Origin of the sequence: Bacillus sp. NPDC094077, assembly GCF_050279465.1 — a bacterium.
In the GTDB taxonomy this organism is placed as follows: domain Bacteria; phylum Bacillota; class Bacilli; order Bacillales; family Bacillaceae_G; genus Bacillus_A.
Window position 1 is genome coordinate 173,014 of sequence record NZ_JBNNUF010000004.1, and the last position, 230,686, is coordinate 403,699.

Sequence of the window (230,686 nt, forward strand, 5' to 3'; positions counted from 1 at the left end):
GCTTTCGCATACGGACGTAAGCGAGTGCTTCTTCACCGTTTAAGCTTTGTTGTCCTTGCTTAAATTGGATTTTTTTGTAGTAATCCACGTCAGAACGCTCCCAGAAATCGAAGGGGACATCAACGGTAACACCGCCAACAGCATCAACGATACCTTTAAAGCCCTGGAAATCAATTTTAATATAATGGTCTACAGGAACTTTTAGAAAACCTTCGACAGTTTTGATTGCCATTTTTTCTCCACCGTAAGCATGCGCAGCGTTAATTTTGTCTTCTTTGTCCTTTCCAACAATTGGAACGCGGCTGTCACGAGGAATACTCATAAGTGAAATCTTTTGCGTTTTCGGATTGACTGTCGCAAACATTAATGAGTCTGTACGACCATTTTGCCCGTCTGTTGCATAATCCTCTATACCCATAATGAGGATTGTAAAAGGTTCCTTTGTAATTTCTATATCTTCGGCTCTTAAATCCGATTTTTCACGAGTAAAACCACTGTACATCCCCATGAGAGAAGTGTAGGAATTTAATATATAAAGTCCTACACTGCCAAATAAAAATGCGAAAATAAAGAAGTAGAAAAGTTTCCTTCTTCGTTTCTTTTTTATTCTGCGATTTTGGAGATGATAATAACGTTCTTCCATATATAATCTCCTTAGTTCATTGTAGAGAAGTAATTCACTACATTAATCTTTAAAGGTGATGATTTAGTTATTCTTAGATAACATCTTGTTCTAAGTACAACATATCTCCCTCTGTAATTGTACATTTCCCATTTGTTAGTTCAATCATCCAATCTGTGAATGCTTGCTTTCCATCTTCTTCTACATACGTATCAAATGTGACATTTTCTAAATAATGTATATCTTTAATGGCATATTTTGAATTTCGTAATTCGTTTTCGACTTTGCCGAGCAATGTGTAATCAATTTCGTTCTGCATAACTCGCATTAGTTTTCGTTCAACAACACCGACGTAATTAATACCTTCGCTTGTACATTTTCCATATGCACGAATTAATCCACCCGCACCAAGTTTTATGCCACCAAAATAGCGTGTCACGACAACGACAGTATCTTTTAGACCGCGTTTTTTTAGCACTTCTAACATGGGTAAGCCAGCTGTGCCGCTAGGTTCACCATCATCATTTGCCTTTTGAATGTGATCTTGTTCACCGATTAAATATGCGGAACAATTATGTGTTGCATTCCAATGTTTCTTTTTAATTTTTTGTATAAATTCTTGAGCTTCTTCTTCAGTTGTAGCTCTGCCTACATAACAAATAAATCTTGATTTTTGAATGACAATTTCGTGTTCGCCATAGTCTTTGATTGTTAAATATTGTAATAGCACTGATATACGCCCCTATCTATCAAAATGGCTAGTACTTTACATTTTAAAAGCGGACGTTTTTATATTCAAACATTTTTTATAAATATGTTGAAACTTTTGATGAGTATTTCATCTTTTTGTTGTAATTTGTCGAGATGGTGAGTATAATTTTTCACCGGCATTTTCATGTAGGATGCACCATTTCTAGTTTTCGTGTAAAATTAGGGAATAAAAACTTTTTTATAAGGCAGGTACGATAATGAAAACAGCTATTGTTACTGATAGTACAGCGTATATACCGAAGCATATTCGTGAAGAACTCAATATATATATGATTCCATTAAACGTTGTGTTTGGAACGGAATCTTACCAAGAAGAAGCTGAAATTTCAGCAGATGATTTTTATGTGAAAGTACGTGAGCAAGAAGAACTTCCGAAAACGTCTCAGCCAGCAATCGGAAAGTTTGTGGAGCTATATGAGGAATTATCTAAGGATTATGATGCAGTTATTAGTATTCATCTTTCTAGTGGAATCAGTGGTACATACCAAACAGCAACGACAGCTGGACAGATGGTAGAAGGTATTGAAGTATATACGTACGACTCTGAAATTAGTTGTGAAGTACAAGGATTTTATGTGCGTGAAGGTGCAAAACTAGCAAGTGAAGGCAAGGCGCCAAAAGAAATTATCGCTCGTTTTGATGAAATGAAGCAAACAGTTGATGCTTATTTTGTAGTGGATGATTTACACCATTTACAACGTGGTGGAAGATTAAATAGTGCGCAAGCTTTCATCGGTAGCTTGCTACAAGTGAAGCCGGTTTTATATTTTAGGGATAAAGTCATTATTCCATTTGAAAAGATTCGTACACGTAAAAAAGCGTTAAAACGTATTGTTGAAATTTTTGATGAACAAGCAAGTAAAGGTGCACCTATGGAAGCAGTTATTATTCATGCGCAACGTGAAGAGGAAGCAAATGAATGGAAGAAAGAATTAGAAGCAAAATATCCTCATGTCACAATTCGCACAGGTTATTTTGGTGCTGTAATTGGTACGCATTTAGGTGAAGGTGCACTAGGTCTTGGATGGTATACGAAGTAATAAGATATAAGAGCTCTCTTTTTGAAGAGGGTTTTTTTACGGATATTGTACGTTTAGTTGACAAGTTAATATTTGGAAATGATAAAATATACGTAAAATAAAATAATGAGGAAAGTTTTATAACTTACTTTTTACAAGAAACTATATTATAATAGAAGAGAGGTGAAACATATGGAGCATAATTCTTGTTTATGTCCAAAGTTTGAGTCAGCTTTTACTTTGCTTAGTAAAAAATGGACTGGCTTAATTATTAAATCTTTGTTGGAAGAGTCGAAACGTTTTAGAGAAATCGCAGATATTATACCGAATATGAGCGATCGTATGTTGTCAGAGCGTTTGAAGGAATTAGAAGGCGAAGGTATTGTAGTTCGTAATGTTTATCCAGAAGTACCAGTTCGAATCGAGTATGGCTTAACTGAAAAAGGGAAAGCGTTAGAAAGTGTTATGGATGAAGTCCAAAATTGGGCTGAGAAATGGATGAAATAGCGTTTTTATTTGTAATGGTATATGTAACAAAACGTAAGGGACACCTTACGTTTTTTCTTTGTTTATAAAAACGGTAGGGCTTTTAAATTTCTACACATACATACAAAATTATACGTATTTTGCACTAGAGGCGCATATAATATTACATTTGTTTTACAAAAGCGTAACATTAGCAAAAAAAATCCCGAATTATGGTATAAATTTTATAGGTTATATACGGAAAAAGAAAAAAGAAAGCGGTGTAAAAAAATAAAATGAAAAAGCTAAAAATGGCGTCTTGCGCATTAGTTGCAGGGTTAATGTTTTCAAGTCTAACACCAAATGCATTTGCAGAAGAAAATATTTCTGATGTAAAATCACAAATTAACGCACAAAATGACACTTTACATAAACAACAACAAGAACGTGATGAATTACAAAAACAAATGAATGACTTAAATAAAACAATTCAAGGTTTAGATAAGTCTGTTCAAGAGAATGCTACAAAACTTGATGAAACAACGAAAAAAGTTGCTGATACTGAGAAATTAATCGAAACGAAAAATAAAGACATTGCAGAACTACAAACAAAAATTGCAAAGCGTGAAGAGTTACTAAGAAAACGTTTAGTTGCACTTCAAGAACAACCGAACACGAACGTTGTAACAGAAGTTCTTGTAAACTCTAAAAATATTGCAGATTTAGTTGATCGTTTAACTTCTGTTTCTAAAATTCTTGAGTCTGATGAAGATATCATGAAAACACAACAAGAAGATCAAGCGAACGTGAAAAAAGATGTTGAGACAGTAAAAGAAAAACAAAAAGAATTAAAAGAAGCACAAGCTCAAATTGAAACTGCTAAGAAAGAACTTGACGCTGAAAAAGAGAAAAAAGCAACAGCGGTAAATGATTTAAGCGGTAAAATGGATACAGTTGTAACTACGATGACAAGTACGGAAAGTCAATTGAAAGACCTTGAGAAACAAGCGTTACAATTACAACGTATTGCTGAAGAAGAGGCACAAGCAAAAGCGAAAGCTGAGCAAGAAGCACAAGCAAAGGCTACACAAGAAGTAGCTAAACAAGAAACGCCAGCGGCAGCTCCGGTTCAAGTAACTGCACCAGCTCAACCAGCAAACAATGCTGGACAAGCTCAAAAAGAAGAGCCTAAAAAAGAGCAACCTAAGAAAGAAGAGCCTAAAAAAGAGCAACCAAAAAATGATTCTACACCAGCTCCTGGTGTAGTTGGTAAAGCGAAGCAATATTTAGGCGTACCTTATGTATGGGGTGGAGCATCTCCAAGTGGATTTGATTGCAGTGGATTCATTTCCTATGTATATGGTGTAGGTAGACAAACAGCTGAAGGTTTCTATAGTTCAGCACAAAAAGTGGATAACCCACAACCAGGAGATTTAGTATTCTTCAAAAATACCTATAAACAAGGGATTTCTCACATCGGTATCGTCGTTGGTGATGGTACAATGGTTCATGCTGGCGATAAAGGAATTGCGATTTCTAGCTTAAGTAGCCCTTATAACCAACAACATTTTGCAGGTTACGGTAGATTATAAGATTTTTTAATTTAATAAAAAACGTGTATAAAGTCGATAGCTTACTATTTTATAAGTAGGTTATCGGCTTTTTTGAGTTTTTACGAGATTATGAGTAAGGTTTATAGTAGTGCTGGAGGTGGTTGCTGATGTTAGCTGGGAAACAGTTATTATTAGAAGAACTTTCTTCAGATGCACAGGGGAAATTAAATGATCTGAAAAAGAAGGGAGAGATTGTTTGTGTACAAGGTGTCAAAAAGAAAGCTTCTAAATATGTGTGTCAGCGCTGTGGAAATATAGAGCAGCGACTATTTGCATCATTTTTATGTAAAAGGTGTAGCAAAGTATGCACATATTGCCGTAAGTGCATAACGATGGGGAGAGTCAGTGAATGTGCTGTACTCGTTCGCGGGATCGCTGAAAGGAAAGGAGAAAAGGATTTAAACCCGTTACAGTGGAAGGGGGGTTTGTCTACCGGTCAGGAGTTGGCTGCGCAAGGGGTTATGGAAGCTGTTAAGCAGAAAGAATCGTTTTTCATTTGGGCTGTGTGCGGGGCCGGAAAAACAGAAATGTTATTTTACGGTATTAAAGAGGCACTTCAAAAAGGAGAAAGAGTTTGTATTGCAACACCGAGGACGGATGTTGTACTGGAGTTAGCACCAAGATTGCAAGAAGTGTTTCCGTATACAAATATAGCTGCTTTATACGGAGGAAGTGTAGATAAGGAAAAAGATGCAGCGTTAGTCGTTGCAACTACCCATCAGCTATTGCGTTATTATAGGGCGTTTCATGTCATGATTGTAGATGAGATAGATGCTTTTCCATATTGTGCCGATCAAATGTTACAGTACGCGGTAAAACAAGCGATGAAAGAGAGAGCGGCACGTATTTATTTAACTGCAACTCCGGATGAAAAGTGGAAACATAATCTCAGAAAGGGTAAAGAAAAAGGTGTCATTGTTTCTGGACGATATCACCGGTATCCTCTGCCAGTTCCTCTGTTTTACTGGTGCGGAAATTGGAAAAAAAGTCTCATTCATAAAAGAATTCCTCGAGTTTTACTACAATGGTTAAAAATATACTTAAATAAAAAATATCCTATTTTTTTATTTGTTCCCCATGTGCGATATGTAGAAGAAATGATCCTGTTATTGAAATCGTTAGATGATAGAGTTGACGGTGTACATGCAGAAGATCCGATGAGAAAGGAGAAAGTGGCTGCTTTCAGGAAGGGAGAAATCCCTTTGCTAGTTACAACGACGATTTTGGAGCGAGGCGTAACGGTGAAAAATTTACAAGTCGCAGTTTTAGGAGCGGAAGAAGAAATATTTTCAGAAAGTGCGCTTGTACAAATTGCAGGTCGAGCTGGTCGGAGTTTGGAAGAACCGTATGGAGAGGTCATTTATTTTCATTATGGTAAGACAGCGGCGATGGTACGGGCGAAAAAACATATTCAAAGTATGAACAAAAATGCTAAAGAACAAGGATTGATAGATTAATGCATTGCTTACTTTGTGATGAGGAAATTTTGTGTGCGATTAGTTGGTACAATTTTTTTGTCAAGGTTCACAAAGAGTATATATGTGATAGATGTGAGAAAAATCTTTCCTATATTATAGGAGAGATTTGTAGAGAGTGTGGTCGGCCATTAGCCTCTTTGCCTGCCGAATATAAAGAAGATGACATTTGCATGGATTGTGTAAGGTGGATGAATGAGGCGAGCTATCGATCTTTTAAAAATCGCTCGTTATACATGTACGATGATGAGATGAAAGGAATACTAGCGCAGTTTAAGTTTCGTGGCGATGCTGAGTTAGTTCGTATGTTTCATCGCCCCTTGCGCAGTCTTTTTCAAAAATATTTTACGCATGTTTCAACCGTTGTTGCTGTTCCACTTAGTAGAGAACGAGAATACGAACGTGGTTTTAATCAAGCGGAGTTATTGGCAGCTTGTTTACCTGTTAGTGTGTCTAATACATCATTAAGCAGAATAGAAACGGAAAAGCAAAGTAAGAAGACGCGCAAAGAAAGAGTTTTAGGAAGTAATCCGTTTTATTTTCGGGGAGAAGAGATGTTTCATGGACAGCATATTTTACTCGTTGATGATGTATATACGACGGGAATTACAGTTAGGCAAATTGGAAGTCTTTTATACGATAGAGGAGCAAGAGAAGTTTCTAGTTTGACACTTTGTAGAGGGTGATATGTGAATGTCGAAAGGGATAATAAAAAGACGATAAGTCTTCTTTGACTTCATATGTTGTCATTCGTTATAGTCAGAATATGGGGCAGATGCCCTGATTTTTAGAGTGAAGGGAATGGAATGAACATGCAAGGAAGAGTGAAATGGTTCAATGCAGAAAAGGGATTTGGGTTTATTGAGCGCGAAGATGGTGATGATGTGTTTGTCCATTTTTCTGCCATTCAGCAAGATGGGTATAAGTCATTAGAAGAAGGGCAACAAGTAGAGTTTGACATTGTAGATGGAGCACGTGGACCACAAGCGGCTAATGTTGTAAAGTTGTAAGGATATTGTTTTTGGGAAGAGAGAGCTGCGTTTGTGGCAACGTTATATATATGTAGTAGAACCTCTTGTTTTTTACAAGGGGTTTTTGTTATATGTTGAGTTGTCAAAAAGTTGTTTCTTTTCTGTAACGAATTGTCCACAGTTATATTCGTTATCTACGATGTTAATAGGGTAAAATAAAGATAGAAACGATGCATCTTTTCATTTCAACAAAAAACGATAAAAAAATCGCAATTCCACTAATTTTTTTAAAAAAGTTAGAAGGAGTTTTTAAGCCAGTGTCGAAATTATAGTACATAGGCTTGAAAGGAGGAATTCATCTATGAAATTCAACATTCGTGGTGAAAATATTGAAGTAACTCCAGCATTAAAGGAATATGTAGAGAAAAAGCTAAGTAAGTTAGAGCGTTATTTTGATACATTCCCAGAGATAAAAGTTAATTTAAAAGTATACTCTGACAAGCAACGTGTCGAGGTAACAATTCCGTTTCCTGATTTATTACTTCGCGCAGAAGAAACTAATAGCGATATGTACGCTGCGATTGATTTAGTAGTTGATAAAATTGAGCGACAAATTCGTAAACATAAAACAAAAGTAAATCGTAAATTACGTGAGAAGGGTTCTGTGAAAACGAACTTTATCCTTCCAGAAGCAGTAGCTGTTATGGATGAGGTAGAAGAGGATGAATTAGAACTTGTACGTACAAAACGATTCGATTTAAAACCGATGGACGTGGAAGAAGCAATCTTGCAAATGGATATGCTAGGACATAATTTCTTCGTCTTCACAAATGCTGATACAAATGAAACTAATGTTGTATACGGCCGTAAAGATGGGAAATATGGTTTAATCGAAACAAAATAATAATTCGAAAGCGCAGCCGAAAGAGGCTGCGCTTTTTTTTGCTGAAAATAGATTTTTAAAAAATCTTTTCTTAATTTAGAACGAGACATTTGGACGATTGTTGTCATAGTTATAAGACAAGTGTTACAATTATCATTAGGTATATACATTTTAGTTTTTTTAATTAGGAGAAAAATTGGCATAACATACATTTGATTTTTATAACGACTGATTGTAATAGAGAAAAAAGATAAACAATCGGAAGTTTTATTTTAATAAAAAGAGGAGCGTATTTCCTATGATCGGTATTTTAAAAAAGGTGTTTGATGTAAATCAACGCCAAATTAAACGTATGCAGAAGACAGTTGAGCAAATTGATGCACTAGAACCATCTATTAAGCCGCTAACTGATGAACAATTAAAAGGAAAGACGCTTGAATTTAAAGAACGTCTAACAAAAGGTGAGACAGTAGATGATCTACTTCCTGAAGCTTTTGCGGTTGTTCGCGAAGCTGCAACTCGTGTTCTTGGAATGCGTCCGTATGGCGTACAGTTAATGGGTGGTATTGCCTTACATGAAGGGAATATCTCTGAGATGAAAACGGGTGAAGGTAAAACGTTAACATCGACATTACCTGTATATTTAAATGCATTAACAGGAAAAGGTGTTCACGTTGTTACAGTCAATGAATACTTAGCACAACGTGATGCGAGCGAAATGGGACAACTTCATGAGTTCCTTGGCTTAACGGTAGGAATTAACTTAAACAGTATGTCACGCGAAGAGAAACAAGAGGCTTATGCTGCTGATATTACGTATAGCACAAATAATGAACTTGGATTCGATTACTTACGTGATAACATGGTTTTATATAAAGAGCAGTGCGTTCAACGTCCACTTCATTTTGCTATTATCGATGAAGTCGATTCTATTTTAGTCGATGAAGCACGTACGCCGCTTATTATTTCTGGACAGGCTCAAAAATCAACAGAGCTATACATGTTTGCAAATGCATTTGTTCGTACGTTAGAAAATGAAAAAGATTATTCATTTGATGTGAAAACGAAAAATGTAATGTTAACAGAAGATGGTATTACGAAAGCAGAGAAAGCTTTCCATATTGAAAACTTATTCGATTTAAAACATGTAGCACTTCTTCACCATATTAATCAGGGGCTTCGTGCGCATGTTGTTATGCACCGCGATACAGATTATGTTGTACAAGAAGGCGAAATCGTAATTGTAGACCAATTCACTGGTCGTCTTATGAAGGGCCGTCGTTATAGCGAAGGTTTACACCAAGCGATTGAAGCAAAAGAAGGCGTAGAGATTCAAAATGAGAGTATGACGCTTGCGACAATTACATTCCAGAACTACTTCCGTATGTACGAAAAGTTATCTGGTATGACTGGTACAGCGAAAACGGAAGAAGAAGAATTCCGTAACATTTACAATATGAATGTTATCGTAATTCCGACAAACAAACCGATTATTCGTGATGACCGTGCTGATTTAATCTTTAAATCAATGGAAGGTAAATTCAATGCCGTTGTTGAGGATATTGTAAACCGTCACAAACAAGGGCAACCCGTTCTTGTAGGTACAGTTGCAATTGAAACGTCAGAGCTTATTTCAAAAATGTTAACACGTAAAGGTGTGCGCCATAACATCTTAAACGCGAAAAACCATGCGCGTGAAGCAGATATCATTGCGGAAGCTGGTATTAAGGGTGCTGTAACGATTGCGACGAACATGGCTGGTCGTGGTACAGATATTAAGCTTGGAGACGATATTAAAAACGTTGGTCTAGCAGTTATCGGTACAGAACGTCACGAAAGCCGTCGTATTGATAATCAGTTACGTGGTCGTGCTGGTCGTCAAGGGGACCCTGGTGTTACGCAGTTCTACTTATCAATGGAAGATGAATTAATGCGCCGATTTGGTTCTGACAATATGAAATCAATGATGGACCGTCTTGGTATGGATGATTCTCAGCCAATCGAAAGTAAAATGGTTTCTCGTGCAGTAGAATCTGCGCAAAAACGTGTAGAAGGAAATAACTATGATGCACGTAAGCAATTACTACAATACGATGATGTACTTCGTCAGCAACGTGAAGTTATTTACAAACAACGTCAAGAAGTAATGGAATCTGAAAACTTACGTGACATTATTGAAGGTATGATGAAATCTACAGTAGAACGCGCTGTTGCACTTCATACACAAGAGGAAATTGAAGAAGATTGGAACATTAAAGGTCTGGTTGACTACTTAAATACAAACCTTCTGCAAGAAGGAGATGTGAAAGAAGAAGAATTACGTCGCCTTGCTCCAGAGGAAATGAGCGAACCAATTATCGCGAAATTAATAGAGCGTTACAACGATAAAGAAAAGCTTATGCCTGAAGATCAAATGCGTGAGTTCGAAAAAGTTGTTGTATTCCGTGTTGTAGATACGAAATGGACAGAGCATATTGATGCGATGGATCATCTTCGTGAAGGTATTCATTTACGTGCTTACGGTCAAATCGATCCACTTCGTGAGTATCAAATGGAAGGATTCGCAATGTTCGAGTCAATGATTGCTTCTATTGAAGAGGAAATCTCTCGTTACATTATGAAAGCTGAAATTGAACAAAACTTAGAGCGTCAAGAAGTTGTTCAAGGTGAAGCTGTTCATCCATCTAGCGATGGCGAAGAAGCGAAGAAAAAACCGGTTGTAAAAGGTGACCAAATGGGCCGCAATGATTTATGTAAATGTGGTAGTGGTAAAAAATATAAAAACTGCTGTGGTATTGGAAAGTAATACAGGGCGGTAGTTTAGACTGCTTTGCAAACTTTTATATCATGAAAAGGATTAAACTCTCTCCGTAATAAGTGGAGAGAGTTTCCCTTGTTTTCATACGAAAGTAACAGCAATTATATAGAGGTGAAGGAAATGGAATTAGTAGAAATTAGACAGGAATTAGAGAAAATGGCTAAGAGATTAGCGGCTTTTAGGGGGTCTCTTTGACCTCCCTACTAAGGAGAAACAAATTGCAGAATTAGAAGAAAAAATGATGGGTGCAGGATTTTGGGATGACCAACAAGGTGCTCAAGCTGTAATTAACGAAGCAAATGCGTTAAAAGATATGGTTGGAAAGTTCCGTCAGTTAGACGAGACATTTGAAAACTTAGAAATAACGCATGAACTTTTAAAAGAAGAGTACGATGAAGATTTACATGAGGAATTAGAATCAGAAGTAAAAGGCTTAATTCAAGAAATGAATGAGTATGAACTTCAGTTATTATTAAGTGATCCTTATGATAAAAATAATGCGATTTTAGAATTACACCCAGGTGCAGGTGGAACAGAGTCACAAGACTGGGGTTCTATGTTATTACGTATGTACACACGCTGGGCTGAAAAACGTGGATTTAAAGTAGAAACGGTTGACTACTTACCAGGTGATGAAGCTGGTATTAAGAGCGTTACTTTATTAATTAAAGGTCATAACGCTTACGGTTACTTAAAAGCAGAGAAAGGTGTACATCGTCTTGTACGTATTTCACCATTCGATTCTTCAGGCCGTCGTCATACATCGTTCGTATCTTGTGAAGTTGTACCTGAGTTCAATGATGAAGTTGAAATTGAAGTACGTACAGAAGACTTGAAAATTGATACGTACCGCGCAAGTGGTGCAGGTGGACAGCACGTAAATACGACAGATTCAGCAGTTCGTATTACGCATACACCGACAAATACGGTTGTAACGTGTCAGTCAGAGCGTTCACAAATTAAAAACCGTGAGCACGCGATGAAAATGTTAAAAGCGAAATTATATCAAAAGAAATTAGAAGAGCAACAAGCGGAGTTAGATGAAATCCGCGGCGAACAAAAAGAAATCGGATGGGGTAGCCAAATCCGTTCTTACGTATTCCACCCGTATTCTCTTGTGAAAGACCACCGTACAAATACAGAGGTTGGTAACGTACAAGCAGTTATGGATGGAGAAATTGATCCATTTATTGATGCTTACTTACGTTCTCGCATCTAAAGAGAAAAGGCCAACAAAATTGTTGGCACATGCTGAGGACAATAGAGGATATAAAGAGTTTTATTTTATTTATATGGATGAAGTAAAGAGGAAGAGAAGTTGGAAACGACAACTTCTCTTTTTGATGGGATTATATGTAGCATACAATGCTGTATATTGTTTTGTAAAAAGTAGAGAATAGTAAAACAGAGCAGTAATAGAGTGGGGCTGTATGTAGAACTTTTCTAATTTTCCTTTTTAAAAAAGGTTCTTTATAGAAGTTTCTACGTTGTTCACAGAATTGAAACAACTTATGAAAGCTTTATTTTATTAGGGTTCTCACTGTATTTTTCAAGAATATGAAATATACCTTAGTTTTTCTATATAAAGATAATGCTTATAATGAAAATGAGTGTGTTAGGAATGAAAAGAATATCAACAATGGGGAGCGATAGAATTGAAAAAGAAATTGTTGGCTATTGCGCTGGGGACATCAGTCGTTTTTGCTTTAGGAGCATGTGGAAATAAAGAAGAGAGTAAGTCTTCGAATCAGTCTGCAAGCACAGATAGCGCAGAACAAATTTTCCAAAGAAGTTGTGCGGGATGTCACGCGACAGATTTATCAGGGGCAACTGGACCTGATTTAAGAAAAGTAGGCGGTAAGTACGAAGCTGCAGATATCGAAGAAATTATTAAAAAAGGCCGCGGTTCAATGTCACCAGGACTTATTCAAGGTGAGGACGCGAAAAAAGTAGCTGAATGGTTAGCTGAACATAAATAAAAAGGGGAAAATGGACGAGTTGATTATATAATCTTATCCAAAAATGACTTTGGGTAAGAACTATAACAACTCGTTTTCCTTTTTCTGGAATGTAACATAACTGTAACAAAAATGTATCCGAATTGGAAACCGTTTGATGTTACAATGAGGTTTGTAGAATTTTGCTGAAATATATTACATAGAGTAGCAGTGCGAATAAAAAGCATGTAAGTAAGCTGCCTTCAACAAGAATGGTCAGATGAAAATAAGGGATTCCTTTTTATTTTCACATGTACAAAAAAGTATTTCGAAAAAAATCATTAAGTATTGGGTGATAAATAATGATAAAAATGACGAATGTTTATAAGGAGTACCCGAATGGTATGAAAGCCATTGCTGGTCTCACAGTTAACATTAAACAAGGTGAATTCGTATACGTAGTTGGACCGAGTGGAGCCGGAAAATCTACATTTATTAAAATGATGTACCGTGAAGAAAAGCCATCTACAGGATCTATTAATGTAAATGGACTTACTATTGAAACATTGGCAGAAAGAGATGTTCCATATTTCCGTCGTCAATTAGGCGTGATTTTCCAAGATTTTAAATTGCTACCTAAATTAACGGTATATGAAAATGTTGCGTTTGCTTTAGAAGTAATTGAAGAAGAACCGGATGCGATCCGTGAGCGCGTTACTGAAGTGTTAGGACTAGTGGGTCTAGATGATCGTGCAGACGCACTTCCAAGCGAACTTTCAGGTGGAGAGCAACAACGTGTGGCTATTGCAAGAGCGATTGTTAATAGACCAAAGGTTGTAATTGCCGATGAACCAACAGGTAACTTAGATATTGAAACAGCTCTTGATATTATGAAGATTTTCACGCGTATTAATGAACGCGGTACAACGATTGTTATGGCGACGCATAACGCAGATATCGTAAATACGCTTCGTCATCGTGTAATCGCGATTGAAGGCGGAAAAATTGTTCGAGACGAGATTGAGGGAGGATACGGATATGAAGGCTAAGACCCTTAGTCGACATTTGCGAGAAGGTGTAAAAAATCTATCCCGTAACGGATGGATGACGTTTGCTTCTGTTAGTGCAGTAACAGTTACATTATTACTTGTAGGTGTCTTTTTGACAGCCATTATGAATATGAACCATTTTGCGACGAAGGTAGAGCAAGATGTAGAGATTCGTGTACACATTGATCCAGCAGCAAAAGAAGCTGATCAAAAGAAATTAGAAGAAGATATGAATAAGATTTCGAAAGTAGAGTCTATTAAATATTCTTCTAAAGAAGAAGAGTTGAAACGTTTAATTAAGAGCTTAGGCGATAGTGGAAAAACGTTCGAATTATTTGAGCAAGATAATCCACTGAAAAACGTATTTGTTGTAAAAGCGAAAGAGCCAACAGATACAGCAACAATTGCGAAAAAGATTGAAAAAATGCAGTTTGTAAGTAACGTTCAATACGGTAAAGGTCAAGTTGAAAAATTATTTGATACTGTAAAAACAGGACGTAATATCGGGATTGCGTTAATTGCAGGTCTTTTATTCACAGCGATGTTCTTAATCTCTAATACAATTAAAATTACAATTTATGCTCGTAGTACTGAGATTGAAATTATGAAACTTGTAGGTGCAACAAACTGGTTTATTCGTTGGCCGTTCTTGCTAGAAGGATTATTCCTAGGAGTATTAGGATCAATTATTCCAATTGGTCTAATTTTAGTGACGTATAATTCGCTGCAAGGTGTGTTTAATGAAAAACTTGGCGGAACAATTTTCGAGCTTCTACCATACAGCCCATTCGTATTCCAATTAGCTGGTTTATTAGTGTTAATCGGTGCGTTAATCGGTATGTGGGGAAGTGTAATGTCAATTCGTCGCTTCTTAAAAGTATAAAAAGTTGCAAACATAATTCGTACAAGCTTATCATATAGTAGAAATAGGTTAAAGGCATCACACACTGTGTGATGCCTTTTGCTACACCACCTGTGTGTTTTGGAAAGGGGAATTCCGCATTGAAACGTAGAGTTGCAATTATTGGAATGGTTGTTGCATTTTTAATTGGTGCTGGCGGAATGTTTGCAGGAATGTCTTTATTTGGGGTTAATCCAGCAGAAGTAACGCAAACAATTTCGAGTGGAAACGCTAGCACAACGCAAGGGAATTTGGCAAAAATTAATGAGGCATATGCACTAATTGATTCACGTTATGTGGAAGACGTGAAAGATGACAAGTTAGTCGAAGGTGCAATACAAGGCATGTTGTCTACGCTGAAGGACCCTTATTCCACGTATATGGATAAAGAAACAGCCAAACAGTTTAGTGAATCACTTGATCCTGAGCTAGAGGGGATTGGGGCTGAGGTGAATAAGACGGACGGTAAGCTCATTATCGTATCGCCAATTAAAGGTTCACCAGCAGAAAAGATAGGAATTAAACCGAATGACCAAATTTTATCTGTAGATGGAAACAGTGTGAAAGACTTATCACGTGAAGAAGCAGTATTAAAAATTCGTGGTAAAAAGGGAACGACTGTCGCAATTGAAATTAAACGTGCAGGAGTGACTGATCCGATTGTATTTAAAATTAAGCGTGAGAAAATTCCAATCTTCACGGTATTTAGTTCTGTGAAAAAAGAGAACGGAAAAGATATTGGTTATATGCAAATCACTTCCTTCGCCGAAAATACAGCGAAAGAATTTAAGGATCAGTTAAAAGAGTTAGAGAAGAAAAATATAAAAGGCTTAGTTATTGACGTGCGTGGTAATCCTGGTGGCTACTTAAATAGTGTAGAAGATATACTAGGAGAGATTATGACGAATAAAAAGCCAATGCTGCAAGTAGAGCAGCGAAATGGTGAGAAAAAGAAATTCTCTACAGAGTTGAAAGAGAGAAAACCATATCCAATCTCAGTATTGATTGATAAAGGAAGTGCCTCTGCTTCGGAAATTTTAGCTGGCGCGCTGAAAGAAGGAGAAGGTTACGATTTAATTGGTGAAACAACGTTTGGTAAAGGAACTGTTCAGCAAGCCGTTCCGTTTAAAGATGGCAGTAACATTAAATTAACGATGTTCAAATGGTTAACTCCAGATGGAAACTGGATTCATAAAAAAGGAATCAAGCCAACTGTAGAAGTGAAACAACCAGATTACTACCATGCGACGCCAATTCAAATTGAAAAAACACTTTCATACAATTCAAATGATGTGCAAGTGAAGCATGCACAAGAGATGCTGAAAAGCTTAGGTTATGTACCAGGTCGTGAAGATGGCTACTTTAGTAAAGAGACAGAATCAGCACTGAAAGCATTCCAAAATGCGAATGAGATGGAAGCGACAGGACAGCTTGATAAAAAGACAGCTGAGGCAATCCAGACTAAAATTATTGAAAAAATCCGTTCTGGAGAAAATGATTTACAATTACAATCAGCATTAAAATTAATGGCAAAATAAGAAGAAATACAGGCATTTTATTGCCTGTATTTTTTTGTGTTAAACAAACGTTTGTCCAGTTATGATAAGATAAAAAGAAAGAATGATATAAATGGTGGTGAATGAGCTCGTGGAGGCATGGCTTTTTGAAATAATGCGGGCAGTTGGACGTTTTTTCTTACACCCTGCTGTCTATGTATTTTTAATAAGTAGTATTTTCGTTGGATACTTACGTATGTTACGAGAAAGAAAAGATTTTTCTTTTAAAGTTTATGATATTTGGTTTGAACTGCGAACATCTCTATTTGCAGGAATTGGATACGGATTAGTCGTATCTATTATTACGATTGGGCTTGGACTTGTTGTTTCTAAAGCGAGCTTATGGGCCATTTTACTTTGGACGTTATTATTTGGATTAACTGCTATGTATCGATATTTATCAGCAGCTTATACGTTTAGTATTGCGATTGTATGTGTTCTATTGTCTTCTAAGATGCCAGTTTCCTTCTTACAGCTTGGAGAAGGTGAAGAGGGAACGATTGTATCTCTTGCTATTTTACTGGGCATCATGCTTGTTGTAGAGGGCTTATTGATTTCTAAAAACGCGGTGGGATATTCTACACCGAGGATTAGGAAGGGGAAACGTGGGTTAAAGATTGGTTTACATGAATCGAAGCGTTTATGGATCATTCCGATTTTTATTCTTGTACCGGGTGATGCGGTAACCCAGTTTATTTCATGGTGGCCTGTCGTTTCAATAGGTTCAAATACATATTCTCTATTCCTCGTTCCATTTTTAATTGGATTTATGAGAAAGATTAGAAGTTATGAGCCGACGGAAGCTTTATTATTTACAGGAAGACGTGTTTATGGATTAGCTGGACTTGTGCTTGTTTTAGGAATTGTAAGTTATTGGTGGCACGTACTTGCTATTATTGCGATGGGAGTCGCGATGCTTGGACGTTTCACGATCTCGATGCAAGAAAAAATCGCTGATGAGACAAGACCAGCATATTTTGCCGCACGTAATGACGGACTTGTTGTATTAGATACAATTCCAAATACAATTGGAGCAGAGCTGAAGTTGCTGCCTGGAGAAATCGTTACAAAAGTAAATGGTGTCGTTCCGAGGAGTGCTGAGGAATTTTATGATGCACTTCAAACGAAGACAACAGGAGCTTTTTGTAAATTAGAAGTAGTAGATACAAATGGTGAGCTCCGTCTTGCTCAAACAGCATTATATGCTGGAGGACATCATGAGTTAGGTATTGTATTCGTTCAGCAGGAGCATGAGTGGGATTCGGAAGCGATGTAATAAAAATGAGGGTGTCACCACTAGGTGACACCTTTTTAGTTTTTGGGGGGATAGGTAGTAAATGAAATTTATATCGGTGATTATTTGAATATATCGACTTTCTAGCAAAAACGACAACTACTGCAAACCTCATTTTTAGTTTCATAGACGAATAACTTGAATAATTATTTGATAATGGTTATCATTTAGAGAGTCTTTTTAATTTTAGAAAATGGAGGGAAGATATGCTTCGTAAATTTTTTTCTTACTATAAACCGTACAAAGGTTTATTTATACTCGACTTTTCTTGCGCAGTTATCGCAGGGTTACTAGAACTTGGCTTTCCACTTATCGTAAACCAATTTATCGATAAGCTATTGCCAGGACAAAACTGGACGCTTATTTTATGGGCTTGCTTTGGTTTACTTGCAGTTTATATGTTAAATGCAGGTTTACAATATGTCGTTACATATTGGGGACATATGCTTGGTGTTAACATTGAAACAGATATGAGGCAAAAATTATTTGATCATATTCAAAAGCTATCATTCAGATTTTTTGATAATAATAAAACAGGTCATTTAATTTCACGTCTTACAAACGATTTAATGGAAATTGGGGAAATTGCACACCATGGACCAGAAGATTTATTTATCGCTATTATGACTTTAGTTGGGGCATTCTCATTTATGATGATGATTAACTGGAAGTTAGCGCTACTAACATTCTTCGTAATTCCATTTTTATTATGGTTGGCACTTTACTTCAATAAAAAAATGACGGGTACGTTTAGACGATTATTCTCAGACGTTGCTGATTTCAATGCATGTATTGAAAATAACGTCGGTGGTATTCGCGTTGTACAAGCATTCGGAAATGAAAAGTTTGAGAAAGAGCAATTCGCTGTAAACAACGCTCGTTTCCGTACAACGAAATTAATGGCGTATAAAATTATGGCACTCAACTCATCTATTAGCTACATGCTCATGCGTCTCGTAACGCTCTTCGTATTAATATGTGGCACATGGTTTGTTCTGCAAGGTGAGTTAACGTATGGTGGGTTTATCGGATTCGTCTTATTAACGAATATTTTCTTCCGCCCAATTGAGAAGATTAATGCGGTGATTGAAAGTTATCCGAAAGGAATCGCAGGTTTTAAAAGGTATGTAGAACTTCTTGAAACAGAGCCTGATATTGTAGACTCGAAAAATGCAATGGAAGTAAAACATGTACATGGTGATATTCAATATAACAACATTACGTTTGGATATGAAAACAAAGAACCGATTTTAAATGATATTAGTTTGAAAATCCATGCTGGTGAAACAGTTGCTTTCGTTGGACCATCAGGAGCTGGAAAAACGACGTTATGTAGTTTATTACCACGCTTTTATGAGCAATCATCTGGATCGATTCAAATTGATGGAATTGATACGAAAGAGATGACGTTATCTTCACTTCGTAAACAAATTGGAATTGTGCAACAAGATGTGTTCTTATTCTCAGGAACAATTCGTGAAAATATCGCTTACGGGAATTTAAAAGCATCAGAGGCTGACATTTGGAAGGCGGTAAAGAGGGCACAGTTAGAAGATTTAATTTACTCGCAGCCAGATGGTTTAGATACCGTTATCGGTGAGCGCGGCGTAAAACTTTCAGGTGGACAGAAGCAGCGTCTGGCAATTGCTCGTATGTTCTTGAAAAACCCGCCAATTTTAATTTTAGATGAAGCCACTTCCGCATTAGATACAGAGACGGAACTTGCGATTCAAAAATCGCTTGCAGAACTATCTGTTGGTCGTACAACATTAGTAATTGCCCATAGACTTGCAACGATTAAAAATGCAGATCGCATCGTCGTTGTTAATAAAGAAGGTATTACAGAACAAGGTTCGCATGAGGAACTAATTGAGCGAGGCGGAGGATATAGTAGATTATACGAAGCACAGTTTAGTTCGTAAATATAATTTTTACTGAATTGGCACACCATATAAGTAGGTGGAAATCTCATATGGGAGGCTAAAGAGTATGATTGTAACAACAACGTCTACAATTCAAGGAAAAGAAATTATTGAGTATGTTGATATCGTGAATGGAGAAGCAATTATGGGTGCGAATATCGTTCGTGACCTTTTCGCTTCTGTCCGTGACGTTGTCGGTGGTCGTTCAGGTGCTTATGAAAGTAAATTAAAAGAAGCGCGCGACATCGCAATGGAAGAGATGAAAACTCTCGCAAGACAAAAAAACGCGAACGCTATTGTTGGTATCGACGTGGACTACGAAGTCGTTCGCGAAGGGATGCTAATGGTTGCGGTGAGTGGAACTGCTGTCCGTATATAAAGTGAAACTTTAATCAGTGGGGGTTTTGTTCATCCCCCACTGATTATCAGCCCTCACCAATCGGGCGTTTACGGGCAGCCCGACTCCCACCTAACTTCTTTGCCCAAGCTGAATTTTGAGGTGGGAGTCTTACTGCCCACAAATAGCGGGATAAAATGAAAAGCCGTGCTGGTGCACGGCTTTTTGTTATTATTGATGCTGTTATCGTGTCTAACATTATAAGTAGGCCGATATTCTATGTCGAAGCCTCAATATTTCTTGGGAAATGCGGAAAATCCCGTCGATATATAGGGAAGACATTAGAGCGCTTCTTTACATTTTTGAATTTGGACTAATAATTTTTCGTATTCTTGCTCGAGAAATGTGATGTCATCGTAATGATTTGGTATAGAAATCCGGCTGATGATTTCTGTTAATTTTGTTTGTAATCGTAATAATTCTTGTTCAGTAACGTTTACAGAAGCTTGGGTGGTTCTTTTTGTGTATCGCTCGTAATTGCCATGGAATATTCTCGGTTCGCTCGCGTCTACTTGTAGAATGTGGTCCGCAACAGAACGAATAAAGGCACGGTCATGGCTAATGAAAAGTATAGTACCAGGATACTCTTGTAACATGCTTTCTAATTCTTCCTGTGTTGTTAAATCTAAATAGTTTGTCGGTTCATCAAGCAGAAGTATATTATAGTTTCCTAAAAATACTTTTGCGAGTGCAACCTTCATTCGTTCACCGCCACTTAAAACGTGCACAGGTTTATGAACATCTTCACGGCGGAATAGAAGCCGTGCAAGTATTGTTCGAACGAACGACTCTGTATAGTTTGTTTCTTCTAGAACATTTTCTAAAATTGTTTTATCTGTTTTCAAAATGGATAGTGTTTGTTCAAAGTATCCAATTTTACAACTTTTCGAAAGCTGAATGCCGCGTCCGTTTGCGAGAAGCATGTTGAACAAAGTTGTTTTTCCGCTTCCGTTTGCGCCTAAAATAGCAAGTTTTGCACCAGGGGCAATAGTCCCACTCATATTTTTAAATAGTGTGCGGTCACCTATTTTCTTTGTTGCTTTATTAAACTGTACCACCACTTTACTATGAATGGGTGCATGGTATTGCACGTCAAACTGGGCTTGAGAAAGATCCTTTGGCTTTTCTTTCTTTTCTAATTTTTCGAGACGTGTCTCTAATGCTTTTGCTGCTTTGCTAACATTTTCTTGGCCATGTGCCCCACTTAATTTATAAAGTTTAGATTCAGATGAACTGAACCGCGTTGGGACTTTTGTCATACTAGAAGCGCGTTGCGTTCTTTGTAAAATCGACTGCTCTAAACGATTTTTTTCTTGTATATATTGTTCGTACTCTGCTTGCTTTTGTACTCGCTCACGTTCTTTTTGCTTTCGATAGTTTGAATAATTCCCTTTATACTCTTGAATAGTGCCGTCTTCGATTTCGATAATTTTTGTACATATAGTATCTAAAAAATCGCGATCATGTGATATTAAAACAATGGCCCCTTTATAAGATAAAAGTGTCTTTTCTAATTGCTCTGTACCGGACATATCTAAGTGGCTTGTTGGTTCATCAGCGAATAGAATGCCTGCATCTTGTTCGAGAGCATGGGCAATCTTTAGGCGCATTCGTTCGCCGCCGCTCATTGAATCTGCAACGTTTGAAATACTCCATTTTCCTTTTGCGAGAGAAGAAGCAGTTTCAGGTAGTTCCTCGCTAAGCTGAGGGATAATGGCGATAGAACTATGATGAGTTACTGTACCTTTGTCAGCTTCTATTTCTTTACTTAATATTTGTAGTAACGTAGATTTTCCAGCTCCGTTGACTCCGACAATTCCTATACGATCGTTTGCTTGAATTTCCAGTGATGGTAACGTAAATAGGGTGCGATTACCAAAGCTCTTTTCAATATTACGTGCGAATAAAATAGTCATAAAAAAACCTCCCTAGTTTCACTAGAGAGGATAAACGTCGCCCTTGCATGTAAAAATCGTACATAAATAAGCGATGCACATATTTTTACATGATCGTTTCGAAAGAAAGTATCGACAAATGGACAGACTAATCCTCTGCTAGTTTTCATCATTTTTGTTCACTATTTGTGATGGATGAAATAAATAAGAGAATTAGAACTTCATTAGTCAAAGTACCTTCCTTTCATAAGATTATTTTTATTGTATGCGCATACAAATGGATTTGTCAAACTTATTTCTGTTTGCTATTTTTGAATTTATTATTATACAATTGTGCTTTTGCGAGTGCTTCAGCATCATTTTGGATTTCGTTTAATCCGTTCGCATCACCAATAACATACCCTTCAAATGAAGAACCAACAAAATCAAAGATATATTGGAACTGGACGATAAGTGGCAATGCCTTCAGTTTCGGATTATCTCCACCAACGATGACAACGTACATTTTTTTACCTTTCATTTTTTCTTTGAAATGAAGAGATGTATCACGCAAGCTTTGTGACCAGCGATCAACGAAGTTTTTCATGTGGCCGCTCATTCCGTACCAGTATAGCGGTGTAGCCAAGATAATCGTGTCGTACTCTAGCATACACTCAATTAACTGTTGATAGTCATCATTTACAGGTTGAAATCCTTCTGCATCATGGCGCTGGTCTGTAATTGGGTGGATGATATGATCACGCAAGTAAATTTGTTCTGTTTCAATTCCGTCAACTATCATGTGCGTTAAAGCTTCTGTATTTCCGTTTTGTCTTGAACTTCCATGTATAACAAACATGTAATCATCCCTTTTCTTTTGCTTGTTTTAGGAGTGAAACGTGTTTTTGTAGATTCGTTTGAATGTTGGAAAGTAGCGCAATTTGTCTCGTTACCTCATTGAGTTTATCTTCGTAAAGTGCAAGGATACTGCTGCATGGATTTTCATACAGGTGCGGCTCGATTTCGAGGCAACGTAGCATTCTTGCAGTCTCTTCTAAATTTAAGCCAAGCTGTAAGTACATTTGGATAAGTTCTACTTTTTCAATGGCACTTTCGTCGAAATCACGATAGTCATTTGCGAGGCGCTTCGAAGGAAGTAATCCCTTTTCTTCGTAATGCCTTAGTGATCTTTCGCTAACGCCAGTTTCTTTTGATAACTCCCCGATTCGCAATGTGTTTCACTCCTTGTACATGTATTGTAAACCTTCACATTAATGTAAAGGTCAACTCTGTTTTTTTGCAAAAGAATTTACATGATTTAAAAACACTTGAATGGCTTTAGACGGGATGAAGTATTTGCCGCGCACGATGGAGAATGGGCGGATTAGTTTTTCATTTGGAACTTCGACGTGGAATAGTTCTTTTGCTAGTAATTCCTTTCTTACAGTCCAATCTGAAAGTATAGCGATGCCAAGCCCGGCACTAACTGCTTCCTTTACACTTTGAATACTACTGAATGTAAAGAATCGTCTCATTTTTAAATGGTGTTGATGAATAAAACGATCGCTATAGGCGCGTGTCCCAGAACCGCTTTCTCTTAGTACCCATACTTGGTCTTGGAGGGTACTTTTATTTATTTCCTTGGTACGGAGCAATGGATGGTTTGGCGGGACGACGAGCTTCATTTCGTCTTGCATAAACGTTTCAACGTCCACATCAGCATATACGACTTGCCCTTCCACTAAGCCAATATCAATTTGATTAGAGCGAAGGCTTTGCAAAACTTCTTCCGTATTAGAGATAAAGGTATGAACTTCGACGTGCGGATTTTCATTGGCATAGTTAGCGAGTATTTTCGGAAGCAAGTATTCGCCAATTGTAAAACTAGCGCCGATGCGAAGTGTTCCTGTTACAACGTTATGTAACTCGTTAATTTCCTGTTTTGCATCTTCGTAAAGAGAGAGCATTTGCTTTGCATGTATGTATAATATGTTTCCAGCTTCCGTAACTTGGACATGCTTTGGGGAGCGCTGAATAAGTGTAGTCCCAAATTCATTTTCCAGGTTGCGAATGTGCATGCTTACGCCTGGCTGCGAAAGGTTTAATAGTTCTGCTGCACGAGAGAAATGTTTTTGCTCAACGACAGTAACAAAGATTTTTAAAATATCTACGTTCATTTGTCGGTATCCTTTCGTTTTTCTTTCATCTTATCATAAGTATTTCTGATGATAGAGATTTAATATTGGTATTAAACTTATTATAGAAACTCTCTTATAATGTAAGTAGAAAGAACATGCATGTTCCAATATGATTATTGGGGTGGTACAAGGTGGAACAAACACTTGTTATACAAAAGAAGAAGCGCTTTGGATTTTCGCAAGGTATTGGGATTACGTTATTAATCGCCATTGTCGCGAAATACTTAGCAGAGCTTCCATTTTTAAATATTATGGGACAATTAGTGATTGCTATTCTAATTGGGATGGTTTGGCGTGCAGCGATTGGAGTTCCTTATGAAGCGATAGCAGGGACAAACTTTGCGAGTAAGAAGTTGCTCCGCTTTGGGATTATCTTACTTGGAATGCGATTAAATCTTGTTGATATTGCGAAGGCGGGGCCAAAAGTATTGGTCATCGCAGCGATTGTTATTACATTTACCATTTTCGTTGTATACGGATTAACGAAAGTATTTAAAGTAGAAAAAAAACTTGGGATTTTAACAGCGTGCGGAACGGCGATTTGTGGCGCGGCTGCGGTCGTTGCAATTGCACCGCAAGTAAAAGCGAAGGACGATGAAACGGCGGTTGGCGCCGCAATCATTGCTATTTTAGGTACGATATTTACGCTTATTTATACGCTATTATATCCAGTGCTTGGCTTATCTCCGTACGGTTACGGTGTATTCTCGGGAGCGACGCTGCATGAAATCGCTCATGTCATCGCAGCTGCGGCACCAGGCGGTAGCACGGCTGTAGATATTGCAGTTATCGTGAAATTAACACGTGTTGCGATGCTTGTGCCAGTAGCAATTTTAATTGGATTATGGTTTGGCAAGAGCGAGGGAAGCAAAGAAAAAGGTTCTTGGCGTGACCTCCCAATTCCATGGTTCATCTTCGGATTTTTAGCGATGAGTGCGGTGCATTCACTTGGAGTGATTCCAGAAGCTGTTGCCGGATATATTGTAATAATTGCGTACATGCTTATCGCAATGGCGATGGCAGGTCTCGGTTTAAATGTGGAGTTTAAAACGTTCCGCAAATTAGGAAGCAAAGCATTTGTGGCAGGTCTGATTGGCTCGGTTTGCTTATCGGTTCTTGGATACGTTCTTGTATGGACATTAGGATTTATGTAGTAGCAAAGAGGCATCTTATAAGATGTCTCTTTTTTTACCTTTTTTTGTAAAGATGTCTTTGCTTGTATTTGGAAAATATTTATAATTTAAGTAAAGATATCTTTACTTTTGAAGGTGGAGCCTATGGGTGTAAAAAATAAAATTAAGGAATTAAGAAAGCAAAATCATATAACACAAGTTGAACTGGCAAAGGCGATGCAGGTGACGCGTCAGACGATTGTGGCGATTGAAAACCACCATTACAATCCGAGTCTAGAGTTATCCCTAAAAATCGCCAAATATTTTGGGAGGAAGGTGGAGGAAATATTTACACTGGAGTAAGGGAAGAGAAAATAAATGATAAGTTTGAGAGATTTCAATTAGATTAAGCGTTTAAATATATAAGGGTTGGTTTTGGTTTATTAATTAGTATGGCATTAATGAGTGTATTAGTAACAAAGACCAGCAAATAGATATATAAAGGGGAAGCGGAATGGGATTACCTGTGTTATGTGTCGCTACAGCTATATTTGCACTTCTTTGGGGAATGCAAAATTTTTCTTTTAATCCAGTGCCAAGTATTTGTATTGTGATTGGTACTGTCGGTTTATCGTATTATTTATTACTATCAGCTCATTATCATAAAACGGCAACGGGTGTTGTTGTTGGAGCGCTTATTTTATTTTGCGGGCGCGCTATACAGAAAGGGCTATTTTCGTAAAAGCTGTTTATACAAAGAGTATAAACAGCTTTTTGTATTTTTTTAACAAAGGTATTGAAAGTGACGTTACGTCATCTTTTATAATGAAGTGGAAGAGGTGATGGTAGTGATTTCAATTCAAGAACTGACGAGAGAAACAGGGGTTACGGTACGTACACTGCGTTATTATGATCAAATAGATTTATTAAAGCCGAGCGGGAAAACAGAGGGTGGACATCGGTTATATAGTGAAGCTGACGTCATTCGTCTGCAACAAATTTTATTTTTAAAAGAAATGGGATTTTCATTAAAAGAAGCTGCGAATATGTTAGTAAAAGGTGAACTTAACTTAAAGGATTCGCTTGAAAAACAACTTCGATTCGTACAAGAAGAACAAAAGAAATTTAATCGAATGGAGCGTATCTTACAAGCAGTTGTTTATTCGGTCGATGTGGAGGGGGAACTGGATTGGAAAGTTATGTTTGAACTTATTCAGCTTTCGAAACAGTCGCCTCGTATACGTGAAATATTCCAAAATGAAGTGTTTTCAAAAGAAGAGCAAGATTTACTTCACAATTTGCCAAATATGAGTGAGGAAGATCCGAATGTATTAGAGTGGGTAGATTTATTAAAGCAAATACGTAATTTTATGAAAGACGGTAAGGAAGCAGCGAGTGATGAGGTACAAGGGGCAACGAAGAAATTAATGCAGAAGTGTTTAGAGATGGCTAATGGGGATGAAGCGTTTTTAGATAAGCTATGGGAAGTTAGAAAATCGAAGGAAGATTCACAGAAAATGAGCATGTATCCAATTGAAGCAGAGCTTTTAATATATATGGATGAAGCTTTTCGTATTTATGATGAAAGGGAGAAGGATAAATGAGTATACTCGCAGAATATCGGTGGTATTTTTTAATTGGGGCAGAAATTGTATTTTGGTTATCAGCTATCGGTTTCTTTTTACTACGTTACGGATTCCGTTTGAGAAAGGCGAGTTTTATCATGGGGATTGTGCTACTCGTAAATGAAGTGTTTATTTTAACTGTAGGAGTAGTGGACTATTATCAAACAGGAAAGTTCTCTAACTTTCAGATTATTACTGTAATTATTTTATTATATGCGGTCTTCTACGGGAAAAAGGATTTGAAGAAGCTTGATATATTTGTACAAAAATTAGTTGCGAAATGGCGGAATGAACCAGCGCCTATCATTGAAGAACAGGTAGAATTAACAGGTATGGCCTATGCGAAGCAGGAAATGAAAAATTGGGTATTACATCTTGTTTTATTCGTTGGTGTGCATACTTTCTTTTTCTTCGCGTATGGATTTATTCCATTTGAACAATGGGGCAATTGGTTAGAGTCAGGAATCGTCTTAAATAAAGCTGCAAGTCGCGTGAGCCAAGTGTGGGCGATTATATTTTTAGTTGATACAGCAATTTCATTTTCATATGTTATTTTTCCGAAGAAGGAGAAAGGGAAAGAAAAGCTACTTTCATAGAGGAAAGTAGCTTTTGTTCCCTTTTTGGGTATATAAATAGTTTTTATAGGAGAGGATGACAATAGGAAAAAGAAGCGGTTTTATATGTATATCTCTCTTTAGCTTAGTAGCATGCTCATAACCCAACATTACAATTGATAAGAAGAATGATGTTATTACAAAGAGAGCAGGAATTTCCAATCTAGATAAATTTGAAAAGTTTGTTTTGAGTGTTGAAAACAGGGAAGTTAATAAAATGAGAATTGTACATTATACACATGAAGGTGACCCGGTTTTTCAAACTTTAGAGTATAGTGGAAAAGATATACTTTATGTGTTAGATAATAGGCAAGATTAATTTGCTGGTGACTATAAAGGATTGCACGAAGATAGTTGTAAAAGGATTGTTAAAGAGCAACGCGAAACAGAAACTATTTATAGATTAATAGGTTGTACAAATGAAAATGGGCACAATGGATATGACTTATTATATATACCTAAAAAATAAAATAGAAAAAGGAAGGAAGTTCTTACTCCTTCCTTTTTCTATTTATATATTGTCGAAAACTTTACCGAATATCTGTTCGTTTTTTTAGGTTTTTTATGGGCATTCGTGGTAAAATAATAATACAGATTTTTATGAGGAGGTCGGATTTTACTTGGAACATCAATTTGAAATTATCTCAGCGTATTCCCCGCAAGGTGATCAGCCGGTAGCTATAGAGAAGCTTGTAGAGGGAATTAATAGTGGAAAGAAAAAGCAAGTGTTGCTTGGAGCGACAGGAACGGGTAAGACATTTACGATTTCAAATGTCATTAAAGAAGTGCAGAAGCCAACACTTGTGATGGCTCATAATAAAACGTTAGCAGGACAATTATATAGTGAGCTGAAAGATTTTTTCCCGAATAATGCAGTTGAGTATTTCGTTAGTTATTACGATTATTATCAGCCAGAAGCGTATGTGCCGCAAACAGATACGTTTATTGAAAAAGATGCGCAGATTAATGATGAAATTGATAAATTGCGTCACTCAGCAACGTCTGCATTATTTGAACGGGACGATGTAATTATCGTTGCGAGTGTTTCGTGTATATATGGTTTAGGTTCTCCGGAAGAATACCGCGAGTTAGTTGTTTCACTTCGAGTTGGTATGGAAAAGGACCGCAATCAATTGCTTCGTGAACTTGTTGATGTACAGTATGGACGTAATGATATTGATTTCAAGCGTGGTACATTCCGTGTGCGCGGAGATGTAGTTGAAATCTTCCCAGCATCACTTGACGAGCATTGTATTCGGATTGAATTTTTCGGTGATGAAATCGATCGTATTCGTGAAGTAAATGCGTTAACAGGTGAAGTATTAGCAGAACGTGATCATGTAGCAATCTTCCCGGCATCTCACTTCGTTACACGTGAAGAAAAAATGAAGGTCGCTATTGAAAATATCGAAAAAGAATTAGAAGAGCGCTTAAAGGAATTAAATGATAATGGTAAGTTGTTAGAAGCGCAGCGCATAGAGCAACGTACACGTTATGATTTGGAAATGATGCGCGAGATGGGCTTTTGTTCAGGTATTGAAAACTATTCCCGTCATTTAACACTTCGTCCAGCGGGTGCAACTCCGTATACGTTATTAGACTATTTTCCAGAGGATTTCTTAATTGTTATGGATGAGTCGCACGTATCAGTGCCGCAAGTAAGAGCGATGTATAACGGGGACCAAGCACGTAAGCAAGTGCTTGTGGATCATGGATTTCGTTTGCCATCAGCTTTAGATAATAGGCCACTCATGTTTGATGAGTTTGAAGAGAAAACGAATCAAGTTATTTACGTTTCAGCAACGCCAGGACCGTACGAGTTAGAGCAGTCACCGGAGGTAATAGAACAAATTATTCGTCCAACAGGGCTTTTAGATCCACCGATTGATATACGACCAATTGAAGGGCAAATTGATGATTTATTAGGAGAGATTCAAGATCGCATTGCAAAAAATGAGCGTGTATTGATTACGACTTTAACGAAAAAAATGTCAGAGGATTTAACGGATTACTTAAAAGATGTAGGAATTAAAGTGAACTATCTTCACTCTGAAATTAAAACATTAGAACGTATTGAAATTATCCGTGACCTTCGCCTTGGTAAGTTTGATGTACTTGTCGGTATTAACTTATTACGAGAAGGATTAGATATTCCAGAAGTATCACTTGTAGCTATTTTGGATGCTGATAAGGAAGGGTTCTTGCGTTCAGAGCGTTCATTAATTCAAACGATTGGTCGTGCAGCACGTAATGAAAACGGCCGCGTTATTATGTACGCAGATCGCATAACGAGATCGATGGGAATTGCAATTGAAGAAACGCAGCGTCGTCGTAGTATACAAGAAGCTTACAATGAAGAGCATGGTATTACGCCGAAAACGATTCAAAAGGGTGTGCGTGATGTAATCCGTGCAACGACAGCTGCTGAAGAGCCGGAAACATATGAAGCAACACCTGCTAAGAAAATGACGAAAAAAGAGCGCGAAAAGACAATTGCGAAGATGGAAGCAGAGATGAAAGAAGCGGCAAAAGCGTTAGACTTCGAGCGTGCAGCTGAATTAAGAGATTTACTATTAGAATTAAAAGCGGAAGGGTGAAAAGAGTGAGTAAGAGCAAGGATTTTATTGTTGTAAAAGGTGCTAGAGCACATAACTTGAAAAATATTGATGTAACCATTCCGAGAAATCAGCTTGTTGTTGTAACGGGATTGTCTGGTTCAGGGAAATCATCATTAGCGTTTGATACGATTTATGCAGAAGGGCAGCGCAGATACGTAGAATCGTTATCTGCGTATGCACGTCAGTTTTTAGGGCAAATGGATAAGCCTGATGTCGATACGATTGAAGGATTGTCACCAGCGATTTCGATTGATCAAAAAACGACGAGTCGTAATCCACGTTCAACTGTCGGAACGGTAACGGAGATTTATGATTATTTACGTTTATTATTTGCGCGAATTGGTACACCAATTTGTCCAAATCACGGGATTGAAATTACATCACAAACAGTAGAACAGATGGTAGACCGTGTTCTTGAATATCCTGAACGTACGAAATTACAAGTGTTAGCTCCTATCGTGTCAGGGCGTAAAGGTGCGCATGTGAAAGTGCTTGAGGATATTAAGAAGCAAGGTTATGTTCGTGTACGTGTTGATGGTGAAATGCTAGATGTATCAGAAGAGATTACGTTAGATAAAAATAAGAAGCATTCCATAGAAGTTGTAATTGACCGTATTGTTGTAAAAGAAGGAATTGCGAGCCGTCTTGCTGATTCACTTGAAAGTGCATTAAAGCTTGGCGGGGGACGAGTGTTAATCGATGTTATGGGAGAAGAGGAACTTCTATTTAGTGAACATCATGCTTGCCCGCATTGTGGCTTTTCAATTGGCGAACTAGAGCCGCGTATGTTCTCATTCAACAGTCCATTCGGGGCATGTCCTTCTTGTGATGGACTTGGCTCAAAGTTAGAGGTAGATTTAGAGCTTGTCATTCCAAACTGGGATTTAACATTAAATGAACATGCGATTGCTCCGTGGGAACCGACAAGTTCACAATATTACCCACAACTTTTACAATCTGTATGTAATCATTACGGCATTGATATGGATATGCCTGTGAAAGATATACCGAAAGATTTATTTGATAAAGTGTTGTACGGAAGCGGTGAAGAGAAAGTTTATTTCCGCTATGTAAATGAGTTTGGTCAAGTAAAGGAAAATGAGATTTTATTTGAAGGCGTTATTCCGAATATTGAACGTCGCTATCGTGAGACAAGTTCGGATTACATTCGTGAGCAAATGGAAAAGTATATGGCAGAGCAAGCTTGTCCGAAGTGTAAAGGTGGACGCTTAAAGCCTGAAAGTTTAGCTGTATTTGTTGGCGGAAAAACGATTGCGGATGTAACGAAGTATTCGGTTCAAGAAGTTCACGATTTCTTCTCAAATGTTGAACTAACGGAGAAACAACAAAAAATTGCTCACTTAATTTTAAGAGAGATTCAAGAGCGAGTAGGCTTCTTAGTAAACGTAGGTTTAGATTATTTAACGTTAAGTCGTGCGGCTGGTACTTTATCAGGTGGTGAGGCGCAGCGTATTCGCTTAGCGACGCAAATTGGTTCTCGTTTAACTGGTGTACTTTATATTCTTGATGAGCCTTCTATCGGTTTACATCAGCGCGATAACGATCGTCTTATTCGTACATTGCAAGAAATGCGCGATTTAGGCAATACGTTAATTGTCGTTGAACATGATGAAGATACGATGATGGCGGCGGACTATTTACTTGATATTGGACCTGGTGCAGGTATTCACGGTGGGCAAGTCGTATCAGCAGGGACACCAGCTGAAGTGATGCAAGATGAGAATTCATTAACAGGGAAGTATTTAAGTGGTAAAGAGTTTATTCCAGTTCCGCTTGAAAGACGTAAAGGTGACGGACGCAAAGTCGAGATTGTCGGCGCGAAAGAGAATAACTTAAAGAACGCGAAGATGTCATTCCCACTTGGTACGTTTGTAGCGGTAACAGGTGTATCCGGTTCTGGTAAAAGTACGATGATTAATGAAGTACTATATAAATCATTAGCTCAAAAGCTATATAAAGCGAAAGCGAAGCCTGGTGCTCATAAAGAAATTAAAGGTCTGGAGCATTTAGATAAAGTAATCGATATTGATCAATCACCAATTGGGCGTACACCACGTTCAAATCCAGCAACATATACAGGTGTATTCGATGATATTCGTGATGTGTTCGCGCAAACGAATGAAGCAAAAGTACGTGGGTATCAAAAAGGACGTTTCAGCTTTAACGTAAAAGGTGGGCGTTGTGAAGCGTGCCGTGGTGATGGAATTATTAAAATTGAAATGCACTTCTTACCAGACGTGTATGTTCCGTGTGAAGTTTGTCACGGTAAACGTTATAATCGTGAAACGTTAGAAGTGAAATATAAAGATAAGAATATCTCTGAAGTGTTAGAGATGACCATTGAAGACGGGGTAGAATTCTTCGCTAATATCCCAAAAATTAAGCGTAAACTTCAAACGCTCGTAGATGTCGGGCTTGGTTATATGAAATTAGGACAGCCAGCAACGACGTTATCTGGTGGTGAAGCACAGCGCGTGAAATTAGCTTCTGAATTACACCGTCGTTCTACAGGGCGTACCTTATACATTTTAGACGAACCAACGACTGGTTTACATGCACATGATATTGCACGTCTTCTAGAAGTGTTGCAACGTCTTGTGGAGAGCGGTGAGACGGTTCTTGTAATTGAACATAATTTAGATGTGATTAAAACAGCTGATTATATCGTTGACCTTGGGCCAGAAGGTGGAGACAAAGGTGGACAAATCGTTGCGTCAGGAACGCCGGAGCAAGTAGTAAAAGAAGAGCGTTCGTATACAGGTAAGTATTTAAAAGAGATTTTAAATCGTGATAAAGCAAGAATGAAAGAGAAAATAAAAGAAGTAGAGTTATCGCAATAAGTTTATTGATAAAAACCGAGTGAAAATCACACTCGGTTTTTATTTTACGAAGGAAAACTGGTAAGCTACGTTAGTAGGTATACAAGCATGAAGAATAGAATAAGTTGATATAAGTGTTTGTAGGATACTTGCGTTTATTATCTATTAGCGTATGATGAAATATATATGTTAAAAGGATGTGTAACGAAATGAGATGGATTGTATCGCTTCTTGTAAATAGCGTTGTGTTAATCGCTGTATCGGGACTTTTAAAAGGGATTGCACCAGACGCATTTTACGTAGCAAATATACAAACTGCAATTATTGCGAGTATTATATTGGCGGTTTTAAATGTGTTTGTAAAACCTTTTTTAATTTTAATTACGCTACCAATTACTGTTGTAACGTTCGGTTTCTTCTTAATTGTTATTAATGCGATTACTCTAAAAATAGCAGATTCATTATTAGGAGATGCATTTAATATATCCGGATTTGGTGTAGCAATCGTTGCGGCAATTTGCATTTCGATTTTTAATATGATCATTGAAAAGGCAATTGTTGAACCATTATATGAAAAAAAGAGAAAATGACAAAAAGAAAAACATTTCATCAATTGAATGAAATGTTTTTTTCTATTTATTAGAAACCTCATTTCTTGTTTCCAGAAAAAAATGGTACAATATCCGGTAGAATGGAATTTTACATCAAATGAGACTGAACCCGCAGCGGAGTGGAGGTTTATACATATGCCGAAAGTAAGGACAAAAGATTTAATCGAACAATTTCAATTGGAGTTAATAAGTGGTGAAGAAGGCATTCATCGTCCGATTGATACAAGTGATTTATCACGACCTGGAATTGAAATGGCAGGATTCTTTACATATTATCCAGCAGATCGTGTGCAGCTTCTTGGGAAAACGGAGCTTACGTTCTTTGACACGTTAACGACAGAACAAAAGCAAGAGAGAATGAAAGTGCTTTGTACTGAAGAGACACCGTGTATTATTGTAACTCGTAATCAAGATGTACCAGATGAGTTACTGCAAGCATCACGTGAATCAGGTGTGCCTTTATTGCGTTCTGCCCAAACGACAACGAGATTATCAAGTCGTTTAACAAACTATTTAGAAGGTAAGTTAGCGCCGACAACTGCTGTTCATGGTGTATTAGTAGATATTTACGGCGTTGGTGTTTTAATTACAGGTCAAAGTGGCGTTGGTAAGAGTGAGACAGCTCTTGAACTTGTAAAGCGTGGACACCGTCTAGTTGCGGATGATAGCGTAGAAATTCGCCAAGAAGATGAAGACACATTAGTAGGAAGCTCACCAGATTTAATTGAGCATTTATTAGAAATTCGTGGTCTAGGTATCATTAACGTTATGACGTTATTCGGTGCAGGGGCAGTGCGAAATTATAAGCGTATTACACTTGTTATTAATCTTGAAATTTGGGATCAAAAGAAAAATTATGATCGCTTAGGTCTTGATGAAGAGAAGATGAAGATTATTGATACAGAACTTACGAAGATTACACTTCCAGTTCGTCCTGGTCGAAATTTGGCTGTTATTATTGAAGTGGCAGCGATGAACTTCCGTTTAAAACGTATGGGAGTCAATGCGGCACAGCAGTTTTCTGAACGATTAATGAGTGCGATTGAGTTAGGAAATCAGGAGTAAACTTTGGAGAGGGAGGTCATACATATGCTGTTAGGTTCTGTACCACAGCTTGACCGTGTAGCCATCCAACTTGGGCCGTTTCCTGTTTATTGGTACGGGATTATTATCGGTACAGGTGTGCTATTAGGTCTTTGGCTAGCAACTCGCGAGGGAGAAAGGCTAGGTATTCCAAAAGATACATTTGTTGACCTTGTATTAATTGCAGTACCGATCGCTATTCTTTTTGCGAGAATGTACTATGTCATTTTTGAATGGGAATATTATGCACAAAATCCGAGTCAAATTATTAACATTCGTCAAGGTGGCTTGGCGATTCATGGTGGTCTAATCGGGGCTGTTATTACCGGAATTTTATTTGCGAAACGACGTGGGCTTTCATTCTGGAAGTTAGCGGATATTGCTGCGCCAAGTATTTTACTAGGACAAGCAATTGGCCGATGGGGAAACTTTATGAATCAAGAGGCGCATGGTGGTGAAGTGACGAGACAGTTTTTAGAAGGACTTCATTTACCACAGTTTATCATCAATCAAATGTATATTGATGGTGTGTATTATCATCCGACGTTTTTATATGAATCATTATGGAATTTTGCAGGTGTAATTTTATTACTATCATTACGAAAAGTGAATTTACGTCGCGGTGAATTATTCTTTACGTATTTAATTTGGTATTCAGTAGGGCGCTTCTTTGTAGAAGGCTTACGTACCGATAGTTTAATGTTAGGACCACTTCGTATCGCACAAGTAATGTCGATTGGACTTGTTGTTATTTCAATCATTTTCATTATTGTGAGACGAAAAATGGGGCAAGCTGATAAAAGATATTTAGAAAATTAGAGAAAAGTAGCATCTTATTATAAGATGCTGCTTCTTTCATATTCAGGAAAGCGAAAGGACTAAGACGATGCAAATAAATACAGTGTTATTTGATTTAGATGGAACGTTAATTAATACAAACGAACTTATTATTTCTTCTTTTTTACATGTGTTACATACATATTATCCAAATCAATATAAGCGTGAAGATGTATTGCCATTTATCGGTCCATCTTTGCATGATACTTTCAGCAAGATTGATGAAAGCAAGGTTGAAGAGATGATTACATGTTATCGCCAGTTTAACCATGAGCATCATGATGAATTAGTGGAAGAATATGAAACTGTATATGAAACAGTTCAAGAGTTGAAGAAACAAGGTTATAAAATCGGAATTGTTACAACGAAAGCGAGACAGACGGTTGAAATGGGATTACAGCTTTCAAAACTTAATCAGTTTTTTGATGTTGTTGTGACAATTGATGACGTGGAACATGTGAAACCACATCCAGAACCACTTCAAAAAGCGCTCGAATTGCTAGATGCGAAACCAGAAGAAACATTGATGGTTGGGGATAATCACCATGATATTGTCGGTGGGCAAAATGCGGGTACGAAAACAGCTGCGGTTTCATGGACGTTGAAAGGTAGAGCGTATTTAGAGGCTTACAAGCCAGACTTTATGTTAGATAAAATGAGTGATTTACTACCAATTTTGTCTGGTATTAACCGCTCATAAAGTTTTACTTTTTTTAGTGGAGGAGAGAATTGCGTGCGACGGACAACGCGCTATCCTGTTTCAGGAGAGAATTCATTATGGAATGTGTATAAAACAGTGTCTTTTTGGAAGGTAATGAAAAATTTTATTGTCATTCAAATTGCGCGTTACACGCCATTTCTATCTGTGAAAAATTGGTTATATCGTACGTTTTTACGGATGAAAGTAGGGGGAAAAACATCATTTGCACTTATGGTTATGCCGGATATTATGTTTCCGGAAAAGATTACTGTGGGGGAGAATTCAATTATTGGCTATAATACAACGCTTTTAGCACATGAATATTTAATTCGTGAATATCGACTTGGAGAAATTGTCATAGGAAATGAAGTGATGATTGGAGCGAACACGACAATCTTACCGGGTGTAGTAATTGGAGATGGTGCTATTGTTTCAGCTGGAACGCTTGTCCATAAGGATGTACCGAGTGGCGCTTTCGTAGGTGGAAATCCGATGCGTATTATTTATACGAAAGAGGAAATGGCTGCTAGGGAAGGTTCATGCTAAAAATGTAACATTTCTTTTCTTTTTTTATGAATAAAAAGGAAATAATTGATTATAATATACTGTTTTGTTTTTTACGGAATCGTTTATACTTATAGATAAAAGAATGTGTGAGCGAAGAAAACAAAAAACTGGAGGATATATGGGGAAAAATCAAAGGATATATAAGGAGAACGGACAAGTTATCTCTTTTAACCAATTAGCGGACTTCTTTTATAAAAAAGGGATGAGGGCTTACAAAGGGCAAAAATTGCAAGATGCAATTAAATATTTTCGAAGAGCGGCACAAAGTGAGAAGGAGCCGTTTATTTTATGTCAATTAGCAATAGCATTATCTGAGGCTGGTGAATATCAAGAGTCGAATCAAACCTTCTTAAAGTTAGTTAGATCTAATCCTGAACTTGAACAATGCTACTATTTTATTGCAAATAATTATGCATATATGGGACTATTTCAGCAAGCGAAGAAGTATGCGGAGCGCTATTTGGAAGTTGCAGAAGAGAAGGAATTTGTAGAAGATACATTAGAACTACTTGAGATTATGGAAGAAGAAGCGATGGGTTCGGAAGAGATTGAGGATGAAGATGATTTAATTGTTATGCAGGAAGAAGCGAATCGTTATATTCGCAACGGGCAATTGGAAGAAGCAATTGCTACGTTAGAAATTGTTACGAAAGATTATCCGGAATTTTGGTCGGGTCATAATAATTTAGCCATTGCACATTTTCAATCTGGTAATGTAGATAAGGCGCTTAAGTTAACAGAAATGATTTTAGAGAAAAATCCTGGTAATATGCATGCGCTTTGCAATACGCTTATTTTTCTATATTCAATTGGAGAGCATAAGCAAGTAGAGACATTAGCAGGGCAGTTAGTCTCGGTATATCCAATTTCATTTGAGCACCGTTTGAAACTTGGAACGACACTTGCAACAATTGGTCATTTTGAGCATGCATATAAATGGTTCAAGGTGTTAAAACGTCAAGGGTATGAGGGAGACGTTAGTTTTTATTATTGGTTTGCGTATTCTGCTTATATGGTGAAAGATCAACAAGTAGCCGAAAAAATGTGGCAACACGTTATAGAATTGCACCCTGATAAAAAAGGAAAAGAACCGTGGAATGCACTGGATTTAGCAGATGAAGGACAAAATATATTATTTGAAGAATTACGAAAGTCATTTCAGCAAAGCGCGACGCTGGAGGAACAAATGCTAGCTTTATATTTAATGAACGAATTATCTACACCTGAGAAGGTTGGATTCTTCTTTGATGCAATGCAAGCGAAAAATGGTGTTCCAATTGTATCGCAACTTGCAAAGTATTTCTTCTTACTTAATAGTCATAAGAGTATACCAGCTGATTTACAGCAATTTGAACAGTGCGTGCGAATCGCGGATGCGTTATACAATTATACGAAAAAAGATGATGAATTAATCGAAGAGTGTTTACACTTTTGGTTTTGTACGTTTATACGTTTATATACATCCGGGGCAGTTTTTACAAACGTGTACGGTTGGTCAGCGGCAATTGAATACATTGTGCGCGGTGAACAAAAAAATAAGATGACACAGTCGGAGCTTGGAGATGTATATAATGTATCTGTAGCGACTGTACGAAAGTATGTGCAGGCTGTAAAGCGTACGCACACATAGGATAGGCAAATCATTGGGAAAAAAATGATGCTAACAGTATAATGAGGGTAACTTAATTGTGTAGGAATGGATAGGAGTGAATAGTGTGTCAGAAGAAAAAATTTATGATGTCATTATTATTGGTGCAGGACCAGCTGGTATGACAGCTGCAGTATATACATCTCGTGCGAATTTAAGTACATTAATGCTTGAGCGTGGTATTCCAGGTGGACAAATGGCAAATACAGAAGATGTAGAAAATTACCCAGGTTATGAGTCTATTTTAGGGCCAGATTTATCAAATAAAATGTTCGAGCATGCGAAGAAATTTGGTGCTGAATATGCATACGGTGATGTGAAAGAAATCATCGATGGTAAAGAGTACAAAACAATTATTGCTGGCAAAAAAGAGTATAAAGCACGTGCAATTATCGTTGCAAGCGGTGCAGAATATAAAAAAATTGGTGTGCCAGGTGAAACAGAACTTGGCGGTCGTGGTGTATCATATTGTGCGGTATGTGATGGTGCATTCTTTAAAGGGAAAGAACTTGTTGTTATTGGCGGCGGAGATTCTGCTGTTGAAGAGGGTGTGTTCTTAACACGCTTCGCATCAAAAGTAACAATCGTTCACCGTCGTGACACGCTTCGTGCACAGAAAATTTTACAAGATCGTGCTTTCCAAAATGAGAAAGTAGATTTCATTTGGAATCACACGATAAAAGAAATTAACGATGCAAATGGTAAAGTAGGAAGTGTAACACTTGTAGATGTAAACAGCGGTGAAGAACAAGAAGTCAAAACTGACGGCGTTTTCGTATACATCGGTATGCTACCATTATCAAAACCGTTTGTTGAGCTTGGTATTACAAATGAAAATGGTTATGTTGAAACGAATGAGCGTATGGAAACGAAAGTTCCTGGTATTTTTGCAGCTGGTGATGTTCGTGAAAAAATGCTTCGTCAAATTGTAACTGCAACAGGTGACGGTAGTATTGCAGCACAAAGTGCACAACATTACGTAGAAGAGTTATTAGAGGAACTAAAAACTGTAACAGAAAAATAAGAGATAATATACCTTTTGAGAAGAAAGCTACCGATAGGAGCTTTCTTCTTTTTTTGTGTGAAAATGTCAAAGTTTTGTCAAAAATAATAAGGATTATAAGCTTTCTTATTGATATACTGGACTTTACAGGAAAAATCACTATAAGAAATGAGGAATTTATTCAGTATGGAATGGCGTAATATATATCGTGGGTTTTGTATGGGCGTTAGTGATTTAATTCCTGGTGTAAGCGGCGGTACAATCGCTGTTGTGTTAGGGATTTATGAACAATTACTTGCGGCAATTAGCGGGTTCTTTAGTCGTGAATGGAAAAAACATTTAGGGTTTTTAATTCCACTTGCTGCTGGTGTAGCGGCAGCGTTTTTAACGTTGAGTCACGTTATTAAATATTTACTTGCAAATCATTATGAACCGACTCAGTTTTTCTTCCTCGGTTTAATTATTAGTATATTACCAATGTTAATGAGAGAAGCTGATGCAAAGGCGACGTTTAAAGGTGGTCATATCGCCCTGTTAATCATTGCAGCAATTCTTGTTGCGATAACAGCTTTCTTTAAGCCAGATAAGGCGGCAGATCCAATTACGACATTAACAATTTTAAATACAATCGGTTTATTTTTCGCAGGATGGATGGCTAGTATGGCTATGCTTCTACCTGGAATTAGTGGGTCATTTATTTTATTAATTATTGGTGTGTACCCAACAGCAATTAATGCTTTAACTGCACTCAATTTACCGTTAATCGCGGTTATCGGTGCTGGTGTTATGGTTGGATTTGTTGTAAGTAGTAAAGGAATTAGTTTTTTATTGGATCGATATAAAAGTATGACATTTGCGGCAATTATTGGACTTGTTATCGGTTCGGTTGTAATTGTGTTCCCTGGTATTCCAACTGGTGGATTTTCAATTGTAAGTTCAATTATTACCTTTATTTTAGGATTTGCGGTTGTTACTTATTTCGGTAAGAAATAAGGGCTTTAATCCCCTTGACGATAAAATCGTTAAGGGGATTTTTATGTGTTATTCATTGTAAGTGCCAGGCATTTAGATTGCTTGTTATAGAAAGCTTTTTTACAATTGTCTCGTGTTATATGTTTAGCGAGAGAGGACTAGCTCCTTCGTTGTAGCAAACTGTTTTTGATAGTATAATGAAAGAAGTATGCAGTGAGGAATTTTACTGCAAGTAGCTGAGGTGAAGAAACATGCAAAGAGTGACAAACTGTGTGTTAATTAGAGATAATGAAGTACTCTTACTCCAAAAACCTCGCCGAAATTGGTGGGTTGCACCGGGCGGGAAAATGGAGCGTGGTGAGACAGTAAGAGAATCAGTTGTTCGCGAGTATCGTGAAGAAACAGGCATTTATTTAAAGAACCCAGCGTTAAAGGGGGTCTTCACCTTTGTCATCCAAGAAGGTGATAAAGTTGTTTCAGAATGGATGATGTTCTCTTTTTTAGCGACAGATTTTGCAGGAGAAAACAAACTAGAGAGCGAAGAAGGCATCATTGGTTGGCATACATTTGATAAGATTGATGATTTAGCAATGGCGCCAGGAGATTATCACATCATTGATTATTTAATTAAAGGGAATGGTATAATCTACGGTACATTTGTATATACCCCAGATTTTGAGTTGCTTTCATATCGATTAGATCCGAGTTAAACCGTCAAGGAGGGGATACGATGACAGAAAATAATGATATAAAAATGGTAATTATTACAGGAATGTCTGGAGCTGGAAAAACAGTAGCTTTACAAAGTTTCGAAGATTTAGGATATTTTTGTGTAGATAATTTACCGCCGATGTTATTGCCAAAGTTTATTGAGCTTATGGCGGATTCAAAAGGGAAAATGAATAAAGTAGCACTTGGCATTGATTTACGTGGCCGAGAGTTTTTCGAACATTTATGGGGAGCACTGGATGATTTATCAGAACGTACATGGATTATTCCTCATATTTTATTTTTAGATGCGAAAGATAGCACGCTTGTAACTCGTTATAAGGAAACAAGACGTTCGCATCCACTTGCGCCAACTGGTTTGCCGTTAAAGGGAATCGAAGCGGAGCGTAATTTATTAACAGATATGAAGGCACGAGCGAATATTGTGCTTGATACATCGGAATTAAAGCCGAAAGAATTACGTGAAAAAATTGTTCAGCTGTTTTCAACGGAAACTGAGCAAGCATTTCGTGTAAATGTTATGTCATTTGGATTTAAGTACGGTATTCCAATTGATGCAGATTTAGTATTTGATGTTCGTTTTTTACCAAATCCATATTACATTCCACATATGAAGCCATTAACAGGATTAGATGAAGAAGTTTCTTCGTATGTACTAAAATTTAATGAGACACATAAGTTTTTAGAGAAACTGACGGATCTGATTACTTTCATGCTGCCTCATTATAAAAGAGAAGGCAAGAGTCAACTTGTAATTGCAATTGGATGTACAGGTGGACAGCATCGTTCTGTTACGCTTACAGAATACCTTGGGAAACATTTGAAACAAGACTACAGCGTTCATGTATCTCATCGTGATGTGGAGAAGAGAAAGGGCCATTAAGGGATGAAAAAAGAGAGGAAACCTAAAATTGTCATCATGGGAGGGGGAACTGGACTCTCTGTTTTATTACGAGGATTAAAGCAATATCCTGTTGATATTACAGCAGTTGTTACAATCGCTGATGATGGTGGCAGTTCAGGTAGATTACGTGATGAGCTAGAAATTCCACCCCCAGGTGACATTCGTAACGTACTTGTTGCGTTATCGGATGTAGAGCCACTAGTGGAAGCTTTATTTCAGCATCGTTTCACAAATGGAGATGGACTGAAAGGTCATGCGTTAGGAAATTTATTATTGGCAGGTATGACCTCGATTACAGGAGACTTTTTCCATGCGATTACGGAAACGAGTAAAGTATTAAATGTCAGAGGACGTGTATTACCAGCAGCGAATCAAAGTGCGGTACTTCATGCGGAACTAGAAGATGGAGAAATTGTAACAGGTGAATCAAAAATTCCTTATTACGGAAAGAAGATTAACCGGGTCTTTTTAACTCCAGAAAATGTAGAGCCATTACATGAAACATTAGCTGAGATTAAACGAGCTGATTTACTTGTTTTCGGTCCAGGAAGTTTGTATACGAGTATATTGCCGAATTTAGTTGTTAACAAAATTGGGGACGCTGTTCTTGCTGCAAAAGCGAAGAAGGTATATGTATGTAATGTTATGACGCAAGCGGGTGAAACGATGGGGTATACTGCGTTTGATCATGTGCAGGCGTTACATGATCATTTAGGTAAACCATTTATCGATACCGCAATTGTAAATAACCGTGATATTCCTTGTGAATTACGTCAGTTATACGAGGAAGAAATGTCGGAACCGGTTGTAGTGGATGAAGACCGTTTTGCTGAAAATCATATTGGTGTAATTCAGGATAAATTAGCGAAGTATGATGATCGTGTTGTAAGGCATGATACATTGAAGTTAGCTTCTATTTTATATTCACTGTTATAAATGTGCGTTGCCTCGTTTGAGGTAACGCTCCTCATTCATATAGGACAAGAATTTTGTTCCGCAATAATCGTATAAGGAGGTGTTGACTGTGTCATTTGCATCAGAAACAAAGAAAGAGTTGACGAATCTTGAAATGAAGGAATGCTGTGAGAAAGCAGAATTATCAGCGTTGCTTCGAATGAACGGATCACTTTCTTTTTCAAACCGTCGTCTATCTATCGATATTCAAACAGAAAATGCGGCAATTGCAAGAAGGATTTATACGCTTTTGAAAAAGGGATATGATGTGACGGTAGAATTGCTTGTTCGTAAAAAAATGCGATTGAAGAAAAATAATGTGTATATTGTACGACTTGTTGAGAAGTCCCGTGAAATATTAGCGGATCTTCATATCGTTCGAGATGACTTTTCATTTATTCGAAATATATCACAGGAATTGATTGAGAAAAAATGTTGTAAACGATCGTACTTACGCGGTGCATTTTTAGCAGGTGGTTCAGTAAATAACCCAGAAACATCATCTTATCATTTAGAGATCTTTTCGTTATATAAGGAACATAATGATGCTATATGTGAACTGATGAACGGATTTGATTTAAATAGTAAGACGTTGGAAAGAAGAAAAGGGTACATTACGTATTTGAAAGAAGCAGAGAAAATTACGGAGTTTTTAAATATTATAGGTGCTCATAATGCACTTTTAAGATTTGAAGACATTCGAATTGTTCGTGATATGCGTAATTCAGTGAATCGACTAGTGAACTGTGAAACAGCCAATTTAAATAAAACGATTGGTGCAGCATTAAGGCAAATTGAAAACATTCGTTATATCGATGAGACGGTTGGTCTAGATATTTTGCCAGATAAGCTACGAGAAATTGCACAATTACGAATCGATTATCAAGATGTAACATTGAAAGAATTAGGCGAGATGGTATCCGGGGGGAAAATTAGTAAATCGGGTATTAATCATCGTTTGCGTAAAATCGATGAAATTGCAGAGAAATTACGCGCGGGGGAAACGGTAGCAAAAAAATAAGAGGTTAAAGGGGAAATGGAGCTGTGGTTCAAAAACGAGTGAAGGTTTCATTAAAAAACGGCTTACAAGCACGTCCGGCTGCGTTGTTTGTACAGGAGGCAAATCGCTTTCATGCGGATATCTTCATCGAGAAAGATGGAAAGACAGTAAATGCAAAGAGTATAATGGGGATTATGAGCTTAGCAATCGGAACTGGCAGCATGATAACAATTACGACAGAAGGCTCAGATGCAGAAGAGGCTTTAGAAGCACTAGCTGCATATGTATAATAAAATGGCTATCGCGCATGTGCGATAGCTTTTTTATTTTGCTGTTTGTGGGTGCGGTGAGTTTGATTGGTGGGGGTATGTAGAGGGCACGCGCTTGTCGAGAATTGTTGGTAAGTCGATAAGTTGTGTCGAAACGCCGATATAATTAAAAAATCGCTGATATAATTTGAGTTACATTCGATATATTTAGGTGGATACTGAGTAGGGTATGCGAACGAGGACCTAACCATAAAAAAGCGCCCTGTAATAGGGCGCTTTCGCTTTTAAGTATTAACGATTTGTAAAGATCTTATCGATTAAACCGTATTCTAGAGCTTTTTCAGCTGTCATGAAGTTGTCGCGGTCTGTGTCGCGTTGTAGTACTTCAAGTGGTTGACCTGTGCGGTCAGCTAGAATTTGGTTTAATTTTTCACGTAAGAATAGGATACGTTTTGCAGCGATTTCGATTTCAGTTGCTTGACCTTGTGCTCCACCAAGTGGCTGGTGAATCATTACTTCACTGTTAGGAAGTGCATAACGTTTTCCTTTTTCACCTGCTGCAAGTAAGAATGCACCCATAGATGCAGCCATACCGATACAGATTGTTGATACTTGTGGTTTAATAAACTGCATTGTATCATAGATTGCCATACCCGCTGTGATAGAACCACCAGGGCTGTTGATATAGATGTGAATATCTTTTTCTGGATCTTGAGATTCCAAGAATAAAAGCTGGGAAACGATTGAGTTAGCTACGTTGTCATCAATTGCACTACCAAGCATAATGATGCGGTCTTTTAATAGTCGAGAGTAAATATCGTAAGCGCGTTCTCCACGATTTGTTTGTTCAATTACTGTAGGAATTAAATTCATCTGTTATTTCCTCCTTCTAAAGCTTTCTTAGTCTTATAATACAATTATGGTCAATAAAGGTCAAACGAAACCACTTTAAATCAAAAAAATATGTAGTTGTACCATGAATTATTCGCTATGTTTTTGAAATTCCCTGCTTATGTATCTTCAACATCTTAACCGAATTACATAAATTTAAACGTGATTAAAGCGATACAAAAGGCAAAAGAACGCCTTTTATACAGAGGCGTTCTTTCATTACCTATTCTTTTAAAAGATAGGTTACTTTATTTAAAATATTCTCGACCTGTTTCGCGTTTTTACTATACATTTCGCTCGCTGATTTCGATTTTGTTTCTAAAGAAAATAGTTCAAGATCAGCATGACATTTTTTTAAAGATGCCAATAATAAAGGTTTGTTTTGAGGAGAAGACATTTGGAGTTTATCATTATAAATGTCGATAGTAAGTTGTCCGTATGAATCAACTTGACCGAGAAAGACATTTTCGATGACGACTCCAAGCTTTTCTAATTCTGCATGTAACCAAGCGCGGTTATGCCCGCTAGCAGAAAGAGGTTCATCTAGTACATTTCCATCCATAATAACAGTTTGTGTTTCTTTTTCATTTGGCACTTTTAACCCGATGTCTTTTGCTGTAAGTGGTTGGCGATCTTTCTTCAGTAATACATTTAACTCTCCGCTCGGTTCTAATACTGCAAATTCAACATCAGCTACGCTGAACGCATCTTTTCCTCGGAGTAGTTCAAGTAATTCGTCACTTGTATATTTTTCTTTCTTTAAGTTATCTTCGAGTATTTTTCCATCTTTTATTAATACGGTAGATTTCCCTTCAAAGAAGTCCCGAGCTGTTTTGTTCTTTAAGGAGAGGATTCCTGTGAAAAAAGGTACCACAGCGAAAATGAGTATCGCAAAGACGCCGTGGAAAAATTTTGAATCGAGCCCTGTAGATACTTGGGCAGCAATATCACCAATTGTCATCCCGGCTATGTATTCGAAAAAGGAAAGCTGAGAGATTTGTCTTTTTCCTAACCATTTTGTAATAGCGAATAAAATAATTAATATGAATACAGAGCGGAGAATGACAAGTGTCCATTCGGGTAGGTGAGACATAGTAAATTCCTCCAGTCTACTTAAAACCCTTTATATTGAGGTTCTTCACGTTCTAATACTGAAACTCTATCTTGTAAGTCAGCGATAACGCTGTCCATTTCTAACATGCATTCATGAAATACACGTTTTGCTTCTTCATCTTGAGAGTTTAATGAAAGGGAGCTTAAACTTGCTTGAGCGCCCCTTACACTAGCGAGACATGTTTTGACACTAGCGATAACAGTCATGAAAACACCTCTTATCCTTTCGGTTTAAATAGTAATGCTCCGATGAATCCGAAAATAATAGCTGCTGATATACCAGCACTCGTTACTTTAAACATCCCGGTAATGACGCCAACGATTCCATGTTTGGCTGCTTCTTCCATCGCGCCGTGAACGAGGGCATTACCGAAGCTCGTAATAGGTACAGTTGCACCGGCCCCAGCAAAGTCGATTAATGGTTCATAAAGGTTGAAGCCGTCTAGTATAGCACCGACAACAACGAGTGTTGCCATTGTATGAGCGGGTGTTAGTTTGCCGACATCAAACATCAGTTGCCCAATTACACATATGAGTCCGCCAATGACGAAAGCCCAGAAAAAAATCATTGCGTTGCACCTCCAAATTCAATCGAAACGGCGTGAGCGATACACGGAATCGTTTCTTCTTGCTGGAATGTTAGTGGAGATAGTAAAGCACCTGTTGCAACGACAAGTATCTTATTAAATTCTCCCCTCTTCATTCGATTTAATAAATGACCGTACACGACTGTTGCAGAACATCCCGGTCCACTTGCACCAGCTATGACAGGTTGTCCGTCTCTATAAATGATGATTCCGCAATCTTGGAATTGCTCGCTCGTTACTTTTGTTCCATGTTTATGTAGTAGATCGTAAGCAATCTCGCGTCCTACATGTCCAAGGTCACCTGTTACAATTAAGTCGTAATAAGAGGCGTCAATTTGACGTTCGCGTAAATGAGCTTCAATCGTATCAACAGCAGCTGGGGCCATCGCACCTCCCATGTTAAAAGGATCTGTTAGTCCCATATCAACAACCCGCCCGATTGTGGCCGATGTTACTTGTGGGCCATATCCAGTGTCACTTAAAATGGCTGCGCCTGCACCGGTCACTGTCCACTGGGCAGTAGGAGGTTTTTGACCACCATATTCAGTTGGATAGCGGAATTGTTTTTCCACAGCAGCGTTATGACTTGATGCGCCGGTTAATAAATATTTTGCACCTTTTGCATTTACGATGCTTGCACCAAGTGCTAAGCCTTCCATAGAAGTAGAGCAAGCTCCGAATAATCCGAGATAAGGTGTTCCAAGTGTACGACATGCAAAGCTCGTTGGAGTTATTTGATTAATTAAATCTCCTGCGAGTACGAATTGAATATCGTCTTTACGAAGTTTTGCCTTTTCGGTAGCGCGGCTACAAGCCTCTTCAAATAAAATTTTATGTGCCTTTTCGTAAGAATCTTGTCCGAGCCATAAATCTTCATGGAGGGTGTCGAAGTCTTCGGGGATATTGCCATTTGCTTCAAATGGTCCACCGACCACCCCGGTTGAGATAATGACTGGTTTGTTTTCGAATACCCATGTTCGGTGTCCTTGTAACATTTATAGCCCTCCCCATTGAAAGAGAATCGTTTTAATAAGTGCGATGACGAAAGCGGAAAATACACCAAATAAAATAACGGAGCCGGCTAGTTTGAACATGTTACTGCCAACACCAAGGACGAATCCTTCCGTTCGGTGTTCGATACATGCGGCAATAACTGAGTTCCCAAATCCAGTAACAGGTACAGCTGTGCCTGCGCCAGCAAATTGTCCAAGGCGATCGTATACACCGAATCCAGTCAGTAACATTGAGATGAAAATAAGAGTTGCGACTGTTGGATTGCCTGCTGAGCGCTCGGTAAAATCAAAATATGTGATATAAAACGTAGAAATCAGTTGTCCGATAAAGCAAATAAAACCACCGACGAAAAATGCTTTTATACAATTTTTTAAGACAGGGCGCTTCGGTTCGCGTTCTTGCTCGAATTTTTTATATTCCTGTTGTACAGGGGTTAAGTTTTTATCTTTACTAGACATTTCAATCCTTCCTTTTCTATTAGAAAGCGTTAAGTGTTAGATTCCATTTCTGATCCGATAAGCTTTAACTGTTTTTTGATTTCATCTTTATTTACTTCTTTTCTCTTAATTTTGATTTCAAGCTTTTCGAGTAACATGAAGATTTTTTTATCTGTACTTACACGAACATCGAAAGTGGGATATTCATCACTTAGTTGCTTTTGAAGTTTCTTGCGCAAAGGTTTTAGCCCAAATCTTTCATGATGCTCAGGCTTAACCGCTATGTAGAGGTCTAAATTGGAATTAACTGCTGCGCTTTTTATAATTTCATCCATAGCGAGAGCTTTTTTCTTTGCTCCCTGTGATATAGATTGATTAAAGGATTCTGTACTCATTTTCGTTAATTTAGGGCCTTTTTCTTTCTCTGTTCGCTTTGCTTCTTCTTTCTTTACTTTTTTATCTAACGGGCTATGGTCACAGCCGGTAAAAGAACTGAATAGAAGTACAAATAACGCGGTTATAAGTCCGATCTTTCGCATAATCATCATTCCATTTCTATTGCATTATGTAATGTGATAGAAAAAGGATGACCGCATATCATCCTTTTTCTGTTTCACAGCATAAATGGTTTGTTATTGCTGTGAGTATTGTGGTTCTTCTTGTTGGACTTCTTCAACACGTGGGTTTAAAGAATCGATAATAGTTTGTGTTTGCTGTGCAGCTGTTTGGAAAAGTTGCTTTGCTTGTTGGTTATCCGTATCAAGAGCGAATCCCTCTAAGCTAGCTTGAGCACTTTTTAATCCAGAAACAGTTTGCTTTAGTTTTGTAATTACAGTCATTGAATGAAGCCCCCTTTGGAATATCAATTCAAAGATTATAATTTGTGAGTTGGGGTGAATTTATGATTGGAAAATTTAGGTGAGGAAGATGTTTTGTGTGCTCCTAGCTAAGGTGTATAAAGGATGAGGGGATATTTTTATTGATTTAGATGGATTTTATTGCTATTATTATGAGAAGAAAATGAAGTGTTTTTTATAATCATGCGCCCATAGCTCAGTCGGATAGAGCGGTGGTTTCCGGTACCACGTCTGCCGGGGGTTCGAATCCCTCTGGGCGCGTCAAAAAGTCCTAACTTACGTTTTGTAGGTTAGGACTTTTTTTATTTTTCTCTTGTTATATCTAGTAATAAGATTTACTATTAGTACTTGGTTATAATGTTGAAGTTTATTATTTTCTTTCAATATTATTCAAATTTCGGTTGTAAGTTGTAAATCTCATTAATACATATAAATTAATAATATTTTGGAATGGGTGTCTGTGATAGCATTCTCCTTTTACCAAACTTATTGTACAATAGAAACAAGGGGGAGATTAGTTTGAAGGCAAGTCTTTTACAAGAACAAAGCTTACGTTTGGCAATGACACAAGAGTTAAGGCAAGCGATTACAATGCTCCAGTATAATGTACAAGAATTATCGGAGTTTTTATATGAGCAATCGTTAGAGAATCCCCTTATTGAGTTAGGTGGTTTTGAGAGGGAGAAGAAAAAGAGCTCTAACAAAAGTAAAAGTACCAGCAAACAAGTCGAGAATCAGATGGAGATCTACAGTGTGGATTCTACAACGATTCAGCAACATTTATTAAATCAAATACAGTATTATAAAATAGAAGAAGAAGAGAGAAAAGTAGCTTCTTTCATTATTATGAACATGGATGGAAACGGGTATTTACAAGAAACGAATGAAGAGTTAGCAGATCTCCTTTCTGTATCGCTTCATGTAGTCGACCGCTCTGTAGAGCTTGTCCAATCACTCGAGCCAGCAGGGGTAGGAGCACGTAATATTCAGGAATGTCTAACCTTACAATTGAAGCGCTTACAAAGGCGGAATGGATTAGCGGAAGAGGTTGTAGAGGAGCACTTTGCTTATTTTGTGAAGAAAGATTGGCGAAAGCTCGTTCATGTGCTGAAGTGTAGTAATGAAGAATTACAATTGGCGGTGGACTGCATTACATCATTGCAGCCGAAACCGGGTCTTGCGTTTTCTTCTGATAAACCACTTTATATTGTGCCTGATATGGCGGTGAAAAAAGAAGGCGATCGTCTCGTTTTACAGATGAATGAGAGAAATATGCCGAGAATTGAAATTCATTCTGAGTATAGTGCGCTTCTTAATAATAGTGAAAGTGAAGTGGCATCTTACGTATCAGAAAAGTATCAGCATGTGCAGTGGATTATGCGTAGTTTGAAACAGAGAAAGCAGACACTTCTGCAAGTGATGACTATTATTATGGAAAAGCAACGTGATTTCTTCTGGAAAGGTCCAGAGCATTTAAAACCACTTGCTTTAAAAGAAGTAGCAGAAGAGTTAAGTGTGCATGAATCTACAATTAGTCGTGCGACGCGAAATAAATACGTGCAAACGCCACACGGTTTATTTGAGATGAAATCGTTCTTTAGTAATGCGGTTTCGACGACAGAAGATGAAGCTGTTTCTACAAAGCGTGTAAAACAACTTATTCAAACGCTTGTTGAGGCGGAGAATAAGAAAAAGCCACTTTCAGATCAAAAGATTTCAAAATTATTAGAAGAAGAACATGAAATCGTTATTTCTCGAAGAACAGTGGCGAAGTACAGAGAACAAATGCATATTCCAGCTTCGTCATTAAGAAAAACGATCGGATAGGTGAAGAAGATGAAAGTTGTACTGTATACAAAAATAGATTGTGGCCTTTGTGAGAAGGCGAAACAAGTTTTACAAGAAGTACAATGTGAATATTCTTTTCAAATCGAGGAAATAGATATATATGAAGATAATGACCTTTTAGAAAAATATCATTTAATGATTCCGGTTGTAGAAATAGGTGGAAAAATAGTAGAATATGGTAACATTCACAAAGGTGTCATAATAAACTATATAAACAATGCAGTTAAGAGTTGAATAAGTTTCTATCTCCTGTTACAATAATACACGTAGCAGGGATTATTTTTTTAATCTATGTGGGACACAAAATGTCACTACGGGACGTAAAGTGACCACGAGGGAAAATGAACCGATGTAGTGAGGAGAAAAGATATGCGCTCATGGATTCAGAATACAAAAAAATTATTACCTGATCTGCTACCTGTTATGCAAACGAGAATGCAAATTCTTCAGTACATTAGGCTTATGCAGCCGATTGGAAGAAGAAACTTATCAGCAAGTCTCGGTATGACAGAACGAGTATTGCGAAGTGAAGTTCAAGTTTTGAAAGAACAAAACTTAGTTCACGTCGCTTCTTCTGGAATGACTTTGACAGAAGAAGGAACAGCTTTAGTTCTTGCTTTGGAAGACTTTATGAAAGAAATTTCCGGGTTAAAGGTTTTAGAAAAGCAACTTAAGGAAACATTAGACTTGGATGAAGTTTTCGTTGTCCCTGGTGATAGTGATGAATCACCTTGGGTCAAACTGGAGATGGGCCGTGCTTGTGTGACTTGTATAAAAGACCGTCTGACAGCGAATAATATCGTTGCTGTGGCTGGGGGAACTACGCTAGCTGCTGCTGCGGACATGATGCAGCTTGATTGCAAAGATTTACATATGCTATTTGTCCCAGCACGTGGTGGAATTGGAGAAGGTGTTGAATTAGAAGCCAATACCATTTGTGCCAAAATGGCGCAAAATACGATGAGTAATTATCGCTTATTGTATGTTCCAGACCATGTTAGTAGCGAAGCATATGCGTCTATTGTGACAGAGCCTTCCGTGAAAGAAGTTCTTGAGTTGATTCGATCTTCCAATATCGTCATTCATGGAATAGGTGATGCGTTAACAATGGCACGTCGCAGAAATACTTCAGAAGCAGATTGGTTAAAGATTCAGGCAAGCGAAGCAGTTGGCGAAGCTTTCGGTTACTACTTTAATGAACAAGGTAATGTTGTTCATAAAGTAAGAACAGTTGGTATGCAACTAGAGGATTTACAAAATGTATCTCACGTTGTTGCAGTCGCTGGAGGTTCTTCAAAGGCAAAGGCAATACAGGCTGTAATTAAGCAAGGGCACACTTCAATTCTAATTACAGATGAAGGTGCAGCAAAACAGTTAACAAAGGGTATTACCCTTTAATATAATCCCCCAAGGAGGAAATTCAAATGACTAAAATTGGTATTAATGGATTTGGACGTATCGGACGTAACGTATTCCGCGCAGCTCTTAACAACTCTGAGGTAGAAGTAGTAGCAATCAACGACTTAACAGATGCTAAAACATTAGCTCACCTTTTAAAATATGACACAGTTCACGGAACTTTAAATGCAGAAGTATCTGCTAACGAAAACAGCATCGTTGTTAACGGTAAAGAAATTAAAGTTATCGCTGAGCGTGACCCAGCTCAATTACCATGGAGCGACTACGGAGTAGAAGTAGTAGTAGAATCTACTGGCCGTTTCACTAAAAAATCAGACGCTGAGAAACACTTAGGTGGATCAGTTAAGAAAGTTATCATCTCAGCTCCAGCTTCTGACGAAGATATCACTGTAGTTATGGGTGTTAACCACGAACAATACGATGCAGCTAACCACAACGTAGTATCTAACGCTTCTTGTACTACAAACTGTCTAGCTCCATTCGCTAAAGTATTAAACGAAAAATTCGGCGTAAAACGCGGAATGATGACAACAATTCACTCTTACACTAACGACCAACAAATCTTAGACTTACCACACAAAGATTTACGTCGTGCTCGTGCAGCAGCTGAAAACATGATCCCAACATCTACTGGTGCTGCTAAAGCTGTAGCATTAGTATTACCAGAACTTAAAGGTAAATTAAACGGTGGCGCTGTACGTGTTCCAACTGCTAACGTTTCTCTTGTTGACTTAGTTGTTGAACTTGACAAAGAAGTAACAGTTGAAGAAGTAAACGCAGCATTCAAAGCAGCAGCTGAAGGCGAATTAAAAGGTATCCTTGGATACAGCGAAGAGCCATTAGTATCTATCGACTATAACGGATGCACAGCTTCTTCTACAATCGATGCATTATCTACAATGGTAATGGAAGGTAACATGGTTAAAGTACTTTCTTGGTACGATAACGAAACTGGTTACTCTAACCGCGTAGTAGACCTAGCTGCATACATGACTTCTAAAGGTCTTTAATTCTTAATTATATAAGTTATCAATGACAAAACGAGGGAGAGGGTTTGTTCCCTCTCTCTCTTCTTTCGTTTTAAAAGCAAATGTGTTAAGCTTTTGAATGGGTTTTGTCAATCCTAACTAGTAGTCGGAGGGAAAACCAATGAACAAAAAATCAATTCGTGACGTAGATTTAAAAGGTAAGCGTGTATTTTGCCGCGTTGACTTCAACGTACCTATGAAAGAAGGCAAAATTACAGATGAAACTCGTATCCGTGCAGCTCTTCCTACAATTCAATATTTAGTAGAGCAAGGTGCGAAAGTTATTTTAGCAAGTCACTTAGGCCGTCCAAAAGGTCAAGTAGTAGAAGAAATGCGTTTAACTCCAGTAGCAGCACGTTTAGGTGAGCTTCTTGGTAAAGACGTTAAAAAAGCAGACGAAGCATTCGGACCAGCTGTACAAGAAATGGTTGCAGCAATGAACGAAGGCGACGTATTAGTTCTTGAAAACGTACGTTTCTATGCGGGCGAAGAAAAGAACGATGCAGAACTTGCGAAAGAATTTGCAGCTCTTGCTGATATCTTCGTAAACGATGCATTCGGTGCGGCTCACCGTGCTCACGCTTCTACAGCAGGAATCGCAGACTACCTACCAGCAGTATCTGGTTTATTAATGGAAAAAGAGTTAGACGTACTTGGAAAAGCACTTTCTAACCCAGATCGTCCATTCACAGCTATCATCGGTGGTGCGAAAGTAAAAGATAAAATCGGTGTAATTCGTCATCTATTAGACAAAGTAGATAACTTAATCATCGGTGGCGGACTTGCTTACACATTTGTTAAAGCTTTAGGTCATGAAATTGGTCTATCTCTATGTGAAGACGACAAGATTGAACTAGCTAAAGAATTTATGCAACTTGCAAAAGAAAAAGGCGTAAACTTCTACATGCCAGTTGATGTTGTAATCACTGAGGAATTCTCTGAAACTGCAACAACTAAAATCGTTGGTATCGACTCTATCCCTTCTAACTGGGAAGGCGTGGACATCGGTCCTAAAACACGTGAAATTTATGCAGATGTAATTAAAAACTCTAAGCTTGTTGTATGGAATGGACCAATGGGTGTATTCGAAATGACTCCATTCGCAGAAGGTACAAAAGCAGTAGGACAAGCATTAGCAGATGCAGAAGGTACATACTCTGTTATCGGCGGTGGTGACTCTGCAGCAGCTGTTGAAAAATTCGGTATGGCTGATAAAATGAGCCACATTTCTACTGGCGGCGGTGCGTCATTAGAATTCATGGAAGGTAAAGAGCTTCCAGGTGTAGTTTGTCTTAACGACAAATAAGTAGCAGCCAAAGAAAAAGGACGGTGCAAAGCATGCGTAAACCAATTATCGCAGGTAACTGGAAAATGAATAAAACTCTATCTGAAGCAGTTAGCTTCGTAGAGGAAGTTAAAGGTCAAATCCCAGCAGCTTCAGCTGTTGATGCAGTAGTTTGCTCTCCAGCTCTATTCTTAGAGCGCTTAGTAGCAGCAACTGAAGGAACTGACTTACAAGTAGGTGCACAAAACATGCACTTCGAAAAAAATGGTGCATTCACTGGCGAAATTAGCCCAGTAGCACTTAGCGACTTAAAAGTAGGCTACGTAGTACTTGGCCACTCTGAGCGTCGTGAAATGTTTGCTGAAACAGACGAATCAGTAAACAAAAAGACTCTTGCAGCATTTGAGCATGGTTTAACACCAATCGTATGTTGTGGTGAGACTTTAGAAGAGCGCGAAAGCGGAAAAACATTTGATCTAGTAGCAGGTCAAGTGACAAAAGCACTTGCAGGTTTAACAGAAGAGCAAGTTAAAGCAACTGTTATCGCTTATGAGCCAATCTGGGCTATCGGTACAGGTAAATCTTCTTCTTCTGCAGATGCAAACGAAGTATGTGCGCACATCCGTAAAGTTGTTGCAGAAGCTGTTTCTCCAGAAGCTGCAGAAGCTGTTCGTATTCAATACGGCGGTAGCGTAAAACCAGAAAACATTAAAGAGTACATGGCACAATCTGACATCGACGGCGCTTTAGTTGGCGGTGCTAGCTTAGAGCCTGCTTCGTTCTTAGGTCTTCTGGGGGCGGTAAAATGAGAAAGCCAACAGCTTTAATTATTCTTGATGGTTTCGGACTTCGTGAAGAAACTTACGGGAATGCTGTAGCACAAGCTAAGAAACCTAACTTTGATGGTTACTGGAACAAATTCCCTCACACAACGCTTACAGCTTGTGGTGAAGCGGTAGGTCTTCCAGAAGGTCAAATGGGTAACTCTGAGGTTGGTCACTTAAATATCGGTGCTGGCCGCGTAGTATATCAAAGTTTAACACGCGTAAACGTTGCAATTCGTGAAGGTGAGTTCGACAAGAACGAAACTTTCCAAAATGCAATTAAAAGCGTAAAAGAAAAAGGTACTGCACTTCATTTATTTGGTTTACTTTCTGATGGTGGTGTGCACAGTCACATGAACCACATGTTTGCTCTTCTTCGCTTAGCAGCAAAAGAAGGCGTGGAGAAAGTTTATATCCATGCGTTCTTAGACGGCCGCGATGTTGGACCACAAACAGCAAAAGGTTATATCGATGCAACAAATGAAGTAATTAAAGAAACAGGAGTAGGACAATTCGCGACTATCTCTGGTCGTTATTACTCCATGGACCGTGACAAGCGTTGGGATCGCGTAGAAAAATGTTACCGTGCTATGGTGAATGGTGAAGGCCCTACTTATAAATCAGCAGAAGAGTGTGTAGAAGACTCTTATGCAAATGGTATCTACGATGAATTCGTATTGCCGTCTGTAATTGTTAACGAAGATGACACGCCAGTTGCAACAATCAATGATGATGATGCAGTTATCTTCTATAACTTCCGTCCAGACCGTGCAATTCAAATTGCTCGTGTATTTACAAACGAAGACTTCCGTGAGTTCGATCGTGGTGAAAAAGTACCTCACATTCCTGAATTCGTTTGTATGACACACTTCAGTGAAACGGTAGATGGTTATGTGGCATTCAAGCCAATGAACCTTGATAACACTTTAGGTGAAGTTGTTGCGCAAGCGGGATTAAAGCAACTTCGCATCGCGGAAACTGAAAAGTATCCGCACGTTACATTCTTCTTTAGCGGTGGTCGTGAGGCTGAATTCCCAGGAGAAGAGCGTATCTTAATTAACTCACCGAAGGTTGCAACGTATGACTTGAAACCTGAAATGAGCATTTACGAAGTAACGGACGCTTTAGTAAATGAAATCGAAAATGATAAACATGACGTTATCATTCTTAACTTTGCGAACTGTGATATGGTTGGCCATTCTGGGATGATGGAACCAACAATTAAAGCAGTAGAAGCAACTGACGAATGTTTAGGAAAAGTTGTAGAAGCGATTCTTGCAAAAGATGGTGTAGCACTTATTACTGCTGACCATGGTAATGCTGATCAGGAGTTAACTGCTGATGGTGGACCAATGACAGCTCATACAACTAATCCGGTTCCTTTCATCGTTACAAAAAATGATGTAGAGCTTCGTGAAGGTGGTATTTTAGGAGATATCGCCCCAACAATGCTTACGCTTTTAAATGTGGAACAACCGAAAGAAATGACAGGTAAAACAATTATTAAATAATTTGCTTATATAAAAAGGAGAGAATTTATTATGTCAACAATTATTGATGTTTATGCTCGCGAAGTCCTTGACTCTCGTGGTAACCCAACTGTAGAAGTAGAAGTTTACACAGAAAGCGGCGCTTTCGGACGCGCTATCGTACCAAGTGGTGCATCTACTGGTGAACACGAAGCAGTAGAATTACGTGACGGTGACAAATCTCGTTACCTTGGTAAAGGTGTTGTTAACGCAGTAAACAACGTTAACGAAATTATCGCTCCAGAAATCGCTGGTTTCGATGTAACTGACCAAGCTGGTATCGACCGTGCTATGATCGAATTAGATGGCACTCCAAACAAAGGTAAACTAGGCGCTAACGCTATCCTTGGTGTATCTATGGCAGTAGCTCACGCAGCAGCTGACTTCGTAGGTCTTCCATTATACCGTTACCTTGGTGGATTCAATGCAAAACAATTACCAACTCCAATGATGAACATCATCAACGGTGGTTCTCACGCTGATAACAACGTAGACTTCCAAGAGTTCATGATCTTACCAGTTGGTGCTCCAACATTCAAAGAATCAATCCGTATGGGTGCTGAAGTATTCCATGCACTTAAAGCTGTATTACATGACAAAGGTCTTAACACTGCGGTAGGTGACGAAGGTGGATTCGCTCCAAACCTTGGTTCTAACCGTGAAGCATTAGAAGTAATCATCGAAGCTATCGAAAAAGCTGGTTACAAAGCTGGCGAGAATGTATTCTTAGGAATGGACGTTGCTTCTTCTGAGTTCTACAACAAAGAAACTGGTAAATATGACCTTGCAGGCGAAGGCCGTACTGGCTTAACTTCTGCAGAAATGGTTGATTTCTACGAAGAGCTTTGCAAAGACTTCCCAATCATCTCTATCGAAGATGGTTTAGACGAAAACGACTGGGATGGTCACAAATTATTAACTGAGCGTATCGGTGATAAAGTACAATTAGTTGGTGACGACTTATTCGTAACTAACACTCAAAAACTTGCTGAAGGTATCGAAAAAGGTATCTCTAACTCAATCTTAATTAAAGTTAACCAAATCGGTACTTTAACTGAGACTTTCGAAGCTATCGAAATGGCTAAACGTGCTGGTTACACAGCAGTTGTATCTCACCGTTCTGGTGAAACTGAAGATGCTACAATCGCTGACATCGCAGTTGCAACTAACGCTGGCCAAATCAAAACTGGTTCTATGAGCCGTACTGACCGTATTGCTAAGTACAACCAATTATTACGCATCGAAGACGAACTAGGCGAAATCGCTGTTTACGATGGTGTAAAATCTTTCTACAATATCAAACGATAATTATAGAAAATAACGACAGACCGTGAGAAATCACGGTCTGTTTTTTTATCCCGCTATTAACGGGCAGTAAGACTCCCGCCTTAAATTTTCGCAAATACGAGAGGCAGTTAGGTGGGAGATCAACTGCCCGTAAAAGCCCGATTGGTTCAACTAATAATTAGTGGGGATGAAAAAAAACCACTAATTAAAGTTTCACTTTATGCTAAAATTCTTCACCTGTCATAAGTGTCATGAAATGTTTAAAGAAATGGTTATAATCAAAATCAATTGCTATTTGATGACTCGGCCAATCAATAAATGGATTCGGCTCTCCTAAAGATCGAAATTCTCCACTGCTTGCTCCCTGTGCATAGGATTCCGTCATGACAACAATAGGTGACTTATGATAAGTAAACATAGCGTTATCAAATAAAGCGAGTATTGGCATTGTGTCATGAAAGGGGCTTCCCTTTAAATCCGGTAAGGCATCTTTATAATAGCCGTAGTAATAATGATCGAATAACGGTTTGACAAGTGGGGCTTTTCCTTTTGCTTCAATGTATTCGGCCATTTCTGGTGTAATGATGGAATATTGGGTGACGTTTAATGGGTATATGTACATGTTAGCTGCGGATTGAAGGACTATATTAGCGGCAGTAGGATCCCCATAAAAGTTTTCTTCTGAAATGGGGGTAACATTACCGGGATGTAAAAAGGCGCCGCCCATTACGTAGTAAGAGTTAATTTGCTTCATTAACTCTTTATATACGATAAATAAAATCGCTAGAGAGGTAAGTCTTCCTAAACTTACGATGATTAATTCATCTTTATACTGTTCAATAAGAGGAATAACTTCGAAAAAATTCTCCATTTCTCCGTTAGTCGCATTCTCCTTTGGAATAATTGGTCCGAGCCCTTGTTTCCCATGTACATCTGTAAAGAAAGCAGGATGGGCACCAGTAAGGGGACGTTCTGAACTGCCGAATATCTTGATATTTCTATTCTTTATTTCGTGCTTAAGAAAATGAGCATTTTGTACGGCCATTTCTTTTGGAACATTGCCGTAATCGGCTACGATCCCAACGATTTCAATTTCATCAATAAAAAATGCAAGGAGGAGTGCTATCGTATCATCGATTCCGGGATCGCAAAAAATAAGAACTTTTTTGGGCATATGTTCACCACCTATCTTGTTTATATATATGTAAGTTAGAGGATTGCAGAATAAAAAAGTTTGTTTTCTTAAAATAGTAATGATATAAATTCAGAAAATAAAAACTTTTTATATTAGGTCAAGGTTTTTGACTTATTTTTTGTTTATAAATGCAGTCATATCAAGGTTGTAAGCGTATAACATAGGCGATTTTCCCTGTCAAATCGATAAATTGCAGCTTTTTACAATTTATACTATGATAAAGATATTAACAGAAGATCGTATAAACATGAGGGATGATGAACATGAAATTTACAAAGATTCTTGTCCAAATTGCAGCTCTTTATGTGTTTTATATGGTTGGAACTTGGGTGCAAGAAATGTTAAATATTCCGATTCCAGGAAGCTTGATTGGGATGTTTCTTTTACTTGTTTTACTTAGCCTAAAAGTACTTCCAGTGAAATGGTTTGATTTAGGAGCAGAAACACTCGTCGCTATTATGCCGTTTTTATTAATTCCGCCAACGCTTGGCCTAATGAATTACGGTGCTTTTTTTATGAGTAAAGGAATTTCTCTTTTCATTACAGTTGTAGCGAGTACGTTTTTAATTATTATTGTCGCAGGACATACAGGGCAATATCTTGCGAATAGAAAGGAAAAAGAGACACAATGAGCCAAATATTAATCGGAATTGGTTGGGTTCTTTTTACGGTGCTATTATATCAATTATCTAAAAAAATCTATAAATTATTTCCAACACCATTTACTATTCCAATGCTTGTAGCGACAGGGATAATGGCTTTCTTATTTATCGTGCTTGATATACCATATCAACATTATATGGAAAGTGGTGGTGGCTGGATTGCGAAGTTACTCGGACCAGGTGTTGTAGCATTTGCAATCCCACTTTATAAACAACGTCATGTGCTGCAAAAATATGTTGTACCAATTGCTGGTGGGGTATTAGTAGGTACAACAGTTGCGATTGCAAGTGATTTCGCTATTGCTTCACTTATGGGAACAGATAAAAGTTTAATTTTATCTTCATTACCAAAATCAGTGACAATGCCGGTTGCAATGAGCGTTTCTGAACAAGTTGGTGGAGTTCCATCCTTAACAGCAGCTTTCGTTGTTATTGCAGGTATTACCGGAACGATTACGGGACCAATTTTGTTAAAATGGAGCCGCGTTACAAACTCGGTTGGTAAAGGGATTGGATTTGGATGCGCTTCTCACATTATGGGTGTTATGAGAGCGATGAAAAATAACGAGCATGAAGGTGTTATTGGATCGGTAACAATGACATTAACAGCAATTTTAACATGTGTGCTTGGACCGTTATTTGCAATGATGTTTATGTAATAGAAGAAAAGCGAGAGCGACTCTATAGCTCTCGCTTTTCTATAGGATTTATGCTAACATTTAAACTAACTGAATCTTTGTAGGAGGTACGCCAAGTGCATACGTTATTATCAGTTTTACTTATTATTGTATCGATTTTAATGATTGTTATGGTACTTATGCAGTCTAGTAATAGCTCAGGCCTTTCAGGCGCTATTTCAGGTGGTGCAGAGCAATTGTTTGGTAAGCAAAAGGCACGTGGAATTGAAGCGGTATTAAACCGCATTACAGTTGTTTTAGCTGTATTATTCTTCGTACTAACAATTGGTGTTACGTACTTCAATTTATAGAATTGAAAAGAAGAAGCGTTAGTGAATGGTACTAATGGTTCTTCTTTTTTATTTTGCTATTTGAAAAAAGTTTCTAATTAGATTCTGGAAATATAAATATGGTACACTAAGATATAGAAAGAATACGACTAGATTACAGAAGAGAAAGAGGAGAAGTACATGATGAAATTAGCATCTCCGAAACCATTTACATTTGAAGGTGGAGACCGCGCTGTTTTATTACTACATGGATTCACAGGAAACTCAGCTGATGTACGCATGTTAGGGCGTTTCTTAGAAAAGAAAGGCTACACTTGTCATGCGCCAATTTATAAAGGACACGGTGTACCACCAGAAGAGCTTGTTCATACAGGTCCTGAAGATTGGTGGCAAGACGTAACGGAGGCATATCAGCTTTTAAAAGATAAAGGATTTGAGAAAATTGCTGTTGTTGGTTTATCGCTAGGCGGAGTATTTTCTTTAAAATTAGCATATACAATACCTGTTTTAGGTGTGGTACCAATGTGTGCACCGATGTATATTAAGAGTGAAGAAACGATGTACCAAGGTATATTGGCATATGCCCGCGAATATAAAAAGCGTGAGCAAAAATCACCAGAGCAAATCGAACAAGAAATGTTGGAATTCCAAAAGACACCGATGAATACATTAAAAGCATTACAAGGGCTAATTGCTGACGTACGTAATAATGTTGATATGATTTATGCACCAACATTTGTTGTACAAGCACGTCATGACGAAATGATTAATACAGATAGTGCTAACATTATTTATAACGGTGTAGAATCTACGCTAAAAGACATTAAATGGTATGAAGACTCTACGCATGTCATTACACTTGATAAACAACGTGACGAGCTACATGAGGATGTATATAACTTCTTGGAGCAACTAGATTGGTAAGATCTAGTTGCCTCTTTTTTTCATAAGGAATTTTTTGTGAAAACTGTAAAAATCATTAGGGGAGTATTAAAGTTTCGCTTTATACATCCCTTATCTTTCGGATACACTAAATAATATAAGGTTTTAAAGGAGGTATTTTTGCTTGGAAGAAATCATACAAGAACATATTGATAAGTTATTATTATTTATGAGAGAAGAAGCGTATAAACCGTTAACGATACAAGAGTTAGAAGAGGCATTTGGAATTGAAGGTTCTGAAGGCTTTAAAGATTTTGTAAAGGCACTTGTAATGATGGAAGAGAAGGGACTTGTTGTTCGTACACGTAGCAATCGCTATGGTCTTCCAGAAAAAATGAACTTAGTGCGCGGTAAGTTAATTGGTCATGCGCGTGGATTTGCTTTCGTCGTGCCAGAAGAGAAGAAAACGGGAGACGATGATCTTTTTATCCCGCCTACAGAATTAAACGGTGCACTTCATGGTGATACCGTACTAGCACGTGTTAGTTCCCAATCGAGCGGTTCACGTCAAGAAGGTACAATTGTACGTATTTTAGAGCGCGGGACGAAAGAACTAGTTGGTACATATACAGAATCAAAAAACTTCGGATTTGTTATACCTGACAATAAACGCTGGACAAGTGACATTTTCATATTGAAAAGTGCATCAATGGGTGCTGTAGAAGGTCATAAAGTAGTTGTGAAAATTACGAGCTATCCAGAGAACCGTTTAAGCGCAGAAGGTGAAGTTATTCAAATTTTAGGTCATAAAAATGATCCAGGAGTAGATATTTTATCTGTTATCCATAAACATCATTTACCTTTAGCATTCCCTGAAGAAGTGATGGAGCACGCAAACAGTGTACCAGAAACGATTTCAGAAGAAGATTTAAAAGATCGCCGCGATTTACGTGACCAAATGATTGTAACGATTGACGGTGCAGACGCAAAAGATTTAGATGACGCTGTTACAGTGACAAAGCTTGAGAACGGTAACTACAAGCTTGGGGTCCATATTGCGGATGTAAGTCATTACGTTCAAGAAGGTTCTCCGATTGATGTTGAAGCAGCGGAAAGAGCGACGAGTGTATACCTTGTTGACCGTGTAATTCCGATGATTCCGCATCGTCTATCTAACGGTATTTGTTCATTAAATCCGAAAGTAGACCGTCTGACACTATCTTGTGAAATGGAAATCAACAATTTAGGTGATGTTGTAAAACATGAGATTTTCCAAAGTGTTATTAAAACGACAGAGCGTATGACGTATGCTGACGTAAGAAGCATTTTAGAAGATGAGGACGAAGAGCTAATTAAGCGTTATGAGCCGTTAGTGCCGATGTTTAAAGAGATGGCGCAACTAGCACAAATTTTACGTGAAAAACGTATGCGCCGCGGTGCAATCGACTTTGACTTTAAAGAAGCAAAAGTATTAGTAGATGAAGAAGGAAAACCGACTGATGTTGTCATGCGTGATCGTTCTGTATCAGAGAAGTTAATTGAAGAATTTATGCTTGTTGCGAACGAAACAGTAGCAGAGCACTTCCACTGGATGAACGTACCATTCATGTACCGTGTCCATGAAGATCCGAAAGAGGATAAGCTAGAGCGTTTCTTCGAGTTTGTAACAAACTTCGGATACGCAGTAAAAGGACGTGCGAATGAAGTACATCCTCGTGCGTTACAACAAATTCTTGAAATGGTTCAAGGACAGCCAGAAGAAGTAGTCATTTCAACAGTTATGCTTCGTTCAATGAAGCAAGCACGTTACGATGCGGACAGCCTAGGACATTTCGGTTTATCAACTGAGTTCTACACGCATTTCACATCGCCAATTCGTCGTTACCCAGATACGATTGTTCATAGATTGATTCGTGAATACATCATTAACGGTAAAGTTGATAACGAAACACAAGCGAAATGGCGTGAAAAATTGCCTGAGATTGCAGAGCACTCTTCTAATATGGAACGCCGTGCTGTTGAAGCAGAGCGTGAAACAGACGAGCTGAAAAAAGCAGAATATATGCTTGATAAGATCGGTGAAGAGTATGACGGTATGATTAGCTCTGTAACAAACTTCGGTTTATTCGTAGAGCTTCCAAATACAATTGAAGGTCTTGTACATGTTAGCTACTTAACGGATGATTACTACCGTTATGATGAGCAGCATTTCGCAATGATTGGAGAACGTACAGGTAACGTATTCCGCATTGGTGACGAAATTACAATTCGCGTTATTAACGTAAACAAAGATGAGCGCGCAATCGACTTTGAAATCGTTGGCATGAAAGGCACACCTCGTCGTAAGTTCAAAGATCGTCCAGTCGTTATCGAACAGCCGAGAACAGGTAGAAAGAAACGCGGTGGACGTAGCGAGCGTAGTAATGAGCGCGGTGGTGAACGAGGCACAGGAAGAAAATTCGATCGTGGCGGCCAAGGTAAAGGTGCATCCGGACGTACAGGTAAAAAGGATGGAAACGGCAAAAAGAAAAAGCCATTCTTCGAAAATGTACCAGGATTTAAGAAGAAAAAGAAAAAGCGTAAGTAAGAAAAGAGTGGCTTCGCTTTGATGAAAAGCGGGGCCTTTTTCTTTTTTTGTTGGTTTAAGAGCGAGCCACTTCCGCTTTTTGTTCACATTTGTTACAATAGTAAAAATAGAGGAGGGACGTTATATGCCAAAAGGTACAGGTAAGGTTATTGCACAAAATAAAAAAGCATTTCATGATTATTTCATCGAAGAAACATACGAAGCAGGGCTTGTCCTTCAAGGAACGGAAATTAAGTCGATTCGCGCTGGACGCGTGAACTTGAAAGATGCGTTTGCACGTGTACATAATGGTGAAGTATGGGTTCATAATATGCATATTAGTACGTACGAACAAGGGAATCGTTTCAACCATGATCCACTTCGTACGAGAAAATTACTTCTTCATAAAAAAGAAATTGAGAAGTTAACGGGAGCTGCAAAAGAAACAGGATATGCATTAGTTCCACTTAGAATCTATTTAAAAAATGGATTTGCAAAAATGGCTCTTGGTTTAGCAAAAGGTAAGAAACAATATGATAAACGTCACGATTTAAAAGAGAAAGAAGCTAAACGTGAAATTGCACGCGCGTTCCGTGATCGTCAAAAGATGTAATACAGATTTTTACATTTGTAAAACGGCGCGCGTATGTTATAATAACTTATGTAAGATTGTTGCACATTGAAAAACAGCTCTTAGTAGCTATCACGATATTTCTTCGTATGCTCCATTTTTATCATGGGGACGTTACGGATTCGACAGGGATAGTTCGAGCTTAGGTTGCGAGTCGAGGGGATCGGCCTCGTTAAAACGTCAAAGCCTATAATTGGCAAACAAAACAATCTTTCTTTAGCTGCTTAATTGCACTAAAGGTTCCTCCCTCCATCGTCCATGTGGTAGGGTAAGGGACTCAAACTAAGTGGACTACGCCGGAGTTCGCCGTCTGAGGACAAAGGAAGAGAACAACCAGACTAGCAACTTGGAAGCCTGTCGATAGGCCGAAGAGTTCGCGAAATGCTAATATATCGACTACACTCGTAGAAGCTTAAGTGCCGATATTTTTGGACGTGGGTTCGACTCCCACCGTCTCCACCAATACATATTTGGTGGTTTTTTTATTTTGTGTGATATGAACCATAAGTTTGCCGGAACGGCAAGTTTATGGTTCTTTTTGTTTGTGGCAAACTTATGCTTCCGGTAATTTTGATGTTTTTGAATTAAAGTTAAGAAGGAATTCTTCAACCTTGGTACCAAAAATCACCTATTATGAGCTCATAAAAGATTTTAATTGAGGATTTAAAACAAAGTTAAACCATCTATATGTGGACTTTTGATAATGTAGGATTTTTTCTTATTAAGCAAACGGTCAGATTGACGAGAGAAAGTTTATTCACTCGTATTTCTTTAAAACAATAGCTGCATTATGGCCCCCGAAACCAAATGAGTTAGATAGACCTATATTTATTTTTACTTGGCGAGCAACAGACGGTACGTAATCTAGATCACATAGTGGATCAGGATTTTCTAAGTTAATTGTTGGAGGAACTATCTCTTCCTTTAGGCTCATTGCTAAAGCAATTGCTTCAACTCCACCAGCTGCCCCTAACATATGACCAAACATAGATTTATTAGCTGTTACTGGAATCTGATAAGCTTGTTTTCCAAATAACTGCTTAATAGCCATCGTTTCAGAGATGTCACCCACCTTTGTACTTGTTGCATGGGCACTAATAACATCAACTTTTTCAGGTGATATATTGGCATTTTTTAAAGCTGATCTCATTGCAAGATAGGCACCTTTACCTTCCGGATGTGTAGCTACGATATGATGTGCGTCTGAACTTGCGCCATATCCAATGACTTCTGCATAAATCTTTGCCCCTCTACGTAAAGCATGAGATAAAGATTCTAAGATTAGAATTCCAGCTCCTTCTGACATGACAAATCCATCTCGATTTTCATCAAATGGACGACTAGCTTTAGTGGGATTATCGTTTCTTGTTGATAATGCTGTAGCGTTACCAAAGCTTGCTATTGATAAGTCTGTTATAGCTGACTCTGTTCCACCCGCAAATATAACGTCAGCTTCTCCAGAACGAATTAGTCTAAAGGCTTCTCCGATAGCTGTATTTCCAATTGCACAAGCAGAAACAGGTGACATAGAAGGTCCCATCGCATTCCACTTGATACTAATTTGGGCAGCAGCAGCATTAGACATTATGGCAGGTACTAGAGTTGGGCTGACTCTTCTTGGCCCCTTCTGCCTAAGCGCATCCACATTTTCAATCAAGGTTTCAATCCCTCCGATACCTGAACCTACGTATACGCCTAACCTTTCTACATCTATACGATCAAGATCTAACTTAGAATCTGACCAAGCTTGTTCAGCTGCAGCCAAAGCAAATTGGGAAAAACGATCTAAACGTCTTGCTTCTTTCTTTCCTAAAACATCATCTGCATCAAAATCTTGGACGATACCCGCAATTTTTGTTTTATGATTGGTAACATCGAAAGTATCGATATTGACTATACCAGATTCCCCTTTAATTAGATTGTTCCAAAATGTTTTGATGTCGTTTCCTATAGGAGAAACTACTCCCATACCAGTAATCACAACTCTTTCCACTTTGCATTCCCTCCAATCAATAATATACTTGTATTTTACAGTCATTTTATCCTATTACCAGGGGGGATTTATCCTAGTATAACCACTACTAGGATAAATTGATAAGATAAGGAGTTTTAAAAATGAATAATAAAACAAGGCTTGAAGCTCTGTCGGCATTCTTAAAAGCTAAGCGCGCCCAAATTAGTCCAGAGTCTATTGGTTTGCCTGCCGGAACCCGGAGAAGAACACCTGGGTTACGAAGAGAGGAAGTTGCACAGTTAGCAGGTGTAAGCACCACTTGGTATACATGGCTAGAGCAAGGAAGAGATATAAAGGTTTCTACAATCGTACTTGATTGTATTTCTAAAGCTTTGCAATTAAATAATGATGAAACAGACTACTTATATGACCTGGCATTAGAAATAAATTCAGAAATTACAAGTCAAAAAAAGGATCAATCAAAGCTTAGCCCTTCTTTAATACGAATACTAGATGAATTAACATATTGTCCGACTATCATTACGGATCGACATTGCCATATTGTGGGCTGGAATCCTGCAGCTGCTTATGTTTTTTTAGATTTTGAACAAATACCGAATGATCAAAGAAATTTGATTCGTTTAGTGTTCACTAGAAAAGAATTAAAAGCATTGGCCGTCAATTGGGAGCATTTTGTGAAAGGTTTTCTTGCTATTTTCCGTACCTATTATGGACGCTATTTAGACGATGAATGGTACAGCCAGTTTATTAAAGAAATGAGTCATTCACATTCAGAATTCCAGGATTTATGGCAAGAAAGTCAAGTGAGTAAGGCTCCAGACATGATAATTGAATTCAGACATGCTAAAGCAGGCAAAATGTTGTTTAATTTAACTTCTCTTCAAGTTCAAGGTGATATGGATTTACGGTGCAGCATCTATACGCCAGTAGGAGAAACAGATACAGAAAATAAATTAAAGCGATTAATGAAGAGGGTTTCCGCTGAAAATTAATAAAGTAAGTTCATTACATTAGCAAAATGATACTGATTACTGAACAAAGTCATTATTCCTTATGGGAAAAAGAGTTAACTTTACTGTTGCCTTTTTGTTCTATAGGTGGATGGCGTTAGTTGAAGGAAAATAAGCTAATTTGTATTCGGATTTCTATTTTGGGTCTTCCATTATAGGGTACTTTAATGGAGGAAGGATCATAGAAATGAACAGAATTTTTTATAAAAGAATGATTCAATTAAATAAATTCAGAGCGTGTTTTGATCTAAAACACGCTCTTTCTTTTTGCTCGTTTATCAAGATTATTAGTACCAACTTGACCAAACATTATTTCAAAGCTGCATTAATAAAACACACAGCAAGCTTATGCTTCCATTTTCTTTGGACAATTAGATAAATATCTTCTAAAATAAGCGATTTCTGGAAAGTTTATGCTTCCAAATGCGGCAAACTTATGAGTAAAGTGACATTGTGTATAACAAGAAGCATAAGATGGCCGCTCCGGTCAACTTATGCTTTTTATGGAAAGAAAACTATAACTAAAGAAATGCTATATACATATGCAATGCCTGTTAATGCTTTGAAGATGTTGATTGAGGAAATTGAGCAAGGTGAGGATTTATTTGAAGAGAATGAAAAAGATAGGATGGGTTTATTATATAAGATAGGGTTAAAGGCCAGGGGAAAAGAAAAAAGATGCAACCTAAAAAAGTGGCGTAGGAAGGCGTAAGTCGAAGCGAGATCCAGTAGGAAAACAAGAATATCTAGAGGGATAAAGATATGTATATATCAAGACAGTGCCCAGCTAGTTATTTATATTCCCTAGAGCCTATGAATGTTGGAACCCCTATGGTGGAATGCTTAATGAGCTATCTTGAAAGGTTAGCTTTAGCACATAGTTTTAAGCTAACAACACTAAGAAATTTAGATGTGTAAGGTTATTCATTGAATCGTTTTTATCCCCCTTTCAGGGTAGTTTAATAGACATATGAACACAAAAGGACAGTACTCCCCAGTTAGGTACTGTCCTTTTCCTTCCACTTATTTTTTCAACCCTGCTGCAAATAAAGGACCATTTATAGTCATGGTGGATAAAATATGAGCCATCTCTTGTGGAGATTCCTTACTATCACTATTCAGCCATTGCTGTATGACACCTATATGTGCCGAAGCAACATAGGAAATTAAGTATTCAGCAGGAACTAAGAAATTTTCCTGCTTAATGAGTGGATTTTTGTTACTTTCAAACAGTGTTTTCCATACGAATTTTTTTAATTTTGTTTGAAATGATAAATCTCCTTTTGGTCCTAATATGGCTTTCATAAATCTTCTATTTCGGTCTATATGTTCAAAAATGGAAACAAGAATAGTAAGGGGAATAGTCATTGGAAAATTAGTCCCCTGTTCGGTGATGATGTTTGGAACGTTCTCTAATATCATCGCAGCCATTTCTTGCATGAATTCTTCCTCGCATTTGTCGATTAAGTCATATTTATCCTGATAATGAGCATAAAAGGTTCCACGATTGATTTTTGCCCTGGTTGTAATGTCTTTAACCGTAAGTACCTCTAAACCTTTTTCTTCTATCAATTCCACTAACGCATCTCGGATAGATTCTTTTGTACGAATGACTCGTGAATCCATTTTTACATCTCGCATTATATTCCCTCCTATTTTTTCCAACACATTTAAAAAATGTGTTGGATATACGACACAATCATCATATCTGTTTATTGAGAAGTGAATTATCTATATTATAATAGGGAAGTATAATAAAAAAACAACACGTTGTTCATTTTGTTAAAGTTGAAAGGAATTCATATTAACCTATTTAATAATAAACATGAGTTGTTATTGCTCATCATTTAGAGGGGGGAAAATAAGATGGATATTCAAGTCTCAAATGTCAGTAAAAGTTTTGATCAAAAGCAGGTCATTAAGGATATAACGTTTATGATTCCGTCTGGAGAAATATGTTGTTTGCTTGGACCTTCTGGTTCGGGGAAAACAACGATGATTCGACTGATGATAGGAGCAATTGTTGCAGATAAAGGAAACGTTCATTTTGCTGACGTGCAAATGCCTAATATGAACATGTTAAAAAAAATAGGATTTATGCCGCAAAATGATGCTTTGTATGATGACCTATCTGCGGAAGCCAATTTACGTTTTTTTGGAGGACTTTATCATTTGGATAAAAGCAAATTGGAAAAGCGTATTGATGAAGTCCTTGGATTAGTTGATTTAACGGAGCATAGAAAGAAATTGGTAAAGAACTTTTCTGGTGGTATGAAAAAACGTCTTTCACTTGCGGCTTCTATTTTGCATCACCCCGAAGTATTATTCTTAGATGAACCGACAGTAGGAATTGATCCTGTGCTTCGTCGTACGATTTGGGACCAATTTCAGACAATCAAAAAATCAGGAACAACTATCATTGTTTCAACACATGTTATGGACGAAGTAACGGAGTGTGATAAAGCTGCCCTTATTTATAATGGTTCCTTGATTGAATATGATAGTGTGAAAAGTCTACTTGAAAAAACCGAAACAGGTCGAGTTGAAGAACTGTTCTTAATTGCCTCAAGAAAAATGGAAGGCGGTGTTGCAAAATGATGAATTTAGCCAAACGTGTAATCCTTCAAACGTTAAATGACAAACGAAGTGTCGCGATGATTCTAGTTGCACCACTATTTGCTTTAACGTTAATTTACTTCTTACTCGGTAATTCAAATTATGTACCAACAGTCGGTATTAATAAAAATACAATGCCAGCACCTCTAGTAACAGCATTAAAGGAACAAGATGTAAAGGTTGTAGAAGTCTCAAACAACGATTCCCAACATGCGAAACAATATTTGAAGGACCATCAAGATGTGGATGCGATTTTTACCCTATCAGAAAGTTCGAGTATGAGTATCACGATGTATGAGCCTTCTTCTAAAGGTTCAAAGGCAGTAGCTGAGATTCAAAAGGCGATGACTTCCTTAAATCCTTCAGCAAAAGTAAATATGTCCTATGTTTATGGGGCTCAAGACGAATCAACATTTGATTCCCTCGGATATGTGTTTCTTGGTCTATTTTCATTCCTTTTAGTATTTATCATTTCTGGAATGGCACTTGTAAGAGAACGTAGTGGCGGAACTTTAGAAAGATTATTGATGACGCCAATCAAACGAGGAGAAGTCATTCTTGGTTATACAATCGGGTACGGCGTGTTTGCGGTTATTCAAGCTATTCTCATTGTTCTCTATTCTGTTTATGTGCTGAAATTAGCTTCAGTAGGGAATATTGGCTGGATTTTGGTTGCTATGGTTTTATTAGCAGTAACAGCGGTTTCGTTTGGTGCGATGATTTCCGTATTTGCTAGTTCAGAACTACAAGTCGTCCAGATGATACCTTTTACTATTATTCCACAAGTGTTCTTTTCAGGGTTGATCCCATTAGATTTGATTCCCTATCATCTAGGAAATCTGTGTTACATTATGCCAGTTTATTATGGTGTAGCGGCAATTAAAGGTGTGATGGTTTATGGGGATGGTTTCCCTCAAATTTGGGGCTATCTACTTGGGTTAGTCGTATATGCACTTCTATTGTATGTAATCAACACACGAGCATTGAAAAAATACAGAACTCTTTAATATTCTTGCTAAAAGTTGCAACGTTTTAGCCTTTTAATTAAAGAGTTTTAAGTGAATTTTGATCCATCCTTTTCAAAGTATATTCATTTTATTTATCATAAAATATAAGCTTGTAAAGTAGTTCTGACTATACTTTATTTTAAAGCTATAATCTTTATTTATATTGATTTCGTTTTTATTACCTATTCATTTTTATTTTGGAATCCTGCCCTATTGCCGTGAGGCTAAAAAGAGCGAGTTACTCCAAAACGATAAAAACAAGCAAAATGCACAAAACTTTTGTTATAGGGGTATTATAGGATCTTAACTTGATGGGCATGCATCAAGTTAAGATCTTGAGGTACTCTATATTTACCAGACAGGTCTCAACTTCAATGGTAAATTACCTTCATTTGCTTCATAAACTAATTTTGTTAAATCTTCCTTTAGCATTTGCATGCGTTCCGCACCTATGTTTTCAATCCAGCGCGCCTCAATCTCAGTTAGTATCTTTTCTTTTGCTTGCACTACTAACCAACCTCGTTCAGTCAAAACGATAATTTTCCCTCTCTTATCAGTGGGATGAGTTTTACGCATTACATACCCACTTTTCTCTAGATAATCCACCATTTTACTTACAGCTTGCTTTGTAATTCCTAAATATTCAGCTAGTTCTATACCTGTTGCTCCATTAGGAGTGATGTATTTAAACATAAAACCATGTATAGGTCTAATATCTCCAAATCCCAATTCACTCAATCTGTCATGTAGTTCATTAATCGATGTACTAAAGGATAATGACAAAAGTGATGTAAGATCTAATTCACTAAATCCTTGATGATTCATACATAGGACCTCCTTGAAAAAAAGTCAATTAAGTTGACTTTAATTTTACTACAAACGGCATAATCAATCAAGTTAACTATGTAGTTTTGGTTATGAAAGAAATATGCCTCACTTAAAGCAACGCATTATTTATAAAATTTCTTTGATAAATAGTAATAGAACTCGAATATTCAAAAACTTAACAACAGTATTACACAAGGTAACCATTAGTAAGTTGGCTCGCTTTATGTAACCGCGATACCCTTATGGTAATTGTACGTCAAGAAATATTTACTCACATAAAAACTCAATAAAATTACATATTAATTAAGAAATAACAGGATGAAAATATCGATTTTTTTTAAAAAATTTCCTCATCACAAAAATATACAGGTTACTTTAAATATCCAATTAATTATAAATTCCTACTAAAATAAAGGAATTGTTATATTTATTTGATATAATTTATGTGATTACAATACATGTACGGAGAATAAAAGATTACAAATCATCTATATGGAGGTATGAGAAATGGATGAACAACGAGACATAGGACCTAAAATAGAAAAAAGCTTTGAATTAATAGGGAAAAGATGGACAGGACTAATTATTTATGTACTTATGAGTGGTCCTAAACGTTTTAGTGAGATTCATTCAATGATTCCAGATTTAAGTAAACGTATGCTCACAGAAAGAATGAAAGAACTTGAGGATAACGATATGGTAGTACGACATGTGACCGCGGAACGCCCTGTACGAATAGAGTATTTACTAACAAAAAAAGGAACAGAATTAGGAAGAATTCTTGGGCCAATTAGTCAATGGGCTGAAAGCTGGATAAAAGAGTAAATAAAAAGGTCCTTTCAAATACGTAAATCAAACACATATTAAGACAAGAAGAAGTGCAATTCCCTAAAAAATATAGTCAATCAATTCAATAAGTAGACAATTCATATTAAAAAAATTACACTGTTTCATATTAAAGTAATAACTGACCTCATTTTAGAAAGGCAGGAAGAAACAAATGGCAAATCTTCTTTATATTACAGCGCATCCATTTGACGATACCGAATCATACAGTATGGCAGTTGGAAAAGAATTTATTAAATCCTATAAAGAATTAAACCCTTATGATGAAGTTGTTCATCTTGATTTATACAAAGCGGATATTCCATATCTTGATGCTGATGTATTTAATGGATGGAAGAAACTTAGATCTGGCATGCCTTTACATGAATTAACACCTATTGAAATATCAAAAGTAGGACGTCTAGCTGAATTAGGCGGACAATTTGTATTAGCTGACAAGTATGTATTCGTTACTCCAATGTGGAATTTCTCTATTCCAGCCATTTTAAAAACATATCTTGACGCTGTGGCTGTATCAGGAAAAACATTTAAGTATACAAAAGAAGGGGCGGTAGGATTATTAACAGGTAAAAAAGCATTGCACATTCAAGCACGTGGCGATATTTATTCTGAAGGACCAGAAGCACGTAAAGAGATGGGACATCGGTATTTAGAGGTTATGATGGAATTCTTTGGAACTTCTTTCTTTGAAGGGATATTTGTCGAAGGACATAACAAATTTCCAGAACAGGCTGAAGAAATTAAGGAAAAAGCTATTATTAGAGCTAAAGAAGTTGCTAAAAATTTTTAAATATTTCAATCTGAAAACTCTCCTAGGTTTTTCTTCACTTACCTTGTATCTAATGTATCCTACAATATTATCTCGCTCTATAGTATTGTGTACATCAACTTAATCCACCAAAATAATTTTCAGTCGTTTAATCAGATCATTTTAGGAATATAATTATAATCGTTATCAGTGAACACGAAAAGAGATGGCTCCGGCAGAATGCTGAAACCATCTTTTTTCGTGCTTGATTTTTCAAGGTTTTTTATAAAGTACAGTTCAATTCTTTACAATCTCAATTGATTGACAGTAACTTATTTACATCAACCAAGAAATCAAAAAGGGAAGAGTGACAAGAGACATAAGCGCACTAATAAAGAAAGAAGAGGCTGTCTCACCTGCTAGACTGTCAAATTTCACTGAAATCATAGCAGCTACTGCAGATCCTGGGAATGCTACTAATAAAACTAACTTTGTTATGTCATCTGAAGATAATCCGATTGCATGCGCAATTCCAAGCATGACAAGTGGTTGAACGATTACTTTAAGAAGTGCAATCCCAAATGCAGTTGGGCTAAATTGAACTTTACGAATTCCGATTGTGACCCCAACAGCAAATAACGCTGCACCCGATGTAATGCCACCAATTTGCTCTAAACTCTTCGCTAATAAATGTGGTGATTGGAACCCGCATAGCACAAGAATGACCCCAATTAAAGGAACACATGCTAGCGGCTCTGAAAGACCATGTAAAATTGATTTAACAGTTACTTTCCAAAGACTTTCTTTCTCGTCAGTCTCTTCATTCTGACGTTGACCCACTGCACCAATAATAGTAGCTAATGGATCTAGTATGGCATTCACAACGATTCCTGTAATGGCAATTGGAAGCGCAGCCACACTTGCTCCAAACAAACTTCCTAAAACCGGAGTTCCCATAAACGCAAAAGTTGGTTGGGCTGAGTTTAAAGAAAACATTGATGCTCCTGTTAATGAAAACTTAAATACGTATTTAGCAATTAATAGGAAAACAATATAAAAACCTACAATACCAATAACTAAGGCAAGTAAAAATGGCCATTTTTCAATTAATGTTTGCTTAGGGGTTGTTGTAATCCCAACAAACAGATGGGCTGGTAATGCAAATTTAGTTACTAATGTATTTAATCCTTTTGATGTCGTCGCATCAAATTTTTTAAAATATCCAGCTAAATAACCTAATAGAATGGTAAAGAAAATAGGTGTTAGAATGATAAAAATTTGACTAGTTTCCATTTTAAAATCCTCCATACTTCACTTTGATCTAAATATATATATCCCTAAATTACGATTTAACTTCAAAGTAAATAATTTCTGGTAAATACCAATGCCTATCGAGGTGATAGGCATTGATTTAAACCTACATTTCTATCTCTGAAATTTCACTATCTTTGATTAATTTATAAGTTGGATGCCACATAGCATCTTTTACAGCTTGTTCCACATCTTCTGGAACATGTTGAGCCACGCCATCTTGAATAGCTGCTTTTGCGACTTGAATTGCTACTGCTATAGAAACAGAACGCAAATCTTTTGTACTTGGAAGTAATGAAGCACCAGTTTTACGACTATCAGTCATATCAGTCACAGCATTTGCAACAGCAGTAAACATGCCACTTGTAATCACTTTAGCTTTTACGACAATCGAACCAAGTCCTAAACCAGGGAATACAAATGCATTGTTAGATTGACCAATTTCGTATACTGTACCTTTATAAGAAACAGGCTCAAATGGACTTCCTGTTGCAATTAGTGCTTTTCCATCTGTCCAAGTAAGTAAATCTTGCGGAGTTGCCTCTGCTAATGGCGTTGGGTTTGACATTGGCATAATGACTGGGCGTTCCACATGTTTGGCCATTTCTTTTACGATTTCTTCTGAGAAGGCTCCCGTTACACCTGATGTTCCAATCAGAATAGTAGGTTTTACTTGTTTAATTACTTCCAGAAGAGTTATTTTACCGGACTCATCACGTGCCCAATCTTTTACTTCTTCCGACTTTTGTAAGTAAGGTTTTTGGAAGTTTAAAATACCATCCATATCGTCTGTTAAAAGTCCTCGGTAATCAACAGCCCAAAATCTACTATATGCTTCTTCTGTCGAAAGACCATCAAACACCATCGCATTATGAATTTGATCGGCATTACCAATCCCTGCGGCTCCTGGTCCAAATACCACTACTCGATGCTCTCGTAATGGAACTTCAGTAACTTGAACAGCAGAAAGGATCGCTGCTAATGTAATGGCTCCAGTACCTTCAATGTCATCATTAAATGTTAAAATCTTATCTCCGTATTTCTCAATAATGTTGCGCGCATTGACATTACCGAAGTCTTCCCAATGTAATAAAGCATTTGGGAACATTTCTAATGCTTTTTCAACATATGCATCAATAAATTCGTCGTATTTTTCGCCTCGAACACGTTCATGTCGATTTCCAATATAAAAAGGATCTTGTAACAACTCTTCGTTGTTTGTCCCTACATCTAATACAACAGGTAACACACGACTGGGATCGATACCAGCAGCTGCCGTATAAACAGCCAACTTACCAACAGAAATATTAATTCCATTTGCTCCCCAATCTCCAATGCCCAGAATACTTTCAGAATCTGTAGCTACAATTAAATCAATATCATCTGCTTTCACTCCACTATTTGCAAATGCTTTTTCAATGCCATCCATATCATTAATAGAAAGGTAAACACCGTCTGGACGATGATATTCATGACTATACTCTTGAATGGCTTGTCCAACAGTCGGAGTGTAAATGATAGGTAACATTTCACTTAGATGATCTGTTAGTAATCGATAGAATAATACGGTGTTACGATTAGATAAATCGTTTAACCAAACATTTTTTCGTAAGTTATTAGGTTGTTCTTTAAATTGTAGATAAGCACGTTTAGCTTGTTCTTCTAACGTTAAGACTGTTGGAGGTAATATCCCTTCTAAGCCAAGATCTTTACGTTCTTGTTTTGTAAATGCTAATCCTTTATTTAAGAAAGGTTGAGCAAGAAGAGCTTTCCCTTTCAAATTCGTTTGAATAGATCCGTTATTGGAAATATTAAATTTATTCATGTGATTATTCCTTCTTTCTTAAACCCTTAGTGTATTTGATTGCATCAATCAAGGTTACTATTAGTAACTTGTGTCACCCAACGACACTAATAGTAACCAATGTAAATAAAATAAGTCAACAATTTTATTTTTCCTTTTTTTTCCTCGGATTATTTTTTATAGGCCAGTAAATAAATAGTTCCCTCTAAGTAAATATAAATTAAAACTATATAAAATAAGGGTTTTTGTGTTTTTTTACATTAAAAAATTAATAGGAATAACTTAGAAGATAAGAAACTATATAGACGTTTTTATTAGAAAATAAAATATAAATACAATAAAAACCCTTGTTTTAAATCAGTCAATTAGGTTACTTTTTATAACTTTGTTATTTTATTGATCCTTATATGTGTGGTTTATTATCTATCATATTAAAAACAGAAAGGTGAGAATGAATAATGGGAAAAGTGATGTAAGATCCAATTCACTCAGTATAGGATGATTCATATGTAAAACCTTCTTCGATAAAGTCAATTCAGTTGACTACATCGAAAATCTGTTGTACTATACAGGATATAGTCAACTTGATTGACTGTATTTAGAGTATGAAGAAAATAGGATTCACCTAAATAAAATGAATACATTATGGAGGTTTCTCATGGTTAATATCGTTAAAATTAGAGGAAGTGTATTTGCTCCTTATGCTTGGTTAAAACCTATTAAGGATTCTGCAACAGGAAGAATCTTAGAATATACTGGTGATGCACGTGAATTTACACCGTACGCCGTAAACACAATGCGTTCAAGATTAGAGCAGGAAGTGATTATTGATTTTTATAAAAAAGAAATTTTTACATTTGCAGATGCTTGTATTACAACTGTAAAAATTACAAATCCAGATGGTTCTATTGAGCATAAAGAAGGAAAAACAGGTACAGAAAATATTGTATGTACGAATGTTGTGTGGGGCGCTGATGAAGTTTCTTTTAAAATGAGTGCAAGTGCCAGCAACCCTTTAGATACAGCGGCACCTGCGGCTGATTATTTATTAACTATACGTGTTAACAAAAGTGGAGCTTTGCATATTGAAGGTTCTCATGATGGGTTCCCTTGCTATGAATTTTATAAGCAAACGGATTTTGGTCGAGTTGAATTAATCTATACACATGATTACAGAGAAACTGGTGACACTCCAGCAGCGCTAGCTGGAGAAATGGAGTACAGTTTTAAAAAGACAATTTAGATATAAATATGAATCAGAAGCGTATTACTATTTAGACAAGAAAGAGCGAATATGAAGGGAAAAGCAATTGATTATGCGAAAGAAATTGCAACCTGTTTTGCTCAATAATTAAAGGTTATGTATTATCCAAAATAAAATTAAAATTACAGAGGTGTTTCTCATGACTAATATCGTTAAAATTAGAGCAAGTGTATTCATTCCAACGTCTTGGACTCCAATAGGTTGGACTGGATCTAAGAAAGATAATCAAACGGGAACCTTAATCGAATTCGAAGGTGACGCACGTGAATTTACCCCGTATGCTGTAAACACTATGCGTTCTAGAGTTGAACAAGAAGTAGTTGTAGATTTTCACAAAAAAGAAATTTTCACATATGGGAATACGGGTATAACAACAGAAAGAGTCACAAATCCAGATGGTTCTGTTAATAAGAAATCAGGAAAAGCTAGTACAGAACGTATTGTATGCACTGATATTGAATGGGGTTCTAATGACGTCAAGTTTCAAATGAGTGCAAGTGCTAGCAACCCATTAAATATAAATGCACCTGCTGTTGACTATCTTTTAACTGTGCATGTCAAAAATGATGGTATTGTTGATATTGAAGGTAAACATGATGGATTCCCTTGCTATGAATTTTATAAACAAACAGATTTTGGTCCGTTTGAACTAATTCATACACATGATTTCAGAGAGACTGGTGACACACCTGAAGCTCTAGGTGGAGACATGGAGCGCAGTTTTAAAAAGATATTGTAAGGACGATGTTTTACCACATTGTTATTGAACCAAGATAAATTTGTATTCATGATATGTATATCGCTCGCAAAATGGGAAGACTCACATGAAATAAATCTAGACAAGAAATGTTATAGGTTTTATTCCGCTATGGATAATTTCAGGCAATACAATTTAAATCGATGTCAAAATAATGATGAAAAAACCATTCGAGTTTTTCTATTTTGTTGGTGGTATACCAGTGTTATCAAACTAAGGTTAGGAAAGAGCAGTTTCAAAAGAAACTTTTTTCTTTTTCTAAAAAACAGTGTAGATGCTTAAGTAGACGTATACTGCGCGGAGGATGTTGTAGAAGAAAAAGAGTTATTTCATTTTTATGAAAGGCCGAATCTAGATTCTCCTATAGAAGCAAATCTACAAATTGTTTTAGAGGTTATTTTAATCTAAGTACAATAAATCATGGATCAAGTATTTAGAGAGTATGACAATGGAACAACTAGTTACATCACTAGTAAATAAATTCTTCTTAGTAAGTATGCCGATACAATTCAAACGTATATTTTTTGTTCCGCTTGTAACTTATGTAGTTACAAGTGGGTGAATAAAAGAAAAGTGAGGAAACGTATATATGACTGTAAAAATTAAAGTTTATTCTGATTTTGTATGCGCATTTTGTTTTTTAGCAACAGGTCCTTTGGATGAGGTTGTAAAGGAAAAAGATGTAGAAGTAGAATGGATGCCATTTGAATTACGTCCTAGTCCAGCACCGAAAATTGATCCACGGACACAACCTCGTGTAATGGAAGCTTGGAATTCATTTATTTATCCTACTGCTAAAAAATTAGGATTAGAAATAAAGTTTCCACATTTTCGTTCGTATACGCACCTTGCGTTTGAAGGTTATCAATTTGCAAAGGAACATGGAAAAGGAAATGAGTTTCACCATAAAGTGTTTATTGCACATTTCCAAGAGGAACAAAATATTGAAGACATCGAAGTGTTAACAAAAGTGGCGGGGGAAGTGGGACTTTCTCAGGATGTATTTAAGGAAGCATTAGTATCACGGAAGTACCGAGAAATGCATCAAGAAGCGATAAAACATGCCCATAGAGAAGCACAAATTATGGCTGTTCCAACGTTCTTTATTGGTGATGAAGTTATTCAAGGTTTTACTAGTAAAGAAAATTTAGCAAAGACGATTGATCAAGAAATAGAAAAGAATAAAGAGAATGAGTTGGATGGACTGCAATGTAGTATAGATGGAGATTGTTAAGGCTAGATTAAATTAATGGTAAAATATAGATTTGTAAGTCAACCAAGTTGACTGTATTGGAGTTCTATTGTAGAATGCATAATGTAGTCAATTTTGTTGACTTTATTATTTTTTATAAAAGTAATAGGAGGAAAAAACATGACAACAGTTTTATTTGTAAAAGCAAACAATCGTCCAGCAGACCAAGCGGTTAGTGTGAAATTATATGAAGCTTTTTTAGCAAGCTACAAAGAATCACATCCAAATGATACAGTGGTAGAGCTTGATTTATACAAGGAAGAATTACCATATGTAGGAGTAGATATGATTAACGGTACATTTAAGGCTAGTAGAGGATTTGATATAACAGCAGAAGAGGCAAAGGCTGTATCTGTTGCTGATAAATATTTAGATCAATTCCTTGCAGCTGATAAAGTTGTATTTGGTTTCCCGTTATGGAATTTGACAATCCCAGCTGTACTACACACATATATTGATTACTTAAACCGTGCGGGCAAAACATTTAAATATACGCCAGAAGGTCCAGTAGGTCTTATTGGAGATAAGAAAATTGCATTATTAAACGCGAGTGGCGGTGTATATTCTGAAGGACCAAAAGCCGAAATGGAGATGGCTGTTAAATATGTAGCAAGTATGATGAGCTTCTTCGGTGCAAAAGATATGGAGAAAGTCGTGATTGAAGGCCACAACCAATACCCTGATAAAGCAGAAGAAATTATTGCTGCAGGGCTTGAAAAAGCTGTTAAAGTAGCAAGTACGTTTTAATTAACAAAACATTTGTTACTTCTATATGGCAGTACCAACACTTTTATAGCGATGGTACTGCTTTTTTTATTCACTTATCTCTTTATTTTCGAGTGCTAAGAACCCAATTGATGCAAACTTTCCACTCTCAAATTATTCAAACGATAGAAAGAAGGATTACATTACAATGGAACGTTTATGGACAAGGAACTATATCATGCTGACAATTACAGCATTATTACTATTTAGTGGTTTTTATTTATTAATGCCAACATTGCCTATGTTTATTACACAATTAGGTGGAAGTGAATCTCAAGTTGGCTTTATTGTTGGAGTGTTTACAATATCTGCAGTAATTTTACGTCCTATTGTTGGCGGATTAATGGATCGATATGGCAGGCGTGTATTTATAATAAGCGGACTACTATTTTTTGCAATTACAATGTATTTTTATGATTGGGTAGCAGGAGTTATATTTTTAGTGGTGTTACGTATCCTCCAGGGAATCGGCTGGGCAATTGCTACAACTTCGATTTCCACGGCTGTGACCGATGTGATTCCACCATCTCGTCGCGGAGAAGGAATGGGATGGTATGGACTTGCAATGACTTTAGGTATGGCTTTAGGACCAATATTAGGTCTTTGGGTAGTAAAATCATTTTCATTCCATTATCTATTTCTTCTATGCACAGCATTAGCACTTATGGCATTCATACTTGCATTTGGTACAAAAATCCCAGCAGTTCAACATACATCAAAAAAGCCAATATCATTTTTTGAAAAAACTGTTTTACCAATCGCTATTGTTACATTTTTCCTAACTATTACTTTTGGCGGTATTACAACATTTTTACCACTGTTTGCGGCAAACATTCAAGTGAATGCTGGTACTTTTTTCTTAGTGTATGCTGCCACACTTACAGTAATTAGACCACTTGCAGGGAAGATATCCGATAAATATGGAGAAGGAGTCATTATTGTTCCTGCACTTTTTACAGTGATAATCGCACTATTAATCCTAACAATGACAAAAGGTCTTGTCGGACTAGTTATTACAGCTATTTTATATGGAATTGGATTCGGATCAGCACAACCCGCTCTTCAAATAGTAACTTTACGATTGGCTCCACCAGAGAAAAGAGGTGTAGCAAACGCTACATTTTTTACTGCTTTTGATTTAGGGATGGGTTTAGGAGCTATTATTCTAGGATTTGTTTCACAGCTCATGGGATATCAAATGGTATTTATTGTTTGTGCTGTATCTGGGTTTATTAGTCTGTTAATTTTTATTTTGTTTGTAAAAAAGATGCTAAAGTAGCTTTTTAATTTACGAAAAAAGCGAGTTTTATTACTGGGCATAACATGGATGTAACTGGTGGAAGTCATCTGTAATTAGGTAAATGTAGCTTTAATAGAATAACGAAAAGAATCCAATTTCTCTATTTTAAAACAGAGAAATTGGGCTTTTAGTATTGGAATAACCTAAATGTTGTAAATTCGCATTTTCTTGACACGCCCCTTTAAAGAAGTATTGGTATAAATTTAATCGGTATTAGTGGACACTTTATGATTTGAAAATTAAGTTTAGGTCAAAATATGGTTTAACTTACATGTGTGTAATAAGAAGCATAAGATGGCCGTTATGGTCAACTTATGCTTCCAGATTTGTAATATATAATATCTAATACGTTAGATTTTTTTGCTCAACTCCACTCTTTTCTAGGAATTCAAGTTAGCACCAAAATCTATTTAGCACATTCAGGAACTGGCTAATGAAATTTGGTCTTCAATTTTTAAGCACGATGAAGGTTAAGAAAAGGGAGTGTTGCCTTTATATATGAATTATTAATCATATATAAGATGCAAATGAGATTATGAAAAAGTTTGCGCTTGACGAATCGACAATTCGCGATATAATGAAATTTGTAATGTTAATTATGTTGAGGATTGGTCCTATATGGATTTGAAAAAAGAGTGCGCACTTGACAATTCGATAATTCTCGATACAATGATTTGTATGAAACAAGTTGACATTTTCAAAGCATTATCTAATGAAGCAAGACTGCAAATTTTAGAATGGCTTAAGGAACCAGATCTCCATTTCACTCCCCACGAAGGGATTGATATGAACAAAACCGGGGTATGCGTTACTCAAATTACAGAAAAATTGAAAATGACGCAATCGACGGCATCTCATTATCTCTCGATGCTTTTACAAGTTGGACTTATAAAGGCCGACCGCATAGGTAAGTATACTTATTACAAAAGAAATGAAGATGCCATCAATGGAATCGCTGAGTTCTTAAAGCAAGAGAAATAACTGAGTGAAACTGAATTCTTTACGAATTCTTTGGGAGAGTTCAGTTTCATTTCAGCTAGAATAAAGAGATAATATTCATGGGATATATTTTTTTGAACAGACATATCGACAATGTTCGATATGTCTATGTGAAAATAGAATTATAAGGAGTGGCATCATTTGTCTAATACATTGAAGATTTATATATTGGCTATCGTTAGTTTTTTAGTAGGAACTTCCGAATATATTATTTCGGGAATTTTAGATACGATTGCAGATTCACTTGGAATAACTTTGGCTGCAGCAGGTCAATTAATTACAATATTCTCACTTGTGTATGGAATATTTACACCTATTCTTATGGGAATAACATCTAGTATTGACAGACGTAAATTGATGATTTTTTCGCTAGGTTTGTTCGTAATAGGTAATATCTTGGCATTTGCCCTACCAGGTTACGGATTATTTGTAGTGGCTCGAGTAATTATGGCACTTGGAGCAGGGATGGTTGTTGTTACTGCTTTAACTATCGCTGCAAAGATAGCACCAGAAGGTAAACAAGGTAGCGCGATTGCTACAGTGGTTATGGGGTTTACAGCTTCACTAATCATAGGAGTACCCCTTGGAAGAATTATTTCTAGTGTATTAGGTTGGAAGGCTGTTTTTGGTGGAATAGCACTGTTAGGAATTCTTGCAATGATAATAATTAGAGTATCTATACCACTTATTAAGGGTGATAAGCCTGTACCACTAGTTAAACAGTTAGCTCTTTTTAAGAAAGGAAGGGTGACAATTGGATTAGCAATTACTTTTTTCTGGCTTGGTGGGTATTCAATTGCTTACACTTACCTTTCACCCTACTTGTTAAATGTATCAGGAATAGAGAAAAACTTTTTAAGTGGTGTATTGCTGATTTTTGGTATTGCAAGTTTATTTGGTTCTAAATTTGGTGGATTTAGTACAGATCGTTGGGGAGTTCAAAAAACATTGGTAGGTGGAATGTTGCTACATATCATTACGTTAGTATTATTATCTCTTGTAACAAATTCTTATATTAGTGTTTTAATAATATTAATACTATGGTCATTTGCTGCATGGTCATCGGGACCAACACAACAATATAACTTGGCTACAATCGAACCAGAGTCATCAGGTATATTATTAGGCTTAAATCAGTCAGTAATGCAACTGGCAATGGCGGCTGGTGCAGGAATTGGAGGTGTTTTTGTTGAGAAAGTATCATTATCTTCAGTTACCTGGACAGGCGCATTAGGAGTTGCAATAGCTATTGTAGCAACTTTGGCACTCTCTCGAGCACAGTCAAGCAAGATGTCAGTAGAGTATAAAAAATCATAACTCCTTCCTTACTTATTAGGAAAATAGGTTTAAAATAATAAGGTAGACTAAAAAGTAAAATATTATTTATGATAATCAATCTTTTATAAAAATTAAATTTAAATCGAAAATAGCCCTACTCATTTTGATTACACTTTTTCAAAATGGAGGGTTTTTTTTTACTGTAAAATCAATATCTGCAGCATATTTTTGCTACAAAAAGTCTCATTATAAAATTATGGTTTCGTTTTATATACCTCCATCAACTACAAATACAAAATTACAATAAATTTTCAATTTAAGGTTGTTTCTGCATGTTATCTTTATACCAGCTTGTTATTCTCTCTATATAATTCTGCTACATTTATTAGTGATGGAAATAGTGAAAGACTTTTTAATGGTTAAAATATAAAAGAATTTTTTTCGGTAAAAATAAAAGTAATCGTGGGGAAGATCAAATATGCAAAGAACAATTTTAATTGTGGAAGATGAAGATATTTTACGTGAAATTATGAAGGACTACCTACTAAACGAAGGGTATAAGGTTTTAGAGGCGACTGACGGGAAAGAAGCGTTATCTATATTTGAAGAACATGAGGTACATTTAATTATTCTAGACATTATGTTACCAGAATTAGATGGTTGGACGGTCTGTCGACGAATTCGTAAGAAATCTAATGTACCTATTATCATGTTAACGGCTCGGGTGGATGAGGATGATACTTTACTTGGTTTTGAATTAGGTGCAGACGATTATGTTACAAAGCCATACAGTCCACCCATTTTGTTAGCGAGAGCAAAACGATTAATTGACAGTCGATACTCTTCTGCAGTTAATGTATCTACTGAAGACACATTAACTAGTAGTGGTATACATGTGCATTTCCCTTCACATACAGCAACTGTAGATGGAGAAGACATAAGTTTGACACATACAGAATTTGAAATATTAACATATTTAATGCAAAACCAAGGGATTGTTATTACGAGAGAACAAATTATCACCAAAATTTGGGGTTATGAATTTGCTGGGGATGATCGTACAGTCAATAGTCATATCCGTAATTTGCGCCATAAATTAGGAAACAGGGCAACTTGTATTGTAACTGTTGTCCGAGTTGGTTATAAATTTGAGGGTCAGATATGAAAAAAGGAATTGTATTAAAATTATTTATACTAACAACTGCATTATGCACACTTATTTTAGTAACTATTTTTATTGGACAAACTATATTTTTCAAACAATACTATGCGAATCGAAAAGTTAATGATATTAAAACGAATATCCAATCCTTTGAAAAAGCATATGTAAAAGCTGGAGATGACGCGAAAGTAATTCAAGAATTGGAACAAAATTTCTATCAAGAGAATGCGACATGGATTACAACGCTAGACAGTGTAGGGAATATAAAATATGCAAATGATTTTTCTTTGGAAATTCAATTAGATCCTAATAAAAACAAGATTTTTTCTGAACGTTTAATTCAAATCCCATTGTATAGTTTTGTCAATTCAGAAGACATACAAAGGATAAAATATAGTTTAGAACAGGGGCATCAAATTATTATCGATGGAGTACAGAGAGATGATACAGTAGTCCCTGCGATTTTAACAATGAAAGATGAGAATGTTGTGCTGGAGAACAAGCAACTATCAGAAAGGATATATGGAAAAAAAACCGAATCTTCAAAAGAAAGTTCTCAGTTATATTTAGCAGGAATCATTAAGAAAGTGCATTTACCGGAGAGCGCTGTAGGAACTAATTCTCTTTATGGAAATCGTGTGTTTATAGACAGAATAAAACAATTTCAAGCTCATTTAATATTAAATGAACAAAATAATAATTTTGCTTCTACAGAAATAATGGATGATGAAGAAAATGATATTAAATATAAAATATTAATCAAACCAACAAAAGATGCAAATGGTAAAACAAATTATATTTTTGCTATGACATCATTGCAGCCGGTTGATGAAGCTGTGCAAATGATAAAGGATTATTATATATACTTAATTATATTCGTATTGCTTCTAATTGTTTTGATATCGTTCTACTACTCAAAAAAAATCGCTAAACCACTATTACAAATAAATGATACTACAAAAAAAATTGCTGATTTGGATTTCTCAGAGACGATACCTATTACTACAAAAGATGAAATAGGTGATTTATCACATAATATTAATACACTTTCTAAGACTTTGCACTCATATATTAATCAGTTGCAACAAGACATAGAGAAAGAAAAACAATTAGAAAATACACGTAAAGAATTTATTGCTGGCGTTTCACATGAATTAAAGACACCTTTAAGTATAATGAAGAGTTGCATTTCAATTTTGGAAGATGGTGTTGCTAGTAATAAAAAAGATTATTACTTTAAAGCAATGTCAAAAGAAGTAGATAAGATGAATATGCTTATTATTGATATGCTAGAACTAGCAAAGTTTGAATCCGGTACGTATAAAATGGAAATGGATGTTTTCCATATTGATGAGATTATTAATTATATATGCGAACAATTAGCTTCGGATATAACGGCTAAGCAATTACATGTCCATAAACAACTTTCTAAAATTGAGGTAATTGCAAATCATCATCGAATAGAGCAGGTGATTACTAACTTTATTACCAATGCGATTCGTTACACACCAGAAAATGAGAGTATTATTATTTCTACAATAGAAGAGAATGAACGTGTAAAAGTAAGTATAGAAAATAAAGGAGCTCATATCACGCCAGAACATTTAGAGAAAATATGGGATCGTTTTTATAGAGGAGATACGTCTCGTCAACGTTCCAAAGGTGGAACAGGATTGGGTCTCGCTATTTCAAAGAATATATTAGAGCTTCATGGTGTGGAATATGGTGTTTCGAATACAGAAGATGGAGTATTATTTTTCTTCTATTTAAATAAAAGCATGTAGAACTCAAATTCTACATGCTTTTATTATTTTTAAACAAAATTGACCTCATCTGCATTTTATCTTTATCAGCATTTATTAATATCTTCATTGGAAACTGAATTAAAAGCTGATAAGGAGATTGTTGAAGTGAAAAAAAGAGTGATATTGCTTATGTTTATTATATTAATACTAGGTACAGGCTTTAGTTTAATACATGCTAAAGGACAGAAAAATGTATCAAAAGAAGATTTGCGCTTAAGAGGGAAAACAATTGTAATTGATCCGGGACATGGTGGAGGAGATAGAGGGACGAAAGGTAAGAGCTTTGGAACGATTGAAAAAGATCTTAATTTAAAAGTAGCACAAAATATAAAAGAAGAGTTAGAAGAAAGAACGGATGCAAAAGTTATATTGACACGCGAAAAAGACACTAGCTTACTTTCAGAAACGAAGCAAAAGGAAGAATTAAAAGCACGTGTTAAAGTTGCTAAAGACCACTCGGCAGATCTTTATATCAGCATTCATCATGATGCTTTTGATGATACAAATGTAAAAGGAATAACAACTCATTATGGAGCTAATAAAAGAGAAGATAAAAAGTTAGCTAAGATCGTACAGGAAGCTATTTTTGATCAAAATATAGATAATCGAGATAGAGGCATTCATGGAAGTGATTTTCTTGTCTTAAGAGAAAATCCTTCCCCGGCTATCTTAATTGAGTTAGGGTTTACATCTAATGAGGGTGATGAAAAAAGAATGAATACAGAAGAATTCCAATCAAAATCGAAAAAGGGTATTGTGGATGGTATTATTAATTATTTTACTATCTAACAAAATAGGTAAATAGAGCTAATAATTGTAATATTATATAGATTTATTCACTAGCAATTGAATGTTTGTTCGCTATTTATTCGGTGTATAACCAGTTCGCGAATTAACTTAACTTTATTAGAGAGGCAAATACTTTTCTAAAGAATACAATAAAGTATTCTTTAACTAATTTCGACATTATCTGCATTTTATCTTTATCTCTATCTATTAATCTATTTATTGTAAGAACCGGTTGGGAATACTGAGTCAGCCAAATAAAGGTTCGGATTTATAAATAATTAATATAAAAATCAATAGAGAAAGGATAGATAAATAATGAAAAAATCCAAAAATAAGAATAAAACAAGTGTAATAACTAAGACAATTATATCGCTAGGAGCTGTTCTAGCAACGGCTTTTTTGATGTTCTTTTTAATTGGAAAATTCAACTCTACTCCAGCGAAGGGAATAGCTAAAGAAAGTATTAAACAAGTTAACACGCAGCAACAAGAAATAAAAAATGAAACAGCATCGCCAAAGCAAAAAAGGCCGGATGGAAAGCCAGTAGGAAAAGTTGTTTATATAACATTTGATGACGGTCCAAGTACATTAACAGGACAATTTTTGGAAGTATTAAAGGAACAAGATATTAAAGCAACATTTTTTATGCAAGGAAGTAATTTACAAAATACAAGTTTCCAGGAAAATGTAAAACGAGCAGTGAAAGAGGGACATTATATTGGTGCACATAGTATGACACATAATAGTAATAAGTTATATAAAAATGGACAATTTGTACCAGAGATGAAAGAAACATTAGCTCTTATACATGATATTACTGGTACAAATCCTAAATTAGTTCGCCCGCCGTATGGTTCCGCACCAGGATTAAAGAGTGAAGGAATTCGCAATCAAATTGTAGAAGCTGGAATAAAAGTTTGGGATTGGACGATTGATTCTCATGATTGGGAATTAAAAGATAATCCAAATCAGATTACAGAAAATGTAAAAAAACAAACAACAGAAGATGTAGAAGTTGTTTTGATGCATGAAAAGCCACAAACATTACAAGCTCTTCCTGAAATTATTAAATTTTATAAAGAGCAAGGTTATGAATTTGGTGTATACAATGATGCAGATCATTTTCGTCTAAATTTCCAGAAAGATCAGCGTCTATAACATATAAAGATAATCTATAAGACAGTAGTTTTTATTAATAAAAACAAAGTTGAACTTCTATTTTTAAATCAATAACTAAGCCAGTAGCCGATTTCCTTATCATATAGGGAATCTTTTTTTTCTTCCGAAAATATCCAATCGTGGGTTTTATGGCGTTTTGATGGGCGGGATCATTTCTTTAAACTATTTTTATCTTATCTGCATCTTATTTTTATCTGTAACGATTAATCTATATTTTGTAAACGAAAGGTACCCATTGAAAATAAAAATATCATCGCTTACGAAATAATGACTTGAAGTGAAAAAGAAAAGACACCCTAAGGTGCCTTCCTCCGACTTGAACCACTTTAATTTTAATAATATAGGGTTCGTCCCCACAAGGAAACCCAGCATTCTAGCCAAAACGCAATCTTTAGATCAAAAAATAAGAATAAAACCATTGAATAAATATTTAATTTATGTTCTTTTAATCTCATTTTCATAATCTTCAAGTTCCCTATCTGTCATTACATATGAGGAGGGATTCTCTTTTATAAAACGTACCGTATTTAGTCCGATCATCTGAGCAGCGGCTGACGGTTGACCATCCGGTAAAATAGGCGAAATGGACAGATCGGCAACCTTAAGATTTTTGGTACCAAACACATTAAGGAATCCATCGACAACCCCTTCTTGAATCGTCTGTCCCATCCGACACTGCCCGCCCAGAGAGAAATTCGTGTAAGAGGCTTTGACATAATTCTCAATCTGCTGTTGTTTGTTAGGATCGTTGTCAGGTAGCTGTAATATACTCTCTGGAGGATATACAACCTTCCCGATGCCGTTATTTGGGTATTTCAGTGGATCTCTAGCCTCTACAATAATATTATAAATTCTCTTATATTGATCGACCATATACGTTAGGTCACTAGGATCTTCCAATGGATTGAAGTTAAGAGATGGATAAGCCTCTGGATCGCTATGTTCCACTAGCACTGTACCCCCGCTTTTTGTTTTCACGTCTACAATACCAAAACTCATGATACTTGGAGTGGTTTGGAAAGTTAAATCTAAACTCCAACCATTGCTGATCACATCTGGAGCAGGGAGAAAAAATGGGATAGGAGCTCCTATCAGTTGGAGACGACGACTTTCTAGTAGATTCAGTGGATTCTCTGCTTGGAAAGCGCCTAGGATAAGTGGATAGTTGGGATCAGTAAAAAATATCGGAAGAATTTGGGAGGTATCTATCTCAACCCCCAATCCAACATAATTCTGGGTTTGAAGATTGTGACCCACATTTGGACTCTCTATCAATGTTGGTATACCTGCTTTAGCTAAATCCTCCGATTTACCGATTCCTGAACGCTGTAGAATGACTGAGGAAAAAAATCCTGCAGAGACGATAATACCTTTTCTTGCAAACCTTCTATGTGAAACGCCATCTTTGACAAATTCAACACCAACCGCAATGTTCAATCCATCTTTTTTCTTAAATAAGATTTTGTTAACGGTTGTTTTAGCTAAAATAACCAACTTTCTTCCACCAACTCCAAATTCATCTGGATTGGGCTGGTTTCCTTGGCTGACAATATGGTCATTTAAATAGCCTGTTGCCGTTGAGGATCGGGCAAATTGGCCGGGGCTAACCTCTTTTTGAATATATTGCGTTTTATAAAATGTACAATCCCTTATGCCGGTATTATAGTCCACAGCAATCGGTGTTCCCAATACTGTGTTTGTTGCTTGAACTAACGTATTGATCAATCCATTAGGGGGAATGCTCTGCTGCCTAATAAAAATCGGCCCTTGTGTTCCTCGTTCATTAGGGCTTTGTGTCGATCCTGTATAGGTTTCATTTTTTATAAATAAGGCGCTAATCTTGTCGTAACTCCATTGATCACCAACTAGGCTTGCCCACTGGTTATATAACTCTTTACTCCCACGTACGGCGTACATATCACTAATTTCTGAGCTTCCCCCTATGGTGCGACCATTTGTTGCAATAAGTGTACGTGCAATAGTTGACTCTAGTTCAGAAGTAACATTAAAGCTAAACCTGTTACCGCGGGTTGTATTAATGGCAGTAAGAATGCTAGGGTTACTTAGCTCATTCGTCATATTTGTTCCTGCTTCCAGCACTAATACAGAAGTACTTTTGTCATCCGTTAATTCTTTGGCAATTACCCCTCCAGCAGTTCCGGCACCAATCACAATATAATCAAATTTGGTAGGGTCTATTGGTTTTACAGGCTCTGGAGGTGCACAAGGAAATGCACAAGGAAATAATGAATAAGGAAATTCACAAGGATTGAAACAATTTCTATTTTTTGATGGCATAAATAATCAAGCTCCTTTTTTGCATTTAGTATATTAAATGTAAAAAAGAATCTGTCTCTTGTACCAATGTCTTTACCTTTTAAAAAAATGTATGCTCTATACATGTAAGGTTAACATAACGAAATTTTGATTCTTTAGGTTGATGGTGATGGTGCTACCCCATCACTATCAAGCTACTATTTTTAAGTATCCATCAAACGAAAGTTTTATCTCTTTATAACTTTTTATGGGAATTCAGCTTGTTTTTTCATGTGCTTCTTTTTTGTATGTAATATTGCATATAAGAGTGTATTGATAAAAATGTAAGGGCTCACTATAATGAGGGCATAAAGATAAATCAAATTTTAGTAACAATAAAAAAGGAGGAAATAATATGGAAATCGCAATGGCAGTTTTGAAATTTTTAGGTGGAGTAATTCCGTTAGTTCAAGAACTCTTAAAAGCATTTATGTAAGTATATTATTTAGCAATCATGTATAAATCATTATCATATCTTTATATAAAAAGTACGGGGTGATTTTTCTGAAAATTAAGAAAAATAACAAAAAAATGAAATTCCTAGCATGTTTATTAGTTAGTTTATGCACTATTAATTATTCATCTATTTCTTTCGCAGAAACACAAACAGGTAATGTAACTGATGCAACCAAAAATGCTAGTGGCATTGATAATGGTATAGCAAATTTAAAGTATGATAGTCGAGATATTTTAGCAGTAAATGGTGATAAAGTAGAAAGTTTTGTTCCGAAAGAAAGTATCAATTCAAATGGTAAATTTGTAGTAGTTGAGCGTGAGAAAAAATCACTTACAACGTCACCTGTCGATATTTCGATTATTGATTCTGTGGCTAATCGTACTTATCCAGGAGCCGTACAACTTGCAAATAAAGCTTTTGCAGATAATCAACCTAGTCTATTAGTGGCAAAGAGAAAACCTTTGAATATTAGTATAGACTTACCTGGCATGAGAAAAGAAAATACAATAACTGTCCAAAATCCGACATATGGTAATGTGTCTGGAGCAGTAGATGATTTAGTATCTATCTGGAATGAAAAGTACGCAACAACACATACGTTACCTGCAAGAATGCAGTATACAGAATCTATGGTTTATAGTAAATCACAAATAGCAAGTGCTCTAAATGTGAACGCTAAATATCTTGATAATGGGCTGAATATTGACTTTAATGCGGTTGCAAATGGAGAGAAAAAAGTGATGGTTGCGGCATATAAGCAAATATTTTATACCGTAAGTGCTGAACTACCAAATAATCCATCTGATCTTTTTGATAATAGTGTTACTTTCGGTGAGTTAACTCGTAAAGGCGTAAGCAATGCGGCTCCGCCAGTTATGGTATCAAATGTAGCTTACGGCAGAACCATTTATGTAAAATTAGAAACAACATCTAAGAGCAAAGATGTACAAGCTGCCTTTAAAGCCTTACTTAAGAATAACAGCGTCGAAACGAGTGGACAGTACAAAGATATTTTTGAAGACAGTACCTTTACCGCTGTAGTATTAGGCGGAGATGCGAAAGAGCATAACAAGGTTGTTACAAAAGATTTTAATGAAATACGAAATATTATTAAAGATAATGCAGAATTAAGTCCTAAAAATCCAGCATATCCAATTTCATATACAAGCACTTTCTTAAAAGATAACGCAACTGCTGCTGTTCATAACAATACAGATTATATTGAGACTACAACTACAGAATATTCAAGTGCTAAAATGACGCTTGATCATTACGGTGCATATGTTGCTCAATTTGATGTATCTTGGGATGAATTCTCATATGATCAAAATGGAAAAGAAGTACTAACGCATAAAACTTGGGAAGGAAACGGCAGAGACAAAACTGCGCATTTCTCTACAGTTATACCCCTTCCACCGAATTCAAAAAATGTAAAAGTCGTAGCGAGAGAATGCACAGGTCTTGCTTGGGAATGGTGGAGAACAATTATTAATGAGCAAAATGTTCCATTAACAAATGAAATAAAGGTTTCAATTGGAGGAACAACATTATACCCAACTGCTAATATTAGTCATTAGGTATAAATGAAGCGCCCTGTAAACAGGGCGCTTTTTCAAATATATCATACTCATCTAATTGGAGAGTCAATATACTATTTTAAGTGAAGAAAAAACGCCCAAAGAGGCTATTTACTTTTATATTGCTTGTTCCAAGTCGAACTGTTTACCGACTTTTAAGCTCATTAAACTGACATTAGGTTGCGCCGAATTGTTGCATTTAAAATACGCCCTTCTACTCCACGGCTTTTGGAAAAACGAAAACGGGCAGGTTTAGATTACTTCATTTTGTTGCCTTGAATTGCGATATTTTTGCTATGGGGGATTTAGATTCTTTAGGTTGATGGATGTGTGACAATACCCCTAATAGATATGTCCCTAAGTTTTAATCAAACTTTTTCAAAGGAATAAAAAAGAATTTTGCTTAATAACAGGTATACATCCCGTTTATTTAAGAACTATTCTACGGGATTCACAAAGGCTACCGTTAAGAGCTCTCCTATCTATACAAAGACACCTTTGTTAGAGTTAAATAATAACCATAACTTTGCCGGAAGGCGGAGTTATGTTTTTTTGTTGTGGGGAAATAGGGTTTTGAGATTTTGCTGGTGGCGGATTTATGGGGTATGCTGTGGGTGGTTGGAGGAGGTTAAGTATTGTCGTATTTTGTTGATAAGTCGATATTCTATGTCGAATCGCCGATAAATTTGGAGTTACGGTCGATAAATTTCAAAAATCGCTGATAAATTTTAGAGGTGGGATAAAGATGATTGTGAAAGAACGACAAATGCCGATTTATTTACGGCAGTTAGAAGCGCTATTCAGAAGATTACCTGCCCATCATCCGAAACGGCAAATGGTGGCTGAAAATTTGGCGAAGTATAAAGCGGGGTACAAGGGCGAACAGGCGATTGATTACCCACTAAGTTTTCTTCCAGAAGAAAAGTACGATATTTTACATGATATAAGGTTATTTGATCAAAATCATTACTTCCAAATTGATACGATTATTCTTTCCCCGTGTTTTTTTCTTTTCCTCGAAATAAAAAATATAGCAGGTACATTACTATTTGATTCCAAGTTTAATCAGCTTATTAGAATAGCAGAAGGAAATTCAGAAGGATTTCCAGATCCGCTTTTACAAATTAAAAGGCAAGAGACTCAGCTTAGGAAATGGTTAGGGTTATATGGGTTTTCTAGTTTCCCGATTGAATCTCTTGTTGTGATTAGTACACCTCGAAAAATCATTAAAACTTCAGATGATAATCCCCGTAATAAAATTATTCATAGTGCAAATTTACCTAATAAAATAAACGAATTTGAGAGTAAATATAAGGAGGAGTCCATTGGTAATGTAAATGAACTGATTTGCCGAATTATAGATGGTCATTCTCCACAGCAGCATAATATCCTTTATCAATATAAAATTAAAAAAGAGGATTTGTTAAAGGGGGTGCAATGTGAGAAGTGTTTGATTATGTCGATGCTTAAAGGAAAAAGAGGATGGTATTGTTCGAATTGTAATAGTATGTCTAAAATCGCACATATGGATGCTTTACGAGATTATGTGCTTTTGCTTGGGGTGACAATTACAAATAGTGACTTAAGGGAGTTTCTGAATTTACAGTCCAGTTCTATGGTGAAAAGAATTCTCCATAAACTGGACCTCCCTTACACCGGAAAAAACAAAGACAGAAAATATGATCTAACCCCTCTCCAATTATAATTTTGCTATAATAAATAAGTATTTACACGAAGGGGAGTGTGGAAATGAAATTTAATATCGATCATTATATAGCTAGTGTTTTACAATGGATATTAAATATAGCGTTAATCATATTATCCATTGTTTTATCTATCTTTTTAATTAATGAGACAATCACATTTATTCAATACATATTTTCAGCGAAGAAATATACATCGTATAAATTGGTTGAAAGTATTATCGTCTATTTCTTATACTTTGAATTCATCGCATTAATTATTAAATATTTCAAATCGAATTATCATTTTCCGTTACGCTATTTTATTTATATCGGGATTACGGCTTTAATTCGATTGATTATTGTGTCACATGATGAACCATTTGAAACGTTATTATACGCAGGGTCAATTCTTGTTTTAGTCATTGCTTTATACATATCAAATTTGAGAGATTTAAGAAAAGAGTAGTAGTGCAGACATAAGTTTGCACTACTTTTTTCGTCTTGACCTTCAAGTTGCTTGAAAGTTTACAATGTAAGTAGGGCGTTTGAAATCGAAAAAAATAGAGAAATTAAGTGAAGAGGTTTCTTTTACTTGGAGGTTATAGAAATGAATCAGGAATTGAAATTACGTCCATTAGAACGAGAAGATTTAAAGTTTGTACACGAACTTAATAATAATGCACATATTATGTCTTATTGGTTTGAAGAGCCGTATGAGGCATATGTAGAATTACAGGATTTATATGATAAACATATACACGATCAAAGTGAACGCCGATTTATTGTGGAGAAAGATAATGAGATGGTAGGGTTAGTTGAGTTAGTAGAAATCGATTATATTCACCGTAGAACTGAATTCCAAATTATTATTGATCCGAGTTATCAAGGGCATGGATATGCAGCTGATGCGACGCGTTTGGCGATGGATTACGCTTTTTCCGTATTAAATATGCATAAGATTTATTTAGTGGTTGATAAGGAAAATGAAAAAGCTGTACATGTTTATAAAAAGGTTGGATTTGTCGTTGAAGGTGAACTGCAAGATGAGTTTTTCGTTGATGGTTCTTACCATAATGCGATAAGAATGTGTATGTTCCAAAAGACATACTTCGGAGAGAAATAACTGGGTGAAAAGGCTATAGACGAAACATTGTCTATAGCCTTTTTTACATCAAAAACAACAATTATTTATTGAAAAACGATAAAAAGATGTTGACTTATAATGTGGTGAGGCTTAATATGATGGTAACGAGATCATTGGAAATTAATGATGGAATTAAAGGAGAATACATGATGAAAAATAAATATGTAGTAGCTATTTCTTTCATGCTTTTAGCGATTATTTCTTTAACTATACATGCTTCAAACAGTAAAGTAGGAGCGAATGGATTTCTTGAAGAACCTTTCTTTTTCCTAGTACCAATAAGTTATGTATTGTTCTTTAGTGGTATTGGTGTATTACTATTTGGATTTATTACTTCTAAGTTGAAAAAGCAGAAGTAGCGTTAGTTTAGGATGGCATTTTGTGAAGAAAAAAGAAAAATGAGTGTGACAGAGTTATCCGAGAAATTAGGAGTTACAATAGTAAAAGTAAACGTCCCGATATTAAAAAATGGAAAAGAAAAAGCAGTTAAATTATCAACTAGGTGATGTTTTAGAGTATAAAAAGGGTGGATTTGCTTTTAATGTTTTATATGTAATAAAAAAGACCATGGCCAGTGCTATGGTCTTTTATGTTTTGTTTTAGTATGGAGTAGGAAGTGGAGATCCTGGTGGTCGCCACCAAGATTCAACAGTTTTCCAAGCAGTATTATAATCATAACCTCTTCCAAGTAAGTAACCGATAGCAACAGCTTCAGTTAATGCATGTTGATAGCCGAGGTGTGCGGCTTCACGTAATCCGTGAGAAACAGCTGGGCTAATGATAGCAATTGTTTGTTGTTTTAGAGGATGCTGCGGGTGCCAATGTTGATCTCGATAATAGCTATCTTGAGCCAAAGGTTGTTGCTCATAGAAATTCATAGTATCACTCCTATCTGTAATTTATTTGTAGGCATTTATACACTCTATGTAGGTGATTTATTTAGGGAATGGGCAAAAAACATGTTTTATGAAATTTTAAAGCATTGGTACTGTACATAGACATAATATATATGGAATTCATTACGTATAAAAAGTGAGCTGAATAATAATGAGCTGCCATTTTTACAATAGAGATGTAGATTCGGCAATTACGTTAGCTGGAGCACAGGGGACGATTCATGCGGTATATCATACTGTACAGGCGCAGCAACAATTACAACAATCGATGCAAGTGCAGCACATGCCTTATTATGGAGCTATTAAGCAAATAGTCCATTATGATGTGTATCCTGCAGGTTTATTTTCAATCCCATATGGTGGAGTGTACTTCTTATAAAAAAGCGACTGATGAAGCAGTCGCTTTTTATATTCCACCGAGCTTCATTCCGAGGAATGCGAAGAGGATACCTATTATGTAAGTAGTACTTAAATATAAAAGGAATGTGATAAAGTTTTTACGATGGAGAAGCTGAACGGCTTCTAATTTAAACGTCGAAAATGTAGTGAATGCCCCCATAAATCCAGTACCTAATAATAATTGCCAGTCTGTAGTGATTCCGTTGCCAATTATATATCCGAGTAAAAATGCCCCTGTTATATTAATGAGAAATGTAGCAATTGGAAATGAAGTTTTATTTCTCTTTTTAAACCAATTGCTAATTGTAAATCGAGTAATCGCACCGAAGAATCCTCCAGTTGCCACTAATAAGGCTCCCATCATGAGTAATCACCTTCCGTAAGCTTTTTCTTAATTAAGAAATCTCCAAGTGTATAACCAAGGCCAGACATAATGAGGCCGCCGAGTATGCTACATGATACATATAAGAAGGCTATGCTCCATTCGGAATGATTGATTAATTGCACAGTTTCTACACTGAATGTTGAAAACGTTGTAAACGAGCCAATAAATCCAGTTCCGATCCCAGTGATCATTGCAGAAGGAAGGATATTTAGACGAGCAATGTAAGTTGTCAGCCATGCTAATAAGAAGCAGCCGATCAAGTTAATAAGTAATGTAGCTAATGGAAACGAATGATGCCAAAGTACATGAATATTAAGACTTAAATAATAGCGGGAAAGGGCTCCTAATATACCGGCTATACCAACGATAATATAAATCAAGTTTCTCACCTCTTTAAATAGTTTGTTCAAAAAAATAGACTCCTACCAGTAGTTAAACTGGTAGGAGTCATTAGCTAAGCAGCGGTCATGGCGAACTCCATCGCCTATAAATTCTATTTATAGTGTACTAAATATGATATAGGATTTTCAATAAATATGTGTTTTTATTAATGAGAAGTACCAAAATTAGGATCGGTATAAACATACATTCTTTTTATTAACAGTGTTGTGGAATCTATTTCAAATACACTGCAAAATTTATTATCTTTAAATGATTGGTTGTTTTGTAAAGTACCACTTTCTGTACCTTCCACCGCGATTTTTGTATCTGATATTATATATGTAAAATTCTCTATATCATGGTCAAGAGAAACGATGAGCTTTGCTAATTCTCGATTTAGTGCATTGAATGAGTCTAATCCTTTTAACAATCCGGATTGTGGGAAGAAAACCTCAACATTTTGATCAAATAGTGATGAGACAGATTCAAAATCTTTTGCATCTACGGCATTAAAATAATTAACGATTACTTCGATTTTTGTATCTATATTTTTTGTCTGCACAGTTACGCTTCCTCTCTCTTTTATAATAATCTGTGTATGTCCTCATAAAGAATTTTTACGCATTCCTTTATATATATATCCTATTTTTAGTCGAGATATAAAAAGGTTAGCCAGCATAATGGCTGTATCAAATGTATACAGTAAAGGAGTGATTGTAGTTTGCTCACAGTCCAGCATTTTTTAAAATATGTATGATGGAATTTTAAGATAATTGAAGTAAGGGTTGCAACAATTACTTTTTAATTAAATATAATGATATGAATTTTTTCTTATGGTAAAATATTTCGTATGTTTGTAATGTACTTTAATTTGACTGAAAATAAAGAAAAATAAACTGGTATTTAAAAAAAGGAGTCGTTTGTTTGAAGAAATTTTTAAAAATAGTACTTATATGTATTTTAGTAGGGGCGGGCATTGTAGGTGGATTTTTAGGATATATGACACTTACAAAAGAACAGCCGGCTGATGTTATAAGTTTGAAGGTGGAAAACAATAAGGAGCGCGTATTAGAGCAAGGGAATGAATTTAAAGTCACGACATTCAATATTGGCTACGCTGGATTAGATAAGGATCAAGATTTCTTTATGGATGGGGGAAAGGGATCGGGTTCAAGTAGTAAAGAACAGACCGAAGTTAACTTAAAGAATATGCTTTCATTTTTACAAAGTGAGAATAGTGATTTTTCTTTATTACAAGAAGTAGATATAAAATCGCTTCGCTCATTTGATATAAATGAACATGAACTTTTGAAAAAAGGATTACCTGATTATGCTTCGTCATTTGGAAAGAACTACGATACAAAATGGGTTCCTGTGCCAATTACAAGTCCAATGGGATATGCTGAGGCAGGATTGAGTACATTTTCTAAATATAAAGTTCAAACAGCGAAGAGGTTCCAATTACCAGGAATGGAGCCTTGGCCAAAGCGTTTATTTGATTTAGATCGAGCGATTGTTGAATATAAAATCCCGGTTAATAATGGGAAAAATGTTAGGCTCGTAAACTTACATTTGTCTGCTTATGATGAAGGTGGAAAAATTAGAAAGCAGCAAGTAGAGTATTTAAAAAAATATATGAACAAGCATTATGAAAATGGTGATTATGTAATAATGGGTGGAGACTGGAATCAATTAGTTTCTAACGCTCAGTTAAGTGATCCGAAGTTTGTTAAAGAGCGTCCAGAATGGTTAGTAGAGTTGCCGAAAGGTTTTACTGATGGAGGATTTAAGTGGGCTGTAGATCCTTCTGTTATGACTGTGAGAGATGATGTGAAGAAATATGTAGAAGGCGAAAATTTTGTCACGATTATTGATGGTTTTATCGTTTCGCCGAATGTGGAGATTGTAAATGTACAAGGGAAAGATTTAAAGTTTGAAAATAGTGATCATAACCCAGTGAGTGCGGTATTTAAGTTGAAGTAATGAAGTGCAGAAAGCAAGAAAATTTCCAAGTTAAAACGACGAATATCGTGAAGGATGCTGCACATGCTTCTAATGTTATTTAACAAACGTCTGCGGCTACGGAAGAAGAAAAAGATAGAAATGATATATCAGTGAAGACGTTACATACGGTTAGCCAACAAGTTAGAAGATATTCTAGAAAAATAATATCGCTTTAAAAGAGCACAAATAATGTGCTCTTTTTTCATTTAAACGAATACTTGATAGGAATTTAATTGCTTTTCTTCGCATTTTCTGCCAAGCTTAAGGAGATAAAGTGAAACTATAATCATTAGGGGCCATACTCTACTGATTATTAGTCAAACCCCGCGGATAGCGGGATAAAATACTTCAAAGAAAGAATTATATAGGTGACGCATATGATTGAAGTTAAGACTTCTGAACTTAGTGATGGAGAATTTAATAGAGGTGTATTTGCAACTCGTGATATTAAAAAGGGTGAGTTAATACACGCAGCACCAGTTATCTCTTATCCGAATGAACAGCATGAACACATTGAGAAAACGTTACTTGCTGACTACGCATTTGAGTATGGGATAAATCATACGGCAATCCTTTTAGGATACGGCATGTTATTTAATCATTCATATACGCCGAATGCAACGTATGATATTGTCTTCGAGAATCATACGTTTAACTTCTTCGCTTATAAAGATATAAAAGCGGGAGAAGAGATTCTAATCAATTATAATGGTGAAGTTGATGACAATGAGCTGTTATGGTTTGATAAGGAAAAAGAAGAGAACGAAAAATAATTTAAAGAGTATAGAAAGAGTACATTCTGTTGTGGGATGTGCTCTTTTTTTATTGATGAAAATAAAGTAAAGATTACAAAAAAATACCACTTTCCTTTCGTGTGGTATAGTAAGATACTGAAGGATAGTGCTTTGAAGAACCTATATATTTTACAAATTGTTGTCTATATGGTTACATGTCAAGTTTAGTAGTCCATTTGGGTTGCTTTATTATGCGATATATATTTTAATATGAGTGGCACCTCTTATAATTTAAGAGGTTTATAGGTGTCTCGAATTAATTTTAGGTACACTGTATCCACCACTTTAGGTTTATGTATGTGGGGATATTATGGGCCCGTATAACGGGATAAAAAAGATTATAGAAATAGAGGAATCGTAAAATGAATATGCAAGAGGTTTATAAATATTTAAGTACGGTATTGCCTGAAGGTCATGTGAAGCAAGATGAAATGTTAAAGAATCATACGCATATTAAAGTTGGCGGAAAAGCAGATGTGTTCGTTGCGCCTACGAATTATGATGAAATTCAAGAAGTTATCAAATATGCAAATCAATATAATATTCCAGTTACGTTTTTAGGGAATGGATCGAATGTCATTATTAAAGATGGCGGTATTCGCGGGATTACAGTAAGTTTAATTCATATTACAGGTGTTACTGTAACAGGAACGACGATTGTAGCACAATGTGGTGCAGCAATTATTGATGTATCACGAATTGCATTAGACCACAATTTAACAGGTCTTGAGTTTGCTTGTGGTATTCCAGGTTCAGTTGGCGGAGCATTATATATGAACGCTGGTGCATACGGTGGTGAAGTATCGTTTGTATTAACAGAAGCTGTTGTAATGACAGGTGATGGAGACTTACGCACTTTAACGAAAGATGAATTTGAATTTGGATATCGTAAGAGTGTATTTGCTAACAATCATTATATTATTCTTGAAGCGAAGTTTGAACTTGAAGAAGGTGTACGCGAAGAAATTAAAGAAAAAATGGATGACTTAACGTTTAAACGTGAGTCAAAACAGCCTCTAGAATATCCTTCATGTGGTAGTGTATTTAAGCGCCCACTAAATAACTTTGCTGGTAAGTTGATTCAAGAATCAGGACTACAAGGTAAGCGAATTGGTGGAGTGGAAGTTTCTCTAAAACATGCTGGATTTATGGTGAATGTTGATAACGGAACTGCACAAGATTACATCGATTTAATTCATTTCGTACAAAAAACAGTTGAAGAGAAATTCGGTGTGAAGTTAGAGAGAGAAGTAAGGATTATTGGAGAAGATAAAGAATAACGAAATACGTATGAAGATGTGAATTATTTTAAAATAATATTTGGGTATTGTTGACAATTTGTTTGCAATTCAATATAATGGCTAATAATTTAACATATAACATACGTTGAAAGAGCCCAGTAGCAGTTTGTCACTGTTAACGAGAGAGCTAGGGGTTGCTGGAACCTAGCACAAACAAACTTGTGAATTACACTCTGGAGTATCTTAGGTAATGCTAAGCGGAGTAGCAATCGATATTATTGCTAAGAGTGGTATGAATAGCTATGCTATTTATGCAAACTGGGTGGTAACACGGTGAATAATCGTCCCTATGTCATAGACATAGGGGCTTTTTTGTTTTTAAAAAATAAAGGGGATGACAAAAGATGAATATTATTGATGAATTAGAATGGCGCGGTGCTGTGAATCAACAGACGGATGAAGAAGGTTTACGTAAGCTAGTAGAAGAGAAAAAGATTTCACTATACTGCGGAGTTGATCCGACTGGTGATAGTATGCATATCGGACATTTGATTCCGTTTATGATGATGAAGAGATTCCAATTAGCTGGCCATCATCCGGTTATTTTAATTGGCGGGGCAACAGGAACAATTGGTGATCCAAGTGGACGTCAATCAGAACGTCAACTTCAAACTTTAGAAGTAGTTCAGCATAATGTAGATGCGTTAACAGCGCAAATGAAAAAATTATTTGATTTTGGCGGAAATAGCGAAGTGAAGATGGTAAATAACTACGACTGGACACATGAAATAAACATTATCGAGTTTTTGCGTGATTACGGGAAAAACTTTAGCATCAATAGCATGTTAGCAAAAGATATTGTAGCAAGCCGTTTAGATACAGGCATTTCTTTCACAGAATTCACATACCAAATCTTGCAAGCGATGGATTTCCATCATTTATACACGAAAGAAGATGTTCAACTGCAAATTGGCGGTAGTGACCAATGGGGAAATATTACGAGCGGTTTAGATTTAATTCGTAAGTTAGAAGGTCATGAGGCGAAAGTATTCGGATTAACAATTCCTTTATTATTAAAATCGGACGGTACGAAATTTGGTAAATCAGCAGGTGGTGCGGTGTGGCTTGATTCGGAAAAGACTACACCGTTTGAATTTTACCAGTTCTGGGTGAATACAGATGATCGTGATGTAATTAAATACTTGAAATACTTTACGTTCTTAACGAAAGAGCGCATTGATGAATTAGCGGTAAAAGTAGAAACTGAGCCGCATAAACGTGAGGCGCAAAAAGTATTAGCGGAAGAAATGACGAAATTTGTTCATGGCGAAGAGGCATTATTGCAAGCTGTGAAAATTACATCGGCATTATTTAGTGGAGATATAAAATCATTAACAGCTGATGAAATTGAACAAGGCTTTAAAGAGATGCCAACATTTGAGTCTTCCAAAGAGACGAAAAATATCGTAGAGTGGCTAGTTGATTTAGGCATTGAACCATCTAGACGACAAGCGCGTGAGGATATTAACAATGGAGCTATCTCTATGAATGGCGAGAAGGTAACAGATGTGGGTACGGATGTTACTGTAGAAAATTCATTTGATGGAAGATTTATTATTATTCGTAAAGGGAAGAAGAACTACAGTTTAGTGAAGTTAGGATAATGGAGAAGGGCGATAGTATTTTAAAATATATCAGCGATTTTTAAAATACTATCGATTTACTGACAAAAAGTTACAATAGAAGCTGTTCCAAAACAGGACAGCTTCTATTGTAAAAAGTCAATATATTTAGATAAATTTAAAGGGTATACAATTTTTTTGCCGAATAAATAAGTTAGAGAAAATTACGGATAAAAATAGCCCGAACCATGCAGGGCATGATTCGGGCTTATATTCAGATTAGTAAGCTAAGCTGAATAGACCTTTAATGTGTGATAAGTAACGAACGTTACTTGCTTCTTTCATTAATGATGCTGGTAGGCCTTTAAGTGGAGTATTGCTTGCTCCGATTGTAGCAACAGCATCTTTACGTCCTAGACTAGCAAGTGTTCCAGAGTTTACAGGTGCGAACTCTTCGAATGCTTTACCTTCTAGTGCTGCGTATAAGTTGTATCCAATTAACTCACCCATTTGCCAAGCGATTTGTGCAGTTGGTGGGTATGGACGACCGTCTGGAGAGAAGACAACGGCGCTGTCTCCAGCAACGAATACGTCTTTGTGAGAAGTAGATTGTAGGTATGCATCAACTGTTGCACGACCACGGTTTACTTCAAGACCTGATTCACCGATTAATGGGTTACCTTGTACGCCGCCCGTCCAAACGAATGTGTTAGCAACGATTTTTTGACCGTCTTTTAAGTCGATTTCATTGCCAGCAACGTTTGTTACAGGAAGACCAGTTAAGAATGTAACACCGCGTGCTTCTAAGCTAGTAGTTGCACGTTCGATTAAGTGGTCTGGTAATACTGGAAGAATTTTTGGACCTGCTTCTACAAGAAGAAGTTTAATTTCTTTTGGATTTACGCCGTGGCTTTTTGCAAGTTTAGGCATAATGTCAGCAAGCTCACCAACTAGCTCAACGCCAGTTAATCCGCCACCACCGATTAAGATTGTAGCATCAGCTTCGTTTTTCGTTTTCGCGTATTCACGAATACGGTCTTCAACGTGTTTGTAGATTTTGTTTGCATCAGCAGCAGATTTTAATACCATGCTGTTTTCTTCTAGTCCTGGAATACCGAAGTAAGCAGTTTTACTTCCTAAAGCAACTACAAGTGCATCGTAAGATAAAGTAGTGCCGCCAGCTAACTTGATTTCTTTACTATCAACTGAGAATGACTCAACTGTTGCAATTTTAAGATCGATGTCTTTACCTTTGAAAAGCTTTGTAAGTGGCATTGCAACTGCTTGCTCAGCAACGTTACCAGCTGCAAGGCGGTGTAGTTCAGTGATGATTTGGTGTGTTGGGTATTGGTTGATCACTGTAACTTGTGCTTCTGATTTGCTGTAATATTTACGTACGTTTAAAGCGGCCAGAAGTCCGCCATAACCAGCGCCTAAGATGACAATTTGTTTTGACATAGTATGATATCCCCCGTCTTTACTAATTGTTGTTATAAGTTAAATTATTTATTGTTACGTTCTGCACTAATTTGAAGATATGCGTTCACAAAGCGGAACATTTTTTGTGCTTGTGGGTCTTTTAGTAATTTTAATAGACCGAATAGGCCGATAACTTCGTTGCTTTCGTCAGCACGATCTTTCGCTTCGATTGCAGTTGCAGCCATGCTTTTCACTGTATCTTTTACAGGTTCTACAAGCTCTTGGATTGCACCAACAGTGTCGCTTTTTAATACTTCATCAGTAGCAACAGTTTGAGCGAAGTCATAAGACTTAGTTAAAATGTTAACAAGCTCAGTTAATTTTGGGAGCTGTTCTACTAGTGTTGTTAATGATTCTTGTACCTCAGGTTTTAACAACTGATCAAGTACATCAAGTTGTCCTTGGCTAGCAGAAATTTGTACAGTTTCTTGTTCTGGCTTTGTTTGAGTCATAGTTTCTGGCATCTCCAATTCTCCTTTACGATAGCAATACTCTTATTTTTGATAGGTAAGATAGTTACCGTTTACGAAACTTTATACAAAGTTTCACAAAACACAATAAAATGCCTTTAAATTTATGATAGCAAGTAAGCTGAAATCATAAATCCAAAACCATAATGTCCTACCTATTATTTATGAACTGTCCGATACATGGCTTGTCCGCATAATGGAAAGTTCCCTTATCGGAAAGTGTATATAATATATATCTTATATTATATACTATATACACCTATGTTAACATAAAAATGATTCCTAATTATTTGATATTGAGCGTATAACCTAATACTGACAAGGCATGAAAGCGCATAAAATATTTTGTTTGAGTTAGAAATGTACATATTTACAAAGAAAAAAAGGGAAAAATGAACAAATCTCTGTTCATTTTTTCCTTTTTCTTATTGTTCATCTTCTGTAATGAGCATTGATGTGTTACCGCTTTTTTCAAGATGGCATTCGCCCCAAGTGCAAAGAGAATCGAGAATGGATTCTAATGACCATCCGTAGTCTGTAAGAGAATATTCTACTTTTGGTGGTACTTGATTGTATACTTTTCTTTGAATAACCCCGTCTACTTCTAACTCGCGTAATTGTTGCGTTAACATTTTTTGTGTAATACCAGGCATTAAACGTTTTAGTTCACTCGTTCTCTTTGTACCTTTCGTTAAGTGACAAAGAATAACAACCTTCCATTTTCCGCCGATAACCTCTAAAGTCGCCTCGACAGGAATATTATATTTCTTCATATAAAAAATCTCCTTTGATGAATGTAGATTTCAGTTCTTCAGCAAAAGAAGCTAAATAAGTTAAATGTTACTTTTTAGTGCCTATAGTACTTTAAAGTACGTACTTTTTATCATGTTGAATATGTTTCATAATAGCATACGTAAGAGGCAAATGAGTAGTACGGTACCAAAAAGTGCCTATGTTACTTTTTGGTACCTATCGTACTTTAAAGTGCGTTCTTTCAAAAAGGAATGAAACCATTCATAATAGTTTTTATAAGCAATAAAGTTATTTTTGTAGAAGATAAAAAGGCCTTTTTATCATACTATTGTGATTGGATTTCTTGTAATAAGGAGGAATTCAATTGAGTTCATATACAGTAGCTTCTTCGGCAACACAGACGAATAGAAGGAGTATGTTTGCTTTATTAGCGCTAGCGATTAGTGCATTCGGAATAGGGACAACTGAATTTATAAGCGTTGGTTTATTACCATCTATTTCGGAAGATTTACATGTTTCTGTTACAACAGCGGGTTTAACTGTTTCTTTATATGCGTTGGGGGTAGCGTTTGGTGCTCCGGTATTAACGTCGTTAACAGCTAGTATGTCGCGAAAGACGTTATTAATGTGGATCATGATTATTTTCATTATTGGTAATGGAATTGCAGCGGTAGCAACAAGTTTTACAGTGCTACTTGTTGCGAGGGTTGTATCTGCTTTCGCACATGGCGTTTTTATGTCGATCGGATCTACAATTGCGGCTGCACTTGTACCAGAAAATAAACGAGCTAGCGCAATAGCTTTTATGTTTACTGGTTTAACGGTTGCGACGATTACAGGTGTACCGATTGGGACGTTTATTGGTCAACAGTTTGGCTGGAGAGCTTCATTTATGGTAATTGTGGCAATTGGAATTGTTGCTTTCATCGCTAATAGCATGCTGATTCCGTCTAATTTGAAAAAAGGTACATCCGTATCATTTCGTGATCAATTCAAACTAATTACGAACGGAAGGCTATTACTTGTTTTCGTCATTACTGCATTAGGATACGGGGGAACATTTGTAACATTTACGTATTTATCACCGTTGTTACAAGAAGTAACAGGATTTGAAGCAAGTACCGTTACCATCATTTTATTAGTGTATGGAATCGCCATTGCGATAGGGAATATGGTCGGCGGAAAATTATCGAATCATAATCCGATTCGGGCGCTATTTTACATGTTCTTTATTCAAGCGATTATATTATTTGTTTTAACATTTACAGCACCATTTAAAGTAGCTGGATTAATTACAATTATTTTCATGGGACTATTCGCATTTATGAATGTTCCGGGGCTACAAGTATATGTCGTTATATTGGCTGAGCGCTTTGTTCCAAGTGCGGTTGATGTTGCTTCAGCAATTAACATTGCAGCATTTAACGCAGGGATTGCCCTTGGAGCTTATTTAGGTGGAGTTGTAACGAATTCATTAGGCTTAATTCATACAGCCTGGGTAGGCGGCATTATGGTAGTAGGTGCTGTTATTTTAACAGCTTGGAGTATGAGATTAGAAAAAAGAGATCAAGTGAAATAAAGGAGAGAAAAGTATAATGAAAAATTTACAAAGTAAAACAACATTGCATAACGGTGTAGAAATGCCTTGGTTCGGTTTAGGTGTATTTAAAGTAGAAGATGGGCCAGAACTTGTAGAAGCTGTAAAAGCAGCGATTAAAGCAGGATACCGTAGCATTGATACAGCTGCAATTTATGGAAATGAAAAAGCAGTAGGTGAAGGAATTCGTGCAGGTATAAAAGAAGCAGGAATTTCTCGAGAAGATTTATTTATTACTTCAAAAGTGTGGAATTCGGATCAAGGATATGAAACAACACTTGCTGCATATGAAGAGAGTTTAAAAAAATTAGAACTAGATTATTTAGATTTATATCTTGTTCACTGGCCTGTACAAGAGAAATATAAAGATACGTGGAGAGCGTTAGAAACACTTTATAAAGAAGAGCGTGTACGTGCGATTGGAGTAAGTAATTTCCAAATCCATCACCTGCAAGATGTGATGAAAGATGCAGAAATTAAACCGATGATTAACCAAGTAGAATACCACCCTCGTTTAACACAAAAAGAATTACAAGCTTTCTGTAAAGAACAAGGTATTCAAATGGAAGCATGGTCACCACTTATGCAAGGTCAATTATTAGATAACGAAACATTACAAGAAATTGCTGATAAGTACGGTAAAACGACAGCACAAGTGATTTTACGTTGGGATCTTCAAAATGGAGTGATCACAATTCCAAAATCAACGAAAGAACACCGCATTATTGCAAATGCTGATGTATTTAATTTTGAATTAACAAAAGAAGATATGGAGAAAATCGATGCGTTAAACGAAACTCACCGCGTTGGTCCAGATCCTGATAACTTCGATTTTTAAGCCTAAAGTAGAAAAAAGGGTGCAAACAGTTTGCACTCTTTTTTTTGTTGTGCTTATGTATAAAAAAAATTTCTAACTAAATACTACTTATTAGTAAATTTGTTATTTCATAAGGGGTTGTAAACATGAATATAAAGCAATCGTTCAAACTTTTAGCTGTTTTTTTAAGTGTTTTATTTGTTTTATTTCCGCTTCAAAAAGCATTCGCAGAAGTTATGGATCATACAAAGTATGAAATGGATTGGAGTTATAGTAAGTCAAAGAAGAAACCAATTCGAACAGAGCTTATTAAAACGGCAGATGGAAAAATTGCCTTTTGCCTAAATGTAGATTTGAAATCTCCAAGCGGTCAAGATTTACCGGAAATGGGGAAAGTGGATATTAACGTGTACCGTGTACTATTAAATGGATATCCACAAAAGAGTCCGCAAGAATTAGGTGTTTCTGACTGGAGAGAAGCACATTATGCAACGCAGCTTGCAGTGTGGAATGCATTAAAACAAATTGATATTAACGACTTAGATTTCCGTAATAAAAATGTGGAGAAAGTAACGAAAAATATCGTTGCAAAAGCCGACGCTAGTGAAGAGATACAAGAGATTACGATGAGTGTAACTCCTACAGAAGAACAAGAAGCAGTATTGAAAAATGATTTTTTTGAAACAGGTTTATATACAGTAGAAACAAATGCAAAAAGCGGAACGTATAAGGTGCAAGCAACAGGTGCACCAGCGGGCGCGAAATTTGTAAATGAAAAAGGCGAAGCAAAAACAGAATTTAATGTAGGAGAAAAATTCCGTATTTTAATTCCGAAACAAACACCAGCTGGTGGATTTAGTTTTAAAGTAATAGGGAATTTAACGAAATTACAAGGCATTGCGCATAAAGGAACACCGACAATTCAAAACGCGGTTGTATTACTTGAGCGTAGTGAAGAGAAAACAGGTCCAGAGTTAGCGGTAAGTTGGAAAAAGGCTGAAGGCCCACATAAACCAAATAAACCGAATCAACATAAAAGATAAAGGGAAAAGTATTGGCATTTGCCAATGCTTTCTCTTATGCACACACATCATGAATTATATTAGAAAAATATAATTCATGATGTAATTTAATGGAGTGTCGTTTGAATATGGTGATGTAGTAAAAGTGTATCAAAGAGAAGATGGTAGGTTTCAAGTATATAAAAAGAATGTTTTAGTAAATCCAGGACCGTTATATACAGGTAGAGAAGTTACAGATTAGGGTTTTGAAAGAGCAGAAGGTATATATACAGGAAATAAAAAAGCTCGTAAACATAATGTTTACGAGCTTTTTTATTATTCAGCTTCAGAAACTACTGTGAAGCGTTCATTTACGTGTTTTGGATTTTCGATTTCATCAAGTGCTGCTACTGCGAAGTCTTCGTAGCTTACGTAGCTATCACCTTTTGCGTTAACAAGAAGGTTGTCTTTTCCGGCTTTGTAAGAACCAGTACGTTTGCCTAATGCGAATAGCGCAGAAGGGCTGATGAATGTCCAAGTAATATCGTTTGTTTGTTGTAAGATTTCTAAGTTTTTACCTTGATTTTGCGCTGTTGCAAGGTATTCATTTGGGAAACCTGGTGTATCAAATACACGTGTTGTTTTCTCTTCATCTACAAATAAGCTACCAGCGCCGCCAACTACAAGTAATTTTGTATTAGGTGCATCTTTCATTGCTTCGATTAGTACGTTTCCTGCATCTACGTGAAGATGTTCTTGTCCTGCTGGAGCACCGAATGCATTTACAACAACATCGAATGCTTGTAGGTCGTTAGATGTAAGAGCGAATACATCTTTTTCTAAAACTTTTACATTTTCTTCTGTAATTTTTGCAGCGTTTCTTACGATTGCAGTTACTTCATGCCCGCGATCTAATGCTTCTTTTAAAATACGACTTCCTGCTTTACCAGTTGCTCCGATAATTCCGATTTTCATAATAAATCCCTCCAAATTGTTTTGTTAAAGTGTATATCTGAAATGAATGAATGTATTGTAATTAGGTTTGTTACAACCTGATGTAATCATTATAGTTACAACTATATATTTTTGTCAATGGTGCTGTTTATAAATTTATTTTTTGTTTTAGTATGCACAGCTAGTGAAAGTAAAGTCACAAAAAGACAATGTATTTATATTGATGTCCTAATATTTGGAAGTTGAAAGATGTCGAAAAATGTTGATTTTTGAATATTTTTTGAATATAATTCGATTTATGGAGAAAAGGAGGGGTTAATTGTATGAATATTTTAGAACAGTTCGTTTCATCAACGAATACAATTCTTTGGTCATATATTCTTATTGCAATGTTAATTGGTTTAGGGCTTTATTTTTCTATTAAATTGAAATTCGTACAAATTACTCATTTAGGGGAAATGCTTCGGTTAATGAGTGATGGACTAACTGGAAAGACACGTAAAAAGGGCAGTGTCTCATCTTTCCAAGCTTTTTGTATGAGTTCAGCAGCTCGTATTGGTATCGGTAACTTAGCTGGTGTAGCGTTAGCTATTTCTATGGGAGGACCTGGAGCTGTATTTTGGATGTGGGTTATTGCGATTATCGGGGCGTCTTCAAGTTTCGTAGAAAGTACGCTTGCGCAAATTTATAAAATAAAAGATGGCAGTGGATTCCGTGGTGGTCCTGCTTATTATATGGAAAAAGGTTTAAATAAACGTTGGATGGGGATTTGGTTCTCTATTCTGATTACAATTAGTTACGGTTTAATTTTTAACTCAGTACAAGCAAATACAGTTACATTAGCATTTAAAAACGCTTTTGGTATTGAACGTTATATTGTAGGGATTGTACTTGCAGTATTAGTTGCAGTTATTATTTTTGGTGGTGTAAAAAGTATTGCACGTATGTCGGAAATGATTGTTCCGCCAATGGCAATTCTTTATATTGCAGTAGCAATTTTCGTTGTTATTAAAAACTTCTATTTACTACCAGATGTGTTTACAGAAATCTTTAAAGGTGCATTCGGTTTAGATTCAGCTGTAGGTGGCGGTATCGGTGCTGCGATGAAGTATGGTATCCAGCGCGGATTATTTGCGAACGAAGCAGGTATGGGTAGTGCGCCGAACGCGGCAGCAACAGCTGATGTAACGCATCCAGCGAAACAAGGTTTTATTCAAACAATCGGGGTTTTAGTAGATACATTTTTAGTATGTACATCAACGGCATTTATCGTATTATGTTCTGGTGCATATAAAGCAACAAATTTAGAAGGTATTGAATTAACACAAAATGCATTAAGTTCACAAATTGGCCCATGGGCAAGTAGCTTCTTAGCGATTATTATCTTCTTATTTGCATTTAGTTCACTTCTAGGAAACTATTATTATGGTGAAACGAATATTGAATTCATTAAACAAAGTAAAACTTGGTTAACAATTTACCGTATTGCGGTAGTTGGAATGGTATTATTCGGTTCTGTTGCGACGCTTCAAGTCGTATGGAATATGGCGGATTTATTTATGGGTCTAATGGTAATCACAAACTTAATTGCGATTACACTTCTTGGACGATTTGCGTATGCTGCATTGACCGACTATGTAAGGCAAAAGAAACAAGGAAAAGATCCGGTTTTCAGTGCAGATTCTATCCCTGGTTTAACGAACACAGAGTGTTGGGATAAGCAAGCGGTAACAGATAAAGAAAAAGCAGTATAATAAAAAACGAGCATCGAGATGAATTCGATGCTCGTTTTTTATTTGCTTAGTTCTCTCGTTATTTGTAAGAAACGTACTGTCTCAAAGGGATAACGGAATGAATGGAATGAATGGTTGATCATTGGATTTAGTACATTAAATGATAATGTACTTGGAATAGCAGTAATCGGAACTTTTGTTATTGCTTCTATCGCAAGTATTTACTATTTCATTTGGAATATAGTAAAAGGAATTAAAGTATTAAAAGAAGATTAATATATAAAGACAAGCTAACACAAAAAGCCTAGTAATTACTAGGCTTTTTGCATGTAAAAGAGATACTATTTTCATTTCATTTTTGATTTCACACTATTTTATACAATTTTTAATAAAAAGTTTCAAAAACCTCTTCAAACAAAGTAAATTTAATTGACTTTGCTTGAAACACATTGTACTCTGCATATTGTAGTCAATGTAGTTGACTACAATTCGGTTATACAAGAAATGGGATTCACCAAAGGTTATATACCATATATTAAAGGGGAGAAAGAAAACTATGAAAATGAAATGTAAATTAGTAATGTCAACCGCTCTTGTAGCAACGTTAGCTACAGGAGTAATACCATCTACATCAGTGTTTGCTGCAGAAAAAGAAGATTCTATTCAGCAAGTGGAATCAAAGACTATTCATATTCAACCTTTTGGACAAAATAATTTGGAGACAGCTGTTAATGCTGCGTTACATGGTCCTGAAGTAAAAAAACTAAAAATATTTGATCATGAATTTAATATAAAAGAAGTAGAAGCAGTAAATCTAGGTGCAGGGAAGATATATGTTAAGGGGAAAATTTCTCATCATATAAGTTATCGTCCAGATGATCAATTTTATTATGAGTTTACAGTACAGGATGGAAAGGTAATAGATGGGCCTAAATATAGTATTGATAGAGGTGGTTTGACACCAGTTGCGGCTCCAATTTTGTCAATTATTGCTGCGTATAATGGGATTCCCGTTAATCCAAATGATTTAAATACACTTGGTCAACAGCTTGGAAGAATGATAGATGGAAGCTGGGAACAGGCAGCACAATCTATTGCCACTTTAGTTAGTTTAAGTTGTAAGTAAGTATGCGAAAAACAGAAGTCTGGTTTAAGACTTCTGTTTTTTATCTTTTTCCGACAGAAGACTCCTTCATCAAAAATGTGAAAGTGTGAAACAACAATTTTAAGTGGGAGATGTTCCTTATATAGAGAGTGAGAAGGGACAAGCATACAAAAGTAGAAAAAAGTCAGTAATATCAAGGGATTTAAGATTTTTTATAACTTTATCAGAAAGAATACTGGAATCCCGGGATTCTTTTTGTATTTTTGAAAGTAAACTTTTCATTATTAGTTTATATTCATTTTCCCTTAAACATTAACTTTATCCCAATCACTTTGATATCATCAAGATAAATAACGAAAGTATACATTCAAAATGTTATAAATAAAAGGATTAAAACCCTCGCAAGCAAAAAATGAGTATCTCATCATTACTGAGATACTCATCCAAAGAAAGCATAAATTAACTATTAGTATTGAGCTCTTTACTATATTTCTTTACAAAGAACGCTATTATTAACGTAATAATTCCTATGCTTAAACCAAGTAATTGATCTAACGAAATTACATCACGAAAGATCCAACGTATAATAAATCCCACACAAAATACTAATACAAGTGAAAGACCAAAATATCTTAGACCTCCATATACGTCTTCCATACCCACACCCCTTTTAACTTCATAACTAAATTATACCATATTGTGGAATTTAAATGAGGGTATCTACATCAGTTAACATAACCCCACTTATCAGTAGTTAATCTATCTAGAAAAAACCCCTTCAGTTTATTTGCTAAAGGGAGTTCGTATTTACATAATTTTCGTTATAGGAAGTACAAATAAAAGCCCAGGAATTCATAGATTCTTGGGCTTTTATTTGTGGTAACGTCTAGCTCTCCGTATTCATTCTAAAGAGATGGTCTGGTTCCGATTACGACAGTAGCGTCCAGTTCATCGCAATTTGTCACCTGTGGGATTAGCCCGTTTTGAGCAAATATCTCAACGGTTTGCAACGCCTGTCGTTGACTAGTCTCGACAAGTAGATGACCGCCAGGTGCCAGCCAGAGTAATGCCTCAGTAGCTATCCGTCGCTGGATGTCTAATCCTTCTATCCCACCGTCAAGTGCCATCCTTGCCTCATGTTTGCGGGCTTCCTGAGGTAACAGCTTAATTGCCTCGGTAGGTACGTAGGGTGCGTTTGCAACCAAGATGTGGACGCACCCACACAGTTTTGTTGGAAGTGGATGGTAGAGATCACCTTCATACACGTTCCCACTGACCCAATTAATATTGTGACGGGCACATCGTACTGAGACTGGGTCTATGTCGACCGCATACAATTCGATCCATCCCAAAACTCGGGCCAGCGCGACACCTACCGCACCCGTACCGCAGCATAAATCAACTATAATGGCCCCTGGCATAGCAAGGTAAGCTGCCTGTTGGACAAGAAACTCAGTACGGCGGCGAGGTATGAAAACTCCTGGTTCCACTGCTATCCGGATACCACAGAAATCTGCCCAACCAATGATGTGTTCCAAGGGAAAACCGGATACTCGTTGTTTCACCATGTCGGCGAGTATTTCCGGTGTTTGTGCCTCTGAGATAAGCAATTGTGCCTCATCTTCTGCAAAAACACAACCGGCAGTCCGAAGCCTGGTTATTATACATTTTTCTGTTTTCGCGTCTATATAAAAATCGAATTGCTTTCCCATACATTTCACCACTCTTGATATCTTTTTAAGTTTATTATTAATAATTCTTTAAAAGTTGGAGAACCCCTGTTTCAACTGCCCTGTATTTAAATAAGGAAGACGTATACTGTATACATGTGAAGTTAACATAACGTCTCATTATCGGTAGCAAGGAAAAGGTGGATCCCTACTCTCACAAGGAATCCGCCTTTTTCTTTTTCTATGACTCTATTCGTTTTTTCATACATTTCTATACTGGCGTGGGTTTTAGGGTTCTCGTTTGTTATTAGATTAGTCAAAAAAATGTATAAAATCTTGCATGCTCTTAGCGTTGTTTTTTTTCAAAATGCTGGCTATGTATAGTGACCCTTTATAAAAAAAACACATATGTTATAAAAAGTAACTCCTTCATGTCATAAAACCTTACATATTTTTGTCGAAAATTCTTGATTACTAAAAGTTTTTAGAATATAATCTTCTTATTGTTAGGAAGAGGGGGCAATGCAATTATGGATTTTTTAGCTAAGGTAATTGGGGATATAAATAATGTCCTTTGGTCATATGTCATTATTGCGATGTTAATTGGGTTAGGACTCTACTTTTCATTTCGTGTGAAATTTGTCCAAGTTCGTTACTTCGGTGAAATGATTCGATTGCTTGGGGATGGGGCAAGTTCGAAAACGAGGAAAGCGCAAAAGGAGAAGAGCGGTGTATCATCGTTCCAAGCATTTTGTATGAGTACAGCTTCTCGTGTAGGTACTGGTAACTTAGCTGGTGTAGCTATTGCAATCTCAGCAGGGGGTCCGGGAGCTGTATTTTGGATGTGGTTAATCGCGGTAATTGGGGGTGCTTCTGCGTTTGTAGAGAGCACATTAGCGCAAATTTATAAAGTGAAAGATGGGAATGCGTTCCGTGGTGGTCCAGCGTATTATATGGAAAAGGGATTAAATAAGCGCTGGCTTGGAGCTATTTTCTCTGTTTTAATAACAGTAAGTTTCGGATTAATTTTTAACGCTGTACAGTCTAATACTGTAGCAGCTGCTTTTGATGGGGCATTTAAAACAGATAGTAGATTAGTAGGTCTTGTTATGGCTGGTTTACTTGCAATCATTATTTTTGGCGGAGTAAAACGAATTGCTCGCGCGGTTGAAATGATTGTTCCGGTAATGGCAATTATATATGTAGGTGTTGCATTATTTGTTGTTGTAACAAACATTACGGCGATTCCGTATGTATTTAAAGAGATTTTCTTACATGCTTTCGGAATTAAAGAAGTAGTTGGCGGAGGATTAGGAGCTGCGATTTTATTAGGGGTAAAACGTGGATTATTCTCAAATGAAGCAGGTATGGGTAGTGCGCCGAACGCAGCTGCGACTGCAAACGTAACGCATCCAGTTAAACAAGGTTTCATTCAAACTTTAGGGGTATTTACAGATACATTATTAATTTGTAGTTGTACAGCATTTATCATTCTTTTATCAGATGTGCATAATGCAGCTGATTTAAATGGAATTCAATTAACGCAGCAAGCGTTAAGTCAGCATATCGGACCGTGGGCATCTATATTTGTGGCAGTTGCAATCTTCTTGTTTGCATTCAGTTCATTAGTAGGTAACTACTACTATGGTGAAACAAATATTGAATTCTTAAATGGAAGTAAATTGTTATTAACAGCATACCGCATTGCTGTACTTGGTATGGTTATGCTAGGATCTGTAGCAACAATTCAAATCGTTTGGGATTTAGCAGATTTATTTATGGGAATTATGGCTGTTATTAACTTAGTAGCGATTGTATTCCTTTCAAAGTTTGCTTTCGCAGCGTTATCAGATTATGTGAAGCAAAAGAAACAAGGGAAAGATCCAGTCTTCTATGCGAATTCTATTCCAGGTCTACAAAATACAGAGTGCTGGGATGAGCAAGTAGCGGAGAAAGAAAAAGCGGTATAATAAGGTGAGCGTCAAGTAAAACTTGATGCTCATTTTTTTTATTTTATAATGAAAAAGACGAACATTAATGAGGATTTTATAATAAAATGTATTTTTTTTAGAAAAGTGCGGATATGAGTTGTAATTTATGTTAGAATGGAAAATGCCTTTAAAACAAGAGATTTTATGATCTTTCATATCCGATTGAAGGTTTTGGCGGAGAAATGGAAAGTTCGGATTATTTCTTATTTTAAGTGGTCAGACGTTCAACGTTAATGAAGAGTTAAATGGAGGATTTTATTAATGAAGTTTGTTATGTTTCTTGTAGGATTACTCGTTGTATTTGTACTCGGTTTTCTTATAAGTGCCGATCGAAAGAAGATTAAATATAAACCAATCGCAATCATGCTTGTTATTCAGCTAGCATTAACTTATTTCTTATTAAATACGCAAGTTGGTTATATTTTAGTAAAAGGAATTTCAGATGGATTTGGTGCGCTTCTTGGATATGCGGAATCTGGAATCGTTTTCGTATTTGGTGGTCTTGTTAATAAAGGAGAGGTTTCATTCTTCTTAACAGCACTGTTACCAATCGTATTCTTTGCCGTTTTAATTGGAATTCTGCAACACTTTAAAATTTTACCGATATTTATTCGTGCTATTGGTACTTTGTTAAGTAAAGTAAATGGTCTAGGGAAACTAGAATCATATAACGCAGTAGCAGCTGCAATTGTTGGGCAAGCAGAAGTATTTATTACAGTAAAAGATCAATTAAGTAAAATCCCAAAACATCGTTTATATACATTATGTGCATCTTCCATGTCGACAGTATCCATGTCAATTGTTGGTTCTTATATGAAAATGATTGAACCGAAATATGTAGTAACAGCACTTGTATTAAATTTATTTAGTGGTTTCATTATTATTCATATTATTAACCCGTACGATATTACAGAAGAAGAAGATACACTGAAGTTAGAAAATAAGAAAAAACAATCATTCTTTGAAATGCTGAGCGAATACATTATGCTTGGTTTCACAATTGCGATAACAGTAGCAGCGATGTTACTTGGTTTCGTAGCATTAATTACAGCAATCAATAGCTTGTTTGATTCAGTGTTCGGCATTACATTCCAAGCTATTTTAGGATATATCTTCTCACCATTAGCGTTCGTAATGGGCATCCCGCAAGCGGAAATGGTAACAGCGGGACAAATTATGGCAACAAAATTAGTATCAAACGAATTTGTTGCGATGCTTGATCTAGGAAAAGTAGCTGGTGATTTATCAGCTCGTACAGTTGGTATTCTTTCCGTATTCCTTGTATCATTTGCGAACTTCTCATCTATCGGAATTATTGCAGGTGCAACGAAAGGAATCGATGAAAACCAATCAAACGTTGTTTCATCATTTGGATTACGACTTGTATACGGTGCGACATTAGTAAGTCTTTTATCAGCGATTATCGTTGGTGTTATGTTATAAAAAAAGGATAGTCCTAGCTCATAGTTAGGACTATTGTTTTGTGGTAAATTTACATAAAAAACCCAATTAATTAGGAATATATTAACATATAAAAATCTTTTAAAATTTATATTGCATTTCGTCTAGATAACGCTTACAATTTGATTTGTAGGTGGTATCAATTTCAGACTTTCAATACGGTAGGAGAGAAGAGGCTACCTTTTATAAATTGCAATTTATGTAAACGCTTACTGATTTTAGATAACAGTTGAATAGTATTTAGGGGTTTAAAATTTTTTAACATCAATGGTCAGACGTCATTCGTTATACGTTATACGACCAATAACTCGTGGGAGAAGTGGAGGATACACATATGAAACTAGTAATGTTTCTAGTCGGTTTACTCGTAGTGTTTGTACTAGGTTTCCTTATAAGTTCAGATCGTAAGAAAATTAAATATAAACCAATTGCAGTTATGCTTGTCATTCAATTGGTACTTGCGTATTTCTTACTAAATACAAAGGTCGGATTTGTATTAGTAAAAGGGATTGCAGATGGATTTGGCGCTATCTTAAAATTTGCAGAAGCTGGGGTTAATTTCGTATTTGGTGGTTTAGCGAACGATGGACAAGCACCATTCTTCTTAACAGTATTATTACCGATTATTTTCTTAGCAGTATTAATCGGGATTTTACAACATATTAAAATTTTACCGATTATCATTCGTGCAGTCGGTTTCGTATTAAGTAAAATTAACGGTTTAGGAAAATTAGAATCATATAATGCAGTAGCAGCTGCAATTGTTGGTCAAGGTGAAGTATTCATTACAGTAAAAGACCAACTAAGCAAATTACCGAAAAATCGTTTATACACACTATGTGCATCTTCAATGTCAACAGTATCGATGTCAATCGTCGGTTCTTACATGAAAATGATCGATCCAAAATATGTAGTAACAGCACTTGTACTAAACTTATTTAGTGGATTCATTATCGTTCACATCATTAATCCATATGATGTAAAAGAAGAAGACGATATTTTAGAATTACAAGAAGATAAGAAACAAACATTCTTTGAAATGTTAGGCGAATATATTATGCTTGGGTTCTCTATCGCTGTAACAGTAGCGGCGATGTTAATCGGTTTCGTAGCATTAATTACAGCAATTAACGGTGTGTTCGATTCAATTTTCGGAATCACATTCCAAAGCATTTTAGGATATATCTTCTCACCATTAGCATTCGTAATGGGTATTCCAACATCAGAGATGCTACAAGCAGGACAAATTATGGCAACAAAATTAGTAACGAACGAATTCGTTGCAATGCTTGACCTTGGAAAAGTAGCTGGCGATTTATCAGCTCGTACAGTAGGTATTTTATCAATCTTCCTTGTATCATTTGCGAACTTCTCATCTATCGGAATTATCGCAGGTGCAACAAAGAGTATCGATGGCAAACAAGCAAACGTTGTCTCATCATTCGGACTAAAACTTGTATACGGTGCAACGTTAGTAAGTATATTATCAGCGATTATCGTTGGGGTTATGCTGTAATAAATTAAGAAAAGCAATGAGCGCGGGCTCATTGCTTTTTTTGTTTAACTTGCTTTATCCCAATCTCTTTTAAATCTTGGTTTCTCCAAATAAGTTCCCAGTCTCCATAAGTATTCAACAGGCCCCATTCTATATTTCCGCAGCCAATATGTACTAACAAATAGTTGAAGCGTATAAATTCCAATGGTTAAAAGAATACCGAAGAAATAGCCAATTTTGCCGTATAAGCCAAATCCATATGCGTAAAAAATCGTTGTTGTGATAATGGATTGAGCTAAGTAATTACTAACCGACATTTTTCCCATGTTCGCCATGTTCGCCATGTATGCTAGTAGGCGCGCTCCCTTTTTGTAATGGAATAATAAAATAATTGTGCTTCCGTAAAAGAAGGTCATGGTTACTGGTGTAAGGCCATCTTGTAACATAATTAAAATCGGATGTTTTACGAACATGGTTAAAATTTTGATTGTAAAAGAGAAAATACCAGTAATCAGCCATATTTTTTTGGCAGCAGGTATATGTTTATCGATCTCAAATAGCCAACCCTTTTTTCCTACGTACATGCCGAGTAAGAAGAGTGGAGACATAAAAATTAATGCGAAAATTGATATGATAACTAATCCGAAGAAGCCGTCAATACCGATATAATCAAAAGGATTTTCAGTCAATCTAAAATTGATATGATCCATATAGCTTCCAGTTTCATGAACTTTATGTTCTTTTTCAATATAAGGTGCGAAATCATTGTATGTGTTTGATGTTGAGTCAGATTCAGATTGATAAGATGCTAGCATAATGGGGACTAATAAAATAGCTGCCCAAATGAGCAACGTTTTCGGTTTTCGATTGATAAACATCATTAAGAAAATCCCAATAATCCCGTAGGCAAATAAAATATCTCCCTCCCAAACAAAGGTGCCGTGAATATAGCCTAGTAGTAAAAGAATGATAATACGTCTTATGTATGTGGGGAGGAACCTTTTTCCTTTTGCGATAATACTTTTTTGCAACAAAATAATGCTAAGACCAAACAAAAAAGAGAATAGGGATATAAAATTGTGTGTGCCGAAAAATTGAATAAACCAATTAGCACTTTCATCGAGTTTTCCGAAAATATAAGTCGGTGTTCCATCAGCGAAGAACCCGAATTGGATTAATGTCATATTGACGAGTAAAATACCAAATAAAGCGAAACCACGAATTGCATCAACAGCTTCTACACGTTGATTCATTTTTTCTCTCCTCGTATATTGTTTTATATTGAAAATAATACCATTTTTTAACTAGTGCTATGTCAAATACGAGGAAATTTAAGGTGATTTTAAGATAGAGAGAAAATAAAAAAATCACCTTAATACATTCATTAAGGTGATTAAAATATTATTCGGCTGGAGGTGTAAATGTACGTTTCTCTAATTCAGCATCTAGCATAAATAATGCATTTGAATCGCTTGTAATACGTTTTAATTTTTGGATGATGCTATCGAATGAAGCTTCTTCTTCTACTTGTTCATCAACGAACCATTTTAAGAATGTGATTGTTGCGTGTTCACGCTCATCCCAAGCGATATCAGATAAGTTATAAATACGTTTCGTTACTTCACGCTCGTGTTCAAGTGCAACTTCAAAAGCGTTCAATACAGATTCATATTCGTTATTTGGATTATCAAATCCAGTAATAATAGCACGCTCGCCGCGGTCATTAATATAGTTGTAAAGCTTCATTGCGTGGAAACGTTCTTCTTCAGCTTGTACAAGGAAAAAGTTGGCGAATCCATCGTAGCTTTCGGCTGTGCAGTAAGCAGCCATTGCCATATAAGCGTGTGCGGAATAGAATTCAAAGTTCATTTGTTCATTTAGTGCGTCGTGCAATTTTTTAGATAACATAAAATCCCCCTTATTATTTGGACAAGAATATTATATCATAATTGATAATATTCTCATTTGGATGTTTCGAACCTTTTCGAAAGCTTTGTGACGTGTGCTTCCATAATGTCTTGTAACTCTAAATCATATTTTTGTGAAAGAATAATAAGGTTAGATAGTACATCACCAAGTTCTTCTTTTAGGTCTTGTTTTAGCTCTTCTTGTGTTTTGGCTTGTTCATCAGGGCGATCACGACCGATTTCAATAGCGCGAACAACTCGTGAAACTTCCCCAACTTCCTCAGTTAAGAAATTTAAGCGAATAAAGGAATTATACTGTGACCAGCTCCGTTTTTCGTAAAATTCCTCCACCCATCTTTGAAATGCGACGATATCCATTTCTTCCTCATCCCTTCAATATGTTGTACAATATTCATTGTATCATAACAATATATAGTTTCGGGGTGTAGGGATGAGAAAGATTTGTGTGTTTGCAGGTTCAAATTTAGGGGAAAGACCAGAATTTAAAGAGCAGGCGATTCAGTTAGGGAAAATGTTTGTTGAGAACGATTATGAGCTTGTATACGGCGGCTCATGCGTTGGATTAATGGGAGAAGTAGCAAACGAAGTTCTTCGTTTAGGTGGGCGTGTAACGGGTGTTATGCCGCGTGGTTTATTCCGAGGAGAAATTGTTCATACAGGATTAACAGAACTTATTGAAGTAGAAACGATGCACGAACGTAAGGCAAAAATGGCAGAGCTTGCTGATGCTTTCATTGCATTACCAGGCGGATATGGAACGTTTGAAGAACTATTTGAAGTTGTGTGTTGGTCACAAATTGGTATACATAATAAACCGGTTGGTTTATTAAACATAAAAGATTTTTACGGACCAATTCTGCAAATGGTTGAACGTGCAGCAGAAGAAGGGTTTATGAACCCTTCAAATAAAGAGTTGATCGTTTCAGCTGAGACGGCAGATAAACTAATTCATGAAATCCAAAATTACGAGCGTCCTGTTTTAGGAACTAAGTGGAAGCAATTATCATAGTACATTTTATCCCGCTATTTGCGGGCAGTAAGACTCCCACCTCAAAATTCGGCGAATGCGAGGGAGTTAGGTGGGAGATCAACTGCCCGTAAACGCCCGATTGGTTCAACTAATAATCAGTGGGGGATGGACAAAACCCCCACTGATTAAAGTTTCACTTTATAGTGATTTACAGGAACACATGTCTTTTTTATTGTAAAAAGGTATGTGTTTTTTATTCGCTTAAATATATTAATTTTTAGATATAAGGTTTTTGGAAAAAGAGAAATAGATGGAGGAATTTGTGTATTTACGTCCTGTTTTTAAAAGTATTGTAGCAGCATCTATTTTTGTTATGTTAATTGTTTTAAGACAGAAGAAAGAGCTGATTAATGAATTTTCGCTTTGGTTTATTTCGGTTATATGTATTGGTGTTTCTGCGATAACACTCTTTATGTCTGGGGTTATCGTTGATGAGTATAACTTAGGCGGAGATGTGCAGTCTTCTAGTATGTTTGTAGGAATTGTTATTATTAGTGGTTTGAATTTTATAATTTATTATAGACGGAAATAACGAGGAAGGCATTCCATATTACTTTGGAATGCCTTTATCATTTTGATTACTTTGTTTTTTATACAGGTACCAGCCACACCAGCCGCCACCAATTGCTACAACAACGAGGAAAGCATAGTCTTTAACCTCGACACGTATATTGAAAATATTAGCTATAAGTAAGAGAATCCCAACTGTTATTAACGCAAAAAATGCTCTAATTAAGTAGTCTTTCAACTGAACCACTCCCGTCATTTAAGTAGTAAATGATGAATTTGGAAAAGCTTTTTGGATCTAGTTACTAAAGGGTATTTTCTATATTTTAACATAGATGAGATTGTAATATATTGATAAAAGTGGGGGAAAGGACTGCTAATATTGTCGTGATTTGTCGGTAAGTCGATATAATTGAAAAATCGCCGATATATTTGATGAAACGGCCGATATAATGAAAAAATCGCCGATATAATTTCATGTATCGCCATGCACGATCACTCCATTAAAAAAAGCGACTCTAATCGAGCCGCTTCCGCTTTAAGGTATTATCCAGCTCCAGCGGCTAGAACAGTCGGTTGTTTCACTCCTTCATTCGAGGCAAAGAGCGCCTCGGAATCAGGAGTTCCAACACCCTCCTGTTCTAACCGAGCCGCTTCCGCTTTTAAATATATTATTGATTCAAGAACGCACGTAGCATCCAAGCGTGTTTTTCTAGTTCTGTGTAGATGCCTAGTAGTAGGTCAGATGTCATTTCGTCATCAGAATCTTGAGCGATTTCCATGCCTTTTTTCAGTTCGACTAGCATCATTTCGTAGTCTTTCATGATTGCTTCGACCATCCCTTCTGCAGTTTCTCCGTATGCTGCTTCTTGAATAGAAGATATTTCTAGGTATTCTTTCATTGTTGCTACTGGTTTGCCGCCGATTGCTAAAATGCGTTCTGCAATTTCATCGATGTGAGTAGCTGATTCTGTGTAAAGCTCTTCAAATTTCTCGTGTAATGTGAAGAATTGAGGTCCTTTTACGTACCAATGGAAGTTGTGTAATTTTGTGAATAAAACGCTCCAGTCTGCTACTTGTTTGTTTAATACTTCGATTACTTGTTTGTTCATTATGATCAATCTCCTTTTGAGTTGTTATGTTGTATCAATTACTAATTTATAATCATTATAATCTAGTAATACTTATAAAACAACCCCTTTGCTGGAATTAATTTGAACAAATTATGAACTGTGGTAAATAAAAATCCCTATTACTGTGAAGTAATAGGGATTTTAGTAATATCCATCTCCAGCCACTGGAGCTTTTAATTATTATACAGCTTGTTTATTTTCTTCTACATCCTGTCCATCCCAACACTCCGTATTCTTTAAGTTAGGGATAGAACTTGCAATGAAAACAGGATCTTTGCCTTGTTTCTTTTGCTTTATATAGTCTACTAATGCTGCGTAGGCAAATTTGCTAAGGAATGAGATGGCAATTAAGTTTGTAAATACCATTAGTCCCATAAATAAATCAGCTAAACTCCAAACTGTTTGAAGGGCAGCGATTGATCCGAAGAACACCATTCCGACAACTGCAACGCGATAAATCATTAACCATGTTTTACTTTCTTTAATGAATGCGATATTTGTTTCACCATAATAGTAGTTTCCTAGTAAGGAACTGAAAGCGAATAGGAAAATAATAATCGCTAAGAAAGTGCTTGCCCACGGCCCAATTTGTGAACTTAATGCTTGTTGTGTTAATTCAATTCCTTGTAAATTTGATCCTTTATAAAGTCCAGAACATAATACGATAAATGCTGTTGATGTACATACTAAGAATGTATCTACGAAAACACCTAATGCTTGAACAAGTCCTTGTTTTGCAGGGTGAGATACATCTGATGTTGCAGCTGCGTTAGGAGAGCTACCCATACCTGCTTCTGTCGCGAATAAACCGCGCTGAATTCCGAACTTGATTGCTGCTCCAATACCACCAGCGATGGCTTGATCTAAACCGAATGCACCGTTAAATATTTCCATGAAAATGCTTGGTAACATATTGAAGTTTTTTATAACAACGAAAACAGCCACGCCGATATAAACGATTGCCATTGGAGGAACAATCATTTCTGTAATACGTGAAATGCTTTTAATACCGCCAAAAATAATAACTGCAACTAATAAAGCTAATAGAGCTCCTACGATAGTTCGCTCTAGTCCAAATGCGTTTTCAAACGCTATTGTTACTGTATTTGCTTGTACTGAATTGAAAATTAATCCGTACGCAACTGTAATAAGAAGTGAAAACCAGACACCCATCCAGCGTTTGTTTAATCCTTTTTCCATGTAATATGCTGGTCCACCACGGAACCTGCTTCCATCTTTTACTTTATAAATTTGTGCGAGCGTACATTCTACGAAACTAGTAGCTGCTCCAAGGATAGCGATAAACCACATCCAAAATACTGCGCCGGGTCCACCCATTGAAATTGCTAGTGCTACACCGGCTAAGTTCCCGATACCGATGCGTGCCGCTGCACTTAAGCAAAATGCTTGGAACGGGGAGATGCTATCTTTCTTCTTTTCTTTTCGATTAAATCCTTTACTAATTAAACTGACCATCTCACCAAAATGAGTAATTTGGACAAATTTCAATTTAAAAGAGAAATAAAGACCGAAGCCGATTAACATTGCAATAAGAATATATGACCATAAAATATTATTCGTTACCTCAAGGAATCTGCTAAAGATATCAACCATATAATACACTTCCTTTTTTTCGTAATAAGAAAATTATATGCAAAAAATATACCAGAATCAATTTTTCTAAAAAATTATGTTACTTAAATGTGTTTTATGTTATGATTAAGTTACATCGTAATATTTTTAGAATTATTTACATTTTAAAAAACTAAATGTAAAGCGAGAAAGAGGGGATAATTTGAAAGAAGAAACTTTATTGAAAGTAAGCCTTGAGAGTCTAAAGATGAGAAGTAATGTATTTTTTATCATTACATCTTCAAGTATTTTTCTAGGAGCCACTTATTATTACAATAAAAGATTTCCAAATCATAGGTATACGGAATGGTTAGAATTTCTAAAATTGATTGGATGAATAAAAGACAGAAAAACAGAAAATTTAAATAAAAATTGTTGAGGAGGAGCTAAACATGAATATTAGAGAAAGTGAACTTCCAGGTATTGGTTATAAGTTTCAGGTTGTTACGAAAGGTAACGAAAAAATGGTGATTGTCATTCATGATGATGGGCGTAGAGAAATGTATCATTTTGATTCAGACCATGAAGAAAGCATCTCAAGTATTTCATTACGTGACTCAGAGGCAAGACAAATTGCAGCAATATTAGGGGGGATGGTATATAAGCCTAGAGCATTAGAAAATGTTGAAATGGTTTTTGAAGGTTTAGCGATTGAGTGGTTCAAAGTGGAGAATACAGCTCCAGCAATCGGAAAAACAATTGGCGATCTTGAAATAAGAAAAACATATAGCGTAACGATAATTGCAGTTATGAAGAAGAATATGAAAAAGCTATTTAATCCGGGACCAGAAACGGTAATTGAAGAAGGCGATATGCTTGTAGTTTCAGGTGAGAGAGAAGAAATTAAAAAAATTATTAATGAATTACTTTCGAATAGGGGGACTGACTAGATGGATACTTTAATTTTTGAAGTTGGTACAGCTTTAGTTTTAGTGGCAATTGCGGCAGTAATTGCTGGAAGGTTTAAATTCTCAGTAATTCCTTTCCTAATTGTTCTTGGCATGTTAGTAGGGCCGCACGCGCCGACCATAGGTGTTATCGATCTCAAATTTATTGAAAGTGCAAGTGTAATATCCTTCCTTGGAAGAATCGGCGTTCTGTTCCTTCTCTTCTATCTAGGGCTAGAATTTTCGATGAAGAAACTAATTAAATCTGGACGTTCTATTGCGATTGGTGGAACAATCTATATTTTAATTAACTTTTCACTTGGATTATTATACGGATTTATAATGGGATTCCCATTACTAGAAATCTTAATTATTGCGGGTATTATTACGATTTCTTCTAGCGCTATCGTTGCTAAAGTGTTAGTGGATTTAAGAAGAACTGGTAATAATGAAACCGAACTAATTTTAGGAATTATTATGTTTGAAGATATATTCCTAGCTGTATATTTATCAGTCGTTTCTGGCTTAGTTCTTGGGGATCACGCTTCCTTCTTAGGTGCTCTCACTTCAATTGGAATTGCTTTAGGATATATGCTTCTATTCTTTGTAGTCGCTAGAAAAGCTACTCCGTTATTAAATAAATTGTTGAATATTAGTTCAGATGAAATCTTTATTATTGTAGTATTTGCTTCGTTATTTTTCATTGCTGGTTTTTCAGAAACAATTCACGTTGCAGAAGCAATCGGAGCACTTCTTTTAGGATTAGTTTTCTCTGAGACAGAGCATAGTGAACGAATTGAACATCTTGTTGTTCCATTTAGAGATTTCTTCGGAGCTATTTTCTTCTTCAGTTTCGGATTAAGTATTGATCCGTTTTCATTAGGCGGGGCAATATGGTTAACGTTAGGGGCTGTCCTTCTTACTATAATCGGTAACTTCGTAGCAGGGATGATTGCAGGGCGACAAGCTGGATTATCTCATAAGGCATCAACGAATATTGGATTAACAATTGTTTCAAGGGGAGAATTCTCCATTATTATGGCCAATATCGGTATCGCCGGTGGTTTAATGTCAGTGTTAAAACCATTCTCGGCACTATACGTGCTTATACTATCCATTTTAGGGCCACTTCTTACGAAAGAATCTAATAATATATATAAATTCTTGAATAAGATCTTTAAGTGGAATACGAAAACTAGCTAAATTTTTAAAAATAAAAGTACAAGATACTCACTGCTTGTACTTTTATTTTTGGTAATGAAAACAGTAAAGAGAGGTAAATGATGTTAGGAGAGTTGATTCATTCAGTTTTAGTTTTTCTAGAAGGACTTGGTTATTGGGGAATTATGCTTGGATTGATGTTAGAGGTTATTCCGAGTGAAATCGTATTGTCTTATGCAGGCTATTTAGTATCAACAGGAAGCATTACATTTTGGGGTGCTGTTGCGTTTGGTACAATTGGCGGTGTAATTGCACAACTATTTATTTATTGGATCGGTCGATACGGAGGAAGACCTGTTCTTGAGCGATATGGAAAATATATTTTGATTCAGAAGAAACATATTGATTATGCGGAAGCATGGTTTAATCGATACGGAACGGGTGTTATCTTTACAGCGCGTTTTATCCCTGTTGTGCGTCATGCTATTTCCATACCAGCGGGTATTGCAAAAATGTCACATGCTAAGTTTATTACGCTAACTACACTAGCTGTTATTCCATGGTCAATTGTGTTTGTATATTTAGGCTTTAAATTAGGAACAGAGTGGGAAAGTATTAATAAAGTAGCTGGTCCTTATGTGAAATACTTTGCACTTGCTGCTATTGTTTGTGCACTTGGTTACTTTGTACTAAAAAAAATGATGAAAAAAAAGTGATTACGGAAAAAGAATCTATGCCGACATAGATTCTTTTTTTATTGTCATTTTTTAAAGGGTAAAAGAGTATGTTTAATATTTACCATATTGTGGCATATATATAGAAAAAGAGAGCTTGGAAAGGGGAATAAAAAGAAATGGAACTCCAGTTTCAAAATGTATATCAACAGACGGAGAATTGGTATGTGTTGGATTCGGAGCTTCCTTGGGATGTCAAAAAGCTGAGAGATGATTTGTTTTCACTTATTGAAGTATGTAAAACGCCAGTTATTTTTTGTGATACATGCGACGCAAACAATGTACTTCTATCATTAGGAGAAGAGGAAGAAGAGTTTCTATTCCCGATAGGTGGTTTTTATCATAAAGAAAAACAATTAATTTTCATTTGTATGTGGGAAGAGTATGAGCAAGTGCTCAAAACACTTTTGCATGAATTTCGCCATGCGATGCAGCATAAGAGAGAAGAATTGTATGTTGGAAGTAAAGCGTACGAAGAGAGATGGATTGAGAAAGATGCGAGGAAGTTTGCGGAGAGGAAATTGGATGAATATAAAAATAGAAAATTGATGTAAAGCATAGTGAAGAAATAGCACTGTGCTTTTAATGCTTACTAAAAATAAGTAATTGACTTTTATGAAGTTTAGTTCTAAACTAATGATATCAAACGAGTGAGGTGATGGAATGAAAACAGAAGATAGACTAGGGCTACTATTATGGTTTCGTTTATCACGTTTTTATAACAAGAGTATTCGTGAGACGAATCAGCATTTGAAAAAATGGAATGTATCTGCCGCTCAGTTTGATGTGCTAGCTCAAGTTGGAGGACATGATCGTTTAACGCAGCAAGAGCTTGGAAATAAGCTATTTGTTACGAAGGGAAATGTCACGCAGCTTTTAAATAAAATGGAACAGCTGGAGTGGATTCATCGTGAACAAGAAGGTACTACGAAATATATTTCGTTAACAGAAAAGGGAAGAGCCTTATATGAGGAAATCGTCCCGCCTCAAGAAACGTTCCAAGCAGAGCAGTTTCATAACTTAAATATAGAAGAACAAAATCAATTATTAAAATTACTAAAAAAATTACAGTAAGAAAAATTTTTGAAATAAATCTTGAATTCGAGATAATATGAGGTGAAGGATATGTTTAGAAAAGTTGATCATAAAAATATGGGTAGAGCAAATCACGGTTGGTTAAATACACATTTTCATTTTTCATTTGCAAATTATTATAATCCAAATAACATGAGCTTCGGAGCGTTACGTGTTATTAATGATGATTTAGTAGCAGCACAAACTGGTTTTGATATGCATCCGCACCGTGATATGGAGATTATTTCTTACGTTGTAGATGGTGCTTTAACACATGAAGATAGTATGGGAAACCGCGGAACGATTGAGCGTGGACATGTTCAGTATATGAGTGCTGGTACGGGTGTATTTCATAGTGAGCATAATTTAGGAAATGAAACACTACGTTTATTGCAAATTTGGATTTTACCAGACCGCGCTGGCCATAAACCAAATTACGGTGAGTTTAAATTTGATTGGATCAAACGCGAAAACGAATGGTTCCATATGGTATCTCCAATGGAGGGAGATGCACCAATTCAAATTCACCAAGATGCGAATTTATATTCTTTATCATTAGAGGCTGGAAAAGAAATTCATTTCCCTGTGAAAGAAGGCCGTCAATTGTATCTTGTACAAATTGAGGGAAGTAGTGTAATAAATGGTGAAACACTTGTTATGCGTGATGCGGCAGAAGCGGTAGAAGAAGATATTCACATTCAAGCGAAAGAGCAATCACACTATTTAGTAATTGAATTGAAAAAACAATAACATATTTATGAAAAGAGGGCACCCGATAGGATGTCCTCTTTTTTAATTGGAATTGTCTGAAAAATGTTTCTCAAATTTTGTGTAGAGGTATCAGATTAAAAAATAAGAATTGTATAAAAGTGTCAAAAATCTTTATGGGAATGGGGAATGTTATAGTGAAAAAGCAAGTCATTTCATCAGCACTAGCGTTAACTGTTATCGCAGGGGGATTTGGAGCATTTGGAGCAACGACAACGAAAGCGGAAGAACAAAAAATTCAATATCATCAAGAATTTAAAACACCTGCATACATAGGTGAAGAATGGAAAGCGCCGGAAGGACTAGATAAAAAAGAGACGGTCTTTCAATATTTAGAGAGTAAGAAAGATATGTTTAAACTAGCAGGAAATATTGAAAAACATTTTAATGTCGTTGGGGAAGAAAAAGATGCGGAATCTGGTACGACACATGTGAAGTTAGTTGAGAAGCATAATAACATTCCTGTGTACGGTTCAGATCAAACTGTCACACTTGATAAAGAGAATAATGTAAAAGCATTTTTCGGACAAGTAATTCCGAATTTAGATGATAAAAATATTCCTGCATTTGCAAGCATTAGTGCAGAACAAGCAGAAACGATTGCAAAGGCAGATATTGAAAAAGAAGTTGGGCAAGTAAAGAATTATGATGGTGTGAAAAAAGATTTATTTGTATATGAAAAAGATGGGAAGTACTATCTTGCATACTTAGTTAAAGCATCGATTTCTAAACCAACTCCAGGATATTGGCATTATTTTGTTGATGCAACAAATGGAAATGTTATTGAGAAATATAATGCTGTAGATCAAATTACTGGATTTGGCTACGGAGTATTAGGCGGTAGACAATCATTTGAAATTGCTCAAGATGAGAAAACAGGAGCGTTCAACTTATTTGATGGTAAACGAGGACAAGGTATCCATACATTTGATGCAGAGAATATGGATGAAAACTGGTTTAATTTATTCTCGCAAATTTTTGGATATACAGGAGAAGAAGTTGAAAGTAAATCTAAGTTCTTCGAAGATAAAGCGGCAGTTGATGCGCATGTAAATGCAGGAAAAGTATACGATTACTACAAAAAGACATTTAATCGAAATTCCTTCGATGATAAAGGTGCAAAACTTATTTCTACTGTTCACGTAGGTACAGCTTGGAATAATGCGGCTTGGAACGGTGTGCAAATGATGTATGGTGATGGAGATGGTAAGACGTTTATTCCATTGTCTGCTGGCCTAGATGTTATCGGTCACGAATTAACGCATGCTGTAACTGAACATACAGCAAACCTTGTTTATAAAAATGAACCGGGTGCGTTAAATGAATCGTTATCTGATATTATGGGTGTCATGGTTGAGAAGAAGAGCTGGGATTTAGGTGCTGATATTTATACACCTGGTAAACCTGGTGATGCACTTCGTTCTCTGAAAGATCCAGCATCTATTCCAAACCCATTAAAACCAAGTGAAGGTTACCCAGATCACTATAGTAAACGTTATACTGGAACAGCTGATAATGGCGGCGTTCATATTAACAGTAGTATTAACAATAAAGCTGCATATTTAGTATCTGAAGGTGGAGATCATTACGGCGTGAAAGTAACGGGAGTAGGTCGTGAAGCGACAGAAAAAATTTACTACCGCGCTCTTACGAAATATTTAACTGCAAACTCTGACTTTAAAATGATGCGTCAAGCAGCACTTCAATCAGCAGAAGATTTATATGGTAAAAATTCTAAAGCTGTTCAAGCTGTAACGAAAGCTTATGATGCAGTAGGCGTAAAATAATAAGAGAAAAAGACCTGACTAGGCTGTCAGGTCTTTTCTTTATCCCGCTATTTGCGGGCAGTAAGACTCCCACCTCAAAATTCGGCTGGAGCAAAGAAGTTAGGTGGGAGATCAACTGCTCGTAAAAGCCCGATTGGTTTAACTAATAATCAGTGGGGGATGAATAAAACCCCCACTGATTAACGTTTCACTTTATTTAGTCGCGAATACCTAATGCGATTTTCGCCATACGTGACATACGTTCTTTCGACCATGGTGGATTCCAAACGACATTTACTTCTATTTCATTTACTTCAGGTACGTTCGTTGATAATACTTTTTTTACGTCTGACACGATTTGGCCAGCCATCGGACACCCGATAGAAGTCATCGTCATCGTAATGACAGCATTATTATTTTCATCTGCTGTAACATCATAAACTAATCCAAGGTTGATAATATCAACACCTAGTTCAGGGTCAATAACAGCTTCTAAGTTCGCATATAACTTTTCTTCAAATGCTTGTTGTGACATGTGTAGCACCTCCTACAAATCGATGATATCGATTCTCATTATAACGGATATATGTATAATGTGCAGGGAATGAGCTCAAAAAAAATATTCCTCTTGGAAGAGGAATGTTTTTTGAAAGCTATTCAGTTTTAAAATGAGATACAAGTTGGTCTAATTCTTCAACCGTTTGTTTCATTTGTTTTGCAGTTACTGTCATCTCATTCATAACAATAACCTTTTTCTCAGCAGATTGTGCTGTTGAGGCTGTTTCACTAGATACTTCATTTGAAATAGAAGAGATGTTATTAAGTGAAGCGTTCATTTCTTCTGCGCTTGCAGCCATCTCTTCAGCGGTTGCTGATATGTCTTGAATTTGAGTAGACACTTTATTTACTTGTTCAACAATTGTTGTGAAAGAAGTACCAGCTTCACGAATGACAGTAATGCCTTCAAATGCTTCAGAACGACCTTGAGACATCATAGAGCTAGCGGTTTCTGTATCATTTTGAATTTGATGTAGTAATTGGTTAATATCTGTTGCAGCAGTTTTAGATTGTTCCGCAAGCTTACGAACTTCATCAGCTACGACAGCAAACCCTTTTCCTTGTTCACCAGCACGGGCTGCTTCAATAGAAGCGTTTAAAGCAAGTAAGTTTGTTTGTTCAGCGATATTAGAAATAGATTGTACGGCTGTATCAATATATTTCGTATGAGTGATTAGACGTTCGACTACTTCTGATGTAGCATTTACAGCTTCGTGTATCGTTGTCATTTGTGAAACGGATTTTTGGATAACAGTACTTCCGCCATTCGCATGTTCAGACGTAGCGACAGCAAGTTCGGCTACAGATGAAGCAGATTCTGCAATGCGTTGAACACTTACTGCCATATCATCCATTGCAGTTGAACTTTCCTCCATACTAGAAGTTTGAGATTGAATACTTGCATTTAAGTTGGACATCGAGCTCTGAACTTGTATTGTTGCCTCGCGTGATGTATTTGTTTTTTCTAGCATATTTTCAGAAGCATGTTGTACTTCAATAGAAGTTTTTTGAACGCGCTGAATGATATGCTGCAGGTTTTCTAACATTTTGTTAAATGATGTTGCAATCGCACCAATTTCATCATTGCTATTTACTTGTAGGCGAGCTGTTAAGTCACCTTCTTGAGAGGATAATTCTTTTAGTTTAATATCAATTTGCTGAATTGGTTTTACTAGCTTACCAGAGAACCACCATGCAAGAATAATTGCAGCGACAATACAAATAACAAGTGATAAGAAGACAACATATTCAATGCGGAGTGAAGATTGATCGATTTTTTCGATGGATTGTTCACGTAATTTAGCCTGTTCATTACTGTAATTTGTGAAATCACCAATTACTTTATAGACAGTCCCATTTTCTGTAGAAGCTACTTGTAAAGCCTCTTCCCACTTTTGTTCTTTTGCAAGAGTGAACACTTTCTCTTCAACGAACTTTCTCCAAGTGGAACCTAATTCCATTGTGCTTTTCACAGACTGCGAAAGATTTGGATTAGAAAGAAGCTTATCTTTTGAATCCTCAAGACGTTTACTCATCTCATTAAACTTGTCCAATTCGACTTGATCATGTTGTAGTAAATAACCTCTTAAAGCAGAGAGTTGTACTTGATAAGCATCTCCGCGCTCTTTTAAGTTTGTTGCAAGCGGAGAAATCTCTTTTTGTAGTGCTTCAGCTTTATGTGACTGATCAATAGTGAAGTATAAAATGAATGCTAAGGCGATGCCAAATAAAGCACAAATCGTTCCCATAATGAACAGAAGTTTTTTTCTGATACTTATAAAATTCATATAATAAAAAGCCTCCTTTGTGAAATCTTAGTATTAGAATTAATTGATTTAAAAAGTTGAAAGAAAGCTTTACTCCAGTGGGAATAAAGCTTTCTTCTTTCCTTTAGGAATTATAGCAGACGGAATGAGAGATAGAAAGATATATTTTAAAGCAAAAAAGAGAGATTGAAAAAATCTCTTTTTCTTATATTTATCCCGCTATTTGCGGGCAGTAAGCCTCCCACCTTAAAATTCGGCGAATGCGAGGAAGTTAGGTGGGAGATAACTGCCCGTAAAAGCCCGAGTGGTGTGGGCTAATAATCAGTGGGGGATGAACAAAACCCCCACTGATTAAAGTTTCACTTTATCCGTTCGTTTTGAAATGAGAAACGAGAACTTCAAGTTCTTGTACGGCAGTTTTCATTTCTGATGATTTTGTAGCAACGGCATTCATTGCACTTACTTGATCACCAGCTGAATGGGCGGTTTGTGATGTTTCAGCAGCGACTTCATTTGAAATAGAAGCGATATTATTTAAAGCTGCGTTCATTTCTTCAGAACTTGCGGCCATTTCTTCAGCAGTGGCAGACATTTCCTGCATTTGCGTAGAGACTTTGTTAATGTGGTTAACAATTTCAGAGAACGATGCCCCAGCAGTGCGAATGACTGCAATTCCTTCAGAAGCTTCTGATTGCCCTTGTGTCATCATTTCATTCGCTATTTTTGTATCGGCTTGAATTTGATGAAGCAACTGGTTAATGTCAGTTGCGGCTAGTTTTGATTGTTCAGCAAGTTTGCGTACTTCATCGGCGACAACTGCGAACCCTTTACCATGTTCACCAGCGCGAGCTGCTTCAATGGAAGCATTTAAAGCGAGCAAGTTTGTTTGCTCTGCGATATTAGAAATAGCTTGAAGAGACGTATCAATATCGTTCGTATGTGTAATGAGTCGCTCTACTACTTGTGATGTAGCGTTAACGGCTTCATTAATTGTATGCATTTGTGTAATAGACTTCTCAATTACTTTATTCCCATCACCTGCTTTTTCTGAAGTTGTAACAGCTAAGCTAGCGACAGAGGAGGCGGATTCTGCAATACGCTGAACACTCATTGCCATATCATCCATTGCGGTTGAACTTTCTTCGATGCTAGACACTTGTGAACGAATATTATAATCAAGAGTATTCATAGTCTCTTGGATTTTTGCAGTAGAATTCATAGATGCAGTTGTTTCGATAAACATGTTTTCCGATGTTTCTTTCACACTTGTTGACGTTTGTTGAACTTGCTGGATTATATGCTGTAAATTGGCAAGCATTTGGTTAAAGGAATTTGCAATATCACCGATTTCATCTTTACTAGTGACATGTAATCTAGCAGTTAAATCGCCCTCTTGAGAAGCTAACTCTTTTAATTTCTCATCAATTTGTAGAATTGGTTTAACGAGTTTACCAGAGAACCACCATGCTAATAAAATAGAAGTTAATGTACATATAATAAGTGAGAAGAAAATAATATATTGGATAAGAGATGAAGAATATTGAACGTCAGCAATTAATACGTCACGTTTTTCATTTTCTTCATTCGCATATTTAGTAAAACGGCTTAAAAGATCATTTACATAATCTGTTTGGGCTAGAGCGATTTTGGAGGCTTCATCCCATTTTCCTTCACGTGCAAGAGGAAGGACCTTATTGTCTATGACGCTTCGCCATTTTGCACCCATTAAAATGGCCTCTTTCATTCCTTCTGGTAGCTTTTTGTCACTTGTTACTTTCTCTCTAGTATCAGCCAACTTTTTTCCTTCGCGGTTGAATTTATCCAGTCCTTTTTGATCATGAGATAGTAAATATTCTTGTAAACCAGCGACCTGTGCTTGGAACCAATCACCACGTTCTTTTAAAATAGTGGCTCTTTTTGATACATCGTTTTTTAATGTTTCGACCTCATTTGCTTGGTTCATCGCGAATGTAAGAATAATAATTAGAGCAATGCTAAATAAGGAAGAAATGCTTAAGAGTGTGAACAGTATTTTTTTTCGAATACTAACATATTTCATCGTTATCCCTACCCTCTTGAAACTATTTATTATAATTTATAAATATTAATAACGGAATTAATAAAAATATTATTATGAAGTTATTAATCAGTTCAATGAAAATTATAGCAGATAGTGGAAGGAGGCAGATTGATATTAGTAAATGTTCTTAAAATGTATACATTTACCTATTAAAAAATCTTAAATAAAAATAAGCAATGCTATTGTAATTCGAAATAACATCATGTATACTTCTAATTAGTTGATAACGATTATCAGTATCAACTAAAACATTACTCTTCGTTATGTTGGTCATACCCCTTTTTGACGACGTAAGTCAGAGACAAAATGTTGAAATATCTTGTGTCCTATTCTACAGAATTATGGTAATCTCCAACCTCAACTTATATGCGTGAGCATGCAAAAAAGGATCCTATCCGTGAAGGGATCCTTTTTTGCATGCTGTCGCAATTAATGTATATAGACCGGGTATTCGTTCTTCAATTCCTTCCGGTGCAGTAGAGGGGAAGACCCATCTTTGATGAGACCCGTGTTCTTCCACAAGCTTTTCAATTTTAAAACTTGCGGATGCGAGTGTTGTAATAATTTCTCCTAACGTCCAGCGGCGAATATTTGTTTTCGGCAATGATTGTTTTTGTGCTTCCGTAAGAAGAGCGCTGTAAGCTACATCATCTTCAATAAGTTCTTCATTGAAATAATTTCCATTTGCCCGAAATGATGGATGATCTACACCTAATAATTTGGTGTAAACGGGATGATAGTCACGAAGGATAAGCATTCCATCTTGTTTAAGTAAGGTAGCAATTTTTTGAAAGAGTGGCTTTAAATCTATAAAGTAATGAAGTACACCAAGTTCCAGTAATACGATATCAAATGATTCGGAGAAATCTATATCTAATACATCAGAGACGATGTAATGGATATAGACACCTGCTGCTTCAGCAAGCTCATTTGCATATTTTGCATTACTTGCTGAAATATCAACAACTGTTACGTCAGCTCCTAAAAGGGCGAGAGCGACGGCTTTATTTCCTTTTGAGCCGAGTAAATTAATAATACGTTTTCCTTTTGGAGATTGTATGTAAGGTAAATAATGTGCTACTTCGCGCATGGGATCTTCCATGAGCTTTTTCGCATAATCCTCTGGCGCCCCGTGGCGATTCGTCCAAGCTTCATAAGCGGCTGCATTCCAGCTTTTTTTATTCATCGTGCTTAGTTGCTTTTGATTCAATGTTATCACTCCTTTTGTGAACGTATAGTTATTCGGCAGAGGGATGGGATTTCCTTTTCTTTTTAAATTAAAGTTTGATTTTTCTGTTATTTAGTCGTAAAATACGTGTTATACATAAAAGCGTTGAAAAGGAAAAGTAGGATGAAATCATTCTTTCCAGAGAGCTTCGGTAGCTGAGAAGAAGCAAGAATATTCATTTGAACAATGGCCTTTGAGCTTCGTCCTGAACTTATTAAATGATAATAGTAGGCGGCGACGAGAGTTGGTACTCGTTATCAAAACCACAGTATAAGAGCATATAGCTCCGTACTTGTTAAGGTCAATTATGTGAGTAATTGGCGAAATAAGGTGGTACCGCGACTGTTTATACAGCCCCGCCCTTATCTTTTTTAGATAGGGGCGGGGCTTTTTATATTTTAAAGGAGGAATGTAAGATGAGTATTTTTATTGGAGGCGCTTGGCCGTATGCAAATGGTTCGTTACATCTTGGGCATATTGCTAGTTTGTTACCAGGAGACATTTTAGCGCGTTATTACAGGGCAAAAGGTGAGAATGTGTTGTATGTTTCAGGAAGCGATTGTAATGGAACACCGATTACAATTAGAGCAAAACAAGAAGGTGTGACGGTGAAAGAAATTGCTGATAAGTATCACGAAGAGTTTGAGCGATGTTTTCGTAGCCTTGGTTTTACTTATGATTGCTATACACGTACGGATAGTGAACACCATCGTGAAACTGTTCAAAAAGTTTTTTTGCGACTATTAGAAGAAGGTCATATTTATAAAAAAATAGTCGAACAAGCTTATTGTGAAACGTGTACGCAATTTCTACCTGATCGTTATGTGGAAGGTATTTGTCCGCATTGTCATGAAGGGGCGAGGGGGGATCAATGCGATGCTTGTTCCGCTATTTTAGATCCACTCGATTTGTTAGAAAAGAAATGTAAGTTATGCGGTAGTACGCCATCCGTACAGGAAACAGAGCATTTCTATTTCGCATTGCATACATTTCAGCAGCAAATTAAAGAGGCTGTAGAAACTGCGAAACAAAAAGGAACTTGGCGCGACAATGCCATTCAATTAACTGAACGATATGTAAGAGAAGGATTACAAGATAGGGCAGTGTCAAGAGACTTACCAATCGGGGTTCCAATTCCAGTAGCAGGATACGAAGATAAGAAAATTTACGTATGGATTGAAGCGGTGACAGGATATTATTCAGCAAGTAAACATTGGGCTGAAAAAACAGGGAAAGATGATCAAGAGTTTTGGGATAGAGAAACGAAAACATATTATGTGCATGGGAAGGATAACATTCCATTTCACTCCATCATCTGGCCAGCGGTATTACTTGGGATAGGAGGGGAAGCAGTTCCTCGTCATATCGTTTCGAATGAATATTTAACAGTTGAAAAAAGAAAGTTATCGACAAGTAAAAACTGGGCAGTATGGGTACCTGACATATTGGAACGCTATGATTCAGATTCTATTCGTTACTTTTTAACAGTAAATGCACCAGAAAATCGGGATACTGATTTTTCATGGCGTGAATTTATTTACAGTCATAATAGTGAATTGTTAGGTGCATATGGGAACTTCGTGAACCGGACATTAAAGTTTATTGAAAAGTATTATGATGGTAATGTGCCGGAGGGAATTATTAATGTAGAGCTAAAGGACAAGGTAGAAGGATTATTTAAAAATGTAGGAGAGGCGATTGAACAAACTAAATTTAAGGTGGCGCTAGAGACAATATTTGATGCAGTACGCTTCGCAAATAAATATTTTGATGAAAAGCAGCCTTGGAAGCAAAGAGAAGACGATCCAGTTTCATGTGAAGAAACAATTTATAATTGTGTTTATCTTATCGCTAATTTTGCAAATCTCCTTGAACCATTTTTACCGTTTTCAAGTGAAAGAGTTAGAAGTACATTATCGATTGTTAAACAAAGTTGGAAACCTCAAAATACGTTGCCAAATCGAGTTGATAGCGTGCAGCCATTATTTGAACGAATCGATATAAAACAAATTGAGTATGAAATAGAGAAGCTATATGGAGCGGTAAAGTGATATAGAGAAAAAGACCTTTCAAATAAAGTGAAACTTTAATCAGTGGGGGGTTTGTTCATCCCCATTGATTATTAGTTGAACCAATCGGGCATTAACGGGCAGTTGATCCCCCACCTAATTTCTTTGCTTTCTCTGAATTTTGAGGAGGGGGTCTTACTGCCCGCAAATAGCGGGATAAATGAAAGGTCTTTTATTATGCATTGTATACGCGATTATGTTTTTTTCCTTTCCTAGCCATAAGCAGCTGAGGTGTGAAAATACCAAGCAATATAAAGATGATTCCAAGCCACTGCATAGGTGATACAACTTCATTAACAAGTGTAATAGAAGCGATAATAGCAGTTGGTAATTCAGCTGCACCTAAAATAGTGCCAAGTCCTATTCCGACTTTTGGAACACCTATGGAAAAACAAATGACAGGTACAACAACGCCAAACAGTCCGAGGAAGAAAGCATATTTCCATAGACCTGCTTGTAAAGCGCCATCCGTTAAAAAGGTTGGCGGGAAGAATAGGCATACGATAAGAGTAGCACTTGTTGTCATAAGAAAGCTTTTCGTATAAGGCGGAACATCTGTAGCAACGCGCCCACTTGCAAAAACATAGAATGAAAAAGAGACAGCAGCTAATAGTCCAAAGATAATACCCTTCGTAGAAAAATTTTGTCCGAGACCTTCAAAGACACCGCCTGCAAACAATGTACCAGTAAATAAAATAATAATAGATATAACTTTCTCGCGGCTTGGGAATGTTCGATTTGCAATAGCTTCAATGACTACACCAATCCATGTGAACTGAAAGAGTAGGACGACAGCGATAGATGCTGGTAGTTCTTCTACAGAAATAGCATAGAAAATACCTGTCATACTCATCGTTGTACCGACTGTTAGTAAGGAAAAGAACTGCTTTTTTGTTACTTTATGGCGTGAAAAGAAAAGAACGAGCAGAAGTAGTCCAATCCATCCGAAGACATATTGTCCTCCTAATAGTTGATGTGCTGAAAATCCGTCAATGAATCCGAGTTTGAAAATAGTTGAAAGTACGCCGTAGCTACAAGCTCCAAATAAAACGAGTAATGAATACTTAAACTTTTCCATAAAGATCCTCCTTATAAAGTGAAACTTTAATCAGTGGGGGGGGTGTTCATTCCCCACTGATTATTAGTTGAACCAATTAGGCGTTTACGAGCAGTTGATCTCCCACCTAACTTCTTTGCTCCAACTGAATTTTGAGGTGGGAGTCTTACTGCCCGCAAATAGCGGGATAAGTAATAAAAAACGCCCGCTATCCAAATAAGGACAACGGGCGAACGAAACAGAGTAAGAAACTCTACAAAATTCCGCCACTCATACGAAGGATGAGTTTGGGGTATGAAATTAGAGTAGGTTTTACATTGCTTTTGGGAATACAATAGAGCACTTTACACCTTGAGGCGTGTTTTGTATCCCATAAGGAAACTGATGTTTATCTAATATTTGTTTTACAATATATAACCCAAGACCACTACCTTGTACTAAGCCATGCTTGTCAGGGTTTGCGCGATAGAATGGTTCAAATAAATGAGCAAGTTTGTCCTCATCGATTTGTGAACCTGTATTTAATACTTCTAATGCGTAACCGTTTGGCTTTTCATAGAGCTTTATATAGACATGCTGGTGGTCAATTGTGTAATGAATTGCGTTTGAAATAATGTTAAAAATAGCAGTTTGAATAAATTTAGGATCAGCTAAAATTTGTACATCTTGTTTAATGTTAGATTGAACATTTAATTGTTTTACAGATACAAAATAATCTACTTTCTTCATAACATCCTCAATAATATTAGTTAATGAAATAACTTCTAAATTTGGTTTAAATTGAGGGTTTTGTATTTTGGATAATTCTGACATTTTTTCCGTTAATATGTTAATATCTTGCATCATCTCGTAGGAACGTTTTAAATACTTATCTCTATCTTTATAAGCTCCAATTCCGTGAATCATGCCATCGAGTTGTCCCATAACGGCTGCGATTGGTGTTTTTAATTCATGGGATACCATAGACATAAATTCTTTACGAGATTGTTCTAACTGTTGTTCCTTCTTGAGCTCATTTCTTAAATCTTGATTTGTTTCATGTAAATTCTTCACAATATGTGGGACCTGTGAAGCAGCTACTTGTAAATTGAAATCTGTTGAATCTGTATTTGTATTTAGTGCTTTTTTATCTGAGAAATCAAGATTCATAATATCTTTTAAAGCATCGCTCATATATTGAAAAGGCTTGGCAATTAGCTTTGCATAAAGTAAAGATCCGAGCAGAGATAATGCAAGCATTGTCGCGCCAATATGTGGAGCTAATTGTTGCAATGCATCTGTTAACTTTGGATTATCATGTGTATCATTTGCTTTACTTGCTGCATTTTGTGTATGTAAGGCATCTTTGTTAGTAACTTGCTTTTCGGCTTCTGTAAGTGGAGTCGTTGTGTTACTTTCCTCCGAAATATTTTGTGTATGTTCTTTTGCTTTTGCAGTTTGGCTAGGTTGCAAAAGGTGATTGATGGCTGTAGAGAGAGCTTTCATGTCTATTTGAGAAGATTGAAAATTAGAGATGCTACTCTCTGACACAGCCTTATTTTGCATTGCTTTACTTTGGTCGTTTTTTTTGTCTGAATCCGCTTGTGCTGCAGTTTGCGTTCCAGATGCTTTCGCATAACGATCTTTATCGTAATTTGAGGCTAGAAAATAAATAATTTGATAAAGACAAAGTGATAAAAGAATACAAAATAATAAGGTTTTGATGAAAATATTTTTGGTGATGTTGTCTTTGCTACGCTTCGATTTTGTAGCCAATGCCTTTCACCGTTTTAATATAAGGAATTCCTAATTTTTTTCGTAAGTTTTTAATATGTGTATCTATAACTCTTACATCACCATAATGTTCATAGCCCCATACCTTATTCAACAAATCACTTCTTGATAATACTTTTCCCCGATTTTGCAGTAAAGTATATATAATTTCAAATTCTTTTGTTGTCAATTCAATTTGATTACCATGAACATAAGCTGCATATGCTGTAGAATTTAACATCAATTCGTGGAATTGTAGTATAGTTGCAGTTTCTGCTTCCTTCGTTGCTGCCCTTCTTAATACAGCTTCTACACGCTTAATAAATACCGTGTAATGGAACGGTTTTGTAATATAGTCATCAATACCTAATTCAAATCCTCTAATTTCACTTTCTTCATTATGTAAGCCTGTTAACATAATGATTGGTACATCAGATTGTCCTCGCATAATTTTACAAATACTATAGCCATCTATATCTGGTAACATCACATCAAGGAGGACAAGATCGTATGAATTTTTTTGGAAAAGAAGAATGCCTTCTGTTCCAGCACCAACTACATCAACGGTAAAGTTTTGTGCCATTAGAAATTCACGAATAAGTTCTTGTATATCTGGGTTGTCTTCAATCACCAGTATATGCGTCATAGTAACACCTCCTAAATAACGCTTTTTACTGCAATATTCGAATTCATCATTTTTCGGATGACTCAGATTGTTTATACATATAATAAGCCCCCGCCATAAAATAATAATGAAAGTAGCAAGGGGAATTGTTTAGTATCACTGAATAGTTCAGAATTACAGTAGTTCTATTATATTATGTATTGTAAAATTTATAAAATGTTATAACTGTATAATTTTAATATCCATGTTTATCAATGTTTTGGTATTGTTTAACACAATCTATTCCCATTATATATGTAAATACAGTTGTTTTGCTACTGTAAATGAATAAATAAAATAAGCCAAGACATAAAATTCTTGGCTACACGTAAATCTTGTTCTTAGGTTAGTTTACAGTGACAGTAGCTTGTTCGTGAATACGCTCAAATAACCAATGTATATCATTGTTATACATACGAATACAACCAAGTGTTGTCGCTTTTCCAATTGCTTGATTGTTGTTAGTTCCATGAATCGCGTAAGTTGTTCCATAAGTCCCTGCCATATTTAATCCGAGCCAACGGTCACCAAGTGGATTACGTGGATCGCCGCCTTTGATCTTTCTTGTATAATAAGGGCGGTTTTTAATTTTATTTACGATTTGAAAAGTACCTTTAGGTGTAGGTGTAGCTGCTTTGCCAGTAGCGACAGTAAAACTTTTTATGAATTTCCCATCTTGATAATAATCCATTTTATTTAATTGCGTGTTTACGATAAGTTGTTCTTGCGTTGTAGCTGCCTCCGCATTTGCGAATGGAATAGTTAAAAGTCCTAATGATAATAGAGCACTTAATAATAGTTTTTTCATTATATTCTCCTTTTACTCATTGTAATAGTCTTACATACAATGAATTTGTAATCCTCGTAATGTTTGATTTATATTTTCATCTAATGTTTCAAAGAAGGTAGTAATCTTTGTATTACATTTGTTGTTTTTATCAATAAGTAATCTTTCATTTAATAAAAGTTCACCATGTAGTCCAAAACTTTGAATTTGAATATTTAGTTCATCTTCAGTTTCAGAAATGATTGGTAAGAAATAGTGAAAAGCTTTCGTTGGAATGATGTAGCTTTTGCCAATCATGCTTTCTTGATTTGAATTAACCCATTTTCTCGTGACAATTTTAATGCTCTTTTTTGAAACGATAAAAGATAGTGTTGTAGATTTTGTTAAACTTACGTCAAATTCATTTGTTTCACAGATATGCAAATTAAAAGCGGTTTCATTTTGATGAGATTCAACATTTGTATTAATAAAATCATGCATTTTATAAGCATCCATTCATATTCACCCTTTTTTTCAATTTCGAAAAGCGACTTATATTTATTCAATTTATTGTGTAGTAATATATTGGTTAAATTTTTCAACAAATTCCGATATAATCTTACAATACGTATATGAAGCTAATATGAAGTTAGTATGAGTTTGTGGTGGTTTTTTATAGAGAACAAAATGAGGCGATTTTTGAGTGTTAAAAACTGGATAAAAATTGTATATTAATGGATTTTATCTGTGCGATAGATAGTTGTTAGTCTGTTTTAAAATGATAATAGATATAAGCAAATAGAGAACAGAAAACTTTGGTGTTAGCCTTACAAAAATGTAATAAAAATGTAAGCTATTGCGATAGTTATTTCGACATTTTTTTTATACAATAATAGTAAGAAGTTGTACGTGATTGAAGGGAGAGATGACATGGAATGGGTTCATGAATTATTTCAGCAGTACGGGTACTATGTTGTACTTGTCGGTTTGCTGTTAGAATATATTGCGCTTCCGTTTCCGGGAGAACCAACATTAGCATATGCGGGGTTTTTAGCACAGAAGGATCATTTAAGTTTACCGATTTTAATTATTTTATCCTTTATTGGGACGAGTGTAGGAATGACGATTCAATACTTTTTAGGAAATAAATTAGGTATGCCGTTTGTTCAAAAATATGGGAAATACGTCTTTTTAACACAAAGAAAAATCGACTTAACAAGAATGTGGTTTGATAAGTATGGGTACTTCCTGATTTTTATCGGTTTCTTTATTCCTGGTGTACGCCATTTTACAGGATACTTTGCAGGAATCATTAATTTACCATTCCGTCGTTTTGCGATTACAATTTATTCAGGTGCTCTATTTTGGGTATCATTCTTCTTAATCAGTGGTTATTGGTTAGGTGGAAACTTACATGATATTTTTGGAGTGCTAGAAGATCATATCGGTAAAATTATTCTTGGAGTTATTGTTATCGTAGCAATTACGTTAGGCATTCGTTTCCGTAAGCAGCTAAAACGAGTCTTCTTACAAAACGCAAGTTAATATGGAATCCATTCTATGTCAGAATTTAGGAAGGCAGTGCAAAAGCACTGCCTTTTTTATTTTATTTTCCAGTTTGTTTTTATCTTTCCTTCGATACCGTAACCGATCACTACTATATAATATGTTCCCGTTTTATTAGCTGAAAGTTCGTATGTGTCGTTGCTTAGTTCTGAAAGGGTTTCATATTTATTAAATTCACTAGAAAAGTAAGTGCCATAACCTTGATAGGCGCTATTTTCGGTAATAAGGAAATTTACGTTAACTTCAACTGTTTCTCCTTTTTTTACATGAATAGGTATTTTATGTGTGCCGTTAAAATATGAGAAATTCGCTTCAAATGTATTTTTTGTACGGTGCTCAACCCATTGTTCTTTTTGAGTAAAATCAATAGAGCATATTGCAATGAGTAAAATAGGAATGATAATAGCGGTTGTATATCGAAACCATTTTGATTTATTTACTATGCAGGTACATAAATAAAAGAAAAGTGAACAGAGTGCCCCCACAGATCCCATTATGAAAGTTACGATTACATCTCCCCCATTGTATATATGCAATGGAAGGAAGAATAAGTAACCACATAAAATATAAAGCAAAATTGTTCTTGGCGTGCTATTATGTTTTGAATTTAATTTATCAATTATAACCGAGCATAAGATCGCGTAGAAGAACAGAAGGTAAAACCAAAAATTATACAAAAATCCAATTACGTATTCAGATGTTTTAAAGAAATTCATATCTCCAATAAAGAAAAATAATAAAAAAGAAAAAAAGAGAGAACAGGCCGCTGAAAATTTAATAAGAGCATAAGAAAAAATCATTTTTTTATCCATGAGGCACCTCAATTATGTAGTTCTTAAAAAATATTATATATGTTATATCTAGCATAATATATATAATGTTTTTTGACATATATCCACGTCATAATGACAATTATAATTGACAATAATAAGGATATTATTTACAATTTTAATTAAATAAATGAAAAAGAGGGAAGACATGAAGCTTCAAAATCGAGTGAGGGAATTGCGAGCAAAGCATCGTTTATCACAGGGGGATTTAGGGAAAGCGATTGGCTCATCACGGCAAACCATTAGTTTAATTGAGCGTGGAGATTATGCGCCATCTATTGTATTGTCGTTAAAAATCGCACACATTTTCAATGTACCGGTGGAGGAAATATTTACGTTAGTAGAGGGGGAAGAGGAAGATGGAGAGTAAACTAAAAAAACAATTTAATCTTTTGGGGAAGTTTTTATTAAGTATGATAGGTGGCTTTTTTGCATCTTTTATAGCTTTAGACATACTTTCGGATGAACCGAGAAAATTATCACCCAATATATTAATAGGTGTGTGTACTATATTTGGAATCGTAATGATTTATTATGCTTGGAAGAATACACGTATGTTAGCTACGGTGCGTGACGAAGAAGAGAGTGTACAAGGTAGAAAATTAGGAATTGTAATTATGTATTTACGTGTAGGTGATATCGTTACGCGGGCATGGTTTGTATATGCGATTATTACATGTCGACGTGCACTGTTGCATGATGCAAATGTTTCATTTGCAGTGTTTAATTTAGTAGCTTCTATTGCCTGTTTAACTATTGTAGTAATTATCGGGAATATAACAAAAAATCTTTATAATAAGTTATACCCTGAGCAAGGTGTAACATATATGGAATCGATGAAAATGTGGACGAAGAACGCAGATGAAGGGTTAAAGCAGATCGTGCATGAGGCTGGATATAAAGCGTATGAATTTACGAATACAGTACTGGCATATGCATGGTGGGCTGCCGTTATATATACAGCGGCTAGTAATATCAATTTCGTGTTGCTTGGCTTAATCTCGTTTATTTGGATATTGCATATTGGAAAATTCATGTACGAAATGCAGAGAAAAATGATTTATTAAGGGGAGAAAAAGGTGGATATTTTAAGAAGGCCAGCTGGTTCACTGACAGTGGCGCTAATTCTGTCCATTTTATACGGGGTAATCCGAACTGGGAAATTAGAAATAATGTTGAACATATGGGCAGTAGTCGGAATTTTGTTATTGGTGTTAGCCATTCATGAGCTAGGACATGTAGTATTTGGTTTAATAAACGGTTTTAAATTTAAATTTATGACAGTAGGGCCTATCACTGTTCAAAAAGAGAAGGGGAAAGTACGCATTCGAGAAAATAAATTGTGGATGTACTTTGGTGGCGTCGCAATGTTAGTACCACTTTCTACAGTGACACCGAACCTTTCGAAAAAATGGGCGTGGATGACTTTAGGTGGACCGATTACAAGTTTACTATTTGGTATTACTTCAGGTTACATATATATGGTGAGTTATTATCAATACCTTTTATATTTTTCCGTTTTCCACTTTGTGATTTTTGCAGCTACAATCGTGCCGATAAAAGGAACACTTATGAGCGATGGTATGCAATTTCTTATTTTAATTAAAGATGATGAAAAAGCTAAGCAGCATGTATATACGATTCAAGTATCGAGTGAGCTTTTTAGTTACAAAAGGCCGAAAGATTGGGATGAGAGATTAGTAGAACTTAGTGAGGAAAAAATAAAAGAGAATAAAGGGATAAGAGAGATAGTGAGTGGACTTATGCTCGTCTTTTATGCACGAGCTGATCAAGAGGGAATGGAAAGAGCGATGCCTTATGTAGAACAAATTGTTCAACTACCTGTAACGAAAGAAAATAAATTTTTCGTTAGTAGCTTTCATAGTTGGTATCTTTTATATAAAGTTCTTTATCAGAAGGAAAGTCTTTCATTGCAGGAAGCGAAGGAACATGCAAAGGCAATTATAAAAATGGACTTACATGGATATTACCGTACACAAGGAATCCTCAAATATTTAGAGAATGATGTGGAAACTTGCCGAGTTTATATGAAGAAAGCAGATAAAGAATTGAAGAATAGTGAAAAGAGTGGAATGGGATTTTTCCAACTAGAGAGAGAATGGTTTGAACAGTTGAAAGAGAGGGTATCTTACGACGGGTGAGGTATCCTCTTTTTTCTATGTCATCTTATTCGATTTCATAAAAAGTGAAGTACAGGTAGAATGAAAGGGATAGGAGGGAATACATATGGAAATTTTAACGATTATTTTGATAGTCCTGCTTATTTATGCTGTTTTTAAAGTAGCATATGTAGCATTAAAAATACTCGCGATCCTATTAGTTATCTTTTTAATCGTAGAGTTTGGCAGTAAGTTGCTTGGGGGATAGGGTATGTTGTGCGTTTAGGTTGTCGAAGAATGTCGGTAAATCGATATGTTGTGTCGAACCGTCGATATAATGAAAAAACAGCCGATATAAGTGGAGAAATGATCGATATATTTGGAAAATCGTTGATATATTTTAGTAAATACCAATTGGGGTATGTGGAAAAGAAGTTGCTATAAGTGCAACTTCTTTTTATTTGTTTATAAATTGTTTATTTTTAATGCCTATTCTAGTGGCAAGGAGGCGATAAGAATGAAAAAAGCGGTTTTAGAAGTAAGAGATGTGACGAAAAGAGTGAAGGGAAGAACGTTGCTAAGTCATATGTCTTTTTCTGTTTATAAAAATGAAATTTGTGGTTTTGTTGGGCCGAATGGTTCAGGGAAGACAACCCTTATTCGAACGATTATGGGGTTAATTCGACCCAATGAAGGGGAAATCTTAATTAATGACATTAGCGTACAAAAAGATCGAGAAGAAGCTCTTCAGCATGTAGGTGCAATTGTAGAAGCACCTATTTTCTTCCCGTATATGTCAGGGCGAAAAAATTTACGGAACTTAGGTAGGATTACGTTACATACTGGCGGAGAAGTTCTTGAAAAAAAAGTTCAGCAAGTGTTAGAAATTGTCGGTTTAGAAAATCGTGCTGACGATAAAGTTGGTACGTATTCGTTAGGGATGAAGCAACGTCTAGGGATTGCACAGGCGCTTCTTGGGGATCCAGATTTTATCATTTTGGATGAACCGTCTAATGGATTAGATCCAGTTGGAATTAAGCAACTTCGTAAAATTGTACTCGATTTACAGCGTGAGAAGGGCATTACTTTTTTCATTTCTAGTCATTTAATTCGTGAATTGGAGCTTATGTGTGATTCATGGGTCATGATTCGAGAAGGGGCACTGATATGGCGGGGAACGACGGAAGAGTTGCAAGGTAGGAATAAAGAATTAGAAGACATTTTCGTGGAGATGATGAGCTCATGATGATGTTAGTACGCTCGGAATGGGAGCGGCTTTGGGCGAAGAAAGTAACATGGCTTTGTTTTTTGATGATACCAGTGATGTTACTTGGGGCTGCGAAGTACCATATTGGGCATAATCAATCTATTGCAAAAACAGCTGCAGATTACACGTACACCAATACATTTCCTTATATGGGGCTCGTGGAAATGCTTATTAGTGTGGTTAATCTTATTTTACTCGTGACAATGACCCTTATGGTTTCTAATGAGTATTATAGCGGACAAATGAGGATGGTATTACAGCGTAGTTATACGTATCGGCAAATTCTATTTGGAAAAATGATTGTATTGTCTATAATGATGGCTTTATTTTTTCTTTTATATTTTATTTGTAGCTATGTAATTGGTTATATCTATTTTGATTTTAATCCCAATGTTTTTCTTTTTTATTATGGGAAACCGACGAATAGTGGAATAGAAGTGATTTTATATACATTGAAATATTATGGAATGGCGTACATTACGATCATTTGCATGCTTAGTGTTTTTATGACAATAACAGTACTTAGCAAATCTACAACAAGTGCAATTGCGTTTGGAATAGGATTCGTTCTCTTTTCTTTTGTCGTTCCAGAAATCGTACAAAATTTTATAGCAGATAATAAAGTACTGTATGTACAGTATTCATCAATTATATATTTGCAAGCTCGTGGGATTGCTTTGTCACTTGCGGCACGGGGAGAGATGATTTATTTCTTTCTACTTATATTAATTATTTACACAGTGCTTGCTAATTTTATTACGTTTTTCTTATTAGGAAAGAAAGATCATTTTGTGTGAGGTGAGTAAAGTGAAGCAGTTAATGATAAGTGAATTTGAAAGGTTATTTTCTCGGAAAAAGACAAAAGTTATGTTATTTCTTTTTATATTGGCTCTTATAGGTGACGCGATTTTTCTTGATTATGGGGAATTAGCGATTTATAACAGGGATGGTGCTTGGGAAACATTAAGTCAGCTGAATTTTCAAGTTATGTTGATGAAAGAGGTTAATCCTATTTTAGCTTTGTTAATCTTTCCGATTTTATTTGTTGATAGCTTTAATGGTGAACGTTCTTCTGGGGCTTATCGTCTTGTTTGTATAAGGCCAGTTAGGAGAATGAAATTACTTTTTGCGAAATGGCTAACTCAGTTCCTGATTGCAACGATGTTTTTACTGCTTACTTTTATCGTTGGATATGTATATGGGAGGTTGTATATCCCATCAGCTGAGTATACGACGTTTTTGCATCCAGAGATAAAATATGATGCTGTGGAAGCATTTATGTATACACTGAAGTACTATGCAGCATTTGTTTTTATTACAGCAACCATTCTACTATTAGCGAGTTTCGTTAGTTTATGGATGCCGAATGTTGTTCTTTCTTACTTTGGGACAATTGGGATATTATTTGGAGCATTGTATTTTGATAATACGCTTTCGTACTTTATAGTGACAGGTCAAGAAGTGATTCGTATATTGAGTAATGAATATTCCATATTCTACCTTATGAATGGTACAATTTTAGTAGTTTGTATGTTATTCAGTTTTATAACGTGGAGAACGAAAGACTTGTATGAATAAAGGGGAGAATGACCGTGGCAGAGACAATTTTAGTTGTTGATGATGAGGAAGATATTTTAACGTTTATTACAGATAGTCTTGCTATGGAAGGGTATCATGTGAGGAAGGCTTTAGACGGACGGGAGGCGTTATGTCAATTAGATGATGACGTTAGTTTAGTTTTACTTGATGTAATGCTTCCTGATATGAATGGATTTGAAGTGTGTGAAAAAATTCGTAAACGGCAAACGTGTCCTATTTTATTCGTAAGTGCTGATAGTCGAGAACAGTCACGCATTGAAGGGTTAATGATCGGTGGAGATGATTATATTAATAAACCATTTAGTTTGAAAGAACTAAAGGCAAGGATCATTGCAAATTTACGCCGTACGTCGAATATGCAAGGCGATAAGCATGTGATGAGATACGGCAATATTTTAATTGATTTGCAAGGTTATGAAGTGGTAGTAGGAAATCAAATCGTACATTTTACAAAGAAGGAATTTGAAGTTGTAAAAATGCTTGCGCTTCACTCTGGACAAATATTAACGAAAGAACAGCTTTTTGAAAAGATTTGGGGTTACGATAGTGAAAGTGATGTTTCTACTATTGTTGAGCATATGAAAAAAATTCGAACAAAGCTTAGTATGTATGATAAAGAGCATACTTATATCCAAACTGTGTGGGGGATTGGATATAAGTGGAGTGTGCAGAGATGATAGAGAAGCTACGGATAAAACAGCAACTAGTTGTTGGCTTTTTAATTATTTTAATTGGAAGCATAGTACTCACGATTTTGACGGCAATTGGTGGATGGTATTGGTTAATGACTGGTGATTCGGAGAAAGTGCTGCCAGCGAATCATTATCAAAATCAAATTCCTGCTATAGAAAAATATATTAAAGGAAAAGAAGATCTTTTATTAAATGAAAGTGAAAAGGAGCAGCTAGAAAAGATTATTCCTTTGAAGGGAATTCAATATCAAGTTGTAAATAAGAAAGGTGAAATTCTGTACGGTACATATACAAAAGGGGTTATAACGGAGCAAAATCCAATTTTAAATGTAATTAATAGAAATACTCATGAGGAAAATGATGTTATTACAAATTATATTCCGTTAATTGATAAAGAGGGCAACTTGCAAGGAGCGGTTGGTTTAAACTATCGTTTAGCTAGTTCGGCGACTTCTCTTGTTAATGAGATTATAATAATTTTATTTTTGAGTTCTCCGTTTCTGTACATTACAATTTTGTCCTATGTTATTTCTAACCGAATGGGAAAAAGAATAAAGAAACCGCTAGCTGAACTATCACAGGCTTCAAAAAGAATTCAAGAGCAGGATCTAGATTTTCATTTAGAATACAATGCTCAAAATGAAATTGGTGAATTAGTCGGTTCGTTTGAAAATATGCGCGCAGCATTAGCTACTAGTTTGTCACGGCAATGGGAGTTAGAAGAAGAAAGAAGAGAGTATATTAGAGCTATTTCTCATGATTTAAAAACACCGTTAACGATTGTGCAAGGCCATACAGAGGGTTTGCAAAGTGGCTTATGGAAAAATGAAGACTTGTTACATCGGTATTTACAAACGATTGAACGAAATACAAACAGAATGACAAAACTTCTTGAGGAGTTTCAAACAGTAAATGAGTTAGAAAGTTTCTCGTTTCAATTACGTTTAAATAAAGTGCATATAAATCTATTCTTTCTTAAAAAACTAGAAGAATATGAATGTATAGCTAAGAAAAAAGAGATTGAGTGGGACGTTACCTTTGAAAATAATGAGGGTATACAGAGCTTAGTATTTGATCAAGAGCGAATTAGTCAAGTAATGGATAATATCGTAATGAATGCGGTTCGGTTTACACCTGTGTCAGGAAAGATACTTGCTAAAGTATGTACTTGGACCGACGCGATAGAATTTCATGTATATGATTCAGGACCTGGTTTTCAAGAAGGAGATTTGCAAAAGGTATTGCAACGTTTTTATCAGGAAGATCAGTCACGTTCAGGAAGTAAGGAGCATTTTGGACTCGGGTTATATATTGCAAAGACAATTGTTGAGAAGCATGGCGGCAAAATACAGGTGGAAAATAGCAAGGTGCGAGGCGGAGCACATGTTTCGTTTCGAATTCCAAGTGGGGTATATAGGTAGGAGTTGAGTATCGAAGACTGTCGGTAAATCGATATCCCATGTCGAAACGTGGATATAATGAAATAATTGCCGATCTAAGTGAAGAAACGATCGATATATTTGAAAAATCGCTGATATATTCCAAATAATACCAATGAGGGTATGCAAACAGATCTAAAAAAGCTGGAAGAATATCTTCCAGCTTACGAGTTACTTTCAATTTGTTGACCACTGTCTTCTTCGTGATCTTGTAATAGGTTGAATACGTCTGCTAGGCAGAATGCAATAAACCAAGTCCATAGACCGTGGAAGAAAGCTGAGCTTAATTGAAGTGGTAATGTATAGTTTGTCATTGAGTAGGAAATACATCCGCCAACGATTCCGATCATTGTTAATAACATTGTTTTTTGAGCATTTTCTTCTGGATTGAAAAGGAAGAAAATGTATCCACCTAAAATTGAAGCGCTTACAAGTGTTTCGATTCCATTAAAGATGATATTCTCTCCTAGCTGAGTGTTTGTCCAGAAGCAGATTACGCCGCCGATGATGGCAAACAAGATAGCTATTGTATATCGTATATATTGATTCATATGTTCATCTCCCTATGTAATAAGATGATTTGGAAGTCAAAAAGGTAGGTATAGTATATTGAAGTGAATTTTAGTTGTACGTATCTTTTTATAAAAAGATCAGTGAAGAATAACTAAGATGATCGGCTTTTTTAAAACCGTTACGTGTATGGTGTCTGAAATATACCCGACTTCTCGTTTCTTTTTGCTTATAATAATAAGAGAAACTTCCAAGTCTATATACTTTTTTTGTAAATCTAATTTTATTATAACATATTTAGTGACACAATAATAGAATTATCTGATTTTGTAATAAGTGTAAAAAATAAAAAGCGCAAGGAATTGTAGTTCCTTGCGCTTTTTTATATACGTTTGAAACGTCCAACAATTTCAACGGTTTCAGTAATATTCATAAATGCTCGATTATCTACTTGGCGAATGATACGTTTCATTTCGCCTAACTCGTAGCGAGTTACGACAGTGTAAATCATTTTTTTCTTATGGTTTGTATAGCCGCCGACCGCATCTACCATTGTCACCCCGCGTATGCCGTGATGTAGTAGTGCGCTTTTTATTTCCTCGCCTTTTTCTGTAATTGTCATTATCGTTAATTTAATATGTTTCGTATGCACAGCGTCAATGACTTTGCTGACTACAAACCGGCTAATTAACGTATAAAGTGTAATATCCCATCCGAAAATAAAACCTGCTGCAACAAGTAAGATTAAGTTGAATCCAAATATGATTGCTCCAATTGAAACATCACGATATTTCGCTACAATTAATCCAACAACATCAAAACCACCTGTTGAAGAAGCAAATCGGAATATAATTCCTGATGCTGCTCCGCAGATTACACCACCGAATACAGAAGATAATAAAATATCGTCTGAAACTTGATGTACCGGGATAATATTCATCGCTAAAGATGATACAGCGACGAAGTATGCTGTTAAAAAGGTTGTCTTCTTACCTAAATAAAAGTGACTTAAAATAAGAAGAGGAATGTTTAGTAAAAAGATAAGTGCACCGATATTGTAGTGCATTAAATAACCGATAATCATCCCTACACCAGCGAATCCACCACTAATCATATTATGCGGGATAAAGAACATATTCATCGAAATTGCATACAAAATAGAAGCTATAAAAATAACAACCAACTGTATGATAAATTCTAGGTGAAATGTTTTAGCTGCTGGGAAGGATAAAAAGGCGGTGTCGGGAACGTAATCGGCGTCTCCTAGTTGACCCATAGTATGTTTCATCTCCATATTCATTTTTGATTACAAGAAGAGAATAAAGCTTTTTTCAAAAACTGGCAATAGTTTTATTATAATGCGAAAATTTTATAAATTTCTAATAAATCAAGCCTATTCAAAGATGTGTGTGAATATACTAAAGAAAGCGAATACATTGATTTTCTAGCATAGTTTTTTTGAGAAAATATGCAAAATTCTTTTTTGAAAATAAAAGGAAATAGAGAATGTTTGTTGAATGTGCTAAAATGACTTTATTAAGGATGTGAAGCGATGGAATTTTTATTGCAGGATGCAATTCTATATATATCGTTTGTAACGACGGCGCTTTGTTTATTAGAAGTCTTTTTTCTTGCTAATGTTTCTCGCTTTGTGCGTCAGCAAGCATCGAGCGGTAGACAAAGAGCTTTTGCGTTAGTTGATACATGTGAAGATAGCGCAGGAAATGTACCGCTATTTTCTATTTTTTATAAATATGGAATGATTCGTTCTGTACGCAGACAAGAATCAAGTGAAGAGAATGACGAGGTCGGTCCGTATACACCAATGTTTCGCTAAATAATTACGAAACATTGGAGGAATGAACATGTTAAAATCATACCGAGCTAGGCTCATTAGTTTATCATTATTACTTGTTTTTGTTTTATCTGGCTGCAGTAATGCAGGTACAATAGATTCACATAGTACGGGAATTTGGAACCATTATTTCGTATATCCAATCTCGTATATGATTCAATTTGTTGCTCATCATATACCTGGAGCTAGCTTCGGGATTGCCATCATTATCATGACGCTCGTTATTCGTTCAGCAATGATTCCATTAGCTGTTTCACAATATCGTAGCCAAGCGAAAATGAAAAAAATGCAACCTGAATTGCAGAAGCTAAAGAAAAAATACGGTGATGTGAGCAAAGATCTTGAAAAACAAAAGCAGTATCAAAAAGAAATGTCAGAACTAATGAAATCAGGCGGTTGGAATCCACTTGCTGGTTGCTGGCCGATCTTTATACAAATGCCAATTTTCTCTGCTTTGTATTATGCGATTAGCCGAACAGAAGAGATTCGCACATCTTCATTTTTATGGGTGAACTTAGGACATGCAGATCCATATCATATATTACCGATTATTGCAGCGTTCACAACGTTTATTCAGATGAAAGTTTTCCAATCGAATACAACACCTGGAGAACAAGTACAGATGCTAAAAGTGCAGCAAATTATGATGCCGGCGATGATTCTATTTATGGGATTTGCGGCACCGTCAGGACTTGTGTTGTATTGGATTACAGGTAACTTATTTACAATGACGCAAACAATTGTATTAAGAAAAATAATGGAACGTGAAGAATTACAATTACAAAAAGCTTAAAAAACCGCTCGTGATGAGCGGTTTTTTTATTTAAATCGTTAAGGGAATTTTAAGAAACCAACATTACTATAGGGATTGTATACGAAAGTGTACATGTCTTAGAAATATGAAGGAGGAAATTTCCTATGAAGAAGAAAACAGTTGGGTATTTAGCAATTGCAGGTGCTTTATCATTTGGAATTATAGGGGGAGTGGGTGTACCAGCATTTGCGGCAACGAATACTCCAGCAGCTGAGCAGCCTACAAAAACTGCGAAGAAGGATTTAGATGACGCTACAAAACAAAAAGTAAAAACGATTATGGGCGATACAAAGAAACAGTTACAGGAATTAGGCGTGAAATTGCCAGAGAAGGGCAAACACAAAGAGATGTTTGCAGGATTAGATGATCAGGTGAAAGAAAAAGCGAAGACAATTTTCGAGCAAGAGAAATCTGGAAAACTAACACGTGAGCAAGCGCAAGAGGAATTAACCAAGTTAGGTGTGAAATTGCCAGAGAAGGACAAACACAAAGAGATGTTTGCAGGATTAGATGATCAGGCGAAAGAAAAAGCGAAGTCAATTCTAGAGCAAGAGAAGTCAGGGGAATTAACACGTGAACAAGCACAAGAGGAATTAACAAAACTAGGCGTGAAATTGCCGGAGAAAGGTAAGCATAAAGACATGCTTGCAGGATTAGATGAAGCAACAAAAGAAAAAGTGAAGTCGATTTTTGAGCAAGAAAAGTCAGGGAAACTAACTCATGAGCAAGCAAAAGAAGAACTAACAAAGCTAGGTGTAAAACTTCCAGAGAAAAAGAAGCATGAAGACATCCTTGCGGGATTAGATGATCAGACGAAAGAAAAAGCGAAAGCAATTTTAGAAAATGAAAAGAAACAATTAGAGGAATTAAATGTGGATCTTCCTCACCATAAATTTTTTATGGAAAAAGAAGATAAATAATTGAGTTATGCTGTATCTTTCGTAAGGGCAACCGAAAGGTACATATGCGAGAGGCTATCTTTGAGATAGCCTCTTCTTATTGTTGTCGTTTTTTGTTGGTAAGTCGATATTCCTTGTCGAATCGCCGATATAATTTGATATGCGGTCGATATATTTGAAAAATCGTTGATATAATTTCCTTTACGATTACACTGCTCCAAAGATATAAGGGGATTAGAGAAAATAAGTAGCTTCTGTTATAATATAAGAAGAGAGATATTTCTTATGTTATATAAAAAAATATATTGATTTTTTCTAACAATTCAATATAATGAACAATAACTACAAAATTCGACATCAAGAAGTGATGATGAGGACATGATCAATTTTTTACGATTCTCAGAGAGGGAAGCCTTTGGCTGTGAGCTTCCTAATACGGGGAAATCGATTACCACCTCTGAACTGCAGCAGTGAACGGATACCTAGTAATTGCTTGCCGGCAAAAACCGTTATTTAGACTTGAGAAATTGGTGAAGTGTATAACTTTACGAATTGAAACAAGGGTGGAACCACGAATATAACACTCGTCCCTTTTTTAGGGAGGAGTGTTTTTTTATTTCATTTTTGCATCACACTAGAATTGGAAGGAGGATACGCAGCATGCATCATGATGAGAAGAACAAAATTGGCTTAACAGTTGCACTTTCTATTGTAGTAGGAACGATTATTGGATCTGGTGTGTTTATGAAACCAGGGAGCGTATTAGATTACTCGGGGAGTTCTAATATGGCTATTCTTGCTTGGGTAATTGGTGGTCTGTTGACACTAGCAAGTGGTTTAACAGTGGCTGAAATCGGAGCGCAAATCCCAAAAAATGGTGGATTGTATACGTATTTAGAGGAGATTTACGGAAGTTTTTGGGGATATTTATCAGGCTGGATGCAAACGATTGTGTATGGACCAGCTATTATTGGAACATTAGGTTTGTACTTTAGCTCTTTAATGATTAATTTTTTCTATTTAGATAAAGTATGGAATTTACCAATCGCAATTGGAACAGTTGTGTTTCTAGGCATTGTAAATAGTATGGGAACAAAATATGGAGGTATCGTCCAAACAATCACGACAGTTGGGAAGATGATTCCGATTATATTAATTGTTGTATTAGGTTTTTGGAAAGGGAATAGTGATATCTTTAACGTAGTTGTGCCAATATCAGAAAATCAAAGTATCGGTATGGCAATTTTAGCAACGTTATTTGCTTATGACGGATGGATTTTACTTGCTTCTATTGGCGGTGAAATGAAGAATCCGACGAAATTATTACCGAAAGCAATGACAGTTGGGATTTTAATTGTAACAGCTGCTTACGTATTAATTAACTTAGCGTTATTAAATGTATTACCAGCAGCGAAAATTGTAGATCTTGGAGAAAATGCAACAGCGACAGCTGCGGGTATGTTACTTGGAGAATACGGCGGGAAAATTATTAGTATCGGTATTATCGTTTCTATTTTCGGTTGTTTAAATGGAAAGATTTTAACGTTCCCACGCATTCCGATGTCGATGGCAGAGCGTGGACAACTTCCATTCTCTAAGTTTATTGCAAAGGAAAACCCAAGATTTAAAACGCCAGCAAATGCGATTACTGTTGAAATCATTTTAGGAATTATTTTAATGATTATTAGTGATCCGAATAAGCTATCTGAGATTTCCGTATTCATTATTTATATTTTCTATGTAATGACGTTTATTGGTGTCTTCATTTTAAGAAAGCGCAATAAGAATAAAGAGCGTGCGTATAGTGTACCGTTATTCCCAATCGTACCAATTGTTGCGATTTTAGGTTCGTTCTTTGTAATTGGTAGTGCGATTATTAACGATCCGGTAAGTTGTTTCTTATCAATTGGAATTGTCTTTACTGGACTGCCAGTGTATTGGTATTTAAATAAGAAGAAAGAAACTGGAGTTTAATAATTAGGAGGCAGGCGTATAATGCGCCTGCTTTTTTCATTGTAAAAAAATTGTACTTGTTTTCAATTTCTATTTTGGTTACTATAGTCGTAGTAACCAAAATAGAAAGCGTGGGGAAAGACTTGAATTTTCGTGTGTATATTTTAGCTATCGCGGCTTTCGTAGTCGGAACGGTTGAGCTAATTATAGGAGGAACGCTTGATTTAGTTGCCAATGATTTAGGTGTATCGATTAGCGCAGCTGGTCAGCTTATAACAATATTTTCAGTAGTATTCGCTTTATCAGGTCCAGTTTTATTAGCAGTAACAGGAAAGTTTGAAAGAAAAACATTATATATTGGAGCATTATCGATTTTCTTAATCGGAAATATCGTTTCAGCATTTAGTGTGAATTACGGGATGCTAATGTTCTCGAGAGTAATTTGTGCAGCGAGTGGATCGCTTATTATTGCACTATCGGTAACACTTGCTTCTAGTGTAGTAGAACCGCATTTTCGTGCGCGTGCAATTGGAATCATTTTCATGGGGATTAGCGGATCACTCGTACTTGGAGTACCGCTCGGTCTTGTGCTCGGAAATGCATACGGATGGCGTGCGCCATTTGTATTAATTTCGATATTAACAGTTATGGCAATTGCTTGTATTTCATTATTCTTAACGAAAGTACCAGCGACATCAGTATTATCAATAAGAGAACAAATTGCTACTTTAAAAGATAAAAAAATTGTAAGTGCACAGTTAACATCATTCTTATTTTTAACGGGTCATTTAACACTATATGCATATTTAACGCCGTTTTTAAAAGATGTGATGCACGTTGAAGCAAACTGGATTAGTGTGTTTTACTTTATTTTCGGAATCGCAGCAGTAATCGGCGGTGGCTTCGGTGGATGGCTTGCTGATAAATGGGGATCGAAGAAAAGTATTATCTCGATTATTATCGTATTTGCATGTGCAATCTTTATGTTGCCAATGATGACATTCTCATTCCCGCTGTTCATTATTATGATGGGACTTTGGAGTATGCTGAGCTGGGCTATTTCACCAGCACAACAAAACTATTTAATTGAAATTGCACCAGAGTCGGCTGGTATTCAGCAAAGTTTAAATAACTCTGCACTTCATTTAGGAATTGCACTCGGTTCAACAGTAGGCGGAGTTGTTATTGAAAAATCATCTGTTATATATAACGCTTGGGTAGGCGGCGGCTTTATTATATTAGCACTGCTTTGTGCAATTTTCTCGATTACGAGAGGACGTTCTACTCAGTTTGCAAAAGAAGAATCTATCGTTTGATAGGTTCTTTTTTATTTGTGAAATAATTGCAGGTTTTAGTAGAGGGATGGAGAAGGGTGTATATAGCGAGGTGATAGAAAATGATGTCTAATTTCTCGATATTTGGTATAATCCTTACACTACTACCGATATTTGTAGTCGTTTTTATTTTAAGATGGATTCGTTTCATCTATCAAAATTCTGAGAAACAAGTGGAGCAAAATGAGAAGATTATTGAGCTATTGATGGAGATAAAGGAACAAAACGAAAAGGAGCCTAGGTGAATAACTAGACTCCTTTTTTATTAGCCAATTAATACCTCAACTTCATCAACAAACCCTTAATTTCTTCATCCTGCATAAAGAGATCATGGTGCTTCTCTGTAATCTTCGCAAGTGCAACGTCATGATAGAAGAATTCTGTAAAGAACTTCACGAAAGGCTGCGACATTGTTTTCATCGCTTGCCATGATTCTTGCTCTACACCAGCGAATAAAATTTCTCGGTCGTCAACGATGAGTAGTAAGTAGCGCTCTAATGCGTTAGGTTCTTCAGTTGGGATTAGAAAATGCATGTTTTCTAAGTCCGTTTCTACTTTTCCGACTATGAGGGACTCGATTTGGACGCCTTGTTTTGCTTTTTGTTCTAATAAAGGAAGATATTCTAAAAGAGTATCATTCCAAGCTGAAATTCGGATAGATCTTGTAGCACCTTCTATCAGTTCCTTACTTTGCACTTTAATAGAAGATTGCATTTTCAAACTCCACACACGATCATCAGTAAATGATTTTTTCGATATATTCGTTTCTAGTTCTTTAATATTTGATTGGAATTCTGTCGTTAATTTTTCAATTGCTAGCTTTAGTGGTAATGCTGTATACAGTTTTTTCTTTTCTGAAACAGAATCCATTACCATTCCTTTATCGATTAGGCGTGCTAACACTTCATATATTTTTGCTTTTGGAACACCAGAGTGTTTCACAATTGTTGTAGCATCTAATGGTTCGTTGCTTGATACGACAACTTCATAAGCTTGGCTTTCATATTGTGAGAAACCGAATTTTTGTAACATAGTTCCCTCCGAACGAATGAGATTATATAGTTTAAGGATAATGAACTATTTGTTTTTGCACAAGTGGTAGTAGGTTTTCTATGTGAATAGAAGTGCGAATTAATTTCAATTTTTTAACTTTATCCATTATACTTAATATAGTGATTAATATGATTGTAATACAATGAGAAGGGGATGCTTGGGGGAAGATGTTGAGAAGTTTACGTTTAAAAATTGCGGTAGTATTTTCGGTGCTTATTTCTATGATGTTTGTCATATTAGGTGCCGCTGTGTATCAGTTGCAAAAAGAGAAAGAAACGCACTCCTTAGATCAGTATTCTCAAAATACGATGGATCTTGTGACAGAGCAGTTAACTGCATTTATGCAGCGAATTGAAGAAGATATGGGCCATTATGGAAGTCATGATGATATTCAAAACATGTTACAAGATGGAGTTACTCCAGAAGAAGAGAGCTTTATTTTAAAAGAATTTTCAAGATTTAAAAAGAATCATCCTGATATTTTAGATGTATACATTGGGACGAAAGATAAAAAAACGTTGAGTGCAAATCTTGCTGACGGAGGAAAAGTACCTGAAGGATATGATCCAACAAGTCGTTCGTGGTATAAAACATCAGAAGCAGATACAAAATCGATTATTTGGGGACAACCACAATATGAAATCGCGACAGGTAAGTTAAGTATTGGAGTTTCAAAAGCCATTGTCGGACAAGATGGCTCCGTATTAGGGGTAGTAGCAATGGATGTATCACTAGGAACGATTCAAAAGTTACTCCATAATATTCAATATAATAATGGCGGAGAAATGTTTATTGTAAATGATAAAAATATTGCCATTGTATATCCAGAGAAAGTAGGAAAAGATGTTTCAAAAGAACCACTTGTAAAAAGTTTGAATAAAGATGAAACGAAATTTGCGGTGACGACATTAGATGGAAAAGATGTAGTAGCCTATAGTCAAGTGTTTGATCAGATGAAATGGAAAATTGGGATTGTTTATCCGAAAGAGTCAATTGATAACTTACTCGTAGAAACAAGAAATACAGTTATAGTGATGGCATGTATTAGCTTATTAGTTGGAATCGTAGCTTCATACTTGTTCTCAAGAAGATTAGCAAGGCCGTTACAATTATTAACGAACCACGTTCAAAAAGTAGCAGAAGGCGATTTAACATTGCAAATGAAAGTGACAAGTAAAGATGAGGTCGGAGAGCTTACGAATCATTTTAATCATATGGTTGAGCAAATGAATGAAATGGTAAGTAAAATTAAAAATAGTGTATCAACGGTGCAACAATCAACGAATAATCTACATTATTTAACGAATGAAACTGTGGCAGCTAGTAGAGAAGTGTCAGGTGCAATGGATGATGTGAGCGGGGGAGCTTCTACTCTTGCTAATAGTGTAGATGAAGTTTCAGCGCAGCTCGAGAATATGACGCAATCAGTGGAACAAATGAATAGCTCCGTTAGTGAAATCAAAGGAGTGACCGGCAAAGCAGAAGAGGCATCTAAGCAAGGATTAAATACAATGCGGAATTTAGTTCGTACAAGAGGGGAATCATCTTCGATTGTTGTTCATACAGAGGAAGCATCTGGTAAGTTAGAGCAAAGAGTCGGATCGATTCAAAATGTTGTAGAGCTTATAAAAGGTATTTCTGATCAAACGAATTTACTTGCTTTAAATGCTTCGATTGAAGCAGCGCGTGCAGGTGAGCAAGGTAAGGGCTTTGCTGTTGTCGCTGAAGAAGTTCGAAAGTTAGCAGAACAATCGAAAGAGGCAACAGAGGAAATCGCAACGATGATTGGAGATGTACAATTAGAAGTAAAACGAGTTGTAGAGGTCGTAAGCAAATTGAAAGATATAGCGGATGTGCAAAATAAAGTGACGACAGAGGCAGAAACAGAATTCCGCATAATTATGTCAGTTGTAAATACGATTAGTACTTCAGTTGAAAAAATTATAGAAGAGGTAAATAATATAGGTCACGAGCAAGGAGAAATTACAGAGGTAATGCAAACAATTGCTGGTACGAGTCAAGAAAGTGCAGCGGTTTCTGAGGAGGTAAATGCAGCGACTGAGTCACAGGTTAATCATCTAGAAAAGGTAGCTCATACAATGGAAAGCTTGACAGAGCATATGCGGGACTTAGAAAGATTAGTCGAGCAGTTTAAAGTAGAAGAATAACAAGTATGTAAAATGATAAAGATTTTGGTAAAATAGACAATGGATATATAAGAAGTAATTATAGGAGGAAGACTACTATGGCAATTGTTGATGTATCGATTATTCCAGTGGGAACAGGTAATCCAAGTGTTAGTGAATATGTAGCAGAAGTACAAAAGGTGCTAGAGAAAAATGCTGATCGCGTGAAGTATCAATTAACACCGATGAATACAGTTATTGAAGGAGATCTTCCTGTCATTCTCGAAGTAATTCAACAAATGCATGAAGTTCCATATACGAAAGGTGCACAGCGCGTTGCGACAACAATTCGTATCGATGATCGTCGTGATAAAGTAAGCACAATGGAGAAGAAATTAAACTCTGTTCGATCAAAATTATAAGAAAAAGCAGCGATCTTCGCTGCTTTTTTCATATGGGAGGGAAATAAGATGAGTGAAAAATTTAATGAGCAATTTGACGGATTGCTAGAGAAATACACGGAACTATTACTAGGAGAAAGTAATGAAGAACGAAAAGAGCAGGTGCAAAAATGGGCACTTTATTCTTACATTGCTAAGACGATGCCAGCTTTAGTGAAGCATTGGAATGAGACGTATCCAGATGCGAAAGAAGAGATGGTACAATTAATTACGAATATTAAAAAGTTAAATGATGAGAAGCGAAATGAGAAGTAAAAAAGCTTGAGATGATGTTACTTCAAGTTTTCTTTATTAATATCCTCATATAATTTACATGGAATATAAAGGGTTTTATGAGCATGTCGAATATTTTCGACATGCTCATTTTTTTCTTAGTAAACTCGATTTTTCTAAATGTCGAAAAATATTTTCTTCATATTTACAAGCGAGAATATAGGGTTTTAAATGTTTTTATAGTATTTTACAAATTATCTAAATAATTATTTGTATCAAATAATTTTAAAGAATGATATAATTTTGAAGAGGGGTAAAAAACAGATAAAGTACAGTCATAGGGGTGAATTACATGGAACAATTAATGCGAAATTCGTTTCTTTTCTTGTCAAAAAATAAAGCGCTAACAAAACTGGCTAAAAAGTACGGTTTGCGCTTTGGTGCAGGTCGCTTTGTCGCAGGGGAGACGATTGAATTAGCGACAGCTGCAATTCAACAATTAAACAAGCAAGGTCTTTGTGTAACAATCGATTATTTAGGTGAATTCGTTGATAATGAAGCAGAAGCAAATGAAATGGCTAACCAATCGATTGAAGCGATCCGTGCAATTGGAAGAGAAGGTCTTGATTCGCAGCTTTCTTTAAAAATGACTTCTATGGGATTAGATATCTCTGATGAAATCGTAATGAACAATATGCGCCGTATTTTAGAAGCTGCAAAAGAAAATGGTGTGTTTGTTACAATTGATATGGAAGATTATACACGCTGTGGGAAAACAATTGATATCTTTAAACAATTAAAATCTGAATACGATAATATTGGTACTGTTATTCAAGCCTATCTATATCGTACAGAAAAAGATATTGAAGACTTAAATGCTTATAATCCTAATTTACGTCTTGTAAAAGGGGCTTATAAAGAACCTGAGGAAGTGGCGTTCCCGGACAAGAAAGATGTAGATGACAATTATAAAAAAATTATTAAAATGCACTTATTAAATGGAAATTATACTGCAATTGCTTCACATGACGAAGCGATTATTGAATATACAAAAAAACTTGCCGAAGAACATAACATTTCAAGGGATCAATTTGAATTCCAAATGTTATTTGGTATTCGTACAGAGCGTCAACTTGAGCTAGTAAAAGAGGGCTATAAAATGCGAGTTTATGTGCCGTATGGAAACGACTGGTATGGTTATTTCATGCGTCGTCTAGCAGAGCGTCCAGCAAACGTTGCGTTCGTATTAAAAGGTATGATCAAAAAATAACCAAGGAGAATATACTCCTTGGTTATTTTAATTGTTGAAATGCATAGTGTGCCATTTTCTTCGTATCAGGATATAGCTGCGTACGAGTAGAAGATAATACAACGTTAATGACGCGTTTACCATCTTTTTCATCCACTGTTACGACCGTATATTTTCCGAGTGCAGATAAACCGCTTTTACTTCCAATCGCATATGGATCGTCATATAGTTCTTCACGGCCATAGTTTGCGATTTTTGGAGAGCGCTCTGAAGTATGTAGTGTTGTGCGCGTTGAATTCATATATTCTAAAACAATTGGATATTTTAATGCTTCTTTCGTAATAATAGCAATGTCATAAGGTGATACTTTATTTCCAAGTGCATCAGCACCGCTTGCGTTTTTGAAAGTCGCATGCTTTGTACCAAGTTCCTTCGCTCTAGCATTCATCATTTTAACAAACTCTTTTTTTGATCCCGCAATATGTTCTGCGATTGACTCAGCGATTGGGTCCGCGCTAATGATAAGCATAAGCTTTAATGCTTCATCACGTTTTAATTTTTCACCTGCGCGTAGCTTAATCTTTGCACTTTGACTTTCTGTTTTAATCGCGTTTTCTGTAATTGTAATTTCTTCATCTTCTTTTACATTCTCTAGTAAGAGAAGAGTTGTCATCATTTTGGCTATACTAGCCGGATAAGACCGTTCATCTTCACGTTTTCCATACAAAATTTCACCTGTGTCTGCATCGATTGTAATCCCATATTGCCCAGTAATGTCAGGTTGATCTGCTCTTACAACTTGTTGCCTATGTGCATAAGAGAAGAAAATCATCCCTGTAAATAATGTGGCGATCATTACAATCATGATTATTGTTCGTTTCATCGTCGTTCCCTCTTTTGTTTTCCATATGTACAAATAAATTGGGCAGAAAAAGCAGCCATTAATCATTATGCCACGTTCTCTGCCCAAAAATATAGCGTTATTTTTCGCCCATATTATGCTTCTTATATTGTTGGTTATTGCCCTGGCGTCCTTTTTCAACACCACGATCAGTTGGACCAGCGTTTCCTGTCACGCTTGCTGCACTAATTCCAGCTTTTGAAGGGTTCTTCTTAAGTTTTGCCATATATATTCCTCCAGTTTCGTCAGATTATAAAAAGGAAAAATGTATTTGAGTGAAGAAAATACACATACAATAGCATGGCCAAATAAAAGAAAAGTATTTATTTCAGAAAATTTTATCAATAAATATATTGCGAAAATTCAAACGTTGTCATATATTTATTAGTAGAGGCTCACTCATTGATTGCGACTTATGTCGAAAAATTGAATGAGCATTCATTCAAGAATAGGGGGAGAATTGGATGTTCCAAATTAAAAAGGCTGCTGTTCTAGGTTCAGGCGTAATGGGTTCAGGAATTGCGGCACACTTAGCAAATATTGGTATTCCGACATTATTGCTTGATATTGTACCACCTGCGCTTACGAAAGAAGAAGAAGCGAAGGGACTTACATTAGAACATAAAAGTGTGAGAAATCGTTTTAGTAATACGGCTGTACAAAAACTATTGAAGCAAAAACCAGCTCCTCTGACAGTGAAAGGTAATCTAGCACTGATTGAAGCAGGTAACTTAGAAGATGATCTTGAGCGTCTTGCTGATGTAGATTGGATTATTGAAGTAGTAGTTGAAAACTTAGATATTAAAAAGAAATTATTTGAAAAAGTAGATGCTGTTCGTAAACCGGGTTCTATTGTTAGCTCAAATACGTCAGGCATTTCCGTTGAAAAAATGGCAGAAGGTCGTTCAGACGACTTCCAGAAACACTTCTTAGGCACACACTTTTTTAACCCACCACGATATTTGAAACTTCTAGAGATAATACCGACGAAAGAAACTGATCCACAAGTATTAAGCTTCATGAAATTATTTGGCGAAGACGTTCTTGGAAAAGGCGTTGTTATCGCAAAAGATACACCAAACTTTATTGGAAACCGCATCGGTACGTACGGCTTGCTTGTAACGCTTCAAGAAATGATTAAACGCGGTTATAGCATTGGAGAAGTTGATTCTGTAACGGGTCCATTAATTGGTCGTCCGAAGAGCGCAACGTTCCGCACATTAGATGTTGTCGGTTTAGATACATTTGTACACGTTGCAAATAACGTATATGAAAATGTACAAGAAGAAGAGCGAGATGTATTTAAAGTACCAGCTTTCATGCATGACATGCTGGATAAAAAATGGCTTGGAAGTAAAACGGGTCAAGGCTTCTTCTTAAAACAAGGAAAAGAAATTTTAGAATTAAATCCTGAAACGATGGAATACGAAGCGCGCAAAAAATTAAAAGCTGCATCCGTAGAGTTAAGCAAGCAAGAAAAAGGATTAGCGAATAAATTGAAAGCGCTTGTATACGCGAAAGACCGCGCAGGAGAGTTATTATGGAACATCATCACACCAACTCTTTTATACTCTGCAAAGCTTCATAAAGAAATTGCTGACGATATCGTGGCAATTGACCAAGCGATGAAATGGGGCTTCGGTTGGGAGCAAGGACCATTTGAAATTTGGGATGCAATCGGTGTTGAAAAGTCCGTTAAAAAGATGGAAGAAAACGGCGTAGTTGTTCCTGTTTGGGTAAAAGAAATGGTAGAGAAAGGTTTTGCTACTTTCTATAAACAGGATAATGGCGATAGCTACTATTACGATAACGGTGAGTATAAGCGAATTGAACGTAATAAAAAAGCAATTTCTCTTAAACAGTTAAAAGAGAAAAATGGTGTATTAAAGAAAAATAGCGGTGCAAGCTTAATTGATTTAGGCGATGGCATCCTTTGCTTAGAATTCCATTCGAAGAGCAATGCAATCGGCATGGATATTACGCAAATGATTAACTACGCTGTTGACGAAGTAGAAAAGAATTATAAAGGTCTTGTTATCGGAAACCAATCAAAGAACTTCTGCGTTGGTGCGAACTTAGCAATGATCTTAATGGAAGCACAAGACGACAACTTCTTTGAAATTGAATTGGTTGTGAAAAACTTCCAAGATGCAATGACGAAAATTAAGTACTCTTCTAAGCCAGTTGTAGCAGCACCGTATGGTATGACGCTTGGTGGCGGTACAGAAGTTTGTTTACCAGCGGCGAGCATTCAAGCTTCTAGTGAAACATATATGGGCTTAGTAGAAGTTGGTGTTGGCTTAATCCCTGGCGGAGGCGGTAATAAAGAGCTATACATTAAACACTTAAATAAAATGGCAAACGGCGTAGAGTTTGATCTACAAAAAGTTGCAAATAAAGTATTTGAATCTGTAGCGATGGCGAAAGTTTCTACGTCGGCACAAGAAGCTGTATCGAACAACTTCTTAGGCGATAAAGACGGTATTAGTGTGAATGGTGATCACTTACTATACGATGCGAAACAAAAAGCGCTTGCTTTATTTGAAGCGGGTTATAAAGCACCGATTCGTAAAAAGATACCAGTTGTTGGTGAAACAGGCTATGCAACGCTTGTACTTGGTGCAGAAGCAATGCATTTATCGGGTTACATTTCTGAATATGATCTTCACATTGCGAAGAAACTTGCATATGTCATTGCGGGCGGAAAAGTACCGTATGGAACAGAAGTTGATGAGCAGTATTTATTAGATGTAGAACGTGAAGCATTTATTAGCTTAGTAAGTGAGATGAAATCACAAGCAAGAATGCAGCACATGCTTGTAAAAGGAAAGCCATTACGTAACTAATAACGAGGGGAGATATCGTTCATGAGAGAAGCTGTCATTGTTGCGGGAGCAAGAACACCAATTGGAAAAGCAAAGAGGGGTTCATTAAAAACAGTTCGTCCTGACGATCTAGGGGCGTTAGTTGTAAAAGAAACGTTAAAGCGTGCAAATTATGAAGGACCAATTGATGATTTAATTTTTGGTTGTGCGATGCCAGAAGCAGAGCAAGGATTGAATATGGCTCGTAATATCGGTGGGCTAGCAGGACTTTCTTACGATGTTCCAGCTATTACAATTAACCGTTACTGTTCTTCAGGTTTACAAAGTATCGCTTATGGAGCAGAGCGCATTATGCTTGGTCACTCTGAAGCTGTATTATCAGGCGGAGCGGAATCAATGAGTTTAGTTCCAATGATGGGACACGTCGTTCGTCCAAATAGTCGCCTTGTAGAAGCTGCTCCAGAATATTATATGGGTATGGGACATACAGCAGAGCAAGTTGCTGTGAAATATGGAATTTCTCGTGAAGAGCAAGATGCATTTGCAGTAAGAAGCCATCAACGTGCTGCGAATGCATTAGCTGCAGGGAACTTTGCTGATGAAACAGTATCTGTAGATGTAACGTTACGTACTGTTGGCTCAAATAACAAACTGCAAGAAGAAACAATCATTTTCGCACAAGACGAAGGTGTAAGAGCAGAGACGACGCTAGACATTTTAGGTAAATTACGTCCAGCATTTAACGTTCGTGGTTCTGTAACGGCTGGTAACTCTTCACAAATGAGTGACGGTGCAGCATCTGTACTATTAATGGATCGTGAAAAAGCAGTGAGTGATGGCATGAAGCCACTTGCGAAATTCCGTTCATTTGCAGTAGCTGGAGTGCCACCAGAAGTAATGGGAATCGGTCCAATCGCTGCAATTCCAAAAGCGTTAAAACTAGCGGGATTAGAGCTATCTGATATCGGCTTATTTGAACTAAATGAAGCGTTCGCTTCTCAATCGATCCAAGTTATTCGTGAACTTGGTTTAGATGAAGAAAAAGTAAACGTAAACGGTGGTGCAATCGCACTTGGACATCCACTTGGCTGTACAGGAGCAAAATTAACGCTATCTCTTATTCACGAAATGAAACGCCGCAACGAACAATTTGGTATCGTAACAATGTGTATCGGCGGCGGAATGGGAGCAGCAGGAGTGTTTGAATTACTATAAAAAAAGTGGAAGCGGCTCGCTCAGAATGTGAGGGGGATGGAGCTTCAGACGTAGAGGCGATTTTTGCCTCGCAGGAAGAAGCGAAGCCACCGAACATTCTAGCCGCTGGAACTGGATTATAAAAAAAGTGGAAGCGGCTCGCTCAGAATGTGAGGACGCTAAAGCAAAAAATGGAAGCAACAAAGGGGTATAAAAATAAAATTGAGAGCCAGCTTCTTTCAAAAGAAAGAAGCGGCTCATGAAAATATGAAGGAGGAAATTTTCATGGAAAAAACAGTAGGGAATGCGGTTAAAGGCGGTAGTTTTTTAGTAGATGAGATTACAATTGATCAAGTGTTTACGCCAGAAGACTTTTCATCTGAGCATAAAATGATTGCAAAAACGACAGAGGACTTTATCGTAAATGAAGTTCTTCCAGAGCTTGAATATTTAGAGCAACATGAGTTTGATCGTTCTGTTCGTCTTTTAAAAGAAGCTGGTGAACTTGGTTTATTAGGCGCTGATGTACCAGAAGAGTACGGCGGAATTGGCCTTGATAAAGTAAGCTCAGCGTTAATCGCAGAGAAATTCTCTCGCGCTGGTGGTTTTGCAATCACTCACGGTGCTCACGTAGGTATCGGATCTTTACCAATCGTATTATTCGGTAACGAAGAGCAAAAGAAAAAGTATTTACCATTGCTTGCGACTGGTGAAAAATTAGCTGCATACGCATTAACTGAGCCAGGTTCAGGATCTGACGCGTTAGGTGCAAAAACAACTGCACGTTTAAATGCAGAAGGTACACATTACGTATTAAACGGTGAAAAACAATGGATTACCAACTCTGCATTTGCTGACGTATTTGTTGTATATGCAAAAATAGATGGTGAGCACTTCTCAGCATTTATCGTAGAGAAAGAATACGCTGGTGTATCTACAAGCCCAGAAGAGAAGAAAATGGGTATTAAATGTTCATCAACTCGTACGTTAATTTTAGAAGATGCGCTAGTACCAAAAGAAAACTTACTTGGTGAAATCGGTAAAGGTCATATTATCGCGTTCAACATTTTAAATATCGGCCGTTATAAATTAGGTGTTGGTACAGTTGGATCTGCAAAACGTGCGGTAGAAATTTCAGCACAATATGCTAACCAACGTCAACAGTTCAAACAACCAATCGCTCGATTCCCATTAATTCAAGAGAAACTTGCGAATATGGCAGCAAAAACATATGCAGCTGAAAGCTCTGTATATCGTACAGTAGGTTTATTCGAAAGCCGTATGAGCACATTATCTGAAGAAGAAGTAAAAGACGGTAAAGCAGTAGCGGCTTCTATCGCTGAATATGCAATTGAGTGCTCTTTAAATAAAGTATTCGGTTCTGAAGTACTAGATTATACAGTAGATGAAGGTGTTCAAATTCACGGTGGTTACGGATTTATGGCAGAGTACGAGATTGAAAGAATGTACCGCGATTCTCGTATTAACCGTATTTTCGAAGGAACGAACGAAATTAACCGTCTAATCGTACCAGGTACGTTCTTACGTAAGGCGATGAAAGGTGAATTACCGCTTCTTCAAAAAGCGCAAAAATTACAAGAAGAGTTAATGATGATGATGCCAGAAGAAGTAGGTGATGAGCCATTAGCACTTCAAAAATATTTAGTAAATAACGCGAAGAAAATCGGTTTAATGGTAGCGGGATTAGCTGCTCAAAAATACGGTAAAGCATTAGATAAAGAGCAAGAAATTCTTGTGAATATCGCTGATATCGTAAGTAACTTATATGCAATGGAGTCAGCTGTTCTTCGTACAGAAAAAGCAATTAAAGCAACTGGTCTTGAAAAGAATAAACAAAAAGTGTTATACACTGAAGTATTCTGCCAAGAAGCATTCAACGAAATCGAAGCAGATGCGAAAGAAACACTTATCGCAGTTGAAAATGGCGACATGCTGCGCATGATGTTATCATCATTACGCAAACTAACTCGCCACACACCACTTAACGTAATTCCGAAGAAACGTGAAATTGCTGCGAAAATTTTAGAAGATGAGCGTTATACAGTTTAATAGAAGAGAGGGAACCAGTGGCCTTTTGGCTGCTGGTTTTTTGTTGTTGGATTCTTGAAAAGAGCTGTTTTACATATGTATTTGTAAACGGCTTTTTTTATGGAGGTAAAGGAGATGAAGTTAATAAGAATAGAAACAGTTCATCAAATCGCATTTTTACCGCGTCTATTTCCGATTAACTGTTACTTTGTTGAAGAAGAAACAGGATTAACTTTAATTGATGCAGCATTACCATTTTGTGCAAAGAAGATTTTAGAATCGGCTCAAAAAATAGGAAAACCGATTACGAATATTGTTATTACACATGCACATGATGACCATATAGGGGCGCTTGATGCTATAAAACAAGCGCTACCAGATGTTCCGGTCTATATTTCTAAGAGAGATGCTCGTTTACTTGAAGGAGATTTGTCACTGCAGCCAGGGGAACCAGGCACGCAGGTAAAAGTGAGTGTATCAAAAAAGATAAAGACGATTCCAGATAATCTTCTTCAAGAAGGAGATAAAATTGGTTCTCTTATAGCGATTGCAACTCCAGGTCATACACCAGGTTCCATGTCGTTTTTAGATACGAGAAATGATGCACTCATTGTTGGAGATGCATTTCAAACGAGAGGAGGAGTGGCGGTTGCAGGACAATTGAATTGGCTTTTTCCCTTTCCTATGTTTGGCACTTGGGATGCAGAAGTTGCATTAACAAGTGCTCAAAACTTGCTGGAATATAAGCCGACTATATTGGCGACAGGTCACGGGAAGATGATTAAGAATCCGTTACTGCAAATGCAACGGGCGATTGAAGAAGCGGAACGGAATCTAACAAAAAAGGGCCTCAAATAATTTTGAGACTCTTTTTTGTTAGATGATATTATTTTGCTGGTTTGAAAAAGGTGTATATGGCTAAGGAAAAACAAAGGAAAATAAATGCGATAGGATCTTGATATGGATTAGGTTCAGAGCCTTTTTGGATTTTTGTAAGGAAGTCATGTGTTTTCATGTTCATTGCTCCTTTAATTAATAAGTTTTATATGATGCGAGGATTATGGTGGATAAATAAGAAATGTTCGAAAATTCATTTAATAATTATTATATAGTAATTTAATTCCTAAAACTATAGAATACAAAGCTTTCATGATATGCAAAATTGCATATTATTCTTTTTGAAAATATTGTTATATTATCCTTATATTTATATTAAGGGATTTTTATTGAAGTAAATGAAAACAAATGGAGGAATAGTATGAGTAAAACAGTGTTAGAAGCGTATGATACGGAAAGGAAAATAGAGAATATAACATATAAAAATCTATTTGCAATGATAGCAGGCATTCTAGGATTCTCATTCCTAGGAGGATTATTCCTTGCTCTGGCTTTGGGGATTTATGGGGAAGAAGCATTGCGTGATAATTTAGAGGGGTACTATATACTCTTATTAGATGCAGCGGTTGTTGCTATTGTGATAATGGCCTATAAACCGGTGCTACATTTTATTAAAAATATTTGGGATGTATCTGTTTTAAAGAATGGGAAAACGTATTTGTATCTATTAATAGGTTTTATCGTCATTGCATTAGCTCAATATGTAATGTTAGAGCTATTTAGCTTTGAAAGTGCAGAGCAACAACGAGAAAAACTAGGTGGAACAACGCTTCAGCATAGTGTGATACAAAGTGTTATATATGTTTTAAGCATAGCTATCATTACACCAATTAAAGAAGAAATTTTATGTAGAGGTATTTTGTATCGATTTTTAGAAAAGAAATATAGTTTTCTAGTCGGTATCATCGTTTCTTCCTTCGTTTTTGGGATTCTTCATGGTGGTTTTCCAATTACGGCGACAATTATGGGTATTGTATTTGCTATGTTATACAGAAAGACGCAATCTATTGTACCTAGTATCATTTTACACATTGTATGGAACTTACTTGTGAGTATAAGCATGATTGTATCTCTATGAAAATGAATACATAACCAGTATAAAAGATGAATGGCCTAGCTATTCATCTTTTATTTTGTATATACGTGAAAAAATTAATTCATGTATACAATCCAAAAAGAACTAAATACTAACATTGAACGAATAAAGAAAGGTAGGAGTATTCTATGCAAAATTTAACAGAACTTGAAGTAGAAAACTTACGTCATTTGATTGGTGGACACGCAACAATTATTAACAAGTTAGAACAGTATGCACAGGCATGTACAGATCCAGAGTTGAAACAAATGCTACAAAAGGATGCACAAGATGCACGAAATACGAAACAACAATTAATGAATTTTTTAGGATAGGAGGAAGAGAGAAATGAATGAAAAAGATATGGTAAATGATTATTTAGCAGGATTAAATGCAAGTTTAACAAGTTATGCAAATTATATTGCTCAGTCGGATAATGAACAGTTACATCAAACGTTAATTCAAATTCGAAATCAAGATGAGATGCGCCAACGTAATATGTATGAGTACGCAAAACAAAAGAGTTATTATAAGCCAGCAGCTGCTGCTAATCCGATGATTGTGCAGCAACTAAAAAGTCAATTAAGTGCGGAATAGTGTGCAGAAAAAACGAGCGAATGAAGTCGCTCGTTTTTTTTGTTTTGTATATGTCAATAAATATATAATAAATATTTTTCCAGTTGTAACAAATATGACGAAAATGGAATATAACAATTCACAAAAACGACAAAAGTTTGTTCAATATTTCACAAAGTATCCATGGTTTCTATCGTGGGAATCTTTATAATTAAGAGTGTAAAGAACAAAAGAAATAGATTACATGATCAATTAGGAGAGATTGCTATGAAAAGAAATACAAGAAAAATTGCAATTATCGGTACTGGATTAGTTGGATCAAGTTGTGCGTATTCCATTGTAAACCAAGGCATTTGCGAAGAGCTATTATTAATTGATATAAATCATGAACGTGCAGTTGGGGAAGCGATGGATTTATCACACTGCATTAACTTTACAAATACAAGAACAAAAGTATATGCAGGCAGCTATGAAGACTGCAAAGATATGGACATCGTTATTATTACAGCAGGGCCAGCACCAAAACCTGGACAAAGTCGCTTAGATACTTTAGGAGCGAGTGCAAAGATTATGGAAAGCGTTGTTGGTGGTGTAATGGAAAGTGGATTTGATGGTATTCTCTTAATCGCATCGAATCCAGTTGATATTATTACATATCAAGTGTGGAAATTATCTGGATTACCTAGAAATCGCGTAATCGGTACAGGTACATCATTAGATTCTTCGCGCTTAAGAACAATTTTATCTGAAATGTTACATGTAGATCCTCGCAGTATTCATGGATATTCATTAGGAGAGCATGGGGATTCTCAAATGGTTGCTTGGTCACATGTAACTGTTGGTGGAAAGCCGATCCTACAAATTTTAGAAGAACAAAAAGAACGTTTCGGTGAAATAGATTTAGATGAAATTGTTGAGAAGACTGCAAAAGCTGGATGGGAAATTTATAAACGAAAAGGTACTACTTATTACGGCATCGGAAATTCTCTAGCATATATTGCGAGCTCAATCTTTAATGATGACTATCGTGTGATTGCTGTATCGGCTATTTTAGATGGTGAATACGGTGAATATGATATTTGTACAGGAGTACCAGCTATTATTACTAGAGACGGTATGAAAGAAGTTGTAGAACTAAACTTAACAGAAGATGAAGAAGCGCGCTTCGCAAAATCAAACGATATTTTACGCGATTATATGAAAACAATTGGCTACTAACTTATAGAAGAAGGTGAAACAAATGAAGGAATATATAATGTCTCGTGTGTTTAAAGCTTCTGCTGGAATTGCACAAGGTATTTTCGTATCCCTTGGAATTGGTTTACTGATCGAAAATATAGGAAGAATTGTTGATATACCATTACTTATTACAATCGGAGTTGTTGCAAAATCACTTATGGCACCAGCCATTGGAGCCGGGATCGCTTTTATGCTCGGTGCAAATGGACTTGTCATCTTTTCGGCGATGGTAGCTGGAGCGATTGGTGCTGGATCCATTTCCATTACTGAAGCAGGTTTAATCATTAAAACAGGTGAACCAATTGGTGCATTATTAACAGCAACTTTAGCGGTGTATATTGGTAAACGTTTAAGCGGGAAAACTGCTTTAGATATGATGCTCGTTCCATTTGCAGCAATATTAGGTTCTGGTTTAGTCGGTATTTGGTTAGCTCAAAATATAAGCCCAGTTTTAAATGCAGTTGGAGCATTCATTAAAGATAGCTCAGCTGGTAGCCCGTTCATCGCTTCTATCGTCATTGCAGTAGTTTGGGGGCTACTACTTATTTCTCCAGCTTCATCAGCTGCTTTAGCGATCGCACTTAGCTTAGATGGCGTTGCAGGAGGAGCAGCTCTTGCAGGATGTGTTGCTCAGTTTATCGGATTCTCTGTTATTTCAGCGAAAGAAAATAATTTAGGTGGCATATTAGCTCAGGCACTTTGTACTCCAAAAGTGCAGTTACCGAACATTACTAAAAATCCAATGATTCTCGTCCCAACTGTCGTCGCCAGTGCAATAGTTGGCCCAGTATCAGCATTGATTTTCCAACTGGAAGCAGGAAAAGAGATTGCAGGTCTTGGATTAAGTTCTCTTATCGCACCAATTAATTTAATTTCCAGCCAAGGATGGGAAGTTGTCCCAGCGATGGTAATCACTTATATCATCATTCCAGTAGCTGTTTCTTATATACTTTACATCGCTCTTAAAAAAGCAGGTCGTATTCATTCTGGTGATATGACTGTACCGCAATCTTAATTTGAAAATCTCCTTTTATATAGAGAAAAGCAGACTGAAGAAGCACAGTCTGCTTTTTTACATTTTATGATTTTGTTTTACTGGAACTGTCACAGTTTCTTTTGCTAACAATAACTGAACACCGAAGTATAATATGCTTGCAAGTGTCATACCAGAAACGGCATCTACAAAAGCATGCTGCTTCGTAAATAGTGTTGATAAAATAATAAGTGTACCGAAAAAAGTAAGGATGTAATATTCAAAAGCATGCTGTTCTCTACGTTTAAAGGCAGCTAACATAATTACAAATGTAGTAAGAACATGAATGCTAGGAAAACAGTTTACCGGTTGGTCGATACTATAAATATAGCGGACTAGTTCGGAAAATACATCTGTTCCAACGACAGTCGGACGTGGTACCGTCGTCTGCCAAAAATAATAAATAGAAAAACAAGCAAGTTTTCCAAGGATTACACTACTTAAAGTAACGTAATATTGCTTTCGATCAGCAAAACAATAATAAATAAGTGCACCGTATAAGTATGGGAACCAAAGTAAATAAGGAACAATAAATGCTTTTACAAATGGAATCCAATCATCTACTACTGTTGTGACATTCACTGCGTGAACAGCTGATTTATTTAATACGTCGTAAAGGGGACTTACGAGTACGAGTAGAAGTATATAACTTAAAGGAAGAACCGCTGAAAGTTTAAATTTCTTCATGAAAATCTCCTATGTTTTTTAGTAATGTAAGTAAATTCAATTGATTATAATATAGAAATGCGAATTGGGCTATCGATTTTACTTACATTTTCTTGAATTCACCTTACGTTTTTGTCACTTGACTTAAAAGAAGGGGCGGGTGTTAAATGAAGCGTTTATCGTATTTCTTAGTTTTTATATTGTTATGCTTAGTCGGTGCTGGGTGTGCAAAAGATAAAGAAGGAGAGAAATTAGAATATAACGGGAGAGCACTCGTAATTGGAGTTGTTGGAGAAAAGCCGAAAGATACGTTTAGAAATATAAAGTTTAAAACAATGAAGTTAGAGGAAATGAAAAAGAAATCTGAGGAAGTGGATGGCTTTCTAATAATGAAAGATCACTTTCAAGAAGCTTCAAAAGAGCAGTATAAAGATTTATTTTCATTTTTAAAGAAACCAGTATTTTTTATCGGTTTACAAGATAAATCATATTCAATTTTTATTACAAAAAATATAGAGTATAAAAGCGCACCAAAAGATGTAAATGCTATGTATACGCAAGGTTTTGCGAATATTGGAAGCGGTGAAGGACAACAATGGGGAGTGGGTTTATCAAATGGTGGAAATACAGAAGAAAGTATTCATAATATGTATATCGTAGTATTTCAAACAATTGCAGATTATTTGAGTAGATGACGAAGGAGCCTATAAACGAGGCTTCTTATTTTTTTAAATAAACGTTTGTTTAAGATGTATGTTCGGTAGGAAAGAAGTAATGTAGTTCAAAGGCTAACATAGAAGAATAAGAAATTAATCAAACGCTTGTTTAAGGTGTATGTTCGGTAGGAAAGAAGCAATGTAGTTCAAAGGCTAACATAGAAGAACAGGAAATTAATCAAACGTTTGTTTAAGATATATGTTCGGTACAGTGGGTGAAAAGAATCTAAAAAAATTTATATATTTATTTTTTCTTGAAAAATGGCGGAAAAATAAGAAAAATTCGCAGGATTATTAAAATTTATCACGAAATAAGTAAAAGTTTAGCGAATAATCGTTTGAAATAATAAAATGTTTTCTATATGATAAAGGTAAAGGTTAGTAAAAAAGTAGGTGAATTTATGACAGTAACATTTTATTCATATCCAAAGTGTGGCACATGTCAAAAAGCAAAGAAATGGTTTGAGGCAAACGATGTAGCATATGAGATGATTCATATTGTTGAAAATCCACCGTCAAAAGAAGATTTACGTAATTTGCATGAAAAAAGTGAATTACCATTAAAAAAATTCTTTAATACAAGTGGAATGCGTTACCGCGAACTTGGTCTGAAAGATAAGTTGAAAGATGCAAGTGAAGACGAAATGTATGAACTTTTAGCATCTGATGGCATGTTGATTAAACGTCCAATTGTAACAGATGGAACGAATGTAACACTTGGTTTTAACGAAGAGCAGTTTGAAAGTGTGTGGAAAAAGTACCAATAAGGTATTTTTACATAATTAATACATTCACTGGAGGTACAGTCATGAGCATTCCAAATAATTTACGTTACTCTGAAGAACACGAATGGGTAAAAACAGAAGGTAATGAGGTTGTTATCGGTATTACTCATTTTGCACAAGGTGAGCTAGGCGATATCGTATTCGTTGAGCTTCCTGAAGTAGGTGCAACAATCGAAGCTAACGAGCCATTCGGAAGCGTAGAATCTGTTAAAACAGTTTCTGAATTATACGCACCTGTAAGTGGTAAAGTTGTAGCAGTAAACGAAGAATTAAGTGACCAACCAGAACTTGTTAACGAATCTCCATACGAGGGTGCATGGATGGTTAAAGTTGAACTTTCTGATGCAAGCCAAGTTGAGAAGTTATTAACTGCAGAAAAATACGCAGAAATGACAAACCAAGACTAATTTTAGTCGACTGAAGGACAGCCTTTGTGCTGTCCTTTTTTGTTTTACATAATTCGTTTTAACTCACATATAAATGAATCAGCTATTATGGGAATGACTGCTTTTCGGTAAGGTTTCATGTGTCCTCACAATCTAAACGAGCCGCCTCTGTTTTTCATTGTCCAGCTCCAGCGGCTAGATTGTTAGGTGGCTTCGCTTCTTCCCGCGAGGCAAAAAGCGCCTCTACGTCAGAAGCTCCACCTCCTAGCCCTTCATGTCTAAGAACCTTCCGCACGAGAAGACCAAAAGCGTCTTCTGTGCGAAAGAACCTTAGCCAACAGGACTAAACAGTCGGTTCCGCTTTTCTTTTGCAAAAATAAACAGGAAACAACATGAAAATAACGAATATAATATATACTAAGTTAGAGGTTGTATAGTATATGGTGATCGGGTGATGACATATGATTTATGTAGAAAAAGTCATTATTGTAGAAGGTAAATCAGACAGAAGAAAGATTGAATCTATTATTCGTGAACCTGTGGAAATTGTTTGTACAAATGGTACAATTGGGTTGTCGAAAATGGATGAGCTCATTGATCAGTTTTTTGATAAGGAAGTGTATGTACTAGTGGATGCTGATGATGCTGGAGAAAAGTTAAGGAAACAATTTCGAAAAGAATTTCCGCAGGCAGAGCATATTTATATTGATCGCTCGTACCGAGAAGTGGCAACTGCGCCGTCTTCACACTTAGCAAATGTATTATGGGGAGCTGACATTGACGTTTATACAGAATATTTACGGTAAGGAATGATAGAAGTGATTGATTGGACAGGAGCCGAAGCTACAGCCCTAATAGAAAACGAAGAAAAAACAGTGTTATATGTGTATACGCCAATGTGCGGAACATGCCAATTAGCAAAAAAGATGTTAACAGTCGTTGAGCTGACGATTGAAGATTTGAAAATTGGGATGTTAGATTTAAATTACGCTCCGCATTTAGCGAAAGAGTATGGGATCGAAAGTGTACCTTGTTTACTTATTTTTGAAAATGGGACACTGATGAAGAAAATATATGCATTTCATTCGGTTGAATATTTATATACGGAATTAAAGTAGGCGGCAAAAATTTTGCCGCCTCGACATATTTCTTGGGAAATATGTCGAGAGGCGGGGTGGCTACAGTATTTGTCGAGCGAAAGTAACAGGATTGCTCTTTAGTAAGAGGGAATGGTATGTAATAGAAAGTGATATGAAGGATGTGATTTAGGGTGAAATTATATTCTTTGCTACAATCATTTGTAAATTACGCTAATGGTCAATATCATTTAGAACCACTTTTAAGACAAGGAGAAAAAACTGTTAATTTTCGTTTTGGAGATGAGAGTTGTTCATTACAAATTTCAAGGGATTATATAGAGCTGTTGAAAGAGGAAAGAGGAACGGAACAAATCGTTTGTGTAGATGAAGAGGATGTAGAACGCTTGGTAAGCGGAAATGTAAGATTGCAGACGTTAATGAACGATGGGCGTGTACAATATGCGGGAACGTATCGAACGATGTTATTAGTTGAATCGATGTTTCATATATGTAAACCGATGTCAGTAGGTGCTTAAAATTCTGAAGTTTCTTTTTTTGCGAAAATTTCTGTTGACACGCCGTGCGGATATTGATACAATTCAATTCATAAAATATAGACAATTTCATAAATTACAAATCAGACGAAAATTAAATCTGATTTCTCTTATCAAGAGAGGTGGAGGGACTGTGCCCTGTGAAGCCCGGCAACCGTCAACTTATGTTGAAATGGTGCCAATTCCTGCAAAGCAAATGCTTTGAGAGATGAGAGAGAGGGATAATGTTGTTATATACGCATATAAACCTTTCTGCTTCTCTAAAGCGGAAAGGTTTTTTTGTTGTTTGAAGGAGGACTTCAAACAATAAAAGTAGTTATAACGGTGGACTACACGCATCGAAAATAAAAAAATTGCGGAGTCTATCCAAACAAAAAAGGGGTGAACATCATGATCTTATTAGAAAATGTAAAGAAAATATATAAGGCAAAAAGCGGTGATGTCACTGCTGTAGATAACGCCAATTTAAAGATAGAAAAAGGTGAAATCTTTGGTGTTATTGGATATAGTGGCGCTGGGAAAAGTTCTTTAATCCGATTGTTTAATCAGTTAGAGAAACCAACTTCTGGCCAAATTACAATTGCAAATCGTGTGATTTCAGCAATTACAGGAAGTGAACTTCGTAAAGCGAGACAAGAAATCGGAATGATTTTTCAGCACTTTAACTTACTTTGGTCACGAACTGTGCGTGAAAACATTGCATTTCCACTTGAGATTGCGGGTGTTGATAAGACGAAGAGAAAAGAGCGTGTAGAAGAGTTAATTCGCCTCGTTGGATTAGAAGGAAGAGGAGACGCGTACCCATCTCAGTTAAGTGGTGGACAAAAGCAGCGCGTCGGAATTGCAAGAGCATTAGCGAACAATCCACAAGTACTTTTATGTGATGAAGCAACGTCAGCTCTTGATCCAGAAACGACGGATCAAATTTTAGATTTACTATTAGATATTAATAAGCGTCTCGGTTTAACAATTGTACTAATTACACATGAAATGCACGTGATTCGAAAGATTTGTAATCGAGTGGCGGTAATGGAGAGAGGAAAGATTGTAGAAACGGGTCCAGTACTTGATGTATTCCGTAATCCGCAGCAGGACATTACGAAACGATTTGTACAGCAGTTAACTGATTCTGAAGATACAAATGAAACGATTGAAAGTTTAATTGAAAAGTACCCAGATGGAAAAGTAATTCGCTTGCAGTTTATCGGTGAAGCTGTAGAGAGACCGGTACTTCAAAGATTAATGCAACGCAGTGATATAGAAGTTAGCATTCTGCAAGGAAATATCGCACAAACGAATAACGGTTCTTACGGTAGTTTAGTCGTTCATTTAAATGGTGAGGAAACAGCGATCCAGCAAGCAATAGAAGGAATTCATCAAGATCAAGTAGAGCTGGAGGTGATTGCACATGGATAAATTACTTGCAAATGTTGATTGGAATCAAATGTTAGAAGCAACAGGTGAAACACTATATATGACGGCAATCGCAGCGCTTGCCACATTTGTTTTAGGACTTATTTTAGGACTATTACTATTTATGACAACGAAAGATAATTTATGGGAAAACAAAGCGGTTAACACGGCGATTGGAGCGTTCGTCAATATTTTCCGTTCTATACCATTTATCATTTTAATTATTTTATTAATCCCATTCACAAAGATTCTTCTTGGAACGATTCTTGGAGCGAGTGCAGCACTGCCAGCTTTAATTATCGGCGCAGCACCATTTTATGCAAGAATGGTTGAAATCGCACTTCGTGAAATTGATAAAGGCGTAATTGAAGCTTCAAAAGCGATGGGTGCAAAAACAAGCACAATTATTTTGAAAGTGTTAATTCCAGAATCGTTACCAGCATTAGTATCGGGGATTACGGTAACGACAATTGCTTTAGTAGGCTATACGGCAATGGCAGGTGTTGTTGGTGCTGGTGGCCTTGGAACACTTGCTTACTTAGAAGGGTTCCAGCGCGGGAATAACGATGTAACAATCGTTGCGACAATTTGTGTATTACTCGTTGTATTTTTAATTCAATGGATTGGTGATAGTGTAACGACTCGAATAGATAAAAGATAATGAAAACGGGAGGGTATTTCAAATGAAAAAATTATTACTTACAGCACTTATTTCAACTTCAATTTTCGGGTTAGCTGCTTGTGGTGGGAAAGATAAAGATGAAAAGAAACTAGTTGTTGGGGCTTCTAACGTACCGCACGCTGTTATTTTAGAAAAGGCAAAACCGTTACTTGAGAAAAAAGGAATTGATTTAGAAATAAAAAAATTCCAAGACTACGTGTTACCGAATAAATCGTTAGCAGATAAGGAAATAGATGCAAACTACTTCCAGCACATTCCGTATTTAGAAAAAGAAATGAAAGATAAGAAATATGATTTTGAAATAGCAGGAAAAATTCACTTAGAACCGATTGGTGTATACTCTCAAAAATATAAGAGCTTAAAAGAGCTTCCAGACGGGGCGACAATTATTATGAGTAATTCTGTTACTGACCATGGACGTGGTTTAGCAATTTTACAAAAAGAAGGCATTTTAAAAATTAAAGACGGAATAGATCCAGTTAAAGCAACTCCAAAAGATATTGCAGATAATCCGAAAAACTTAAAATTCAAAACGGATATCGAGCCTGGTTTATTACCACAAGTGTATAACAATAAAGAGGGCGATGCAGTTTTAATTAACTCTAACTATGCGATTGATGCGAAATTAAACCCAGAAAAAGATGCAATTGCAATTGAAGGAAATGATTCTCCATACGCAAACGTAGTAGTTGTTCGTAAAGGCGATAAAGATAAAAAAGAGATTAAAGCTCTTATAGAAGTACTGCATTCTAAAGAGATTGAAGACTTTATTAAGAAAGAATATAAAGGGGCAGTTGTTCCTATAAAAGAATAATTGTTTGCAGAAGGGCTGGTGTATGCCAGCTCTTTTTCATACCTACATAGCTATAGGGGAGAAGGGGACATTATATGAAAAAGATTATACTATCAGTTGTTACAGCAATATCCGTATTTACATTAGCCGCTTGTGGTGGGAAAGAGGAGAATAAGCTGGTCGTTGGAGCTTCTAACGTGCCGCACGCTGTTATTTTAGAAAAGGCACAGCCGATATTAGAGAAAAAAGGTATTAAATTAGAGATTAAAAAATTCCAAGATTATGTGTTACCGAATAAAGCGTTAGCGGATAAAGAAATTGACGCAAATTATTTTCAACATATCCCTTATCTAGATAAAGAGATTCAAGAAAAAGGGTACAAAATTGTAAATGCAGGGAAAATTCATTTAGAGCCAATAGGCATTTATTCTAAGAAATATAAAAGCTTAAAAGATCTACCAGATGGCGGAACAGTAATTATGAGTAATAACGTAGCTGAGCGTGGCCGTATGCTAGCTTTATTACAAAAAGGCGGCGTTATTAAATTAAAAGATGGTGTAGATGTTGTTAAGGCGACAGTAAAAGATGTTGTGGAAAACCCCAAAAATTTAAAGTTTAAAACAGATGTAGAACCGGGTCTTTCACCGAAGCTGTATGAAAATAATGAGGGAGACGCTTTATTCATTAATTCAAACTACGCAATTGATGCAAAATTAAATCCAACGAAGGATGCAATTGCAATTGAAGGATCAGACTCTCCATATGCAAATATTATTGCGGTTCGTAAAGGCGATGAGAAGAAAAAAGAAATTAAAGAGCTAGTGGAAGTACTACATTCAAAAGAAATTCAAGATTTTATTAATAAAGAATATAAAGGTGCTGTGCTTCCTGTAAGTGAATAAATATAAGGAAAGGACTGGGGAATTCCCAGTCCTTTTTTCTTTATATAAATAAGAAGAAAGGTGTATCATAGACAGATGCAAAGGAAATACTTATATACATTTGTGAAAAAATTGTTACTTTTTTTCGTCGTTTGCGATATCATTTTATTTGATATAAAATTAGAATGAGAATAAAATGAGAATATGAACGTTTTAGGAATTTTTAAAATGTATATATAGGATTAATGGAGGTATTGAGATGGCTGGTTCTACATTAACGGTTAAAGACTTACACGTATCAATTGACGGCAAAGAAATTTTAAAAGGTGTAAACCTTGAAGTAAAAGGTGGAGAAATCCACGCAATTATGGGACCTAACGGAACAGGTAAATCAACTTTATCTTCTGCAATTATGGGTCACCCAAAGTATGAAGTAACAGAAGGTAGCATCATCATCGACGGTGAAGATGTATTAGAAATGGAAGTAGACGAGCGCGCACAAGCAGGTCTATTCTTAGCAATGCAATATCCAAGTGAAATTAGCGGAGTTACAAACGCTGACTTCTTACGTTCTGCAATTAACGCACGTCGTGAAGAAGGCGATGAAATTTCTCTTATGAAATTTATCCGTACGTTAGATAAAAACATGGAATTCCTAGAAATGGATCCAGAAATGGCACAACGTTACTTAAATGAAGGTTTCTCTGGCGGTGAGAAAAAACGTAACGAAATTCTTCAATTAATGATGATTGAGCCAAAAATCGCAATCTTAGACGAAATCGACTCTGGTCTTGATATCGATGCATTAAAAGTTGTATCTAAAGGTATTAACGAAATGCGCGGCGAAGAGTTTGGTTGCCTAATGATTACGCATTACCAACGTTTATTAAACTACATCACTCCAGACTTCGTTCACGTTATGATGAACGGTCGTATCGTTAAATCTGGTGGCCCTGAGCTTGCACAACGTCTAGAAGCTGAAGGTTACGACTGGATTAAAAAAGAATTAGGTATTGAAGACGAAACAGCAGAGCAAGAAGCGTAAGAGAGGAGCATAAACATGACAATCGGTACATTACCTTTCGATCAAGAAACAATCCGTCAGCGCGCAAGCGAAGTAAACGAAGCTGCTTGGTTGACTGAGTTCCGCTTACAAGCTCTTGCACAAGCAACTGAACTTCCAATGCCAACGCCTGATAAAACGAAAATTGATAAATGGGACTTTATCGGAAAAGGCGACGCTGCTAAGCAAGAGCCTGTAAGTTCTTTAACTGAACTTCCAGAAGCAGTGAAAAACTTAATCGATGAAAATAACAGCGTATTAGTACAACGCACTGGTACGACTGCGTTTGTTTCTTTAGCAGACGAAGCAAAAGAAAAAGGTGTTATTTTTACAGACATCGTAACAGCAGCAACTGAGCATGCTGAACTAGTACAAAAGTACTTAATGAAAGACGGCGTGAAAGTAGACGAACATCGTCTAACTGCACTTCATGCTGCATTAATCAACGGCGGTGCATTCGTATATGTTCCGAAAAACGTTGTTCTTGAAACTCCACTTCAAGCTGTATTCTTAGTAGACGGCGAAGAAGCTAACGTATATAACCACGTATTATTCGTAGCTGATGCGAACAGTACTTCAACTTATGTAGAAAACTACGTTGCAAATGAAAATGCAAAAGGTATTGCAAATATCGTAGCAGAAGTAATCGTGGAACAAGGCGCACAAGTGAAATTTGGTGCGGTTGATCTATTAGCAAAAGACGTAACAACTTACGTTAACCGCCGCGGTGTAGTAGGACGCGACGGCCGCATTGATTGGGCTCTAGGCCTTATGAATGACGGAAATACAATTTCAGAGAACGTTACGAACTTAATGGGAGACGGTTCATTTGCTGATACAAAAACAGTAACAATTGGCCGTGGTAACCAAACACAAAACTTTACAACTAAAGTTGTTCACTTCGGTAAACACTCTGAAGGTTTCATCTTAAAACACGGTGTACAAAAAGATAGTGCAACATCTATCTTTAACGGAATTGGTAAGATTGAACACGGTGCATCCAAATCAAATGCACAACAATCTTCTCGCGTTCTTATGTTAGATGAGAAAGCTCGTGGTGATGCAAACCCAATTCTTTTAATTGATGAAGATGATGTAATGGCAGGTCACGCAGCTTCAGTAGGTCGCGTAGATCCAACTCAACTATACTACTTAATGAGCCGTGGTATTCCAAAACGCGAAGCAGAACGTTTAGTCATCCATGGATTCTTAGCACCTGTAGTAAATGAGCTTCCAATTGAAGGAGTAAAAGCACAGCTTGTTGAGGTAATTGAAAGGAAAGTTCGCTAATGAATATTCATGAAATACGCAAACAGTTTCCAATTCTTGATCAAAAAGTGAACGGCAAACAACTTGTTTATTTCGATAGTGCAGCAACTTCTCAAAAACCAATTCAAGTCATTGAAACGTTAGAACGTTACTATAAAGAATATAATTCTAACGTGCATCGCGGTGTTCATACGCTAGGTACGAAAGCTACCGACGCGTATGAAGGTGCACGTGAGAAAGTTCGCAAGTTTATTAACGCGAAATCAATGGAAGAGATTATTTTCACGCGCGGAACGACAACTGCATTAAATACAGTAGCGGCTAGCTATGGTCTTGAAAATGTAAAAGAAGGCGATGAAATCGTTATTTCTTACATGGAGCACCATAGTAACATCATTCCGTGGCAGCAAGTTGCAAAGAAAACTGGCGCAACTTTAAAATATCTTCCACTTCAACCAGATGGGACAATTTCAATAGAAGATGCTCGTCAAACAATTACACCGAATACAAAAATCGTTTCTATCATGTATGTGTCTAACGTACTTGGAACGATTAACCCTGTAAAAGAAATCGGAGCAATCGCACACGAAAATGGCGCAATTATGGTCGTTGATGGTGCACAAAGTACACCTCATATGAAAGTAGATGTACAAGATTTAAACTGTGATTTCTACGCATTATCTGCTCATAAGATGTGCGGACCTACAGGTATCGGCGTATTATATGGTAAGAAAGAATTGCTAAACAATATGGAGCCAATTGAATTTGGCGGTGAAATGATTGATTTCGTAGATTTACAAGAATCTACTTGGAAAGAGCTTCCGTGGAAGTTTGAAGCAGGTACACCGATTATCGGTAATGCAATCGGACTTGGTGCGGCAATTGATTTCCTAGAAGAAATCGGTCTTGATAATATTGAAAAGCATGAGCATGAATTAGCGCAATACGCTTTAGAAAGACTATCAGAAGTAGATGGCGTTACAATTTATGGTCCAAAGCATCGCGCTGGTCTTGTTACATTTAATATTGAAGACGTACATCCTCATGATGTAGCAACTGTATTAGATGTAGAAGGTATCGCGGTTCGCGCAGGACACCACTGTGCACAACCGCTTATGAAGTGGCTAAAAGCTTCTTCAACAGCACGTGCGAGCTTCTATTTATATAATACAAAAGAAGAAATTGATACATTTGTTGAATCGCTAATCAAGACAAAGGAGTATTTCACAAATGTCATTTAATAATTTAGATACGTTATATCGTCAAGTTATTATGGATCATTACAAAAATCCTCGTAACCATGGCGTGTTAGAAGATAGTGTTACCGTTAACTTGAACAATCCAACTTGCGGCGATCGTATTCAACTTACGATGAAAGTAGAAGAGGGTATTGTACAAGAGGCGAAGTTTGAAGGCGAAGGATGTTCCATCTCAATGTCTTCAGCTTCAATGATGACACAAGCAGTAAAAGGAAAGAAAATTGAAGAAGCACTTCAGCTTTCGAAAATTTTCTCTGACATGATGCTAGGAAAAGAGTACGATGACAGCATTGATTTAGGAGATATTGAAGCATTACAAGGCGTATGCAAGTTCCCTGCACGTATTAAATGTGCAACATTAGCGTGGAAAGCGTTAGAAAAGGGCTTAAACGAAGACAAGTAATGTTAAAGGTTCCTAAAAACGAGGTTATCTAAGGAGGGACACACCAACATGGCGAAGCAACTGCCAGATATCGGCGATTACAAATATGGTTTCAAAGACAAAGACGTTTCGATTTTCCGTGCTGGACGCGGTTTAACAAAAGAGATCGTTGAAGAGATTTCACGTATGAAAGAAGAACCACAGTGGATGTTAGACTTCCGTTTAAAATCACTGGATAAGTTCTATGAAATGCCAATGCCACAATGGGGCGGCGACTTAAACGACTTAGATTTCGATGAAATTACGTACTACGTAAAACCATCTGAGAAATCTGAGAAGTCTTGGGATGAAGTACCTGATGAAATTAAAGCAACATTTGATAAATTAGGTATTCCAGAGGCTGAGCAAAAATATTTAGCTGGTGTATCTGCACAGTACGAATCTGAAGTTGTATACCACAACATGAAAGAAGACCTAGAAGCTCTAGGAATCGTCTTCAAAGATACAGATAGCGCATTAAAAGAGAACGAAGATATTTTCCGTGAGCATTTCGGAAAAGTAATCCCACCAACAGACAACAAATTCTCTGCATTAAACTCTGCAGTTTGGTCTGGTGGATCATTCATCTACGTTCCAAAAGGTGTTAAAGTTGATACACCACTTCAAGCGTATTTCCGTATTAACTCTGAAAATATGGGACAATTCGAGCGTACGCTTATCATCGTAGACGAAGGCGCGCACGTACACTACGTAGAAGGTTGTACAGCACCTGTTTACACAACTAACTCACTTCACAGTGCGGTAGTAGAAATCATCATTAAGAAAGATGCATATTGCCGTTACACTACAATCCAAAACTGGGCGAACAACGTATACAACCTAGTTACAAAACGTGCGGTTTGTGAAGAAAACGCAACGATGGAATGGATTGACGGTAACATCGGATCTAAATTAACGATGAAATACCCAGCAGTTATCTTAAAAGGCGAAGGCGCTCGTGGTTTAACATTATCTATCGCGATTGCTGGTAAAGGCCAACACCAAGATGCTGGTGCGAAAATGATTCACTTAGCACCAAACACTTCTTCAACAATCGTTTCTAAATCGATTGCGAAGCATGGTGGTAAAGTAACTTACCGTGGTATTGTACACTTCGGACCAAAAGCGAAAAACTCTCGCTCTAACATCGAGTGTGACACGTTAATCATGGATAACCAATCTACATCTGATACAATTCCTTACAACGAAATCAAAAACGATTACGTTTCACTTGAGCACGAAGCAAAAGTATCTAAAGTATCAGAAGAACAATTATTCTACCTAATGAGCCGCGGTATTTCTGAGCAAGAAGCTACAGAAATGATCGTAATGGGCTTCATCGAGCCATTCACTCGCGAACTTCCAATGGAATACGCAGTTGAAATGAACCGTCTAATCAAGTTTGAGATGGAAGGTTCTATTGGTTAATATATGTATGAAGAAAGCGCCCTGCTGTGCAGGGCGCTTTTTTTATGTTGTGTGTCTGGGATTGGAGGGGGATACCCAGGTGGGTTTCAAGTGAAATATATCAGCGATTATTCAAATATATCGACCACAACTCGGAATATATCGGCGATTATTGCAATATATCGACGGTTCGACAAGGAATATCGACTTATCGACAAATTATGACATAACGGAGACGGATATATACCCCTCAACATTCAAATAGGAGAGGAGCACCTATACATAAAGGGATCAACTAGAAGTAAGGTTAAGATACTGACAAGTCCGCAGAAAAAACCACCCGACAAATCCCCTCTCACCCACTAACTAAATCATTTCACAGAAAATCCCCCTCAAACTAATCAATAGACTAGAAAAAGTAATATAAAGTTTTTCATATTAAAAAGGGCAATCTTTTGCTTTTTCTCACAATGCGAGTACAATGTAAAATAGCAAGAAAAGACGAAAAGTATTTACAGGATTATTGCGTACGTATAGCGTAAATGGCAGTAAGGAACTGAGAGGAGGTTTTTTCTCTGAATACAAATAAAGAAACAATCATCCACCTTTATCATACAAACGATATACATAGTCATTTTGAAAATTGGCCGCAAATTTCTCGGTTTGTTCTAAGGGAGAAAAAGCGAAGACAGGAAGCGGGAGAGACCGTTTTGACGGTTGATATCGGCGATCATGTGGATCGTTTTCATAGTATTTCGGAAGCAACGAATGGACTTGGGAATACAAAGCTTTTAAATGAGGCGTTATATGATTATGTAACGATTGGAAATAACGAAGGAATTACGTTAGCGAAGGAGCATTTAAATCGTCTATATGATGATGCTGGATTTGAAGTACTCGTAGCGAATTTATTTGAAAAAGAAGGGGTGCGTCCAGCATGGGCGAAGCCTTATAAATTGCACACAACGACAGAGGGAATTACAATTGCTTTTATCGGATTAACGGTAGCGTATCCAGAATTTTATCATATGTTAGACTGGCATATTGAAGATCCAATCGTGCATTTAGAATCTATTTTAGAAGAAGTGAAAGATGAGGCGCATATCACTGTTGTCCTTTCTCATCTCGGAAAAAGTATGGATGAGTATATGGCGGAGCATTATGATATAGATGTTATTTTAGGAGCGCATACGCATCATTTATTTGAGCGTGGTGTTCTTATGAATAATACTTTACTTTGCTGTTGTGAAAAGTGGGGACATTATGTTGGGCATGTTCAGCTTACTGTGGATAAGGAGACGAAGCAGCTTTTGAAAAAGGATGGTAGAGCGATTAAGACAGAACGTTTAGGTGCTTATAGCGAACCGTTATCCACAATTGAAATGTTAAAAGAGGAAAGTAAGCATATAATGGCAGAGCCTGTCGTTCATTTAAAAGAACCATTACCGGTTGATTGGTTTCATGAGACGACATTTTCGCACATGTTAGCAGATGCGCTGAAAAAATGGTGTGATGCAGAGATTGGAATGGTGAATGCTGGTGTACTTCTTGAAGGATTAGAAGAAGGTGTTGTGACGCGCGGAGATATTCACAGAATTTGTCCACATCCAATTAATCCGTGCGCGTTGAAAGTGTCAGGAAAGACATTAAGGGAAGTTATTTTGAAAGCGCGTCGCCCGAATATGGAGAATCTTGAGGTGAAAGGATTCGGATTTCGTGGAAAAGTGATGGGGAAAATGATTTACGCTGGTGTAGAAGTTATTCCAGATATGATTCCTGGTAATAAAATTTTACTGGAAGATGTATTGATTAACGGAGAATCGCTGGAATTAGATCGTATATATACGGTAGGAACGATTGATATGTTTACATTTGGATACTTATACCCAGAGCTATCCACACTTTCTGATAAACAATATTATATGCCAGAACTACTTAGAGATGTGTTAACAGACATGTTGATAACTCATACATCTTCCGTCAAACTATAGGCTAGTTACCTTGTAACACTCATTTTTCTCTTGTCATACAGATAAGAAAGAGAGGAGTGTGAACTATGGTTAATGTAGAGCCAATTATAATTGATAATTATACGTTTATTGCGGTTAGCGTAAAACTTCCAAAGACAAATTTGCTAGCTGTAATGAGCGATAAAGGATATATTATGTGTGGTGCATTAGATGTAGGTCTTTTAAATGAGAAGTTAGGTGATCGAGGAATTATTGCTGGCCGTGCGGTTGGGGTAAGAACGATTGAACAACTTCTTGAAGCACCGTTAGAATCGGTAACGACTGGGGCTGAAGCGTTAGGCATTCCAGTAGGAACGATTGGAAAAGATGCACTATTAAAAATGAGATAAGCATATATCGTCCCTCCTTCTTGCATAGAAATGATATAAGAAGGAGGTTTTTTTTATGAGTATATTTCGTTCGAGAAATTCGCGGTTTCGAAGGGGACCTATTTCCTTTCGATACATACTGCTTATGTCGTTTATTCTTTTTGTGATATTACTCATGCAAGGATTATGGATTGTAAATAACAGCATTCAGCCAACATTAATGAAATATGGGGAAGTAGAGACGCATAAAATGGCGACAGCGGTTATGACGAAGGCGGTAAAAGATAGAATTAATGAAGGATTCGATGTCGATTCATTAATGAAAGTACAAAATGATAAAAACGGGAAAGTATCCACAATTAATCTAAACACAAAGCAAGTAAATGAAATCGTAACATCAACGACCACATACATAGAAAAATATTTACAGCAAGTAGAAAAAGGGAATTTGAAAGAGCTAGGTATTTCTGAAAAAAACGGAGCAACGATGGCAGTTCCTTTTGGTCGTGTAACGGATAATGCGCTTCTTGGAAATATAGGACCAGATATTCCGATTGATTTCACCACAATTGGTCATGTGAATACGGATATTAAACAAAAAATTGAGCCGCATGGGATTAATACTACAGCGATTCAAATTATTATGGAGATGGAAGTAACATTGCAAATCATTGTTCCATTTCATACGAAAGAAATAACAGTGAAGCAAGATGTCCCGATTGCAACGCGTATCGTTCAGGGGGAAGTGCCTACCTATTATGGAAGCGGAAGTGTTGTTGTACCAGGTAAAAAGAAAATAGATAGTTAGCTGCATATAAAAAATAACCGTAGCAATGCGCTACGGTTATTTTTTTGTATTCGCTCGTTCTTTTCGTTCCCACAGACTTAAATGCATGTATGGATCAAAAGCCCACTCTGTATAACCATTGTCTTTATAGATACCAAAATGTAAGTGGGGCGGGAATTTTCCAGCTGTGCCGGGAGGGCCGTAACCGGTGCTACCAACAAATCCAATTACTTTTCCTGGCTCGACAATTTGTCCAAGCTGTATTTCTTTTGAGAACCCGCCTAAATGAGCGTAATAATGGTAATTATTATGAAGATCGCGAATGCCGATGCGCCATCCACCAAGACGGTTCCAGCCTTTCGTTTCAATAATGCCATAGCAAGTGGACCTTACTGGCACGCCATATCTTGCAAAAATATCGGTTCCTTCATGAATTCGTCTTCCACCAAAACTTCTTCCAGCACCAAAAGTACTACGGTAGCTATGGTCACTGCGAATCGGGAGAGGGAAAGCATTTCCTTCTAAATTAATACGTCCATAATGTTTATAAATTTGGGCGTATTCGGTAATTAAATCAACTGTTTTTGCGCGTCTATAATATTCCCAAAGCATAATTTTAATACGATCTTCTGACGTTCCTTGTTTCTTTAAAATAGTCGCTGCTGTATGCAGAAGATCACGGTCGTTATTTGCATTTGCAAATCCATCTTTGTCACCGTCTAAACCTATTCCGCCAAATAGAGAAATCGTATGAGGGAGAGTATCGTTACTATTAACAGGTCCAGCCCATATTTCTGGTTTGAAATAAAGGGAAATGATGGCATCAGGTTTTTTCGGAATATCTTTTCTTACGCTCCGTATATTTCTTTCATATTGATCCATTGCAGCTAAGTAATACCACGGAATGCCTGAAGATTGCTCGGTTTCTTTATATAGTGCCATGCGCTTTTCGTATATGCTTTGCTGATTGTCTTCACCGTAAGCGATGCCTTGGTGGAGAAGAAAACAAATCGAAAGCAAAAGAGAAATTTTTCGAAGCATGAAATAGACTCCTTTCACAACATCACTCTTTTTAGTGTGGGATATACGGAGTATTTCATTATAGGGAACGATTGGAAAAAATCTTAGAATCTTCATTTGAGCAAATCGCTTTCATACGTTAGAATAGATATGTTACATTGAAAGAAGCGAACACGGTAAACTATTTCATATTGTGCGGAGTTGATAACCATGACAAAACAAACAGAATATAAGCGCAAGCCCGAATGGTTGAAAATTAAGTTAAACACGAATGAAAACTATACAGGCTTAAAGAAAATGATGCGTTCTAAAAATCTTCATACCGTTTGTGAAGAGGCGAAATGTCCGAATATTCATGAATGCTGGGCTGTAAGAAAAACAGCAACATTTATGATTTTAGGTGCGGTTTGTACACGTGCTTGTCGTTTTTGTGCGGTTAAAACAGGCTTACCAACTGAGCTTGATTTACAAGAACCAGAACGCGTAGCAGATTCAGTAGTACAAATGGGCTTAAAGCACGTTGTTATAACAGCGGTTGCACGTGATGATTTAAAGGATGGCGGAGCAGCTGTTTTTGCTGAAACAGTACGAGCTGTACGTCGTAAAAACCCATTCACGTCTATTGAAGTATTACCATCTGATATGGCTGGGGTAGAAGAAAACTTAAAAATGTTAATGGATGCAAAACCAGATATTTTAAACCATAACATTGAAACAGTACGTCGATTATCTAACCGAGTTCGCGCTAGAGCAAAGTATGACCGTTCATTAGAGTTTTTACGTCGAGCAAAAGAAATGCAGCCTGATATTCCAACTAAATCGAGCATTATGGTGGGATTAGGTGAAACAAGAGAAGATTTAATTGAAGCAATGGATGACTTACGTGCAAACAATGTGGATATTTTAACTCTTGGACAATACCTACAACCATCTAAGAAGCATTTACCAGTTCTTAAATATTACCCACCAGCAGAGTTTGCAGAGCTTAAAGAAATTGCACTTAGCAAAGGATTTAGCCACTGTGAAGCTGGCCCACTTGTACGTTCTTCTTATCATGCGGACGAGCAAGTACGTTCTGCAAAAGAAAAAACAGCAGAAGCAAAATAATGAAAAAAGAGAGCTAACCATTAGCTCTCTTTTTGTTTATATTCTAAAACGGTATTTGGGCATGTTGATACAATCTTTTTTAACTCCTCTGTGGATAGTTCAATTGTAAATTCAGGTACACCAGGTGTAATTAAAATTTTATTGTAAGTATAAATGGAACTGTCCACAATAATCGTCACATCTTGTGAATAACCGAAAGGAGCTACACATCCTGGAGTGCAGCCAGTTTTCTCTCGCAATTCATCTGGAGAACAGAGCGATAAGCGTTCTCCTGTTATTTCTTTCATTTCTCCTCGGTTAAGCCGAGTTCCCTCTAACGTAAAAAATACGAAGTAATCTCCAGATTTTGATTTTAAAAATAAACTTTTACTTGGAGTACCTTGTAAACCAAGTCTTTCGCGCACGATACGATCTGTTTCATAATCGAGTACTGGCTCGTGTTCAAATTTTTCATAAGAAACATTTGTTTTATGTAGTAAAGAAAGTACGTCTTCGTACATATGAAATGATACCCCTCTCTATTGTTAGTACAGTCTCTTCTCGTGGCGTCAACTGAATGTTTTGGAAAGGGATCTTACTTAGATGATTCGTTCCATAATCGTTTTATGATACATTGCTCATCAATTGTAATTTCGTAAACATCAGGATTTGTTAAAGTTTTCCACTCGTTAAAACCGATAGAGTTATTAAAGTGTTTTAAAATAAGTGTAAGTAAGTTTCCGTGTGTAACGAGTAATATTGTTTCATGGCTTTGCTCTAAAACTTCCTTAATGAGTGATATGGCACGATGCATCGCTTGTTTTGTTGACTCTCCGCCTGAATAGGCTATATCTATGTTTGTGAAAGTGTATTCTAGTTTTTGCATCCAATCGTCCATTGGAGCATCGCTTAATACCCGCTCGGCTAATCGTTCATCTTCTTGGATAGATAAGTTAGCTTGGAGCGCATAGGGCCGAATGGAATCGATAGCTCGGACAAATGGGCTTGAAATAATATGATCTATTTGTAAATGATTTTCTAAGAGGAATGTAGTAAGATTGTTTGCTTGATTTTTTCCGGCAGTCGTTAATTCGGCATCATATTTTTGTCCAGTTGCTGAACAATGTCGCATTACAATAATTTTCTTCATAATTCATCCCCATCTTTCAAGTTGACGCTATATACTTCGACAAATGTGGAAATAATTCCTTTTTCTTGGAAAGGGCATAGTGATCTAAGTATGTGGAAAAGTAATGTGGATAATAAAGTGAAACTTTAATCAGTGGGGGATTTGTCCACTGATTATTAGTTGAACCAATCGGGTTTTTACGGGCAGTTAATCTCCCATTTAACTCCCTCGCATTCGCCGAATTTTGAGGTGGGAGTCTTACTGCCCGTTAATGCGGGATGAAAATTTGAGATGCCAGTATGAAAAAAATGATATTTATTGTATTCAGTATTTGTTTTCTGATGCAATTGTCCACAACATATGTAGAAGTAAGGGGGCAAGAGTTAGCATCATTACGAAAATCTGTACAAAAAATAACCCACCAATTGGTGGGGTATTTTTTACTCTGGCACACTCATTAATTTCTCTTTCATTTTACGAATAAGAACGACAGCGCCAATTGTGAAGAGAAGGGTAATTCCTTCTGCAGCAAAGATATTGATTGTTTTTGTTTGGTACAGTGCCGCGAAAAAGTCTACGAATGCGTGGAATAATATAGCGTACACAAGGTAGATGTATTTCTTCTGTTTTACAGCGTATAAAACAAGCATTGTAAAGGCAATTTGCAACACGAGTGCCATAATTCTTTCTAAGCTACCAAGGAAATATAAATAGGCAGGCTGCTGAATTAACATATCCTGTAGGCGGCTGAGCTCTGGCATTTTTTCAACCATTTGCGCGAAGCTACCGTTGTTAATTGAATTCGCAAATATAAGTGCTTGCAATGCAGAGAATCCACCAATTAAAATGGACTCTATTCCGCCATGTCCAATTCCGTAGGCAAAGCCATCTTTATATTCTTGATATTTTTTTAGTAGGAAGAAGAAGGCAACGAAGCGTCCTAATTCTTCAAAAAGACCAGCAGTTAGCCCGCCATAAAGTGCGAAGACAAATGGATTTTCTAAAAATGGAGCGATTGCTGGATTTCCGCGCATAAATAGGTGGAATGGCGTTTCAAGAATTTGAGTAAATCCGATAAAAATAAGAACACCAACTCCGACCACTTTCCAACTAATATGATATTTTTTACGGAAATAAACGAGTACAATAATTGGGACCAGAACCGAGACAATGAGTTGAATGATGATGCTGGCAATTACAGTATTTGAAACCATACTTTCACCGCTTTCTAATATATGTACATATCTATTATGCATGAAATATAGGAGAGATGAAACTTTTAGCAAGAAAATGCATTTACTTATTGACTCTAACGTTGCGTCATACTTTATCGTATGTACTAAGGGGGAGATACAAATGACAATGAAAGTAAAAGAAGTAGCGGATTTAGTTGGAATTAGTGTGCGCACACTGCATCATTACGATGAAATTGGGTTGTTAACCCCAGACGAGACGACAGAGTCGGGCTATCGTCTGTATTCTGACGAAAATTTAGAGACACTGCAGCAAATCTTGTTTTTTAAAGAGCTCGGCTTCCCTTTGAAGAAGATCAAAGAAATTATCATGAGTCCATCATTTGATCGCGAAGAGGCACTTATGCTTCATAAGAAAATGCTTCTTGAAAAGCGTGCCAGATTAGATAAGGTGATTACGACGATTAATAAAACAATTCAGCATACAAAAGGAGAGATTGAAATGACGAACAAAGAGAAATTTGAAGGATTCGATTTCAGCCATAACCCATATGAAGAAGAAGCACGTGAAAGATGGGGAGATGCGGCTGTAGATAAAGCGAATGAATATGCAAAAGGTATGTCAAAAGAGAATCAAGAAGAGTTTAATAATATTTATAGAAATTTAGCGGCACTTAGACACGGCGCATCTGATTCCAAAGAAGCACAGGAAGCTATTAAAGTATGGTACGATTACTTGCAAAACTTTGGAGAATATTCATTAGATGCTTTTAAAGGATTAGGTCAAATGTACGTCGCGGATGAGCGCTTTACGAAAAATATCGATAAGTTTGGTGAAGGGTTAGCGCAGTTTATGTGTGATGCGATGGAGGTTTATGCGGATCGTAATAAAAAATAACAGTGATAAAAAATAAAAGCATGAGTTTTCATGCTTTTATTTTTTGTAATGATCTATGAATAAGTATGTTATTCAAATCTTTATTTTTTAATCATATTATTCAAAGTCTGATTCTCTGTATTGTTCAAATGAGGATTTTTACTCATTTCTCGTTTCAACATATCAAGGCTTTGTGTATATTCCGTATCGTTTAATGCACCAGATTGAAGACCTTGAATTTGAGAAATCAACTTTTGGTTTGTTGATACATATGCCTTATAATAGCGAGGGACGATGGATAAAGCAGTTTTATATACTTGATCGGCTACGAGTTTCGGATCAGTTGTGTTGGCACGATATACAACGAACACTTCATCGTCGGTAACGAGTGTAGCGGCATTTGTAACGTCGGGAAGTTGGACTGTCATGCTTGTAATCATTTCAGCAACTTTCTCACGGTTAATGGCTCCTACTTGTTTGTTAGATACTTCATGCTTTTGTTTGGATGAATAGCCGACTCTCGTGAGCCTTGTGTTTGTATTTTCTGTATGATACATGTCGTTTTTATTAGAAACAAGAACACGGCTTCCTTCTTCACGTTCCATTTCAGCTTTGTTCGTTGATTGGCAGCCTGCGAATAAGGAAAGAGTGAGAAGGGAAAGTAAAATTTGTTTTTTCACGATGTATCACCTCCTTCTCCATAGCATGTACTAATTTGCAATTTTTTGTATTTGAAATTGTTGGTTGTTATGCTTTGTGATAGGATAAAAAGAAGAATGCTTAGAGAGGAAGTTAATGATGGAGCAAAAGCAAGAGATTCATGCTACGGTGAGCATTAATAATGTTCAGTACGAAGTAATTACAAACTATCGTGACGGTTTTCGTGAAGAAGCATTTAAAGAGCGCTATGCAGAAATTTTAAATAAATATGATTATATCGTTGGAGACTGGGGATATGAGCAACTTCGGTTGCGCGGATTCTTTGATGATAGTAACCAACGTGCGACATATGATACGAAAATTAGTACATTATCAGAGTACTTATACGAGTACTGTAACTTCGGTTGCGCATACTTTGTATTACGAAAAGTGAAGAAATAAAAAATCCTCTTACGATTGTAAGAGGATTTTTTCATAGCAATTATACCAATTGTGAGGAGGCTGTTTACTGGCAAAATAAACAGCGCCTCGGCAAATATAATGATTCTTTTCATACAAACGCAATGAAACAGGATTACCAGTGAAAGCATCTAATCGTATGCCGGTATAGTTTTTCTGTTTCGCTTCATTTTCCCAAAAGGATAAAAGTAATTTACTATATCCTTTTCCTTGCGCGAGCGGATGGATGACAAAAGAGTGGACGATAAGAAAGCTCCCGTCTGTTTCTGACCAATCAATTCGCTCATATTCTGGAGACTGCGACTCGTTTAATACGACAGCGCCAACGAGTGAATCACCCTCAAACAGGCAATAGAGTTCACCTTGTTCTAAGTGATAGGAAATATGTTCTCGTGCGGGATAAGAATCATCCCATTGGTAAATTTGATTTTGTAAGAGCGCTTTTTTACATTCTGTATACATTTCATCTAATTCGTCTAGTAAATCCATCGTACCTTTTCTTACTTTTAACATGAGATTCCCCCTCACAAACAAATCGAAATATAATCGCCTTCAGAAAGTATTGTATTTGGTTTCATTTGTTGCCCATTCAATTGAATATCCCCATTTTTAATTTTATCCACAATGAGTGTACGGCTCCAATCGGAAATATATGTGGATAATGCTTTATCGATGCGGTGGGAACCAAAAATGATGTCTAATACGATTGTGATTTCGGTTATGCCACTTTCTTTATGTTGCGTAATGGAAATGGTAGTACTTGTTTCTGTTTGGTCTTGTTGAGTCATATCGACTGTTTCAACGTGATCAGTAAATGATTTATAAATGCGAAGTTTTTGATTCCACGTATGATCGTTCGGACATTTATAAATGGCAAAGCGGTATATGTTTTTTCCATTGGCGTTATGCCTGCGAATATTCGTATCAGTAAATAGGGTAGTGCGTCCGCAATTTTTACAATATTTTTCGATTGTGTTTTGCTGATTTTCATATAAACTCCAAGAAAGTTGTACTTTCTGCATTTTCCTTCACCTCATATATTAGTGGGTAAAGGAACGTAATACAGCTATTTGGATGTCTTGCAGTATGAAGATAAAGAAAGAGACAAAAATAAAAGGAGGCCCCCCTAAGAGGAACCTCCGTAAGCATCATACTACAGATGCATCACGTTCCTTTGTAATGGGAATGGGCAGACTACTCCCTTGAAAAAGCACGATGCTTTTTTGAGAGTAATGCTATCCAATTGCTGGTCCATTACAAAGTAAATGTTGGCATACGTAGATAACGTCCTTTCTATCCAAATAGATTTGTTCATAAGTATACCACGAAAGATTGAAAATTCAAAATTATCACTGTGAAAAAACACCAGCTAAAATAGCTGGTGCATAAGATAAATTATATAAGTTCAAATAAAAATGAGCGTAATTCTTCTGCAATTTCTTCAGACATAGAAAATGCATGCTCTAAGTAGCCTGGTTCGTTTAAATCGTCAGCGCCGATGATTGCAAATTTATTACGCTGCATATCAAGGACAATTGTTTTACCGTAATGACGATCGGAGTATAAAAGCGCTAAATCATGACGCTCATTTTCCCCCATAAAGCTAACGAAACGAGTTTTTGTAGCGACTGTGTCGTCGTACAGAAAGAAACGTTCTTCCATATACATGGCTCCTTTATTAAATATCTAAGTTTAAGTGTGGTTTATGATCTAAATGGTGATGCGTTTTAATGAATCGTACCGTTCTAGTTTTGTAACGCATTACGATAGAATATGTTTCAGCTAAATCTCCGCCAAGGAATTTAACGCCGTCTAATAACTCACCAGCAGAAACACCTGTTGCTGAGAAGATTGCATCATCACCAGATACTAAGTCATCTAACATAAGAAGTTGACGAGGATCTTCTAATCCCATTTCACGACAACGAGCTTCTTCTTCTTCGTTCATTGGAACTAAGCGAGCTTGCATTTCACCTTCAAGGCATTTTAATGCTGCTGCAGAAATAACGCCTTCTGGAGCTCCGCCAACACCGACGAATAAGTCGATACCTGTTCCAGGTAGTGCTGTTGCGATTGAGGCACCAACATCACCATCACCAAATAATTTAACGCGTGCACCTTTTGCACGAACACGGTCAATAATATCTTGATGACGTTCACGTTCTTGAACGATAACTGTTAGATCACGAATCTTTTTATTGTTAGCTTCTGCTACAATTTCAATTGTTTTTTCAATTGGATCATCTAAGCTAATTTTACCAGCTGCTTTTGGACCAACCGCGATTTTTTCCATGTACATATCAGGAGCATGAAGAAGGTTCCCTTTATCCGCGATTGCAATAACTGCCATTGCATTTGCAAGACCTTTTGCAACGATGTTTGTACCTTCTAATGGGTCAACGGCGATATCTACTTCTGGACCGTTACCTGTTCCTAGTTCTTCACCAATATATAACATCGGCGCTTCATCAAGTTCTCCTTCACCAATTACAACTGTACCTGCCATGTTTACTGAATCGAACATATCACGCATAGCTGTAGTTGCTGCATCATCTGCTTCATTTTTCTTTCCGCGGCCCATCCACTGTGCGGATGCTAAGGCTGCTGCTTCTGTTACACGGACAATTTCTAGTGCGAGTTCACGTTCCAAGATTGCATTCCTCCAATTTCAAAAATCATACAAATATAACTATAACAAATAACAGAGAAAAGGTGAATTCGAAAAATTGTCGATTTTTTCAGAAGAAAGCGTTACAATTAAAATGTAAATGCTTTAATTTCCAGGTAGGTGACATTAATGTACTTCGTAGACAGAAAAAAAATAGAACAAATGCTAGTATGTTTAGAGCGAGCAACAAATACATTTCAAGAGAAGAAGATATATGAAACCGAGTTTGAATTTTATGCATTAGAGCGCATAGCCCATCTTATGATTGATTGTGTATTAGATGTAGGGAATGCGATGATTGATGGATTTATTATGCGCGATCCAGGAAGTTATGAAGATATTATCGATATTTTAATGGATGAGCGAGTGATAAGTACAGAAGAAGGACAAGGAATGAAAGAAGTTATCCTTCTTCGAAAAATGCTTACGCAAGACTATATTCAAATGAATCATGAGGAATTATATAAGACGATTCAAAAACATATTGCAGTGGTAGAGAAATACCCAGCGAATATTCGCGGTTATTTAGAAAAGGAATTAGGACCTGTATCTGCATTTGTACCAGAATAATTATGCTTATAAAATCCCCAAAATACCTTTTGGGGATTTTATATTGTATGTGAGAAAGAAAAGGGAGAAGGGTGAAGCATGGGGGAAGCGCGCACTACGAAAGACGAGATTGTCCAATTATTGAAGGTAAAGGGAGAGCATACGGTGGCGGAATTAGCTGACGTTTTAGAGATTACAGAAATGGCGATTCGAAGACATTTAAGTAATCTTGAGAAAGATGGCTTAATTTATTCCAAGATGGTAAGGCAACATGTCGGAAGACCAACTTATTTGTATGGATTAAGTGAAAAGGGAGAAGATACATTCCCGAAGGAGTACAAGCAATTTGCGATTGATATGCTAGAAGATTTAGCTCGAATGGGCGATGAAAAAATACTTCGTTACGTTTTAAAAGAGAGAACGAAGCGAATGGAAGAAACATTGCAAAAGAGAGTGAGTAATCAAAAGAATTTGGCGTATAAAGTGCAAGAGATAGCAGCTATGCAAGAGAGAAATGGTTATATGGTGCAAATAAAGAGAGATGGAGAGAATTCTTTCGTAATTGAAAAACAAAACTGTCCGTTAAAGGAAATTGCAGAGAGATTCCCGCAAGTATGTGAAGATGAAAAAGAGATGTATAAGCGTTTATTCGCAGATGCAAATGTAAAGACGCTAGCAAACATGTGCGAGGGCGATTGTAGTTGTTCTTATCAAGTAAAAGAGAAAAAATGAACGTTATGGGGCGCTTTAAGGTAAAGCGTTTTTTTCTTTGGGAAAAGGGGGTAATATAAGAGTGGTATGATAGAGGAGAACGCTAGCATAGAAGGAGAGACATAATAGATGTATAAAGGTTATTTAATTGACTTAGACGGTACGATGTATCGTGGTGAAGAACAAATTGAAGAAGCAAGCGACTTCGTAAAAGCATTAGGAGAGCACGGCATTCCGTATTTATTCGTTACAAATAACTCGACTCGTAAACCAGAACAAGTAGCAGAAAAACTTGTTCGTTTCGATATTCCAGCGAAAGCAGAGCAAGTATTCACAACGAGTATGGCGACAGCGAACTTCATTTATGAGCGTAAACAAGATGCAACTGTGTACATGATTGGGGAAGAGGGTTTACACGATGCACTTGTGGAAAAAGGGTTTGAACTTGTGGATGAAAATCCTGATTTCGTTGTTGTTGGTTTAGATCGTGATATCACGTATGAAAAATTAGCAAAAGCTTGTCTTGCTGTGCGTAACGGCGCAACGTTTATTTCTACAAATGGGGACATTGCTATTCCAACTGAGCGCGGATTATTACCAGGTAACGGTTCATTAACATCAGTTGTAGCAGTATCAACAGGTGTAAATCCAATCTTTATCGGAAAACCAGAATCAATCATTATGGAACAAGCGCTAAAAGTGCTTGGCGTAGAAAAAGATGAGGCGTTAATGGTTGGGGATAACTACGATACAGACATTTTAGCAGGAATAAATGCTGGCATGCATACCCTTCTTGTCCACACTGGAGTCACAACTGTGGAGAAGTTAACAGAATATGAAGTACAACCGACGCAAGTTGTGCATAACTTGACGGATTGGATTGGGAAGATGTAATGAAAGGCAGGTAACCGGAAGAGGTTACCTGTTTTTTTTATGCAGAATTGCATATGTACTGTAGTTATATAAAATGTAAAATTTTTATGTAATGATATAGGAGGGAGGAAATAAGAGTGTATTGGATGTCGTGCATTATGTTTGTTTTGGCAGTATGTGTTTTGTTCTTTGTTCTATGGAAGATATATAAAATAAGTGAAATGAAAAAAAGCGCGGGAAAATTTATTGCAATGTATCCTCGGGTGAAACGACGTTGGATTGCATTACTTGGACCAGCGTACTTCATCGGACAATGTATGTATATATATGTTCAGTATATAAGTGGTGATATTGATACAGTTGAACAGTTTCTCATTCAGTTAGGTATTCATGCTGTAGCAAGTTGTTTTATGACTTTAATAGCTATCCATCTTATTAAAAGTGTACAAATATATGAAAAAGGTGTAATAGACGGATTGAACTTTTATTCATACGAAGAATTAAAAGGCTATAAAACATCAACATGGGAAAATCCAAAAAAAAATATATTTTTATATCGCGGGCGAGAAAAAATGAATGACAATGTAAATTTACTTATTAGACAGGAAGATATGAATGAATTAGAAAGTATACTTCAAAGATATATTCCTAAATTGATGATGAAATAAAAAACTCCGGTTGTTATAACCGGAGTTTTTATTAAAATACACGATTCACAACGTCTTTAACTTCTTCAAGATATTGTTTACGCACACTGTCATCCACAGAAGGAACGCTTGTATAAAATGTATGCTCAAGTGTTTCAATTCCTGTAAATTCAAAAATACCAGCATCAGTTGTTTTCTTCATGGCATCAAACATACCGTTTGCTGTGTATACTTCTTTCGTATTTCCCATTGTAGATAATAATAAGCCTTTTTTATCGCTTAATAACTTTTCAATGCCATTTTCACCGTAAGCATAAGCGAAGCCGTGGCTAAATACACGGTCAACGTATCCTTTTAAAATAGCAGGAAGTCCTGCCCACCAAACTGGGTAAATGAATGTAATGTTATCAGCCCAAGAAATATGTTCTTGCTCTTCTTTAATATCTTCTGGTGTATTTCCTTGAGAAAATGAGATGAAATCGGAAGCGCCTAATACGGGATTGAAGTTTAATTCGTATAAATCACGAACGCGTACTTCATGACCTTTTCCTTCTAATTCACTTTTTACAGTTTCTAAAATAGCATGGTTGAAGCTTTCTGTATTCGGGTGTGCATAAACGATTACATGTTTCATTGTTCTTCCTCCCATTTGTGGATATGTGAATAGTTTTTATGTATTCGTGTAACTATTATGGTTACTTTTGTTGCGAGAGTCAACTTTTCTGACGTGAGAAATAAAGTGAAACTGTAATCAGTGGGGGTTTTGTCCATCCTCTACTGATTATTAGTTGAACCAGTTAATGCGGGATAAATGTTAGTATGTGACAAAAAACACAAAAAATTAAAGGGTTTTCATTCTGGATAGGGGGCACATCACATTGCCATCAACTTAAGAAATTAAATGTTCCCCAAAACGAAAAAAATGAACTGAATTCTCATGGACACCTATGAAAAGATAAAATTTTCGTTTTGGGTTTATTTCAAAATCTTAGCTTGATGGGGATATGGCAGGACCCCTTAGAGAAGAAGTTAGAGAAACGAGATCAATTATTGCTTGAAAACATTAGAAATATGCAGAAGCAAAATCAGAAAGGCTTTTTCGGTTTTGTTTAAAATTAGATGTGGTTGCTATTCTTTTTTTTGATGGGTAAAGAAACCATATATTACATTTACACTGAAAAGAGATATAACTTATTTCTTATAAAGAACTTATTTTATTAATAAAATAGCAAATGTATTTTATATTATTTGATATACTGAACTATAAATTAATTTATAGAGAGAGGTATAAAACATTGATTAAACGACGTATGTTTATTGGTGCTGCAATGAGTGGCATTTTATTATTATCTGCATGTGGTAATTCAGATAATCTTGTTACATCGAAATCAGGAAATTTGACACAAGAAGAATTTAATAAAAAGTTAAAAGAGACCGCAGGAAAACCTGTTTTACAACAAGTAATGTTAGACAAGATTTTACTAGATAAATATAAAGTTTCAGATGATGAGGCAAAGAAAAAAGTTGAAGAATTAAAAAAACAAATGGGTGATAATTTTAAAGCCTATTTAGCACAAGTTGGTGCTAAAGATGAAGATGATCTTAAAACGAAAATAAAAACGCAAATAGCTTTTGAAAAAGCTGTTAAAGCTTCAGTTACGGAAAAAGAAATAAAAGATTACTATAAACCAAAATTAAAGGCAAGTCATATTTTAGTAAAAGATGAAAAAACGGCGAAAGAAATAAAAGAAAAATTAAATAATGGAGAAGATTTCGCAGCATTAGCAAAACAATATTCAGAAGATCCTGGTTCAAAAGAAAAAGGTGGAGAATTACCTGAGTTTGGTCCAGGTGAAATGGATTCTAAATTTGAAGAAGCTGCTTATAAATTAGAAGCTGGACAAGTAAGTGATCCAATAAAATCTTCTTATGGTTACCATATTATTAAATTAACAGAGAAAAAAGAGTTAAAACCTTTTGATCAAGAAAAAGATAATATTCGTAAGGAATTGGAACAGAAGCGTTCACAAGATCAACAATGGCAACAACAATTCTTTAAAGATTTATTCAAGAAAGCAGATATAAAAATAACAGATAAAGATTTAAAAGATACTTTTAAAGAAGTTGAAAAATAAAGCTATGTACAAAAAAATAACCCCTAGGGGTTATTTTTTTTGTACATAGCTTTAAACTAATGAAATAAAATCTACTTACTTGCCTTAAAAATAAGTAGGAGTGTTTATTTCATTTTTATTATAACATCTTATATCTTAATTATTTATTTGTATAAAAACTAGCTATATCATTGTCATATTTATTTTGAATAAAATAACTTAGTTTAATGGTTTGTCAACGGTAAGCGGAACGTAGTGAGCATTAAGGGGGCCTGCCGCATGCCCATCAACCTAACAGAACAGGTTGCCACATCACTATCAAGTTAAGAAACACATTCTTCCCTAAAGCGATAAAAATGAACTTCAGTGCTATAAAAAACAGAAAATTTCCATTTAGAGGGTAATTTAAAGTCTTAGCTTGATGGGAATGTGGTGCTCCAAAATAAAAGGAAACCAAATCATTAACCTCATTACAAAAAAAGAGACTTCCGTTATGGAGTCTCTTTTTTTTGCTTATATTAGATTGTCTCCCCATGGGCGCCATCGTAATCGTTGCTATGCATTAACGCCGGAGCTGGATAATCTCCATAAGCAACTGCCTTATCATTTGTATTTGCTCCGATTGCCAAAAAACCGATAAGTCCTAAGCCTAATGCGATTAAACTTAATTTTTTCTTCATTACTTTAACGCTCCTTTTTCATTCTTTTTTTCTTTCGCTTGATGTTGCATGTGGAAATACTCGCTTGCCTTGACTGGATCTCCTTCTTTATAGAAACAAAGTGCCAGTTTCTCTGTATATTCTCTTGTGTACTCATACAACTCTTCTTTATCGAAATAAGCAATTCCTTCTAAAATTGCTTTTTCAATGTTTTTTGTAGAAACATTTAAGTTCATTTCTTTTAAAATATTAAAATGATGTTTGTATAATTCATCATTTTCCCCACAAATCTCCAATCCTTTGTTAACGAGTTCGGAAACTTGCTCTTTTTCCCCTAGTTTATGATATTCGCGTGATAACAATAAAATAGCCTTATAGTTATTCGGCATGCCCTCTATAACTGCTGAAAGGTGTCTAATTGCTAATGTAGATAGATTTTGACTTGCATACAGCCAACCGAGGTTATTTCGAACACGTAAAATTAATTCTGATGCATTTTTCTTTTGAAGAATATCGATCGCCGCTGTGAAATATTCTTCTGATTCTTCGTATTGATCCAAATGTACACAAATACCACCTAATAAATTTTTACACAGCCCCACGTTGATTTCGTGACCTGGATGTTTTTCAAAAATATCTAGAGCCATATTTCCAAATTTAATTACTTTGAGGGGTTTGTACGTATAGTTATTGAACGCAGCAACTCTATAATAAAATTCCCCAAGTTCAATTTCATCAGAAATGGAGTTTAATAATTGTTCCGCTTTTTCATACTCTTCTCGTGCTTTTACGAAGCTTGAAATTGATGTTCGGTGAATTCCCTTGAAGAAATGGTAATAAAACATAAGGAGATTGTCTGAAGGCGTATATACCGCTTCAATTTCTTCAAAACTATCTTTTGTAATCCCTAATCCGTTTGTTAACACCTTGTATCGAAAATCTAATAGGGAATAATACAGTAATAAATTTTTATCATCTTTCAATTCTTCTTTTCGTTCATCAATTTCCTTTTTCATAGTTGCAGCTTCTTTATATTTTTGAGAAATTATGAGATGATACCAATCATTTAACAACTTGTACGTATTTTGATTTGTAAAAACACTTGTATTCAATTGCTCTTCCTCCTGCTGCTTGATTCTAAATTTACTAAATATTAACATACTTCTATTAATTGCATATACTTCCCTTTGTTGGATGGAGTGATAAAATTTTCATTGAATATCCAGACTTTTTGGTGGTGAAAAAGACTTTAACTCTCTAATCAATGAATTAATCTATCATATTTTCGATTCCATTATTTATTCGTATAATAGCACTAATGATTGTAAAACCGTTTCAAATGATACTAAGTATTGAAAAGATGATTAGTAGCCGAAGTGTAATTCGTTATCGGAATAAAGCTGTGTTAGTTGTAATTATCTTCATTATTTCTGGTATAGGATTAACGAATGCGATTGTCGCAAGTTTACATGAAAGACGTGCTGAAATTAGTATGATTCGTGTGGTAGGAGCTATTCTGAAACAAATGAGACGGATTGTTTTATTAGAGGGAACTTTACTTGGAGCGATAGCTGGTTGTATTGGCATTTTTGGCGGAATTTTGTTTAGTTATATTGTGTTATCAAGCTTAGAGTTAACGGTTATTATCATTCCGTATAATCAAGTTTTTATATTAACTCTAGCTAGTGTGGTGCTTGGAGCAGGGGCAGCAATGATTGCTTCATTACAATTAAGAAAGTTCAAATTAAGTGATACTTTAAAGGAGTTATCGGCATAAAAGATTGCTATACCCCGCTCATACAAAGAACAAAGAAGACAAATAAAATAATGACAATACCAATGCCGAAGTTAAATACGAGAGTACTATCCATATATGAAACCTCCTTATTTGAAAGTAAAAAGCACTCTGACTGGAGTGCTTTTTTATTTTGAATCTCTCGTAACGTACTTCACAACTTTTAGAGAGGGATTCATGCGTTTAAAGAGTTATATTATGTTATGCGTGTAATTTGGGGAATGAGTAAGTCCTTGTGCGATATACAAAAAAGACACCCTTTCGAGTGTCTTTTCAGATGACAAAATGTGCCAATTGCTTGAGGTTGATAAGACGCTAATTTCCGTTTTAACGCCTTTTCTCTAATCAAGAAGTGTAGCAACAGCGATTCGAGTAAATTGTAGCACTTTTTTTATGGATGTGTGCATGCAATTATGCATAATGCAATTAGAGGGAAATCGAATGTGAAAAATGAATGAGTAGATATATAGAATATTTGATAAGGAGCGAGAGATATGGATATACATACGTTAACAGAAGAAGAAGCGATTGAGATAAATACGTGGACGTACGAGGAGCCGTATAATTTATATAGTTTTTCAGGAGATGCTGAAGTAATAGAAGAGCTGTTAGACGGGACATATTATGGCTGTTGTGATGAGGAGGGAGAGTTTATCGGGTATTTTTGCTTTGGGAAAAATGCACAAGTTCCGGGGGGAAGAGATGCTAATTTATATGTGGGGGAAGATGTAGTAGACATTGGTCTTGGAATGAAGCCAGTGTTAACAGGTAAAGGGACGGGAAAAATATTTTTTCAAGCGGGAGTAGCGTTTGCAACTAAAGAATTCAATTCGAAAATATTCCGACTCAGTGTAGCAACATTTAATAAAAGAGCGATTACACTATATAAAAATATAGGTTTTCAACAGGGGCCTATTTTTTTGAGCCGAGGAAGAGAATTCATGCTGATGGAATATGAAAGACCGTCAGTATGAAACTGACGGCCTAGAAAGTATTATTCCGAGTGGTCAGCTCGGTGTGCTAAACGGCTTGAAGCAGCGGCAGCGATTCCCCCAACGATATCGTCAAGGAACGTATGCACTTTTCCAGTTGATTTATCATTTAAGTATTCTAAAATACCTGGTTTTAATTTATCAATATATCCAAAGTTCGTGAAACCGATAGAGCCGTACACGTTCACGATAGAAAGTGCGATAACTTCATCAATTCCATATAGGCCTTCATCACGTTTTACGATATCTTGTAACGGCTCACTTAACATTCCTTTTTCAGCGAGGACATCGAGTTCGATACCAGTAATAAGTGCATTTTGTACTTCGCGTTTTGATAGTACACGTTCTACATTGTAACGACATTCTGCCATCTCTAAATTTGGATGGTATTTTTTTTGAAGGAAATGAACGAGTTCAGCAATGTCGTCAATTGTTACACCGCGCTCTTGTAATAGTTGTAATGCTCTTTCTTGTAGTTGATTGGATTCTTTCATGTTTATCACCTTTTTTTCTTTTTAGTATTTGTATACGTTTCATTGCTTTATCATGTGCATAGGAATGAAAGGCGAGCACAAGCTCATATATATAAAGAAAAACCATAGGTGGCGACTGCGATGATTCATCATATTTATGAGCATTATCATATGCATGCTAAAGAATTAATCCCCCTTGGCCCCTATAAAAGCTTTTGGATTCGCAACAAAATTTATGTACTTGTTCCAATTGGAGAAATGGAGGAAGAAGTACTTGTAGAGATGAAAAAGCTCAGTGATTATATGAACCAGCAAGGGGATATAACTGTAGCGACTTTCGTTCCGACTATACACGGCTACTATGTAAGTGAGATAGAAGAAAAAAATTACTGCTTATTAAAAGGTATGCGTACGTTAGAACGACATGCTATGTCATTAGGAAGCGAGCTTTCTATATTCCATAAACGAGGTGCATTCTTTCCGGAAGAAATTGAACAATTAAGCCGCATTGGTGAATGGAAAGCGTTATGGGAAAAAAGGCTCGATCAGTTAGAAAAGTTTTGGCAATCACAAGTGATGAACCACCCTTCAGACGTATTCGATCAATTGTTTATTGAATCCTTCCCGTATTACTTAGGAGTTGCAGAAAATGCAATTCAATATGTTGTCGATACAGAAATGGATGATACGCCGCAAATAACCGATGCAGCAACAATTTGCCAGGAACGATTTACACCTTTATTATGGCATCAAACGAAGCGTCTCAAACTTCCTTTTGATTGGGTGTACGATCACCCAACTAGAGATATAGCAGAATGGATTCGCCATATGACGATAGAAAAAAAGAAAGACTGGGAGCAAACAATCGTTCAATTTGTTACAGATTATGAACGTAATTATTCGCTATCCTCATTTGGTTGGCGCTTATTATTTGCAAGGCTCCTGTTCCCGCTCCACTATTTTGAAACGGTCGAACGATATTACCAAACTGGGAACGAAGAACAAAAAAGCATATATAGAGATCGCTTAGAAGCCATTTTACACGATGTGAACCGCTCAGAGCAATTTATGAAGCATTTTTATGGCTCGCTTCGTTTACCAGTCGATAAGCTCGGGATTAGAAAATTAGATTGGCTATCTTAAAAGTATAAAAAAGAGACCGATTGAGGTCTCTTTTTTATACCACAATTATATGTAATACATTATGCTCCTACCTTTTGATCTGCACATATATTTAAAATGAATTGATGTCTTTCGATTTTTTCATTTACTTTACTCAATAATTCTTGCTGAATTTCTTTAAATAAAAATTGATAGCTTGTATTCCATGTTGGTATAACGGATGAAAGGTTTAATAAATACTCTTTTTTCTGTTCTAGTTCTTGAATTGTTGAAAAAGTACTTCCCATTCTTGGCATGTGTCGTCCCCCTATGTGTTTTACTTTATATGTGTGAACGATTCACTATATAGTATTAATTATCGCATTTTTTGAGAAGGATTTCCAATTTTGTTTTATGATGTTAAAGGATAAGTGTTATTTGAATAAAAAAAAGAGACCAATTTTGGTCTCTTTTAGCAAGCGATTCTGAACGAGCCGCTTCCGCTTTTAGATTAATATCTAGCTCCAGCGGCTAAAATGTTCGGTGGCTTCGCTTCTTCCACCGAGGCAAAAAGCGCCTCTATGTCAGAGGCTCCATCCCCCTCACATTTTGAACGAGCCGCTTCCGCTTTTAATTAGAATACTTGCTCTACCTCGATAACGCCTGGTACTTCTTCAAGTAACGCGCGCTCGATACCAGCTTTTAGTGTGATTGTAGAACTTGGGCAGCTTCCGCATGCACCCATAAGGCGTAGTTTTACGATACCTTCTTCAATGTCTACTAATTCAACGTCACCGCCATCACGAAGTAAGAACGGGCGTAATTTATCTAATACTTCTAGTACTTGTTCTTGCATATTTGGGTTTTCCATTTTTATCGACTCCTTTCATCAGTTTTATTATAATCAAGATAGAGGGGAAAATCTATTTTTTCTCTTCTTGTTTTATTGTCGAAATATTGTATCATGTGTACAACGTGTTTTTTCAGTATAGGGGTATGAAATACGTTTGTAAAATGATGTGCTTATGTAATAAGACATCTGAATATACTGTTAGAACAAGAAGTGGGGGAGAAGAAATGGTTAATGTGCAAGTGTATGGGACGAAAGTAATTTGTGCGAGCTGCGTCGGAATGCCATCTTCAACAGAAACGTTTGAATGGTTACAAGCGGCGATTGGTCGTAAGTATGAAGGACAAGAAAATAAATTTAAGTTTGAGTATATTGATTTTCAAGAAGAACAAGAAGATGAGGATAAAAAAGCATTCGCAGAGCGAGTAGTGGAGGAAGATTTATTTTATCCAGTCGTTCTTGTAAATGGAGAAATTGTTGGAGAAGGAAATCCTCGTTTGAAGGATGTTTACGAAGAAATCGAGAAATATTTATAAATTAGGAAGCCTTTGCGAATTTGCAAAGGCTTTTTTAATGGAGGGATAGATATGGAGAATGGAATAAAACAAGCTTTACCAGAAGAAGTAAAGCAGTTAATGGAGCAGTACATAGTAGGGGTAAAAGAAATTTTTTTAGATGAAAAAATAGTCGGGGTATACGTTTACGGCTCGATCGCGCTAGGAGCATTTCATATAGAAACGAGCGATGTTGATTTTGTTGCAGTAATCAATGATTACGTGAATGAAGCTGAAAAACAACAACTCGTAGAACTACATAAGAAGCTTAGTAATAGTACGCTAGGAAAAAGAATGGACGGTATGTATATTCCGCTCGCTGATTTAGGGAAATACAATGATGAAATGAATGAGTACGTGTATTGTGCAGATGGTAAGGCGGATATTGGCCATTGGGATATTAATGCGGTCACATGGTGGACATTGAAAAAACAAGGCATTACAGTTATCGGGAAAGAAGCAGAAGATCTTCCGTTTCAAATACAATGGGACGATGTAGTAAATACGATGAAATATAATGTAGAACATTATTGGAGTGAAAAAGCGAAGCGTCCGTATTTATTTTTTATAGAAGAATGGGTGGAATCAGCTGTCGTTACGATGGGACGTATTTTATATACGTTAGAGAATAAAACAATCGTCTCAAAAGATAGAGGATTGCAATACTTGTTAGAACGTTCAGCGAAAGAATGGGAGCCTTTATTAAAAGAAGTAGAGCGAATACGAAATGATCCAAAAGAAAAGCGAATGCTCTCAAGGTGGAGAAGGGCTGATATGACAAAGAGGTATTTGCTTCACTTGATTGAGACGTGTAGAGAGAAATGGTAGGGAAGAAAATGGACAATACAGTAGGGTGTATTGTCTTTTTTATGTGTGGAAACTGTTCAGTTTTTTATTTGGTATATAATGGTTTGAAAGGTTTAATTATACTGGAGGAGATATGATGAACACGGAATTAGTTTTTTGAACCTTGTATATGATTCCTCATTATATCCATGGTATGTAGATCATCTTATTCCATTCTTCACGTTTTTTACGATTATTTTAATGTATTCACCAGCAAGAAATTCCTGTTTACAGTTAGTAAAATCACTATAGTTCAATAATTTTAAGAATTATGTCACAATAGCAATGACGATGATATTGCTTCTTGTATATCTTGCAGTATTAAATTTAGTTCTACCAACGGGGTTTAGTATGGATATGGATGAGTCTAATATAGTAATAGAGCCTATTATAAATGAAATAATTCTATACGTAGTTGTGCTCACAATTTTTGCACCGATTTGGGAAGAACTTTTATTTCGAGGTATATTTTTCACGAAATTATCTCAGCGCTTTTCTACACTTAGTAGTATTGTAATACGTGCTTTTATATTTACTTTAGGTAGTGTGTTATATATTTTTGGTATCGGTGTATGTTTAGCTTACACTTATAAGAAAACAAATAATTTACTCGTTCCATGGGGAATTCATTTATTAAACAATGTATTTTTATATTAGTAAATTTTCAGCTGTAAAAAGACGCCTTTTTGAAAAGGGCGTCTTCCCTATTTTGTAGTAGGTAGAAAAGGCTTTACAAGTATGGTGTGGAGGAAAGGTAATACGAAATAAGGAGAGTTTCATGTGAAACATTTTTCATTATAAAATATTTAACTTAGTGTATTAAATATATGATACATGATTATTTTAATATATTTAAAAGTAAAATGAAATAAGAAACGAGTATTTGTTGGAATATATTCGATTTCCGTTCAATTTTATGAAATATAACTATTTTTTGTTAGATTCCTTCGTTTTGTGCATATACAATAAAATTATATCGAAATAAGAGAAGGATGATGTACGTGAAGGAAACTGTTTTACAAGAAACATTCTCCCAGCAAGAATTACATAAAGTTGTGAGAAAGAATACAGCGTATTACGATTTTAAATGGGGACAAGTGAAAAATCCAAAGAAAGAAAATACGTGGAATTGGGTAGCATGTATCTTCCCGCACTTTTGGTTAGCGTATCGTAAAATGTATAAGTTATTTATTATACTTACGTTATTAGCGGTACCTACTTTAATTACAGCTACTTTTATTGATATACCAATGTGGATAGATTTTATAATATATATTGGAATTATGCTATTTACGGGATGGCAAGGGAATCGATTGTATTATAAGCATGTTATCCGTATTTTGCATAAGGCAGAAAATGTGCCTGATTATAAGAAAGAGTATTATTTACAATCAAAAGGCGGCGCTCATATCGGGCTTATGATTGGTTTACAAGTTATAGTATTTGTATTGTTTGCAGGTGCTAGTTTCGGTTTATCTTATTTACCAACTGAACCTAACATTAAAAACGTTGTTCGCTTAAGTCTTGAAGGAGAGGCTTTAGAGTCTATCACAGACAAACCAAATTGGAAGTACGTTAAAAAAGAAAAAGATTATGACATAGTAGAATTTACTGGCTATGATTATGAAGAAAAGGAAAATGTGAAAATTAAATTCGCTGTATATTTAAATGATGATTACTTTGAATGGCAAGTAATTTATTTAAATAATAAAAAGTTAAGTGAAGAAGAAGTAGAAGAGTATCAAATTTACGTTGAAGAAAATATGTGGTTTTTCTAGAGAGAAACTCGTTAATTTTGAAAAGAAGAATCTTGTGAAGATCCTTCTTTTATTTATTGGAAACGCCATACGAATTGAAATTTTGTAAAATACAATAAAAAATGAGAATTTGAGGTAGGCTTGTCAATAACGTGAGACTATGGCAGTATAAAGAAATGCTATACAAATTTTATTTATCCCGCATTAACGGGTAGTAAGACTTCTATCTCAGAATAGGGCGCCAGCAAATATGTAGATGGGATGTCAACTGCCCGTAAATGCCCGATTAGTTGAACTTTATCGACATGTAAAAATCTAATTTGATTTTTACGTATAAATAATGAACGGAGGAAATGAATTTATGGCTACTTTACCAAATTGTCCAAAATGTAATTCAGAATATACGTATGAGGATGGCGTTCTTTTCGTATGTCCAGAATGTGCACATGAGTGGGGACAAGAAGCGGAAGCTGAAAATAATGATGGTGCAAAAGTTGTAAAAGATGCGAACGGAAACGTTCTTCAAGATGGCGATGCTGTTACTGTAATTAAAGATTTAAAAGTAAAAGGAACTTCTTCAGTTGTGAAGATTGGTACGAAAGTAAAGAGTATCCGTCTAGTTGAAGGAGATCACGATATTGATTGCAAAATCGACGGTTTCGGAGCTATGAAGTTAAAATCACAGTTCGTTAAGAAGGCGTAAGTAAATAAAAGGAGGAGGCGAATAGCCTCCTCTTTTTATTGTGTTATTTTTTGTCGGTAAGTCGATATAATTTCATTCACTGTGAACAAACGGTGCATCATTTACCGCGCAGCATAGTCCATTTCTTTTAACTGACACCGCTTATTAAAGAACGTTTTATATCCAAGTTGTAAGAAGATAATAACAGCGAAAGCAGTACTCCCTGAAATACCGAGTATAATGGCGATTTGATATTGAATCGCTGTAAACGGTGATACGCCAGATAATATTTGACCAGTCATCATGCCGGGAAGGCTTATAATTCCCATTCCGACCATGGAATTGATTGTTGGTAAAATAGCAGAATCAAAAGCGTCTCGAATGAGCGGAGCGGTTGCTTCTTTCGGTGTTGCGCCGAGCATAAGTGCACCTTCAATTTGACCTCTTTGTGATTTCATATTGTTTAAGAATGTATTTGCACCAAGAGAAACACCTGTCATCGCATTTCCAACTAACATCCCTGTAATTGGAACGATATATTGCGGCGCATACCAAGGGTCGTGTCCGATAATAACAAAGATAAATAGTAGAAGTGGTCCAATTGATCCCGCAACCATAGAAAGAGCAGCTACTCGTTTTAAGTCTTTTGACATCGGGATATTGACTCGTTTATAAATGTTAAAAATTGCAAAGGTAGTAATAGAAGTAATAAGAGCGATTGTATAAAATGGATTACTGTTTTCAAATACGTATGTAAGAACATATGCAACAAGTACGAGCTGAATGGTCATACGGAATGTTGCGATCGCAATTTGTTTCTCGCGCGGGATTCCTTTTAATTTCACAAGCCCGATTAAAATAAGAATGAAAATATATGCAGCAGCAAGTTGCCAAATTTGGAGTTCAATAACGCCCTTCAACTGAGAGCACTTCCTTTCTAGTTGCACCGTTTGTTTTACTAATTTCAATAATATCGTCTGCAATTTCTTCTGGAAGTTGTTGCGAGTGCGTGATGAAAATAACTGTTTTTTTCTTTACTCTTGCGAGTATAGTGAATTGCTTCATAACGCGGCGTTCTGTATCACTATCTAATGCCGAAGTTGGTTCATCTAATAAATAGACGGGGGGATCCATGAGTATGATGCGAGCAAAAGAAAGCCTTTGTTTTTCACCGCCGGATAAAGAGGAGGCGGTGTCTTCTAAATTTTTTTCTAAGCTAACAGTCGTTAATGCATGCCGCAAAGCATCATCATTTGGAAATAGCTTTTCAGAAAGACGCAATCCCATTAATAAATTGTCTTTAACAGTCCCGTCAAAAATGGGTGGCGTTTGCCCAAGCATGACTACGTCACGTCGTAATTGAACAGGAGGATAATCAGAAATTGGTTTTCCGTTATATTCAATTGTACCGGATGTTGGAGATTGTAAATCGTTTAACATGTGAAGCAATGTACTTTTTCCGCTCCCGCTCTCACCGATAATACAAGTGATTTTTTCTTTTTGAATCTGCAAATAAGGAATGTGTAGTATATCTTTATATGTAACGTCTTTTAATATAAACATAAATTGCTCCTTTCTGATTCTATTTATATCGTATCAAAAAAGAGAGGAAAATAGAAAAATAAGGTTATAAAGAGCAACGTTTTTTCTTCGTTTTGAGTTCTATTAACAAGTTAAGTAAACGATCTAATTCTTGGCTGAAAGAGATCACTTTATCATGAGTGAATCCGTACATTTCAACGAGATAGATCAATTCTTTTTTCTTCGCTTCTATTCGATCGTTTAGTTTCGTTAAGTTCATAAGTGAAATGTAATGCCTCCTAATAAAAGTATTTATCACATGAAAAATAAGACCGAATGAATTCGGTCCTAAAGGAAATAATAAAAACAACTTACAAATAGCATATACTTTTTATCAATAGTTTTTAATATAAAAATAGAAAATTTTGTGAATCAATATTGGGAAAAATATTTCTGGCAATTTCCGTTTATGAAAAAATATTTTTTAATTGATGAAAAGAGGCTGCCTACATAGTAGACAGCCTGTAAAGTATCAACCGTTATGATATTTGTACATCCAGAGGATACCGGATTTTAATAACCTAGGTACACGTCCCATTAATGGCTGGTTTGCGAGTAAACCAAAGCCATGCTTCTTACCAAGAGAGCCGAGAACGCCTTTTAATTTAATAACAGGTAGTTCATCAGGAAGTGGTTCATTATTCCAACGTTTTAACAATATTTGAACAATTTGTTCTCCTTGACCTTCAGCAAGTTGAGCAGATGGTGCGTGTGGAAGTGCTGCGCAATCTCCTACAACATAAACGTGCTCATTATTCGGAATATTGTGATATTTCGTTAAGACAACCCGTCCGCTACCATCTTGTTCAACTGGAAGGTTTCGAACAACTTCATTTGCTTGAATACCAGCTGTCCAGACGATTGCATCACATTCAAGTGGTTCATCGTGGTTGTACACAATATTTGGTTCTACTTTTGTAATGTTAGAGTTTCGTATAATGGCAACTTTATGTTTTACGAACCATTCTTCTACGTATCTACTTAACTTCTCTGGATACGGGAATAAAATTCTATCTTTTCGATCAAATAAATAAATCTTTAAATCCGAACGACTTTCGCGAAGTTCACTTGCTACTTCAACGCCGCTTAGGCCAGCACCAACGACAGCAACTGTTGCGTTTGGTTCTAGACTATTTAATTGTTCATATGTCTTACGTGTTTGTTCAATCGATTGTAGGCTATGTGTATATTCTTTCGCCCCAGGAACGTTATGATATTTATCTTCACAGCCAAGTCCGATAATTAAATCGTCATATTTGATAGCTTCGCCGCCATCGAGATGAACAGCTTTTTCTTCGAGATCAATATTTGTTACTGTGCCGTATTGAATATTGAGACGTGGGTGCTCAGGAAACGGTATACGAATATGCGTTTCTGAAATTGTACCCGCAACTAATGCATAATATTCAGTTTTGAAGCAATGATATGGTACTTTGTCGATTAATGTCACTTGTACATCATCTGGAAGTTGGTTGCTTGGAAGTAGCCGCTGCAGAATTCTCATTCCACCGTAGCCGCCACCTAGTATTACGAGGTGTTTCATGATGGATTACCCCTTTTCTGTTGAAATATCCCCTAATCATAAAATTTTATATTAATAAAATATTTTGACTTTACTCAATCAAATTATATCGAATTTGTGAACAAATAACAATGCATGAATGAATACTCTGTTGTACAATAAGAAGAAAAGTAAAGTAAACTGTTTTTACCTTTTAGTTACTATTGTATTGCAAGTAGCATGTTATATAGAAGAAGTCATCTACTTTGAAGTAAAGTAATGAAGTAACTAAATAGTTTAGAATGTGTAACGAAAACAACAAGAAACAGCTTAGTTTTCTTCTTATAGATGAAGTCAGAAAGCCTATTATAGTAATGGGTAATTTGTTTTGTAGTACAGGGGGGAGAATTTTGATTAAACCATTAATTGAATTTTGTGTAGGTAACCTTGCGAGTGGTTCACAAGCAGCTTTAGAGAAATTAGAAAAAGATCCGAATTTAGATGTAATGGAGTATGGTTGTTTAGGATATTGTGGTATTTGTTTTGAAGGACCATTTGCCCTTGTGAATGGTGAAGTAGTACAAGGTGCAACAGTAGAAGAACTTGTAAATAATGTATATGAGTATTTGGATGAAAATCCAATGTTTTAAGGTGTTGCGAATGGGCAGCGCCTTTTTCTTTTTACATGAGATAAAACGTTATTTCGGAGGGCAGGATAATACTGATTATTAGTTGAACCAATCGGGAGTCTTACTGCCCACAAATAGCGGGATAAATAAAAAAAGGCCCTTTTAGAAGGGCTTTTTTCTTACACTGTTTGTGCAAGATTGACTTATCGCCAAAACGTTATCAAATATGAGAAACGGGGGACATTCATATTGTGTTCTAAAAGCATGCATTTTATACTTAAAATAACAAATTATTTTTGGAGTGAATACAAATGAGCCAATTTTCTTTTACAAAAATGCATGGTCTTGGCAATAGTTATATATATGTAAATATGTTTGAAGAACAAATTCCTGAAGAAGATTTAGCTCTTGTGGCGGAAAAGGTTTCAAATATTAATACTGGTATTGGAGCAGATGGGATGATTTTAATTTGTCCTTCTGATGTAGCACCGGTGAAAATGCGCATGTTTAATAATGATGGTTCAGAAGGAAAGAGCTGCGGCAACGGTTTACGCTGCGTAGCGAAATATGCGTATGAGCATAAACTAGTAGAAGAAACAGTTTTCACAATTGAAACGTTAGCTGGGATTGTAACGGCAGAGGTAACGGTAGAAGATGGTGTAGTGACATTAGCAAAAATCGATATGGGAGCACCGCGTTTAACACGTGCGGAAATACCGATGCTTGGTGAAGGTGAAACACCATTTATTCGTGAAAACTTCTTATACAATAATCATCGTTATGCATTTACAGCTGTTTCAATGGGGAATCCGCATGCAGTTATTTTTGTTGATGATGTAGAGGAAGCACCTCTTACAACACTTGGCCCAGTCCTTGAGACACATGAAATGTTCCCAGAGCGAGTAAATGTTGAATTCATTGAGATTTTGAATGATGAAGAGATGAACTTCCGCGTTTGGGAACGTGGATCTGGTGTAACACAAGCTTGCGGGACAGGGGCATGCGCTGCGGTTGTAGCTGCTATTTTAAATGGAAAGATGGAACGTGGTAAGGAAATTACAGTTCATTTAGCTGGCGGCGATTTAATGATTGCATGGACAGAAGAAGGAAATGTGTTAATGAAGGGACCTGCGGAAGTAATTTGCCGCGGAGTGTATGAGTACAAGATAGAAGCGTAAAGATGTATAATAGAATGAGAACAGAAAGGATGGTGTATTTCATGATTGAAGTAACAGAACAAGCAGCTTTTCAAATTAAAGATATGTTAAAAGATGCTGAAGATGGAGAGAAGTACGTGCGCCTTGCTGTACACGGCGGCGGATGTAGTGGTCTTTCTTACGGCTTAGGATTTGAAGTAGAACCAAAAGAAGACGACACAGTTCTTGAGTTTTTCGGTGTTGAATTTGTTATCGATAAAGAAAGTGCTCCAATTGTTAAAGGAGTAAAAATTGATTATAAACAATCTATGCTTGGCGGTGGATTCACAATCGACAATCCAAACGCAATCGCATCATGCGGATGTGGATCATCTTTCCGTACAGCGACGAATGCTGGTAAGCCGGAAGAGTGCTAAGTTTTTAGCAGAAGTAGAGAAAGACCTTTTTAGCGGTGAAATAAAATCGTTAAAAAGGTCTTTTCTTTTGTCGTAAAAAATCAAAAAAGCCGCCTTCCAAATTTAGAAATCGGTCTTAAGATATTTGTGCAACGAATGTTAAACTCTTAATCTAATTTATCCCGCTATTTGCCGGGCAGTAAGACCACCACCTCAAAATTCAGCGAAAGCAAAGAAGTTAGGTGGGGGATCAACTGCCCGTAAAAGCCCGATTGGTGAGGGCTAATAATCAGTGGGGATGAACAAAACCCCCACTGATTAAAGTTTCACTTTACCTTTGCATAGATGCAGGTATTAGTTAGTTGTTTGCCGTCAGCTGAAAGATCTTCATTACGTAGTATCCCTTCAAGCTCAAAGCCTAGTTTTTCAGGGATCGCACGACTTTTCGTGTTATTAGATTCACATCGTATTTCAATCCTTCTAAATTTGAATAACTGAAATCCAAGGGTTGTTAACGTACTTACTGTTTCTGTCATATATCCACTGCCACTAAATTGCGTGTTAATCCAGTATCCAATTTCGCATTTAGAAACTTTCCAATTAATTCCGTGAAGGCTAGCTGTTCCAACAAAATCATTCGTCTCCTTATGATAGATAAGATAGCGAAAGCTTTCTCTTTTCAAAAAATCTATATGCGCATTTCTCAGGAGAATTTCCGTTTCTTCAACAGTAGGAGTTGACTGGAATAAAAACAACCATTGCTTTAATTCACTAATTGAATCTTTAATAGCTTCATGTACTACATTCCCTTCACCAGCTTGAAGTGGTGCTCGAAGAATGAGTCTGTCTGTTTCTATTTGTAACGGAACATCTAATAAAATAGGATTCATATTATTTCTCCTCTCGAAAACTTTAAATTAGGACAGAATGAAACTTATGTAAAAAACTTTCGCTCAAAAGTTAGAAAACAATAAATATATATTCACTTCATCATTTGGAAATCCCTTTTCATATATTGAAAACGAAACCGCTAGTTGGATAAGGAATGATTATTTTTCTTCTAACTTTTGTCTTTTGCATAATTAGAAATTGGTTTATGTGTATGAAGAAGATGTGTAAAGTTATAGTAGGATTATTATTTGGTATAATATGGTAAGGTTACATAGTTTAAGAAGGTTTAAAGAGTTGTACAAAAAAATGAAAAGAGATTACATAAAAGGAATGAATGGTATGAGGATAAAAGTGAAAATAAAAAAAGCGAAGAAAAGCACCAGAATTCTGGCCTTAATAGCACTAATTGGGTTATTCGTTACTGACATGATCGGAAACTTATATTTAAGTGCAGGGGCAGTACTATTTGCGTTGGCCTTAATAGCAGCAGTTATTACTGATATGGTAGGTAGTTTTATAAAGTCTTGGAGAGAGAAACGTGAGTGATTGGAGAGTACAAGGATGAATGAAAATCAGGTAACGCTAATTTTATTAGCAGTGATAACAATCGCTTTAGTGTTTGTCGGAGTCTCGTCCAAATTTAATAGCATCATCGTGGATGTTATCGCTGTACTATTCTTGTTGGTATCTACTGCAGTAGGGGCAGCTGTTGTGACGGAACGCAGGTTACGCAAAAAGTAGTATTTTCCTTGTGTAAGAAGGAGGGATGCATGATTGGAAATATTTTTGAGTTCGTAGGGAGATACGTTATTAAACCTTTTATTAGATCGGTAAAATATTTTTTGATAGAGATTATAATTGAATCCGTAATAGAGGGTGTAATAAGTGGTATAAGGAGATTATGTAATAAAATTCATAGCAAGTGGAAAAACTGGTGTGGAAGATGAGTGGTGTGAATAAAGAATTACATGAGAAAAATCTTTATGAGAAAGGAGTGAAATGATTCCTTTTTCATAAGGGTTTTTCTTTTGTTTTGACATTTTGTATACAAACGTATACACTTCTAGATATAAAATAAATGTATACATTTGTATACAAAGAGGGATTTGAAATGAGAAAAGATAAGTTTATGAAAGAAGGACACCACCGTGGTGAGCGTCATAAAGGGAGAGATGGATCTCATCATCGCGGGCCGAAAACATTTCGCCGAGGGAGAGCAATTGCCTTTTTAGAAATGATGAATTTGAAACGAGCGACAATTAAACAACAGTTAAGTGAGCCAGAATTCCAGTCTATTCAGCAAATTTTAATCGGGGAATTAAAGGCAATTGATATGGTTATTAATGAATTTACACAACTATTTGAAATACATGAGAGTGAAACAGAAGAAGCGCCTACGTTAGATGAGAAGGCAAAACTAGAGCAAGGGACTGCATCTGATGAAACAAATTAATCGTTATATCGATTCAGTTTTCTGTGGTCAAGATGCTTTTCTGGATGAAGTAATCGTTTCAATACAAGAAAATGAAATGCCGCCGATATCCGTATCACCTTCTTCGGGAAAACTTTTAACGATGCTAGTTTCTATTTCTGGAGCGAAAGATATTTTAGAAATAGGTGCATTAGGTGGTTATAGCGGCATTTGCCTTGCGAAAGGTTTTGGAGAAGAGGGTACGTTAACTTCTCTTGAACTAGAAAAGAAATATGCAGAGGTAGCACATAATAATCTACATAAAGCGGGATTCGGAAAACAAGTGTCGTATATGACTGGTGCTGCTTTACAAAGTCTTGAAAAGTTAGTCGCAGATAATAAGCAATTTGATTTCTTTTTTATTGATGCGGATAAAGAAAATTACGAGAACTATTTAACATATTGTATTAAGCTGGCTAAGCCAGGTGCTGTAATTGTTACAGATAATGTACTAGCTGGTGGCAGTGTAGTAGATGAAAGTGCGAAACAAAAACGCTATACAGAAGTTATGAAGAAATTTAATGAAATGGCAGCAGCTCATCCAAATTTAGAATCTGTACTAATTCCAATTGGTGATGGGATGACGATTTCTAGAGTGAAGAAATAATTATTATCTTACAAAAGTGTAATGTTCATGTCATGTTTTTGAATTTCTTCTTTAAAGCTTGGGCTTTAAGATAAGGATATAAGAAAAAACACATGAGGTGAAAGAAATGAAAAGATACATTGCACTTTTTAGTATTTTAGTTGTTTTTGCAAGTCTTTTAGTTGGTTGTGATTTAAACCGTATGGGTAAAGATGAATATTACGTTCAAATTACAGTAGATGGAAAAGAGTATAATGGTAAATCTAATGATGGTGAGCCATATAAAAATTACCGATATAAACTAACTGGTTTTGATAAAGACGGTAAAGAGAAAGAGTTAGAATTCATAGCTCAAAAAAATCTTCGTAAAGAAGCATTCCTACGTGTATATCACTCAGATAAAAAAGGTGTATCAGCTTGGGAAGAAGTGAAGAAGGACGAGCTTCCTGCGAAAGTGAAAGAAAAACTAGGTGCGAAATAAGAAAGAAAAAGGAATTGACGAACAGGGTCAATTCCTTTTTTCATTCTCAAAATCTTCTTCTGAAATGACTTTAAATCCATTTCTTTTAAATAAAGCTGTTGTTACCCCGTAACCAGTTTGTTTATTGCCGTTAAATTCTCCTGTGTAAATAGTAGAACTACCACAAGATGGACTACGCTCTTTTAAAATAATATATTCTGGATTTAAATCTTTTATTTGTTCTAATGCTTTATAAGCACCACGCACGAAAGCTTCTGTGACATCTTCACCATCTTTTGTCATCACTCTCGCTTTTCCGTCCAAAACGTCATCGCCATTCCCATCAATAATTTCAGCTGAAGGACGAGGCGTTGGCAATCCTCCTAATACTTCAGGACAAACGAGGATAGTATCTTCTCTTTGTAATAACTCCTCTATTTTGGAAACAAGATTATCGTTGCCGTCATACCGACAAGCGATACCACCTAAACAAGCACTAATTACGATCATATTTTCATCTCCAATAAAAAATATTAAATATCACGCCAATTTCGCTTCCTGCTTCTTACCTATAAATGAGGTGATAAAAATGGGAAGCTTATATAATTTAATGAAACCATATAGTGAATTTCGAAGTAAAGAAGAGTTTAATACATACCAAAAACAAGTTTTGAAGTACTATCGATTTCAATTGAATAAAACTGATTCTATCATTATTTATTTTTTAGGAAAGTATGCGGTGAATGAGAAACAAAAAACAGTGGGGAGCAGCGTTGAGAAGAAGTAAGGGGATACGACTATTTGATCCATTTAAAAAAGAGTCATGCGTATAATGCATGACTCTACGTAGCTAATCGAACTTCCTTACAACTGGAACACGAATTGCGACAAATAGTACGAAGACGATAACAGCGATTGCACCGCTTTTCATAACTGTTACGATTGGAATTCCTATTGCAAGCGCAATTGATGTGAATGCATAAGAAAGCGGGATAAAGCCCATTGACGATAGCATAAGTAAACTCATTACGCGTCCCATCATTTCTTCTTTTACTGTCGATTGAATCATTGCCATAAGCGGAACAATCGCCATTGCGATTGTAATACCGTAAAACATGCCGGCTAATAATGCTTGCCAAAGTACAGTGCTAAAGTTGATGGATAAGAAGAATACACCAGAAAGTAGCATCATGATAATGCAAAATAGACCACGTCTGCGGTTAATGTTTTTTAATCCGACAATGACAGCGCCTATTGCCATCCCACCACCAACAGCTGCTTCTAAGTAACTGAACTGGAGGGAATCACCGTGCAGCACGTTTTTAACAAAAAGCGGGAAACCGACTTGCATCGGACCGATTAAAAATAAGTTTAAAAAGGCGCTACAAATGAGAAAAGTTGAAAGGAATGGTGATTCCTTTACATATAAGATTCCTTCTTTAATAGAAGTGAACATGCCTTTGTCTGTATCTTTTTGTTTTGCCATCGTAAATTGTATTTTTTGAACGAGTATGGCCGCGACGATCAGTAATAAAATCGTAATCGAAAAGATTGTTTCATAGTTCGTAAATTTGATAAGAATTCCGCCAAGTACAGGTCCCAAGATGACCGATGCTTGGTTTGTCATTTGTGTAAGTGAGTTTGCTTGTGTTAAACGGCTTTTTTCTACAAGTTCCGGTAAGATAGATCCATCAGCTGACCAGAAAAAAGCATCAGCAAGTCCAAAGAATAAAGCGAATAAAGCAAATGTATATAGTGTTACATCACCGACGATAAACCATGTGAGAATGGTTGCGACAAGAATAGCACGAATAATATTGGAGTAAAACATAATATTTTTTTTCGGGAATTTATCAGCTACAGCGCCGCCGACAATCATAAAAATAAGCCTTGGAACACTAAGGGCTACGAAAACAACACCGAGTGAAGCCTCAAGGTTTAATGTTTTTGCTATGTACCACGTTTGTGAAAAAGTAAAAAAGGCTAAAGCAAAGCTTGAAAAGAGAGTAGCTGCCCAAAGGAAAAGGAAATTCGTATTTTTTAATAACGGTTTTCCACTGCCCTCTACAGCAGATTTATTTTGTTGTAGTTCCTCCATATTGCTTCCTTTCTATGTATCATTTTTAGACTAAAAAAAACTATTAACAATCGTTTTACCCCGCATTAACGGGCAGTAAACGCCCGATTAGTTCAACTAATAATCAGTGGGGGATGGATGAAACCCCCACTGATTATAGTTTCACTTTATACAGTTTCTAATATTTCTATACTGCACTTTCTCATTGTAGACAATAATAATGAATTTGCCCAGTGGCTATTTAACGACAAAAAAGAAGATACCAAAGGGTATCTTCTTTAAGCTAATGCGATATAAATATCTACTTGCGCGTTATTTGGATCTAACACTCTTTCATCATAAAGCTCGAAATCTGTTGTAAAGGCACGTTTATTTTCTTTCGACCATTGCCAAATGTATTCCCAAGCCTCGCAAACGACC

Annotated in this window: 242 protein-coding genes, 1 tRNA gene, 1 other RNA gene, 8 pseudogenes, 2 riboswitches and 3 other annotated features (2 of these 257 running past the window's edge); of the genes and pseudogenes, 175 read left to right on the forward strand and 77 right to left on the reverse strand. The window is 36.3% G+C overall.

Annotation, left to right across the window (positions count from 1 at the left end):
• Both ACQKNR_RS12595 and ACQKNR_RS12600 read right to left on the reverse strand, forming a co-directional pair.
• Nucleotides 1-643, reverse strand: the 5' portion of a protein-coding gene (locus ACQKNR_RS12595) for an LCP family protein (protein ID WP_427318232.1). It extends 485 nt beyond the left edge of the window; the window shows 643 of its 1,128 coding nt (coding positions 1-643); it begins with the start codon at nt 641-643; its stop codon lies beyond the left edge, outside the window.
• Between the two features lie 73 nt (nt 644-716).
• On the reverse strand, nt 717-1,352 hold the full coding sequence (locus ACQKNR_RS12600) for a YigZ family protein (RefSeq protein WP_427318233.1): 636 nt from the start codon (nt 1,350-1,352) through the stop codon (nt 717-719).
• 238 nt (nt 1,353-1,590) lie between these two features.
• Between ACQKNR_RS12600 and ACQKNR_RS12605 the strand changes: the two genes are divergently transcribed.
• The 16 genes from ACQKNR_RS12605 to ACQKNR_RS12680 all read left to right on the forward strand — a co-directional run bounded on the left by ACQKNR_RS12605 (nt 1,591) and on the right by ACQKNR_RS12680 (nt 19,675).
• On the forward strand, nt 1,591-2,433 hold the full coding sequence (locus ACQKNR_RS12605; protein ID WP_427318234.1) for a DegV family protein: 843 nt from the start codon (nt 1,591-1,593) through the stop codon (nt 2,431-2,433).
• Between the two features lie 171 nt (nt 2,434-2,604).
• On the forward strand, nt 2,605-2,919 hold the full coding sequence (locus ACQKNR_RS12610; protein WP_000400855.1) for a winged helix-turn-helix transcriptional regulator: 315 nt from the start codon (nt 2,605-2,607) through the stop codon (nt 2,917-2,919).
• A gap of 254 nt (nt 2,920-3,173) precedes the next feature.
• Nucleotides 3,174-4,469 (forward strand): NlpC/P60 family protein, encoded by a 1,296-nt coding sequence (locus tag ACQKNR_RS12615; RefSeq protein ID WP_427318235.1) that lies wholly within the window; start codon nt 3,174-3,176, stop codon nt 4,467-4,469.
• A gap of 128 nt (nt 4,470-4,597) precedes the next feature.
• Complete coding sequence (gene comFA / locus ACQKNR_RS12620) at nt 4,598-5,947, forward strand: ATP-dependent helicase ComFA (protein ID WP_427318236.1); 1,350 nt, start codon at nt 4,598-4,600, stop codon at nt 5,945-5,947.
• The gene (locus tag ACQKNR_RS12625) at nt 5,947-6,651 is read left to right on the forward strand and encodes a ComF family protein (RefSeq protein WP_427318237.1); all 705 of its coding nucleotides are present in this window, start codon (nt 5,947-5,949) and stop codon (nt 6,649-6,651) included. Before comFA ends, ACQKNR_RS12625 begins: the two co-directional genes overlap by 1 nt.
• 126 nt (nt 6,652-6,777) lie before the next feature.
• The gene (gene cspC, locus ACQKNR_RS12630) at nt 6,778-6,975 is read left to right on the forward strand and encodes a cold shock protein CspC (protein ID WP_001990088.1); all 198 of its coding nucleotides are present in this window, start codon (nt 6,778-6,780) and stop codon (nt 6,973-6,975) included.
• Nucleotides 6,976-7,297: 322 nt separating this feature from the next.
• Nucleotides 7,298-7,840, forward strand: a complete 543-nt coding sequence (gene hpf, locus ACQKNR_RS12635) for a ribosome hibernation-promoting factor, HPF/YfiA family (RefSeq protein ID WP_427318238.1) — start codon at nt 7,298-7,300, stop codon at nt 7,838-7,840.
• Nucleotides 7,841-8,117: 277 nt separating this feature from the next.
• Nucleotides 8,118-10,625 carry a preprotein translocase subunit SecA gene (gene secA / locus ACQKNR_RS12640; RefSeq protein ID WP_427318239.1) on the forward strand — a complete coding sequence of 836 codons (2,508 nt, stop codon included), beginning with the start codon at nt 8,118-8,120 and terminating at the stop codon, nt 10,623-10,625.
• A 132-nt stretch (nt 10,626-10,757) separates the two neighbouring features.
• Nucleotides 10,758-11,856, forward strand: a protein-coding gene (prfB, locus tag ACQKNR_RS12645; RefSeq protein ID WP_096001716.1) for a peptide chain release factor 2 whose coding sequence is annotated in 2 segments (ribosomal slippage) — nt 10,758-10,829 and nt 10,831-11,856 — 1,098 coding nt in all. Because the reading frame shifts where the segments join, the coding sequence is not laid out codon by codon here.
• A gap of 436 nt (nt 11,857-12,292) precedes the next feature.
• Nucleotides 12,293-12,616: a cytochrome c551 gene (gene cccB, locus ACQKNR_RS12650; protein WP_193412809.1), complete on the forward strand. Its 324-nt coding sequence runs from the start codon at nt 12,293-12,295 to the stop codon at nt 12,614-12,616.
• A gap of 320 nt (nt 12,617-12,936) precedes the next feature.
• Complete coding sequence (ftsE, locus tag ACQKNR_RS12655; RefSeq protein ID WP_193412810.1) at nt 12,937-13,623, forward strand: cell division ATP-binding protein FtsE; 687 nt, start codon at nt 12,937-12,939, stop codon at nt 13,621-13,623.
• A complete protein-coding gene (gene ftsX, locus ACQKNR_RS12660) occupies nt 13,613-14,506 on the forward strand; it encodes a permease-like cell division protein FtsX (RefSeq protein WP_427318240.1) in 894 nt (297 codons plus the stop codon). Before ftsE ends, ftsX begins: the two co-directional genes overlap by 11 nt.
• 71 nt (nt 14,507-14,577) lie before the next feature.
• Complete coding sequence (locus ACQKNR_RS12665; RefSeq protein WP_427318435.1) at nt 14,578-16,062, forward strand: S41 family peptidase; 1,485 nt, start codon at nt 14,578-14,580, stop codon at nt 16,060-16,062.
• A 91-nt stretch (nt 16,063-16,153) separates the two neighbouring features.
• A complete protein-coding gene (locus tag ACQKNR_RS12670; protein WP_427318241.1) occupies nt 16,154-17,356 on the forward strand; it encodes a PDZ domain-containing protein in 1,203 nt (400 codons plus the stop codon).
• A 224-nt stretch (nt 17,357-17,580) separates the two neighbouring features.
• Nucleotides 17,581-19,296, forward strand: a complete 1,716-nt coding sequence (locus ACQKNR_RS12675; protein WP_427318242.1) for an ABC transporter ATP-binding protein — start codon at nt 17,581-17,583, stop codon at nt 19,294-19,296.
• 67 nt (nt 19,297-19,363) lie between these two features.
• The gene (locus ACQKNR_RS12680) at nt 19,364-19,675 is read left to right on the forward strand and encodes a YbjQ family protein (RefSeq protein ID WP_000637527.1); all 312 of its coding nucleotides are present in this window, start codon (nt 19,364-19,366) and stop codon (nt 19,673-19,675) included.
• A 299-nt stretch (nt 19,676-19,974) separates the two neighbouring features.
• Here the strand turns inward: ACQKNR_RS12680 and abc-f are convergent, their stop codons facing one another.
• The 4 genes from abc-f to ACQKNR_RS12700 all read right to left on the reverse strand — a co-directional run bounded on the left by abc-f (nt 19,975) and on the right by ACQKNR_RS12700 (nt 23,744).
• Nucleotides 19,975-21,609 (reverse strand): ribosomal protection-like ABC-F family protein, encoded by a 1,635-nt coding sequence (gene abc-f, locus ACQKNR_RS12685; protein WP_427318243.1) that lies wholly within the window; start codon nt 21,607-21,609, stop codon nt 19,975-19,977.
• 271 nt (nt 21,610-21,880) lie between these two features.
• Entirely contained in the window at nt 21,881-22,426 is a 546-nt protein-coding gene (locus tag ACQKNR_RS12690) for a flavodoxin family protein (protein WP_427318244.1), read from the reverse strand.
• Between the two features lie 4 nt (nt 22,427-22,430).
• Nucleotides 22,431-22,799 (reverse strand): MerR family transcriptional regulator, encoded by a 369-nt coding sequence (locus ACQKNR_RS12695; protein ID WP_427318245.1) that lies wholly within the window; start codon nt 22,797-22,799, stop codon nt 22,431-22,433.
• A gap of 51 nt (nt 22,800-22,850) precedes the next feature.
• On the reverse strand, nt 22,851-23,744 hold the full coding sequence (locus ACQKNR_RS12700) for a LysR family transcriptional regulator (protein WP_427318246.1): 894 nt from the start codon (nt 23,742-23,744) through the stop codon (nt 22,851-22,853).
• Nucleotides 23,745-23,896: 152 nt separating this feature from the next.
• Here ACQKNR_RS12700 and ACQKNR_RS12705 point away from each other — a divergent pair, with 152 nt between their 5' ends.
• The 21 genes and pseudogenes from ACQKNR_RS12705 (at nt 23,897) to ACQKNR_RS12805 (ending at nt 43,872) form a co-directional block, all read left to right on the forward strand.
• Nucleotides 23,897-24,919, forward strand: a complete 1,023-nt coding sequence (locus ACQKNR_RS12705) for a YeiH family protein (protein ID WP_427318247.1) — start codon at nt 23,897-23,899, stop codon at nt 24,917-24,919.
• Nucleotides 24,920-25,042: 123 nt separating this feature from the next.
• Complete coding sequence (locus tag ACQKNR_RS12710) at nt 25,043-25,240, forward strand: helix-turn-helix transcriptional regulator (protein ID WP_427318248.1); 198 nt, start codon at nt 25,043-25,045, stop codon at nt 25,238-25,240.
• 151 nt (nt 25,241-25,391) lie between these two features.
• Nucleotides 25,392-25,619: a hypothetical protein gene (locus ACQKNR_RS12715; RefSeq protein WP_427318249.1), complete on the forward strand. Its 228-nt coding sequence runs from the start codon at nt 25,392-25,394 to the stop codon at nt 25,617-25,619.
• A gap of 100 nt (nt 25,620-25,719) precedes the next feature.
• The gene (locus ACQKNR_RS12720) at nt 25,720-26,481 is read left to right on the forward strand and encodes a MerR family transcriptional regulator (RefSeq protein WP_427318250.1); all 762 of its coding nucleotides are present in this window, start codon (nt 25,720-25,722) and stop codon (nt 26,479-26,481) included.
• Nucleotides 26,478-27,098, forward strand: a complete 621-nt coding sequence (locus ACQKNR_RS12725; RefSeq protein WP_427318251.1) for a hypothetical protein — start codon at nt 26,478-26,480, stop codon at nt 27,096-27,098. The genes ACQKNR_RS12720 and ACQKNR_RS12725 overlap by 4 nt, the downstream gene beginning before the upstream one ends.
• Before the next feature lie 127 nt (nt 27,099-27,225).
• Nucleotides 27,226-27,585, forward strand: a pseudogene (locus ACQKNR_RS12730) (DUF4362 domain-containing protein).
• 151 nt (nt 27,586-27,736) lie between these two features.
• Nucleotides 27,737-29,713 (forward strand): excinuclease ABC subunit B, encoded by a 1,977-nt coding sequence (gene uvrB / locus ACQKNR_RS12735; RefSeq protein WP_427318252.1) that lies wholly within the window; start codon nt 27,737-27,739, stop codon nt 29,711-29,713.
• Nucleotides 29,714-29,718: 5 nt separating this feature from the next.
• Nucleotides 29,719-32,595: an excinuclease ABC subunit UvrA gene (gene uvrA / locus ACQKNR_RS12740; RefSeq protein ID WP_427318253.1), complete on the forward strand. Its 2,877-nt coding sequence runs from the start codon at nt 29,719-29,721 to the stop codon at nt 32,593-32,595.
• Between the two features lie 188 nt (nt 32,596-32,783).
• On the forward strand, nt 32,784-33,164 hold the full coding sequence (locus ACQKNR_RS12745; RefSeq protein WP_001267308.1) for a phage holin family protein: 381 nt from the start codon (nt 32,784-32,786) through the stop codon (nt 33,162-33,164).
• Nucleotides 33,165-33,320: 156 nt separating this feature from the next.
• Nucleotides 33,321-34,250: an HPr(Ser) kinase/phosphatase gene (hprK, locus tag ACQKNR_RS12750; protein WP_427318254.1), complete on the forward strand. Its 930-nt coding sequence runs from the start codon at nt 33,321-33,323 to the stop codon at nt 34,248-34,250.
• A gap of 24 nt (nt 34,251-34,274) precedes the next feature.
• A complete protein-coding gene (gene lgt / locus ACQKNR_RS12755; protein WP_427318255.1) occupies nt 34,275-35,087 on the forward strand; it encodes a prolipoprotein diacylglyceryl transferase in 813 nt (270 codons plus the stop codon).
• A 67-nt stretch (nt 35,088-35,154) separates the two neighbouring features.
• Nucleotides 35,155-35,805, forward strand: a complete 651-nt coding sequence (ppaX, locus tag ACQKNR_RS12760) for a pyrophosphatase PpaX (protein ID WP_427318256.1) — start codon at nt 35,155-35,157, stop codon at nt 35,803-35,805.
• A 33-nt stretch (nt 35,806-35,838) separates the two neighbouring features.
• Nucleotides 35,839-36,351 (forward strand): acyltransferase, encoded by a 513-nt coding sequence (locus tag ACQKNR_RS12765; RefSeq protein WP_427318257.1) that lies wholly within the window; start codon nt 35,839-35,841, stop codon nt 36,349-36,351.
• Nucleotides 36,352-36,490: 139 nt separating this feature from the next.
• Complete coding sequence (locus tag ACQKNR_RS12770; RefSeq protein WP_427318258.1) at nt 36,491-38,002, forward strand: tetratricopeptide repeat protein; 1,512 nt, start codon at nt 36,491-36,493, stop codon at nt 38,000-38,002.
• An 85-nt stretch (nt 38,003-38,087) separates the two neighbouring features.
• Nucleotides 38,088-39,044 (forward strand): thioredoxin-disulfide reductase, encoded by a 957-nt coding sequence (gene trxB / locus ACQKNR_RS12775; protein WP_427318259.1) that lies wholly within the window; start codon nt 38,088-38,090, stop codon nt 39,042-39,044.
• A 165-nt stretch (nt 39,045-39,209) separates the two neighbouring features.
• Nucleotides 39,210-40,016 carry a DUF368 domain-containing protein gene (locus tag ACQKNR_RS12780; RefSeq protein ID WP_427318260.1) on the forward strand — a complete coding sequence of 269 codons (807 nt, stop codon included), beginning with the start codon at nt 39,210-39,212 and terminating at the stop codon, nt 40,014-40,016.
• A 230-nt stretch (nt 40,017-40,246) separates the two neighbouring features.
• Nucleotides 40,247-40,705 carry an NUDIX hydrolase gene (locus tag ACQKNR_RS12785; RefSeq protein ID WP_001190083.1) on the forward strand — a complete coding sequence of 153 codons (459 nt, stop codon included), beginning with the start codon at nt 40,247-40,249 and terminating at the stop codon, nt 40,703-40,705.
• A gap of 20 nt (nt 40,706-40,725) precedes the next feature.
• The gene (gene rapZ / locus ACQKNR_RS12790) at nt 40,726-41,607 is read left to right on the forward strand and encodes an RNase adapter RapZ (RefSeq protein WP_427318261.1); all 882 of its coding nucleotides are present in this window, start codon (nt 40,726-40,728) and stop codon (nt 41,605-41,607) included.
• A gap of 3 nt (nt 41,608-41,610) precedes the next feature.
• Nucleotides 41,611-42,564 (forward strand): gluconeogenesis factor YvcK family protein, encoded by a 954-nt coding sequence (locus tag ACQKNR_RS12795; protein ID WP_427318262.1) that lies wholly within the window; start codon nt 41,611-41,613, stop codon nt 42,562-42,564.
• A gap of 88 nt (nt 42,565-42,652) precedes the next feature.
• On the forward strand, nt 42,653-43,603 hold the full coding sequence (gene whiA, locus ACQKNR_RS12800; protein WP_427318263.1) for a DNA-binding protein WhiA: 951 nt from the start codon (nt 42,653-42,655) through the stop codon (nt 43,601-43,603).
• 23 nt (nt 43,604-43,626) lie between these two features.
• The gene (locus ACQKNR_RS12805) at nt 43,627-43,872 is read left to right on the forward strand and encodes an HPr family phosphocarrier protein (protein ID WP_427318264.1); all 246 of its coding nucleotides are present in this window, start codon (nt 43,627-43,629) and stop codon (nt 43,870-43,872) included.
• 270 nt (nt 43,873-44,142) lie between these two features.
• On the opposite strand, the gene clpP is transcribed toward ACQKNR_RS12805, so the two are convergent.
• From clpP to ACQKNR_RS12845, 8 genes are all read right to left on the reverse strand, one after another.
• Complete coding sequence (clpP, locus tag ACQKNR_RS12810; protein ID WP_001049162.1) at nt 44,143-44,724, reverse strand: ATP-dependent Clp endopeptidase proteolytic subunit ClpP; 582 nt, start codon at nt 44,722-44,724, stop codon at nt 44,143-44,145.
• Between the two features lie 241 nt (nt 44,725-44,965).
• Entirely contained in the window at nt 44,966-45,835 is an 870-nt protein-coding gene (locus ACQKNR_RS12815; RefSeq protein ID WP_427318265.1) for a DUF421 domain-containing protein, read from the reverse strand.
• A 20-nt stretch (nt 45,836-45,855) separates the two neighbouring features.
• On the reverse strand, nt 45,856-46,062 hold the full coding sequence (locus ACQKNR_RS12820) for a DUF1657 domain-containing protein (RefSeq protein ID WP_427318266.1): 207 nt from the start codon (nt 46,060-46,062) through the stop codon (nt 45,856-45,858).
• Between the two features lie 11 nt (nt 46,063-46,073).
• The gene (gene spoVAE, locus ACQKNR_RS12825) at nt 46,074-46,424 is read right to left on the reverse strand and encodes a stage V sporulation protein AE (RefSeq protein ID WP_002112813.1); all 351 of its coding nucleotides are present in this window, start codon (nt 46,422-46,424) and stop codon (nt 46,074-46,076) included.
• The gene (gene spoVAD / locus ACQKNR_RS12830; RefSeq protein WP_098307351.1) at nt 46,421-47,437 is read right to left on the reverse strand and encodes a stage V sporulation protein AD; all 1,017 of its coding nucleotides are present in this window, start codon (nt 47,435-47,437) and stop codon (nt 46,421-46,423) included. Before spoVAD ends, spoVAE begins: the two co-directional genes overlap by 4 nt.
• Nucleotides 47,438-47,914, reverse strand: coding sequence for a stage V sporulation protein AC (gene spoVAC / locus ACQKNR_RS12835; protein WP_427318267.1), 477 nt, complete (start codon nt 47,912-47,914; stop codon nt 47,438-47,440).
• Between the two features lie 29 nt (nt 47,915-47,943).
• Nucleotides 47,944-48,432, reverse strand: coding sequence for a hypothetical protein (locus tag ACQKNR_RS12840; RefSeq protein ID WP_427318268.1), 489 nt, complete (start codon nt 48,430-48,432; stop codon nt 47,944-47,946).
• A gap of 93 nt (nt 48,433-48,525) precedes the next feature.
• Nucleotides 48,526-48,732, reverse strand: coding sequence for a DUF1657 domain-containing protein (locus ACQKNR_RS12845; RefSeq protein ID WP_000216166.1), 207 nt, complete (start codon nt 48,730-48,732; stop codon nt 48,526-48,528).
• Nucleotides 48,733-48,935: 203 nt separating this feature from the next.
• Between ACQKNR_RS12845 and ACQKNR_RS12850 the strand changes: the two genes are divergently transcribed.
• The 9 genes from ACQKNR_RS12850 (at nt 48,936) to eno (ending at nt 57,991) form a co-directional block, all read left to right on the forward strand.
• A tRNA-Arg gene (locus ACQKNR_RS12850) sits at nt 48,936-49,011 on the forward strand.
• Nucleotides 49,012-49,269: 258 nt separating this feature from the next.
• Nucleotides 49,270-50,577: an RNA polymerase factor sigma-54 gene (gene rpoN / locus ACQKNR_RS12855; protein ID WP_427318269.1), complete on the forward strand. Its 1,308-nt coding sequence runs from the start codon at nt 49,270-49,272 to the stop codon at nt 50,575-50,577.
• Between the two features lie 9 nt (nt 50,578-50,586).
• Nucleotides 50,587-50,832 carry a glutaredoxin family protein gene (locus ACQKNR_RS12860; protein ID WP_427318270.1) on the forward strand — a complete coding sequence of 82 codons (246 nt, stop codon included), beginning with the start codon at nt 50,587-50,589 and terminating at the stop codon, nt 50,830-50,832.
• A 135-nt stretch (nt 50,833-50,967) separates the two neighbouring features.
• Entirely contained in the window at nt 50,968-51,996 is a 1,029-nt protein-coding gene (gene cggR / locus ACQKNR_RS12865; RefSeq protein WP_048528176.1) for a gapA transcriptional regulator CggR, read from the forward strand.
• 26 nt (nt 51,997-52,022) lie between these two features.
• Nucleotides 52,023-53,027 (forward strand): type I glyceraldehyde-3-phosphate dehydrogenase, encoded by a 1,005-nt coding sequence (gap, locus tag ACQKNR_RS12870; protein ID WP_000161236.1) that lies wholly within the window; start codon nt 52,023-52,025, stop codon nt 53,025-53,027.
• 139 nt (nt 53,028-53,166) lie between these two features.
• Nucleotides 53,167-54,351 (forward strand): phosphoglycerate kinase, encoded by a 1,185-nt coding sequence (locus ACQKNR_RS12875; protein ID WP_327922720.1) that lies wholly within the window; start codon nt 53,167-53,169, stop codon nt 54,349-54,351.
• Between the two features lie 32 nt (nt 54,352-54,383).
• Nucleotides 54,384-55,139, forward strand: coding sequence for a triose-phosphate isomerase (gene tpiA, locus ACQKNR_RS12880; RefSeq protein WP_001231042.1), 756 nt, complete (start codon nt 54,384-54,386; stop codon nt 55,137-55,139).
• Complete coding sequence (gene gpmI, locus ACQKNR_RS12885; RefSeq protein WP_427318271.1) at nt 55,136-56,665, forward strand: 2,3-bisphosphoglycerate-independent phosphoglycerate mutase; 1,530 nt, start codon at nt 55,136-55,138, stop codon at nt 56,663-56,665. Before tpiA ends, gpmI begins: the two co-directional genes overlap by 4 nt.
• Before the next feature lie 30 nt (nt 56,666-56,695).
• Nucleotides 56,696-57,991, forward strand: coding sequence for a phosphopyruvate hydratase (gene eno, locus ACQKNR_RS12890; protein WP_000103953.1), 1,296 nt, complete (start codon nt 56,696-56,698; stop codon nt 57,989-57,991).
• A 202-nt stretch (nt 57,992-58,193) separates the two neighbouring features.
• Here eno and ACQKNR_RS12895 read toward each other — a convergent pair whose 3' ends face one another.
• Nucleotides 58,194-59,144, reverse strand: coding sequence for a nucleoside hydrolase (locus tag ACQKNR_RS12895; RefSeq protein WP_427318272.1), 951 nt, complete (start codon nt 59,142-59,144; stop codon nt 58,194-58,196).
• A 284-nt stretch (nt 59,145-59,428) separates the two neighbouring features.
• Between ACQKNR_RS12895 and ACQKNR_RS12900 the strand changes: the two genes are divergently transcribed.
• The 7 genes from ACQKNR_RS12900 to ssrA all read left to right on the forward strand — a co-directional run bounded on the left by ACQKNR_RS12900 (nt 59,429) and on the right by ssrA (nt 65,335).
• Nucleotides 59,429-59,797 carry a CidA/LrgA family holin-like protein gene (locus ACQKNR_RS12900; RefSeq protein WP_427318273.1) on the forward strand — a complete coding sequence of 123 codons (369 nt, stop codon included), beginning with the start codon at nt 59,429-59,431 and terminating at the stop codon, nt 59,795-59,797.
• Nucleotides 59,794-60,486, forward strand: coding sequence for an LrgB family protein (locus ACQKNR_RS12905; protein WP_427318274.1), 693 nt, complete (start codon nt 59,794-59,796; stop codon nt 60,484-60,486). The genes ACQKNR_RS12900 and ACQKNR_RS12905 overlap by 4 nt, the downstream gene beginning before the upstream one ends.
• Nucleotides 60,487-60,581: 95 nt before the next feature.
• Entirely contained in the window at nt 60,582-60,815 is a 234-nt protein-coding gene (secG, locus tag ACQKNR_RS12910) for a preprotein translocase subunit SecG (protein WP_002174164.1), read from the forward strand.
• A gap of 162 nt (nt 60,816-60,977) precedes the next feature.
• The gene (gene estA, locus ACQKNR_RS12915) at nt 60,978-61,718 is read left to right on the forward strand and encodes a carboxylesterase (RefSeq protein ID WP_427318436.1); all 741 of its coding nucleotides are present in this window, start codon (nt 60,978-60,980) and stop codon (nt 61,716-61,718) included.
• A 142-nt stretch (nt 61,719-61,860) separates the two neighbouring features.
• Complete coding sequence (gene rnr, locus ACQKNR_RS12920) at nt 61,861-64,263, forward strand: ribonuclease R (RefSeq protein ID WP_427318275.1); 2,403 nt, start codon at nt 61,861-61,863, stop codon at nt 64,261-64,263.
• A gap of 124 nt (nt 64,264-64,387) precedes the next feature.
• Complete coding sequence (smpB, locus tag ACQKNR_RS12925) at nt 64,388-64,855, forward strand: SsrA-binding protein (protein ID WP_042980803.1); 468 nt, start codon at nt 64,388-64,390, stop codon at nt 64,853-64,855.
• 125 nt (nt 64,856-64,980) lie between these two features.
• Nucleotides 64,981-65,335: a transfer-messenger RNA gene (ssrA, locus tag ACQKNR_RS12930) on the forward strand.
• 295 nt (nt 65,336-65,630) lie between these two features.
• On the opposite strand, the gene fabF is transcribed toward ssrA, so the two are convergent.
• A complete protein-coding gene (fabF, locus tag ACQKNR_RS12935; RefSeq protein ID WP_427318276.1) occupies nt 65,631-66,866 on the reverse strand; it encodes a beta-ketoacyl-ACP synthase II in 1,236 nt (411 codons plus the stop codon).
• 122 nt (nt 66,867-66,988) lie between these two features.
• On the opposite strand from fabF, the gene ACQKNR_RS12940 reads away from it, so the two are divergent.
• Together ACQKNR_RS12940 and ACQKNR_RS12945 are read left to right on the forward strand one after the other, a co-directional pair.
• Nucleotides 66,989-67,840: a helix-turn-helix transcriptional regulator gene (locus tag ACQKNR_RS12940; protein ID WP_427318277.1), complete on the forward strand. Its 852-nt coding sequence runs from the start codon at nt 66,989-66,991 to the stop codon at nt 67,838-67,840.
• A 454-nt stretch (nt 67,841-68,294) separates the two neighbouring features.
• Nucleotides 68,295-68,570: a hypothetical protein gene (locus ACQKNR_RS12945; protein ID WP_427318278.1), complete on the forward strand. Its 276-nt coding sequence runs from the start codon at nt 68,295-68,297 to the stop codon at nt 68,568-68,570.
• 311 nt (nt 68,571-68,881) lie between these two features.
• Here ACQKNR_RS12945 and ACQKNR_RS12950 read toward each other — a convergent pair whose 3' ends face one another.
• Nucleotides 68,882-69,499 carry a TetR/AcrR family transcriptional regulator gene (locus ACQKNR_RS12950; protein ID WP_427318279.1) on the reverse strand — a complete coding sequence of 206 codons (618 nt, stop codon included), beginning with the start codon at nt 69,497-69,499 and terminating at the stop codon, nt 68,882-68,884.
• A 225-nt stretch (nt 69,500-69,724) separates the two neighbouring features.
• On the opposite strand from ACQKNR_RS12950, the gene ACQKNR_RS12955 reads away from it, so the two are divergent.
• Complete coding sequence (locus ACQKNR_RS12955; RefSeq protein ID WP_427318280.1) at nt 69,725-70,456, forward strand: ABC transporter ATP-binding protein; 732 nt, start codon at nt 69,725-69,727, stop codon at nt 70,454-70,456.
• Nucleotides 70,453-71,481 carry an ABC transporter permease gene (locus ACQKNR_RS12960; RefSeq protein WP_427318281.1) on the forward strand — a complete coding sequence of 343 codons (1,029 nt, stop codon included), beginning with the start codon at nt 70,453-70,455 and terminating at the stop codon, nt 71,479-71,481. Before ACQKNR_RS12955 ends, ACQKNR_RS12960 begins: the two co-directional genes overlap by 4 nt.
• 351 nt (nt 71,482-71,832) lie before the next feature.
• Here the strand turns inward: ACQKNR_RS12960 and ACQKNR_RS12965 are convergent, their stop codons facing one another.
• Nucleotides 71,833-72,306 (reverse strand): MarR family winged helix-turn-helix transcriptional regulator, encoded by a 474-nt coding sequence (locus tag ACQKNR_RS12965; protein WP_427318282.1) that lies wholly within the window; start codon nt 72,304-72,306, stop codon nt 71,833-71,835.
• A 510-nt stretch (nt 72,307-72,816) separates the two neighbouring features.
• Between ACQKNR_RS12965 and ACQKNR_RS12970 the strand changes: the two genes are divergently transcribed.
• Nucleotides 72,817-73,134, forward strand: a complete 318-nt coding sequence (locus tag ACQKNR_RS12970; RefSeq protein ID WP_113734813.1) for a winged helix-turn-helix transcriptional regulator — start codon at nt 72,817-72,819, stop codon at nt 73,132-73,134.
• A 175-nt stretch (nt 73,135-73,309) separates the two neighbouring features.
• A complete protein-coding gene (locus tag ACQKNR_RS12975; protein ID WP_427318283.1) occupies nt 73,310-73,945 on the forward strand; it encodes an FMN-dependent NADH-azoreductase in 636 nt (211 codons plus the stop codon).
• Nucleotides 73,946-74,239: 294 nt separating this feature from the next.
• Here the strand turns inward: ACQKNR_RS12975 and ACQKNR_RS12980 are convergent, their stop codons facing one another.
• Both ACQKNR_RS12980 and ACQKNR_RS12985 read right to left on the reverse strand, forming a co-directional pair.
• Nucleotides 74,240-75,196 (reverse strand): AEC family transporter, encoded by a 957-nt coding sequence (locus tag ACQKNR_RS12980; RefSeq protein ID WP_427318284.1) that lies wholly within the window; start codon nt 75,194-75,196, stop codon nt 74,240-74,242.
• Between the two features lie 124 nt (nt 75,197-75,320).
• A complete protein-coding gene (locus tag ACQKNR_RS12985) occupies nt 75,321-77,039 on the reverse strand; it encodes an NAD-dependent malic enzyme (RefSeq protein ID WP_427318285.1) in 1,719 nt (572 codons plus the stop codon).
• Between the two features lie 637 nt (nt 77,040-77,676).
• On the opposite strand from ACQKNR_RS12985, the gene ACQKNR_RS12990 reads away from it, so the two are divergent.
• The 11 genes from ACQKNR_RS12990 to ACQKNR_RS13040 all read left to right on the forward strand — a co-directional run bounded on the left by ACQKNR_RS12990 (nt 77,677) and on the right by ACQKNR_RS13040 (nt 89,547).
• On the forward strand, nt 77,677-78,261 hold the full coding sequence (locus tag ACQKNR_RS12990) for a DUF3238 domain-containing protein (protein ID WP_427318286.1): 585 nt from the start codon (nt 77,677-77,679) through the stop codon (nt 78,259-78,261).
• Between the two features lie 160 nt (nt 78,262-78,421).
• Nucleotides 78,422-79,021, forward strand: coding sequence for a DUF3238 domain-containing protein (locus ACQKNR_RS12995; protein WP_427318287.1), 600 nt, complete (start codon nt 78,422-78,424; stop codon nt 79,019-79,021).
• A gap of 607 nt (nt 79,022-79,628) precedes the next feature.
• Complete coding sequence (locus ACQKNR_RS13000; protein WP_427318288.1) at nt 79,629-80,273, forward strand: DsbA family oxidoreductase; 645 nt, start codon at nt 79,629-79,631, stop codon at nt 80,271-80,273.
• 138 nt (nt 80,274-80,411) lie between these two features.
• Nucleotides 80,412-81,038, forward strand: a complete 627-nt coding sequence (locus tag ACQKNR_RS13005; protein WP_427318289.1) for an FMN-dependent NADH-azoreductase — start codon at nt 80,412-80,414, stop codon at nt 81,036-81,038.
• A 106-nt stretch (nt 81,039-81,144) separates the two neighbouring features.
• A complete protein-coding gene (locus ACQKNR_RS13010) occupies nt 81,145-82,335 on the forward strand; it encodes an MFS transporter (protein ID WP_427318437.1) in 1,191 nt (396 codons plus the stop codon).
• Nucleotides 82,336-83,034: 699 nt separating this feature from the next.
• Nucleotides 83,035-83,337 (forward strand): ArsR/SmtB family transcription factor, encoded by a 303-nt coding sequence (locus ACQKNR_RS13015; RefSeq protein WP_267379529.1) that lies wholly within the window; start codon nt 83,035-83,037, stop codon nt 83,335-83,337.
• Between the two features lie 159 nt (nt 83,338-83,496).
• Complete coding sequence (locus ACQKNR_RS13020; protein ID WP_427318290.1) at nt 83,497-84,672, forward strand: MFS transporter; 1,176 nt, start codon at nt 83,497-83,499, stop codon at nt 84,670-84,672.
• A 439-nt stretch (nt 84,673-85,111) separates the two neighbouring features.
• Nucleotides 85,112-85,798: a response regulator transcription factor gene (locus tag ACQKNR_RS13025; protein WP_427318291.1), complete on the forward strand. Its 687-nt coding sequence runs from the start codon at nt 85,112-85,114 to the stop codon at nt 85,796-85,798.
• The gene (locus ACQKNR_RS13030; RefSeq protein WP_427318292.1) at nt 85,795-87,579 is read left to right on the forward strand and encodes an ATP-binding protein; all 1,785 of its coding nucleotides are present in this window, start codon (nt 85,795-85,797) and stop codon (nt 87,577-87,579) included. The genes ACQKNR_RS13025 and ACQKNR_RS13030 overlap by 4 nt, the downstream gene beginning before the upstream one ends.
• Before the next feature lie 126 nt (nt 87,580-87,705).
• Nucleotides 87,706-88,389 (forward strand): N-acetylmuramoyl-L-alanine amidase family protein, encoded by a 684-nt coding sequence (locus ACQKNR_RS13035; protein WP_427318293.1) that lies wholly within the window; start codon nt 87,706-87,708, stop codon nt 88,387-88,389.
• A gap of 315 nt (nt 88,390-88,704) precedes the next feature.
• Nucleotides 88,705-89,547: a polysaccharide deacetylase family protein gene (locus tag ACQKNR_RS13040; RefSeq protein ID WP_427318294.1), complete on the forward strand. Its 843-nt coding sequence runs from the start codon at nt 88,705-88,707 to the stop codon at nt 89,545-89,547.
• A 456-nt stretch (nt 89,548-90,003) separates the two neighbouring features.
• Here ACQKNR_RS13040 and ACQKNR_RS13045 read toward each other — a convergent pair whose 3' ends face one another.
• A complete protein-coding gene (locus ACQKNR_RS13045; RefSeq protein WP_427318295.1) occupies nt 90,004-91,866 on the reverse strand; it encodes a GMC family oxidoreductase in 1,863 nt (620 codons plus the stop codon).
• A 513-nt stretch (nt 91,867-92,379) separates the two neighbouring features.
• Here ACQKNR_RS13045 and ACQKNR_RS13050 point away from each other — a divergent pair.
• The 6 genes and pseudogenes from ACQKNR_RS13050 to ACQKNR_RS13075 form a co-directional block, all read left to right on the forward strand.
• Nucleotides 92,380-93,918 carry a thiol-activated cytolysin family protein gene (locus ACQKNR_RS13050; protein WP_427318296.1) on the forward strand — a complete coding sequence of 513 codons (1,539 nt, stop codon included), beginning with the start codon at nt 92,380-92,382 and terminating at the stop codon, nt 93,916-93,918.
• A 745-nt stretch (nt 93,919-94,663) separates the two neighbouring features.
• Nucleotides 94,664-95,623: a nuclease-related domain-containing protein gene (locus ACQKNR_RS13055; RefSeq protein ID WP_427318297.1), complete on the forward strand. Its 960-nt coding sequence runs from the start codon at nt 94,664-94,666 to the stop codon at nt 95,621-95,623.
• A 44-nt stretch (nt 95,624-95,667) separates the two neighbouring features.
• Nucleotides 95,668-96,069 (forward strand): phosphate-starvation-inducible protein PsiE, encoded by a 402-nt coding sequence (gene psiE, locus ACQKNR_RS13060; protein WP_000671175.1) that lies wholly within the window; start codon nt 95,668-95,670, stop codon nt 96,067-96,069.
• Between the two features lie 141 nt (nt 96,070-96,210).
• Nucleotides 96,211-96,726 carry a spermidine N1-acetyltransferase gene (gene speG / locus ACQKNR_RS13065; RefSeq protein WP_427318298.1) on the forward strand — a complete coding sequence of 172 codons (516 nt, stop codon included), beginning with the start codon at nt 96,211-96,213 and terminating at the stop codon, nt 96,724-96,726.
• Between the two features lie 116 nt (nt 96,727-96,842).
• Nucleotides 96,843-97,106 carry a DUF3955 domain-containing protein gene (locus ACQKNR_RS13070; RefSeq protein WP_427318299.1) on the forward strand — a complete coding sequence of 88 codons (264 nt, stop codon included), beginning with the start codon at nt 96,843-96,845 and terminating at the stop codon, nt 97,104-97,106.
• 12 nt (nt 97,107-97,118) lie between these two features.
• Nucleotides 97,119-97,247 (forward strand): annotated as a pseudogene (locus tag ACQKNR_RS13075) (helix-turn-helix domain-containing protein); the annotation flags it as partial.
• A gap of 99 nt (nt 97,248-97,346) precedes the next feature.
• Here the strand turns inward: ACQKNR_RS13075 and ACQKNR_RS13080 are convergent.
• Nucleotides 97,347-97,625, reverse strand: a complete 279-nt coding sequence (locus ACQKNR_RS13080) for a hypothetical protein (RefSeq protein WP_427318300.1) — start codon at nt 97,623-97,625, stop codon at nt 97,347-97,349.
• Between the two features lie 166 nt (nt 97,626-97,791).
• Between ACQKNR_RS13080 and ACQKNR_RS13085 the strand changes: the two genes are divergently transcribed.
• Nucleotides 97,792-98,022, forward strand: coding sequence for a DUF3947 family protein (locus tag ACQKNR_RS13085; RefSeq protein ID WP_427318438.1), 231 nt, complete (start codon nt 97,792-97,794; stop codon nt 98,020-98,022).
• Between the two features lie 27 nt (nt 98,023-98,049).
• Here the strand turns inward: ACQKNR_RS13085 and crcB (ACQKNR_RS13090) are convergent, their stop codons facing one another.
• From crcB (ACQKNR_RS13090) to ACQKNR_RS13100, 3 genes are all read right to left on the reverse strand, one after another.
• The gene (gene crcB, locus ACQKNR_RS13090; protein ID WP_427318301.1) at nt 98,050-98,406 is read right to left on the reverse strand and encodes a fluoride efflux transporter CrcB; all 357 of its coding nucleotides are present in this window, start codon (nt 98,404-98,406) and stop codon (nt 98,050-98,052) included.
• On the reverse strand, nt 98,403-98,807 hold the full coding sequence (crcB, locus tag ACQKNR_RS13095) for a fluoride efflux transporter CrcB (protein ID WP_427318439.1): 405 nt from the start codon (nt 98,805-98,807) through the stop codon (nt 98,403-98,405). Before crcB (ACQKNR_RS13095) ends, crcB (ACQKNR_RS13090) begins: the two co-directional genes overlap by 4 nt.
• Before the next feature lie 54 nt (nt 98,808-98,861).
• Nucleotides 98,862-98,921, reverse strand: a riboswitch (Fluoride riboswitch).
• Between the two features lie 53 nt (nt 98,922-98,974).
• Nucleotides 98,975-99,370 carry a nuclear transport factor 2 family protein gene (locus ACQKNR_RS13100; protein ID WP_427318302.1) on the reverse strand — a complete coding sequence of 132 codons (396 nt, stop codon included), beginning with the start codon at nt 99,368-99,370 and terminating at the stop codon, nt 98,975-98,977.
• 362 nt (nt 99,371-99,732) lie between these two features.
• Between ACQKNR_RS13100 and ACQKNR_RS13105 the strand changes: the two genes are divergently transcribed.
• From ACQKNR_RS13105 to tyrS, 5 genes and pseudogenes are all read left to right on the forward strand, one after another.
• Complete coding sequence (locus tag ACQKNR_RS13105) at nt 99,733-100,791, forward strand: endonuclease/exonuclease/phosphatase family protein (protein WP_427318303.1); 1,059 nt, start codon at nt 99,733-99,735, stop codon at nt 100,789-100,791.
• 14 nt (nt 100,792-100,805) lie between these two features.
• Nucleotides 100,806-100,988 (forward strand): annotated as a pseudogene (locus ACQKNR_RS13110) (hypothetical protein); the annotation flags it as partial.
• 201 nt (nt 100,989-101,189) lie between these two features.
• Nucleotides 101,190-101,585 carry an SET domain-containing protein gene (locus tag ACQKNR_RS13115; protein ID WP_002174143.1) on the forward strand — a complete coding sequence of 132 codons (396 nt, stop codon included), beginning with the start codon at nt 101,190-101,192 and terminating at the stop codon, nt 101,583-101,585.
• Nucleotides 101,586-101,968: 383 nt separating this feature from the next.
• A complete protein-coding gene (gene murB / locus ACQKNR_RS13120) occupies nt 101,969-102,886 on the forward strand; it encodes a UDP-N-acetylmuramate dehydrogenase (RefSeq protein WP_427318304.1) in 918 nt (305 codons plus the stop codon).
• A 97-nt stretch (nt 102,887-102,983) separates the two neighbouring features.
• Nucleotides 102,984-103,199: a binding site (T-box leader), on the forward strand.
• A gap of 52 nt (nt 103,200-103,251) precedes the next feature.
• Nucleotides 103,252-104,511, forward strand: a complete 1,260-nt coding sequence (gene tyrS, locus ACQKNR_RS13125; RefSeq protein ID WP_427318305.1) for a tyrosine--tRNA ligase — start codon at nt 103,252-103,254, stop codon at nt 104,509-104,511.
• Nucleotides 104,512-104,748: 237 nt separating this feature from the next.
• Here tyrS and ACQKNR_RS13130 read toward each other — a convergent pair whose 3' ends face one another.
• The 3 genes from ACQKNR_RS13130 to ACQKNR_RS13140 all read right to left on the reverse strand — a co-directional run bounded on the left by ACQKNR_RS13130 (nt 104,749) and on the right by ACQKNR_RS13140 (nt 107,191).
• A complete protein-coding gene (locus tag ACQKNR_RS13130; protein WP_427318306.1) occupies nt 104,749-105,927 on the reverse strand; it encodes an NAD(P)/FAD-dependent oxidoreductase in 1,179 nt (392 codons plus the stop codon).
• Nucleotides 105,928-105,971: 44 nt separating this feature from the next.
• The gene (locus ACQKNR_RS13135; protein WP_017153317.1) at nt 105,972-106,412 is read right to left on the reverse strand and encodes a DUF1641 domain-containing protein; all 441 of its coding nucleotides are present in this window, start codon (nt 106,410-106,412) and stop codon (nt 105,972-105,974) included.
• A 431-nt stretch (nt 106,413-106,843) separates the two neighbouring features.
• The gene (locus ACQKNR_RS13140; RefSeq protein WP_002016005.1) at nt 106,844-107,191 is read right to left on the reverse strand and encodes a winged helix-turn-helix transcriptional regulator; all 348 of its coding nucleotides are present in this window, start codon (nt 107,189-107,191) and stop codon (nt 106,844-106,846) included.
• Between the two features lie 395 nt (nt 107,192-107,586).
• Between ACQKNR_RS13140 and ACQKNR_RS13145 the strand changes: the two genes are divergently transcribed.
• The 4 genes from ACQKNR_RS13145 (at nt 107,587) to ACQKNR_RS13160 (ending at nt 110,848) form a co-directional block, all read left to right on the forward strand.
• The gene (locus tag ACQKNR_RS13145) at nt 107,587-108,750 is read left to right on the forward strand and encodes an MFS transporter (RefSeq protein ID WP_427318440.1); all 1,164 of its coding nucleotides are present in this window, start codon (nt 107,587-107,589) and stop codon (nt 108,748-108,750) included.
• 16 nt (nt 108,751-108,766) lie between these two features.
• On the forward strand, nt 108,767-109,606 hold the full coding sequence (locus ACQKNR_RS13150; protein ID WP_427318307.1) for an aldo/keto reductase: 840 nt from the start codon (nt 108,767-108,769) through the stop codon (nt 109,604-109,606).
• A gap of 125 nt (nt 109,607-109,731) precedes the next feature.
• Nucleotides 109,732-110,628: a thioester domain-containing protein gene (locus ACQKNR_RS13155; protein ID WP_427318308.1), complete on the forward strand. Its 897-nt coding sequence runs from the start codon at nt 109,732-109,734 to the stop codon at nt 110,626-110,628.
• Between the two features lie 94 nt (nt 110,629-110,722).
• Nucleotides 110,723-110,848, forward strand: coding sequence for a hypothetical protein (locus ACQKNR_RS13160; protein ID WP_427318309.1), 126 nt, complete (start codon nt 110,723-110,725; stop codon nt 110,846-110,848).
• Nucleotides 110,849-110,922: 74 nt separating this feature from the next.
• On the opposite strand, the gene ACQKNR_RS13165 is transcribed toward ACQKNR_RS13160, so the two are convergent.
• Nucleotides 110,923-111,561 (reverse strand): NAD(P)-dependent oxidoreductase, encoded by a 639-nt coding sequence (locus tag ACQKNR_RS13165; RefSeq protein WP_427318310.1) that lies wholly within the window; start codon nt 111,559-111,561, stop codon nt 110,923-110,925.
• A 302-nt stretch (nt 111,562-111,863) separates the two neighbouring features.
• On the opposite strand from ACQKNR_RS13165, the gene ACQKNR_RS13170 reads away from it, so the two are divergent.
• From ACQKNR_RS13170 to ACQKNR_RS13180, 3 genes and pseudogenes are all read left to right on the forward strand, one after another.
• Entirely contained in the window at nt 111,864-113,294 is a 1,431-nt protein-coding gene (locus ACQKNR_RS13170) for an alanine/glycine:cation symporter family protein (RefSeq protein ID WP_427318311.1), read from the forward strand.
• Between the two features lie 141 nt (nt 113,295-113,435).
• Nucleotides 113,436-113,549 (forward strand): annotated as a pseudogene (locus ACQKNR_RS13175) (DUF4870 domain-containing protein); the annotation flags it as partial.
• A 280-nt stretch (nt 113,550-113,829) separates the two neighbouring features.
• The gene (locus tag ACQKNR_RS13180; protein WP_427318312.1) at nt 113,830-114,399 is read left to right on the forward strand and encodes a methyltransferase; all 570 of its coding nucleotides are present in this window, start codon (nt 113,830-113,832) and stop codon (nt 114,397-114,399) included.
• A gap of 438 nt (nt 114,400-114,837) precedes the next feature.
• On the opposite strand, the gene ACQKNR_RS13185 is transcribed toward ACQKNR_RS13180, so the two are convergent.
• Together ACQKNR_RS13185 and ACQKNR_RS13190 are read right to left on the reverse strand one after the other, a co-directional pair.
• The gene (locus ACQKNR_RS13185; protein WP_427318313.1) at nt 114,838-115,035 is read right to left on the reverse strand and encodes a hypothetical protein; all 198 of its coding nucleotides are present in this window, start codon (nt 115,033-115,035) and stop codon (nt 114,838-114,840) included.
• Nucleotides 115,036-115,283: 248 nt separating this feature from the next.
• Nucleotides 115,284-116,066: a putative protein N(5)-glutamine methyltransferase gene (locus ACQKNR_RS13190; protein ID WP_427318441.1), complete on the reverse strand. Its 783-nt coding sequence runs from the start codon at nt 116,064-116,066 to the stop codon at nt 115,284-115,286.
• A gap of 512 nt (nt 116,067-116,578) precedes the next feature.
• On the opposite strand from ACQKNR_RS13190, the gene ACQKNR_RS13195 reads away from it, so the two are divergent.
• From ACQKNR_RS13195 to ACQKNR_RS13205, 3 genes are all read left to right on the forward strand, one after another.
• A complete protein-coding gene (locus tag ACQKNR_RS13195) occupies nt 116,579-118,018 on the forward strand; it encodes an alanine/glycine:cation symporter family protein (RefSeq protein WP_427318314.1) in 1,440 nt (479 codons plus the stop codon).
• Between the two features lie 282 nt (nt 118,019-118,300).
• Nucleotides 118,301-119,482, forward strand: a complete 1,182-nt coding sequence (locus tag ACQKNR_RS13200; protein WP_427318315.1) for a NupC/NupG family nucleoside CNT transporter — start codon at nt 118,301-118,303, stop codon at nt 119,480-119,482.
• A 352-nt stretch (nt 119,483-119,834) separates the two neighbouring features.
• Nucleotides 119,835-121,016, forward strand: a complete 1,182-nt coding sequence (locus ACQKNR_RS13205) for a NupC/NupG family nucleoside CNT transporter (protein WP_427318316.1) — start codon at nt 119,835-119,837, stop codon at nt 121,014-121,016.
• A 44-nt stretch (nt 121,017-121,060) separates the two neighbouring features.
• Here ACQKNR_RS13205 and ACQKNR_RS13210 read toward each other — a convergent pair whose 3' ends face one another.
• The 3 genes from ACQKNR_RS13210 to ACQKNR_RS13220 form a co-directional block, all read right to left on the reverse strand.
• Nucleotides 121,061-122,248: a DUF418 domain-containing protein gene (locus tag ACQKNR_RS13210; protein WP_427318317.1), complete on the reverse strand. Its 1,188-nt coding sequence runs from the start codon at nt 122,246-122,248 to the stop codon at nt 121,061-121,063.
• 148 nt (nt 122,249-122,396) lie between these two features.
• On the reverse strand, nt 122,397-122,903 hold the full coding sequence (locus ACQKNR_RS13215; protein ID WP_000949403.1) for a ferritin: 507 nt from the start codon (nt 122,901-122,903) through the stop codon (nt 122,397-122,399).
• Nucleotides 122,904-122,956: 53 nt separating this feature from the next.
• A complete protein-coding gene (locus ACQKNR_RS13220) occupies nt 122,957-123,280 on the reverse strand; it encodes a MazG nucleotide pyrophosphohydrolase domain-containing protein (RefSeq protein WP_427318318.1) in 324 nt (107 codons plus the stop codon).
• 88 nt (nt 123,281-123,368) lie between these two features.
• On the opposite strand from ACQKNR_RS13220, the gene ACQKNR_RS13225 reads away from it, so the two are divergent.
• Both ACQKNR_RS13225 and ACQKNR_RS13230 read left to right on the forward strand, forming a co-directional pair.
• The gene (locus ACQKNR_RS13225; RefSeq protein ID WP_002039979.1) at nt 123,369-123,932 is read left to right on the forward strand and encodes a TIGR00730 family Rossman fold protein; all 564 of its coding nucleotides are present in this window, start codon (nt 123,369-123,371) and stop codon (nt 123,930-123,932) included.
• A gap of 271 nt (nt 123,933-124,203) precedes the next feature.
• Complete coding sequence (locus ACQKNR_RS13230; RefSeq protein WP_427318319.1) at nt 124,204-124,485, forward strand: hypothetical protein; 282 nt, start codon at nt 124,204-124,206, stop codon at nt 124,483-124,485.
• Between the two features lie 18 nt (nt 124,486-124,503).
• On the opposite strand, the gene ACQKNR_RS13235 is transcribed toward ACQKNR_RS13230, so the two are convergent.
• From ACQKNR_RS13235 to ACQKNR_RS13245, 3 genes are all read right to left on the reverse strand, one after another.
• On the reverse strand, nt 124,504-124,701 hold the full coding sequence (locus ACQKNR_RS13235) for a hypothetical protein (protein ID WP_427318320.1): 198 nt from the start codon (nt 124,699-124,701) through the stop codon (nt 124,504-124,506).
• A gap of 430 nt (nt 124,702-125,131) precedes the next feature.
• A complete protein-coding gene (locus tag ACQKNR_RS13240; protein WP_001041889.1) occupies nt 125,132-125,572 on the reverse strand; it encodes a Dps family protein in 441 nt (146 codons plus the stop codon).
• Nucleotides 125,573-125,773: 201 nt separating this feature from the next.
• A complete protein-coding gene (locus ACQKNR_RS13245) occupies nt 125,774-127,207 on the reverse strand; it encodes an alanine/glycine:cation symporter family protein (RefSeq protein WP_427318321.1) in 1,434 nt (477 codons plus the stop codon).
• Between the two features lie 410 nt (nt 127,208-127,617).
• Between ACQKNR_RS13245 and ACQKNR_RS13250 the strand changes: the two genes are divergently transcribed.
• The 7 genes from ACQKNR_RS13250 to nprB all read left to right on the forward strand — a co-directional run bounded on the left by ACQKNR_RS13250 (nt 127,618) and on the right by nprB (nt 133,636).
• Nucleotides 127,618-128,115 (forward strand): cation:proton antiporter regulatory subunit, encoded by a 498-nt coding sequence (locus ACQKNR_RS13250; RefSeq protein WP_427318322.1) that lies wholly within the window; start codon nt 127,618-127,620, stop codon nt 128,113-128,115.
• Nucleotides 128,116-129,315: a cation:proton antiporter gene (locus ACQKNR_RS13255; RefSeq protein WP_427318323.1), complete on the forward strand. Its 1,200-nt coding sequence runs from the start codon at nt 128,116-128,118 to the stop codon at nt 129,313-129,315.
• A gap of 80 nt (nt 129,316-129,395) precedes the next feature.
• On the forward strand, nt 129,396-129,989 hold the full coding sequence (locus ACQKNR_RS13260; protein WP_071748102.1) for a DedA family protein: 594 nt from the start codon (nt 129,396-129,398) through the stop codon (nt 129,987-129,989).
• 137 nt (nt 129,990-130,126) lie between these two features.
• On the forward strand, nt 130,127-130,561 hold the full coding sequence (locus ACQKNR_RS13265) for a DUF3920 family protein (RefSeq protein WP_427318324.1): 435 nt from the start codon (nt 130,127-130,129) through the stop codon (nt 130,559-130,561).
• A gap of 109 nt (nt 130,562-130,670) precedes the next feature.
• Nucleotides 130,671-131,081 (forward strand): MarR family winged helix-turn-helix transcriptional regulator, encoded by a 411-nt coding sequence (locus ACQKNR_RS13270; protein WP_427318325.1) that lies wholly within the window; start codon nt 130,671-130,673, stop codon nt 131,079-131,081.
• A 51-nt stretch (nt 131,082-131,132) separates the two neighbouring features.
• Nucleotides 131,133-131,831: a pirin family protein gene (locus ACQKNR_RS13275; RefSeq protein ID WP_427318326.1), complete on the forward strand. Its 699-nt coding sequence runs from the start codon at nt 131,133-131,135 to the stop codon at nt 131,829-131,831.
• A gap of 155 nt (nt 131,832-131,986) precedes the next feature.
• Entirely contained in the window at nt 131,987-133,636 is a 1,650-nt protein-coding gene (gene nprB, locus ACQKNR_RS13280) for a neutral protease NprB (protein WP_427318327.1), read from the forward strand.
• Nucleotides 133,637-133,832: 196 nt separating this feature from the next.
• Here nprB and ACQKNR_RS13285 read toward each other — a convergent pair whose 3' ends face one another.
• From ACQKNR_RS13285 to ACQKNR_RS13300, 4 genes are all read right to left on the reverse strand, one after another.
• Nucleotides 133,833-134,150 carry a metal-sulfur cluster assembly factor gene (locus tag ACQKNR_RS13285; RefSeq protein ID WP_000082521.1) on the reverse strand — a complete coding sequence of 106 codons (318 nt, stop codon included), beginning with the start codon at nt 134,148-134,150 and terminating at the stop codon, nt 133,833-133,835.
• A 118-nt stretch (nt 134,151-134,268) separates the two neighbouring features.
• The gene (locus ACQKNR_RS13290; RefSeq protein WP_427318328.1) at nt 134,269-135,960 is read right to left on the reverse strand and encodes a methyl-accepting chemotaxis protein; all 1,692 of its coding nucleotides are present in this window, start codon (nt 135,958-135,960) and stop codon (nt 134,269-134,271) included.
• A gap of 343 nt (nt 135,961-136,303) precedes the next feature.
• Nucleotides 136,304-137,998, reverse strand: coding sequence for a methyl-accepting chemotaxis protein (locus ACQKNR_RS13295; protein WP_427318329.1), 1,695 nt, complete (start codon nt 137,996-137,998; stop codon nt 136,304-136,306).
• Between the two features lie 412 nt (nt 137,999-138,410).
• The gene (locus tag ACQKNR_RS13300; protein WP_427318330.1) at nt 138,411-139,229 is read right to left on the reverse strand and encodes a class I SAM-dependent methyltransferase; all 819 of its coding nucleotides are present in this window, start codon (nt 139,227-139,229) and stop codon (nt 138,411-138,413) included.
• 114 nt (nt 139,230-139,343) lie between these two features.
• Nucleotides 139,344-139,614, forward strand: a binding site (T-box leader).
• A gap of 49 nt (nt 139,615-139,663) precedes the next feature.
• On the opposite strand from ACQKNR_RS13300, the gene metG reads away from it, so the two are divergent.
• Complete coding sequence (gene metG, locus ACQKNR_RS13305) at nt 139,664-141,298, forward strand: methionine--tRNA ligase (protein WP_427318331.1); 1,635 nt, start codon at nt 139,664-139,666, stop codon at nt 141,296-141,298.
• Between the two features lie 193 nt (nt 141,299-141,491).
• Here the strand turns inward: metG and ACQKNR_RS13310 are convergent, their stop codons facing one another.
• The 5 genes from ACQKNR_RS13310 to ACQKNR_RS13330 all read right to left on the reverse strand — a co-directional run bounded on the left by ACQKNR_RS13310 (nt 141,492) and on the right by ACQKNR_RS13330 (nt 146,071).
• Nucleotides 141,492-142,394, reverse strand: a complete 903-nt coding sequence (locus tag ACQKNR_RS13310) for an EamA family transporter (RefSeq protein WP_427318332.1) — start codon at nt 142,392-142,394, stop codon at nt 141,492-141,494.
• 291 nt (nt 142,395-142,685) lie between these two features.
• Nucleotides 142,686-144,128, reverse strand: a complete 1,443-nt coding sequence (locus ACQKNR_RS13315) for a sensor histidine kinase (protein WP_427318333.1) — start codon at nt 144,126-144,128, stop codon at nt 142,686-142,688.
• Nucleotides 144,106-144,771, reverse strand: coding sequence for a response regulator transcription factor (locus ACQKNR_RS13320; RefSeq protein WP_427318334.1), 666 nt, complete (start codon nt 144,769-144,771; stop codon nt 144,106-144,108). The genes ACQKNR_RS13315 and ACQKNR_RS13320 overlap by 23 nt, the downstream gene beginning before the upstream one ends.
• Nucleotides 144,772-145,135: 364 nt before the next feature.
• Nucleotides 145,136-145,597, reverse strand: coding sequence for a L,D-transpeptidase (locus ACQKNR_RS13325; RefSeq protein ID WP_427318335.1), 462 nt, complete (start codon nt 145,595-145,597; stop codon nt 145,136-145,138).
• A 30-nt stretch (nt 145,598-145,627) separates the two neighbouring features.
• Nucleotides 145,628-146,071, reverse strand: coding sequence for a DUF3978 family protein (locus ACQKNR_RS13330; RefSeq protein ID WP_427318336.1), 444 nt, complete (start codon nt 146,069-146,071; stop codon nt 145,628-145,630).
• 414 nt (nt 146,072-146,485) lie between these two features.
• Between ACQKNR_RS13330 and ACQKNR_RS13335 the strand changes: the two genes are divergently transcribed.
• On the forward strand, nt 146,486-147,100 hold the full coding sequence (locus ACQKNR_RS13335; RefSeq protein ID WP_427318337.1) for a DedA family protein: 615 nt from the start codon (nt 146,486-146,488) through the stop codon (nt 147,098-147,100).
• A gap of 56 nt (nt 147,101-147,156) precedes the next feature.
• Here the strand turns inward: ACQKNR_RS13335 and ACQKNR_RS13340 are convergent, their stop codons facing one another.
• Complete coding sequence (locus ACQKNR_RS13340; protein WP_427318338.1) at nt 147,157-147,933, reverse strand: hypothetical protein; 777 nt, start codon at nt 147,931-147,933, stop codon at nt 147,157-147,159.
• Between the two features lie 166 nt (nt 147,934-148,099).
• Between ACQKNR_RS13340 and ACQKNR_RS13345 the strand changes: the two genes are divergently transcribed.
• From ACQKNR_RS13345 to ACQKNR_RS13385, 9 genes are all read left to right on the forward strand, one after another.
• Nucleotides 148,100-148,321 carry a helix-turn-helix transcriptional regulator gene (locus ACQKNR_RS13345; RefSeq protein WP_427318339.1) on the forward strand — a complete coding sequence of 74 codons (222 nt, stop codon included), beginning with the start codon at nt 148,100-148,102 and terminating at the stop codon, nt 148,319-148,321.
• Nucleotides 148,311-149,018, forward strand: coding sequence for a DUF3169 family protein (locus ACQKNR_RS13350; RefSeq protein ID WP_427318340.1), 708 nt, complete (start codon nt 148,311-148,313; stop codon nt 149,016-149,018). The genes ACQKNR_RS13345 and ACQKNR_RS13350 overlap by 11 nt, the downstream gene beginning before the upstream one ends.
• 12 nt (nt 149,019-149,030) lie before the next feature.
• Nucleotides 149,031-150,113: a M50 family metallopeptidase gene (locus ACQKNR_RS13355; protein ID WP_427318341.1), complete on the forward strand. Its 1,083-nt coding sequence runs from the start codon at nt 149,031-149,033 to the stop codon at nt 150,111-150,113.
• An 85-nt stretch (nt 150,114-150,198) separates the two neighbouring features.
• On the forward strand, nt 150,199-150,339 hold the full coding sequence (locus ACQKNR_RS13360; RefSeq protein ID WP_000404783.1) for a DUF3985 family protein: 141 nt from the start codon (nt 150,199-150,201) through the stop codon (nt 150,337-150,339).
• Nucleotides 150,340-150,588: 249 nt separating this feature from the next.
• Nucleotides 150,589-151,317, forward strand: coding sequence for an ABC transporter ATP-binding protein (locus tag ACQKNR_RS13365; RefSeq protein WP_427318342.1), 729 nt, complete (start codon nt 150,589-150,591; stop codon nt 151,315-151,317).
• Nucleotides 151,314-152,135, forward strand: a complete 822-nt coding sequence (locus ACQKNR_RS13370; RefSeq protein WP_427318343.1) for an ABC transporter permease subunit — start codon at nt 151,314-151,316, stop codon at nt 152,133-152,135. The genes ACQKNR_RS13365 and ACQKNR_RS13370 overlap by 4 nt, the downstream gene beginning before the upstream one ends.
• A 10-nt stretch (nt 152,136-152,145) precedes the next feature.
• Nucleotides 152,146-152,916, forward strand: a complete 771-nt coding sequence (locus ACQKNR_RS13375; RefSeq protein ID WP_427318344.1) for an ABC transporter permease — start codon at nt 152,146-152,148, stop codon at nt 152,914-152,916.
• Nucleotides 152,917-152,930: 14 nt separating this feature from the next.
• Nucleotides 152,931-153,614 (forward strand): response regulator transcription factor, encoded by a 684-nt coding sequence (locus ACQKNR_RS13380; RefSeq protein ID WP_427318345.1) that lies wholly within the window; start codon nt 152,931-152,933, stop codon nt 153,612-153,614.
• Nucleotides 153,611-155,050, forward strand: coding sequence for a sensor histidine kinase (locus tag ACQKNR_RS13385; RefSeq protein ID WP_427318346.1), 1,440 nt, complete (start codon nt 153,611-153,613; stop codon nt 155,048-155,050). The genes ACQKNR_RS13380 and ACQKNR_RS13385 overlap by 4 nt, the downstream gene beginning before the upstream one ends.
• Nucleotides 155,051-155,232: 182 nt before the next feature.
• Here ACQKNR_RS13385 and ACQKNR_RS13390 read toward each other — a convergent pair whose 3' ends face one another.
• Both ACQKNR_RS13390 and ACQKNR_RS13395 read right to left on the reverse strand, forming a co-directional pair.
• The gene (locus ACQKNR_RS13390; RefSeq protein ID WP_427318347.1) at nt 155,233-155,619 is read right to left on the reverse strand and encodes a DUF3938 domain-containing protein; all 387 of its coding nucleotides are present in this window, start codon (nt 155,617-155,619) and stop codon (nt 155,233-155,235) included.
• Between the two features lie 341 nt (nt 155,620-155,960).
• Nucleotides 155,961-156,854: a YitT family protein gene (locus tag ACQKNR_RS13395; protein WP_427318348.1), complete on the reverse strand. Its 894-nt coding sequence runs from the start codon at nt 156,852-156,854 to the stop codon at nt 155,961-155,963.
• A gap of 276 nt (nt 156,855-157,130) precedes the next feature.
• On the opposite strand from ACQKNR_RS13395, the gene ACQKNR_RS13400 reads away from it, so the two are divergent.
• The 6 genes from ACQKNR_RS13400 (at nt 157,131) to ACQKNR_RS13425 (ending at nt 162,678) form a co-directional block, all read left to right on the forward strand.
• Nucleotides 157,131-157,415 carry a hypothetical protein gene (locus tag ACQKNR_RS13400; RefSeq protein ID WP_000394930.1) on the forward strand — a complete coding sequence of 95 codons (285 nt, stop codon included), beginning with the start codon at nt 157,131-157,133 and terminating at the stop codon, nt 157,413-157,415.
• A gap of 28 nt (nt 157,416-157,443) precedes the next feature.
• A complete protein-coding gene (locus tag ACQKNR_RS13405; RefSeq protein ID WP_427318349.1) occupies nt 157,444-158,226 on the forward strand; it encodes a membrane protein insertase YidC in 783 nt (260 codons plus the stop codon).
• 125 nt (nt 158,227-158,351) lie between these two features.
• Nucleotides 158,352-159,167: a hypothetical protein gene (locus ACQKNR_RS13410; protein WP_427318350.1), complete on the forward strand. Its 816-nt coding sequence runs from the start codon at nt 158,352-158,354 to the stop codon at nt 159,165-159,167.
• 337 nt (nt 159,168-159,504) lie between these two features.
• Nucleotides 159,505-159,741: a binding site (T-box leader), on the forward strand.
• Nucleotides 159,742-159,806: 65 nt separating this feature from the next.
• Nucleotides 159,807-161,120 carry an APC family permease gene (locus ACQKNR_RS13415; RefSeq protein WP_427318351.1) on the forward strand — a complete coding sequence of 438 codons (1,314 nt, stop codon included), beginning with the start codon at nt 159,807-159,809 and terminating at the stop codon, nt 161,118-161,120.
• A 110-nt stretch (nt 161,121-161,230) separates the two neighbouring features.
• Nucleotides 161,231-162,415, forward strand: a complete 1,185-nt coding sequence (locus ACQKNR_RS13420; protein WP_427318352.1) for an MFS transporter — start codon at nt 161,231-161,233, stop codon at nt 162,413-162,415.
• A gap of 80 nt (nt 162,416-162,495) precedes the next feature.
• On the forward strand, nt 162,496-162,678 hold the full coding sequence (locus tag ACQKNR_RS13425; RefSeq protein WP_427318353.1) for a hypothetical protein: 183 nt from the start codon (nt 162,496-162,498) through the stop codon (nt 162,676-162,678).
• A gap of 28 nt (nt 162,679-162,706) precedes the next feature.
• Here the strand turns inward: ACQKNR_RS13425 and ACQKNR_RS13430 are convergent, their stop codons facing one another.
• Entirely contained in the window at nt 162,707-163,465 is a 759-nt protein-coding gene (locus ACQKNR_RS13430) for a TrmB family transcriptional regulator (protein ID WP_427318354.1), read from the reverse strand.
• A 188-nt stretch (nt 163,466-163,653) separates the two neighbouring features.
• Here ACQKNR_RS13430 and ACQKNR_RS13435 point away from each other — a divergent pair, with 188 nt between their 5' ends.
• The 4 genes from ACQKNR_RS13435 (at nt 163,654) to ACQKNR_RS13450 (ending at nt 167,556) form a co-directional block, all read left to right on the forward strand.
• A complete protein-coding gene (locus tag ACQKNR_RS13435; RefSeq protein ID WP_427318355.1) occupies nt 163,654-165,654 on the forward strand; it encodes a methyl-accepting chemotaxis protein in 2,001 nt (666 codons plus the stop codon).
• A 77-nt stretch (nt 165,655-165,731) separates the two neighbouring features.
• Nucleotides 165,732-166,034 carry an MTH1187 family thiamine-binding protein gene (locus tag ACQKNR_RS13440; protein ID WP_001018862.1) on the forward strand — a complete coding sequence of 101 codons (303 nt, stop codon included), beginning with the start codon at nt 165,732-165,734 and terminating at the stop codon, nt 166,032-166,034.
• A 48-nt stretch (nt 166,035-166,082) separates the two neighbouring features.
• Nucleotides 166,083-166,328 carry a YusU family protein gene (locus ACQKNR_RS13445; protein WP_002145027.1) on the forward strand — a complete coding sequence of 82 codons (246 nt, stop codon included), beginning with the start codon at nt 166,083-166,085 and terminating at the stop codon, nt 166,326-166,328.
• Nucleotides 166,329-166,638: 310 nt separating this feature from the next.
• The gene (locus tag ACQKNR_RS13450) at nt 166,639-167,556 is read left to right on the forward strand and encodes a proline dehydrogenase family protein (RefSeq protein ID WP_071712714.1); all 918 of its coding nucleotides are present in this window, start codon (nt 166,639-166,641) and stop codon (nt 167,554-167,556) included.
• A gap of 22 nt (nt 167,557-167,578) precedes the next feature.
• On the opposite strand, the gene ACQKNR_RS13455 is transcribed toward ACQKNR_RS13450, so the two are convergent.
• Both ACQKNR_RS13455 and ACQKNR_RS13460 read right to left on the reverse strand, forming a co-directional pair.
• Nucleotides 167,579-168,418, reverse strand: coding sequence for a D-alanyl-D-alanine carboxypeptidase family protein (locus tag ACQKNR_RS13455; RefSeq protein ID WP_427318356.1), 840 nt, complete (start codon nt 168,416-168,418; stop codon nt 167,579-167,581).
• A gap of 97 nt (nt 168,419-168,515) precedes the next feature.
• Nucleotides 168,516-168,662 carry a YuzL family protein gene (locus tag ACQKNR_RS13460; protein WP_001096347.1) on the reverse strand — a complete coding sequence of 49 codons (147 nt, stop codon included), beginning with the start codon at nt 168,660-168,662 and terminating at the stop codon, nt 168,516-168,518.
• A 238-nt stretch (nt 168,663-168,900) separates the two neighbouring features.
• Between ACQKNR_RS13460 and ACQKNR_RS13465 the strand changes: the two genes are divergently transcribed.
• The 4 genes from ACQKNR_RS13465 to ACQKNR_RS13480 all read left to right on the forward strand — a co-directional run bounded on the left by ACQKNR_RS13465 (nt 168,901) and on the right by ACQKNR_RS13480 (nt 175,362).
• Nucleotides 168,901-171,282, forward strand: coding sequence for a 3-hydroxyacyl-CoA dehydrogenase NAD-binding domain-containing protein (locus ACQKNR_RS13465; RefSeq protein WP_427318357.1), 2,382 nt, complete (start codon nt 168,901-168,903; stop codon nt 171,280-171,282).
• A gap of 21 nt (nt 171,283-171,303) precedes the next feature.
• On the forward strand, nt 171,304-172,476 hold the full coding sequence (locus ACQKNR_RS13470) for an acetyl-CoA C-acetyltransferase (protein ID WP_427318358.1): 1,173 nt from the start codon (nt 171,304-171,306) through the stop codon (nt 172,474-172,476).
• Between the two features lie 264 nt (nt 172,477-172,740).
• The gene (locus ACQKNR_RS13475) at nt 172,741-174,525 is read left to right on the forward strand and encodes an acyl-CoA dehydrogenase family protein (RefSeq protein ID WP_427318359.1); all 1,785 of its coding nucleotides are present in this window, start codon (nt 172,741-172,743) and stop codon (nt 174,523-174,525) included.
• A gap of 114 nt (nt 174,526-174,639) precedes the next feature.
• Nucleotides 174,640-175,362, forward strand: a complete 723-nt coding sequence (locus tag ACQKNR_RS13480; RefSeq protein WP_427318360.1) for an MBL fold metallo-hydrolase — start codon at nt 174,640-174,642, stop codon at nt 175,360-175,362.
• Nucleotides 175,363-175,390: 28 nt separating this feature from the next.
• Here the strand turns inward: ACQKNR_RS13480 and ACQKNR_RS13485 are convergent, their stop codons facing one another.
• Entirely contained in the window at nt 175,391-175,519 is a 129-nt protein-coding gene (locus ACQKNR_RS13485; protein ID WP_427318361.1) for a hypothetical protein, read from the reverse strand.
• 243 nt (nt 175,520-175,762) lie between these two features.
• Here ACQKNR_RS13485 and ACQKNR_RS13490 point away from each other — a divergent pair, with 243 nt between their 5' ends.
• From ACQKNR_RS13490 to ACQKNR_RS13510, 5 genes are all read left to right on the forward strand, one after another.
• Complete coding sequence (locus ACQKNR_RS13490; RefSeq protein ID WP_427318362.1) at nt 175,763-176,479, forward strand: CPBP family intramembrane glutamic endopeptidase; 717 nt, start codon at nt 175,763-175,765, stop codon at nt 176,477-176,479.
• A 146-nt stretch (nt 176,480-176,625) separates the two neighbouring features.
• Nucleotides 176,626-176,811, forward strand: a complete 186-nt coding sequence (locus ACQKNR_RS13495) for a hypothetical protein (protein WP_070145369.1) — start codon at nt 176,626-176,628, stop codon at nt 176,809-176,811.
• A 13-nt stretch (nt 176,812-176,824) separates the two neighbouring features.
• On the forward strand, nt 176,825-177,073 hold the full coding sequence (locus ACQKNR_RS13500) for a spore coat protein (protein WP_193412904.1): 249 nt from the start codon (nt 176,825-176,827) through the stop codon (nt 177,071-177,073).
• 246 nt (nt 177,074-177,319) lie between these two features.
• Nucleotides 177,320-178,270 (forward strand): L-lactate dehydrogenase, encoded by a 951-nt coding sequence (locus ACQKNR_RS13505; protein ID WP_427318363.1) that lies wholly within the window; start codon nt 177,320-177,322, stop codon nt 178,268-178,270.
• A 22-nt stretch (nt 178,271-178,292) separates the two neighbouring features.
• Nucleotides 178,293-179,306, forward strand: coding sequence for a PTS transporter subunit IIC (locus ACQKNR_RS13510; RefSeq protein ID WP_000666163.1), 1,014 nt, complete (start codon nt 178,293-178,295; stop codon nt 179,304-179,306).
• A gap of 57 nt (nt 179,307-179,363) precedes the next feature.
• Here the strand turns inward: ACQKNR_RS13510 and ACQKNR_RS13515 are convergent, their stop codons facing one another.
• A complete protein-coding gene (locus tag ACQKNR_RS13515; protein WP_427318364.1) occupies nt 179,364-180,011 on the reverse strand; it encodes a phosphatase PAP2 family protein in 648 nt (215 codons plus the stop codon).
• A 146-nt stretch (nt 180,012-180,157) separates the two neighbouring features.
• Between ACQKNR_RS13515 and ACQKNR_RS13520 the strand changes: the two genes are divergently transcribed.
• From ACQKNR_RS13520 to yunB, 18 genes are all read left to right on the forward strand, one after another.
• Complete coding sequence (locus ACQKNR_RS13520) at nt 180,158-180,685, forward strand: hypothetical protein (protein ID WP_427318365.1); 528 nt, start codon at nt 180,158-180,160, stop codon at nt 180,683-180,685.
• 422 nt (nt 180,686-181,107) lie between these two features.
• Nucleotides 181,108-181,473, forward strand: coding sequence for an arsenate reductase family protein (locus tag ACQKNR_RS13525; RefSeq protein WP_000218968.1), 366 nt, complete (start codon nt 181,108-181,110; stop codon nt 181,471-181,473).
• Nucleotides 181,474-181,514: 41 nt separating this feature from the next.
• A complete protein-coding gene (gcvH, locus tag ACQKNR_RS13530) occupies nt 181,515-181,898 on the forward strand; it encodes a glycine cleavage system protein GcvH (protein ID WP_000026897.1) in 384 nt (127 codons plus the stop codon).
• A gap of 440 nt (nt 181,899-182,338) precedes the next feature.
• Nucleotides 182,339-182,683, forward strand: coding sequence for a toprim domain-containing protein (locus tag ACQKNR_RS13535; RefSeq protein WP_000640866.1), 345 nt, complete (start codon nt 182,339-182,341; stop codon nt 182,681-182,683).
• A 3-nt stretch (nt 182,684-182,686) separates the two neighbouring features.
• The gene (locus ACQKNR_RS13540; protein ID WP_427318366.1) at nt 182,687-182,995 is read left to right on the forward strand and encodes a thioredoxin family protein; all 309 of its coding nucleotides are present in this window, start codon (nt 182,687-182,689) and stop codon (nt 182,993-182,995) included.
• A gap of 152 nt (nt 182,996-183,147) precedes the next feature.
• The gene (locus ACQKNR_RS13545; protein ID WP_427318367.1) at nt 183,148-183,492 is read left to right on the forward strand and encodes a hypothetical protein; all 345 of its coding nucleotides are present in this window, start codon (nt 183,148-183,150) and stop codon (nt 183,490-183,492) included.
• A gap of 125 nt (nt 183,493-183,617) precedes the next feature.
• Nucleotides 183,618-183,725: riboswitch (SAM riboswitch) on the forward strand.
• Between the two features lie 175 nt (nt 183,726-183,900).
• A complete protein-coding gene (locus ACQKNR_RS13550) occupies nt 183,901-184,926 on the forward strand; it encodes a methionine ABC transporter ATP-binding protein (RefSeq protein ID WP_427318368.1) in 1,026 nt (341 codons plus the stop codon).
• Nucleotides 184,919-185,584, forward strand: a complete 666-nt coding sequence (locus ACQKNR_RS13555; protein WP_427318369.1) for a methionine ABC transporter permease — start codon at nt 184,919-184,921, stop codon at nt 185,582-185,584. Before ACQKNR_RS13550 ends, ACQKNR_RS13555 begins: the two co-directional genes overlap by 8 nt.
• A 22-nt stretch (nt 185,585-185,606) precedes the next feature.
• The gene (gene metQ, locus ACQKNR_RS13560; RefSeq protein ID WP_427318370.1) at nt 185,607-186,419 is read left to right on the forward strand and encodes a methionine ABC transporter substrate-binding lipoprotein MetQ; all 813 of its coding nucleotides are present in this window, start codon (nt 185,607-185,609) and stop codon (nt 186,417-186,419) included.
• Nucleotides 186,420-186,493: 74 nt separating this feature from the next.
• Nucleotides 186,494-187,300 carry a methionine ABC transporter substrate-binding lipoprotein MetQ gene (gene metQ / locus ACQKNR_RS13565; RefSeq protein ID WP_427318371.1) on the forward strand — a complete coding sequence of 269 codons (807 nt, stop codon included), beginning with the start codon at nt 186,494-186,496 and terminating at the stop codon, nt 187,298-187,300.
• A gap of 238 nt (nt 187,301-187,538) precedes the next feature.
• Nucleotides 187,539-188,324, forward strand: a complete 786-nt coding sequence (sufC, locus tag ACQKNR_RS13570) for a Fe-S cluster assembly ATPase SufC (protein WP_000929159.1) — start codon at nt 187,539-187,541, stop codon at nt 188,322-188,324.
• 15 nt (nt 188,325-188,339) lie between these two features.
• A complete protein-coding gene (gene sufD / locus ACQKNR_RS13575; RefSeq protein WP_427318372.1) occupies nt 188,340-189,632 on the forward strand; it encodes a Fe-S cluster assembly protein SufD in 1,293 nt (430 codons plus the stop codon).
• Complete coding sequence (sufS, locus tag ACQKNR_RS13580; RefSeq protein ID WP_001020761.1) at nt 189,632-190,852, forward strand: cysteine desulfurase SufS; 1,221 nt, start codon at nt 189,632-189,634, stop codon at nt 190,850-190,852. The genes sufD and sufS overlap by 1 nt, the downstream gene beginning before the upstream one ends.
• On the forward strand, nt 190,842-191,273 hold the full coding sequence (gene sufU / locus ACQKNR_RS13585; protein WP_000009523.1) for a Fe-S cluster assembly sulfur transfer protein SufU: 432 nt from the start codon (nt 190,842-190,844) through the stop codon (nt 191,271-191,273). Before sufS ends, sufU begins: the two co-directional genes overlap by 11 nt.
• A gap of 48 nt (nt 191,274-191,321) precedes the next feature.
• On the forward strand, nt 191,322-192,719 hold the full coding sequence (gene sufB / locus ACQKNR_RS13590) for a Fe-S cluster assembly protein SufB (RefSeq protein WP_001118827.1): 1,398 nt from the start codon (nt 191,322-191,324) through the stop codon (nt 192,717-192,719).
• A 578-nt stretch (nt 192,720-193,297) separates the two neighbouring features.
• Nucleotides 193,298-194,689: a bifunctional metallophosphatase/5'-nucleotidase gene (locus ACQKNR_RS13595; RefSeq protein WP_427318442.1), complete on the forward strand. Its 1,392-nt coding sequence runs from the start codon at nt 193,298-193,300 to the stop codon at nt 194,687-194,689.
• Nucleotides 194,690-194,754: 65 nt separating this feature from the next.
• A complete protein-coding gene (locus ACQKNR_RS13600; protein ID WP_002015926.1) occupies nt 194,755-195,057 on the forward strand; it encodes a YunC family protein in 303 nt (100 codons plus the stop codon).
• A gap of 55 nt (nt 195,058-195,112) precedes the next feature.
• The gene (gene yunB, locus ACQKNR_RS13605; protein ID WP_427318373.1) at nt 195,113-195,844 is read left to right on the forward strand and encodes a sporulation protein YunB; all 732 of its coding nucleotides are present in this window, start codon (nt 195,113-195,115) and stop codon (nt 195,842-195,844) included.
• A gap of 36 nt (nt 195,845-195,880) precedes the next feature.
• On the opposite strand, the gene ACQKNR_RS13610 is transcribed toward yunB, so the two are convergent.
• Entirely contained in the window at nt 195,881-196,864 is a 984-nt protein-coding gene (locus ACQKNR_RS13610) for a M23 family metallopeptidase (protein WP_427318374.1), read from the reverse strand.
• Nucleotides 196,865-197,053: 189 nt separating this feature from the next.
• Between ACQKNR_RS13610 and lipA the strand changes: the two genes are divergently transcribed.
• Nucleotides 197,054-197,950: a lipoyl synthase gene (gene lipA / locus ACQKNR_RS13615; RefSeq protein WP_000166368.1), complete on the forward strand. Its 897-nt coding sequence runs from the start codon at nt 197,054-197,056 to the stop codon at nt 197,948-197,950.
• Between the two features lie 20 nt (nt 197,951-197,970).
• Here the strand turns inward: lipA and ACQKNR_RS13620 are convergent, their stop codons facing one another.
• The 3 genes from ACQKNR_RS13620 to ACQKNR_RS13630 all read right to left on the reverse strand — a co-directional run bounded on the left by ACQKNR_RS13620 (nt 197,971) and on the right by ACQKNR_RS13630 (nt 200,314).
• Nucleotides 197,971-198,450, reverse strand: a complete 480-nt coding sequence (locus ACQKNR_RS13620; protein ID WP_427318375.1) for a YbaK/EbsC family protein — start codon at nt 198,448-198,450, stop codon at nt 197,971-197,973.
• A 74-nt stretch (nt 198,451-198,524) separates the two neighbouring features.
• Nucleotides 198,525-199,079 carry a histidine phosphatase family protein gene (locus ACQKNR_RS13625; protein ID WP_427318376.1) on the reverse strand — a complete coding sequence of 185 codons (555 nt, stop codon included), beginning with the start codon at nt 199,077-199,079 and terminating at the stop codon, nt 198,525-198,527.
• Between the two features lie 419 nt (nt 199,080-199,498).
• Complete coding sequence (locus ACQKNR_RS13630; protein WP_427318443.1) at nt 199,499-200,314, reverse strand: YhfC family intramembrane metalloprotease; 816 nt, start codon at nt 200,312-200,314, stop codon at nt 199,499-199,501.
• A gap of 100 nt (nt 200,315-200,414) precedes the next feature.
• On the opposite strand from ACQKNR_RS13630, the gene ACQKNR_RS13635 reads away from it, so the two are divergent.
• Nucleotides 200,415-201,149 carry a MerR family transcriptional regulator gene (locus tag ACQKNR_RS13635; RefSeq protein ID WP_427318377.1) on the forward strand — a complete coding sequence of 245 codons (735 nt, stop codon included), beginning with the start codon at nt 200,415-200,417 and terminating at the stop codon, nt 201,147-201,149.
• Nucleotides 201,150-201,229: 80 nt separating this feature from the next.
• Here ACQKNR_RS13635 and ACQKNR_RS13640 read toward each other — a convergent pair whose 3' ends face one another.
• The gene (locus tag ACQKNR_RS13640; RefSeq protein ID WP_427318378.1) at nt 201,230-201,808 is read right to left on the reverse strand and encodes a YhcN/YlaJ family sporulation lipoprotein; all 579 of its coding nucleotides are present in this window, start codon (nt 201,806-201,808) and stop codon (nt 201,230-201,232) included.
• Nucleotides 201,809-201,926: 118 nt separating this feature from the next.
• Here ACQKNR_RS13640 and ACQKNR_RS13645 point away from each other — a divergent pair, with 118 nt between their 5' ends.
• Nucleotides 201,927-202,229 (forward strand): YutD family protein, encoded by a 303-nt coding sequence (locus ACQKNR_RS13645; RefSeq protein WP_427318379.1) that lies wholly within the window; start codon nt 201,927-201,929, stop codon nt 202,227-202,229.
• 9 nt (nt 202,230-202,238) lie between these two features.
• On the opposite strand, the gene ACQKNR_RS13650 is transcribed toward ACQKNR_RS13645, so the two are convergent.
• The 4 genes from ACQKNR_RS13650 to glpX all read right to left on the reverse strand — a co-directional run bounded on the left by ACQKNR_RS13650 (nt 202,239) and on the right by glpX (nt 204,897).
• Entirely contained in the window at nt 202,239-202,760 is a 522-nt protein-coding gene (locus ACQKNR_RS13650) for a GNAT family N-acetyltransferase (protein WP_427318380.1), read from the reverse strand.
• Nucleotides 202,761-202,771: 11 nt separating this feature from the next.
• Nucleotides 202,772-203,269 (reverse strand): cytoplasmic protein, encoded by a 498-nt coding sequence (locus ACQKNR_RS13655; protein WP_427318381.1) that lies wholly within the window; start codon nt 203,267-203,269, stop codon nt 202,772-202,774.
• Between the two features lie 373 nt (nt 203,270-203,642).
• The gene (locus ACQKNR_RS13660; RefSeq protein ID WP_098546033.1) at nt 203,643-203,909 is read right to left on the reverse strand and encodes a DUF3055 domain-containing protein; all 267 of its coding nucleotides are present in this window, start codon (nt 203,907-203,909) and stop codon (nt 203,643-203,645) included.
• A gap of 16 nt (nt 203,910-203,925) precedes the next feature.
• A complete protein-coding gene (gene glpX / locus ACQKNR_RS13665) occupies nt 203,926-204,897 on the reverse strand; it encodes a class II fructose-bisphosphatase (RefSeq protein ID WP_000439096.1) in 972 nt (323 codons plus the stop codon).
• A 147-nt stretch (nt 204,898-205,044) separates the two neighbouring features.
• Here glpX and ACQKNR_RS13670 point away from each other — a divergent pair, with 147 nt between their 5' ends.
• The 4 genes from ACQKNR_RS13670 to ACQKNR_RS13685 all read left to right on the forward strand — a co-directional run bounded on the left by ACQKNR_RS13670 (nt 205,045) and on the right by ACQKNR_RS13685 (nt 207,716).
• Nucleotides 205,045-205,485 (forward strand): DUF86 domain-containing protein, encoded by a 441-nt coding sequence (locus ACQKNR_RS13670; RefSeq protein ID WP_427318382.1) that lies wholly within the window; start codon nt 205,045-205,047, stop codon nt 205,483-205,485.
• Between the two features lie 78 nt (nt 205,486-205,563).
• Complete coding sequence (locus ACQKNR_RS13675; RefSeq protein WP_427318383.1) at nt 205,564-206,196, forward strand: helix-turn-helix transcriptional regulator; 633 nt, start codon at nt 205,564-205,566, stop codon at nt 206,194-206,196.
• 108 nt (nt 206,197-206,304) lie between these two features.
• Complete coding sequence (locus tag ACQKNR_RS13680; RefSeq protein ID WP_427318384.1) at nt 206,305-207,069, forward strand: TIGR01457 family HAD-type hydrolase; 765 nt, start codon at nt 206,305-206,307, stop codon at nt 207,067-207,069.
• Nucleotides 207,070-207,185: 116 nt separating this feature from the next.
• Complete coding sequence (locus tag ACQKNR_RS13685; protein WP_427318385.1) at nt 207,186-207,716, forward strand: iron ABC transporter substrate-binding protein; 531 nt, start codon at nt 207,186-207,188, stop codon at nt 207,714-207,716.
• A 31-nt stretch (nt 207,717-207,747) separates the two neighbouring features.
• Here ACQKNR_RS13685 and ACQKNR_RS13690 read toward each other — a convergent pair whose 3' ends face one another.
• The gene (locus tag ACQKNR_RS13690; RefSeq protein ID WP_427318386.1) at nt 207,748-208,329 is read right to left on the reverse strand and encodes an NAD(P)H-dependent oxidoreductase; all 582 of its coding nucleotides are present in this window, start codon (nt 208,327-208,329) and stop codon (nt 207,748-207,750) included.
• A 383-nt stretch (nt 208,330-208,712) separates the two neighbouring features.
• Here ACQKNR_RS13690 and ACQKNR_RS13695 point away from each other — a divergent pair.
• Nucleotides 208,713-208,808, forward strand: a pseudogene (locus ACQKNR_RS13695) (MerR family transcriptional regulator); the annotation flags it as partial.
• A 182-nt stretch (nt 208,809-208,990) separates the two neighbouring features.
• Nucleotides 208,991-209,830 (forward strand): peptidylprolyl isomerase, encoded by an 840-nt coding sequence (locus ACQKNR_RS13700; RefSeq protein WP_427318387.1) that lies wholly within the window; start codon nt 208,991-208,993, stop codon nt 209,828-209,830.
• 497 nt (nt 209,831-210,327) lie between these two features.
• On the opposite strand, the gene ACQKNR_RS13705 is transcribed toward ACQKNR_RS13700, so the two are convergent.
• Together ACQKNR_RS13705 and ACQKNR_RS13710 are read right to left on the reverse strand one after the other, a co-directional pair.
• Nucleotides 210,328-210,489 carry a Phr family secreted Rap phosphatase inhibitor gene (locus tag ACQKNR_RS13705; protein ID WP_193412937.1) on the reverse strand — a complete coding sequence of 54 codons (162 nt, stop codon included), beginning with the start codon at nt 210,487-210,489 and terminating at the stop codon, nt 210,328-210,330.
• A complete protein-coding gene (locus tag ACQKNR_RS13710; protein ID WP_427318388.1) occupies nt 210,489-211,580 on the reverse strand; it encodes a tetratricopeptide repeat protein in 1,092 nt (363 codons plus the stop codon). The genes ACQKNR_RS13705 and ACQKNR_RS13710 overlap by 1 nt, the downstream gene beginning before the upstream one ends.
• A gap of 290 nt (nt 211,581-211,870) precedes the next feature.
• On the opposite strand from ACQKNR_RS13710, the pseudogene ACQKNR_RS13715 reads away from it, so the two are divergent.
• Both ACQKNR_RS13715 and ACQKNR_RS13720 read left to right on the forward strand, forming a co-directional pair.
• A pseudogene (locus tag ACQKNR_RS13715) lies at nt 211,871-212,245 on the forward strand (FtsX-like permease family protein); the annotation flags it as partial.
• Between the two features lie 512 nt (nt 212,246-212,757).
• Entirely contained in the window at nt 212,758-213,237 is a 480-nt protein-coding gene (locus ACQKNR_RS13720; RefSeq protein ID WP_427318389.1) for an N-acetyltransferase family protein, read from the forward strand.
• Between the two features lie 20 nt (nt 213,238-213,257).
• Here ACQKNR_RS13720 and ACQKNR_RS13725 read toward each other — a convergent pair whose 3' ends face one another.
• Nucleotides 213,258-213,749 carry a phosphatidylglycerophosphatase A family protein gene (locus ACQKNR_RS13725; RefSeq protein ID WP_193412944.1) on the reverse strand — a complete coding sequence of 164 codons (492 nt, stop codon included), beginning with the start codon at nt 213,747-213,749 and terminating at the stop codon, nt 213,258-213,260.
• Nucleotides 213,750-213,869: 120 nt separating this feature from the next.
• On the opposite strand from ACQKNR_RS13725, the gene yutH reads away from it, so the two are divergent.
• Entirely contained in the window at nt 213,870-214,871 is a 1,002-nt protein-coding gene (gene yutH / locus ACQKNR_RS13730) for a spore coat putative kinase YutH (protein WP_427318390.1), read from the forward strand.
• A gap of 59 nt (nt 214,872-214,930) precedes the next feature.
• On the opposite strand, the gene ACQKNR_RS13735 is transcribed toward yutH, so the two are convergent.
• Both ACQKNR_RS13735 and ACQKNR_RS13740 read right to left on the reverse strand, forming a co-directional pair.
• Nucleotides 214,931-215,146, reverse strand: a complete 216-nt coding sequence (locus ACQKNR_RS13735; RefSeq protein ID WP_193412946.1) for a carbonic anhydrase — start codon at nt 215,144-215,146, stop codon at nt 214,931-214,933.
• A gap of 317 nt (nt 215,147-215,463) precedes the next feature.
• Nucleotides 215,464-215,700, reverse strand: a complete 237-nt coding sequence (locus tag ACQKNR_RS13740) for a NifU family protein (protein WP_000431179.1) — start codon at nt 215,698-215,700, stop codon at nt 215,464-215,466.
• A gap of 206 nt (nt 215,701-215,906) precedes the next feature.
• Between ACQKNR_RS13740 and ACQKNR_RS13745 the strand changes: the two genes are divergently transcribed.
• The 5 genes and pseudogenes from ACQKNR_RS13745 (at nt 215,907) to phnA (ending at nt 219,539) form a co-directional block, all read left to right on the forward strand.
• A complete protein-coding gene (locus ACQKNR_RS13745) occupies nt 215,907-216,215 on the forward strand; it encodes a YuzD family protein (protein ID WP_000248586.1) in 309 nt (102 codons plus the stop codon).
• 51 nt (nt 216,216-216,266) lie between these two features.
• Nucleotides 216,267-217,061 carry a nucleotidyltransferase domain-containing protein gene (locus tag ACQKNR_RS13750; protein ID WP_427318391.1) on the forward strand — a complete coding sequence of 265 codons (795 nt, stop codon included), beginning with the start codon at nt 216,267-216,269 and terminating at the stop codon, nt 217,059-217,061.
• 126 nt (nt 217,062-217,187) lie between these two features.
• Nucleotides 217,188-217,753: pseudogene (locus tag ACQKNR_RS13755) on the forward strand (CPBP family intramembrane glutamic endopeptidase).
• Between the two features lie 321 nt (nt 217,754-218,074).
• A complete protein-coding gene (locus ACQKNR_RS13760) occupies nt 218,075-218,857 on the forward strand; it encodes a DUF2628 domain-containing protein (protein ID WP_427318392.1) in 783 nt (260 codons plus the stop codon).
• 340 nt (nt 218,858-219,197) lie between these two features.
• On the forward strand, nt 219,198-219,539 hold the full coding sequence (phnA, locus tag ACQKNR_RS13765; protein ID WP_002174031.1) for an alkylphosphonate utilization operon protein PhnA: 342 nt from the start codon (nt 219,198-219,200) through the stop codon (nt 219,537-219,539).
• Nucleotides 219,540-219,640: 101 nt separating this feature from the next.
• On the opposite strand, the gene ACQKNR_RS13770 is transcribed toward phnA, so the two are convergent.
• From ACQKNR_RS13770 to ACQKNR_RS13785, 4 genes are all read right to left on the reverse strand, one after another.
• Nucleotides 219,641-220,438 carry an ABC transporter permease gene (locus tag ACQKNR_RS13770; RefSeq protein WP_427318393.1) on the reverse strand — a complete coding sequence of 266 codons (798 nt, stop codon included), beginning with the start codon at nt 220,436-220,438 and terminating at the stop codon, nt 219,641-219,643.
• On the reverse strand, nt 220,422-221,081 hold the full coding sequence (locus ACQKNR_RS13775) for an ABC transporter ATP-binding protein (RefSeq protein WP_427318394.1): 660 nt from the start codon (nt 221,079-221,081) through the stop codon (nt 220,422-220,424). Before ACQKNR_RS13775 ends, ACQKNR_RS13770 begins: the two co-directional genes overlap by 17 nt.
• A 64-nt stretch (nt 221,082-221,145) precedes the next feature.
• Entirely contained in the window at nt 221,146-221,319 is a 174-nt protein-coding gene (locus ACQKNR_RS13780) for an aspartyl-phosphate phosphatase Spo0E family protein (RefSeq protein WP_193412953.1), read from the reverse strand.
• Nucleotides 221,320-221,571: 252 nt separating this feature from the next.
• Entirely contained in the window at nt 221,572-222,642 is a 1,071-nt protein-coding gene (locus tag ACQKNR_RS13785) for an NAD(P)/FAD-dependent oxidoreductase (protein ID WP_427318395.1), read from the reverse strand.
• 368 nt (nt 222,643-223,010) lie between these two features.
• Here ACQKNR_RS13785 and ACQKNR_RS13790 point away from each other — a divergent pair, with 368 nt between their 5' ends.
• The 3 genes from ACQKNR_RS13790 to ACQKNR_RS13800 all read left to right on the forward strand — a co-directional run bounded on the left by ACQKNR_RS13790 (nt 223,011) and on the right by ACQKNR_RS13800 (nt 224,802).
• Nucleotides 223,011-223,250: a YuzB family protein gene (locus ACQKNR_RS13790; RefSeq protein WP_000595026.1), complete on the forward strand. Its 240-nt coding sequence runs from the start codon at nt 223,011-223,013 to the stop codon at nt 223,248-223,250.
• Nucleotides 223,251-223,540: 290 nt separating this feature from the next.
• Nucleotides 223,541-224,407, forward strand: a complete 867-nt coding sequence (gene dapF / locus ACQKNR_RS13795; protein WP_427318396.1) for a diaminopimelate epimerase — start codon at nt 223,541-223,543, stop codon at nt 224,405-224,407.
• A 41-nt stretch (nt 224,408-224,448) separates the two neighbouring features.
• Nucleotides 224,449-224,802, forward strand: coding sequence for a HesB/IscA family protein (locus ACQKNR_RS13800; protein WP_000573822.1), 354 nt, complete (start codon nt 224,449-224,451; stop codon nt 224,800-224,802).
• Between the two features lie 305 nt (nt 224,803-225,107).
• Here the strand turns inward: ACQKNR_RS13800 and ACQKNR_RS13805 are convergent, their stop codons facing one another.
• Nucleotides 225,108-225,671 carry a GNAT family N-acetyltransferase gene (locus tag ACQKNR_RS13805; protein ID WP_427318397.1) on the reverse strand — a complete coding sequence of 188 codons (564 nt, stop codon included), beginning with the start codon at nt 225,669-225,671 and terminating at the stop codon, nt 225,108-225,110.
• 295 nt (nt 225,672-225,966) lie between these two features.
• Here ACQKNR_RS13805 and ACQKNR_RS13810 point away from each other — a divergent pair, with 295 nt between their 5' ends.
• The 5 genes from ACQKNR_RS13810 (at nt 225,967) to ACQKNR_RS13830 (ending at nt 228,210) form a co-directional block, all read left to right on the forward strand.
• The gene (locus ACQKNR_RS13810; RefSeq protein ID WP_427318398.1) at nt 225,967-226,218 is read left to right on the forward strand and encodes a hypothetical protein; all 252 of its coding nucleotides are present in this window, start codon (nt 225,967-225,969) and stop codon (nt 226,216-226,218) included.
• 15 nt (nt 226,219-226,233) lie between these two features.
• The gene (locus ACQKNR_RS13815) at nt 226,234-226,413 is read left to right on the forward strand and encodes a hypothetical protein (protein WP_427318444.1); all 180 of its coding nucleotides are present in this window, start codon (nt 226,234-226,236) and stop codon (nt 226,411-226,413) included.
• A 370-nt stretch (nt 226,414-226,783) separates the two neighbouring features.
• Nucleotides 226,784-227,125, forward strand: coding sequence for a hypothetical protein (locus tag ACQKNR_RS13820; protein WP_427318399.1), 342 nt, complete (start codon nt 226,784-226,786; stop codon nt 227,123-227,125).
• On the forward strand, nt 227,112-227,750 hold the full coding sequence (locus ACQKNR_RS13825) for an O-methyltransferase (RefSeq protein WP_427318400.1): 639 nt from the start codon (nt 227,112-227,114) through the stop codon (nt 227,748-227,750). The genes ACQKNR_RS13820 and ACQKNR_RS13825 overlap by 14 nt, the downstream gene beginning before the upstream one ends.
• Nucleotides 227,751-227,856: 106 nt before the next feature.
• Nucleotides 227,857-228,210, forward strand: a complete 354-nt coding sequence (locus ACQKNR_RS13830) for a YxeA family protein (protein WP_427318401.1) — start codon at nt 227,857-227,859, stop codon at nt 228,208-228,210.
• Nucleotides 228,211-228,237: 27 nt separating this feature from the next.
• On the opposite strand, the gene ACQKNR_RS13835 is transcribed toward ACQKNR_RS13830, so the two are convergent.
• On the reverse strand, nt 228,238-228,699 hold the full coding sequence (locus ACQKNR_RS13835) for a DUF523 domain-containing protein (protein ID WP_427318402.1): 462 nt from the start codon (nt 228,697-228,699) through the stop codon (nt 228,238-228,240).
• Nucleotides 228,700-228,778: 79 nt separating this feature from the next.
• Between ACQKNR_RS13835 and ACQKNR_RS13840 the strand changes: the two are divergent.
• Nucleotides 228,779-228,955: pseudogene (locus tag ACQKNR_RS13840) on the forward strand (helix-turn-helix domain-containing protein); the annotation flags it as partial.
• 84 nt (nt 228,956-229,039) lie between these two features.
• Here ACQKNR_RS13840 and ACQKNR_RS13845 read toward each other — a convergent pair.
• Both ACQKNR_RS13845 and ACQKNR_RS13850 read right to left on the reverse strand, forming a co-directional pair.
• Complete coding sequence (locus ACQKNR_RS13845) at nt 229,040-230,287, reverse strand: MFS transporter (protein WP_427318403.1); 1,248 nt, start codon at nt 230,285-230,287, stop codon at nt 229,040-229,042.
• A gap of 257 nt (nt 230,288-230,544) precedes the next feature.
• Nucleotides 230,545-230,686, reverse strand: partial view of a GyrI-like domain-containing protein gene (locus tag ACQKNR_RS13850; protein WP_427318404.1) — the end only. The gene runs 335 nt beyond the window's last position; 142 of the gene's 477 nt are visible here — the last part of the coding sequence; its start codon lies off the right edge, out of view; it ends in the stop codon at nt 230,545-230,547.

Coding starts and splice junctions, on each gene's coding strand:
- ACQKNR_RS12605 (WP_427318234.1), top strand. CDS start 1,591: ATGAAAACAGCTATTGTTACTGATAGTACAGCGTATATACCGAAGCAT.
- ACQKNR_RS12610 (WP_000400855.1), top strand. CDS start 2,605: ATGGAGCATAATTCTTGTTTATGTCCAAAGTTTGAGTCAGCTTTTACT.
- ACQKNR_RS12615 (WP_427318235.1), top strand. CDS start 3,174: ATGAAAAAGCTAAAAATGGCGTCTTGCGCATTAGTTGCAGGGTTAATG.
- comFA (WP_427318236.1), top strand. CDS start 4,598: ATGTTAGCTGGGAAACAGTTATTATTAGAAGAACTTTCTTCAGATGCA.
- ACQKNR_RS12625 (WP_427318237.1), top strand. CDS start 5,947: ATGCATTGCTTACTTTGTGATGAGGAAATTTTGTGTGCGATTAGTTGG.
- cspC (WP_001990088.1), top strand. CDS start 6,778: ATGCAAGGAAGAGTGAAATGGTTCAATGCAGAAAAGGGATTTGGGTTT.
- hpf (WP_427318238.1), top strand. CDS start 7,298: ATGAAATTCAACATTCGTGGTGAAAATATTGAAGTAACTCCAGCATTA.
- secA (WP_427318239.1), top strand. CDS start 8,118: ATGATCGGTATTTTAAAAAAGGTGTTTGATGTAAATCAACGCCAAATT.
- ftsE (WP_193412810.1), top strand. CDS start 12,937: ATGATAAAAATGACGAATGTTTATAAGGAGTACCCGAATGGTATGAAA.
- ftsX (WP_427318240.1), top strand. CDS start 13,613: ATGAAGGCTAAGACCCTTAGTCGACATTTGCGAGAAGGTGTAAAAAAT.
- ACQKNR_RS12665 (WP_427318435.1), top strand. CDS start 14,578: ATGCCTTTTGCTACACCACCTGTGTGTTTTGGAAAGGGGAATTCCGCA.
- ACQKNR_RS12670 (WP_427318241.1), top strand. CDS start 16,154: ATGGTGGTGAATGAGCTCGTGGAGGCATGGCTTTTTGAAATAATGCGG.
- ACQKNR_RS12675 (WP_427318242.1), top strand. CDS start 17,581: ATGCTTCGTAAATTTTTTTCTTACTATAAACCGTACAAAGGTTTATTT.
- ACQKNR_RS12680 (WP_000637527.1), top strand. CDS start 19,364: ATGATTGTAACAACAACGTCTACAATTCAAGGAAAAGAAATTATTGAG.
- abc-f (WP_427318243.1), bottom strand. CDS start 21,609: ATGACTATTTTATTCGCACGTAATATTGAAAAGAGCTTTGGTAATCGC.
- ACQKNR_RS12690 (WP_427318244.1), bottom strand. CDS start 22,426: ATGTTTGTTATACATGGAAGTTCAAGACAAAACGGAAATACAGAAGCT.
- ACQKNR_RS12700 (WP_427318246.1), bottom strand. CDS start 23,744: ATGAACGTAGATATTTTAAAAATCTTTGTTACTGTCGTTGAGCAAAAA.
- ACQKNR_RS12710 (WP_427318248.1), top strand. CDS start 25,043: ATGGGTGTAAAAAATAAAATTAAGGAATTAAGAAAGCAAAATCATATA.
- ACQKNR_RS12715 (WP_427318249.1), top strand. CDS start 25,392: ATGGGATTACCTGTGTTATGTGTCGCTACAGCTATATTTGCACTTCTT.
- ACQKNR_RS12720 (WP_427318250.1), top strand. CDS start 25,720: ATGGTAGTGATTTCAATTCAAGAACTGACGAGAGAAACAGGGGTTACG.
- ACQKNR_RS12725 (WP_427318251.1), top strand. CDS start 26,478: ATGAGTATACTCGCAGAATATCGGTGGTATTTTTTAATTGGGGCAGAA.
- ACQKNR_RS12745 (WP_001267308.1), top strand. CDS start 32,784: ATGAGATGGATTGTATCGCTTCTTGTAAATAGCGTTGTGTTAATCGCT.
- hprK (WP_427318254.1), top strand. CDS start 33,321: ATGCCGAAAGTAAGGACAAAAGATTTAATCGAACAATTTCAATTGGAG.
- lgt (WP_427318255.1), top strand. CDS start 34,275: ATGCTGTTAGGTTCTGTACCACAGCTTGACCGTGTAGCCATCCAACTT.
- ppaX (WP_427318256.1), top strand. CDS start 35,155: ATGCAAATAAATACAGTGTTATTTGATTTAGATGGAACGTTAATTAAT.
- ACQKNR_RS12770 (WP_427318258.1), top strand. CDS start 36,491: ATGGGGAAAAATCAAAGGATATATAAGGAGAACGGACAAGTTATCTCT.
- ACQKNR_RS12780 (WP_427318260.1), top strand. CDS start 39,210: ATGGAATGGCGTAATATATATCGTGGGTTTTGTATGGGCGTTAGTGAT.
- ACQKNR_RS12785 (WP_001190083.1), top strand. CDS start 40,247: ATGCAAAGAGTGACAAACTGTGTGTTAATTAGAGATAATGAAGTACTC.
- rapZ (WP_427318261.1), top strand. CDS start 40,726: ATGACAGAAAATAATGATATAAAAATGGTAATTATTACAGGAATGTCT.
- ACQKNR_RS12795 (WP_427318262.1), top strand. CDS start 41,611: ATGAAAAAAGAGAGGAAACCTAAAATTGTCATCATGGGAGGGGGAACT.
- clpP (WP_001049162.1), bottom strand. CDS start 44,724: ATGAATTTAATTCCTACAGTAATTGAACAAACAAATCGTGGAGAACGC.
- ACQKNR_RS12815 (WP_427318265.1), bottom strand. CDS start 45,835: ATGTCTCACCTACCCGAATGGACACTTGTCATTCTCCGCTCTGTATTC.
- ACQKNR_RS12820 (WP_427318266.1), bottom strand. CDS start 46,062: ATGACTGTTATCGCTAGTGTCAAAACATGTCTCGCTAGTGTAAGGGGC.
- spoVAE (WP_002112813.1), bottom strand. CDS start 46,424: ATGATTTTTTTCTGGGCTTTCGTCATTGGCGGACTCATATGTGTAATT.
- spoVAD (WP_098307351.1), bottom strand. CDS start 47,437: ATGTTACAAGGACACCGAACATGGGTATTCGAAAACAAACCAGTCATT.
- spoVAC (WP_427318267.1), bottom strand. CDS start 47,914: ATGTCTAGTAAAGATAAAAACTTAACCCCTGTACAACAGGAATATAAA.
- ACQKNR_RS12840 (WP_427318268.1), bottom strand. CDS start 48,432: ATGCGAAAGATCGGACTTATAACCGCGTTATTTGTACTTCTATTCAGT.
- ACQKNR_RS12845 (WP_000216166.1), bottom strand. CDS start 48,732: ATGACTGTAATTACAAAACTAAAGCAAACTGTTTCTGGATTAAAAAGT.
- ACQKNR_RS12860 (WP_427318270.1), top strand. CDS start 50,587: ATGAAAGTTGTACTGTATACAAAAATAGATTGTGGCCTTTGTGAGAAG.
- cggR (WP_048528176.1), top strand. CDS start 50,968: ATGCGCTCATGGATTCAGAATACAAAAAAATTATTACCTGATCTGCTA.
- gap (WP_000161236.1), top strand. CDS start 52,023: ATGACTAAAATTGGTATTAATGGATTTGGACGTATCGGACGTAACGTA.
- ACQKNR_RS12875 (WP_327922720.1), top strand. CDS start 53,167: ATGAACAAAAAATCAATTCGTGACGTAGATTTAAAAGGTAAGCGTGTA.
- tpiA (WP_001231042.1), top strand. CDS start 54,384: ATGCGTAAACCAATTATCGCAGGTAACTGGAAAATGAATAAAACTCTA.
- gpmI (WP_427318271.1), top strand. CDS start 55,136: ATGAGAAAGCCAACAGCTTTAATTATTCTTGATGGTTTCGGACTTCGT.
- eno (WP_000103953.1), top strand. CDS start 56,696: ATGTCAACAATTATTGATGTTTATGCTCGCGAAGTCCTTGACTCTCGT.
- ACQKNR_RS12895 (WP_427318272.1), bottom strand. CDS start 59,144: ATGCCCAAAAAAGTTCTTATTTTTTGCGATCCCGGAATCGATGATACG.
- ACQKNR_RS12900 (WP_427318273.1), top strand. CDS start 59,429: ATGAAATTTACAAAGATTCTTGTCCAAATTGCAGCTCTTTATGTGTTT.
- ACQKNR_RS12905 (WP_427318274.1), top strand. CDS start 59,794: ATGAGCCAAATATTAATCGGAATTGGTTGGGTTCTTTTTACGGTGCTA.
- estA (WP_427318436.1), top strand. CDS start 60,978: ATGAAATTAGCATCTCCGAAACCATTTACATTTGAAGGTGGAGACCGC.
- smpB (WP_042980803.1), top strand. CDS start 64,388: ATGCCAAAAGGTACAGGTAAGGTTATTGCACAAAATAAAAAAGCATTT.
- ACQKNR_RS12940 (WP_427318277.1), top strand. CDS start 66,989: ATGAATAATAAAACAAGGCTTGAAGCTCTGTCGGCATTCTTAAAAGCT.
- ACQKNR_RS12945 (WP_427318278.1), top strand. CDS start 68,295: ATGAGTAAAGTGACATTGTGTATAACAAGAAGCATAAGATGGCCGCTC.
- ACQKNR_RS12950 (WP_427318279.1), bottom strand. CDS start 69,499: ATGCGAGATGTAAAAATGGATTCACGAGTCATTCGTACAAAAGAATCT.
- ACQKNR_RS12955 (WP_427318280.1), top strand. CDS start 69,725: ATGGATATTCAAGTCTCAAATGTCAGTAAAAGTTTTGATCAAAAGCAG.
- ACQKNR_RS12960 (WP_427318281.1), top strand. CDS start 70,453: ATGATGAATTTAGCCAAACGTGTAATCCTTCAAACGTTAAATGACAAA.
- ACQKNR_RS12965 (WP_427318282.1), bottom strand. CDS start 72,306: ATGAATCATCAAGGATTTAGTGAATTAGATCTTACATCACTTTTGTCA.
- ACQKNR_RS12970 (WP_113734813.1), top strand. CDS start 72,817: ATGGATGAACAACGAGACATAGGACCTAAAATAGAAAAAAGCTTTGAA.
- ACQKNR_RS12975 (WP_427318283.1), top strand. CDS start 73,310: ATGGCAAATCTTCTTTATATTACAGCGCATCCATTTGACGATACCGAA.
- ACQKNR_RS12980 (WP_427318284.1), bottom strand. CDS start 75,196: ATGGAAACTAGTCAAATTTTTATCATTCTAACACCTATTTTCTTTACC.
- ACQKNR_RS12985 (WP_427318285.1), bottom strand. CDS start 77,039: ATGAATAAATTTAATATTTCCAATAACGGATCTATTCAAACGAATTTG.
- ACQKNR_RS12990 (WP_427318286.1), top strand. CDS start 77,677: ATGGTTAATATCGTTAAAATTAGAGGAAGTGTATTTGCTCCTTATGCT.
- ACQKNR_RS12995 (WP_427318287.1), top strand. CDS start 78,422: ATGACTAATATCGTTAAAATTAGAGCAAGTGTATTCATTCCAACGTCT.
- ACQKNR_RS13000 (WP_427318288.1), top strand. CDS start 79,629: ATGACTGTAAAAATTAAAGTTTATTCTGATTTTGTATGCGCATTTTGT.
- ACQKNR_RS13005 (WP_427318289.1), top strand. CDS start 80,412: ATGACAACAGTTTTATTTGTAAAAGCAAACAATCGTCCAGCAGACCAA.
- ACQKNR_RS13015 (WP_267379529.1), top strand. CDS start 83,035: ATGAAACAAGTTGACATTTTCAAAGCATTATCTAATGAAGCAAGACTG.
- ACQKNR_RS13025 (WP_427318291.1), top strand. CDS start 85,112: ATGCAAAGAACAATTTTAATTGTGGAAGATGAAGATATTTTACGTGAA.
- ACQKNR_RS13030 (WP_427318292.1), top strand. CDS start 85,795: ATGAAAAAAGGAATTGTATTAAAATTATTTATACTAACAACTGCATTA.
- ACQKNR_RS13040 (WP_427318294.1), top strand. CDS start 88,705: ATGAAAAAATCCAAAAATAAGAATAAAACAAGTGTAATAACTAAGACA.
- ACQKNR_RS13045 (WP_427318295.1), bottom strand. CDS start 91,866: ATGCCATCAAAAAATAGAAATTGTTTCAATCCTTGTGAATTTCCTTAT.
- ACQKNR_RS13055 (WP_427318297.1), top strand. CDS start 94,664: ATGATTGTGAAAGAACGACAAATGCCGATTTATTTACGGCAGTTAGAA.
- psiE (WP_000671175.1), top strand. CDS start 95,668: ATGAAATTTAATATCGATCATTATATAGCTAGTGTTTTACAATGGATA.
- speG (WP_427318298.1), top strand. CDS start 96,211: ATGAATCAGGAATTGAAATTACGTCCATTAGAACGAGAAGATTTAAAG.
- ACQKNR_RS13070 (WP_427318299.1), top strand. CDS start 96,843: ATGATGGTAACGAGATCATTGGAAATTAATGATGGAATTAAAGGAGAA.
- ACQKNR_RS13080 (WP_427318300.1), bottom strand. CDS start 97,625: ATGAATTTCTATGAGCAACAACCTTTGGCTCAAGATAGCTATTATCGA.
- crcB (WP_427318301.1), bottom strand. CDS start 98,406: ATGATGGGAGCCTTATTAGTGGCAACTGGAGGATTCTTCGGTGCGATT.
- ACQKNR_RS13115 (WP_002174143.1), top strand. CDS start 101,190: ATGATTGAAGTTAAGACTTCTGAACTTAGTGATGGAGAATTTAATAGA.
- murB (WP_427318304.1), top strand. CDS start 101,969: ATGAATATGCAAGAGGTTTATAAATATTTAAGTACGGTATTGCCTGAA.
- tyrS (WP_427318305.1), top strand. CDS start 103,252: ATGAATATTATTGATGAATTAGAATGGCGCGGTGCTGTGAATCAACAG.
- ACQKNR_RS13130 (WP_427318306.1), bottom strand. CDS start 105,927: ATGTCAAAACAAATTGTCATCTTAGGCGCTGGTTATGGCGGACTTCTG.
- ACQKNR_RS13135 (WP_017153317.1), bottom strand. CDS start 106,412: ATGCCAGAAACTATGACTCAAACAAAGCCAGAACAAGAAACTGTACAA.
- ACQKNR_RS13140 (WP_002016005.1), bottom strand. CDS start 107,191: ATGAAGAAATATAATATTCCTGTCGAGGCGACTTTAGAGGTTATCGGC.
- ACQKNR_RS13145 (WP_427318440.1), top strand. CDS start 107,587: ATGTTTGCTTTATTAGCGCTAGCGATTAGTGCATTCGGAATAGGGACA.
- ACQKNR_RS13150 (WP_427318307.1), top strand. CDS start 108,767: ATGAAAAATTTACAAAGTAAAACAACATTGCATAACGGTGTAGAAATG.
- ACQKNR_RS13155 (WP_427318308.1), top strand. CDS start 109,732: ATGAATATAAAGCAATCGTTCAAACTTTTAGCTGTTTTTTTAAGTGTT.
- ACQKNR_RS13165 (WP_427318310.1), bottom strand. CDS start 111,561: ATGAAAATCGGAATTATCGGAGCAACTGGTAAAGCAGGAAGTCGTATT.
- ACQKNR_RS13170 (WP_427318311.1), top strand. CDS start 111,864: ATGAATATTTTAGAACAGTTCGTTTCATCAACGAATACAATTCTTTGG.
- ACQKNR_RS13180 (WP_427318312.1), top strand. CDS start 113,830: ATGAAAATGAAATGTAAATTAGTAATGTCAACCGCTCTTGTAGCAACG.
- ACQKNR_RS13185 (WP_427318313.1), bottom strand. CDS start 115,035: ATGGAAGACGTATATGGAGGTCTAAGATATTTTGGTCTTTCACTTGTA.
- ACQKNR_RS13195 (WP_427318314.1), top strand. CDS start 116,579: ATGGATTTTTTAGCTAAGGTAATTGGGGATATAAATAATGTCCTTTGG.
- ACQKNR_RS13200 (WP_427318315.1), top strand. CDS start 118,301: ATGAAGTTTGTTATGTTTCTTGTAGGATTACTCGTTGTATTTGTACTC.
- ACQKNR_RS13205 (WP_427318316.1), top strand. CDS start 119,835: ATGAAACTAGTAATGTTTCTAGTCGGTTTACTCGTAGTGTTTGTACTA.
- ACQKNR_RS13210 (WP_427318317.1), bottom strand. CDS start 122,248: ATGAATCAACGTGTAGAAGCTGTTGATGCAATTCGTGGTTTCGCTTTA.
- ACQKNR_RS13215 (WP_000949403.1), bottom strand. CDS start 122,903: ATGTTATCTAAAAAATTGCACGACGCACTAAATGAACAAATGAACTTT.
- ACQKNR_RS13220 (WP_427318318.1), bottom strand. CDS start 123,280: ATGGATATCGTCGCATTTCAAAGATGGGTGGAGGAATTTTACGAAAAA.
- ACQKNR_RS13230 (WP_427318319.1), top strand. CDS start 124,204: ATGGAGGAATTTGTGTATTTACGTCCTGTTTTTAAAAGTATTGTAGCA.
- ACQKNR_RS13240 (WP_001041889.1), bottom strand. CDS start 125,572: ATGAACAAACAAGTAATCGAAGTATTAAACAAACAAGTAGCAGACTGG.
- ACQKNR_RS13245 (WP_427318321.1), bottom strand. CDS start 127,207: ATGGTTGATATCTTTAGCAGATTCCTTGAGGTAACGAATAATATTTTA.
- ACQKNR_RS13250 (WP_427318322.1), top strand. CDS start 127,618: ATGAATATTAGAGAAAGTGAACTTCCAGGTATTGGTTATAAGTTTCAG.
- ACQKNR_RS13255 (WP_427318323.1), top strand. CDS start 128,116: ATGGATACTTTAATTTTTGAAGTTGGTACAGCTTTAGTTTTAGTGGCA.
- ACQKNR_RS13260 (WP_071748102.1), top strand. CDS start 129,396: ATGTTAGGAGAGTTGATTCATTCAGTTTTAGTTTTTCTAGAAGGACTT.
- ACQKNR_RS13265 (WP_427318324.1), top strand. CDS start 130,127: ATGGAACTCCAGTTTCAAAATGTATATCAACAGACGGAGAATTGGTAT.
- ACQKNR_RS13270 (WP_427318325.1), top strand. CDS start 130,671: ATGAAAACAGAAGATAGACTAGGGCTACTATTATGGTTTCGTTTATCA.
- ACQKNR_RS13275 (WP_427318326.1), top strand. CDS start 131,133: ATGTTTAGAAAAGTTGATCATAAAAATATGGGTAGAGCAAATCACGGT.
- ACQKNR_RS13285 (WP_000082521.1), bottom strand. CDS start 134,150: ATGTCACAACAAGCATTTGAAGAAAAGTTATATGCGAACTTAGAAGCT.
- ACQKNR_RS13290 (WP_427318328.1), bottom strand. CDS start 135,960: ATGAATTTTATAAGTATCAGAAAAAAACTTCTGTTCATTATGGGAACG.
- ACQKNR_RS13295 (WP_427318329.1), bottom strand. CDS start 137,998: ATGAAATATGTTAGTATTCGAAAAAAAATACTGTTCACACTCTTAAGC.
- metG (WP_427318331.1), top strand. CDS start 139,664: ATGAGTATTTTTATTGGAGGCGCTTGGCCGTATGCAAATGGTTCGTTA.
- ACQKNR_RS13310 (WP_427318332.1), bottom strand. CDS start 142,394: ATGGAAAAGTTTAAGTATTCATTACTCGTTTTATTTGGAGCTTGTAGC.
- ACQKNR_RS13320 (WP_427318334.1), bottom strand. CDS start 144,771: ATGACGCATATACTGGTGATTGAAGACAACCCAGATATACAAGAACTT.
- ACQKNR_RS13325 (WP_427318335.1), bottom strand. CDS start 145,597: ATGAAAAAACTATTATTAAGTGCTCTATTATCATTAGGACTTTTAACT.
- ACQKNR_RS13330 (WP_427318336.1), bottom strand. CDS start 146,071: ATGGATGCTTATAAAATGCATGATTTTATTAATACAAATGTTGAATCT.
- ACQKNR_RS13335 (WP_427318337.1), top strand. CDS start 146,486: ATGGAATGGGTTCATGAATTATTTCAGCAGTACGGGTACTATGTTGTA.
- ACQKNR_RS13340 (WP_427318338.1), bottom strand. CDS start 147,933: ATGGATAAAAAAATGATTTTTTCTTATGCTCTTATTAAATTTTCAGCG.
- ACQKNR_RS13345 (WP_427318339.1), top strand. CDS start 148,100: ATGAAGCTTCAAAATCGAGTGAGGGAATTGCGAGCAAAGCATCGTTTA.
- ACQKNR_RS13350 (WP_427318340.1), top strand. CDS start 148,311: ATGGAGAGTAAACTAAAAAAACAATTTAATCTTTTGGGGAAGTTTTTA.
- ACQKNR_RS13360 (WP_000404783.1), top strand. CDS start 150,199: ATGGAAATTTTAACGATTATTTTGATAGTCCTGCTTATTTATGCTGTT.
- ACQKNR_RS13365 (WP_427318342.1), top strand. CDS start 150,589: ATGAAAAAAGCGGTTTTAGAAGTAAGAGATGTGACGAAAAGAGTGAAG.
- ACQKNR_RS13370 (WP_427318343.1), top strand. CDS start 151,314: ATGATGATGTTAGTACGCTCGGAATGGGAGCGGCTTTGGGCGAAGAAA.
- ACQKNR_RS13385 (WP_427318346.1), top strand. CDS start 153,611: ATGATAGAGAAGCTACGGATAAAACAGCAACTAGTTGTTGGCTTTTTA.
- ACQKNR_RS13390 (WP_427318347.1), bottom strand. CDS start 155,619: ATGAATCAATATATACGATATACAATAGCTATCTTGTTTGCCATCATC.
- ACQKNR_RS13395 (WP_427318348.1), bottom strand. CDS start 156,854: ATGGGTCAACTAGGAGACGCCGATTACGTTCCCGACACCGCCTTTTTA.
- ACQKNR_RS13400 (WP_000394930.1), top strand. CDS start 157,131: ATGGAATTTTTATTGCAGGATGCAATTCTATATATATCGTTTGTAACG.
- ACQKNR_RS13405 (WP_427318349.1), top strand. CDS start 157,444: ATGTTAAAATCATACCGAGCTAGGCTCATTAGTTTATCATTATTACTT.
- ACQKNR_RS13410 (WP_427318350.1), top strand. CDS start 158,352: ATGAAGAAGAAAACAGTTGGGTATTTAGCAATTGCAGGTGCTTTATCA.
- ACQKNR_RS13415 (WP_427318351.1), top strand. CDS start 159,807: ATGCATCATGATGAGAAGAACAAAATTGGCTTAACAGTTGCACTTTCT.
- ACQKNR_RS13425 (WP_427318353.1), top strand. CDS start 162,496: ATGATGTCTAATTTCTCGATATTTGGTATAATCCTTACACTACTACCG.
- ACQKNR_RS13430 (WP_427318354.1), bottom strand. CDS start 163,465: ATGTTACAAAAATTCGGTTTCTCACAATATGAAAGCCAAGCTTATGAA.
- ACQKNR_RS13435 (WP_427318355.1), top strand. CDS start 163,654: ATGTTGAGAAGTTTACGTTTAAAAATTGCGGTAGTATTTTCGGTGCTT.
- ACQKNR_RS13440 (WP_001018862.1), top strand. CDS start 165,732: ATGGCAATTGTTGATGTATCGATTATTCCAGTGGGAACAGGTAATCCA.
- ACQKNR_RS13445 (WP_002145027.1), top strand. CDS start 166,083: ATGAGTGAAAAATTTAATGAGCAATTTGACGGATTGCTAGAGAAATAC.
- ACQKNR_RS13450 (WP_071712714.1), top strand. CDS start 166,639: ATGGAACAATTAATGCGAAATTCGTTTCTTTTCTTGTCAAAAAATAAA.
- ACQKNR_RS13455 (WP_427318356.1), bottom strand. CDS start 168,418: ATGAAACGAACAATAATCATGATTGTAATGATCGCCACATTATTTACA.
- ACQKNR_RS13460 (WP_001096347.1), bottom strand. CDS start 168,662: ATGGCAAAACTTAAGAAGAACCCTTCAAAAGCTGGAATTAGTGCAGCA.
- ACQKNR_RS13465 (WP_427318357.1), top strand. CDS start 168,901: ATGTTCCAAATTAAAAAGGCTGCTGTTCTAGGTTCAGGCGTAATGGGT.
- ACQKNR_RS13470 (WP_427318358.1), top strand. CDS start 171,304: ATGAGAGAAGCTGTCATTGTTGCGGGAGCAAGAACACCAATTGGAAAA.
- ACQKNR_RS13475 (WP_427318359.1), top strand. CDS start 172,741: ATGGAAAAAACAGTAGGGAATGCGGTTAAAGGCGGTAGTTTTTTAGTA.
- ACQKNR_RS13480 (WP_427318360.1), top strand. CDS start 174,640: ATGAAGTTAATAAGAATAGAAACAGTTCATCAAATCGCATTTTTACCG.
- ACQKNR_RS13485 (WP_427318361.1), bottom strand. CDS start 175,519: ATGAAAACACATGACTTCCTTACAAAAATCCAAAAAGGCTCTGAACCT.
- ACQKNR_RS13490 (WP_427318362.1), top strand. CDS start 175,763: ATGAGTAAAACAGTGTTAGAAGCGTATGATACGGAAAGGAAAATAGAG.
- ACQKNR_RS13495 (WP_070145369.1), top strand. CDS start 176,626: ATGCAAAATTTAACAGAACTTGAAGTAGAAAACTTACGTCATTTGATT.
- ACQKNR_RS13500 (WP_193412904.1), top strand. CDS start 176,825: ATGAATGAAAAAGATATGGTAAATGATTATTTAGCAGGATTAAATGCA.
- ACQKNR_RS13505 (WP_427318363.1), top strand. CDS start 177,320: ATGAAAAGAAATACAAGAAAAATTGCAATTATCGGTACTGGATTAGTT.
- ACQKNR_RS13510 (WP_000666163.1), top strand. CDS start 178,293: ATGAAGGAATATATAATGTCTCGTGTGTTTAAAGCTTCTGCTGGAATT.
- ACQKNR_RS13515 (WP_427318364.1), bottom strand. CDS start 180,011: ATGAAGAAATTTAAACTTTCAGCGGTTCTTCCTTTAAGTTATATACTT.
- ACQKNR_RS13520 (WP_427318365.1), top strand. CDS start 180,158: ATGAAGCGTTTATCGTATTTCTTAGTTTTTATATTGTTATGCTTAGTC.
- ACQKNR_RS13525 (WP_000218968.1), top strand. CDS start 181,108: ATGACAGTAACATTTTATTCATATCCAAAGTGTGGCACATGTCAAAAA.
- gcvH (WP_000026897.1), top strand. CDS start 181,515: ATGAGCATTCCAAATAATTTACGTTACTCTGAAGAACACGAATGGGTA.
- ACQKNR_RS13535 (WP_000640866.1), top strand. CDS start 182,339: ATGATTTATGTAGAAAAAGTCATTATTGTAGAAGGTAAATCAGACAGA.
- ACQKNR_RS13540 (WP_427318366.1), top strand. CDS start 182,687: ATGATAGAAGTGATTGATTGGACAGGAGCCGAAGCTACAGCCCTAATA.
- ACQKNR_RS13550 (WP_427318368.1), top strand. CDS start 183,901: ATGATCTTATTAGAAAATGTAAAGAAAATATATAAGGCAAAAAGCGGT.
- ACQKNR_RS13555 (WP_427318369.1), top strand. CDS start 184,919: ATGGATAAATTACTTGCAAATGTTGATTGGAATCAAATGTTAGAAGCA.
- metQ (WP_427318370.1), top strand. CDS start 185,607: ATGAAAAAATTATTACTTACAGCACTTATTTCAACTTCAATTTTCGGG.
- metQ (WP_427318371.1), top strand. CDS start 186,494: ATGAAAAAGATTATACTATCAGTTGTTACAGCAATATCCGTATTTACA.
- sufC (WP_000929159.1), top strand. CDS start 187,539: ATGGCTGGTTCTACATTAACGGTTAAAGACTTACACGTATCAATTGAC.
- sufD (WP_427318372.1), top strand. CDS start 188,340: ATGACAATCGGTACATTACCTTTCGATCAAGAAACAATCCGTCAGCGC.
- sufS (WP_001020761.1), top strand. CDS start 189,632: ATGAATATTCATGAAATACGCAAACAGTTTCCAATTCTTGATCAAAAA.
- sufU (WP_000009523.1), top strand. CDS start 190,842: ATGTCATTTAATAATTTAGATACGTTATATCGTCAAGTTATTATGGAT.
- sufB (WP_001118827.1), top strand. CDS start 191,322: ATGGCGAAGCAACTGCCAGATATCGGCGATTACAAATATGGTTTCAAA.
- ACQKNR_RS13600 (WP_002015926.1), top strand. CDS start 194,755: ATGGTTAATGTAGAGCCAATTATAATTGATAATTATACGTTTATTGCG.
- yunB (WP_427318373.1), top strand. CDS start 195,113: ATGAGTATATTTCGTTCGAGAAATTCGCGGTTTCGAAGGGGACCTATT.
- ACQKNR_RS13610 (WP_427318374.1), bottom strand. CDS start 196,864: ATGCTTCGAAAAATTTCTCTTTTGCTTTCGATTTGTTTTCTTCTCCAC.
- lipA (WP_000166368.1), top strand. CDS start 197,054: ATGACAAAACAAACAGAATATAAGCGCAAGCCCGAATGGTTGAAAATT.
- ACQKNR_RS13620 (WP_427318375.1), bottom strand. CDS start 198,450: ATGTACGAAGACGTACTTTCTTTACTACATAAAACAAATGTTTCTTAT.
- ACQKNR_RS13625 (WP_427318376.1), bottom strand. CDS start 199,079: ATGAAGAAAATTATTGTAATGCGACATTGTTCAGCAACTGGACAAAAA.
- ACQKNR_RS13630 (WP_427318443.1), bottom strand. CDS start 200,314: ATGCATAATAGATATGTACATATATTAGAAAGCGGTGAAAGTATGGTT.
- ACQKNR_RS13635 (WP_427318377.1), top strand. CDS start 200,415: ATGACAATGAAAGTAAAAGAAGTAGCGGATTTAGTTGGAATTAGTGTG.
- ACQKNR_RS13645 (WP_427318379.1), top strand. CDS start 201,927: ATGGAGCAAAAGCAAGAGATTCATGCTACGGTGAGCATTAATAATGTT.
- ACQKNR_RS13650 (WP_427318380.1), bottom strand. CDS start 202,760: ATGTTAAAAGTAAGAAAAGGTACGATGGATTTACTAGACGAATTAGAT.
- ACQKNR_RS13655 (WP_427318381.1), bottom strand. CDS start 203,269: ATGCAGAAAGTACAACTTTCTTGGAGTTTATATGAAAATCAGCAAAAC.
- ACQKNR_RS13660 (WP_098546033.1), bottom strand. CDS start 203,909: ATGGAAGAACGTTTCTTTCTGTACGACGACACAGTCGCTACAAAAACT.
- ACQKNR_RS13670 (WP_427318382.1), top strand. CDS start 205,045: ATGTACTTCGTAGACAGAAAAAAAATAGAACAAATGCTAGTATGTTTA.
- ACQKNR_RS13675 (WP_427318383.1), top strand. CDS start 205,564: ATGGGGGAAGCGCGCACTACGAAAGACGAGATTGTCCAATTATTGAAG.
- ACQKNR_RS13680 (WP_427318384.1), top strand. CDS start 206,305: ATGTATAAAGGTTATTTAATTGACTTAGACGGTACGATGTATCGTGGT.
- ACQKNR_RS13690 (WP_427318386.1), bottom strand. CDS start 208,329: ATGAAACATGTAATCGTTTATGCACACCCGAATACAGAAAGCTTCAAC.
- ACQKNR_RS13705 (WP_193412937.1), bottom strand. CDS start 210,489: ATGAAGAAAAAATTAAGTTTAATCGCATTAGGCTTAGGACTTATCGGT.
- ACQKNR_RS13720 (WP_427318389.1), top strand. CDS start 212,758: ATGGATATACATACGTTAACAGAAGAAGAAGCGATTGAGATAAATACG.
- ACQKNR_RS13725 (WP_193412944.1), bottom strand. CDS start 213,749: ATGAAAGAATCCAATCAACTACAAGAAAGAGCATTACAACTATTACAA.
- yutH (WP_427318390.1), top strand. CDS start 213,870: ATGATTCATCATATTTATGAGCATTATCATATGCATGCTAAAGAATTA.
- ACQKNR_RS13735 (WP_193412946.1), bottom strand. CDS start 215,146: ATGCCAAGAATGGGAAGTACTTTTTCAACAATTCAAGAACTAGAACAG.
- ACQKNR_RS13740 (WP_000431179.1), bottom strand. CDS start 215,700: ATGGAAAACCCAAATATGCAAGAACAAGTACTAGAAGTATTAGATAAA.
- ACQKNR_RS13745 (WP_000248586.1), top strand. CDS start 215,907: ATGGTTAATGTGCAAGTGTATGGGACGAAAGTAATTTGTGCGAGCTGC.
- ACQKNR_RS13750 (WP_427318391.1), top strand. CDS start 216,267: ATGGAGAATGGAATAAAACAAGCTTTACCAGAAGAAGTAAAGCAGTTA.
- ACQKNR_RS13760 (WP_427318392.1), top strand. CDS start 218,075: ATGTACGTGAAGGAAACTGTTTTACAAGAAACATTCTCCCAGCAAGAA.
- phnA (WP_002174031.1), top strand. CDS start 219,198: ATGGCTACTTTACCAAATTGTCCAAAATGTAATTCAGAATATACGTAT.
- ACQKNR_RS13775 (WP_427318394.1), bottom strand. CDS start 221,081: ATGTTTATATTAAAAGACGTTACATATAAAGATATACTACACATTCCT.
- ACQKNR_RS13780 (WP_193412953.1), bottom strand. CDS start 221,319: ATGAACTTAACGAAACTAAACGATCGAATAGAAGCGAAGAAAAAAGAA.
- ACQKNR_RS13785 (WP_427318395.1), bottom strand. CDS start 222,642: ATGAAACACCTCGTAATACTAGGTGGCGGCTACGGTGGAATGAGAATT.
- dapF (WP_427318396.1), top strand. CDS start 223,541: ATGAGCCAATTTTCTTTTACAAAAATGCATGGTCTTGGCAATAGTTAT.
- ACQKNR_RS13800 (WP_000573822.1), top strand. CDS start 224,449: ATGATTGAAGTAACAGAACAAGCAGCTTTTCAAATTAAAGATATGTTA.
- ACQKNR_RS13805 (WP_427318397.1), bottom strand. CDS start 225,671: ATGAATCCTATTTTATTAGATGTTCCGTTACAAATAGAAACAGACAGA.
- ACQKNR_RS13815 (WP_427318444.1), top strand. CDS start 226,234: ATGAATGAAAATCAGGTAACGCTAATTTTATTAGCAGTGATAACAATC.
- ACQKNR_RS13820 (WP_427318399.1), top strand. CDS start 226,784: ATGAGAAAAGATAAGTTTATGAAAGAAGGACACCACCGTGGTGAGCGT.
- ACQKNR_RS13825 (WP_427318400.1), top strand. CDS start 227,112: ATGAAACAAATTAATCGTTATATCGATTCAGTTTTCTGTGGTCAAGAT.
- ACQKNR_RS13830 (WP_427318401.1), top strand. CDS start 227,857: ATGAAAAGATACATTGCACTTTTTAGTATTTTAGTTGTTTTTGCAAGT.
- ACQKNR_RS13835 (WP_427318402.1), bottom strand. CDS start 228,699: ATGATCGTAATTAGTGCTTGTTTAGGTGGTATCGCTTGTCGGTATGAC.
- ACQKNR_RS13845 (WP_427318403.1), bottom strand. CDS start 230,287: ATGGAGGAACTACAACAAAATAAATCTGCTGTAGAGGGCAGTGGAAAA.